Annotated in this window: 180 protein-coding genes, 2 pseudogenes and 2 riboswitches (1 of these 184 cut by a window edge); of the genes and pseudogenes, 77 read left to right on the top strand and 105 right to left on the bottom strand. The window is 71.5% G+C overall.

Annotated features, from left to right (window positions below):
- Nucleotides 1-73: 73 nt before the first annotated feature.
- Nucleotides 74-1210, bottom strand: coding sequence for an SGNH/GDSL hydrolase family protein (locus AB0K36_RS02030; protein WP_364586960.1), 1137 nt, complete (start codon nt 1208-1210; stop codon nt 74-76).
- A gap of 75 nt (nt 1211-1285) precedes the next feature.
- Between AB0K36_RS02030 and AB0K36_RS02025 the strand changes: the two genes are divergently transcribed.
- The 3 genes from AB0K36_RS02025 to AB0K36_RS02015 all read left to right on the top strand — a co-directional run bounded on the left by AB0K36_RS02025 (nt 1286) and on the right by AB0K36_RS02015 (nt 2778).
- Nucleotides 1286-1906, top strand: a complete 621-nt coding sequence (locus AB0K36_RS02025; RefSeq protein ID WP_435877749.1) for a TetR/AcrR family transcriptional regulator — start codon at nt 1286-1288, stop codon at nt 1904-1906.
- Nucleotides 1907-1954: 48 nt separating this feature from the next.
- Complete coding sequence (gene mmpB / locus AB0K36_RS02020) at nt 1955-2083, top strand: morphogenic membrane protein MmpB (RefSeq protein ID WP_259372230.1); 129 nt, start codon at nt 1955-1957, stop codon at nt 2081-2083.
- 77 nt (nt 2084-2160) lie between these two features.
- Entirely contained in the window at nt 2161-2778 is a 618-nt protein-coding gene (locus AB0K36_RS02015) for a Maf family protein (RefSeq protein WP_364586954.1), read from the top strand.
- Nucleotides 2779-2790: 12 nt separating this feature from the next.
- Here the strand turns inward: AB0K36_RS02015 and AB0K36_RS02010 are convergent, their stop codons facing one another.
- A complete protein-coding gene (locus AB0K36_RS02010; RefSeq protein WP_364586951.1) occupies nt 2791-3243 on the bottom strand; it encodes a hypothetical protein in 453 nt (150 codons plus the stop codon).
- A 380-nt stretch (nt 3244-3623) separates the two neighbouring features.
- Between AB0K36_RS02010 and AB0K36_RS02005 the strand changes: the two genes are divergently transcribed.
- From AB0K36_RS02005 to AB0K36_RS01995, 3 genes are read left to right on the top strand one after another with little or no spacing between them, the layout of a single operon-like run.
- Nucleotides 3624-5378, top strand: a complete 1755-nt coding sequence (locus tag AB0K36_RS02005) for an acetyl/propionyl/methylcrotonyl-CoA carboxylase subunit alpha (RefSeq protein WP_364586948.1) — start codon at nt 3624-3626, stop codon at nt 5376-5378.
- 52 nt (nt 5379-5430) lie between these two features.
- On the top strand, nt 5431-5706 hold the full coding sequence (locus tag AB0K36_RS02000; protein WP_364586945.1) for a hypothetical protein: 276 nt from the start codon (nt 5431-5433) through the stop codon (nt 5704-5706).
- A 19-nt stretch (nt 5707-5725) separates the two neighbouring features.
- Nucleotides 5726-6292 carry a TetR/AcrR family transcriptional regulator gene (locus AB0K36_RS01995; RefSeq protein ID WP_364586942.1) on the top strand — a complete coding sequence of 189 codons (567 nt, stop codon included), beginning with the start codon at nt 5726-5728 and terminating at the stop codon, nt 6290-6292.
- Between the two features lie 131 nt (nt 6293-6423).
- Here the strand turns inward: AB0K36_RS01995 and AB0K36_RS01990 are convergent.
- A pseudogene (locus AB0K36_RS01990) lies at nt 6424-6582 on the bottom strand (membrane-associated oxidoreductase); the annotation flags it as partial.
- 151 nt (nt 6583-6733) lie between these two features.
- Between AB0K36_RS01990 and AB0K36_RS01985 the strand changes: the two are divergent.
- On the top strand, nt 6734-7192 hold the full coding sequence (locus AB0K36_RS01985) for a TIGR03618 family F420-dependent PPOX class oxidoreductase (RefSeq protein WP_364586939.1): 459 nt from the start codon (nt 6734-6736) through the stop codon (nt 7190-7192).
- Here AB0K36_RS01985 and AB0K36_RS01980 read toward each other — a convergent pair.
- Nucleotides 7189-7800: a TetR/AcrR family transcriptional regulator gene (locus AB0K36_RS01980; RefSeq protein WP_364586936.1), complete on the bottom strand. Its 612-nt coding sequence runs from the start codon at nt 7798-7800 to the stop codon at nt 7189-7191. The genes AB0K36_RS01985 and AB0K36_RS01980 overlap by 4 nt on opposite strands.
- 96 nt (nt 7801-7896) lie before the next feature.
- On the opposite strand from AB0K36_RS01980, the gene AB0K36_RS01975 reads away from it, so the two are divergent.
- Genes AB0K36_RS01975 through AB0K36_RS01965 form a run of 3 tightly spaced genes read left to right on the top strand, consistent with a single transcriptional unit; the run spans nt 7897 to nt 9195 of the window.
- Nucleotides 7897-8310 (top strand): nuclear transport factor 2 family protein, encoded by a 414-nt coding sequence (locus AB0K36_RS01975; protein ID WP_364586933.1) that lies wholly within the window; start codon nt 7897-7899, stop codon nt 8308-8310.
- A 5-nt stretch (nt 8311-8315) separates the two neighbouring features.
- Nucleotides 8316-8831, top strand: coding sequence for an anthrone oxygenase family protein (locus tag AB0K36_RS01970; RefSeq protein WP_364586930.1), 516 nt, complete (start codon nt 8316-8318; stop codon nt 8829-8831).
- Nucleotides 8773-9195: a hypothetical protein gene (locus tag AB0K36_RS01965; protein ID WP_364586927.1), complete on the top strand. Its 423-nt coding sequence runs from the start codon at nt 8773-8775 to the stop codon at nt 9193-9195. Before AB0K36_RS01970 ends, AB0K36_RS01965 begins: the two co-directional genes overlap by 59 nt.
- A 251-nt stretch (nt 9196-9446) precedes the next feature.
- Here AB0K36_RS01965 and AB0K36_RS01960 read toward each other — a convergent pair whose 3' ends face one another.
- Both AB0K36_RS01960 and AB0K36_RS01955 read right to left on the bottom strand, forming a co-directional pair.
- Nucleotides 9447-10334, bottom strand: coding sequence for a DeoR/GlpR family DNA-binding transcription regulator (locus AB0K36_RS01960; RefSeq protein WP_435877754.1), 888 nt, complete (start codon nt 10332-10334; stop codon nt 9447-9449).
- Nucleotides 10335-10535: 201 nt separating this feature from the next.
- Nucleotides 10536-11975, bottom strand: a complete 1440-nt coding sequence (locus AB0K36_RS01955) for an NAD(P)H-quinone dehydrogenase (RefSeq protein ID WP_189466541.1) — start codon at nt 11973-11975, stop codon at nt 10536-10538.
- Between the two features lie 237 nt (nt 11976-12212).
- Here AB0K36_RS01955 and AB0K36_RS01950 point away from each other — a divergent pair, with 237 nt between their 5' ends.
- The 3 genes from AB0K36_RS01950 (at nt 12213) to AB0K36_RS01940 (ending at nt 16433) form a co-directional block, all read left to right on the top strand.
- Nucleotides 12213-12650 carry a gamma-glutamylcyclotransferase family protein gene (locus AB0K36_RS01950; protein ID WP_005312922.1) on the top strand — a complete coding sequence of 146 codons (438 nt, stop codon included), beginning with the start codon at nt 12213-12215 and terminating at the stop codon, nt 12648-12650.
- A 158-nt stretch (nt 12651-12808) separates the two neighbouring features.
- Nucleotides 12809-13639 carry a purine-nucleoside phosphorylase gene (locus AB0K36_RS01945; protein WP_189466543.1) on the top strand — a complete coding sequence of 277 codons (831 nt, stop codon included), beginning with the start codon at nt 12809-12811 and terminating at the stop codon, nt 13637-13639.
- A 1138-nt stretch (nt 13640-14777) separates the two neighbouring features.
- The gene (locus tag AB0K36_RS01940) at nt 14778-16433 is read left to right on the top strand and encodes a phospho-sugar mutase (protein ID WP_364586920.1); all 1656 of its coding nucleotides are present in this window, start codon (nt 14778-14780) and stop codon (nt 16431-16433) included.
- A 104-nt stretch (nt 16434-16537) separates the two neighbouring features.
- Here the strand turns inward: AB0K36_RS01940 and AB0K36_RS01935 are convergent, their stop codons facing one another.
- Complete coding sequence (locus tag AB0K36_RS01935) at nt 16538-17173, bottom strand: PH domain-containing protein (protein WP_364586917.1); 636 nt, start codon at nt 17171-17173, stop codon at nt 16538-16540.
- 139 nt (nt 17174-17312) lie between these two features.
- Between AB0K36_RS01935 and deoC the strand changes: the two genes are divergently transcribed.
- From deoC to AB0K36_RS01920, 3 genes are read left to right on the top strand one after another with little or no spacing between them, the layout of a single operon-like run.
- Nucleotides 17313-18266 (top strand): deoxyribose-phosphate aldolase, encoded by a 954-nt coding sequence (deoC, locus tag AB0K36_RS01930; RefSeq protein ID WP_364586914.1) that lies wholly within the window; start codon nt 17313-17315, stop codon nt 18264-18266.
- A gap of 5 nt (nt 18267-18271) precedes the next feature.
- Entirely contained in the window at nt 18272-19708 is a 1437-nt protein-coding gene (locus AB0K36_RS01925; RefSeq protein ID WP_364586912.1) for an aldehyde dehydrogenase family protein, read from the top strand.
- A complete protein-coding gene (locus AB0K36_RS01920) occupies nt 19701-20588 on the top strand; it encodes an aldehyde dehydrogenase family protein (protein ID WP_364586909.1) in 888 nt (295 codons plus the stop codon). The genes AB0K36_RS01925 and AB0K36_RS01920 overlap by 8 nt, the downstream gene beginning before the upstream one ends.
- An 89-nt stretch (nt 20589-20677) precedes the next feature.
- Here AB0K36_RS01920 and AB0K36_RS01915 read toward each other — a convergent pair whose 3' ends face one another.
- Entirely contained in the window at nt 20678-21034 is a 357-nt protein-coding gene (locus AB0K36_RS01915) for a hypothetical protein (RefSeq protein ID WP_364586906.1), read from the bottom strand.
- 117 nt (nt 21035-21151) lie between these two features.
- On the opposite strand from AB0K36_RS01915, the gene AB0K36_RS01910 reads away from it, so the two are divergent.
- Nucleotides 21152-21790, top strand: coding sequence for a uridine kinase family protein (locus AB0K36_RS01910; RefSeq protein ID WP_364586903.1), 639 nt, complete (start codon nt 21152-21154; stop codon nt 21788-21790).
- A 216-nt stretch (nt 21791-22006) separates the two neighbouring features.
- Here the strand turns inward: AB0K36_RS01910 and AB0K36_RS01905 are convergent, their stop codons facing one another.
- Complete coding sequence (locus AB0K36_RS01905; RefSeq protein WP_189466556.1) at nt 22007-22744, bottom strand: SigE family RNA polymerase sigma factor; 738 nt, start codon at nt 22742-22744, stop codon at nt 22007-22009.
- A gap of 181 nt (nt 22745-22925) precedes the next feature.
- Between AB0K36_RS01905 and afsQ1 the strand changes: the two genes are divergently transcribed.
- The 5 genes from afsQ1 (at nt 22926) to AB0K36_RS01880 (ending at nt 27002) form a co-directional block, all read left to right on the top strand.
- Complete coding sequence (gene afsQ1 / locus AB0K36_RS01900) at nt 22926-23603, top strand: two-component system response regulator AfsQ1 (protein ID WP_175257369.1); 678 nt, start codon at nt 22926-22928, stop codon at nt 23601-23603.
- An 88-nt stretch (nt 23604-23691) separates the two neighbouring features.
- The gene (locus AB0K36_RS01895; protein ID WP_364587000.1) at nt 23692-25257 is read left to right on the top strand and encodes an ATP-binding protein; all 1566 of its coding nucleotides are present in this window, start codon (nt 23692-23694) and stop codon (nt 25255-25257) included.
- Between the two features lie 107 nt (nt 25258-25364).
- Nucleotides 25365-26006, top strand: a complete 642-nt coding sequence (locus tag AB0K36_RS01890) for a hypothetical protein (RefSeq protein ID WP_364586898.1) — start codon at nt 25365-25367, stop codon at nt 26004-26006.
- A gap of 114 nt (nt 26007-26120) precedes the next feature.
- A complete protein-coding gene (locus tag AB0K36_RS01885; protein WP_364586895.1) occupies nt 26121-26708 on the top strand; it encodes a VanZ family protein in 588 nt (195 codons plus the stop codon).
- Between the two features lie 93 nt (nt 26709-26801).
- Entirely contained in the window at nt 26802-27002 is a 201-nt protein-coding gene (locus tag AB0K36_RS01880; RefSeq protein WP_005312962.1) for a PspC domain-containing protein, read from the top strand.
- A 16-nt stretch (nt 27003-27018) separates the two neighbouring features.
- On the opposite strand, the gene AB0K36_RS01875 is transcribed toward AB0K36_RS01880, so the two are convergent.
- From AB0K36_RS01875 to AB0K36_RS01865, 3 genes are all read right to left on the bottom strand, one after another.
- Nucleotides 27019-27795 carry a hypothetical protein gene (locus tag AB0K36_RS01875; RefSeq protein WP_364586892.1) on the bottom strand — a complete coding sequence of 259 codons (777 nt, stop codon included), beginning with the start codon at nt 27793-27795 and terminating at the stop codon, nt 27019-27021.
- Between the two features lie 93 nt (nt 27796-27888).
- Complete coding sequence (locus AB0K36_RS01870) at nt 27889-28239, bottom strand: ATP-binding protein (protein WP_364586889.1); 351 nt, start codon at nt 28237-28239, stop codon at nt 27889-27891.
- A 143-nt stretch (nt 28240-28382) separates the two neighbouring features.
- Nucleotides 28383-29519 carry an adenosine deaminase gene (locus AB0K36_RS01865; protein WP_307707940.1) on the bottom strand — a complete coding sequence of 379 codons (1137 nt, stop codon included), beginning with the start codon at nt 29517-29519 and terminating at the stop codon, nt 28383-28385.
- 115 nt (nt 29520-29634) lie between these two features.
- Here AB0K36_RS01865 and AB0K36_RS01860 point away from each other — a divergent pair, with 115 nt between their 5' ends.
- Together AB0K36_RS01860 and AB0K36_RS01855 are read left to right on the top strand one after the other, a co-directional pair.
- A complete protein-coding gene (locus tag AB0K36_RS01860; protein WP_435877746.1) occupies nt 29635-30501 on the top strand; it encodes an alpha/beta hydrolase in 867 nt (288 codons plus the stop codon).
- 80 nt (nt 30502-30581) lie between these two features.
- Complete coding sequence (locus AB0K36_RS01855; protein WP_364586886.1) at nt 30582-31568, top strand: aldo/keto reductase; 987 nt, start codon at nt 30582-30584, stop codon at nt 31566-31568.
- 189 nt (nt 31569-31757) lie between these two features.
- Here the strand turns inward: AB0K36_RS01855 and AB0K36_RS01850 are convergent, their stop codons facing one another.
- A complete protein-coding gene (locus AB0K36_RS01850) occupies nt 31758-32711 on the bottom strand; it encodes a LysR family transcriptional regulator (protein ID WP_364586883.1) in 954 nt (317 codons plus the stop codon).
- Between the two features lie 62 nt (nt 32712-32773).
- Here AB0K36_RS01850 and AB0K36_RS01845 point away from each other — a divergent pair, with 62 nt between their 5' ends.
- Complete coding sequence (locus tag AB0K36_RS01845; protein WP_364586880.1) at nt 32774-34045, top strand: MFS transporter; 1272 nt, start codon at nt 32774-32776, stop codon at nt 34043-34045.
- 104 nt (nt 34046-34149) lie between these two features.
- Nucleotides 34150-35169: a sigma-70 family RNA polymerase sigma factor gene (locus tag AB0K36_RS01840; RefSeq protein WP_364586877.1), complete on the top strand. Its 1020-nt coding sequence runs from the start codon at nt 34150-34152 to the stop codon at nt 35167-35169.
- Nucleotides 35170-35221: 52 nt separating this feature from the next.
- On the opposite strand, the gene AB0K36_RS01835 is transcribed toward AB0K36_RS01840, so the two are convergent.
- The 12 genes from AB0K36_RS01835 to AB0K36_RS01780 all read right to left on the bottom strand — a co-directional run bounded on the left by AB0K36_RS01835 (nt 35222) and on the right by AB0K36_RS01780 (nt 49936).
- Nucleotides 35222-35503, bottom strand: a complete 282-nt coding sequence (locus AB0K36_RS01835) for an STAS domain-containing protein (protein ID WP_364586874.1) — start codon at nt 35501-35503, stop codon at nt 35222-35224.
- Between the two features lie 113 nt (nt 35504-35616).
- Nucleotides 35617-36894, bottom strand: coding sequence for a thymidine phosphorylase (locus AB0K36_RS01830; RefSeq protein WP_364586871.1), 1278 nt, complete (start codon nt 36892-36894; stop codon nt 35617-35619).
- A 142-nt stretch (nt 36895-37036) separates the two neighbouring features.
- Nucleotides 37037-37435, bottom strand: coding sequence for a cytidine deaminase (locus AB0K36_RS01825; protein WP_364586868.1), 399 nt, complete (start codon nt 37433-37435; stop codon nt 37037-37039).
- Entirely contained in the window at nt 37432-38700 is a 1269-nt protein-coding gene (locus AB0K36_RS01820) for an ABC transporter permease (RefSeq protein ID WP_364586865.1), read from the bottom strand. The genes AB0K36_RS01825 and AB0K36_RS01820 overlap by 4 nt, the downstream gene beginning before the upstream one ends.
- Nucleotides 38697-39806, bottom strand: a complete 1110-nt coding sequence (locus AB0K36_RS01815) for an ABC transporter permease (protein ID WP_364586862.1) — start codon at nt 39804-39806, stop codon at nt 38697-38699. The genes AB0K36_RS01820 and AB0K36_RS01815 overlap by 4 nt, the downstream gene beginning before the upstream one ends.
- Complete coding sequence (locus tag AB0K36_RS01810) at nt 39803-41332, bottom strand: ABC transporter ATP-binding protein (RefSeq protein WP_364586994.1); 1530 nt, start codon at nt 41330-41332, stop codon at nt 39803-39805. Before AB0K36_RS01810 ends, AB0K36_RS01815 begins: the two co-directional genes overlap by 4 nt.
- Nucleotides 41333-41568: 236 nt before the next feature.
- Nucleotides 41569-42621: a BMP family lipoprotein gene (locus tag AB0K36_RS01805; RefSeq protein ID WP_364586859.1), complete on the bottom strand. Its 1053-nt coding sequence runs from the start codon at nt 42619-42621 to the stop codon at nt 41569-41571.
- A 736-nt stretch (nt 42622-43357) separates the two neighbouring features.
- Entirely contained in the window at nt 43358-44593 is a 1236-nt protein-coding gene (locus tag AB0K36_RS01800) for an amidohydrolase (protein WP_364586991.1), read from the bottom strand.
- Between the two features lie 206 nt (nt 44594-44799).
- Nucleotides 44800-45834: a hypothetical protein gene (locus tag AB0K36_RS01795; protein WP_364586856.1), complete on the bottom strand. Its 1035-nt coding sequence runs from the start codon at nt 45832-45834 to the stop codon at nt 44800-44802.
- 528 nt (nt 45835-46362) lie between these two features.
- Nucleotides 46363-47286 (bottom strand): N-acetylneuraminate synthase family protein, encoded by a 924-nt coding sequence (locus AB0K36_RS01790; protein WP_364586853.1) that lies wholly within the window; start codon nt 47284-47286, stop codon nt 46363-46365.
- A gap of 12 nt (nt 47287-47298) precedes the next feature.
- A complete protein-coding gene (locus AB0K36_RS01785; protein WP_364586850.1) occupies nt 47299-48573 on the bottom strand; it encodes a cytidylyltransferase domain-containing protein in 1275 nt (424 codons plus the stop codon).
- Nucleotides 48574-48619: 46 nt separating this feature from the next.
- On the bottom strand, nt 48620-49936 hold the full coding sequence (locus tag AB0K36_RS01780) for a DUF6716 putative glycosyltransferase (RefSeq protein WP_364586847.1): 1317 nt from the start codon (nt 49934-49936) through the stop codon (nt 48620-48622).
- Between the two features lie 187 nt (nt 49937-50123).
- Here AB0K36_RS01780 and AB0K36_RS01775 point away from each other — a divergent pair, with 187 nt between their 5' ends.
- Both AB0K36_RS01775 and AB0K36_RS01770 read left to right on the top strand, forming a co-directional pair.
- Nucleotides 50124-51107, top strand: a complete 984-nt coding sequence (locus tag AB0K36_RS01775; protein ID WP_364586844.1) for a glycosyltransferase family 2 protein — start codon at nt 50124-50126, stop codon at nt 51105-51107.
- Nucleotides 51107-52438 carry a polysialyltransferase family glycosyltransferase gene (locus tag AB0K36_RS01770; RefSeq protein ID WP_364586842.1) on the top strand — a complete coding sequence of 444 codons (1332 nt, stop codon included), beginning with the start codon at nt 51107-51109 and terminating at the stop codon, nt 52436-52438. Before AB0K36_RS01775 ends, AB0K36_RS01770 begins: the two co-directional genes overlap by 1 nt.
- A gap of 504 nt (nt 52439-52942) precedes the next feature.
- Here AB0K36_RS01770 and leuE read toward each other — a convergent pair.
- Nucleotides 52943-53608: a leucine efflux protein LeuE gene (gene leuE, locus AB0K36_RS01765; protein WP_189466602.1), complete on the bottom strand. Its 666-nt coding sequence runs from the start codon at nt 53606-53608 to the stop codon at nt 52943-52945.
- A gap of 51 nt (nt 53609-53659) precedes the next feature.
- A complete protein-coding gene (locus AB0K36_RS01760) occupies nt 53660-55240 on the bottom strand; it encodes an acyl-CoA mutase large subunit family protein (protein WP_364586839.1) in 1581 nt (526 codons plus the stop codon).
- Nucleotides 55241-55506: 266 nt separating this feature from the next.
- On the opposite strand from AB0K36_RS01760, the gene AB0K36_RS01755 reads away from it, so the two are divergent.
- Nucleotides 55507-56367: a L,D-transpeptidase family protein gene (locus tag AB0K36_RS01755; protein ID WP_364586836.1), complete on the top strand. Its 861-nt coding sequence runs from the start codon at nt 55507-55509 to the stop codon at nt 56365-56367.
- Nucleotides 56368-56568: 201 nt separating this feature from the next.
- Here AB0K36_RS01755 and AB0K36_RS01750 read toward each other — a convergent pair whose 3' ends face one another.
- The 4 genes from AB0K36_RS01750 to AB0K36_RS01735 all read right to left on the bottom strand — a co-directional run bounded on the left by AB0K36_RS01750 (nt 56569) and on the right by AB0K36_RS01735 (nt 59717).
- Nucleotides 56569-57624, bottom strand: a complete 1056-nt coding sequence (locus AB0K36_RS01750; RefSeq protein WP_364586833.1) for a hypothetical protein — start codon at nt 57622-57624, stop codon at nt 56569-56571.
- Complete coding sequence (locus AB0K36_RS01745; protein ID WP_364586830.1) at nt 57624-58352, bottom strand: RNA polymerase sigma factor; 729 nt, start codon at nt 58350-58352, stop codon at nt 57624-57626. Before AB0K36_RS01745 ends, AB0K36_RS01750 begins: the two co-directional genes overlap by 1 nt.
- A gap of 322 nt (nt 58353-58674) precedes the next feature.
- The gene (locus AB0K36_RS01740; RefSeq protein WP_364586827.1) at nt 58675-59103 is read right to left on the bottom strand and encodes a hypothetical protein; all 429 of its coding nucleotides are present in this window, start codon (nt 59101-59103) and stop codon (nt 58675-58677) included.
- 38 nt (nt 59104-59141) lie between these two features.
- On the bottom strand, nt 59142-59717 hold the full coding sequence (locus tag AB0K36_RS01735; RefSeq protein ID WP_364586824.1) for a L,D-transpeptidase family protein: 576 nt from the start codon (nt 59715-59717) through the stop codon (nt 59142-59144).
- Here AB0K36_RS01735 and AB0K36_RS01730 point away from each other — a divergent pair.
- The gene (locus tag AB0K36_RS01730; protein WP_364586821.1) at nt 59698-60093 is read left to right on the top strand and encodes a hypothetical protein; all 396 of its coding nucleotides are present in this window, start codon (nt 59698-59700) and stop codon (nt 60091-60093) included. The two genes, AB0K36_RS01735 and AB0K36_RS01730, sit on opposite strands and share 20 nt — an antisense overlap.
- A gap of 146 nt (nt 60094-60239) precedes the next feature.
- Here the strand turns inward: AB0K36_RS01730 and AB0K36_RS01725 are convergent, their stop codons facing one another.
- Together AB0K36_RS01725 and AB0K36_RS01720 are read right to left on the bottom strand one after the other, a co-directional pair.
- Nucleotides 60240-61124 carry a hypothetical protein gene (locus AB0K36_RS01725; protein ID WP_364586818.1) on the bottom strand — a complete coding sequence of 295 codons (885 nt, stop codon included), beginning with the start codon at nt 61122-61124 and terminating at the stop codon, nt 60240-60242.
- A gap of 222 nt (nt 61125-61346) precedes the next feature.
- On the bottom strand, nt 61347-62291 hold the full coding sequence (locus AB0K36_RS01720; RefSeq protein WP_364586815.1) for a hypothetical protein: 945 nt from the start codon (nt 62289-62291) through the stop codon (nt 61347-61349).
- A gap of 58 nt (nt 62292-62349) precedes the next feature.
- Here AB0K36_RS01720 and AB0K36_RS01715 point away from each other — a divergent pair, with 58 nt between their 5' ends.
- A complete protein-coding gene (locus AB0K36_RS01715; protein ID WP_364586988.1) occupies nt 62350-63075 on the top strand; it encodes a hypothetical protein in 726 nt (241 codons plus the stop codon).
- An 8-nt stretch (nt 63076-63083) separates the two neighbouring features.
- On the opposite strand, the pseudogene AB0K36_RS01710 reads toward AB0K36_RS01715, so the two are convergent.
- Nucleotides 63084-63441 (bottom strand): annotated as a pseudogene (locus AB0K36_RS01710) (ATP-binding protein); the annotation flags it as partial.
- Entirely contained in the window at nt 63441-63644 is a 204-nt protein-coding gene (locus AB0K36_RS01705; RefSeq protein ID WP_364586812.1) for a hypothetical protein, read from the bottom strand. The gene AB0K36_RS01705 and the pseudogene AB0K36_RS01710, both read right to left, overlap by 1 nt.
- 179 nt (nt 63645-63823) lie before the next feature.
- Between AB0K36_RS01705 and AB0K36_RS01700 the strand changes: the two genes are divergently transcribed.
- The 3 genes from AB0K36_RS01700 (at nt 63824) to lepB (ending at nt 65766) form a co-directional block, all read left to right on the top strand.
- Nucleotides 63824-64678, top strand: a complete 855-nt coding sequence (locus tag AB0K36_RS01700; protein WP_364586809.1) for a helix-turn-helix domain-containing protein — start codon at nt 63824-63826, stop codon at nt 64676-64678.
- Nucleotides 64659-64949 (top strand): DUF397 domain-containing protein, encoded by a 291-nt coding sequence (locus tag AB0K36_RS01695; protein ID WP_364586806.1) that lies wholly within the window; start codon nt 64659-64661, stop codon nt 64947-64949. Before AB0K36_RS01700 ends, AB0K36_RS01695 begins: the two co-directional genes overlap by 20 nt.
- Nucleotides 64950-65097: 148 nt before the next feature.
- Entirely contained in the window at nt 65098-65766 is a 669-nt protein-coding gene (gene lepB, locus AB0K36_RS01690; RefSeq protein ID WP_364586803.1) for a signal peptidase I, read from the top strand.
- A 106-nt stretch (nt 65767-65872) separates the two neighbouring features.
- On the opposite strand, the gene AB0K36_RS01685 is transcribed toward lepB, so the two are convergent.
- Nucleotides 65873-66724, bottom strand: a complete 852-nt coding sequence (locus AB0K36_RS01685) for a tetratricopeptide repeat protein (protein ID WP_364586800.1) — start codon at nt 66722-66724, stop codon at nt 65873-65875.
- A 113-nt stretch (nt 66725-66837) separates the two neighbouring features.
- A complete protein-coding gene (locus tag AB0K36_RS01680) occupies nt 66838-76113 on the bottom strand; it encodes a golvesin C-terminal-like domain-containing protein (RefSeq protein WP_435877743.1) in 9276 nt (3091 codons plus the stop codon).
- Nucleotides 76114-76521: 408 nt separating this feature from the next.
- Here AB0K36_RS01680 and AB0K36_RS01675 point away from each other — a divergent pair, with 408 nt between their 5' ends.
- A complete protein-coding gene (locus tag AB0K36_RS01675; protein WP_364586794.1) occupies nt 76522-76953 on the top strand; it encodes a hypothetical protein in 432 nt (143 codons plus the stop codon).
- A gap of 44 nt (nt 76954-76997) precedes the next feature.
- Nucleotides 76998-78602: a peptidoglycan recognition protein family protein gene (locus tag AB0K36_RS01670; protein WP_364586791.1), complete on the top strand. Its 1605-nt coding sequence runs from the start codon at nt 76998-77000 to the stop codon at nt 78600-78602.
- 85 nt (nt 78603-78687) lie between these two features.
- Here the strand turns inward: AB0K36_RS01670 and AB0K36_RS01665 are convergent, their stop codons facing one another.
- The 3 genes from AB0K36_RS01665 to AB0K36_RS01655 all read right to left on the bottom strand — a co-directional run bounded on the left by AB0K36_RS01665 (nt 78688) and on the right by AB0K36_RS01655 (nt 82218).
- Complete coding sequence (locus tag AB0K36_RS01665) at nt 78688-79254, bottom strand: hypothetical protein (RefSeq protein WP_364586788.1); 567 nt, start codon at nt 79252-79254, stop codon at nt 78688-78690.
- A 231-nt stretch (nt 79255-79485) separates the two neighbouring features.
- Nucleotides 79486-80469: a DUF4328 domain-containing protein gene (locus AB0K36_RS01660; RefSeq protein WP_364586785.1), complete on the bottom strand. Its 984-nt coding sequence runs from the start codon at nt 80467-80469 to the stop codon at nt 79486-79488.
- A 141-nt stretch (nt 80470-80610) separates the two neighbouring features.
- Nucleotides 80611-82218 (bottom strand): beta-N-acetylhexosaminidase, encoded by a 1608-nt coding sequence (locus tag AB0K36_RS01655; protein WP_364586782.1) that lies wholly within the window; start codon nt 82216-82218, stop codon nt 80611-80613.
- Nucleotides 82219-82412: 194 nt separating this feature from the next.
- Between AB0K36_RS01655 and AB0K36_RS01650 the strand changes: the two genes are divergently transcribed.
- The 6 genes from AB0K36_RS01650 to AB0K36_RS01625 all read left to right on the top strand — a co-directional run bounded on the left by AB0K36_RS01650 (nt 82413) and on the right by AB0K36_RS01625 (nt 87296).
- Entirely contained in the window at nt 82413-83018 is a 606-nt protein-coding gene (locus AB0K36_RS01650; protein ID WP_435877753.1) for a 2-oxo-4-hydroxy-4-carboxy-5-ureidoimidazoline decarboxylase, read from the top strand.
- A 169-nt stretch (nt 83019-83187) separates the two neighbouring features.
- Nucleotides 83188-83568, top strand: coding sequence for a succinate dehydrogenase, cytochrome b556 subunit (gene sdhC, locus AB0K36_RS01645; protein ID WP_005313117.1), 381 nt, complete (start codon nt 83188-83190; stop codon nt 83566-83568).
- Between the two features lie 8 nt (nt 83569-83576).
- Nucleotides 83577-84053, top strand: a complete 477-nt coding sequence (locus AB0K36_RS01640; RefSeq protein ID WP_005313119.1) for a succinate dehydrogenase hydrophobic membrane anchor subunit — start codon at nt 83577-83579, stop codon at nt 84051-84053.
- Nucleotides 84054-84077: 24 nt separating this feature from the next.
- A complete protein-coding gene (gene sdhA, locus AB0K36_RS01635) occupies nt 84078-85832 on the top strand; it encodes a succinate dehydrogenase flavoprotein subunit (protein WP_189466651.1) in 1755 nt (584 codons plus the stop codon).
- The gene (locus AB0K36_RS01630) at nt 85832-86590 is read left to right on the top strand and encodes a succinate dehydrogenase iron-sulfur subunit (RefSeq protein WP_189466653.1); all 759 of its coding nucleotides are present in this window, start codon (nt 85832-85834) and stop codon (nt 86588-86590) included. The genes sdhA and AB0K36_RS01630 overlap by 1 nt, the downstream gene beginning before the upstream one ends.
- 157 nt (nt 86591-86747) lie before the next feature.
- Complete coding sequence (locus tag AB0K36_RS01625; RefSeq protein ID WP_189466655.1) at nt 86748-87296, top strand: hypothetical protein; 549 nt, start codon at nt 86748-86750, stop codon at nt 87294-87296.
- Nucleotides 87297-87305: 9 nt separating this feature from the next.
- On the opposite strand, the gene AB0K36_RS01620 is transcribed toward AB0K36_RS01625, so the two are convergent.
- The 5 genes from AB0K36_RS01620 to AB0K36_RS01600 all read right to left on the bottom strand — a co-directional run bounded on the left by AB0K36_RS01620 (nt 87306) and on the right by AB0K36_RS01600 (nt 92578).
- The gene (locus AB0K36_RS01620; RefSeq protein WP_364586777.1) at nt 87306-88301 is read right to left on the bottom strand and encodes a hypothetical protein; all 996 of its coding nucleotides are present in this window, start codon (nt 88299-88301) and stop codon (nt 87306-87308) included.
- Entirely contained in the window at nt 88298-90790 is a 2493-nt protein-coding gene (locus AB0K36_RS01615; RefSeq protein WP_364586774.1) for a DUF4132 domain-containing protein, read from the bottom strand. Before AB0K36_RS01615 ends, AB0K36_RS01620 begins: the two co-directional genes overlap by 4 nt.
- Nucleotides 90790-91083: a hypothetical protein gene (locus tag AB0K36_RS01610; RefSeq protein WP_364586771.1), complete on the bottom strand. Its 294-nt coding sequence runs from the start codon at nt 91081-91083 to the stop codon at nt 90790-90792. Before AB0K36_RS01610 ends, AB0K36_RS01615 begins: the two co-directional genes overlap by 1 nt.
- Before the next feature lie 29 nt (nt 91084-91112).
- Nucleotides 91113-91568, bottom strand: a complete 456-nt coding sequence (locus AB0K36_RS01605; protein ID WP_364586768.1) for an Lrp/AsnC family transcriptional regulator — start codon at nt 91566-91568, stop codon at nt 91113-91115.
- Nucleotides 91569-91744: 176 nt separating this feature from the next.
- Complete coding sequence (locus tag AB0K36_RS01600; RefSeq protein WP_364586765.1) at nt 91745-92578, bottom strand: alpha/beta fold hydrolase; 834 nt, start codon at nt 92576-92578, stop codon at nt 91745-91747.
- 125 nt (nt 92579-92703) lie between these two features.
- Between AB0K36_RS01600 and AB0K36_RS01595 the strand changes: the two genes are divergently transcribed.
- Genes AB0K36_RS01595 through AB0K36_RS01585 form a run of 3 tightly spaced genes read left to right on the top strand, consistent with a single transcriptional unit; the run spans nt 92704 to nt 94291 of the window.
- On the top strand, nt 92704-93147 hold the full coding sequence (locus tag AB0K36_RS01595) for a hypothetical protein (RefSeq protein ID WP_189466667.1): 444 nt from the start codon (nt 92704-92706) through the stop codon (nt 93145-93147).
- Nucleotides 93144-93557, top strand: coding sequence for a thiol-disulfide oxidoreductase DCC family protein (locus AB0K36_RS01590; RefSeq protein ID WP_364586762.1), 414 nt, complete (start codon nt 93144-93146; stop codon nt 93555-93557). Before AB0K36_RS01595 ends, AB0K36_RS01590 begins: the two co-directional genes overlap by 4 nt.
- An 11-nt stretch (nt 93558-93568) precedes the next feature.
- Complete coding sequence (locus AB0K36_RS01585) at nt 93569-94291, top strand: TetR/AcrR family transcriptional regulator (protein WP_364586759.1); 723 nt, start codon at nt 93569-93571, stop codon at nt 94289-94291.
- A gap of 15 nt (nt 94292-94306) precedes the next feature.
- Here AB0K36_RS01585 and AB0K36_RS01580 read toward each other — a convergent pair whose 3' ends face one another.
- Both AB0K36_RS01580 and AB0K36_RS01575 read right to left on the bottom strand, forming a co-directional pair.
- Nucleotides 94307-95794, bottom strand: coding sequence for a metallophosphoesterase (locus tag AB0K36_RS01580; protein WP_364586756.1), 1488 nt, complete (start codon nt 95792-95794; stop codon nt 94307-94309).
- Nucleotides 95795-95796: 2 nt separating this feature from the next.
- Complete coding sequence (locus AB0K36_RS01575) at nt 95797-96057, bottom strand: SCO4848 family membrane protein (protein WP_189466675.1); 261 nt, start codon at nt 96055-96057, stop codon at nt 95797-95799.
- Between the two features lie 190 nt (nt 96058-96247).
- Here AB0K36_RS01575 and AB0K36_RS01570 point away from each other — a divergent pair, with 190 nt between their 5' ends.
- The gene (locus tag AB0K36_RS01570) at nt 96248-97435 is read left to right on the top strand and encodes a D-alanyl-D-alanine carboxypeptidase family protein (RefSeq protein ID WP_364586982.1); all 1188 of its coding nucleotides are present in this window, start codon (nt 96248-96250) and stop codon (nt 97433-97435) included.
- Here the strand turns inward: AB0K36_RS01570 and AB0K36_RS01565 are convergent.
- The 3 genes from AB0K36_RS01565 to trpS form a co-directional block, all read right to left on the bottom strand.
- A complete protein-coding gene (locus tag AB0K36_RS01565) occupies nt 97383-98303 on the bottom strand; it encodes a YihY/virulence factor BrkB family protein (RefSeq protein ID WP_364586753.1) in 921 nt (306 codons plus the stop codon). The two genes, AB0K36_RS01570 and AB0K36_RS01565, sit on opposite strands and share 53 nt — an antisense overlap.
- 97 nt (nt 98304-98400) lie before the next feature.
- A complete protein-coding gene (locus AB0K36_RS01560; RefSeq protein WP_364586750.1) occupies nt 98401-98982 on the bottom strand; it encodes a 2'-5' RNA ligase family protein in 582 nt (193 codons plus the stop codon).
- Nucleotides 98983-99099: 117 nt separating this feature from the next.
- The gene (gene trpS / locus AB0K36_RS01555; protein ID WP_364586747.1) at nt 99100-100113 is read right to left on the bottom strand and encodes a tryptophan--tRNA ligase; all 1014 of its coding nucleotides are present in this window, start codon (nt 100111-100113) and stop codon (nt 99100-99102) included.
- On the opposite strand from trpS, the gene AB0K36_RS01550 reads away from it, so the two are divergent.
- The 3 genes from AB0K36_RS01550 to AB0K36_RS01540 all read left to right on the top strand — a co-directional run bounded on the left by AB0K36_RS01550 (nt 100112) and on the right by AB0K36_RS01540 (nt 102727).
- Nucleotides 100112-100786: an RNA polymerase sigma factor gene (locus AB0K36_RS01550; RefSeq protein WP_364586745.1), complete on the top strand. Its 675-nt coding sequence runs from the start codon at nt 100112-100114 to the stop codon at nt 100784-100786. The two genes, trpS and AB0K36_RS01550, sit on opposite strands and share 2 nt — an antisense overlap.
- On the top strand, nt 100779-101762 hold the full coding sequence (locus AB0K36_RS01545; protein ID WP_364586742.1) for a hypothetical protein: 984 nt from the start codon (nt 100779-100781) through the stop codon (nt 101760-101762). Before AB0K36_RS01550 ends, AB0K36_RS01545 begins: the two co-directional genes overlap by 8 nt.
- 281 nt (nt 101763-102043) lie before the next feature.
- Complete coding sequence (locus tag AB0K36_RS01540; RefSeq protein ID WP_364586739.1) at nt 102044-102727, top strand: hypothetical protein; 684 nt, start codon at nt 102044-102046, stop codon at nt 102725-102727.
- A gap of 337 nt (nt 102728-103064) precedes the next feature.
- Here the strand turns inward: AB0K36_RS01540 and glyA are convergent, their stop codons facing one another.
- Complete coding sequence (gene glyA / locus AB0K36_RS01535; RefSeq protein WP_364586736.1) at nt 103065-104333, bottom strand: serine hydroxymethyltransferase; 1269 nt, start codon at nt 104331-104333, stop codon at nt 103065-103067.
- Nucleotides 104334-104376: 43 nt separating this feature from the next.
- Nucleotides 104377-104468: riboswitch (ZMP/ZTP riboswitch) on the bottom strand.
- 130 nt (nt 104469-104598) lie between these two features.
- Between glyA and rocD the strand changes: the two genes are divergently transcribed.
- On the top strand, nt 104599-105810 hold the full coding sequence (rocD, locus tag AB0K36_RS01530; RefSeq protein WP_364586733.1) for an ornithine--oxo-acid transaminase: 1212 nt from the start codon (nt 104599-104601) through the stop codon (nt 105808-105810).
- Nucleotides 105811-105831: 21 nt separating this feature from the next.
- Here rocD and pdxR read toward each other — a convergent pair whose 3' ends face one another.
- A complete protein-coding gene (pdxR, locus tag AB0K36_RS01525) occupies nt 105832-107238 on the bottom strand; it encodes a MocR-like pyridoxine biosynthesis transcription factor PdxR (RefSeq protein WP_364586730.1) in 1407 nt (468 codons plus the stop codon).
- A 47-nt stretch (nt 107239-107285) separates the two neighbouring features.
- On the opposite strand from pdxR, the gene AB0K36_RS01520 reads away from it, so the two are divergent.
- Together AB0K36_RS01520 and AB0K36_RS01515 are read left to right on the top strand one after the other, a co-directional pair.
- A complete protein-coding gene (locus AB0K36_RS01520) occupies nt 107286-107807 on the top strand; it encodes a carboxymuconolactone decarboxylase family protein (protein WP_364586727.1) in 522 nt (173 codons plus the stop codon).
- 83 nt (nt 107808-107890) lie between these two features.
- Entirely contained in the window at nt 107891-108223 is a 333-nt protein-coding gene (locus AB0K36_RS01515) for a hypothetical protein (protein WP_364586724.1), read from the top strand.
- A 78-nt stretch (nt 108224-108301) separates the two neighbouring features.
- Here the strand turns inward: AB0K36_RS01515 and AB0K36_RS01510 are convergent, their stop codons facing one another.
- The 5 genes from AB0K36_RS01510 to AB0K36_RS01490 all read right to left on the bottom strand — a co-directional run bounded on the left by AB0K36_RS01510 (nt 108302) and on the right by AB0K36_RS01490 (nt 115511).
- A complete protein-coding gene (locus AB0K36_RS01510; protein WP_364586722.1) occupies nt 108302-109264 on the bottom strand; it encodes an ABC transporter substrate-binding protein in 963 nt (320 codons plus the stop codon).
- A 78-nt stretch (nt 109265-109342) separates the two neighbouring features.
- On the bottom strand, nt 109343-111373 hold the full coding sequence (locus tag AB0K36_RS01505) for an ABC transporter permease (protein WP_364586979.1): 2031 nt from the start codon (nt 111371-111373) through the stop codon (nt 109343-109345).
- 52 nt (nt 111374-111425) lie between these two features.
- Nucleotides 111426-112481: a quaternary amine ABC transporter ATP-binding protein gene (locus tag AB0K36_RS01500; RefSeq protein WP_364586720.1), complete on the bottom strand. Its 1056-nt coding sequence runs from the start codon at nt 112479-112481 to the stop codon at nt 111426-111428.
- Nucleotides 112481-114007 carry a GMC family oxidoreductase gene (locus tag AB0K36_RS01495; protein ID WP_364586717.1) on the bottom strand — a complete coding sequence of 509 codons (1527 nt, stop codon included), beginning with the start codon at nt 114005-114007 and terminating at the stop codon, nt 112481-112483. The genes AB0K36_RS01500 and AB0K36_RS01495 overlap by 1 nt, the downstream gene beginning before the upstream one ends.
- Nucleotides 114008-114023: 16 nt before the next feature.
- Entirely contained in the window at nt 114024-115511 is a 1488-nt protein-coding gene (locus AB0K36_RS01490) for an aldehyde dehydrogenase family protein (RefSeq protein ID WP_364586714.1), read from the bottom strand.
- Nucleotides 115512-115764: 253 nt separating this feature from the next.
- On the opposite strand from AB0K36_RS01490, the gene AB0K36_RS01485 reads away from it, so the two are divergent.
- Complete coding sequence (locus AB0K36_RS01485; protein ID WP_364586711.1) at nt 115765-116478, top strand: DUF6882 domain-containing protein; 714 nt, start codon at nt 115765-115767, stop codon at nt 116476-116478.
- Nucleotides 116479-116480: 2 nt separating this feature from the next.
- Here the strand turns inward: AB0K36_RS01485 and AB0K36_RS01480 are convergent, their stop codons facing one another.
- Complete coding sequence (locus AB0K36_RS01480; protein WP_364586708.1) at nt 116481-116999, bottom strand: hypothetical protein; 519 nt, start codon at nt 116997-116999, stop codon at nt 116481-116483.
- 159 nt (nt 117000-117158) lie between these two features.
- Here AB0K36_RS01480 and AB0K36_RS01475 point away from each other — a divergent pair, with 159 nt between their 5' ends.
- Nucleotides 117159-117824, top strand: coding sequence for a GOLPH3/VPS74 family protein (locus tag AB0K36_RS01475; RefSeq protein WP_364586705.1), 666 nt, complete (start codon nt 117159-117161; stop codon nt 117822-117824).
- 455 nt (nt 117825-118279) lie between these two features.
- Here the strand turns inward: AB0K36_RS01475 and AB0K36_RS01470 are convergent, their stop codons facing one another.
- The 6 genes from AB0K36_RS01470 to AB0K36_RS01445 form a co-directional block, all read right to left on the bottom strand.
- Complete coding sequence (locus AB0K36_RS01470) at nt 118280-119662, bottom strand: B12-binding domain-containing radical SAM protein (protein ID WP_364586702.1); 1383 nt, start codon at nt 119660-119662, stop codon at nt 118280-118282.
- Nucleotides 119663-119781: 119 nt separating this feature from the next.
- The gene (locus AB0K36_RS01465; RefSeq protein WP_189466714.1) at nt 119782-120771 is read right to left on the bottom strand and encodes a malate dehydrogenase; all 990 of its coding nucleotides are present in this window, start codon (nt 120769-120771) and stop codon (nt 119782-119784) included.
- A gap of 182 nt (nt 120772-120953) precedes the next feature.
- Complete coding sequence (locus tag AB0K36_RS01460) at nt 120954-122087, bottom strand: helix-turn-helix domain-containing protein (RefSeq protein WP_364586699.1); 1134 nt, start codon at nt 122085-122087, stop codon at nt 120954-120956.
- A 276-nt stretch (nt 122088-122363) separates the two neighbouring features.
- A complete protein-coding gene (locus AB0K36_RS01455) occupies nt 122364-123593 on the bottom strand; it encodes an NADP-dependent isocitrate dehydrogenase (RefSeq protein WP_364586696.1) in 1230 nt (409 codons plus the stop codon).
- 111 nt (nt 123594-123704) lie between these two features.
- The gene (locus AB0K36_RS01450; RefSeq protein ID WP_364586693.1) at nt 123705-124421 is read right to left on the bottom strand and encodes a DUF3017 domain-containing protein; all 717 of its coding nucleotides are present in this window, start codon (nt 124419-124421) and stop codon (nt 123705-123707) included.
- Between the two features lie 17 nt (nt 124422-124438).
- Complete coding sequence (locus AB0K36_RS01445) at nt 124439-125308, bottom strand: bifunctional methylenetetrahydrofolate dehydrogenase/methenyltetrahydrofolate cyclohydrolase (RefSeq protein ID WP_189466720.1); 870 nt, start codon at nt 125306-125308, stop codon at nt 124439-124441.
- A 245-nt stretch (nt 125309-125553) separates the two neighbouring features.
- Between AB0K36_RS01445 and AB0K36_RS01440 the strand changes: the two genes are divergently transcribed.
- From AB0K36_RS01440 to AB0K36_RS01430, 3 genes are all read left to right on the top strand, one after another.
- Complete coding sequence (locus tag AB0K36_RS01440; RefSeq protein WP_364586690.1) at nt 125554-126093, top strand: hypothetical protein; 540 nt, start codon at nt 125554-125556, stop codon at nt 126091-126093.
- Nucleotides 126094-126253: 160 nt separating this feature from the next.
- A complete protein-coding gene (locus AB0K36_RS01435) occupies nt 126254-127009 on the top strand; it encodes an FHA domain-containing protein (protein ID WP_364586687.1) in 756 nt (251 codons plus the stop codon).
- The gene (locus tag AB0K36_RS01430) at nt 127006-128415 is read left to right on the top strand and encodes a protein kinase domain-containing protein (RefSeq protein ID WP_364586684.1); all 1410 of its coding nucleotides are present in this window, start codon (nt 127006-127008) and stop codon (nt 128413-128415) included. The genes AB0K36_RS01435 and AB0K36_RS01430 overlap by 4 nt, the downstream gene beginning before the upstream one ends.
- A 51-nt stretch (nt 128416-128466) precedes the next feature.
- Here the strand turns inward: AB0K36_RS01430 and AB0K36_RS01425 are convergent, their stop codons facing one another.
- The 3 genes from AB0K36_RS01425 to purN form a co-directional block, all read right to left on the bottom strand.
- Nucleotides 128467-128916: a hypothetical protein gene (locus AB0K36_RS01425; RefSeq protein ID WP_364586681.1), complete on the bottom strand. Its 450-nt coding sequence runs from the start codon at nt 128914-128916 to the stop codon at nt 128467-128469.
- 194 nt (nt 128917-129110) lie between these two features.
- Nucleotides 129111-130673 (bottom strand): bifunctional phosphoribosylaminoimidazolecarboxamide formyltransferase/IMP cyclohydrolase, encoded by a 1563-nt coding sequence (gene purH / locus AB0K36_RS01420; RefSeq protein ID WP_364586678.1) that lies wholly within the window; start codon nt 130671-130673, stop codon nt 129111-129113.
- Nucleotides 130670-131284 (bottom strand): phosphoribosylglycinamide formyltransferase, encoded by a 615-nt coding sequence (purN, locus tag AB0K36_RS01415; RefSeq protein WP_364586676.1) that lies wholly within the window; start codon nt 131282-131284, stop codon nt 130670-130672. The genes purH and purN overlap by 4 nt, the downstream gene beginning before the upstream one ends.
- Nucleotides 131285-131517: 233 nt before the next feature.
- Between purN and AB0K36_RS01410 the strand changes: the two genes are divergently transcribed.
- A complete protein-coding gene (locus AB0K36_RS01410; RefSeq protein WP_364586673.1) occupies nt 131518-132312 on the top strand; it encodes a hypothetical protein in 795 nt (264 codons plus the stop codon).
- Nucleotides 132313-132345: 33 nt separating this feature from the next.
- Here the strand turns inward: AB0K36_RS01410 and AB0K36_RS01405 are convergent, their stop codons facing one another.
- Complete coding sequence (locus tag AB0K36_RS01405) at nt 132346-134067, bottom strand: cell division protein PerM (protein ID WP_364586671.1); 1722 nt, start codon at nt 134065-134067, stop codon at nt 132346-132348.
- Nucleotides 134068-134183: 116 nt separating this feature from the next.
- Between AB0K36_RS01405 and AB0K36_RS01400 the strand changes: the two genes are divergently transcribed.
- Nucleotides 134184-135572, top strand: a complete 1389-nt coding sequence (locus tag AB0K36_RS01400) for a sigma factor-like helix-turn-helix DNA-binding protein (protein ID WP_364586668.1) — start codon at nt 134184-134186, stop codon at nt 135570-135572.
- 71 nt (nt 135573-135643) lie between these two features.
- On the opposite strand, the gene sucD is transcribed toward AB0K36_RS01400, so the two are convergent.
- The 8 genes from sucD to AB0K36_RS01360 all read right to left on the bottom strand — a co-directional run bounded on the left by sucD (nt 135644) and on the right by AB0K36_RS01360 (nt 145425).
- Nucleotides 135644-136528 carry a succinate--CoA ligase subunit alpha gene (sucD, locus tag AB0K36_RS01395; protein WP_053557004.1) on the bottom strand — a complete coding sequence of 295 codons (885 nt, stop codon included), beginning with the start codon at nt 136526-136528 and terminating at the stop codon, nt 135644-135646.
- 20 nt (nt 136529-136548) lie between these two features.
- Complete coding sequence (gene sucC, locus AB0K36_RS01390) at nt 136549-137730, bottom strand: ADP-forming succinate--CoA ligase subunit beta (protein WP_159688374.1); 1182 nt, start codon at nt 137728-137730, stop codon at nt 136549-136551.
- 341 nt (nt 137731-138071) lie between these two features.
- The gene (locus AB0K36_RS01385; protein WP_364586664.1) at nt 138072-139058 is read right to left on the bottom strand and encodes a hypothetical protein; all 987 of its coding nucleotides are present in this window, start codon (nt 139056-139058) and stop codon (nt 138072-138074) included.
- Nucleotides 139059-139169: 111 nt separating this feature from the next.
- Nucleotides 139170-140153: a hypothetical protein gene (locus AB0K36_RS01380; RefSeq protein ID WP_364586661.1), complete on the bottom strand. Its 984-nt coding sequence runs from the start codon at nt 140151-140153 to the stop codon at nt 139170-139172.
- Between the two features lie 113 nt (nt 140154-140266).
- A complete protein-coding gene (locus tag AB0K36_RS01375; RefSeq protein ID WP_364586658.1) occupies nt 140267-141442 on the bottom strand; it encodes a VWA domain-containing protein in 1176 nt (391 codons plus the stop codon).
- Nucleotides 141439-143772, bottom strand: a complete 2334-nt coding sequence (locus tag AB0K36_RS01370) for a DUF5682 family protein (RefSeq protein ID WP_364586655.1) — start codon at nt 143770-143772, stop codon at nt 141439-141441. The genes AB0K36_RS01375 and AB0K36_RS01370 overlap by 4 nt, the downstream gene beginning before the upstream one ends.
- Nucleotides 143769-144881: an ATP-binding protein gene (locus tag AB0K36_RS01365; protein WP_364586652.1), complete on the bottom strand. Its 1113-nt coding sequence runs from the start codon at nt 144879-144881 to the stop codon at nt 143769-143771. The genes AB0K36_RS01370 and AB0K36_RS01365 overlap by 4 nt, the downstream gene beginning before the upstream one ends.
- Nucleotides 144882-145002: 121 nt before the next feature.
- A complete protein-coding gene (locus tag AB0K36_RS01360; RefSeq protein ID WP_364586649.1) occupies nt 145003-145425 on the bottom strand; it encodes an MmpS family transport accessory protein in 423 nt (140 codons plus the stop codon).
- Between the two features lie 133 nt (nt 145426-145558).
- On the opposite strand from AB0K36_RS01360, the gene AB0K36_RS01355 reads away from it, so the two are divergent.
- Both AB0K36_RS01355 and AB0K36_RS01350 read left to right on the top strand, forming a co-directional pair.
- Nucleotides 145559-146938 (top strand): SWIM zinc finger family protein, encoded by a 1380-nt coding sequence (locus tag AB0K36_RS01355; RefSeq protein ID WP_364586646.1) that lies wholly within the window; start codon nt 145559-145561, stop codon nt 146936-146938.
- A 15-nt stretch (nt 146939-146953) separates the two neighbouring features.
- Entirely contained in the window at nt 146954-148576 is a 1623-nt protein-coding gene (locus AB0K36_RS01350; RefSeq protein WP_364586643.1) for a DUF5691 domain-containing protein, read from the top strand.
- Between the two features lie 662 nt (nt 148577-149238).
- Here AB0K36_RS01350 and icmB read toward each other — a convergent pair.
- Nucleotides 149239-149652, bottom strand: a complete 414-nt coding sequence (icmB, locus tag AB0K36_RS01345) for a coenzyme B12-dependent isobutyryl CoA mutase small subunit (protein ID WP_364586640.1) — start codon at nt 149650-149652, stop codon at nt 149239-149241.
- Between the two features lie 369 nt (nt 149653-150021).
- On the opposite strand from icmB, the gene AB0K36_RS01340 reads away from it, so the two are divergent.
- Nucleotides 150022-150879: an esterase/lipase family protein gene (locus tag AB0K36_RS01340; RefSeq protein WP_364586637.1), complete on the top strand. Its 858-nt coding sequence runs from the start codon at nt 150022-150024 to the stop codon at nt 150877-150879.
- 233 nt (nt 150880-151112) lie between these two features.
- Nucleotides 151113-152690 carry a M23 family metallopeptidase gene (locus AB0K36_RS01335; protein ID WP_364586634.1) on the top strand — a complete coding sequence of 526 codons (1578 nt, stop codon included), beginning with the start codon at nt 151113-151115 and terminating at the stop codon, nt 152688-152690.
- A 172-nt stretch (nt 152691-152862) separates the two neighbouring features.
- Here the strand turns inward: AB0K36_RS01335 and pcrA are convergent, their stop codons facing one another.
- Nucleotides 152863-155298, bottom strand: coding sequence for a DNA helicase PcrA (pcrA, locus tag AB0K36_RS01330; protein WP_364586631.1), 2436 nt, complete (start codon nt 155296-155298; stop codon nt 152863-152865).
- A gap of 241 nt (nt 155299-155539) precedes the next feature.
- A riboswitch (cyclic di-AMP (ydaO/yuaA leader) is annotated at nt 155540-155702 on the top strand.
- 2 nt (nt 155703-155704) lie between these two features.
- On the opposite strand from pcrA, the gene AB0K36_RS01325 reads away from it, so the two are divergent.
- Complete coding sequence (locus AB0K36_RS01325) at nt 155705-156871, top strand: C40 family peptidase (protein WP_364586628.1); 1167 nt, start codon at nt 155705-155707, stop codon at nt 156869-156871.
- An 86-nt stretch (nt 156872-156957) separates the two neighbouring features.
- Here the strand turns inward: AB0K36_RS01325 and AB0K36_RS01320 are convergent, their stop codons facing one another.
- Complete coding sequence (locus AB0K36_RS01320) at nt 156958-157311, bottom strand: hypothetical protein (RefSeq protein WP_364586625.1); 354 nt, start codon at nt 157309-157311, stop codon at nt 156958-156960.
- Between the two features lie 345 nt (nt 157312-157656).
- Here AB0K36_RS01320 and AB0K36_RS01315 point away from each other — a divergent pair, with 345 nt between their 5' ends.
- Nucleotides 157657-158715 (top strand): C40 family peptidase, encoded by a 1059-nt coding sequence (locus AB0K36_RS01315; protein ID WP_364586623.1) that lies wholly within the window; start codon nt 157657-157659, stop codon nt 158713-158715.
- Between the two features lie 98 nt (nt 158716-158813).
- Nucleotides 158814-158960 carry a hypothetical protein gene (locus AB0K36_RS01310; RefSeq protein ID WP_364586620.1) on the top strand — a complete coding sequence of 49 codons (147 nt, stop codon included), beginning with the start codon at nt 158814-158816 and terminating at the stop codon, nt 158958-158960.
- Nucleotides 158961-158976: 16 nt separating this feature from the next.
- Here the strand turns inward: AB0K36_RS01310 and AB0K36_RS01305 are convergent, their stop codons facing one another.
- Together AB0K36_RS01305 and AB0K36_RS01300 are read right to left on the bottom strand one after the other, a co-directional pair.
- Nucleotides 158977-159666, bottom strand: coding sequence for a LuxR C-terminal-related transcriptional regulator (locus tag AB0K36_RS01305; RefSeq protein ID WP_189466770.1), 690 nt, complete (start codon nt 159664-159666; stop codon nt 158977-158979).
- Nucleotides 159663-160952, bottom strand: coding sequence for a PspC domain-containing protein (locus tag AB0K36_RS01300; protein ID WP_364586616.1), 1290 nt, complete (start codon nt 160950-160952; stop codon nt 159663-159665). The genes AB0K36_RS01305 and AB0K36_RS01300 overlap by 4 nt, the downstream gene beginning before the upstream one ends.
- Before the next feature lie 244 nt (nt 160953-161196).
- On the opposite strand from AB0K36_RS01300, the gene AB0K36_RS01295 reads away from it, so the two are divergent.
- Nucleotides 161197-162474 (top strand): PspC domain-containing protein, encoded by a 1278-nt coding sequence (locus AB0K36_RS01295; protein WP_364586613.1) that lies wholly within the window; start codon nt 161197-161199, stop codon nt 162472-162474.
- Nucleotides 162461-162781: a hypothetical protein gene (locus tag AB0K36_RS01290; protein WP_364586610.1), complete on the top strand. Its 321-nt coding sequence runs from the start codon at nt 162461-162463 to the stop codon at nt 162779-162781. Before AB0K36_RS01295 ends, AB0K36_RS01290 begins: the two co-directional genes overlap by 14 nt.
- Here the strand turns inward: AB0K36_RS01290 and AB0K36_RS01285 are convergent.
- From AB0K36_RS01285 to guaA, 3 genes are all read right to left on the bottom strand, one after another.
- Nucleotides 162691-163209 (bottom strand): DoxX family protein, encoded by a 519-nt coding sequence (locus AB0K36_RS01285; protein ID WP_364586607.1) that lies wholly within the window; start codon nt 163207-163209, stop codon nt 162691-162693. The genes AB0K36_RS01290 and AB0K36_RS01285 overlap by 91 nt on opposite strands.
- A 126-nt stretch (nt 163210-163335) precedes the next feature.
- Nucleotides 163336-164601, bottom strand: a complete 1266-nt coding sequence (locus AB0K36_RS01280) for a hypothetical protein (RefSeq protein ID WP_435877742.1) — start codon at nt 164599-164601, stop codon at nt 163336-163338.
- 211 nt (nt 164602-164812) lie between these two features.
- On the bottom strand, nt 164813-166408 hold the full coding sequence (gene guaA, locus AB0K36_RS01275) for a glutamine-hydrolyzing GMP synthase (RefSeq protein ID WP_364586601.1): 1596 nt from the start codon (nt 166406-166408) through the stop codon (nt 164813-164815).
- Between the two features lie 311 nt (nt 166409-166719).
- Here guaA and AB0K36_RS01270 point away from each other — a divergent pair, with 311 nt between their 5' ends.
- Nucleotides 166720-167007 (top strand): chorismate mutase, encoded by a 288-nt coding sequence (locus tag AB0K36_RS01270; protein ID WP_364586598.1) that lies wholly within the window; start codon nt 166720-166722, stop codon nt 167005-167007.
- Between the two features lie 517 nt (nt 167008-167524).
- Here AB0K36_RS01270 and AB0K36_RS01265 read toward each other — a convergent pair.
- Nucleotides 167525-169210: a hypothetical protein gene (locus tag AB0K36_RS01265; RefSeq protein ID WP_364586595.1), complete on the bottom strand. Its 1686-nt coding sequence runs from the start codon at nt 169208-169210 to the stop codon at nt 167525-167527.
- A gap of 296 nt (nt 169211-169506) precedes the next feature.
- Between AB0K36_RS01265 and AB0K36_RS01260 the strand changes: the two genes are divergently transcribed.
- Nucleotides 169507-170550, top strand: a complete 1044-nt coding sequence (locus AB0K36_RS01260; protein ID WP_364586592.1) for an LAETG motif-containing sortase-dependent surface protein — start codon at nt 169507-169509, stop codon at nt 170548-170550.
- Nucleotides 170551-170642: 92 nt separating this feature from the next.
- On the opposite strand, the gene AB0K36_RS01255 is transcribed toward AB0K36_RS01260, so the two are convergent.
- The 6 genes from AB0K36_RS01255 to AB0K36_RS01230 form a co-directional block, all read right to left on the bottom strand.
- On the bottom strand, nt 170643-172577 hold the full coding sequence (locus tag AB0K36_RS01255) for a GMC oxidoreductase (RefSeq protein WP_364586589.1): 1935 nt from the start codon (nt 172575-172577) through the stop codon (nt 170643-170645).
- Between the two features lie 62 nt (nt 172578-172639).
- Complete coding sequence (locus AB0K36_RS01250; RefSeq protein WP_364586586.1) at nt 172640-174256, bottom strand: succinic semialdehyde dehydrogenase; 1617 nt, start codon at nt 174254-174256, stop codon at nt 172640-172642.
- Between the two features lie 178 nt (nt 174257-174434).
- Nucleotides 174435-176024 (bottom strand): serine/threonine-protein kinase, encoded by a 1590-nt coding sequence (locus AB0K36_RS01245; RefSeq protein ID WP_364586584.1) that lies wholly within the window; start codon nt 176022-176024, stop codon nt 174435-174437.
- 113 nt (nt 176025-176137) lie between these two features.
- Nucleotides 176138-179392 (bottom strand): serine/threonine kinase C-terminal domain-containing protein, encoded by a 3255-nt coding sequence (locus tag AB0K36_RS01240; RefSeq protein WP_364586582.1) that lies wholly within the window; start codon nt 179390-179392, stop codon nt 176138-176140.
- A 126-nt stretch (nt 179393-179518) separates the two neighbouring features.
- Entirely contained in the window at nt 179519-182062 is a 2544-nt protein-coding gene (locus AB0K36_RS01235; RefSeq protein WP_364586579.1) for a protein kinase domain-containing protein, read from the bottom strand.
- 305 nt (nt 182063-182367) lie between these two features.
- On the bottom strand, nt 182368-184074 hold the full coding sequence (locus tag AB0K36_RS01230) for a glycerol-3-phosphate dehydrogenase/oxidase (RefSeq protein ID WP_364586576.1): 1707 nt from the start codon (nt 184072-184074) through the stop codon (nt 182368-182370).
- Nucleotides 184075-184345: 271 nt separating this feature from the next.
- On the opposite strand from AB0K36_RS01230, the gene AB0K36_RS01225 reads away from it, so the two are divergent.
- Nucleotides 184346-185569, top strand: coding sequence for a nucleotide sugar dehydrogenase (locus AB0K36_RS01225; protein WP_364586573.1), 1224 nt, complete (start codon nt 184346-184348; stop codon nt 185567-185569).
- 134 nt (nt 185570-185703) lie between these two features.
- Nucleotides 185704-186222 (top strand): hypothetical protein, encoded by a 519-nt coding sequence (locus AB0K36_RS01220; RefSeq protein WP_364586570.1) that lies wholly within the window; start codon nt 185704-185706, stop codon nt 186220-186222.
- 149 nt (nt 186223-186371) lie between these two features.
- On the opposite strand, the gene AB0K36_RS01215 is transcribed toward AB0K36_RS01220, so the two are convergent.
- The 4 genes from AB0K36_RS01215 to AB0K36_RS01200 form a co-directional block, all read right to left on the bottom strand.
- The gene (locus AB0K36_RS01215) at nt 186372-187496 is read right to left on the bottom strand and encodes a GuaB3 family IMP dehydrogenase-related protein (RefSeq protein WP_364586567.1); all 1125 of its coding nucleotides are present in this window, start codon (nt 187494-187496) and stop codon (nt 186372-186374) included.
- A gap of 110 nt (nt 187497-187606) precedes the next feature.
- Entirely contained in the window at nt 187607-189106 is a 1500-nt protein-coding gene (gene guaB, locus AB0K36_RS01210; protein ID WP_364586564.1) for an IMP dehydrogenase, read from the bottom strand.
- Nucleotides 189107-189254: 148 nt separating this feature from the next.
- The gene (locus AB0K36_RS01205) at nt 189255-189842 is read right to left on the bottom strand and encodes a sigma-70 family RNA polymerase sigma factor (protein ID WP_189466811.1); all 588 of its coding nucleotides are present in this window, start codon (nt 189840-189842) and stop codon (nt 189255-189257) included.
- A gap of 221 nt (nt 189843-190063) precedes the next feature.
- Nucleotides 190064-190675 carry a response regulator transcription factor gene (locus AB0K36_RS01200; RefSeq protein ID WP_003948568.1) on the bottom strand — a complete coding sequence of 204 codons (612 nt, stop codon included), beginning with the start codon at nt 190673-190675 and terminating at the stop codon, nt 190064-190066.
- A gap of 514 nt (nt 190676-191189) precedes the next feature.
- Between AB0K36_RS01200 and AB0K36_RS01195 the strand changes: the two genes are divergently transcribed.
- Nucleotides 191190-191513 carry a WhiB family transcriptional regulator gene (locus tag AB0K36_RS01195; RefSeq protein WP_189466813.1) on the top strand — a complete coding sequence of 108 codons (324 nt, stop codon included), beginning with the start codon at nt 191190-191192 and terminating at the stop codon, nt 191511-191513.
- A gap of 204 nt (nt 191514-191717) precedes the next feature.
- On the opposite strand, the gene AB0K36_RS01190 is transcribed toward AB0K36_RS01195, so the two are convergent.
- Complete coding sequence (locus AB0K36_RS01190) at nt 191718-192614, bottom strand: LysR family transcriptional regulator (protein WP_364586559.1); 897 nt, start codon at nt 192612-192614, stop codon at nt 191718-191720.
- Nucleotides 192615-192695: 81 nt separating this feature from the next.
- Here AB0K36_RS01190 and AB0K36_RS01185 point away from each other — a divergent pair, with 81 nt between their 5' ends.
- The 3 genes from AB0K36_RS01185 to AB0K36_RS01175 all read left to right on the top strand — a co-directional run bounded on the left by AB0K36_RS01185 (nt 192696) and on the right by AB0K36_RS01175 (nt 195091).
- The gene (locus tag AB0K36_RS01185; protein ID WP_364586556.1) at nt 192696-193403 is read left to right on the top strand and encodes an MOSC domain-containing protein; all 708 of its coding nucleotides are present in this window, start codon (nt 192696-192698) and stop codon (nt 193401-193403) included.
- A 142-nt stretch (nt 193404-193545) separates the two neighbouring features.
- Nucleotides 193546-194319 carry an SDR family NAD(P)-dependent oxidoreductase gene (locus AB0K36_RS01180; protein WP_364586553.1) on the top strand — a complete coding sequence of 258 codons (774 nt, stop codon included), beginning with the start codon at nt 193546-193548 and terminating at the stop codon, nt 194317-194319.
- Nucleotides 194320-194398: 79 nt separating this feature from the next.
- Complete coding sequence (locus tag AB0K36_RS01175; protein ID WP_364586550.1) at nt 194399-195091, top strand: ester cyclase; 693 nt, start codon at nt 194399-194401, stop codon at nt 195089-195091.
- An 84-nt stretch (nt 195092-195175) separates the two neighbouring features.
- On the opposite strand, the gene groL is transcribed toward AB0K36_RS01175, so the two are convergent.
- From groL to AB0K36_RS01160, 3 genes are all read right to left on the bottom strand, one after another.
- Entirely contained in the window at nt 195176-196804 is a 1629-nt protein-coding gene (groL, locus tag AB0K36_RS01170; protein WP_005313388.1) for a chaperonin GroEL, read from the bottom strand.
- Nucleotides 196805-196952: 148 nt separating this feature from the next.
- Nucleotides 196953-197261 carry a co-chaperone GroES gene (groES, locus tag AB0K36_RS01165; RefSeq protein ID WP_005313390.1) on the bottom strand — a complete coding sequence of 103 codons (309 nt, stop codon included), beginning with the start codon at nt 197259-197261 and terminating at the stop codon, nt 196953-196955.
- Nucleotides 197262-197524: 263 nt separating this feature from the next.
- Nucleotides 197525-198487: a polysaccharide deacetylase family protein gene (locus tag AB0K36_RS01160; RefSeq protein ID WP_364586546.1), complete on the bottom strand. Its 963-nt coding sequence runs from the start codon at nt 198485-198487 to the stop codon at nt 197525-197527.
- Between the two features lie 90 nt (nt 198488-198577).
- Between AB0K36_RS01160 and AB0K36_RS01155 the strand changes: the two genes are divergently transcribed.
- Nucleotides 198578-199756, top strand: coding sequence for a THUMP-like domain-containing protein (locus AB0K36_RS01155; RefSeq protein WP_435877741.1), 1179 nt, complete (start codon nt 198578-198580; stop codon nt 199754-199756).
- A gap of 56 nt (nt 199757-199812) precedes the next feature.
- Here the strand turns inward: AB0K36_RS01155 and AB0K36_RS01150 are convergent, their stop codons facing one another.
- The 6 genes from AB0K36_RS01150 to rimI all read right to left on the bottom strand — a co-directional run.
- On the bottom strand, nt 199813-200466 hold the full coding sequence (locus tag AB0K36_RS01150; protein ID WP_364586543.1) for a hypothetical protein: 654 nt from the start codon (nt 200464-200466) through the stop codon (nt 199813-199815).
- A 9-nt stretch (nt 200467-200475) separates the two neighbouring features.
- Nucleotides 200476-201723 (bottom strand): RNA polymerase sigma factor, encoded by a 1248-nt coding sequence (locus AB0K36_RS01145; protein ID WP_364586540.1) that lies wholly within the window; start codon nt 201721-201723, stop codon nt 200476-200478.
- A gap of 50 nt (nt 201724-201773) precedes the next feature.
- Nucleotides 201774-202130, bottom strand: a complete 357-nt coding sequence (locus AB0K36_RS01140) for a YciI family protein (protein ID WP_364586537.1) — start codon at nt 202128-202130, stop codon at nt 201774-201776.
- Between the two features lie 107 nt (nt 202131-202237).
- Nucleotides 202238-202495, bottom strand: coding sequence for a hypothetical protein (locus tag AB0K36_RS01135; protein ID WP_364586535.1), 258 nt, complete (start codon nt 202493-202495; stop codon nt 202238-202240).
- Nucleotides 202492-203592, bottom strand: coding sequence for a tRNA (adenosine(37)-N6)-threonylcarbamoyltransferase complex transferase subunit TsaD (tsaD, locus tag AB0K36_RS01130; protein WP_364586533.1), 1101 nt, complete (start codon nt 203590-203592; stop codon nt 202492-202494). The genes AB0K36_RS01135 and tsaD overlap by 4 nt, the downstream gene beginning before the upstream one ends.
- On the bottom strand, nt 203585-203772 hold the final stretch of the coding sequence (gene rimI / locus AB0K36_RS01125) for a ribosomal protein S18-alanine N-acetyltransferase (protein WP_159695049.1). Its footprint extends 277 nt past the window's final position; the window shows 188 of its 465 coding nt (coding positions 278-465); its start codon lies off the right edge, out of view; the stop codon is at nt 203585-203587. Before rimI ends, tsaD begins: the two co-directional genes overlap by 8 nt.

The following is a 203772-nucleotide window of genomic DNA, read 5'->3' as shown; positions in this document are numbered from 1 at the left end:
CGTTCTTCCTTTGTGGGCTGCTCTGGGGGGGTTGGGGGGCCGGGCCCTTGTCGGGGCCCCGCCCTCCGCGCTGTCACAGCACGTCGGCCAGCAGCTCCGCCATGACCTGGTAGCCCTTGTCGCCGGGGTGGAGGCGGTCGCCGAAGTCGTAGGCGGGGTGCAGTCGCCCGGGGTCGGCCGGGTCGGCGAGGGCGCGGTCGAAGTCGACGACGGCGTCGTACTCGCCGCCCGTGCGGATCCACCGGTTGATCTCCGGGCCGACGCGCGCGGAGTGCGCGCCCCAGTGGTCGGACCCGGCGAGCGGCAGGAGCGTCGCGCCGACGATCCGCACGCCCGCGGCTCGGGCCTGCCGGATCAGCTCGCGATGGCCCGCCACGACTTCCGCAGAGCTGACGACGGGGGCGGGTTTGTAGGTCGGCTCTCCGGGAGCCTCGCTGAAACCGATGTCGTTGAGCCCTTCGAGGACGACGACGGTGGAGACGCCGGGCTGCGCGAGGGCGTCACGACGGAACCGCGCGGTCCCCCTCTCCCCGTACCAGGCCGAGTCGTTGAGCAGGAGATTGCCGCCGATGCCGGCGTTGAGGACGGGCCGGCCGGTGGGTTCGGCGAGCGCGTCGGACCAGCGGCGGTTCGCTCCGTGTGTCGAACCGAAGCCGTCCGTGACGGAGTCGCCGAACAGGACGATCCCGTCGGCGCGTCCGGCGGCGACCTCCACACCAGCGAGGTGGTACCACGACGCGGTGACGTCGGTGAACGCCGCTCCCGACACCTCGGCGCGACGGTCGCCGTCGGCGCGGTAGGAGTCCGCCCAGGCCTGGGAGTGGAACGTCACCGGGCCGGTGGTGCCGGCGAAGTACAGCGTGACCGTCACGGACCCGAGCCGCTCGACAGGCAGGCCGGCCGGATCGCTGCGCAGTTCGGCCCGCGCGGGGATCACGGCGGACCGCGCCCCGCCGAAGGTGAGCTCCCGTACGGACCCCTCCTCGATCGCGGCGCCGCCGGCGGAGCGGGCGACGGTGGCGCCGGTGAGGTGCAGCGGGGAGGTGCCGTAGGCGTTGGAGAGGCGGACGCGAAGGCACGCGCCGCCCGCGGTGACGCGCACGGCCTGGCGGACGGTCTGGCGCGAGAAGCCTTCCTGGGACCAGTTCGGGGTGAAGCCGGTGCTGGGCATCTGGGGGGAGGCGGCCCAGGCCGCGGTCCATGCGCTCATGACGTACCCCTTCCGCCACTAACGGGCGGTGAGTTCCATTAGGATGGTGGCACGCTAACAGAGTTCCGGTTACTAATGGAACGGGAGATCCGTTTGGAAGCCACCCCGGGTACGGTCCGCCCCGGCGGCCGCACCGCGAAAGTCCGCGCGGCCGTCCTCGCCGCCACCCAGGAAGCGCTGGTCGACGGCGGGTTCCACGCCCTGACGCCGGACCGGGTCGCGGCGGTCGCCGGCGTCGGCAAGACCACCGTTTACCGGCGCTGGCGGTCACCGGCCGGCCTGGTCGCGGACCTGCTGCGCGACATGGCCGAGCAGTCCCTGCCCGCGGCGGACACCGGATCGCTGGAAGGGGACCTGCGCGCCAACGCCGCGCTCGTACGCGACACCCTCACCGACCCGCGCATGGGCCCGGTCTTCGCCGCCGTCATCGCGGCCGCCGCGTGCGACCAGGAGTGCGCGGACGCCCTCCACGGCTTCTACGCGACCCGGCTCGCGGAATGGGCGCCGGCGGTCGAACGCGGCCTCGGCCGCGGCGAGATCCCGGCCGGCACCGACCCGCTGGAGGTCCTGCGGGCCGTTTCCGCGCCCCTGTACTACCGCTTCGCCGTCAGCCGCGAGCCCCTGACGGCCGACGTCGCCGAGCGAGCGGCGTCGGCGGCGCTGGCGGCCGCACGGGCGGGTGCCTTCGCGTTTTGAGTACGCGTACTCAGGCGCGAGACCGCCCGCACCAGCACCATCGAAGGCATGCTGTGGTCCGACCCGGAGAACGAACCGCCCAAGGAACTCCGCGACATGCAGACGATGCTGCGTCGCGCGGGGCTGGTGCTGGCGCTGGCGATGGTGGTGGCGATGTTCGCGGCGGGCCTGCGGTAAGCGGGGCGCGCGGGCGGCCACGCGCCCCCGCCCGACACCCCGCCGGCGGCCCCGCACCGCCGCCTACCATGTCCCCCATGGCCACCCCGTCACCCCACCGCCCCCGTCTCGTCCTCGCCTCCGCCTCCCCCGCGCGGCTGAATCTGCTGCGGCAGGCCGGTCTCGCGCCGGAGGTGATCGTCAGCGGTGTCGACGAGGACGCGCTCACCGCGCCGTCCCCCGCCGAGCTCGCGCTCGTGCTGGCGGAGGCGAAGGCCGCGGCGGTCGCCGCTCGGCCGGAGGCCGAAGGGGCGTTGCTGATCGGGTGCGATTCCGTCCTGGAGCTCGACGGCGAGGCGCTCGGCAAGCCCGCCGACGCCGAAGAGGCGACCGCCCGCTGGAAGGCGATGCGCGGCAGGTCGGGTGTCCTGCAGACGGGGCACTGCGTGATCGACACGGTGACCGGCCGCCGCGCTTCCGCGACCGCGTCGACGACGGTGCGGTTCGGCGAGCCGACGGACGCCGAGATCGCCGCGTACGTCGCGAGCGGCGAACCCCTGTACGTCGCGGGGGCGTTCACGCTGGACGGCCGCTCGGCCCCGTTCATCGACGGCATCGACGGCGACCCGGGCAATGTCATCGGACTGTCGCTGCCGTTGCTCCGCCGGCTCCTGGCGGAGCTGGGCGTCTCGATCACGGACCTCTGGGCCGCCTGAGCGGACGACGGGTCAGGCGGGCGCCGGACCGCTGACGGGCGCCACCGGATCGTCGCCGTCGGTGCTCCCCGCCGGCCCGGCCGACGCGGCCGGGGGCTGCTCCTTGCCGTACACGATCAGGGACGCGACCAGCAGGCCGAGCACCACCATCAGGAACGCGAAGGCGCTCCAGCCGACCAGGCCCACCGCCACCGCGCCGAGCACCCCGTGCACGACGGCAAGGGTGATGAGCGCGATGCGGGCGAAGCGGCCGGGCGCCCGGTCGCGTATGCCCGCCACGAGGAGCAGCACGCCGCACAGGGCGAGGAAGAGGCCGGAACCTATCCCCAGCCCCCACGTCGCGGTCACCATCACGTCCGGGTCCATGCCGTCCAGGGACATCTGCTGGGCCCCGACGAACGTGGCCATGACACCGTTGAGCACGACGATGCCGACGGCCTCGATCAGCAGGACAAGCGCAGCCACCACGGCCACCGGTCTGCGCACCACGGCGCCCCCAACCCTCTGTGTACCGGAAGTACGTACGACAGCCGCGAGGCTACTGACCGGTAAACGCGGGGACAAGGGTTCCGGCACGCTCGGTCCCGAGGCAAAGAATCGTTGGGCCATTCGTAGGGACTCGACAAAGAAACGTGTCGGGCCGCTGCGCCCGCAGACAGAGACCTTGACCACACCAGAGGGCTACTGTGCGAGAGGGGAACCCGTCGTACCGTGGTGCGACAAGGGATTTCGCGATCGAGCGAGCCTCGAATCACGCTCCGTGTGGGCAAGCTCACCATTGGGGACGGGTCGAAAGGCCGTGTCGGCAGTCCCTAAACTCAGCTTGTTTCAAGGAGGGAGCCATCGTGCGCAAGGTGCTCATCGCCAACCGTGGCGAAATCGCTGTCCGCGTTGCCCGTGCCTGCCGGGACGCCGGGATCGCAAGCGTAGCCGTCTACGCCGATCCGGACCGGGACGCATTGCATGTCCGCGCGGCCGACGAAGCGTTCGCCCTGGGCGGTGACACCCCGGCCGCCAGTTACCTGGACATGGCCAAGGTGCTTCAGGCCGCGGCCGATTCGGGGGCGGACGCCATCCACCCCGGATACGGCTTCCTGTCCGAGAACGCGGACTTCGCCCAAGCGGTCATCGACGCCGGTCTGACCTGGATCGGCCCGCCCCCGCAGGCCATCCGTGACCTCGGTGACAAGGTCGCCGCCCGTCACATCGCCCAGCGTGCCGGCGCCCCGCTGGTCGCCGGCACCCCCGACCCGGTGTCCGGCGCCGACGAGGTCGTCGACTTCGCCCGCGAGAACGGGCTGCCGATCGCCATCAAGGCCGCCTTCGGCGGCGGCGGCCGCGGCCTGAAGGTCGCCCGCACCCTCGAAGAGGTCCCGGAGCTCTACGACTCCGCCGTCCGCGAGGCGGTCGCCGCCTTCGGCCGGGGCGAGTGCTTCGTCGAGCGCTACCTCGACAAGCCCCGCCACGTGGAGACCCAGTGCCTCGCCGACTCCCACGGCAACGTGGTCGTCGTCTCCACCCGTGACTGCTCGCTCCAGCGCCGCCACCAGAAGCTGGTGGAGGAGGCCCCGGCGCCGTTCCTGTCACAGGCTCAGAACGCGGAGCTGTACCGCGCCTCGAAGGCCATCCTCAAGGAAGCCGGCTACGTCGGCGCCGGCACCGTCGAGTTCCTCGTCGGTGTCGACGGCACGATCTCCTTCCTCGAGGTCAACACCCGCCTCCAGGTCGAACACCCGGTCACCGAAGAGGTCACCGGCATCGACCTGGTCCGCGAGATGTTCCGCATCGCCGACGGCGAGGAACTCGGCTACGACGACCCGGCGGTGCGCGGTCACTCCTTCGAGTTCCGGATCAACGGTGAGGACCCCGGCCGGGGCTTCCTCCCCGCGCCCGGCACCGTCACCACGTTCAGCCCGCCCACCGGCCCCGGCGTCCGCCTCGACGCCGGTGTCGAGTCCGGCTCCGTCATCGGCCCGGCGTGGGACTCGCTCCTCGCCAAGCTGATCGTCACCGGCGCCACCCGCGAACAGGCCCTGCAGCGCGCCGCGCGTGCGCTGGCGGAGTTCGAGGTCGAGGGCATGGCCACCGCCATCCCCTTCCACCGTGCGGTCGTCGCCGACCCGGCGTTCACGGCGGACCCCTTCCGGGTCCACACGCGCTGGATCGAGACCGAGTTCGTCAACGACATCAAGCCGTTCGCGCCGGCCGGCGCCGACACGGACGAGGACGAGGCGGGCCGCGAGACCATCGTGGTCGAGGTCGGCGGCAAGCGCCTCGAGGTGTCGCTGCCGTCCTCGCTCGGCATGACCCTCGCGCGCACCGGCCTCGCCGCCGGCGCCAAGCCCAAGCGCCGGGCCGCGAAGAAGTCGTCCTCGGCCGCCTCCGGTGACACCCTCGCCTCCCCGATGCAGGGCACCATCGTCAAGGTCGCCGTCGAGGAGGGCCAGGAGGTCAAGGAGGGCGACCTCGTCGTCGTCCTGGAGGCCATGAAGATGGAGCAGCCGCTCAACGCGCACCGCTCTGGCACCATCAAGGGCCTCGCCGCCGAGGTGGGCGCCTCCCTCACCTCCGGCGCGACCATCTGCGAGATCAAGGACTGACCCGTCCGACCGTCCGCTGAAGGGCCCCCGGCATCCGTGCCGGGGGCCCTTCGTGCCGGGCGCAGCCTGGTACCGCGCGGCGGTGGCCGCCACGGACGAGTGGGCCGCCGCGGTACGCGCCCTCGTCAATGCGGGCCGCAAGCCACTGGCGGAGACGCTCGGCCTCGTCCTGCCGCAGGACCTGGGCAAGGAACGCGAGATGTGGCTGCTCGTGACGCGGATGTCCCGGCGGCCCTACCGTCCCGCCGCGGACGCCGCCCTCGCCCCCTACCGGGCCGCGCCCGCCCAGCCGGGCTGCTGCTGCACTCCGCCGCCGCCCGCACCCTGACGTCCGGCATCCTTGAGGTGTGACGGACACCAGGCCCAAGCGCGCCGACGCGCGCCGCAACTACGACCGGCTGCTGACCGAGGCGCGGGCCGCGTTCGCCGAGCGCGGCACCGACGCCTCGCTCGAGGAGATCGCCCGTAGCGCGGGTGTCGGCATCGGCACGCTGTACCGCCACTTCCCCAACCGTCACGCCATGATGAACGCGGTCTTCCAGGAGGCCGTCGCCGCCCTGCTGGAGCGCTCACGCGAACTGGCGGGCGCGGAGCAGCCGTGCACGGCGCTGGTGGAGTGGCTGCGCGCCCTCATCACCCACGCGGGTGAGTACCGCGGCCTCGCCCGCGCGCTTCTGTCGGCGTCCCACGACAGGAGCTCGGCCCTGTCGGCGTGCAGCGTCCCCCTGCGCGACGCGGGCGAACGCCTGCTGTCCCGGGCGCAGGAGGCGGGGTCGGTCCGTACGGACGTCTCGATCGGCGATCTGATGCAGTTGACGAACGCGATCGCGCTGGCGGCGGAACAGGACCCGGCGGACCCCGAGTTGGCGGACCGCCTCCTGAACCTGACCCTGCGGGGCCTGCGCCCGGACTAGTGCCGCATCAGGCAACGTTCGCCCTGTCGTGACGTGTCGCCCGGTTGCCGCGCCAGGCGGCAAAGCGTTGTGACCGGACTACCGGGACACGCCGAGCACCTCCTGACGGAGAGCATGAATGCAAGCGGGCGCTATTGACGGCTGAGGGTCCGTGTGAGCCCGGCGGCGACGGTCGTGGCGAGAACCCAACCGGCGGCGATCAGCAGGTAGGACAACCACTGGTAGACGCCGGTTGGTGTGAAGGCACTCTGCTGACCGAAGTCGATGATCGGCAACAGGAGGTCCAAGGTCTGTGATCTCCATCCGCAGGACCTTGTCCAGTGAGGCACTGCGATACGGGAGGAGATGGCTACCACGAGGTCGTGAACAGGGCGAACGTTGCCTGATGCGGTACTAGGACCTCCATGAAATTCCTTTGCGGTCACGGACGTTGATCACGTCATGACTCAAGGACCAGCACCTCGCCCACTGTCCGACGAAGCCCTCTCGACGCTGCTCGGCCGTCAGCAGTTCGGCACCCTCGCCACGGTGAAGCGCAGCGGCCACCCCCACCTGACCACCATGCTGTACAGCTGGGACCCCGAGGCCCGCGTCGTGCGGTTCTCCACGACGGCCGACCGGGTCAAGGTCGGGCACCTGCGGCGCGACCCGCGTGCCGCACTGCATGTGCAGGGTGGCGACGTCTGGTCGTTCGCCGTCGCCGAAGGCGAGGCCGAGGTCTCCGGGATCACGACGGTCGCCGGCGACGCGGTCGGACGGGAACTGCTCGGGATGATCCCGGAGGCCGCGCGGCCCGAGGACGCAGACGCGTTCCTGGAGCAGCAGGTCACGGAGAGGCGGGTGGTCGTCCGTCTGAAGGTCGATCGGCTCTACGGAACAGCACTCGACATCGAGGGCTAGGGGTTCCGGGGAGCGACGCCCAGGAGGGCGAGTGTGGTGGTACGCAGCCACGTTGCCGCCTCCTCCACCGACATGCGTCCCGCCCCGACCTCGTCGCCTGCCGCGTGGCCGAGAGCGGTCACCGCGGCCACCAGCCAGGTGGCCGGTGGCGCGGGGTCGAACTCGCCTGACGCCTGGCCTTTCTCGATCAGCCGGGTGAGGCGGGCCGCGACCGGCTCGTGCCGGGCCTGGTCGGCGGCGCCGCGGCTGCTTCCCAGCTGGAGCAGCACCGGATTGCGTTCGAACAACCGCCAGCCGATGTCCTGAAGCCGCAGCAGCGCGTCCAGGGCCGGACCGCCGCTCTCTTCCGCCTCGTCCATCGCGGCCATGGCCTGGTCGGTGATCCGGTCGGCGACGGCGTCCAGCAACGCGTCACGGGTGCCGAAGTGCGCGTACACGGTCTGGCGGGTCACGCCTGCCGCGGCGGCGATGGCGGCCATTCCGGCGTCGGGCCGCTCGGCCAGCAGTCGCACCGCGGCGTCCAGCACTGCGGTCCGACTGCGCTCGGCGTCGGCGCGACGGCCACGCGGAGCGCGGGACCTGTCGCCCGGGGACTCGAAAGCACTCAACTCTTACACCCTTGTCAGAATTAGCGTCTTCGATATATCTTACAAGCATGTAAGAGATCGCTGCGGCGTGCAGCCGAACCACGCCTGGCAGGAGCAATGATGAACCCTCTCCGCACGAAGCCTCCCGAGCAGTTCGTCGCCGACTTCTTCACGAGCTTCACCGACGCCGTGGTCCATGGCTCGGAAGATGCCGCCGACCTCATGGCCAGGTACTACACCCGTGACGTCGTTCAAGTCGCTGACGGCGTACCACTCGACTGGGACCGCCTCCTCGCTCACCTCCGCCCGGTGCGCAAGAACCTGCGGCAGTTCCGGTTCGAGGTCCACGAAGCGTTCCTGGACGGATACCGGATCGCGGCCCGCTTCACGATCCACGCCCGGATGCGCAAAGGCGGACCCGTTTCCACGCGGGTCCACATGTTCGCCGAGTTCACACCCGACGGGCGCCTACGACGAGCCGAGCAGTTGACGCGGCCCGTCACCACCGCCGAACAGCAGACGGAAGAGTGATCCGCATGCGCATTCGGCTCGTCCAGGGCCTGGCGCTGCTCTCCACCGGCGCTCTCGCCGGCGCCTTCGGCTACGGAGCGGCCAACCTGGTCCCCACGTTCAACGCCGTACCGCTCGACATGAGGCTGACCTTCCATGCCCAGTTGAGGCAGATGAACGGCATCACCATGCAAGGTGCCATGGGCATGTCGGCGCTCAGCGCGCTGACACTGGCCGCCATGACGCGCGGCACCTCACGGTGGCTCGCCGGCGGAGCCGGGCTCCTCGCCGTCGCGTCCTTCCTGATCACCCGGCTCGGGAACGTCCCCATCAACGGCCGGATCAAGCAGTGGGCGGCCACCTCGGCACCCGCCGATCACGCCGAGATACTGGCTCGCTGGGAGGCGTTCAACTACGCGCGCACTGCCGCGGCGTTCGCCGCTTTCGGGCTGCTGATCCTTCTCTCCGTGCGATTCTCCGCGTATGAACGACGAGCACTGGCGGACGTGGACACGTCTCCTGCTGTCCCTTCTCGCGGCTGACCGACGGGATCAGCTCACTTGGCTGGGCGAGCGCGAGCTGACGACGGACCTGGTCGTCGACGACGTCGAGTTCGCCTGCCTCATAGGGAAGGGACTCACTGACCGCGGAGCCTTCGGACCCGAGAACCTGCGCGACCTTCAGGCCGTCGGCCGCCGCGTCGCCGAGATCGACGCCGACGGTCGGACCGCCCAGTGGGCCGACGCCCTGGCGACGGATCCCGCCTGGGACTCGGTCCGGGATCTCGCCCGCCGCTTCCTCGTCACACTGCTGGGCGACTGGCGGCAGCCACTGCCCCGCCCGGTACGTCCGCACGCTGCGCCGCCCTGTGAGAGCACGGGCGCACCGGCCCGGCCACGGGCATAACACGCCACCGGACCGGTCGCACCCCAGGGCCCGGCAGGCCCGCCAGGGGCGCACCGCACCCGGACCGGACCGGGCGCACAGGAGTGCCACGCCCAGGATGGGTCCCCCCGAACCCCGCCCCGCAGGGGCGCAACGCACCGGAACCACGCCCGACAGGGCCCGCAACGCACCCGCACCGGCCGGGGACGCCCCACCCTCGATCCACCGCACCACGGCCCCCGGTGAGCCCAGGCTCACCCCAGGAGACCGCGTCAGCGACGGCGGAGGTCGGCCACGCGGGCCGACCGGTCCGGAAGGGCGTCCGTGCCCAGCGCGCCCGCCGCGCTGCGGAGTCCGGCCCGGGTGCGGCGCTGGCCGGGCAGCGGCACCTCAGGGCGCGGCGCGGGAGCCGCCCCCGCCCCGGCGACCGCGATCTGCACACCCTGGTCCGCGAGTGCCTGAAGCTCCGTCGCCGCCCGGTCGTCGTGCGCCGGCGGCTCGTCCGTCACCAGGCGGGTGATCACATCCGTCGGCACGGTCTGGAACATCGTGTCCGTACCGAGCTTGGTGTGGTCCGCCAGGACCACGACCTCCGCCGCGGCCTGGACGAGCGCCCGGTCGACGCTCGCGGAGAGCATGTTGGACGTGGACAGACCCCGCTCGGCCGTCAGTCCGCTCCCGGACAGGAACGCGCGGGAGACCCGCAGCCCTTGGAGGGACTGCTCCGCACCGCTTCCGACCAGCGCGTAGTTGGAGCCGCGCAACGTGCCGCCGGTCATGACGACTTCGACCCGGTTGGCGTGGGCGAGCGCCTGAGCGACCAGGAGCGAGTTGGTGACCACGGTCAGCCCGGGGACACGCGCGAGCCGGCGTGCCAGCTCCTGCGTCGTGGTACCGGCGCCGACGACGATGGCCTCGCCCTCTTCGACAAGGGCGGCCGCGAGGTCGGCGATGGCCGTCTTCTCCGCGGTGGCGGACAGGGATTTCTGCGGAAAGCCGGACTCGCGGGTGAATCCGCCCGGCAGTACCGCACCGCCGTGCCGGCGGTCGAGGAGTCCTTCTGCCTCCAGTGCCCGCACGTCACGCCGTACGGTCACTTCGGAGGTCTGGACGACGCGGGCGAGCTCACGGAGCGACACGGCACCGTTGGCACGCACCATTTCGAGGATCAACTGACGACGTTCTGCAGCGAACACGAAACTGACAGTAACCCCACCGCCCGTCAGTTTTCAGCTCTATGCGCCGGATACCGGAAATTGTGCACTTAAGAGGCCGCCAAGTGGTATAGACGGCCCCCAAGTTGATCGCGCGACGAGCGAAGTGCCCGGGGTTCGCCGGGTTTCTTCCGCGTGCGGTCGCGGTCAGCCCTCGCCCGACGTCTTCCGGGTGTGCAACTGGCGTGCCACCTCCGCGATCGACCCGGACAGAGACGGGTACACCGTGAAAGCGTTTGCGATCTGTTCGACCGTCAGGTTGTTGTCGACCGCGATCGAGATGGGGTGGATCAGTTCCGAGGCGCGCGGCGAGACGACCACGCCGCCGACCACGATCCCGGTCCCCGGACGGCAGAAGATCTTGACGAAGCCGTCCCTGATGCCCTGCATCTTGGCGCGGGGGTTGCGCAGCAGCGGCAGCTTGACCACGCGGGCGTCGATCTTGCCGCCGTCGACGTCGGCCTGGCTGTAGCCGACGGTCGCGATCTCCGGGTCGGTGAAGACGTTGGAGGAGACGGTCTTCAGGTTCAGCGGGGCGACCGCGTCGCCGAGGAAGTGGTACATCGCGATCCGGCCCTGCATGGCGGCGACGGACGCGAGGGCGAAGATGCCGGTGACGTCCCCGGCCGCGTACACGCCCGGCGCCGACGTACGGGACACCTTGTCGGTCCAGATGTGACCGGAGTCCTTGAGCCGGACACCGGCCTCCTCGAGGCCCATGCCCGCCGTGTTGGGGATCGCGCCGACGGCCATCAGGCAGTGCGAGCCGCTGATGACGCGGCCGTCGGAGAGCGTGACCTCGACGCGGTCGCCGACGCGCTTGGCGGACTCGGCGCGGGAGCGGGCCATGACGTTCATACCGCGGCGGCGGAAGACGTCCTCGAGCACCGCGGCGGCGTCCGGGTCCTCGCCGGGCAGCACGCGGTCACGGGAGGAGACGAGGGTGACGCGCGAGCCGAGTGCCTGGTACGCGCCGGCGAACTCGGCGCCGGTGACACCGGAACCGACGACGATGAGCTCCTCGGGCAGCTCGTCCAGGTCGTACACCTGCGTCCAGTTGAGGATGCGCTCGCCGTCGGGCTTGGCGTCGGGGATCTCGCGCGGGTGACCGCCGGTGGCGATCAGCACGGCGTCCGCGGTGAGCGTCTCCTCCGTGCCGTCCGCCGCGCGCACGACGACCTTGCGGGAGCCGTCCATCGCCTGCTGGCCGTCGAGCCGGCCACGGCCGCGCATGACGCGCGCGCCGGCCCGGGTGACGGAGGCCGTGATGTCGTGCGACTGGGCGAGCGCGAGGCGCTTGACACGCCGGTTGACCTTGCCGAGGTCCACACCGACGACGCGGGCGGCCTGCTCGATGTGCGGGGTGTCGTCGGCCACGATGATGCCGAGCTCCTCGTAGGAGGAGTCGAAGGTCGTCATGACTTCGGCGGTGGCGATCAGGGTCTTCGACGGTACGCAGTCGGTCAGCACCGACGCCCCGCCCAGACCGTCGCAGTCGACGACGGTCACCTCCGCGCCGAGCTGAGCGCCGACCAGGGCCGCCTCATATCCGCCGGGTCCGCCACCGATGATCACGATCCGGGTCACGAAAAAGTCCGCCTCGCATTGTCGTTCCCGGCCCGCCTGCCCGCTCTGCCGGGGTCCGGGGGTGCCCCCGGTGGAATGCAGTACGTACTTCATTGTCCCGCATCGTTCAGGCGTTCTCGCCCCGGGGCCTCCATACGGCCGCGACCACCGCGGCCCTCCTGCTCGACCGCCGACCGGGGCCCCGCCGTACCTCGCGGCGGGGGCGGCCGCTCGTTCGCCTCCCGTACCCTCGACCCCATGTCGCTCTACGCCGCGTACGCCGGCAACCTCGACGCGCGGCTGATGACCCGCCGCGCACCGCACTCACCGCTGCGCGGCACCGGCTGGCTCAACGGCTGGCGGCTGACCTTCGGCGGCGAGCAGATGGGCTGGGAAGGGGCGCTGGCCACGATCGTGGAGGCACCGCGCTCCCAGGTCTTCGTCGCGCTGTACGACATCGCGCCCATGGACGAGGACTCCATGGACCGCTGGGAGGGTGTCGGTCTCGACATATACCGGCGCATGCGGGTCCGTGTGGACACCCTGGACGGCGAGGAGCCGGCCTGGGTGTACGTCCTGAACGGCTACGAGGGCGGCCTGCCGTCGGCCCGCTACCTGGGCGAACTCGCGGACGCCGCGGAATCGGCGGGCGCGCCGCACGACTATGTGATGGAACTCCGCAAGCGCCCCTGCTGACGGCCGCCCGCCACGCCCGGCCGTCCGGGCACCGCCGCTCGGGGCCGGTCGCCGGCGTGCGCCCCCGCGTGGTTCGTCGGAAACGACAAGACAACGATCCGAAGACCGTCGGCTGCGTCATCTACGCGCGTAGGAATTCCCGGGTTACGCTCATCCGCGTGAACGCATCTGTGAATCCGGACCTCGTCGGCGCTCTCGCCGACCCCCATGCCGCGGCCGACGCCGCCGCCGCCCGCCTGCGCGAGCTGACGGGCACCGAGACCCACGACGTCGCACTGGTGATGGGTTCCGGCTGGGCTCCGGCCGTCGACGCGCTCGGCACCCCGGAGGCCGAGTTCCCCGTCACCGAACTGCCCGGCTTCCCGCCCCCGGCGGTCGAGGGCCACGGCGGCAAGATCCGCTCCTACCGCATCGGCCAGAAGCGCGCGCTGGTCTTCCTCGGCCGTACGCACTTCTACGAGGGCCGCGGCGTCTCCGCCGTCGCCCACGGCGTGCGCACCGCGGTCGCGGCCGGCTGCAAGACCGTGGTGCTGACCAACGGCTGCGGCGGCCTGCGCGACGGCATGCGTCCGGGGCAGCCGGTGCTGATCAGCGACCACATCAACCTGACGGCGGCGTCGCCGATCATCGGCGCGAACTTCGTCGACCTCACCGACCTCTACTCCCCGCGACTGCGGGCGCTGTGCAAGGAGGTGGACGCGACGCTCGAGGAGGGCGTGTACGTCCAGTTCCCCGGCCCCCACTACGAGACCCCGGCCGAGATCAACATGGTCCGCGTGCTCGGCGGCGACCTGGTGGGCATGTCCACCGTCCTCGAGGCCATCGCGGCCCGCGAGGCCGGCGCGGAGGTGCTGGGCATCTCGCTGGTCACGAACCTGGCGGCGGGGCTCTCTGGCGAGCCGCTGAACCACGAGGAAGTGCTGCAGGCGGGACGGGATTCCGCGGCGCGGATGGGTGAGCTGCTGACGCGGGTGCTGGAACGCATCTGAGGCGGCGGGGGCGGGGCGGAGCCGCTTGTTCCCCTCCCCGCCCCTTCCCGAAACCGGGGCACGCCCCGGACCCCGGGCGCACCTCGCACGCGCGCCCTCCCGGGAGTGCAACGCCGGCGGCGGTACCGGCTCCGACCGAAGCCCGGCCGGGGAAGCCGGGCCGCGGCGACGCCCGATTCCAGGAGTGCCAGGTCCGGGCGGAGCCCGGCTCCGGCAAGTCCGGGCCACAGCCGGGGCCCGGACAGAGCCCGCTACCGGGAAGCCAGATCCAGGCCAGGCCCGGTGCCGGGACACCGAACCTGGGCAGAGCCCGGTGCCGGGAGTGCCAGGTCCGGGCGGAGTCCGGCGCCGGCAAGGTTCGGTCCACAGCCGGGGTCTTGGCTCCGGAAACCGGGGCCCAGGCCGGGCCAGACCCAGGCAAGGCCCGGTGCCGGAACACCGAACCTGGACAGAGCCCGGTGCCGGGAGTGCCAGGTCCGGGCGGAGCCCGGCTCCGGCAAGCCCGGGCCACAGCCGGGGCCCGGGCAGAGCCCGGTACCGGGAAGCCAGGACCGGAGGAAGCCCGGCGCCGGAAGCCCAGTCCCGGCGGAGCCCGGCCCTGGAAACCGGGCCTCGGCAGGACCCGATGCCGGGAAACGGGACCGGACGGAGCCGCGGTACGGGCCCGGGATCCCGGCAGAGCCGGACATACCGGGAAGCCGGATCCCAGCACAGCCGGATCCCGGGAAGCCGGGCCCGGGAAGAGCCTCGTTCCGGGAGGCAAAACCGGGGCTGAGCCCAGCTCCGGGAAGCCAGGACCAGGCGGAGCCCGGCGCCGGCAAGTCCGGTCCCAGCCGGAGCCCGGCGAAACGGGACCCGGGGGCAGAATCCGGTAGACGGGGAAACCTCGTCCAGGCGGAGCCTCGGCTCCGGGAAGCCAGGACCGGGCGGAGCCCGGCGGAACGGGACCCCAGGGGCAGAACCCGGTGGACCCGGGAAACCCGGTCCGGGCGGAGTCTCGGCTCCGGGAGGTGGGTTTCCGCGGGCGCCGGGCCGTAGGGAGGGGCGGGGGAACGACGTCCGCCGTGGGCGTTGCGACTCGCGGGTCACGGCCCGCCCCGCGCAGACTCGACACAGCGAAGACGAGAGGCGGACAACCGTGCAGCAGGAGCAGGACCTGATCGCCCGGGCCGAGGCATGGCTCGCGGAGGACCCGGACACGGAGACGCGGGACGAGCTCGCGCGGCTCATCGAGGCGCGTGATCTCGGCGAGCTGGCCGACCGGTTCGGCGGGACGCTCCAGTTCGGCACCGCCGGGCTCCGTGGTGAGCTCGGGGCCGGGCCGATGCGGATGAACCGGGCCGTGGTGATCCGGGCGGCGGCCGGACTCGCGGCCTATCTGAAGGCCAAGGGGCAGACGGACGGCCCGGTCGTCGTCGGCTACGACGCCCGCTACAAGTCCGCCGACTTCGCGCGGGACACCGCCGCGGTGATGGTCGCCGCGGGTCTGCGCGCGGCGGTGCTGCCGCGCCCGCTTCCCACGCCCGTGCTGGCCTTCGCCATAAGGCATCTGGGCGCTGTCGCGGGCGTCGAGGTGACGGCGAGCCACAACCCTCCTCGGGACAACGGCTACAAGGTCTACCTGGGCGACGGTTCGCAGATCGTGCCGCCCGCCGACGCCGAGATCGCCGCCGAGATCGACGCGATCCGCGGCCTCGCCGACGTCCCGCGCGCGGACGAGGGTTGGGAGACGCTCGGTGACGAGGTGCTCGAGGCGTATCTGGCGCGTACGGACGCCGTGCTGACGGCCGGCTCCCCACGTACCGCCCGGGTCGTCTACACGGCCATGCACGGCGTCGGCAAGGACGTGGTGACGGCCGCCTTCGCGCGCGCCGGTTTCCCGGAGCCGGTCCTGGTGGCCGAGCAGGCGGAGCCGGATCCCGCTTTCCCGACGGTCGCGTTCCCGAACCCGGAGGAGCCGGGGGCGATGGATCTCGCCTTCGAGACCGCTCGCCGGACCGCCCCCGACGTGGTCATCGCCAACGATCCGGACGCCGACCGCTGTGCCGTCGCCGTCCCCGACGACGCGGCGGACGGCGGCTGGCGGATGCTGCGCGGCGACGAGGTCGGCGCCCTGCTCGCCGAGCACCTCGTCCACAAGGGCGCCACCGGCGTCTTCGCCGAGTCGATCGTGTCGTCGTCGCTGCTGGGCCGGATCGCGGCCGCCGCCGGGCTCGGGTACGAGGAGACGCTGACGGGGTTCAAGTGGATCGCCCGCGTCGAGGGCCTTCGGTACGGCTACGAGGAGGCGCTCGGCTACTGCGTCGACCCCGAGGGCGTACGTGACAAGGACGGCATCACGGCGGCGCTGCTGGTGGCCGAACTGGTCTCGGAGCTCAAGGAGCAGGGCCGTACGCTCGGCGACCTGCTGGACGACCTCGCCGTCGAGCACGGTCTGCACGCCACCGATCAGCTGTCGGTGCGGGTGAAGGACCTCGGCATCATCGCGAACGCCATGAGGGCGCTGCGCGAGCAGCCGCCGACCGCCCTGGCGGGCCTGCGGGTCACCACGGCGGAGGATCTGGCCGTCGGGACGGACAGGCTCCCGCCGACCGACGGTCTGCGCTATTACCTCGACGGCGAGTTCAAGGCCCGTGTCATCGTCCGCCCCAGCGGTACCGAGCCCAAGCTGAAGTGCTACCTGGAGGTGGTCGTCCCGGTCGCCGACGCGAGCGCGCTGGCCGGGGCCAGGGCGCGCGCCTCGCAGGTGCTCGACGCCGTCAAGCGGGACCTGTCCGCCGCCGCCGGTATCTGACCGCGAACGGTGCCCGGCGCTCGCCGCGGCCCGGTCGGGGCAGCGGCGGGCGCCGTTCCGCGCAGTCCGGGCGACCGCTCACGGCCCGCCCGGTGACCGGGGTGTCAGCCGGTCACGAGGAGAACCGCGAGGAGAACGGCGCCCGCGGCCGCCGGCGCCAGCAGTTCGTACGCCCAGCGGATCTGCGGCTCGCCCTGGGCCTCCGCCGCGGAGGCCCGCCGTTCCGCCAGTTCCCGCAGGTCGGCGATGGTCTGGTCGGCGGGGGCGACGCGGGACTTCGCGTCGCTCACGTCGGCGTGGACGGACGTCGTGCCGTGCGGGTCGTCGTAGGCGGCCTGGGCCTGCCGCCGGGCCGCGGCCTTGCGCTTGCGCAGCGAGACCGGAATGGCCCAGAGCTGGTACTTCGCGCCGCCCTGCGTGAAGATCTCGCTGGAGTAGGAGGCCCGTACGTCGGCCACGCTGCCCCACGGCAGGACGATGGTCCGGAACGGGTTCCTGATCCGGATGCGGTCCTCGCCGGCGAAGACGGCCGGGCGGAAGGTGAAGGCGACGACGGCCGGTACCGCGAGCAGCGCGCCGGCGAGGGCGAGCCACGGCGTGCGGCCCTCGCCCCGGACGACGGCGTCGACGACGATCCAGGCGATGAGCCCGAGCAGCACGGCACCACCCGCCATTCCGGCGGTCGAGCGGAAGATCCGGTCGCTGTCGGTGGAGGGCTCGGGCTGCTGGGGGCTCGTCATGGTTCCGATTCTGCCGCACGCGGGTTCCGGGTCCCCGGCACGGGGTGGCCGTGCGGGCGCCGCGGCTTCTGCCCTGTTTCGGGCAGAGTTTCCGCGCACCCCCTGTACAGGTCGCTACGCGCGTAGATATGCTCATCTGGTGACCATGCCCACCACCGCACCCGCATTCGCTGACGTGACCGCGTCCGACAGCACTCTGCGCCGCTTCCTGCACGGGCTGCCCGGCGTCGACGCCGTCGGCCTCGAAGGGCGCGCGGCGTCCCTCGGCACGCGTTCCATCAAGACCACGGCCAAGGCGTACGCCATCGATCTGGCCATCTCCATGATCGACCTGACGACGCTCGAAGGCGCGGACACCCCGGGCAAGGTCCGGGCGCTCGCCGCCAAGGCCGTCAACCCCGACCCGACCGACCGCACCACGCCGACGACCGCCGCGGTCTGCGTCTACCCCGACATGGTGGCGACCGCCAAGGAGGCCCTGAAGGGCTCCGAGGTCAAGGTCGCCTCCGTGGCGACCGCCTTCCCGGCCGGCCGCGCCGCCCTCCCCGTGAAGATCGCGGACGTCCGTGACGCGGTCGCCGCCGGGGCGGACGAGATCGACATGGTGATCGACCGCGGCGCCTTCCTGGCCGGCGATTACATGAAGGTGTACGAGGAGATCCGCGCCGTGAAGGAGGCCTCCGGCAGCGCCCGGCTCAAGGTCATCTTCGAGACCGGCGAGCTCTCCACGTACGACAACATCCGCCGCGCCTCCTGGCTCGGCATGATCGCCGGCGCGGACTTCATCAAGACGTCGACCGGCAAGGTCGCGGTGAACGCCACCCCGGCGAACACCCTGCTGATGCTTCAGGCCGTGCGCGACTTCAAGGAGCAGACTGGGGTACAGGTGGGCGTGAAGCCCGCCGGCGGTATCCGTACCAGCAAGGACGCGATCAAGTTCCTCGTCCTGGTCAACGAGACCGCGGGCGAGGACTGGCTGGACAGCCACTGGTTCCGCTTCGGCGCGTCGAGCCTGCTCAACGACCTGCTGATGCAGCGGCAGAAGCTGGCGACCGGCCGCTACTCCGGCCCTGACTACGTGACGGTGGACTGATCATCATGGCTTCCGTATTCGAATACGCACCCGCGCCGGAGTCGCGGTCGATCGTCGACATCGCCCCGTCCTACGGGCTCTTCATCGACGGCGAGTTCTCCGAGGCCGCGGACGGCAAGGTCTTCAAGACCGTCTCGCCGTCGAGCGAGGAAGTTCTGGCCGAGGTCGCCCGTGCGGGCGCCGAGGACGTGGACCGCGCGGTGAAGGCCGCCCGTAAGGCGTTCGGGAAGTGGTCGGCCCTGCCCGGCGCTGAGCGCGCCAAGTACCTCTTCCGTATCGCGCGGATCATCCAGGAGCGCAGCCGCGAGCTGGCCGTCCTGGAGACCCTGGACAACGGCAAGCCGATCAAGGAGACCCGCGACGCGGACCTCCCGCTGGTCGCCGCGCACTTCTTCTACTACGCGGGCTGGGCCGACAAGCTCGACCACGCCGGCTACGGCGCCGACCCGCGCCCGCTCGGCGTCGCCGGCCAGGTCATCCCCTGGAACTTCCCGCTCCTGATGCTCGCGTGGAAGATCGCCCCGGCGCTCGCCACCGGCAACACGGTGGTCCTGAAGCCGGCGGAGACGACGCCGCTGTCCGCCCTGTTCTTCGCGGACATCTGCCGCCAGGCCGGCCTGCCGAACGGCGTGGTCAACATCCTTCCCGGCTACGGGGACACCGGCGCGGCCCTGGTCGAGCACCCGGACGTGAACAAGGTCGCCTTCACCGGCTCCACCGCGGTCGGCAAGGCCATCGCCCGCCAGGTCGCCGGCACGAAGAAGAAGGTCACCCTCGAGCTCGGCGGCAAGGGCGCCAACATCGTCTTCGACGACGCCCCCATCGACCAGGCCGTCGAGGGCATCGTCAACGGCATCTTCTTCAACCAGGGGCAGGTCTGCTGCGCGGGCTCGCGCCTCCTGGTCCAGGAGTCGATCCAGGACGAGCTGCTGGACTCCCTCAAGCGCCGCCTGTCCACGCTGCGCCTCGGCGACCCGCTGGACAAGAACACCGACATCGGGGCGATCAACTCCGAGGAGCAGCTGTCCCGGATCACGACGTTGGTCGAGGCCGGCGAGGCGGAGGGCGCCGAGCGCTGGTCGCCCGCGTGCGAGCTGCCCGCCTCCGGCTACTGGTTCGCGCCGACGCTGTTCACCAACGTCACGCAGGCGCACACCATCGCCCGCGACGAGATCTTCGGCCCGGTGCTGTCCGTGCTGACGTTCCGCACGCCGGACGAGGCCGTCGCCAAGGCGAACAACAGCCAGTACGGCCTGTCCGCCGGCATCTGGACGGAGAAGGGCTCCCGCATCCTCGCGGTGGCCAACAAGCTCCGCGCGGGTGTGGTGTGGGCCAACACGTTCAACAAGTTCGACCCGACCTCGCCGTTCGGCGGCTACAAGGAGTCGGGCTTCGGCCGCGAGGGCGGCCGTCACGGTCTGGAGGCCTACCTCGATGTCTGACGGGCGACTCAGCGTCTTCAAGACCTACAAGCTGTACGTCGGGGGCAAGTTCCCCCGCTCCGAGAGCGGCCGGGTGTACGAGGTGACGGACCCTAAGGGCAAGTGGCTGGCCAACGTGCCGCTCTCCTCCCGCAAGGACGCGCGGGACGCGGTCGTCGCCGCGCGCAAGGCGTTCGGCGGCTGGTCGGGCGCGACCGCGTACAACCGCGGCCAGATCCTCTACCGCATCGCCGAGATGCTGGAGGGCCGCAAGGACCAGTTCGTCCGCGAGGTCGCGCAGTCCGAGGGCCTGTCCAAGTCGAAGGCGGCGGACGTCGTCGACGCGGCGATCGACCGCTGGGTCTGGTACGCGGGCTGGACGGACAAGATCGCCCAGATCGTGGGCGGGGCGAACCCGGTCGCGGGCCCGTTCTTCAACCTCTCCACCCCGGAGCCGACGGGTGTCGTGACGGTCGTCGCGCCGCAGGACTCGTCGTTCCTCGGCCTGGTGTCCGTGGTCGCCCCCGTGATCGCCGCCGGTAACACCGTCGTCGTCGTCGCCTCCGAGCGGGCCCCGCTCCCGGCGCTCTCCCTCGGCGAGGTGCTCGCCACCTCCGACCTGCCGGGCGGCGTGGTCAACGTGCTCTCCGGCCGTACGGGGGAGATCGCCGCCCCGCTCGCCGCGCACCAGGACGTCAACGGCATCGACCTCACCGGCGCGGACGAGGTCCTGGCCAAGGAGCTCGAGGTCGCGGCGGCGGACAACCTGAAGCGGGTCTTCCGTCCACAGGCTGTGGATTTCTCGGCGGACCCCGGCACGCACCGGCTGACGGCGTTCCTCGAGACGAAGACCGTCTGGCACCCGACCGGTTCACTGGGCGCCTCCGGCTCGGCGTACTGACGCCGCCGGCACCGGCCGAAGCCCCCGCCTCTCCGTCCGGAGGCGGGGGCTTCCCCGTCGTGTCCGGAACGATCCGGGGAGACAAGGCCCTACGGCAGCAGCGAGGCGGCGGCCGGCCCGGCCACCGGGAGGTCCTCGATCGCCTGACCCCTGGTGATGTTGTCCGTCGCCATCGCCGTGCTGACCGGCTGGAAGTCGGCGACCTGCGTGCCGACCGCGTTGTCGAGCGGGTCCACACCGGTGTTGGCCAGCGGGTGCAGCTGAAGGCTCTTGAGCTCGCTCACGCCGCTCACCGAGTTGGTGACGAGCCCGGTGACCGTCCCCACCGGCACGGCCGCGTTGGCCGCCGCCCCGCCCGCGCCGAGCGCGGCTCCCGCCGCCGCGACGGTGAGTCCGGCGCGCAGCACTGCGCGGCGCCTGTTCTTGGAAGCTGCGTGACGAGCCATGGATTCCATCCCATCAAGTGATCGTGCGCGTACGGAAAGTGGTCGGCGGTGTGATGCTCGTACCAACCGGACCTCCAGGGGTTCCGGGAGCCGCTGGATGCGTCACACTTGTCTCCCGTGAGTTCCCAACCCCTCCCGACCCGCGTCGTGCTGCTCGCGGGCCCCTCAGGCTCCGGAAAGTCCTCTCTCGCCGCCCGTACCGGCCTGCCGGTCCTGCGCCTGGACGACTTCTACAAAGAGGGCAACGACCCGACGCTTCCCCTGGTGACGGGCAGCACCGACATCGACTGGGACTCGCCCTCGTCCTGGGACGCGGACGCCGCGGTCGCGGCGATAGCGGAGCTGTGCCGCAGCGGCCGGACCGCCGTTCCGGTGTACGACATCGCCACCAGTTCCCGTACCGGCGCCGAGACGCTGGACATCGGCCGCACGCCGCTGTTCGTCGCCGAAGGCATCTTCGCGGCCGACATCGTGCGGCGCTGCGAGGAACTGGGCGTCCTCGCCGACGCGCTGTGCCTGCGCGGCCGGCCCTCCACGACGTTCCGCCGCCGCCTCGCGCGCGATCTGCGCGAGGGGCGCAAGTCTGTGCCGTTCCTGCTGCGGCGCGGGTGGCGTCTGATGCGCGCCGAGCGCGGCATCGTGGCGCGCCAGGCGGGCCTGGGCGCGCACCCCTGCGGCAAGGCCGAGGCCCTCGGCCGCCTCGCGGCCGCGGCGGCCGGCCACTGCCGGCTGCCCTCGGTGCGGCAGCCCGTGTAGCCGCCGGACATGGGAGTGGGGCCGGACAGAACCCCCCGGCCTGCCCGGCCCCACTCCGTTTTCCCCCGTGGATCCCCGTGTCCCCCGTGGATCCTTCCTTCCGTGGATCCCCGTGTCCCCCGTGGATCCTGCCGCTGTCTCCCCCGAAACAGCGGTCTCTGCCGTCTCCCCCGAAACGGCAGCCCCCGTACTTCCCCCGTGTTTCCCCCGTTGCCTTCAGGCCACCAGCTCGCCGAAGGACTCTTCCTCGTCACGGCCGAAGCTGAGGACCTCGTCCTCGCGCAGCCGGCGGAGCGACCGCCAGATGCTCGACTTCACCGTGCCGACGCTGATGTCCAGGATCTCCGCGATCTCCGGGTCGGTGCGGCCCTCGTAGTAGCGAAGGACCAGCATCGTCCGCTGGAGTTCGGGAAGCCTGGCGAGCGCCTGCCACAGGACGGCGCGCAGCTCGGTACCCCGCATCGCGTCGGTGTCGCCCGCCGTCTCCGGCAGCTCCTCCGTGGGGTACTCGTTGAGCTTGCGCCGGCGCCAGGCGCTGATGTGCAGGTTGGTCATCGTGCGGCGCAGATAGCCGCCGACCGCGGCCTTGTCGCTGATCCGCTCCCAGGCACGGTACGTCGAGAACAGCGCGCTCTGGAGCAGGTCCTCCGCCTCGTACCGGTCACCGGTCAGGTGGTAGGCGGTCGCGTACAGGGAGGCCCGGCGCTCCTGGACGTAGGCCGTGAACTCGGCCTCCGAGCAGGACGCCCGCTCCCCCGCCGGTTTCGGCTCCCCGTACGCGGCGCCGCTTCCCGTGGGTGCGTCAACCACCGCCATGTACGGCGGCTTGTGCTGACGCCCGGCGCCGCGAACGCACCCCCGCCCGTTCACGGCGCCGGACTTCTCGGTGCTCCGCGCGACGTCGTGGAGACGCGTCACAACTGCGCTTGAGGTGGTGCTGTGCAGTGCGTTCATCTCGCGCCCCCCGTCGAGTGGAGTCTGGTTTCGTTCGTGTGAGAAGAAGCTTGCCCGGGCTCTTTCATCGCGGTGTCCGCCGACTGTCACAGGCGCGTCACAAGGGAAGAAGTGGTGTGAGTACGGGCCTGGGGGGTACGGGGAGTCGAACTGGGGCTCCCCATGGGCCAGAATGACCCCCGTGCCTTTCCTGTTGCTGATCGAGGACGACGACGCCATCCGCACGGCCCTCGAACTCTCGCTGTCACGCCAGGGCCACCGAGTGGCCACCGCGGCGACGGGCGAGGACGGCCTGAAACTGCTGCGTGAGCAGCGGCCTGACCTGATCGTGCTGGATGTGATGCTGCCCGGGATCGACGGTTTCGAGGTCTGCCGCCGCATCCGGCGCACCGACCAGTTGCCGATCATCCTGCTGACCGCCCGCAGTGACGACATCGACGTCGTCGTCGGGCTCGAGTCCGGCGCCGACGACTACGTCGTCAAGCCGGTGCAGGGACGGGTCCTCGACGCCCGCATCCGCGCCGTACTGCGCCGTGGCGAGCGGGAGTCCACCGACTCGGCGACGTTCGGCTCGCTGGTGATCGACCGTTCCGCGATGACGGTCACCAAGAACGGGGAGGATCTGCAGCTCACGCCGACCGAGTTGCGTCTCCTGCTGGAGCTGAGCCGGCGCCCGGGGCAGGCCCTGTCCCGCCAGCAGCTGCTGCGGCTGGTGTGGGAGCACGACTACCTCGGCGACTCGCGCCTGGTGGACGCGTGTGTGCAGCGGCTGCGGGCCAAGGTGGAGGACGTACCGTCCTCACCGACCTTGATCCGTACGGTGCGTGGCGTCGGTTACCGGCTGGACGTCCCGCAGTGACCGGAACGCACATTGCGGGCGGGACCGTTCGGTGAGCGACGGCACGAACGACGACGGTACGAACGGCGACGGCGCTCCACGGCGCGGCATACTCACCGGAATCCGCCTGACGAGCCTGCGGCTGCGCCTGGTGGTGGTGTTCGCGCTCGTCGCGCTCACGGCCGCCGTGTCCGCGTCCGGCATCGCGTACTGGCTCAACCGCGAGGCGGTGCTGACACGTACGCAGGACGCGGCCCTGGACGACTTCCGGCAGGACATGCAGAACCGTGCCGCGGCGCTGCCGCTGCGGCCCACACAGGACGAGTTGCAGCGCGTCGCCGAGCAGATGGGCAACGGCGGCGACGGTTACAGCGTGCTCCTCATCGGTGAGCGGGCGGAGGGCAAGCCGATCGTCGGCGTGTCCGACCCCGACATGTTCACCAAGGAGGACGTCCCGCAGTCGCTCCAGGACGCGGTGAACGAACGGCAGGAGATCGGCGCCGGCAACACCGTGCCCTACCACCTCTACTGGCAGCGGACCGAGCGCGGCGGCAAGCCGTACCTGGTCGGTGGCACCCGCATCGTGGGCGGCGGGCCGACCGGTTACATGTTCAAGTCCCTCGACCAGGAGCGGCAGGACCTCAACTCGCTCGGCTGGTCGCTCGGCATCGCCACACTGCTCGCCCTGGTCGGCTCCGCACTGCTCGCGCAGGCGGCCGCGACGACCGTGCTGCGGCCCGTGCACCGGCTGGGCGAGGCGGCCAGGCAGCTCGGCGAGGGCAAACTCGACACCCGGCTGCGTGTCTCCGGCACGGACGAACTGGCCGAACTGGCACGGACGTTCAACAAGACCGCGGCGTCGCTGGAGAAGAAGGTCGCCGACATGAGCGCCCGCGACGAGTCGAGCCGCCGCTTCGTCGCCGACATGTCGCACGAACTGCGCACTCCGCTGACCGCGCTCACCGCGGTCACCGAGGTGCTCGAGGACGAGGCGGACAGCCTCGACCCGATGATCGCGCCCGCCGTGAACCTCGTGGTCAGCGAGACCCGGCGGCTGTACGACCTGGTGGAGAACCTGATGGAGGTCACCCGCTTCGACGCGGGCACCGCGAGACTCGTGCTGGACACGGTGGACGTCGCCGACCAGGTCACCGCCTGCATCGACGCCCGCGCCTGGCTGGACGCGGTGGAGCTGGACGCGGAGCGGGGCATCATGGCGCGCCTCGACCCGCGCCGGCTCGACGTGATCCTGGCCAACCTGATCGGCAACGCGCTCAAGCACGGCGGCTCGCCGGTACGGGTCTCCGTCCGGCCCCTCGACGGCGAGCTGGTCATCGAGGTGCGTGACCACGGACCAGGCATCCCCGAGGAGGTCCTGCCGCACGTGTTCGACCGTTTCTACAAGGCGAGCGCCTCCCGGCCGCGTTCCGAGGGCAGCGGACTCGGCCTGTCCATCGCCATGGAGAACGCCCATATCCACGGCGGTGACATCACCGCGTCAAACTCGCCCGAGGGCGGCGCGGTCTTCGTGCTGACGCTGCCGCGCGACGGGTCCTCGATCGAGGACTGCGAGGCGGTCGGGACGGGCGACGCGGACGCCTCCGGGGCAGCCGGCGCCGACGGCCGCGCGGTGGCGGACGACAGCCGCCCGCAGGGAGAGGAAGACACGCTGTGACAGCGGTCGGCGGTGAAGCGGTACGCGTCACGGCACGGACGGGAAGCCCGGAACGCCTCACGGCAGGGACACGAAGCCCGGAGCGCGGCGGGAGACGCGCGCGTCCGGTGAGCGGTACGGACGGCGGCGCCCGCAGGGCCCTCGCGGCGCTCGTCGTGCTCGCCGGCTCCCTGGCCCTCGCCGGCTGCGGCATCAGGACCACCCAGGTGCCCGTCGACGCCGGGGCCGCGCCCTCACGGGTGCCGTGCGAGGTGTCCGCCGGCAGCATCGCCCCGCAGGCGCAGGAGCAGGGCATACCCGTTCGCGTCTACATGGTGTGCGCCTCGCAGCTGGAGTCGGTGGACCGTACCGCGCGGATCTCCGAGAGCAAGGCGGCCGACAGCCCGCCCGAGTTCGCCCAGGCGCTCCTGGACGAGTTGCTGAGGGAGCCGTCCACGCCGGAGCGGGAAGCGGGCTTCACCACGTACGTGCGGGGGCCGCTGCTGGTGAACGGCGCCCGGGAGGGCGATCCCGAGGGCACCCTGCGGCTGAGCCGTCAGCCGGAGGACCTGCCGACACCGGCCCTCGCCCAGATCGTGTGCACCCTGGCGGAGAGCAGGGCCGCGGAGGCCGGCGGGGCCGTGGTGCTCGGCGGTCCCGGGGACTACGCGCCGCACGCCTATGTGTGCTCCTCGCGGACCAAGGAGCGGCCGGAGGGTGCGGTGCCGACGCTCGACGCGCTGCCCTCGCCGGGTCCGGGCGCCCGGTAGCAAGGCCGCCGCGGGAACCCCGCCGTCGGCACCGGCCGGCCCGGCAGGAGGGTCCCGCCACCCTCTCGGAACAACGGCGGAACCGATTCCCGCCGGGCGTGCGTCTTGGGGTGCGTGCAGCGTCAAGGTTCGGGCGGCAGTGCCGCCATTCGCTTCCGCGTGGCGGGCGTCGTCCTCGTCCTCGCCCATCTGCTGCTCGTCTCTTGGCTGACGCTGCGACCACTCGACGTGATGTGGGTGACGGCGGCGAACCTGGAACCCCTGGCCGGGATCAAGGCCGCGCTGGAGCTCGGACCCGTCGAAGCCGCACGGCACATCGGCGGCGGACTGCTCCTGCTGGCGCCGCTCGGGGTCCTGCTGCCGATGGCGAGCGGCCGTCTCGCCGTGTCCCCGTGGGCGTCCCTCGCCCGTACGGTCGCGGCCGGCGCCCTGCTGTCGCTCGGCATCGAGCTGCTGCAGACCGGGGTGCCCGGTCAGGTCGTCGACATCGACTCGCTCCTGCTGAACACCACCGGCGTGGCACTCGCCCACCTCGCGGTCGTGCCCGCGGGCCGTGCCCGGCTGCGCCGCAGGCTGCTGCGTACGCGCGGCGGGACCGCGCTGCGCGGCCAGGGACGCGAGGTACGACGCGGGGCCGTGCTCAGGGACGAGGGTTCTCAGGGGGCGACCCCGACGATTCCCAGGGTCGGGATCGCCCCGTAGAGCGACGCTTCGTCCCCCTTCGCGAAGCCACCATGGAGTCATCGGGAGCACACCGAGAGGCTCCCGGCGACAGCTCTCGTGAAGGAGCCCACCATGGCCGCAATTGCCCGCCCCCGGGACGGACGCATGATCGGCGGAGTGTGCGCAGCGCTGGCCCGGCGCTTCGGCACGTCCGCCACCACGATGCGCGTGATCTTCGTGGCCTCCTGCCTGCTGCCGGGCCCCCAGTTCCTGCTCTACCTGGCTCTGTGGATGCTGCTGCCTGCCGAGAAGCCGGCCGCCGGCGCCTGGTGACCCGTTCCTCGGCCCGTCAGCCTGCGAGCACCCGCGCGACCTTCGCCAGCTGCTTGTCCGCGACGGCCCCGGGAACCCGGGGCGGCTCGCGGCCCGCGAGGTCGAAAGCCATGAAGCGGGCCACCGTCGCGCCCTTGCGGACGACGACCAGGTGGACGGGCGACGCGCCGTGCTCGCCGGTGGCGACCGTGGTCCAGCCGACCGTCTCGTCGCCGCCCCGGACGGTGAGCGGCGCGGCCTTCACCTCGCGGTAGGAGGCGCCGCGGCCGTCGAGCGTCGCCTCGAAGCCGCCGCCGCAGGCGGCGAGCGCCGCTTCGAGGCCGTCCATCAGCTTCATCGCGTCGGTCTCGCTGTACGAACTGAGGGAGGCCGAGATCGCGAGGCCGAGGTCGTCGATCGACCCGAGGCCCCGGTTGACGGTGTGCCGGGCGCGCCCGTCCGGCTCGTCGCCCATGGCGTCGGCCAGCGGCTGGCACGGGGACCTGTCGGCCGTCGGCTGCCCCGAGGCGGCGAGCGCGCTCTTCCCTGTGGAGACCTGGAAACCGGTCAGGTCGTCGGTGGTGAGCGCCGCGCGCTCCAGCTCCGGCGCGGTCAGCGGTACGGAGGCGTCACCGCCGGGGCCGCCGCCCTTGCCGGTGTCGGTCGCGGCGCCGGGCGAGGTGCTCGTTCCCGAAGGCGGTCCGCCCGAGGAACCGCCGGGGCCTTCGTCGTCGCCGCCCGTGCAGGCGGCCGTGGTCAGGAGCAGCGCGCAGACGGCGCCGAGCACGGGGATCCGGCCGGTCTTGGCTCGCATGGCGGCGATCCTGGCACAGACACCGTGGGGCGCACACCCGGTTCGGGAGTGCGCCCCACGGGCGTGAGCCGGTCCGTGGGCCGGCTGTGTGCGTCAGCCGCCGATCGGCAGGCCACCGGTGGGCAGGCCACCGGTGAGGCCGCCGAGAGCGCCGAGGGGTCCGCCACCGGCCACCGGAAGGCCGCCGAGCAGGCCGCTGACCGGGTCGGTCGCGCCCGCGGGAACGGCCTCTCCGACAGCACCCTGTGTGGTGGCGGGCACCGCGGCCGCGCCCGCCGGCAGCTTTTCGGTGACCTCGTTGAGCGGCAGCGTCGTGGAGACGTTGCCGAGTGCACCCGTGGGGTCGGGTACGGCGGGGGCCGCGGAGGCGGTACCCGCGGCGGCGGCGGCGAAGGCGGCACCGAGAGCGGCGACACCGAGGGTCTTTGCAGCAGACTGCTTCATCAGGAACGAATCCTTGGGGACGGGAACATGAGCGGCTCTGCAAGCTAGTCAGGCTTGCACATGCCCCGCAAACACCGCGAAGCGGCCGGAAATTGACGCTCCGGCCGCTTCGGTGTAGGTGCCGTCCGGGTGACGGCGAGGGGTCAGTTCCCGCCTGTGGCGGTCTGCCGGAACAGCCATTCGGACTTGAGTTCGGCATAGCCCGGCTTGATGACATCGTTGATCATCGCCAGCCGTTCATCGAAAGGGATGAACGCGGACTTCATCGCGTTGACGGTGAACCACTGCATGTCGTCGAGCGTGTATCCGAACGCCTCGGTCAGCAGCTCGAACTCGCGGCTCATGCTGGTGCCGCTCATCAGCCGGTTGTCGGTGTTGACCGTGGTCCTGAAGTGCAGCTTCCGCAGCAGCCCGATGGGGTGGGCCGCGATGGAGTCGGCGGCGCCCGTCTGCAGGTTGGAGGTGGGGCACATCTCCAGCGGGATGCGCTTGTCCCGTACGTACGCGGCGAGCCTGCCCAGCTTCACCGAGCCGTCGTCCGCCACCTCGATGTCGTCGATGATCCGCACGCCGTGCCCGAGCCGGTCGGCGCCGCACCACTGGAGCGCCTGCCAGATCGACGGAAGCCCGAACGCCTCGCCGGCGTGGATGGTGAAGTGGTTGTTCTCGCGCTTCAGGTACTCGAAGGCGTCGAGGTGCCGGGTGGGCGGGAAACCCGCCTCCGCGCCGGCGATGTCGAACCCGACGACGCCGTTGTCGCGGTAGCGATTGGCGAGCTCGGCGATCTCCAGCGCGCGGGCGGCGTGACGCATCGCGGTGAGCAGCGCGCCGACCCGGATCCGGTGACCGCTCTCGCGGGCCAGCCGCTCCCCCTCGCGGAAGCCTTCGTTGACCGCCTCGACGACCTCCTCGAGGCTCAGGCCGCCTTCGAGGTGCTGCTCGGGGGCGTAGCGGACCTCGGCGTAGACGACCCCGTCCTCGGCCAGGTCCTGTGCGCACTCCGCGGCCACGCGGAACAGCGCGTCGCGGGACTGCATCACGGCACAGGTGTGCGCGAAGGTCTCCAGGTAGCGTTCCAGCGAGCCCGAGTCCGCGGCCTCCCGGAACCAGATGCCGAGCTTGTCGGGTTCGGTCTCCGGAAGGGCCTCGTACCCGGCGTCGCGGGCGAGTTCGATGATCGTGCCCGGCCGCAGACCGCCGTCCAGGTGGTCGTGGAGCAGCACCTTCGGGGCGCGGCGGATCTGGTCCGCGGTGGGCGAATTGAGGGTCTGGCTCGTCATCTGCGCACTCTAGCCCCTACGCGCGTAGAGCGCGCCCCCTCGGATCGCCTGTCGATACGTAACAGTGACCGTGCGTACGGGTGGAGTACACCTCGGCTTCTGAGACTGTTCTGCCATGGCACACCACGCACTGCCCCGGTGGTGGGGGCGTCCGGCCGCTGAGGCCGCAGCGGCGAACGCCCTCGGTGGAACGACCGTCGCACGGGCGGAACAAGGGGGGCGGAACCCGCGGGCGAGGCTCGGCAGCCTGCCGGGGCGTTCCGGCGTCAGGAACGACGGGAGGGACCCGGCGGTGGCGGGGGCGGTGCTGCTGCTGCCGGACGGCGAACCGGAGTCGGCACGCCGGGCCTCCGCGTGGTCGTACGCCGCCGTACTGCCGCTCGGCAGGACGCTCGCGAAGGCGGGGCGTGACGACGGGCTGGTCGTGCACAGCGTCCGCTACCGCGGCCGCGGCTGGAACGGGGCGGACGCCCGGCTCGCCGCGGACGCGACCTGGGCGGTGGAGGAGGTCGTACGCCGCTACGGGGACGTCCCCGTGTGCCTGGCCGGCCACGGCATGGGCGGTCGGGCGGCGCTGCACGCGGCCGGGCACCCCGCGGTCAACTCCGTTCTGGCGCTGGCCCCTTGGCTGCCTGACGACGACATGGCGGCGGATCCCGAGCCGGTGCGGCAGCTCGCCGGCCGCCAGGTACTGATCGTGCACGGCACCAATGACGCGCGCACGGACCCGGAGCTCTCCTACCGGCTCGCCGAGCGCGCCAAGAAGTCCCACCGCGACATCTGCCGCTTCGAGGTCCACTCCGACGGGCACGCGCTGCGCCAGTACCAGGCGGAAGTACAGGCGCTGGCCGTGGACTTCGTCCGCGGGTCCCTCTTCACCAGGTCGTACGCCCGCCCGGTCGCCGACGCCCTCGCGGCGCCGCCGCCGCTCGGGCTGCGGATGCCGCTGGCGGCGGGATTCGGGCGGTCGCTGCGAGCCTGACGGGGTTGACTTGAAGTGCGCTCCAAAATCCAGACTCCCTTGCGAGCCCGGGAACTTCGGGCCTGAAGGGGAGGCAACCCATGAAGTACCGCACCATCGGCACCGACCGGAGCACCGGGCGGAAGGTCAGCGTGCTGGCGCTGGGCGCAATGCTGTTCGGCACCCTGACCGACGAGAAGACGTCCTTCGCCGTCCTGGACCGCTACGTCGAGGCCGGTGGCAATTTCATCGACACCTCGGACAACTACGCGTTCTGGGTCGGCGGCGATGTCGGCGGGCAGAGCGAGGCGCTGCTCGGCCGCTGGCGCCGGAGCCGCGGCATCGGGGACGAGGTGGTCGTCGCCACCAAGCTGGGCGCCGCGCCGCTCGCCCCCGGCACCGGGTACGTGGACAACGCGGAGGGCCTGTCGGCCAAGGCGGTCCGCGAGGCCGCGGAGCGCAGCCGGGAGCGCCTCGGGGTCGACCGTCTCGACCTGCTCTACGCGCACATCGAGGACCGGACGGTCCCGCTCGCGGAGACCGTGGAGGCCTTCGGCGCGCTGGTGGCGGAGGGCACGGTCGGGCTGCTCGGGGCGAGCAACCACGCGATCTGGCGCGTCGAGCGGGCACGCGCGCTCGCCGCTGCCGCCGGTGTGCCCGGCTACGAGGTCCTCCAGTACCAGCACAGCCATCTGCGGCCGCGGCTCGACATGCCGTCCGACCTCTTCGAGGACGGCAGCCTCGGCCACGCCGGTGCGGAGTTGCTGAGCTATCTGCGGGCCGAGCCCGGTCTGACCCTGGTCGCGTACTCGCCGCTGCTCGGCGGGGCGTACTCCCGCGAGGACAAGCCGCTGCCGCCGGACTACGACCACCCGGGCACGCCCGCCCGGCTCGCGGTGCTGCGCGAGGTCGCGAAGGAGACCGGCGCGAGCGTGAACCAGGTGGTCCTCGCCTGGCAGATCGGCGGCCCGCTGCCGGTGATCCCGCTGGCGGGGGCGTCCTCGGTGGCACAACTGGAGGAGAATCTGGCGGCGGTGGACCTGGAGCTGACCGAGGACCAGCGCGCCAGGCTGGACGCGGCCCACTGACGCCCGGCGGGAGGTCCCGGCGCGGTCCTTCGTCTCACGGGGTCCCGGCGCGGCTCCGCACCTCACGGTCCCGGCGGGGTCCTTCGTCTCACGGTCCCGGCACGGCTCCGCGCCTCATGGTCCCGGCGGGGCCGGTCTGCCGGTCGGCGGCCGCTGCCGCGACGCGCTTCGGCGGCCACGGCCACCGGGCTACTGCGGCAGCAGCCGGCCGCGCCGGGACAGCAGGAATCGCTTGAACTCCGCCACCGGCGGTGTCTCCGGATGGCCGTCGAGCCAGGCGACACCGATCTCGCGGGCCGCCCTGGGCGCCGTCACCGTCAGCTCCACGACGCCCGGGCGGGCGACGGCCGGCGGCGGCAGGAGGGCCACGCCCAGGCCGGCCGCCACGAGCCCGCGCAGTGTCTCCGCCTCTTCGCCCTCGAAGGCGACGCGGGGCGTGAACCCGGCCTCGGCGCACAGGTCGTCGGTGATGCGCCGCAGGCCGTACCCGGGTTCGAGGGTCACGAAGCTCTCGTCGGCCGCCTCCGCGAGCCGGACCCGCTTGCGGCCGGCGAGCCGGTGGTCGTCGGGGACCACGAGACGCAGCCGCTGCTCGTCGAGGCGGCGGGCGACGAGGTCGGGAGCGTCGGGCACGGGCGAGGTGAGACACAGGTCCAGCTCGCCGGCCCGGAGCCGTTCGATCATCGCCTCGCCGTAGTTCTGGACGAGCGTGAAGCGGATGCGCGGGTGGTCGGCGCGGAAGGCCCGGATCAGACCGGGCACCGTCTCGGACCCCATGGTGTGCAGAAAGCCGAAGGCGATCTTTCCCGATCGCGGGTCGGTGTCGGCGCGCACGGACTCGGCGGCCCGTTCCACCTCGGCCAGCGCCCGCTCGACCGAGACGAGGAACGTGCGGCCGGCCGGGGTGAGCGAGACCGTGCGGCCTTTGCGGGCGAACAGGGTGACGCCCAGGTCCGCTTCGAGGCGGACCATCGCCCGCGACAGCGTCGACTGAGGGACGCCCATGTCCTGTGCGGCGCGCGTCACATGCTCGTGCCGGGCGACGCCCGCGAAGTACGCGAGGCGGGGAGCAAGCTCCAGCGTGATGTCTTCTTCGTAACTACCGGGTGACAGGCGGGGCCCTGAGCTGCGTTCATGCACCATGGGAACGATTATCGCCGTTTCATGCATTGGACGCATGAAAAACCGGAGCCTACCTTCGACGTATGCCTCCTGCCAGTACCAAGGCGTCCACCACCGTGGGCGCCGCCCCGTCGTCCCCCGACCTTCTCTCCCCCGGCGTGGCCGGCTACCGCCGCATGAGCTTCGCGCTCTTCGCCGCCGGGATGGCGGCCTTCGCCCTCCTCTACTCCACGCAGGCGCTGCTGCCCGCCGTCTCCGCCGACTTCGGCGTCACCGCGTCGGCCGCCAGCTGGACCGTGTCCGCCGCGACCGGCGCGCTCGCCCTGTGCGTCCTGCCGATGAGCGCGCTGTCGGAGCGCTACGGGCGGACCGCCGTGATGAACGCGTCCCTCGCGGTCGCGGTCGTGGTGGGCCTGCTGGTGCCGTTCGCGCCGAACGTCGAGTGGCTGGTGGTGCTGCGCGCGGTGCAGGGCGCGGCACTCGCCGGTCTTCCCGCGTCGGCGATGGCGTTCCTCGCCGAGGAGGTCAGGCCGAAGGCGCTGGTCGGCGCGATCGGACTGTTCGTGGCGGGAAACAGCATCGGCGGCATGAGCGGCCGGATCCTCACGGGCTGGGTGGCACAGGCCTTCGGCTGGCGCGTCGCGCTCGCCGCGGTCGGCGTGATGGCACTGGCCTGCGTGCTGGTCTTCCGCGCGCTGCTGCCGAAGGCGCGGCACTTCACGCCCGGAACGCTCGACCCCCGCACCCTCGCGAGGGCCGTTCGCGGTCACCTCGCCGATCCGCTGCTGCTGCGCCTCTACGCGATCGGCGCGCTGTTCATGACCGTCTTCGGCGCCGTCTACACGGTGATCGGCTACCGGCTGGTCGAGGAGCCCTTCGGCCTTCCGCAGGGCGTCATCGGCTCGATCTTCCTGGTCTACCTGGTGGGCACGGTCTCCTCGGCCGCGGCCGGACAGCTCGTCGCCCGGCTCGGGCGCCGGGGCGCGCTGTACCTCGCGGTCACCACGACCGCCGCGGGTCTGCTGCTGTCCCTCTCCGACGCGCTGGCGTCGGTGCTCCTCGGCCTCGTCCTGATCACCGCCGGATTCTTCGCCGGCCACGCGGTCGCCTCGTCCTCCGTGAGCCGTACGGCGAAGACGGGCCGCGCCCAGGCGTCCGCGCTCTACCAGTCGGCGTACTACCTGGGCAGCAGCGCGGGAGGCACGCTCGGCGCGGTCGCCTTCCACACCGGCGGCTGGGGCGGCACGGTGCTGCTCGGGCTGCTCGCGGTCCTCGGCGTCGTGTCGATCACCCTCTACGGGTCGCACGCGGCCCGGGCCCGGGCACGGCTCGTGCCGGCGGGCGCGCGCCACTGAAACACTCCTGGCTCCACCCCTGTTTTTCCCGTCCGGCGGTGAGTGTCGGTGGCCTGCGGTAGCTTTCGAAGCGGTGGTACCGATGGGTGACAGGGGTGGACCCGATGAGTGACCTGGCAGCGACGCAGGACCTGGATTCGCGGTTGGAGCAGCACCGCAGAGAGCTGACCGGCTATTGCTACCGGATGCTCGGCTCGTCCTTCGAGGCGGAGGACGCCGTCCAGGACACGATGGTCCGGGCGTGGCGCAGTTTCGAGAAGTTCGAGGGCCGGTCCTCCCTCCGCTCCTGGCTGTATCGCATCGCGACGAATGTGTGCCTTGACATGCTGAACGCCGGTAATCGCCGCGCCCGCCCGATGGACCTGTCCGGTCCCACACCGGTCGCGCAGGCCCAGCTCAACGCCCGCCCCGAGATCACCTGGCTCGAGCCGGTGCCCGACGGCCGGGTGCTGCCCTCGGTGGCGGACCCGGCGGAGACGGCCGTGGAGCGGGAGACGATCCGGCTGGCGTTCGTCGCGGCACTCCAGCATCTGCCGCCCAAGCAGCGGGCGGTACTGATCCTGCGGGAGGTGCTGGCCTGGAAGGCGAGCGAGGTCGCCGAGCTCCTGGGCACGACGGTCGCGTCGGTCAACAGCGCGCTCCAGCGGGCCCGCGCCACGCTCAACGAGCAGGGCCCGGCCACGTCGGACGCGGCGGACCCGCTCGACGAGGAGCAGCAGCAGCTGCTGGAGCGCTATGTCGCCGCCTTCGAGGGGTACGACATGAAGGCGCTGACGGCGCTGCTCCATGAGGACGCGACGATGTCCATGCCCCCTTACGACCTGTGGCTGCGCGGCCACGACGACATCGTGGGCTGGATGCTCGGCGTCGGCGACGTCTGCCGTGGCTCACGCCTGGTGCCGACGGTGGCCAACGGCGTCCCGGCGTTCGCCCACTACCACCCGTCGGCGGACGGCGAGGGGTACGAGCCGTGGGCGCTCATCGTCCTCGAGCTGTCGGACGGCAAGATCGGCGGGATGGACTTCTTCCTGGACACCAAGCGCTGGTTCCCGCTGTTCGACCTGCCGGCGCGGCTGGACAAGACGGGCGCGCCGGTGGCGGTCGAGGAGGCGGAACCGGCCTGAGGCCTCTCGTTCGGTTCAGGCCGGGCTCGCCGGCCTGAACCGAACGAAAGACCTAGGCGGCTTCGGCCAGTTCCGGCAGGCCCACCAGGTCCAGCAGGGCGAGCAGTTCGGGTCCGGCGTTCATGAGCCGGAGCCGGCTGCCGTGCCGGCGCGCCGTGAGGTGCAGTCGTGCGAGGGCGTCCACGGCGGCGAGGTTCACCTGCGCCAGCCCGCCGACGTCGCAGAACACCTCACGGGGAGGTCCGTCGCCCGGTCCGTCGTCACGGAGCAGGCGACGGAGTTCCTCACAGAGGCGCGGCACATCGGCCGGGACGATCCGACCGGTGATGCACATGACAGCAGGCTTCATGGGGTCCACACCGGAAGAGACCGGCGCCGCGACGGGAACTCATCGCAGCGCCTGCGCCGGGACCGGTGACGTCCACCGGCCCCGTCGACGCCGCCGAGTCAGGCGATGCGGTCCAGCACGATCGGGTTCGCCGTGAAGGCCGTGCCCGGCTCCGCGATGTCGTAGGCCGCGCCAAGGGACTCCAGGGCGTAGTCGAACTTCTCCGGCGTGTCCGTGTGGAGGGTCAGCAGCGGCTGGCCCGCCGTCACCGTGTCGCCCGGCTTGGCGTGGATCTCGACGCCCGCGCCGGCCTGCACCGGGTCCTCCTTGCGGGCGCGGCCGGCGCCGAGGCGCCACGCGGCGATGCCGATGTCGTAGGCGTCGAGGCGGGTCAGCACACCGGAGGCGGACGCGGTGACGACGTGCTGCTCGCGGGCCACGGGCAGCGCGGCGTCCGGGTCGCCGCCCTGGGCGGCGATCATCCGGCGCCAGACGTCCATCGCGGAGCCGTCGGCCAGGGCCTTCGCCGGGTCGGCGTCCTTGATCCCGGCGGCGTCGAGCATCTCGCGGGCGAGCGCGAGGGTCAGCTCGACGACATCGGCGGGACCGCCGCCCGCGAGGACCTCGACGGACTCGCGGACCTCGAGGGCGTTGCCGGCCGTCAGGCCGAGGGGGGTGGACATGTCGGTGAGCAGGGCGACGGTCTTCACGCCGCTGTCGGTGCCCAGTGCGACCATGGTGGAGGCCAGTTCGCGGGCGTCGTCGATGTTCTTCATGAACGCGCCGGTGCCGACCTTCACGTCGAGGACCAGCGAGCCGGTGCCCTCCGCGATCTTCTTCGACATGATCGAGGACGCGATCAGCGGGATCGCCTCGACGGTGCCGGTGACGTCGCGCAGCGCGTAGAGCTTCTTGTCGGCGGGGGCGAGGCCGTCGCCGGCAGCGCAGATGACCGCGCCGGTGGTGTCGAGGACGTTCAGCATCTCCTCGTTGGAGAGCAGCGCGCGCCAGCCGGGGATCGACTCCAGCTTGTCGAGCGTGCCACCGGTGTGACCGAGGCCGCGGCCGCTCAGCTGCGGGACGGCCGCGCCGCAGGCGGCGACCAGCGGGGCGAGCGGCAGCGTGATCTTGTCGCCGACGCCGCCGGTGGAGTGCTTGTCGGCGGTCGGGCGCGAAAGCGTGTCGAAGTTCATCCGCTCGCCGGATGCGATCATCGCGGCGGTCCAGCGGGCGATCTCGGTGCGGTTCATGCCGTTGAGGAAGATGGCCATGGCCAGGGCCGACATCTGCTCGTCCGCGACCTCGCCGCGGGTGTAGGCGTCGATGACCCAGTCGATCTGCTGGGGGCTCAGCTCGCCGCGGTCCCGCTTGGTGCGGATGACGGAGATGACGTCCATGGCATTCCTCCAGGTTGGTCTGCCGCGCTCTACGCGCATAGAGAGAGGGTAAGGGAGCGGCCCCTCCACCGAAGCGGAAGGGCCGCGGGGCGCCGGGCCGGGAGCCCGGCACACGCGCCAGGTCCGTCCGGGCGGACAGGGCCTAGTCGAGGTGACCGGGGCCGAAGGCCTGCGGGAGCATCTCGGCGAGCGGCAGGACCCCGCCCGGGGTGTCCAGCAGCAGCTCCGGGCCGCCGAACTCGTACAGCAGCTGACGGCAGCGGCCGCACGGCACCAGCAACTCGCCCCGGCCGTCCACACAGGTGAAGTGGGTCAGCCGGCCGCCGCCGGTCGCCTGGAGCTGGGAGACGAGGCCGCACTCGGCGCACAGCCCGAGCCCGTACGAGGCGTTCTCGACGTTGCAGCCGGTCACCGTGCGGCCGTCGTCGACGAGGGCGGCGACACCGACCGGGAAGCCCGAGTAGGGGGCGTACGCGTGCGACATCGCCTCACGCGCCCGTACCCGCAGGGCCTCCCAGTCGAAGCCGGCGTCCGTGCTCACTTGCCCTGGCCCCTGAAGTACGGCTGCCCGTTGGCCTTCGGCATGCGCAGCCGCTGTGCGGACACCGCGAGCACCAGCAGCGTGGCCACGTACGGTGCCGCGTCCACGAACTGGCTCGGGAGCTCGTCCGTGAGCGCGTACCAGGTGAACAGCAGCGCGGAGAAGGCGGCCGAGATCACGGCCCCGACGTACTTCTTCTTGTACAGCTGCCAGACCACCGCGATGAGCAGCAGGATGGCGAGCAGCAGCAGCATCGCGTGGACGTTCACGGCACCGCCGCGCAGCTTGAGGCTGTCGGTGAAGCCGAACAGGCCGGCTCCCAGCGCCATACCGCCGGGCATCCAGTTGCCGAAGATCATGGCGGCGAGACCGATGTAGCCGCGGCCGCCGGTCTGGCCCTCCTGGTAGATGCCGGTGATGATCGCGAGGAACGCGCCGCCGAGGCCGGCCAGTCCGCCGGAGACGATGACGGCGATGTACTTGTACTTGTAGACGTTGACACCGAGCGACTCGGCGGCGATCGGGTTCTCGCCGCAGGAGCGCAGGCGCAGACCGAACGACGTCCGCCACAGCACCCACCACGTGCCGGGCACCAGCAGCAGCGCGACGACGGTGAGCAGCGACAGGTTGGTGATCAGACCGCCCAGCACACCGGCCAGGTCGGAGACGAAGAACCAGTGCCTGGCCTGGAGGTCCCCCAGCCAGTCCGAGAGCCCGGGGACCGTGATCCGCTCGATGGCGTCGATACGCGGCGACTGCTTGGAGGAGCCGCCCTCGGTCTCGGCGAAGGTGAAGTTGGACATGTACCGGGTGAGGCCGGTGGCCAGGATGGTGATGGCCACACCGGAGACGATGTGGTTGACCTTGAACGTCACCGTCATCACCGCGTGCAGCAGACCGCCGAGCGCGCCGCCGGCGACACCGACCAGCACACCGGTCCACGGGCCCCATTGGTAGCCCGCCCAGGCGCCGAACCAGGTGCCGAGGATCATCATGCCCTCGAGGCCGATGTTGATCACACCGGCCCGCTCTGCCCACAGACCGCCGAGGCCGGCGAGGCCGATCGGCACGGCCAGCTGGAGCGCGCCGGAGACCTGGCCGACGGAGGTGAGGTCGTCGGCACCGCTGATCACGCGTACGAGGGAGAACAGCGCCAGGCCGCCCCCGACGATCAGGTAGATGACGGGCAGGGACAGCTTGCGGCGGCTGCCGCCCTTCTTGGGCGCGGTGCTCGCCAGGGAGACAGTGCTCGTGGACTCGCTCATGCCGCCGCCACCTCCTTGTTCTTGCGGGCCTGGGCGGCAAGCTCCTCGCCGACCTTCTGCTGCTGGCGGCGGAGCCCGTACTGACGGACCAGCTCGTAGGACACGACGACCGCGATCACGATCAGGCCCTGCATGATCAGCGCCAGTTCCTTCGGGTAACCCTCGAGCCCGATGCCCTCGGCCGTCTTGTCGAGGAAGGCGAAGAGCAGCGAGGCGAAGAGGATGCCGATCGGGTTGTTGCGGCCGAGCAGCGCGATGCCGATGGCCGTGAAGCCGACGCCGACCGGGAAGCTCAGGCTGTAGGTGTGCGTCTGGCCGAGCAGCATCGGCATACCGGCGAGACCGGCCATGGCACCGGAGATCAGCATGGCCGTGAGGACCATCTTCTTGGCGTCGACGCCGCTCGCCTGGGCGGCGGACTCGCTGGCGCCGGTGGCGCGCAGGTCGAAGCCGAAGCGGGTGCGTCCGAGCACGAACCAGTAGACGATGCCCAGCGCGAAGGCCACGAAGGTGAAGCCGTAGATGGTGCCGCCGTCCAGCGACAGACCCGGGAACCAGCCGGACTCGGCGATCTCACCGGTGGTCAGGTCGTTCGACCCCTCCGGCCGCACGCCGAGGTTCGCGGGCAGGATCATCCAGGCGATGAGGCTGGTCGCGATGGCGTTGAGCATGATCGTGGAGACGACCTCGCTGACACCGCGGGTGGTCTTGAGGACACCCGCGATACCGGCCCAGAAGGCTCCGACGGCCATGGCGACGAACACGATGAGCAGGATGTGCAGCGGGCCGGGCAGCTCCACCGCGGCACCGACGACGGCGGCGAGCATGACCGCGAGGCGGTACTGGCCGTCGACGCCGATGTTGAAAAGGTTCATCCGGAAGCCGATGGCGACGGCCAGGGCTGCCAGGTAGTAGATGCCGGTCTGGTTGATGACCAGCACCTGCACATCGGTGAACTCGATCTGCTCCACCATCAGCCGGTACGGCTCGACCGGGCTGAGGTCCGAGAGCAGCAGCACCACCGAGCTGAGCAGGAAGGCCACGACCAGGGCGAGCGCCGGGCCCGCCAGGCCGAGGATCAGCCGGTCCTTGTCGAACTTCTTCATCGGCTCTCACCGTTCTCGTCGTGCTCGAGGTGGCCGGATGCGGCACCGGTCATCGCCGAGCCCAACTCCTCCGGAGTGATCGTCGCGGGGTCGGCGTCCGCGACCAGACGGCCGCGGTACATGACCCGCAGGGTGTCGGAGAGCCCGATGAGCTCGTCCAGGTCGGCCGAGATCAGCAGGACCGCCAGACCCTCGCGGCGCGCCGCACGGATCTGGTCCCAGATCTGCGCCTGCGCGCCGACGTCCACACCACGGGTGGGGTGGGCGGCGATCAGCAGCTTGGGGGTGTGGCTCATCTCGCGGCCGACGATCAGCTTCTGCTGGTTGCCGCCGGAGAGGGAGGCCGCGGTGACCTCGATCCCGGGGGTGCGCACGTCGTACTCGCGGACGATCCGCTCGGTGTCCTGACGGGCGGCCTTGAGGTCGAGCAGGCCCTTCTTGCTGTTGGGCGACTCGGTGACATGGCCGAGGATGCGGTTCTCCCACAGCGTCGACTCGAGCAGCAGCCCGTGCCGGTGCCGGTCCTCGGGGATGTAGCCGATGCCGCCCTCGCGCCGCTTACGGGTGGGTGCGTGGGAGATGTCGGCGCCGTCCAGGGTGACGACACCCCCGTCGGGGTCGCGCAGGCCGATCAGGGCCTCGATGAGCTCGGTCTGGCCGTTGCCCTCGACGCCGGCGATGCCCATGACCTCGCCCTTGTGGATCGTGAAGCCGATCCCGGCGAGGACCTCGCGGACCACGCCGTCGGGGTCGGTCACCGTGAGCCTGAGGTCGTCGACCTTCAGCATGGGGACATCGGTCACCGTCGACTCACGGGTCTCGGGCGACGGCAGCTCGCTGCCGACCATCAGCTCGGCGAGCTGCTTGGTCGTCGTGTTCTGCGGGTCGGCCGTGCCGACCGTCGTACCGCGGCGGATGACGGTGATCTCGTCGGCGACCGACAGCACCTCCCCCAGCTTGTGGGAGATGAAGATGACGGTCAGTCCCTCGGCCTTGAGCTCGCGGAGGTTGGCGAAGAGAGCGTCGACCTCCTGCGGGACGAGGACGGCGGTCGGCTCGTCGAGGATCAGGGTGCGGGCGCCGCGGTAGAGGACCTTGAGGATCTCCACCCGCTGGCGGTCGGCGACGCCGAGCTGCTCGACGAGGACGTCCGGGCGGACCCCGAGGCCGTACGCGTCGGAGATCTCCTGGATCTTCTTCCGGGCCTTCGCGCCGATGCCGTACAGCTTCTCGCCGCCGAGAACGACGTTCTCCAGGACGGTGAGGTTGTCGGCCAGCATGAAGTGCTGGTGCACCATGCCGATGCCGCGTGCGATGGCGTCGGCGGGGCTCGAGAAGGTGACCTTTTCGCCGTCGACGGTGATGGTGCCCTCGTCCGGCTTCTGCATGCCGTAGAGGATCTTCATCAGGGTCGACTTACCGGCACCGTTCTCACCGACCAGGGCATGCACGGTGCCCTGACGGATCGTGATGTCGATGTCGTGGTTGGCGACGACGCCGGGGAAGCGCTTGGTGATGCCGCGCAGTTCTACGGCGGCAGGAGGGCTGGACGCGTTGATGACGCACTCTCCTTGGCGGGAGGAGCAGGGAGGGCAGGCGGAAGGGGCGGGCTGTGAGTGGCAGGGGGCGGGGCGAAGTTATCGCGCCTGGGCGTCTTCTACGCGCGTAGCGCTCCCGAATACCAAAAACCCGGGGCCGGAAACGGTCCGCGGGCCTTGGGGCTTGCGCCCCGGGCCCGCGGACTGCGGTTCCGGCCGCTCGGTTACGGAGCGGTCTTGACCTTGACCGTGCCGGCGATGATGTCGGCCTTGGCCTTGTCCACCGCGGCGATGACGTCCGTCATCTTGGTGAAGGCCGGGTTGGAGGTGGACAGGCCCACGCCGTTGTCCTCGAGGCCGTAGCGGACCTCACCGGTCTGCGGCTTGCCGTCCTGGACCGACTTGATCAGGTTGAACACGGCACCGGAGACGTTCTTGGTGACCGAGGTCAGGATCTGCTCCTTGTAGGCGGCCAGACCCTTCTGGTTGTACTGGTCGGAGTCGACGCCGATGGCCCACTTGCCGGCCTTGGCGGTCGCCTCGATCGAGCCGGAGCCCGCGAGACCGGCGGCCGCGTAGATCACGTCGGCGCCCGCGTCGAGCTGGCCCTGCGCGGCGGCCTTGCCGAGGTCCGGCTTCGAGAAGCCACCGAAGTCCGGCGGCTGCGTCAGGTACTGGACCTTGACGTTGACGCCCTGCTTGGTGTCCTTGACGCCCTGGACGAAGCCCGCCTCGAACTTCTTGATCAGCGGGGTCTCCACACCGCCGATGAAGCCGACGGTGTTGCTCTTCGTCACCTTGGCGGCGGCGACACCGGCGAGGTACGAGCCCTGCTCCTCGTTGAAGACCAGGTTGGCGATGTTCTTGCCGGTCTTGGAAGTGTCGTCGATGAGGCCGAAGGTGGTGTCCGGGAACTTCGGGGCGACCTCGGCGATGGCGGGCGCGTAGGCGAAGCCGACACCGATCACCGGGTTGTTGCCGGCGCGGGCCAGCGCGGTGAGGCGCTGGATCTTGTCCGGGTCACCCTCACCCTCGCTGGGCTCGGCCTCGCTGCCCTGGATGTCGAGTTCCTTCTCGGCCTTCTCCAGGCCCGCGAAGGCGGCGTCGTTGAACGACTGGTCGCCACGGCCACCGATGTCGTACGCGATGGCGGCCTTGCCGCCGTTGTCGTCCGAGCCGCCCGACTCGGAAGACTTGTTGCCGCCACACGCGGTGGCAGACAGTGCGAGAGCCGCGGACGCGATGCCCACGGTGGCGATCCTGGTGATCCGGCGCACTGGGGGGCTCCTTTAAACCTGACCGAAAGCGCCACTTCCGGCGCTGGGTTCGCGGCGATCGTAACGCGCGTAGATGTCAGTTAAAGACCCGTTCATCAGTCGTTATCGGATCGTCGCGAACAGGCCACGCACCACGGTAGGCCGGGACGGGTGACGCCGCTCGCCGTAGGGGCCCGGCGTGTCGCGCCATTTCCCCCACCGGGGCCGTTTCCCCCACCCCGCCCTTCCCCGAAACCGGGGGCTCCGCCCCCGGGCCCCATGGGGGCTGACGCCCCCCACACCCGAAGCGGCGGCTTCGCGCCGCGATGACCGGACCGGTTCGGGACCGGCGGGCGCACCTCCGGCACAGCCCGCACGCGGGCGCGGTCCTCACCCCGGCCTCATGCCGCTGCGCGGGCGTTCCCCCACCCCGCCCCTTCCCGAAACCGGGGCTCCGCCCCTGACCCCCATGGGGGCTGACGCCCCGCAGCCCCCACGTAGGGGAGGAAAGGGTTCTGTGGGGCTACCCCCCACACCCCGAAGCGGCACCACGCACCGCAGGGGGCCACCCACAACGAAACCGGGCCTGGCCCGGACCTCGGGGACCGTGCCGGACCCCACTCCCCAGCGACACGCCGCCGGGGCCCGGGCCGTGCCGGCCCGGTGACCGTCACGCCGCGCTCGCGCACCGGGTTCGGGTCGGGCGCACCCCGAGACCGCCGGGCCGGGGCCGGCCGGGGCCATCGCGGCCCCGACGTCAGAGCGCGATGCGCGCATCCAGCAGGGCCGCCGCCGTGAAGAGCTCCACGCCGACCGCGATCGCCGACTCGTCCACGTCGAAGTCGCCCCGGTGCAGGTCGCGCCTGACCGTGTCGCCAGGCACCCGCACGCCCAGGCGTGCCATCGCGCCCGGAACGTGCTCCAGGTACCAGGAGAAGTCCTCGCCGCCGAGACTCTGTTCGGTGTCCTCGATCGCATACGATCCGCGCCGCGCCGTCTGCGCGTCGCGCAGCAATTCGGTGACGACCGGGTCGTTGACGACGGGCGGCACACCGCGGACGTAGTCGATCTGGGACTTCGCCCGGTGCAGCGTCGCGATCTCGTCGATCGCCGCGTGCACCAGGTCGGGGGCCTCGCGCCAGCCTTCCAGGTCGAGGCAGCGCACGGTCCCGGAGAGTTCGGCGTGCTGCGGGATGACGTTGCAGGCGTGGCCGGACTCGATGCGCCCCCAGGTCACGGCGAGCCCGGACCGCGCGTCGACACGGCGGGCGAGCAGCGCGGGCACCTCGGTGACGATCTTCGCCGCCGCCGTGACCAGGTCGGTGGTCAGGTGCGGGCGGGCGGTGTGGCCGCCGGGACCGTCGAGGGTCACCTCGAGGCGGTCACAGGCGGAGGTGATGGGTCCGGGCCGGAGTCCGATGACGCCGGCGTCGACCTTGGGGTCGCAGTGAACCGCGATGATCTTGTTGACGCCCTCGAGCACGCCGGATTCGATCGCGTCGGCCGCTCCCCCGGGCAGCACTTCCTCCGCGGGCTGGAAGATCAGCCGGACGGGCTGCGGCAGCAGCCCCTGCCGGTCGAGCTCGGCGAGCACGAGCCCCGCTCCGAGCGCGACGGTGGTGTGCACGTCGTGGCCGCAGGCGTGGGCACGGTCGGGCACGGTGGAGCGGTAGGGGACGCCGGTCTTGGTGTCGGGGATGGGCAGTGCGTCGATGTCGGCGCGGATGGCGAAGAAGGGCCGTACGGTGCCCGGAGCCGGCGTACCGATGTCGCAGATCAGGCCGGTGCCGGCGGCGAGGACCCGGGGCTCGAGCCCGGCCTGCTCGAGGCGCGCCTTGATCATGGCGGTGGTACGGAACTCCTGGTTGCCGAGCTCCGGATGCATGTGCAAGTCGCGCCGGAACGCGATCAGTTCGGCGCGCAGCGATTCGGACAGCGTGCCGTGCAGTGCGACTGCGCCGGGCCGTTCGACTTCTTCGGACTCGCGGGACATCAACTGGTTCACCCAGTGAAGGGTATGCCCCTTCATGCCTCAACTGCCGTGCGATCAACAAAACATCAGCCACACAGGGGACAGAATTTCGGGCTCACGGCGGTTCGCTGCTCGTGGCAGTGGGTAAACTCACGCGGCTCGCTCTTGAGTCGATCTTTCCTTTCCGGACGGTGCTCGTCCGCTCACTGCCGCGGCTCCTCGGCTCTTCAAGCCGGCGCCGGCAGCCGCTGCACATCGCGGGCCGTGCCCGTGACGCCCGCCAGGAAGCCCTGTGCGCGCGGTGACGCGTTCTCCCTGAGCCATTCGGGTGCGATGTCGCAGACCGCCACCTTGATTCCCGTACCCGCCAGGGCCAGGGGCAGGGTGTGGACCACGGTGGAGGGAAAACTGAGGACGGTTGCTCCGATCGGGCCGCGCCGGGCGATCAGCTCCAAGGGGAGTTCCGGGCGGACCACCTCCAGGCCGGTCTCGACCGCGAGCCGGTGCAGCTTGTCCGCGCTCTCCCTGCGGTGCGCGAAGTAGCGGGTCGCGCCGTGTGTGCGGGCGAGGGCGGAGACCGCCTCCAGGTACTGCCCGAGGTCGATGACGCCGGTCTCCACCAGGGAGGTGCCGACCATGTCCGCGCCGCGGGTGATCGTCGGAGGGCCGAATCGCGCGCGGGTCCAGGCGAAGTCGTTGCGCGTGACCGTGATCCCCGGCGGCGGCTCCACGGGCATCGAGGTGAACACCTCGACCGACCGGCTCCTCGACGGGGCGAGCCTGCGACGGGCCAGAAAGGTGACCGGTGCGAGCACCAGCTCGCGCGGCCCGCGGCGGCTGCCGCGCCGGTGCCAGCGCACCAGCTGCTCCCCGCGGGAGACCTGGGCGACGAACTCCATGGTCGCCGTGCCGTCGTCCACGACGGTGACGTCCTTCCTGCCGACCAGGGTCAGCAGGAGCTGTACGTAGCGCGAGAACGGGTCGCCTATGACGATCCGCTCCGCGCGGCGCAGTATCGGGCCGAGCTCGCGCACGGTGCGCAGCGGGGCGCCGGGGCCTCCGCGCGCCTCCTGCCAGCGGACGGTGAAGCCCGCGTCACGGGCCAGTTCCGCCATCCGGCGGAGCTGGCCGCGCGACATGGGGTCCGTGGGCGAGAGCACGACCACGGTGAGATCGCCGGGACCGGGCACGGCCGGCGTGGCGTGGGCCCACTCCAGGACGTTCAGGAGCTGGACCGGACTCTCGACGAAGGCGAGATTCACTGGTTGTCACCTCGTGCTGCCGGGCCGGCCTTCAGCCGGGTCCGTGGCTGACCACCCCGCGGGGCGCTGGTGGATTGCCGCCCGCGGCCGATGGCCACGGCGCGGATGTCGACGGCCGGGACGGGCCCGTCGTGGCCTGGCGGGACGGGTCCGGCCGGAACGGGCCCTGCCGGGCCCCGTCCGCCAGGACCGTGTCCGACCGGCCCCGTCAGGACCTGTCCGCCGGGAAGGACACCGACCGGAAATACGGGAACCCGTCCGCCAGAACCGGACCTGCCAGGCAGCGGTCCGACCGGGCCCACCGGGACCCGTCGGTCGGCACGGGGTCGGTGAGGACCGAGGTGGCACGGGCCATGCACGGGTCCGTCCGAGCCCCCCGGGGTGCGGCCGGCCGGGGAATCCGGCCGGCGGGCCGTCGGGGTGGCCGTACGAGGGTGCATGTCACCGCCCCTGCCGGGTCCGGCGGCGGGCGGACGGGGCCCGCCCGCCGCGGGCGCGCGGGTGCTGCCGCGCGTCGCCACCCGGTCGTCAGACCGCGGCCGGCTCACGGTCGCCCGCCTCGGCGACGACACCGGTGACCCGGCGCAGCTTCTTCATGGGCGCGAGCTCGGAGTCGTAGACCTTCTTGACGCCGTCGCCGAGCGCGGTCTCGATGGTGCGGATGTCGCGGACCAGGCGGGTGAGGCCCTGCGGCTCGACGGAGGCGGCCTGGTCGGAGCCCCACATCGCGCGGTCGAGGGTGATGTGGCGCTCGACGAACGCGGCGCCGAGCGCGACGGCCGCGAGGGTGGTCTGCAGGCCGGTCTCGTGGCCGGAGTAGCCGATCGGCACGTTCGGGTACTCGTCCCTCAGCGTGTTGATGACCCGCAGGTTGAGCTCCTCCGCCTTGGCCGGGTAGGTGGAGGTGGCGTGGCAGAGCAGGATGTTGTCGCTGCCGAGGACCTCGACGGCGTGGCGGATCTGCTTCGGCGTCGACATGCCCGTGGAGAGGATGACGGTCTTGCCGGTGGCGCGCAGGGAGCGCAGCAGCTCGTCGTCGGTGAGCGACGCGGAGGCCACCTTGTGGGCGGGGACGTCGAACTTCTCGAGGAAGGCGACGGCCTCGGTGTCCCACGGGGAGGCGAACCAGTCGATGCCGCGCTCCTTGCAGTGCTCGTCGATCCGGCGGTACTCGTCCTCGCCGAACTCGACGCGGTGGCGGTAGTCGATGTACGTCATCCGGCCCCAGGGGGTGTCGCGCTCGATGTCCCACTGGTCGCGCGGGGTGCAGATCTCGGGGGTGCGCTTCTGGAACTTGACGGCGTCGCAGCCGGCTTCGGCGGCGGCGTCGATGAGGGCGAAGGCGTTGTCCAGGTCGCCGTTGTGGTTGATGCCGATCTCGCCGGTGACGTAGACGGGGTGGCCGGGGCCCGCGATCTTGTTGCCGAGGGCGCGCAGACGGGACGTGTTCATGGGGGTGGTTCCTTACTTCTTGGGGGACATGGGGGCGGGTTCAGGGGTGTTGAGCGTCGGGCCGAGCAGCCAGGCGGCGATCTCGCGGATCGCCCCTTCGCCGCCGGGTGTGGCAGTGACGGCACGGGCGGCGGCGCGTACGGAGTCGTGCGCACTCGCGACGGCCACGGGCCAGCCGACGAGGTGGAAGCACGGAAGGTCGTTGACGTCGTTGCCGACGTAGAGCACCCGCTCGGGCGCGAGGCCCCGCTCGTCGCACCACTGCTTGAGGGCGAGGTCCTTACGGTCGATGCCGTGCAGGACGGGAACCTTGAGCTTGCGGGCGCGGGCGGCGACGACCGGGTTCTGTTCGGTGGAGAGGATCAGCAGTTCCAGGCCGGCCTTGCGCAGATGGGCGACGCCGAGGCCGTCACCGCGGTGGACGGAGACGATCTCGCGGCCGTCCGCGTCGATGAGGACCCGGTCGTCGGTCTGGGTGCCGTCGAAGTCGAGGACGACGGCGTCGACGTCGTCGCGGCCGGGTACCGCGGCGGTGTCGAGCAGTGGCGCCAGCGCGCGGGCGCGGGCGAGGTCGTGCGGGTCGTCGACCTCGAGGACCCGCGCCGGATCGGTGTGCACCAGTGCGGTGCGGCCGAAGAACCGGTGGCCCGCCTCGCGGAAGCCGGCCGCCGACATGGCGTACGCGGCGCCGGTCTCCAGGAAGTCCTGGGGGCGGTCCTGGCGGCGCGGCCGGAACGAGGAGTCGTGGTTGACGCCGTATCCGGAGCCGGTGGCCGTGGCGGTGTCGACCAGGACGGCTGCCCCGCCCGCCTGTTCGGCGCTCTTACCGGACGGGCTCGCCGGTTCGTCGGCCTCGCGCCATACGAAGCCGTGGAAGGGCGCGACGGTCACCGCGCTGTCGGCGCCGTCGAGGGCGACGGCGCGGGCGACGCCCTCGATGTCCTCCCGGGCGATGAAGGGGCTGGTGCACTGCACGAGCAGCACCACGTCGACGGGTGCGCCGTGCACGGCCTCGTGCGCGTCCATGGCGTGCAGGACCGCCGACTCGCTGGTGGCGGTGTCCCCCGCGATGGCCGCGGGCCGCAGCACGACCTCCGCACCCGCGCCGCGGGCGACGGCCGCGATCTCGGGGTCGTCGGTGGAGACAGCGACGTGCGTGACCAGCGGGGCGTCTAGGCAGGCGCGGACGGCCCGCGCGACGAGCGGCACGCCGCCGACCGCGGCCAGGTTCTTGGCCGGGACGCCCTTCGATCCGCCACGGGCGGGGATCACGGCGAGAACGGTCATCGGTGGCTCCTGACGCATCGGGACTGGAAGCGGGAAAGGCCGGGGGTCACAGCTCGCCCATCCGGCGGATCACGGGCGCGACGCGCTGCACGCCGTGGCGGTACGCGCCGCGCGCCGCCCCGCGCACGGCGTCGCGCACCACCCGCCGTACGCCGGTGGCCTCCGCCTTGGGGGCTGCGCCGGCCAGCGGTGTGCCGTCCGGGGCGAGGTGGTGGCGGGCGAGCAGGCCGGGCAGGTATCCGGGCGCGGTGGCCGGCGTGTAGTACGGGGCGATGGCGGGGAGCCTCGGCACGAGGAGCAGTTCGGCGACCCGCTTGCGGGCCTCGTCGAAGGCGCTCTCGTACGAGCCGTCGGCCGCGACGCCCTGCCCTGCCAGCCAGTCGGCGTCGGGGGTGGGCCGGTGGCCGCCGTCGAGCCGGTCCCAGGAGGCGAGCAGCCCCGAACCGAGGAAGTGGTGGTTGCCGAGCGCCTCACGCACGCCGAGGTCGGTGAGCACAGCGGTGGGGATACGGCGGTGGAGCGCCTCGAGCGCGGCGGTGGACGACACGGTGACCAGCAGGTCGGTGCGGTCCAGCACCTCGCCCATGTTCCCGTACACGGGGCGGAAGTTGGGCGGAAGTCCGCCGGGCAGCTTCTCCGCGAGCTTCTGGTACGGGATCTCCTCGAGGTGCGTGGTGTGCTCGCCCGGTTTGGAGCGGAGCTTCAGCAGCACCTCGCGGTCGGGGTGCAGCCGGGCGTGCTCGACGAGCCTGCGCAGCAGGTACGCACGGTCCGCACGGGACTCGGGCACGGACGGCTGGACGGCGAAGACGACCGTGTCGCGCCCTTCCCGCGGCCGGTACGGCGCCCCGCCGAGGAAGGGCAGCGCGGCCTCGGTGACGGCGCCGGCGTCGGCGCCGACTCCCTCGTAGACGGCGCGGAAACGCGTCGCGTCGTGGCGGGAGTTGGCCAGCACGACGTCGGCGCCGTGGCGCAGCAGCAGTCCGTCGGACAGCTTCTCGTAGACGACACCGACGTAGCCGGTGACGACGACGGGCCGGCGGTCCTGGCCGAGTGCGGCAAGGCCATGCAGCATCGCCTGGACGCCTCCGCCGACGAGCGCGAGGACGACGATGTCGTAGGACCCGTCCCTCATCGCCCGCAGGAACTCGTTGCCCGTCACCTCGCGCAACTCGTCGGCGCTCACGCCCACTTCCGCGAGCTGGCGGGCGGTGGGTGTGGCCCGGCCGCGCAGCAGGAAGCCGCTCAGCTCGACGGAGGTGCTCGGCGCGATGCGGCGCGCGGTGAGCGCACCCCATTTCCACCGGGTGTCGGAGTCGGCGAGTACGGCGACCCGTACGGCCTCGCTGGTACTTGTTGGCACGTCGAGGACGTTAGAAAGGCATGTGGTTTCACGGCCCAACTCGGCAGCAACAAAGGGTTAACAGAGCGCCTACGGACGGCGAAGCAGGCCGGGGAACGGGTCGGTTAACAAGCTCGTCGCCCTACGTTCACCTGACATCCTTGTATGCGTCGATGCGAATGCCGAGCGCCCCCCTAGCGTCACGCGGGTGGTTAAGCTCTCCGTCATCGTGCCGTTCTACAACGTGCAGACATATGCCCCCGACACACTGCGAAGCCTTCGCGCGAACGCCCGCGCCGACTTCGAGTTCGTGCTCGTCGACGACTGTTCGACGGACGGGACTCCGGAGATCCTGCAGCGCGCGGAACGTGAACTTCCGGGCGCGGTTCTGATCAGACATGAACGGAACGGTGGGCTGGCCACCGCCCGCAACACCGGTCTGGACGCGGCCGGCGGCGAATACCTCACCTTCCTCGACGGCGACGACTGGCTGGCGCCCGGCCACTTCGAGCACCTGCTGGACGCCATGGAGGACCTGGGGTGCGACTTCGTCCGCACCGACCATGTGCAGTGCACGGGGCGGTCCCGCTCCATCCACCGGGTGCCCGTCGGACGGCGCGGCGAGGTGCTGCGCCCGCGGGACTCGATCCTGCCCTCCTCCCGCTCGACCGCCGTCGATTACCCGTACGCCTGGGCCGGGATGTACCACCGGCGGCTCGTGGACCGCGGACTGCTGCACTTCACGCACGGGCTGCGCACGGCGGAGGACCGGCCGTGGATATGGCGGCTGCACCGGGAGGCGGATTCGTTCGCCGTGATAAGCCACCTCGGCATTTTCTACCGGCGCGGGATCGCTTCCTCGCTCACCCAGATCGGCGACATCAGGCAGCTCGATTTCATCAAGGCATTCGACCAGGTGATCGAGGAAACCACGAAGGACGCCGACGCGGAAAAGCTGCTGCCCAAGGCGGTCCGCACCTATTGCGCGGTCATTTCCCATCACCTGGGATCCATCGAGAGGTACGAACCGGCCGTGGCACGGAAATTGCGCACGATGAGCGCGGCCGCGCTGAAACGCATGCCGCAGGACGTGCTGAACGAGGCTATCGACTCCATGGACGCCGACCGTGCCGCGCGACTGCGCAAGGTCCGCCGCCGGCCCGCTCCCCTCTCCGTGGAGGCGGCAGCCTGATGGCCACGACGCAGATCTTCTTCGCCTCCTCCCTCTACGGCGCGGCGACGCTCGCCGCCGCGATCGACAGCGGCGGTTTCACCACCGCCGACCGCCGGCTGCTGCTGGTCTCCAACAACGCGGCGACGCCGGAGACGACACCGGCCCTCGACGAGATGGCCGGCTTCGAGCGGCTGCGCGACCGCTTCGACGCCGTGCTCTCCTGGAACGGGACCATCTCGCCCTTCCACCCCGGCGGCTGGGCGCCCCGCGGCGACGACGTGCCCCTGTGGGAGCGGTACCTGAGGCAGCTGTGGGAACTGGGCGACGACCGGATCGAGCTCGCCGTCGAATCCATCCAGGTCAACCCGGCGCTGGCAGTCGCGCAGCTCTTCCCCGACGCCGCGCTGGACGTGTACGCGGACGGGCTGATGAGCTACGGCCCCACCCGCAACAAGATCGACCCGCTGGTCGGCGAACGGGTACGGCGGCTCCTGCACCTCGACCTGGTGCCCGGCCTGAAGCCGCTGCTGCTCGCGGAGTTCGGCGTGGAGCCGCAGCTCGTGCCGACCGAGGCCTTCGTCAAGGTCGTCGGCGAGCTCTCCGACGCCGTGCCGGACGCCTGCGCCGGTGTCCCGGACGGCGCGGCGCTGCTGCTGGGCCAGTACCTCGCGGCCCTGGGCATCCTCACACCGGTGGAGGAGGAGGGCCTCCACGTCCGGATGCTGGCGGGCGTGGCCGCGCTCGGTCACCGCCGGGTCGTCTTCAAGCCGCACCCGACGGCGCCGGCCGCGTGGACGCGGACGCTGGAGCGCCAGGCCGCGTCCCTCGGGGTCGAACTGACCGTGCTGGAGCGGCCGGTGCTCGCCGAGGTGCTGTTCAAGCAGATGCGCCCGGCGCTGGTGGCGGGATGCTTCTCCACCGCCCTGTTCACCGCGGGCACCTTCTATGGCGTCCCGGTCGCCCGGATCGGTACGGAGCCGCTCCTCGACCGGCTCAGCCCGTACCAGAACAGCAACCGGGTGCCGCTGACGATCGCCGACGCACTGCTGCCGGACCTGGCCGCGGGCGAGTCGGGCCCGCCCGCGGCGGCGGACGGCCAGGTCGCCGGGCTGCTCTCCGCGGTGGGCTTCGCGATGCAGCCGAAGCTACGGGCGGACCTGCGGCCGGCGGCCGAACGCTATCTCCGCACCGGCCTCGACGCGACCACGGCCCGCTACTTCAAGCGCCGCCGTCTGACGGTGCTCGGCCTGCCGGGGGGTGTACCGCTGCCCCGCAACAAGGCGGTGCGGAGGATGGTGAGGGGGCGGCGGATGCGGCGTGTTCTGAAGCGGGTGACGGCGCTGGGCTGACGCGGGGCCGCGGCGCGGGTGCGGGCCGCGGCACGGGGCCGTCACCGATCTAGGTGCGGGCCGCTCGGCACGGGGCCGTCACCGGTCTGCGCGCGGGCCGCGGCACGGGGCCGTCACCGATCTAGGTGCGGGCCGCTCGGCACGGGGCCGTCACCGGTCTGCGTGCGGGCCGCGGCACGGGGCCGTCACCGATCTAGGTGCGGGCCGCTCGGCACGGGGGCGTCACCGGTCTGCGCGCGGGCCGCGGCACGGGGGCGTCACCGCACCGTGCGTGCCTGGCTGCTGCGCGAGCTGTTCCCCTACCCGCCCCTTCCCGAAACCGGGCTCCGCCCGGACCCGTACCGCCCTGCGGGCGGCCTACCGCGCTCCGCGCGGTGCCCTCGAACGCCGGGCGGGCTGGATTTCGCTGCGCGAAATCAGCCCCGCCGACAGCGGAGGCCACTCCAGCCCCGCCGGCGATTGAGGCGCGGGGGTCCGGGGGCAGAGCCCCCGGTTCGGGAAGGGTCACGTGCCGCTCAGGGAGAGCTTGACCGCGAAGCCCAGGAACAGCGCGCCCGCCGCCGACGTCGCCCCCGCCGACAGCCGCCGCCTGCGGCGGAACGCGGCCGCGAGGTGGGTGCCGGTGAAGATCAGCACGCTCAGGTAGAGGACGCTCGCCAGCTGCGCCAGCGCGCCGAGCACCGTGAAGGAGAGCGCGGGGTACGCGTACGCCGGGTCGACGAACTGCACGAAGAAGGCGATGAAGAACAGGATCGCCTTCGGGTTGAGCAGACTGATCACGAATGCCTTGCGGAAGGGCCGCTCCGCGGCCGGACCTTCGGGGGACGCCTCCGCGGAAGAGGCCCCGTCGGCCGTCCGCTCGCCGCGCGTCCGCCACATCGACCAGGCCGCGCGGAGCATCCCGATGGCCAGCCAGGTCAGGTAGCCGGCGCCGGCGTACTTCACGATCCCGAACAGCACCGCGTTGGCCTGGAGCAGCGAGGCCACGCCCGCGGCCGACAGCACCATCAGGACGGTGTCGCCGCACCACACGCCGGCGGCGGCCTGGTAGCCGGTACGCACACCGCGGCGCGCCGCGACGGAGAGCACGTACAGCGAGTTCGGTCCTGGCAGCAGGACGATCAGGACAAGTCCTGCGAGATAGGTCGGAAGATCGGTGACACCCAGCATGGGGCGGAGTGTCGCACATCGGTACGACACTCCGCCTTTCTGTTCCGTATGTCAGAAAGCGTCGGTGGGGACGTACGTGCCCCACACCTCGCGCAGCGCGTTGCAGACCTCTCCGACGGTGGCGCGCGCCTTCAGCGCGTCCTTCATCGGGTAGAGGACGTTGTCCGTGCCTTCCGCGGCCTTCTTCAGCTCGGCGAGCGCCGCGTCGACCGCCGCCTGGTCCCGCTCCGCGCGCAGCTTCGCGAGCCGCTCGGCCTGCTGGGCCTCGATCGCCGGGTCGACCCGGAGCGGCTCGTACGGGTCCTCCGTGTCCAGCGTGTAGCGGTTGACGCCGACGACGACGCGCTCGCCGGAGTCGGTCTCCTGGGCGATGCGGTAGGCGCTGCGCTCGATCTCGTTCTTCTGGAAGCCCTGTTCGATGGCGTTGACCGCGCCGCCGAGGTCCTCGACGCGTTCCATGAGGGCGAGCGCCGCGGCTTCGACGTCGTCCGTCATCTTCTCCACGACGTACGAGCCGGCGAAGGGGTCGACGGTGGCGGTCACGTCGGTCTCGTACGCCAGGACCTGCTGGGTGCGCAGCGCGAGACGGGCGGACTTGTCCGTCGGCAGGGCGATGGCCTCGTCGAAGGAGTTGGTGTGCAGCGACTGGGTGCCGCCGAGGACCGCCGCGAGGCCCTGGACGGCGACGCGCACCAGGTTCACCTCGGGCTGCTGTGCGGTGAGCTGCACGCCCGCGGTCTGGGTGTGGAAGCGCAGCATCAGCGACTTGGGATTCCTGGCGCCGAACTCCTCCTTCATCACCCGGGCCCAGATGCGGCGGGCCGCACGGAACTTGGCGACCTCTTCGAGGATGGTCGTGCGGGCGACGAAGAAGAAGGACAGGCGGGGCGCGAAGTCGTCGACGTCCATCCCGGCGGCGACGGCGGTGCGGACGTACTCGATGCCGTCGGCGAGCGTGAACGCGATCTCCTGCGCGGGCGAGGCGCCGGCCTCCGCCATGTGGTAGCCGGAGATCGAGATGGTGTTCCACTTCGGGATCTCGGCCTTGCAGTACTTGAAGATGTCCGCGATGAGCCGCAGGGACGGCTTGGGCGGGAAGATGTACGTGCCGCGGGCGATGTACTCCTTGAGCACGTCGTTCTGGATCGTGCCGGTGAGCTTGTCCGCGGGGACGCCCTGCTCCTCGCCGACGAGTTGGTAGAGGAGGAGCAGCAGGGCGGCGGGCGCGTTGATCGTCATGGACGTGGAGACCTTGTCCAGCGGGATCCCGCCGAACAGCACCCGCATGTCGTCGATCGAGTCGACGGCGACGCCGACCTTGCCGACCTCGCCGTGCGCGATGGGCGCGTCGGAGTCGTGGCCCATCTGTGTCGGCAGGTCGAAGGCGACCGACAGGCCCATCGTGCCGTTGGCGATCAGCTGCTTGTAGCGGGCGTTGGACTCGACGGCCGTGCCGAATCCGGCGTACTGGCGCATCGTCCAGGGCCGGCCGGTGTACATCGACGGGTACACGCCGCGGGTGAAGGGGTACTCACCGGGCTCGCCCAGCTTCTCTGCCGGGTCCCAGCCCTCCAGGTCCGCCGGTCCGTACACCGGCTCGATGGGCAGTCCCGACTCGGACTCGCGCGCCATGTGACTGTGCCTCCCGCTGGGCCTACTGACAGGTAACAAACCTTTGCGACGGACTGTAGCGGCGGGCGTGCGAGGGATGGAGAGCCACGCCCTGGGACCTTGCTCACAGCTACCGGCGAAGCGCCCGTGGCCCGCCCGTCCCCGAACCGTTACCCCCATGATGCGCGGGATTACGCAACCGGGCAGGACGGGAATTTGTCTCATCAGGCAACAGACACATGTGGGGGACGAGACAAATGGGGGGCGACATGCTCAGGAACGCCGGGATGAGAACGCTGGCCGCGGCGGCCGCGATCGTCGTGGCCGCGGTGACGGCCGGCTGCAAGGCGGAGGCCGCGACCGACACACCGACCGGCGGCAGCACGCCGAGCGCGGCGGCGACACCGTCCGCCTCCACGCCGCCGGCTTCCCCGTCACCGTCGGCGTCGGCATCCGAGTCGGCCGAGCCGTCGAAGAAGCCGTCGCCGTCGCCCTCCACCGAGCAGCCGGCACCCAAGGTCATCATGGCGCCCGGCGCGAAGGGCGAGCAGGTGCGCGAGCTTCAGGCGCGGCTGGCGCAGATCGGCTGGTTCGACGACAAGCCGACGGGTACGTACGGGCCGGTCACCACCACGGCCGTGAAGGGCTTCCAGGGCAAGCGCGGCCTTCCCGCGACGGGCAGCACGGACACCGTGACCTGGCAGCGGCTGCTCGGCATGACGACGAAGCCGACGCGCGCCGAACTGGACGGCAAGGACGTCAAGAAGCCGCAGGCGAAGCTCGATCAGCGCTGCATGACGGGCCGGGTGATGTGCATCAGCAAGACCACCCGCACACTGTCGTGGATGATCGACGGCAAGGTGCTGTCCACCATGGACGTGCGCTTCGGGTCGCAGTACACGCCGACCCGCGAAGGCGTGTTCAACGTGGGCTGGAAGTCCCGTGACCACGTCTCGACCATCTACGACACGCCCATGCCGTACGCCATGTTCTTCAGCGGCGGCCAGGCGGTGCACTACTCCTCCGACTTCGCCGCCCGCGGCTACAACGGCGCGTCGCACGGCTGTGTCAACGTCAGGGACAAGGGTGCCATCGCGGCGCTGTTCGACCAGGTGCGGACCGGCGACAAGGTCGTCGTCTACTGGTGATGCGCGGGGCGCGGAAGCGGTGAAGGAAGAAGGGCGCGGGCGGGACCGGGGGAACGTGTCCCGCCCGCGCCATTGCGCTGAGCCGTAGGTACGGGGGGAACCCCGGCTCGTTGCGCCGCCGATGACCAGTCGGCTCACTATCTACTGCGCCGTAGCCCAGAAAAACGTCACACCCTGCGTCCCGCACCTCGAAAGCGCAGGTCAGAGAGCTCGAGTGGTGGCACCGGCAAGGGAGTCCGAGCCGGGCGACCACGGCGTCACGACCGGGTCGGGGACGAGCGAGTACGAGACCTGGGGGGTGTCGGGGACGAGTTGGGGGGCGTCCTCCGAGCTGCCCGAGTCGCGGTCGCCGCCGGAGCCGCCGGAGTTCTTCCCGCCGTCCTGGCCGTTCCCGTCGTCCTCTTCGCGGTCGTCGCCTTCGTTCCCGCCCTCGCCGCCCGGGCTGCCACCGTCGCCCGCGCCGCCGCCGAGCAGTTCGTCGCAGAACCGCTCCACGCGCTCGGCGCCTCTGGCGGCCGACTCCAGCCGGCGCTTACGGTCCGGATCGATCCGGCCGCTGCGCCAGTCACGGCATGCCTCGACGGACCTGCGGTACAGGTCGGTGTTCTTCGACGGGTCCTCGCCGCCCGGCGAGGCCGCGCCGTCCCCGGCCGGCAGGCCGGGCGTGCTCACGCCCGCGTCGCCGGGGGACGGCGTCGCGCTGCCCGTCACGGGCGGCAGGCCCGGCGGCGTGCCGGTGGCGCCCGGAGGAGGGGGTGCCGCGCCGGCGTCGCCGCCGCTCGGCGACGGCGACGTGAGCGGTCCCGGTGTCGCCGCGGCCGACACGGAGGACGCGGGCGTGGGCCGCTCGTCGCCGAAGGTGGGCAGCACACCGCTGCCGGCGGCGACGGCGACACCGCCGATGGCACAGCCCGCGAACGCCGCCGCGATCCCGAACCGGACGGGCCGGGCGAATCCCACGCCGCGGGCCGGCCTGGTGCCGCGGCCGGAACGGGTGACCCGGACGGTCCCGAGCGAAGTGCCCGCTGCTGCCGACGACTCGGCCCTGGCCTTGCGGTACGCGGCCATCGCCGCCGCCTCGCCGGGCAGTTCGCCGTCGTCGTAGCCGTAGCCGGGGTTCCGCGCCGCGCTGTCGAGGGTGGCGGCGAGACGTGCGGCCTCCGTACGAGCGCGTTCGTCCGCGACCTCGACAGGCTCGCCACGCAGCAGTCGCTCCGCCGCGTCCCTGTCAAGCCACTCGTACCGCTCGTCGGCCATCACATGTCCTTCTGCGTCCGCAGGCGTGAATGCGTCACACCGGCGGGTGCCGTCGCACCGGGGCGGGAGCCGCGCTGCGTGGGCAGCCCGCCCAGTTCCGAAGCGTTCTCCGCGGGGTCCTCCCCGCCCCGGCGAGTCACGTCGGAGGGGGGCCGGTCCTCGCCTTCGAAGGCGGCGCCGTCGGCTCCCAGCAGTTCCGCCAGCCGCTTCAGGCCGCGGTGCGCAGCCGTCCGGACGGCGCCCGGCCGCTTGCCGAGGGTCTTGGCCGCGCTCTTGGCGTCGAGGCCGACCACGACACGCAGCACGACCGCCTCGGCCTGATCCTGCGGCAGTTGGGCGATGAGCGCCATGGTGCTGCTGGTGGAGATGGACTCCAGCGCCTCGTCGACCGTGTCGGAGTCGGCGGCCCTGCCGGTCAGTTCGGTCTCGTCACCGCCGACGGCCGGCCGACGGCCGCGCATCCGGATGTGATCCAGAGCACGGTTGCGGGCGATCCGCGCGGCCCAGCCGCGGAACCGGTCGGCGTCCCCGCTGAACCTGTCGAGGTCCCTGGAGATCTGAAGCCACGCCTCGGAGGCGACGTCCTCCGCGTCGGCGTCGCCGACGAGCGTGCGTACATAGCCGATCAACCGCGGATGCACGGCGCGGTACACAGTCCGGAAGGCGTCCTCGTCCCCATCCTGAGCCGCGAGCACGGCGGCGGTCAGCTCCGCGTCGTCCCCCAGCACTACCTCAACCCGTCGTTCCGAACCGCAGCTGGTCACCACTGCCGCGCTGTCGTGCGCGAATCAGCACGCTACGTCCTTTTAAGTGCCCGCGTCCACGCCTCGTACAACTTGCAACAAGTTTGCCACTCAGCGGGGTGTGACAGAAACAGCACTCTCGGCGCTGAGGTTAGTACGAGGCGCCCTCGGGCCCTCGCCACGAACGACGACCGGGGCCTCTCCTGTGGGGGGTGGCGGCCCCGGTCGTCCTTTTCGTCCGCTGGACACGCCCCGTCGGACCGCCCCGCCTTCGCCGGAGCGACCGGACGACTCCCGGGCGGACACGTCACCGCAGAAGGCCCGTTCCCTCCGTGTGTTCTCCGGGCGCCGGGTCCCCGGCCCGCCGGCCGGCCGACAGCACCACGGCCGTGGTCGGCAGGTCCGGCGCGTCACGTGCGGTCAGCACACCGAACCCGGCATCGGGGAAGAACAGCTCCGCCTCCCGTTCGACGAAATCCAGGGTGACGGGTGCGGGTGACGCCACCTCCACGGCGTGGAGGACGCCGGCGTCGTCGTACTCGAGGAACTCGAAGAAGCCGTCACCGCGCTCTTCACCGTCCCCGTGTCCGCCCGCCGCCGTGACGTACATGTCCGTCAGGGTGGCGGCGGCGGCGCGCCGGAAGGCGGAGTCCGGCGCGCCTCGGGCCGCCCGTACGGTCGCCCGTGTCTGCCCGAAGCGGGCACCGGGTACGCCGACGCGCGGAAATATCTCCACGTACCGCCCGAATCTCCTCTGATGTCCGCTCTGTTCCGTCAGCCGATCGCGATGCGCGGGTTCGCGGACGGCTTGATCCAGCCCATGAACCGCTCCATCGTCGCGCGCGGCACCGACACACAGCCGGCGGTGGCGCCGCTGCCGTTGACGTGCAGGAAGATCCCGGCGCCCCGGCCGGGGGTGGCCGGCCAGCGGTTGAAGTTGATGACCAGGGCCTTGGCGTACTGCGTCGGGTAGTTGATCAGGTGCTCGCTGCCGCGGTCGCCGGACTCGGTCAGCGGGAAGTCCGCGCCCGCCTCGGTGTGCATCGAGTTGTAGAACTTCGACTCCGGGTCCTGGACCCACCAGTGGCTGTCGTTGACCTTCGTGTACGGCATGGCGGTGCCGCTCGACTCGACACCGAAGCCCTCGGTGATCGTGTAGGTGCCCGTGGGGGTGGTGTACGTGTTCTGCCGGCGGGTGGCGCCGTCGGTCACCCCGTTCGACCCGACACGTCCGGCGCTCGTCGAGAACTGCGCCTTCCAGCCGGCGGAGCCCTTCTGCCAGGCGGTGACCGTGGCGTACGAGCCGCCGGCCTTGACCGTGATGACCTGGGTGGCGTTGCCGACGTTCACGGGCACGGGGAAGTTCGGCGTGGAGGGCGCGGCGGGCTCGTCGCCGGAACCGCTGCCCGGGCCCGCGTTGCCGCCGCTCGTGGACGTGGCCTTCGGGGCCGTGCTGCCGGACGCCTTGGCCGAGGCGGAGGACGAGGCGGAGGCCGAGGGTGACGCGGAGGCGGACGGGGAGGCAGAGGCGGAGACGGAGGCGGACGCGCTGGGCGAGGCCGAACCGCCCGTCACCTCCTTGTCCCCCTGCGCCGCCGCACCGGTCGAGGCGGGGGCGGCGGAGCCGGCCGGCTCCTCTCCCCCACCACAGGCCGACACCAGCGACATCACGCCGACCAGGGCGAGCGCGGACGAGAACTTGAAGGAGGAGCGCAGCACGGGATGATCCTTGGCTCGTCGGAACGGCGCGGCAGCACGTCACCGCGCCTCAAGGCTGGCCGGTTATACATCGCCGCCCCGGCCGAAAACCAGGCGACAGACATTCCGGGCACACGTCGTTCGAGGGGCGCGGGCCCCCGCCGTCGGGACGGCTCAGCCGCGCAGGTCCGCGGGGAGCTCGATCCTGCCGTCGTACGCGCCCTGGTTCTCCGTGGTCACCTGCTGCTCGAAGGCCATGTCCTGCCCGTTGTACGGAATCAGGAAACCGAAGGCGAGGCGGTGACTCTTGATCCGGTACGTCTTCGCGTCCAGGACCAGCACCTCCTCCAGGCCGGAGAGGCTCAGCCGCGCGTCGTCCACCGGGATGCCGGCCTCGCGCAGCTGCTCGGCCGTGGGTTCGAACTCGCGCTTCGCCTTCTTGGCCCACGCTCGCTGCTGGACGGCGCTCAGCTTCTGCTTGCCGCTCGTGACCCGGAGTTCGACCGTGCCGCCGCCGTCCGCCTCGGTCACCTTCACGTCGCCGCCGGGGGCCTGCGCGTACATCCGGAACTCGTCGATGACCGCGATCGGGTCGTCGGCCTTGTTCCGCATCTCCGGATCGGCGGGTGACACGGCCTTCCACTCGGCCGAGTCCTCCTTGAGATGGCCCTCTTCGCCGACGACGTACAGCTCCTCGGTCTTCTTCTTGCCCTTGCTGCTGGTGCTGACGCCCTGCGAGTGCAGCGCCGCCCGTCCGACGGCCCGCTGGATCGTGCCCTCGTAGGTCGCGGCACTCTTCCGACCCTGGGACGTCAGCCCCTCTTCCCCTTTCACGGAGAAGGACCAGGCGGACTCCTCCGCCATCGCCTTCTCGGCGAGGTCGATGAAGTCCTCCGCCGTCTCGGGCGCCTTGGCCGGCGCGGGCGTCGCGGACGACTGCGCCGCCGCCTCGGGGCTCCCCGCCGCGGTCGGCTCGTCCGCCTCCGCGGCGCACGCGGCCAGGGCGAGCGAGAGCGGGAGCACGAGCAGGGCGGCACTCCGGATGGGGCGGGTTCGCATGGGCGGTTCCTTACGTCGCGACGGGGCGCGGACTGTACAACAGCTCCCGCCGCTTGATCATCCCGACGGACATTCCCTGTATCCCCCTTCGAGAGCGTCACACTTCGAGAGCGTCACGTCAGGTGGATCTTCAACTGCTCGTTGTGGGAGCGACCTTCCCGACGGTGCCCCGGATCTCGGCTCCGACCGGGAAATCCCGTCTCGTATCGGACCACACGGGTGTCACGACGGCGACTCGCTCTCGTAGCTCTCGAACCAGTGGGTGCCGAAGTACCGGGCCGTCGAGAAGGGATGCTCCCGTTCGGTGAGCATCCGGTGGACGAACTCGGCGGTCGTGCCGTCGAACCGGACCCACGAGTCGGGGACGTCCTCCGTCACGAGCACGGGCCACCGGTCGGGGTCGGGGTCCTCCGTGAGCCAGTAGAACCCGTGCGCCTGCTCCGTACTCCCCCACTGCAGCAGCCCGCCCGGCACCGGATACACCTCGTACGGCCTCCACAGCTCACTGCCGCGCGTCCTGGCCCACTCGCCCAGCCACTCGGTGTGCCGGACGATGTCCGCGCCCGCGGTGGAGGCATCAGGCGTCTGGAGTGCGAGGAAGCCGTCGAACGCGCCGGTGCCGAAGATCTCGGCCAGTTGCTTGTAGTCGCTCGGCAGCGCCGTCCCGAGCCGGTTCTCGACCGCCGCCCAGTCGAACGTCCGCGGCCGGCTCGTGTCCCACCCCGTGACGGCGACGACCCCGTCCACCCAGGACGTCAGCTCCGCCGTCCGCGCCGCAGGGTCCTCCCGTTCGGCCACGAGCGCCACGAGACGGACGTCGTCCCCCGCCCGCGCGCTGCCGCACCCGATCCACCGGTCCGCGAACGCCCATCCGCGCATCTCCACGATCCGCTCGCCGAACGGGGCCAGCAGCGGGAGCCCGGTCCGCGCGGTCACCGTCGGATCGGCGAACCCACCCATGGCGAGGTTCCGCGGCCGGCCGTACCGCCCGCCGAGCGCCTCTTGGAGAGCGGGAAGGCCGATCGCCTCCGAGGGCGCCAGGCATACGTGCCCAGCAGGGTGCCCCGGCGTAGCGCAGTCGAGGTCACCCGTCCCCGGGGCGGCCACCCGGTGCACCACTGACAGGAGTTCGTCCAGATCGTGCGCACGCTCTTCCCGCTCTTCCATGGCGGACATTGAAACGGATGCCGCCGACACCTGCCCCGGCCGCGCGATGATGTCGCCCGTGACGAACAGCGCGGACCTGACCCCCGCCCGGATACCGGGCTACGACGGCGGCCCTCTCACCCACCGCCCCGAACTCCTCGACGAGCGGCTGTTCTGGCTCGGGCACCTCTCCTCATGCGCACAGAGCAGCGAGGACGCCCAGGAGTTGCTGCTCGGCGCGGACTACGACGCCGCGGGCGAGTTCTACGCCGTGCTGCACAAGCGTGCCGACTGGCCGACGTTCACCGTCCCGCTGGCGGCGGGCCACCGCCTGCACGTCGTCATCCGCACCTTCGAGGACGACGCCGGTACCGACTACCTGCTGCACCACCCCGACTGGGAACGGGCCGAACTCCTCGCCGTGGACGACGGGCACTTCATGGGTCCCGCCCTGTCCTGGCCCGAGCTGACCGCCGCGGCGGACAACGGCCTGCCGGGCGGCTCCACCACCGATCCGGACGCCCGGCTGCTGCTCCTGCTGCCCGCACTGGGCGACGACGACCTGCCCGACGACGCGGTCGAGCGCCTGACGACCGCCCTACGAGCGCTGGTCGGCGTTGAGGACCCCGAGGCGGTCGCCGCCGCGCTCCTGGAGAGCCAGGGCCCGCCCGGCGACGCGACCTGGACCACGATCGGGGACGGGGTCCGGGTCAACCACGGCTCGTACTCCTACCGGAATCCCGCCAACGGCTTCGCCCTGCCGCCCGCCCGGCTGGCCCGGGTCTCCGCCGCGCTCGCCCCCTGACCGCCACGCCGCCAGCTCGCACCACACCGTCTTGCCACCGGGTCCCTGGCCCACGCCCCACCGCAGGGTCAGCGCGTCGAGCAGCACGAGACCCCGGCCCGACTCGTCGTCGGCTGAGGCTGTCCCGCACATGACGGGCAGCGCACGCGGGTCGGGATCGGTGACCTCCAGTCGCGTACGGCCGGTGTCGCACGACACCCGGACCGTCACCGGCGTGCCCTCACCGACGTGGCGGATCACGTTGGTGACGAGCTCGGTCGCGCAGAGCTGGAGGTCGGCGTCGCCGTAGTCGCGCAGGGCGCGGCGCACGCCCGACACGGCGGCCGGGGTCGCGAGCAGCTCCAGCGTCAGGGGTGGCCGGCTCATCACACGACTCCCTTGCGGAGGGCGGCGACCAGCGTCCGGGCGGTCAGCAGGTTGCAGTTGCCGAGGGCGATCAGCGGCCGTGCCGGGTAGCGGGCGGCGAAGGTCGGCAGGTCGACGCGGAGGGACGGGAGCGTGATGCCGTGCTCGGCGAGGACGGCGCGGAGCTCCTCGGCGCAGTCGTCGGCTTCGGAGTGGTCGTACATAGGTGGGTTCACACCTTCCAGTGCGCTGGGTGACGAACTGCTCACAGCGTGGTGCCGGGCCGCGTAGCGTGAAAGAGGTTCGGGATCCCGGCCCTGAACTGCACGTATGCGCGGTGCAGTTGGTACGGGCCGGGGAACCGCGGGAAACGTGCGGTACACGGCACCAGGGACGGTGGGCGATGGGGCAGCGTAAGGACATCGACGGCTCGGCGGGCGTCCCGACCTTCTACGGCAGCGAGTTGCGGTGGAAACGGGAGGAAGCGGGGCTGACCCTCCAGCAGTTGGTCGAGGGCAGCTTCTACGGCCCCAGCCACCTCAGCGAGATCGAACGCGGCACGCGCCGGATGCCGGCCGAACTGGCCGAGCACGTGGACCGGGTGCTCGGCACGGACGGCTTCTTCCGGCGGCGCTGCGAGGACGTGCGGCGGGCGAAACGGCGGGGCCACGCGAGCTACTTCGAGCGGGTGCTGGAGGCGGAGAAGCACGCGGAGACCATTGAGGAGTGGTGCCCGACGCTGATCCCGGGTCTGCTGCAGACGGACGCGTACGCGCGGGCGGTGGTGCGCGCGACACATCCTCTTGCCCCGGACGAGGAGGTGGAGGAGAAGGTCAGCGCCCGTCTGGCACGCGCCCGCCTCTTCGAGGACAACCACAAGACCCCGATGTACTGGGCGATCCTGTCCGAGTCGCTGCTGCGCCAGCCGATCCTTCCGCCGGACCAGACAGCCGAACAACTCGAGCACATCGCGGCGCTGGCACGCCGCCACCGGATCGTTCCCCAGATCCTTCCGTGGAACTGCGGGGCGCACCCTTTCATGCTCGGCACGGCCAAGGTCATGACCTTCCCTGACGCCCCTCCCCTCGTCTACACGGAGGCACTGCACAGCGGGGACACCATCGACGATCCGGCCCTCGTGAAGGAGTACCGCCGGTCGTACGATTGGCTCAGGGCCGCCGCACTGCCACCGGAGGCGTCCCTCGCCCTGATCGAGGAAGCGGCTGAGGATGACCGACATGGCAAGCAGCGGGATTGACTTGAGCACCGCCGTCTGGCGCAAGAGCAGCTACAGCAACGGCAGTGGCGGCGACTGCGTCGAGGTCGCGGAGGCGTTCCCCGGCGCGGCCGCCTGGCGCAAGAGCACGTACAGCAACGGCGACGGCGGGGACTGCGTCGAGGTGTGCGACGCCCACACCGGCGTCGTCCCCGTCCGCGACTCCAAGGTCCCGAGCGGCCCGGTCCTCACGGTCACGTCCCCGGCCTGGACCGCCTTCGTCATGTCCCTCAAGTCGCCCGCCACCGCGTGACGCAGCCGGTGGGCGTCGGCCTTTCGACGCCGACCGGCTCACCTCGCCTGCCCGAACCTTGCCGAGGGACCAGCACGAAACGTCCCGCACCAAGGCGGTTACCCTCTGCTGGCCCGCCCGGCCGTCGGGTGGCGAGGAAAGGGCGTTCATGCGGCAGCGGAGAGCGGGAAGCGGCCTGAGAGTCGCGGCCTGGGTGCTCGTACCACTCGGGCTGGGCCTGATGCTGGGTGGCATCGGGTACACCTGGACGAACTACGAAGGCGCCACCGTCATGAGCGAGGCGATGACGCCCACGTACCGTCCGGGCGAGCGGCTGCTCATCGAGCGCACGGAAGCGGGCGAGATACGCAGGGGCGACGTCGTACTCGTCGATGTGCCCGACCGGTATCAGGGCAGGCCGGTCCTCCAGCGGGTCATCGGCGTCGGCGGCGATCACGTGGTGTGCTGCGACGGGGGCCGGATCACGGTCAACGGGAAGCCGGTCGACGAACCGTATGTGATGCGCGGTGAGGTGAACGCCGGGGCCGCGGAATACGACGTGACAGTGCCGGACGGGCGGCTGTTCCTGCTGGGCGACCACCGCGGGAACTCCAACGACTCGCGTTTCTTCCTCGGCGAGCAGTCGGGCAGCGTCGCGGCATCCGGAGTGCACGGGCGCGTGCAGAACGATTCCACCGTGCCGGTGGTGACAGCGGCACTCGGCATTCTCGGGGTCGTGATGGCCCTGGTCGGGACGGGCCTGGGGATCGGGGCGTACGTGGCCGGGCGCCGTGCCCGGCCGCCGGTCGAGGCTGTGTCACCGTGGCCTGCGGCCTGAGCCCGGCCCCTTCGGCCCGTCCCGCGTGCCGCTGTTCACGGAACGTGCGGCGCGACGAACGGGCTCGGCACCTGCGTCCAGGCGACCCAAGGCCCCCCGACACGCACTATCGGTTCCCCACGACATGCAAAATCGCCTCGGCATCCGCCGTGCGGTCCGCCAATTCCCCGGCGGTCCTGACGTCCTCTGCCGGCATGCCGCGTGCGATCCGCAGCGCTTCGTGGAATCCGTCCCCGTTGCCCCGGTGCATCATCTGCAGAAGCCAACGCACGGCTTGGACCCTGTCCTCCGCCGTCCCCAGACCGGCCTCGTATCTGGCGGCGACCACCCACATCGCAGGAACGTGCCCCGCCTGCGCGGCAGTCAGGTACCACCGGAAGGCGTCTTCTTCCTCGTCCCGAGCGTTGTACTGGTCGGCGAGCAGCGCACACGCCTCCGGAACACCGGCATCAGCGGCCTGCCGAAGACGGGCCAGGAAATCCCTCGCATTCCGCCGCATCCCCAGACCGTCACGTGCCGCCAGTGCCATGTTGTAGGCGCAGTACCCGTCACCGAGTTCCGCACCTCGTCGGAACCATTCATTGGCTTCCGAGCGGTTCGCCGTCGTACCCATGCCCTCCGCGAGCATGAAGCCAAGACCACGCATACCTTGAGCATTTCCGGACAGTGCAGCACGACGGAACAAGGACAATGCACGCTCGTGCTGCGTACCGAATGCGAGGTGAATTCCACCCAGTAGCGCATTGGCTCCGGCACCCTCTGTCGGATCGTCGAGCAATCCTTCCAATGCGGGAGTGATCTGCTCCAACCGCACCCCCGCTTCCCTTGAACCCAGTCGGAAAGCGTGCACGAACCAGTTTCCCGCTGTCACCGGATCGGCACCCTCGAGTGCAGCCTCGCCGCGCGCAATCATCGACGAAACAGAATGACCGACGGGAAACCCGCGCCTCTCTTCCATGAGCCTGCCCACCCCATACTTTTAATTCAATAAATCTGGATCGACATAATACAGTACGACAAAAACGGGTGGTACGGCCTGATTTCAGACCGTACCACCCGGTGGATCAACCGCTACATCCAGGCAGGATAATTCATCGCATCCCACTGTCCGTTCGGACGGAAGATGTTGATGACATCCGGATCGGACACATAGAACGTCTTACCGAGGCTCTTGGCCTTCTGCTGGAACGCACTGATGCAGTCGTCACACATGGCGCGATTCACAGAGATCGCGTCGGCCCCCGGATTCAGGGCCGAGGCCTGCTTCTCCGCATGAGACAGGGCAGCCGCACCTTGACCCCCGGCGTTGTCCAGGAACCCGTTGGCCTTCTGCACGTAACCATGCGGAGACAGGTCGTTCAGGACCTGCTGGGGCATAGCCCGCTGGTATCCCTTGGGAATATCGGCCGAGAAGCCACTCGCCGCCTTCACGCCTCCCGCATCGGCCGCCGTCTTCTTGGGGTCGAGCTTGGGGAAGGTCACCTTGTTCGGATGCGGCGCGGCACGCAGCGCATCCGCAGTCGGGCAACCGGCGTTGTGGACGAGTACCGCTGCCGAGCCGGCCACCACGAAGTACGTGTGCTGACCGTCGACAGTGAGGTTGTGGACGCGCTGGCCCCGACGGGTCTCGTCGACAGCCGTGACCTGGACCCAGGTACCGGCCGAGGTCTGGAGCCACATTCCGGGCTCGAGTTCCTCGGCGTTGACCCACCTGCCGAAGTCCGGCACCCAGAACGGGTGCTCGTCCGTGGCGGTGATGGTCTCGGGCTGGGCGTCTCCATCCTTGCCGTCGGGGTCGACGGTGAGGGTGACCAGGTGCTTGACACCGCTGTGGCTGCGGGTGTCGGTGACCTCACGCGCTTGCAGATCGCCGGTCTCCGGGTCGGAGGCCAGGACGTACTCGCCCTCCTTCAGGTCCTCGATGTTCTTCGTGGACCCGTCGGCCATCAGCACCTTGGTGCCCGGCTCGAAGCTGTTCTTCTTCGACGGGACCGGGCAGCTGGCTCCTTGCTTCTGCGGGGCCTTGCCGTCGGCCTTGGCCTTGGGCTTGGGCTTCGACTTGGGCTTGGGCGCCGGCGCCTTGGCGGCGTTGCTCCCGCCCTTGACCGCGTCCGCGGCCTTCGCGCCCTTCTTGGCGTACTTGGCCGCCGTCGCCGCCGCGCCCACGCCGGGAATCGCCGCCGCCATCGACAGTGCCGCGTCCGCGTAGTTGCCCTCGGCTGCGTACCACACGCCGTTGGCCACATCCGCGACCTCGCCGATCACCGGCACCATGCCCGCCACGTCCAGGGCCGCGTGGCCCACGTCCGAGAGGGAGATGTCGATGCCGAAGAGGTGGCCGTCGAGCTCCACGAAGGAGATCGGGTTGCCGCCGGCGAACGCGTAGCGGTTACCCGTGTACGGGTCGGTCGCCAGGCCCATGTCGTCCAGCGCGCCGCCGTACATGTCACGCGTCAGGAACCGGTTCAGGCCCGGGTCGTAGTTCCGGAAGCCCATGTCGTACGTACCGGAGCCGTCGTCGTGACGTGCCGCGTTGTAGCGGTAGTCGTTGTACTGCTCCTTGTCCGGGTTCGCAGCGTCCGGCTTGTCCGCGCCGGTGAACTGCTTCTCGTCGTCGGAGCCGTACGCCGAGTACCCGTACGTCGCCCGGGTGTTGCCGTCGGCCTTGGTGATCGCCTCCACATCACCCTTGGGGTGGTAGAGGAACTGCGAGTACTCCTTCGTCGCATCGGTGTTGTGCTTGATCTGGGTCAGCTTCTGGCCCCACGGGCTGTACTGGTAGGACTTGGTCGCCTTGCCGGCAACCTCCTCCCGCAGCACCTTCGACTCCATGCCCAGGTACGTGAAGAGCGTCGTCTTCCCGCCCGTCCCGGACGTGGTCTCCTGCGCCGTGCGGTCGAACGCGTCGTACACGTACGACGTCGTCTTCGCCGACGCACCCGTACCCGCCGTGTGCTTGGCGATCCGGTCGAAGCCGTCGTAGGTGTACTTCTCCCGCACCGACCCGTTCGACGAGACCGTGTCCAGGCGGCCCAGCGGGTCGTAGTTGTACGTGGAGGCGACACCGGCCGCGGACGTCTTCAGCAGACGGTTGCGGTCGTACGTCGACGTGGAGGTGACCCCACCCACGGCCTGTTCGACGATGTTGGAATTGCCGTCGTACTTGTACGTCTCCGTACCCGCCGCGTCACCGGTCTTGGTGACCGTCTTGATGCGGTCCTGCGGGTCGTAGGCGAACGTCGACACGGTGTCCAGGTAGTCCGCCGCGTTGTCGGCGTTCATGACCTTGGACGTGTCCTTGGAGCGGTTCCCGTTCGGGTCGTACTCCAGGTCGTGCGAGGCGACGACGGTGCCGGTGCTCTTCTTTTCCACCTGCGACTTGACCGCGCCGTTGAGCCAGTAGGCGTAGTCGACGGTGTTGCCGTTCGGCTTCGTCTGCTTCAGCGGCTGACCGCGGTCGGTGTAGGTGAAGGTGCTGATCTGCTGGTTGCCCGCCGTCGGCGAGTCCGCGTTCGTGATCTTGTTGATCATGTCGCGGACGTCGTACTCGGCCTTCGTCCACGTCACGTCGTGCGTGGTCTCCACCGGGTTGCCGTTGACGTCGTAGGCCAGCGCGGTCGTGTTCTTGACCGTCGTGCCGAGCTTCTCCTCGACCTTCGCGAGCTGGTTGAGCTCGTCGTAGGTCATCGCGTAGGCGTCGGCCTTCGCGCCCGGCGAGAGGTCCTTGACCTCGGCGAGCAGACCGTTGACGTCGTACCGGTAGGTGAAGTCCTTCTTCTCGTTGTCGGTCTCGCCCGTGTTGGAGCGGACGAGCTTCAGACCGTCGGCGACGACCGTGCCGTCGGCCAGGTCGGACAGCGTGACCTTCTGGGTGCCGGACTCCGTGAAGGAGTACGAGCCCAGCGAGACCCACTCACCGGACCGTGTGGTCTGGTTGACGGGCTTGGTGACCTCACCCGACGCGTGGGTGATCTTGAACGGTGCGTTGGTCGCCGCTCCGGACACGTCACCGTGCCGGACGAAGACCTCGTACGTACCGTCCTGCGGGATGTTGAGCTGCCAGGTGAACGAGTCAGCGCCGGTGCCCTTGGGATGGGTGCGGACGTCGTAGCCCCACTGGCCCATGGCCTGGGAGGCGTTCCAGCTGCCCTGCGTCGCCGTGTTGTTGACGTCGGTGGAGTCGACGACCACGACGTGGTTGCCGACCGGGATGCCGTCGTCGGAGCGCGCCTTCTGGTTGCCCGAGGGGTAGAAGTCCCACGTCATCGTCCGCTGCGACGAGCCGCCGGCCGAGGTCAGCGTGTTCTTCGTCTGCTGGCCGAGCGCGTTGTAGTCGTACGACGTGGTGATTTCGAACGGGTCCTTCGCGGACTTCGTCCACCCGTTGTCGTAATAGGTGTACTGGGTGTCGTTGCGGACCGTCTGCCCCTGCGACGGCGGCGCCGAGACGCGCTCCAGCTGGCCCACCGAGTCGTAGAAGAAGAAGGTCTTGTCCGGGGTGCCGTAGTCGGCGTCACCGGAATCGAACGGGCGGAGCTGCTCCTTCACCCGGTTCAGCTCGTCGTACACCGTCTCCGACGTGAAGTCGGTCGCGTCGTCCGTGGTCGCGACGCCGCGCGGGCTGATCTCCTTCGTCCGGTTGCCGACCTCGTCGTACTCGAAGCGGGTCGTCCGGTAGGTGATGACACCGGAGCCGTCCTTCGAGTACGGGACCTTGATCTCCTTGACCAGGCCGCGCCGGTCGAAGAGCGTCTCGCTCGTGTTGCCCTCGGCGTCCGTCGCCTTCGGCGAGCGGCCGTCGAGGTCGTACTCGACCGTGGTGAACTTGCCGGCCGCGTCCGTCGTCCTCGTGACCCGGTGGTTCAGGTCATAGGCGTACTTCGTCGTGAAGTCGGCGGGGTCGGTGGTGGCGTTCTTCTTCGGGTCGACGACAGTGACGATGTTGCCGACGCTGTCGTACTCGCTGGAGACCTTGTCACCCTTGGCGTTGACCACCGAGACGGGCTGGTAGATCTCGTCGTAGGTGTAGGTCGTGGTGTAGTCGCCGACCGTGGCCGTCAGGTTGCCCTTGGGCTCGGTGACGGTCTTGACGTTGCCGACCTTGTCGTACGTCGTGGTCGTGCGCCGCTCGGGGTCCGTCGTGACGTCCTTGGGCGCGAGCGAGGCGGTGACCTGGTCGGCCGCGTCGTACACCGAGGAGGACTCGGCGCCGCTCGGCGTGAAGACCTTCAGCAGGTTGTTGTTGGCGTCGTACTCGGGCGCCGGGGTGGTGATGTAGACCCCTGCCGCCTGGTCCTTCGGCTGCTTCTGCTCCAGCGGACGGCCGAAGTAGTCGTAGGACTGGGTGACCTTGGCGCCCTTGGCGTTGACGACCTCCTTGGTGTTGCCGCGCTCGTCGTAGACGAAGTTCGTGGAGTTGTTCAGCGCGTCCGTGATCTTCGTCGGGTAGCCGTGCGGCCCGAAGCCGGAGTACGTGGTGGCGTGGCCGTTCGCGTCGGTCTGCTTGGCGGGCTGGCCGTACGCGTCGTACTCGGTGGTGGCGGTGTAGTCACCGGCCGTCGCGGACGCGACGCCCTCCGGGTCCGTCACCGACGTCTGGTTGCCGAACTGGTCGTAACCGAACTCCCAGACGTTGCCGAGCGGCGAGGTCTTGCGCCACAGGTCGGCGGAGTAGCCGTCGATCCGCGTCGTGTACTCGAACTTCGTCGCCTTGTCGGGGTACGTGGCCGGGTTGCAGTAGTCGGTCGGGTTGAACTGCGTCCAGGACTTGGTGACCTCCGCGTCCCACGTCCGCAGCGGGTAGCCCGTCTTCGGGTCGTAGCAGGACGCGGTCCTGGCGCCGTTGGCCTGCTCCGTGTAGACGACGTTGTTGTCCGCGTCCCAGCTCAGCTTGGTGGTCTGTGCCTTGGCGTTCGTCATCTGCACGGGACGGCCGAAGTCGTCCAGGACGTGATCGGTCGCGCGCAGTTCGGCATCGGTGACCTTGGTGGCGGTGAACTTCGGGTTCGCCGCGTCAGGCTTGTAGGCGAAGTTCGTGGTGAAGTTCCGACGATCGGTGATCGTCTGGGTCCACCAGTGGTACTTCGGGTCGTCGCCCTCCCTCGGGTAGTAGTACGCCAGGGAGGTGGCGTTGCCCCGCGGGTCGGTCGCCTTGACCAGCTTGACGTTCTTGTTTCCCTGTGTGGCGTCGTACGTCAGGCCGAAGACCTTCGGCTGCGAGGAGTTCTCGCCGTCGACGATCCGGCCGAGCAGACCCTTCTCCGTGTAGTAGAAGGTGATCTTGCGGCCGGAGATGTCCGTCATGGACTTCACGTGGTCGTAGATCTTCGAGTTGGTCAGATTGGTGCCGCTGACCTTCGCGCCCGTGGCGTCGATGTACTGGTAGGTCGCGTCACCCTTCTTGTAGTAGTCGAGGGTGAGCGACTGCCGGCCGGCCGGGTCCGTGATGTAGGTCAGGAACTTGGTCGGCTTGTTGTTGGACTTGCGCTCCTCGTACGTGAACGTCTGCGTGTTGCCGTCGTTGTCGACGGCCGACGTCATGTAGCCGTCGCAGCCGAACAGGAACCGCGTGCCGTCCGGGCGCGTGAGCGTCCAGGCGTCCGGGACCGGGTCCTTGGTCGGCCTGCAGTCCAGCCCCGCCTTGGCGGCCAGCTTGAAGTGGACGCCGGCCGGTGCCTTCCACACGCTGTTGGTGGCGTCCCAGCGGAAGACGTGCGTGGTGCCGTCGCCGTCCGGGAGCCGCACCTCGGTGGGGTTGGGGTTCGGGTGGAAGTCCAGCGGCGCGCCGAGGCGCGTCGGACCGGAGACCTGAGCCGACCAGCCGTGGCCGAGGACGGTGTCAGAGGTGTCCAGGGTGTTGTAGGCCAGGCGCGCGAAGGTGTTGAGGCCGCGGCCCGGATTGTTGATGGCGTTGTACTGCCACACGCCGTTTCCGGACGCCAGGTTGTTCATGAAGGACGACCCGGCGCCGGTGTTCTTACCGGTGTACGAGTAGAACTTCTCCAGGCCCAGCGTGTTGGACGTCGGGTCCTCCACCGCCACGTTCTGCTTCAGCGAGGGGATGCCGCCCGTGCCGGCGGAGAGCCAGGTGCCGTCGGCGATCTTGCGGACGTCCCAGCCGAGCACGTACTCGTTGCGCTTGTTGCCGGAGTCCGAGTTGATCGGGGTAGCGACCTGCGCCTGGATGGTGGCCGACTTGCCCGGCAGCAGGGCCGGGATCGGCGTCTCCAGCTGGTTGCCGCCGGTGGTCACGTCCGTGCCGTCGGGCAGCTTCCAGGTGTAGGACAGCTCACGCTCACCCGCGGCCCACGCCGAGGACGTGGTGTTGGTGACCGTGAACTCCACCGTGTAGGTGGTGTTCGGGGTCATCCGGGACGGGGTGGTCGGCGCGTAGTACGTGTCCTCCGTCGTGGAGTCGACGTAGATCACGCGCAGCAGCGGGCGCAGCTGCGGGTCGGGCGCGGCGGAGGACAGGAAGATGGAGCGTTCCTGCGGGCCCGCCGTCGTCTCGTCCTTCAGCTTGATCAGGGTGCCCTTGTTGCTGGTGGGCGTCTTGACCCAGCTCTGGGTGAGGGACGTGGCGTCCCACCAGTGGCGGCCGAGGTCGGTGTTGAAGGCCGGCACGTAGTCGGAGACGACCGAGGAGTGGTCACCGCCCGCCGTGGTCCACGCGGTGGTGGAGTTGGCGTTGTTCCAGGTGGCCTGGGTCTCGGTGAAGTCCCGGGTCAGGCCGTGGAGGTTGTACTGGGCCTTGGTCGTGCCGGTGCGCTCGGTGAGCGTGGACCACAGGAAGACCCGGCTCTCGAGCACCGTGGCGGTCGTCGGGATCGTGGTGGTGGGCCACTTGATCACCGAACGGGTCTTGCCGTACGTACCCGAGTTGTTGCCGACCGTCAGCCAGTCCTGGCCGAGGGTGCCCTGCTCGATGGTGTTCAGGTTGGTCGTCGGCTTCAGTGAGGACAGCGTGGTGTCGGTGACACCGGCGCCGGCCTGGATGAGCCGCATGGTGCGGCCGGCCTTGGGGACGCCCACGACGCGGGTCGGGGAGCCCAGCACCTGGCCGTCGGCCGTCTTGACCGCGATCTGGTAGTAGTACGACTTGCCGATCTCCGCGCTGCTGGAGTCCGGTGTCGGGACCGCGGTGGTGTCCGTGTAGGTGGTCGCCGCCTTGTCGATCGGCGCGATCAGCGTCGCGGCCGAGGGCGTGAACACCTGCTGCGTGGAGCGGTGCAGCTGGTACTCGGCGATGTCGAGGTCCGCGTCACCGGTGGTGTTCTTGTACGCCGCCCAGGACAGCTCCGGACCGGTGCCGTGCACGACGGTCGGCGAGTTCAGCGAGGTGCCGACCTTGCCGAAGGTGACCGTCAGGCGCGGGACGGTGGACGTCTCGCCGCCGTAGTCGTAGTCCCCGGCCTCGTACTGCGGACCGCCGAGCGGCGCGGTGGAGGTCTCGTTCACGGCCTTGATCACGAAGCCGTAGTTGGGCGAGGTGCCCGAGACCCACTTCTGGACGGTGTCGCCGACCCGGAAGTTGTGCCACTGGTTGTACTCGCCGATGTCCTTGCGGATCTGCGCCGGGTTGACCAGCCGGACGCCGTCGGCGATGGTCCGCTTCGTGGAGTCACCGGTGTCACCGAGGACGATCTTGCCGGCGTTGCCCTTGGCGAAGTCGATCTGCGTGGTGCCCAGCTGACGCCAGCCGGTCGTCCCCGTGGCCTGGTTGACCGTGAAGTTCGCGGCAGGCTCGGCCGACGTCACGGTGTACGGCGCGGCCGTCGCGCCGTCCGTCTGCACGGGGGTGTGGACCTCGACCTTGTAGTCGGCGGCCTCGGGTACCTGCGGCTGCCAGGTGTACGACTCACCGGTCGCGGTGTTCTTGTTGTACGCGTAGTCGCTCGCGTGGCCGGTGCCGGTGACCCGCGGCCACTCACCGACCGCGGCCGTGCCCGCGTCACCGTCGTCCATCAGGACCGTGGTCGCCGACTGCTCGCCCACGAACGTGCTGGTCTTGTCCCACGTCGCCGTGGTCTCGTCCCACGCACCGGTCGCCCGGCGGACCTCCACGTCGACGTTCGTCGAACCGGAGGTGTGGACCTGGTCGAAGTACATCGACAGCTGGGCGGTGTCGATCTTCGAGCCCGCCGGGATCTCGTCCAGCGGGAACTTGATCAGCGACCGGGCGATGCCCGTGCTGCTGGTCTTGCCCGCCGACATGTCCCACGTGCTGTTGAAGTTCGTCGTCGGCGCGTCCGAGCGGACCATGACGTCCTGCGACTGGGTCGGCGACGGCGCGATCGTGATCGTCGGGTCGATCACCACCGGGTACTGCCGCTCCGGCGCCGCCAGCCACTTGGCGTCAGGAGTGACGGTCAGCCGCCACTGCTTGCCGTGCCGGGACAGCTCCTGCGACACCTTCGCGCTGTAGGACGTGCCGTACGGGGACGCCTTGTCCTTCTTCGCGTCCGTCATGAACGCCGGCGGGATCACCAACACCGGGTTCGCCGGGTCCTCGCCGAACAGGGCGATCGAACCGTCGCCGCGTTCCCTCGGCTCCAGCCCGCCCGCGTCCAGCGTGAACACGAACTTCGCCGGCGTCTTGGGTGGTCCGGCCAGGGTGATGTTCTCCTTCACCCGGCCCGCACCCACCTGGTACGACACATCCGCACCGGACGCCAGGCCCTTGTAGGTGACCGTGTCGCCCTTCGCGGACGGCGCGACGCCCTTGGCCGCGCCTTCCAGACCGAGCACGACCGCCTGGCCGGAGGCCGTCTCGAATCGCACCAGCTTCGAGGCGTCCGAACCGAACCAGCTGCGGCCGGTGTTGGTCGTGTTCGCGAAGTCGAAGCCCTGCGCGTCCGACGCACGCACCGTCGTGTCGATCGGCTTCCACGACGAACCCGACCGGTACGACACGGGCTTCGCCGACAGCTCGGCCTCCACCCGCCCGTCCGACATCTGCCAGAACCGCGCCTGCGGTGTGCGTCGCTCCGCCAGCTCCTTGACCCGCTGGGCCGGCGGCAGCTTCTCGCCCTTCGGCAGCTTCTCCCGGCTCGGTATCTCGAGCTTTCCACCGACCGGAGGCTTCGCATCCTCCTTCTCGTCCTCGTCGGAGAACCAGCCCGCTATGGTGTCGACAACGCCCTTGCCGTCGTCCTTTTCGGGCCCTGATGACGGGGCCGCATAAGCGACCTGCGGCAGCAGCGTTCCCGCCACCGCCGACACCACCAAACAGGAGATATATCTCCTGTATGGAACTTTCACGTCATTACCTTTCCGCGCTGCGGGCCGAATCCCCGCACGCGGAAGAGGTCCCGCACACGGAAAAGCGGCACGCCGAGTAAGCCCCATCGGGGGTTTCCGATGCAGCCTGAATCCGTGCCGCTCTTCTGCACGCGAGCAGGCATCTGACCAGCTCACGAGCGCGGCAGGGGATTATTGATCAACGAAGTGACGCCACGTCAAGCCGACGGACATTCGGGGCAAGACACGAACCCCCGGCCGCTTCGCCCCTTTTGACCGGTCGCTCGCGCGGCGTACCGCGCGTGGTGTATAACCGCCCGGTTCGACGCCATCCGATTCAGCCGCCTATCCGAAAGCCGAGCCCCGCTCATGTCATCCAAGGAATCCACGGAAAGCGCAGAGCCGGAGGGAAAGTCCGACGAGACGCCGGATACGGAAACCGCGGAAGCGGAAACGGCCGGCGCGGAAAAGGCTCACGCGGAAGCAAATGCAGAGGGAACTCCCGACCCCGGGACGGTGAACGAGAGCCCGAGGACGGGCGCCGGCGGCGGCCGGGCGGGCGTGGCGATCGCCGCCGTCCTGCTGCTCGCCTGCGGCGGCCTCATCGGCTACGGCGTGCTCGACAGCGAGGAGAAGCCGAAGCCCCCGACCGTGCCGACCGCGGCGGTGACGTACGAGGTCACGGGCGAGGGACCGGTCGAGATCTCCTACCTCGCCCGCAGCGAGGACGGCACGGCGACCGTCGTCCGGGGTGCCGAGCTTCCGTGGAAGAAGACCGTCCAGGTGCCTCTGGGCAAGCCGCCGACCATCGCCATCGTCCTGGGCGAGAAGGGCGGCCAGGCGGCCTGCACGCTCGCGATCCGCGGCGAGCACGTCCAACGCGCCACGGCCATGGGCGAGTTCGGCCGTGCCACCTGCGCGGGCGAGCTGCCCGCCACCGACAACTGATCACCGCGCACGCAGTGCGCGTACGAGGTTTACGAGGGATGGGCATGAATCCGAGAGGGACTCGCGCGCGGCGGGCGGGAAGAGCACCGAAGACCGTCTGGCTGGCGGCGGGGGCAGTGGTCCTGGCGGGCACGGGGGTGACGGCCGTCGCCGTCACCGGCGGCTCCGGGAGCACCGGCGCCGACGACGACCCCCGGCCCGTGAAGGCCCACACGCTGGCACTGGACGGCAAGGACGCGAAGAAGCGCGAGCTGCCACGCACGGAGACGCAGTTGTTCTCGCTCGTGGGCGTCTCCTGGGAGGACAGCGCCGACGACTTCGAGGGCACCGCGCAGATACGCACCCGCAGCGCGGACGGCGGCGCCTGGACCGACTGGCGCGATCTCGACTTCGACATCCGGGCCCCGGAGTCGGAGGAGGGCGACGCGGCGGGCGTCCGCGGCGCCTCCGAGCCGCTGTGGGTGGGACCGTCGGACGCCGTCGAGGCCCGTGTGGTGGCCGGCGGCGAGGAGACCGCGGTGCCCGACGCACTGCGGCTCGACATGATCGACCCGGGCGCGGCGGGCGGGGACGCCACGCGCACCGTCAAGCCGGGGCGGGGCGTGGTGCAGCCGCAGCGGACCACCACCCGCAAGGCGACGCCGACGACGCAGCCGGCGCCCTCGACCACCCCCGCGACCACCGGGCCCGGCACACCGCCGGCGAGTCCGACCGGCGGCGCCGGCGACGGAAGCTCCCCGCCGCCCTCACCGAGCCTCGAGCCGACCCCGAGCTCACCGCCCCCGTCCGGCGACCCGACGCCGCCCGGGCCGAGCACGGAGCCGACCACGGCCGAGCCCGGCGACCCGTCGCCGCCGGCGTCGTCCCTCGAACCCTCGACACCCCCTCCGTCCCCCACCGAGGACCCCGCCGGGCCGACAGCGAGCACGGAACCGGCGCCCGCGCCGACCGTCTCTCCCGAACCGTCGCCCACGCAGACCTCCGCGGAGCCCAGCAGCGAGCCGGAGCCCGGCACAAGCCCGAGTGCCACCGACACGACGCCGTCCGTGCCACCGATCGTCAGCCGCGCCGGCTGGGGCGCCGACGAGTCGCTCGTCGCTGACCCGCCGTCCTACCTGGACGAGGTCGACGCGGTCTTCGTCCACCACACCGCCGGCACGAACAGCTACGACTGTGCCGAGTCACCGGCCATCATCCGGGCGATCCTCACGTACCACGTGAAGACCAACGGCTGGAACGACATCGGCTACAACTTCTTCGTCGACAAGTGCGGAACGGTCTTCGAGGGCCGTGCGGGTGGCGTGGACAAGCCGGTGCGCGGAGCCCACACGTACGGCTTCAACGGCTACTCGTCCGGCGTCTCGCTCCTCGGCGACTACGAGAACGGCGGTACGCCGACTCCCGCGGCCAAGCAGGCGATCGCCGACGTCACCGCGTGGAAGCTCGGCCTGCACGGCGTCGACCCCGAGGCGAAGGTGACACTCACGGCGGCCGGCGACACGGGCGTCTACAAGAACGGCGAGCAGGCCACGCTCGACACCGTCTCGGGCCACCGCGACGGCTTCGCCACGCTCTGCCCGGGCGCCACGCTGTACTCGGCGCTGCCGGAGATCCGCCGCACGGCGGGTGCGTCGGTGTACGCGCGCTGAACGACCGCCCATGCGGCCGCTTCCCGCCCTCGTGGCGGGAGCGGCCGTTCCGTGCGCCCGGCCCGGCCGGACGTGCCGCGCCGCCTCAGCCGGTGACGCGCGCCCGGCGCGAGACCGCCGCGCGGAGGACGCGGCGTCCTTCCGTCGACACTTCGAGCGCGTGGCGCAGGCCGTTGCCGCCGGGCGGCTCCGCGAGGATCTCCAGCACTTGGGCCTGGCGCCGCAACTCCCCCTCGACCAGGGGCCCGACACCGTCCGGCTCACCCTCGCCCTCGCGGCAGCGCTCGATGTTCTCGGCCGCGCAGTCGCCCATGTCGAAACGCCGGTGCACCTCGAGGGCGGTGACGGAGCAGCCGTCGGCCCACTCCCGCAGGGACCCCACGGCCCAGTCGGAGGGTGCCGCGCCGAGCATCGCCCGTACGAGAGCGGCGTCTTCGTCGCCCGGCGGCGTGGCCTCCATGGCCTGCCGCGCCGCCGCGAGCGCGCCGGCCCACTCCTCCTCGCCGCCGGCGAGCCCCGCCCAGAGCGGACGCAGCGTGTCGTCCTCCACCGCGAGCAGCGGCAGACAGCGGTCGAGGCACGCGAGCCCGCTCGCGGCCAGGCCACGCTCATCCGCCTGTGCGATGAGTGCCGTCAGGCTCTTGGAGGTCATGCGGGACGCCTTCCGTCGCGGACGAAGTACTAGCCCTTGTACTTGTCTCTACTGCGTCCGTTGGCGCGATTACGTCACTCCGTGGCCAGAACGTTACCGTCGACTCGATCCGTACGCACACATTTACGTCATGCCTCTGTTACTTTCCCTCCACAGGAACAGGGCCCGCCCGCACGGCTGTTGGCCCGGCCTCGCGGACCGCGGTGTGGGCCCGCACGCCCCCGGGCGGACTCACACCGCGACCGTCCGCCCCGTCCCGTTCAACGCCTTGGTGTGCTGCATGTGCGTCAGCCTGCGGACGAAGAGGACGGCGAGCACCGCGGCGACGATCTGCAGGGCGTTGCCGACGACGAGCTGATCAACGGCGTTGACGACCTGCTGGGCGGTCGTGGCGTTGTCGTAGACCCGGTCCGCGTAGCGCGTGAACACGGTGGCCACGACGAATCCGACCCACCAGATGTTCACCAGCGTGTGGGGCTCGTGCTTGTCCGGCGCGAGGGGGTCCGTGCGGCTCGCCCTCCACACCTCGACGGCGATCCCGCGCGGGATCCAGAGGCCCGCGACGGGAATGAACCAGCCGCCGACGGCCCAGCCCCGCCCGCGCTCGACCATGCCCGGCGCGAAGGCATCGGCATTGGACCGCACCCGGTGGAACCACACGATGAAGACCACGACCGTCGCCAGGTAGGCGGCGATCTGGAAGGCGGAGGTGGCCACCAGCAACCGGTCGGCGAGCTCCGCGTCCTCCTCGGAGTACCCGACGGTGACGAGACCCATCAGGCGCCGGAGATTGAGCGCGGCCACAGCGGCGGCGATCTCACCGAGGGCGACCAGCAGGAGCAGCACGGACACCGCGTGCCCCAGACCGACCGGCGACCGCAGTACCGACAGCGGCCCCGGCGCCTGCACCACCGGACGCAGTCCCGGTGCGGGCGGGGCCTTCGAGACCCCGGCCTGCGGGACCACGTCCGAAGTGGCCGGGCCCGAACCGGGCGCCGGTGACGGCGTGTCCACCGCGGCCGGGCCCGAGCCGGGCGCCGGTGACGGCGTGTCCACCGCCGCCGGGTGCGAGCCGGGCGGCTCGGCCGGCGGCGACGACACTGCCGCGGCCCGGTCCGACTCCGTCGGCGGCGACGTGTCCGCCGCCGCCAGGCAGCGCTCGCAGAGATCTTCGCCCGCAGTGACCGTGTTCTCACGGCATCCGGAACAGAGCATGACTGAGTGACCCCCCACAGAAACGATTGAGAGCGACGCCCCTCCCCAGGAGACCTCGCACAAGCGGGCGGCCGCCACGAACGGCGGCCGCCCGCGGAACATACGTCCGCGCGACGGCCGCCGTCCAGCAGTCCGCGCTGGTCAGCCCAGCTTCTGCGCCAGCGACTCGAAGGACTGCCAGCTCCGCGACGGCTGCCGCGGGTCCCACAGCTTCTGGGCCGTCGCCTGGAGCGGACGACGGATGCCGGCCGCGACCTGCGCCTGGGTCTGGGAGTTGGCCAGGTCGCACCAGACCGCGAAGCGGCCGCCCAGGATCTGGTCCGAGTACTTCTCCGGTACGGGCTCCGTGCCGCGCAGCACCAGCGGCGTCCACTGCTCGTAGATGCGGCGGCCCGTCGGGTAGGTGAACTGGTTGGGCTCGCCGAGCACGTAGTAGAGGAACTCGTCGTTGAGGTTCACCACACGGCGGCCCTCCGCCAGATACTCCTGCGGCGGGCGGGCCCCGATCTCCTTGCCCGTCCAGTACTCGACCTCGATGCCCTTGTCGGCGGTGACCACGCCGCCGCTGAAGAAGCCGTCGTTCCACGCCTTGGGGATCTTCTTCGCCTCGCGCACCACCGCGGCGCGGTCGTTCAGCCAGCCCTCCGCGAGGTCCTGGATCGTGGCCCCGTCGCCGTACTTCTGGCGGGCGGCCTGCGCGAGCTGCGGGTAGGAGGCCTGCGGGTTGCTCACCGTGAGGGCCTGGTACTCGTCGGCACCGACGTGGAACCACGCGCCGGGGAAGAGCGCCGTGTACTCACGCAGCAGGTCGTCGACGATGCGGGCCGATTCGGGCTTGGAGATGTCGATGGCGCCCTGCCGGGGCACACCCTGCGTGTTGCGCAGCTGGAGCTGGGGATGCGCCCGCATCACGGCGCCCAGGTGTCCCGGGGAGTCGATCTCGCCGACGACGGTGATGTGGAGGCGCTCGGCCAGCGTCACGATCCGGCGGACCTCGTCCTTGGTGAGGTGCTGCTCGGAGACCACCTCGGGGTGCGAGTCGGACTCGATACGGAAGGCCTGGTCGTCCGAGAAGTGCAACCCGAGCTGGTTGAGCTTGAGGTCGGCCATCTCACGCAGCCGGTCCTCGATCCACCCGGCGGTGAAGTGCTTGCGTGCGATGTCGAGATTCAGTCCGCGCTGGGGGCGGTCGGGCCGGTCACGTACGACACCCTCGGGCATGGAGCCGCCGGAGCGCACCGACTGCTTCAGGGTCCGGGTGCCGTAGAAGACCCCGGCCTCGTCCGGCCCGGTTATCCGGACCTTCCCGCCGCTGGTGGTCAGCGTGTACGACTCGGCGGCGCCGTTCCCGGCGAGCGCCAGTTCCACATCGCCCGGGCCGGCGGCGACGGTGCCGCGGTAGGCGAGCTTCAGCTCCTGGGCGAGCAGCCGGCCCTCGTCGGAGAGCTCCTCGCTGCCCTTCGCGACGACGACCCCGCTGTCGGCGGTCCTGCTCCAGCCGGGGCCGCGGGCGGCCTGGTGACTCCGTACCGAGGGGATCGTGGCCGGTGCTTCGGAGAGCGCGTAGCTGCGGGTGGGGCTGGGCGTCGGGCTGGGGGCGGCGGCCCCGGAGGTCGTTCCCGCCCGGACGGGCGGTGCGCTGCCGGATTCACCGGCACCGTCGTCGGAACAGCCGGCGAGCGTCATCGACAAGACGGCTGCCGAGGCTGCCGACACACCGGCGAACCGGGTCCTGCGAGAGAGCCACATCGTTCTGATACCTCCCATAAGTGGCGAAACCCCGTAGAAGCACCCCCTCCTGCGTCCATTACTTATGGCCAAACTCTCCCGTCCGGGTGAAATTCGCGCATTCGTCGGACGCCTTCGCGTCCACATCGATAGCGTTACGACACACCCTTCTCTCCCTTCCCTGCCGCCCCGCTGTCCCGTTCGAGGAGCCCCCGCTGTCCAGCGATTCTCACGCCGGCCTCCCGAAGCGACCGCCGACACTCCACCACACCCGGGGCGCGGGCGCCCCTTCTGCCATACCGTCCCAGCGTCGCGCGGAGCCGGGGCTCGAGCACTTCAACAGCGCCCCGGCCGACGAGGCGGAAGCGATCGTCCTCGCCTGCTGCGGCAGCCGCCGATGGGCCTGGCGCGTGGTCGCGCACCGCCCCTACCCCGACCTCGAGTCCCTCCTCGCCGCCTGCGACGAGGCCGGATACGACCTCACGCCCGCCGATGTGCACGAGGCCCTGGCCGGCGAGTCGTCCACCGGACTGCCGCCGAGCGCCCCGCAGGCCGCCCACACCGCGCTGGCCGCCGCGCACGCCGCCTACGAGAGCCGATTCGGACATGCGTTCGTCATCTGCCTCGACGGATACCGGACCGACGAGTACCTCGACCAGGTACTGGCCGGTATCCGGAGCAGACTGTCCCACGAACCGGACGAGGAGCGCGCCATCTCCGCGGAGGAACTGCGCGCGCTGGCCAGGTCCCGGCTGGCGCATGTAGTGGCCAACCATCCGGAAAGCGACGTAGCGGGAGCCTCCGAGGAGTCCGTGGCTTAGTCCGTACGAGGCTGATTGATTGCCTGTTTGATCACACCGGTGGCCCCCGGGCGAACGAACCGACAACACGTCGCTACGATGGCCGGGGCCGGTGGACCGTACCCGGCCGGGCCAGACCGACACCCACAAGCCGGCATGGCCCCAATCCCCGCTCCCGGAGGGTTCTTCCGTGCCGGCTGGAACGCTGTACCGCGGCCGGGAAGGAATGTGGTCCTGGGTGGCTCATCGAGTCACCGGCGTCCTCATCTTCTTCTTCCTGTTCGTACACGTGCTGGACACCGCTCTCGTCCGCGTCTCCCCCGAGGCGTACGACGAGGTCGTCGCCACCTACAAGACGCCGATCGTCGCGCTTCTCGAATACGGCCTGGTCGCCGCGATTCTCTTCCACGCGCTCAACGGCCTGCGTGTCATCGCCGTGGACTTCTGGTCCAAGGGCCCGCGCTACCAGAAGCAGATGCTCTGGTCCGTCATGGCCATCTGGTTCGTGCTGATGGTGGGCGCCCTTTACCCCGTGCTCGGCCACGCCGTCCGCGAAGTCTTCGGGAGCTGAGGCCAGAAATGTCCGCTGACACCACTTCCGCCGTCGGTCCCGTCGAGGGAGCGCACCTCTACGACGTGGACAACCCGGCCCCGCTCATCGAGGCCCCCCGCAAGCGCACCAAGAAGACCCCGCGCTCGACCCGCGGCAACTTCGAGATGGCCGCATGGCTGTTCATGCGCCTGTCCGGTGTGGTCCTCGTCGTCCTGGTCATCGGCCACCTGCTGATCCAGCTGGTGCTCGACGGCGGCGTCTCCAAGATCGGCTTCGCCTTCGTGGCCGGCCGCTGGGCGTCCCCGTTCTGGCAGACCTGGGACCTGCTGATGCTGTGGCTTGCCATGCTGCACGGCGCCAACGGCCTCCGCACCGTCATCAACGACTACGCGGAGCGTCCGAACACGCGCCTGTGGCTCAAGGGCCTGCTGTACACCGCCACGGTGTTCACCATCCTTCTGGGCACGCTGGTGATCTTCACCTTCGACCCGAACATCCGCTAGGCACGGGGCTGAGGTAATCCACCCATGAAGATCCACAAGTACGACACCGTCATCGTCGGAGCCGGCGGCGCCGGCATGCGCGCCGCCATCGAGTCGACGAAGCGCAGCCGCACCGCCGTGCTGACGAAGCTCTACCCCACCCGCTCCCACACGGGCGCCGCGCAGGGCGGCATGGCCGCCGCGCTGGCCAACGTGGAAGAGGACAACTGGGAGTGGCACACCTTCGACACGGTCAAGGGCGGTGACTACCTGGTCGACCAGGACGCCGCGGAGATCCTGGCGAAGGAGGCCATCGACGCCGTCCTCGACCTGGAGAAGATGGGCCTGCCGTTCAACCGGACCCCGGACGGCACCATCGACCAGCGCCGCTTCGGCGGCCACTCCCGCAACCACGGCGAGGCCCCGGTCCGCCGGTCCTGCTACGCCGCGGACCGCACCGGCCACATGATCCTCCAGACGCTGTACCAGAACTGCGTCAAGGAGGGCGTGGAGTTCTTCAACGAGTTCTACGTCCTGGACCAGCTGATCACCGAGGTCGACGGCGTCAAGACGTCCGCCGGTGTGGTCGCCTACGAGCTGGCCACCGGCGAGATCCACGTCTTCCAGGCGAAGGCCGTGATCTACGCGTCCGGCGGCACCGGCAAGTTCTTCAAGGTGACCTCCAACGCGCACACCCTGACCGGTGACGGCCAGGCCGCCTGCTACCGGCGCGGCCTGCCGCTGGAGGACATGGAGTTCTTCCAGTTCCACCCGACGGGCATCTGGCGCATGGGCATCCTGCTGACGGAGGGCGCCCGTGGTGAGGGCGGCATCCTCCGCAACAAGGACGGCGAGCGCTTCATGGAGAAGTACGCGCCGGTCATGAAGGACCTCGCCTCCCGTGACGTCGTCTCCCGCTCCATCTACACGGAGATCCGCGAGGGCCGCGGCTGCGGTCCCGAGGGCGACCACGTCTACCTGGACCTCACGCACCTGCCGCCGGAGCAGCTGGACGCCAAGCTCCCGGACATCACCGAGTTCGCGCGCACCTACCTCGGCATCGAGCCCTACACGGACCCGATCCCGATCCAGCCGACCGCGCACTACGCCATGGGCGGCATCCCGACCAACGTCGAGGGTGAGGTCCTGCGCGACAACACCACCGTCGTCCCCGGTCTGTACGCCGCCGGTGAGGTCGCCTGCGTGTCGGTGCACGGTGCCAACCGCCTGGGCACCAACTCGCTGCTGGACATCAACGTCTTCGGCAAGCGCGCCGGCATCGCCGCCGCCGAGTACTCCGCGAAGTCCGACTACGTCGACCTTCCGGAGAACCCCGCGTCGTTCGTCGCCGAGCAGGTCGAGCGGCTCCGCAACTCCACCGGCTCCGAGCGGGTCTCGGTGCTCCGCAAGGAGCTCCAGGAGACGATGGACGCCAACGTGATGGTGTTCCGCACCGAGCAGACGATCAAGACCGCGGTCGAGAAGATCGCCGAGCTGCGCGAGCGCTACCTCAACGTGTCCATCCAGGACAAGGGCAAGCGGTTCAACACGGACCTGCTGGAGGCCATCGAGCTGGGCAACCTGCTCGACCTGGCCGAGGTCATGGCCGTCTCCGCGCTGGCCCGCAAGGAGTCCCGCGGCGGTCACTACCGCGAGGACTTCCCGAACCGCGACGACGTCAACTTCATGCGCCACACCATGGCGTACCGCGAGGTGGGCGACGACGGCACCCAGTCGATCCGTCTCGACTACAAGCCGGTCGTCCAGACCCGCTACCAGCCGATGGAGCGTAAGTACTGATGACTGCCCCGACCCTGGAGAAGCGGGAAGCCGGCTTCGCCGACTCCCCGTACATCACCGCCACCTTCCGGATCCGCCGCTTCAACCCCGAGGTGTCGGAGCACGCGGTCTGGGAGGACTTCCAGATCGAGATCGACCCCAAGGAGCGCGTCCTCGACGCCCTCCACAAGATCAAGTGGGACGTCGACGGCTCGCTGACCTTCCGCCGCTCGTGCGCGCACGGCATCTGCGGCTCCGACGCGATGCGGATCAACGGCAAGAACAGGCTCGCCTGCAAGACGCTGATCAAGGACATCAACCCGGAGAAGCCCATCACGGTCGAGGCCATAAAGGGCCTGACGGTCCTCAAGGACCTGGTCGTGGACATGGAGCCGTTCTTCCAGGCGTACCGCGACGTGATGCCGTTCCTGATCACGAAGGGCAACGAGCCCACGCGTGAGCGTCTGCAGTCCGCGGAGGACCGCGAGCGTTTCGACGACACCACCAAGTGCATCCTGTGCGCCGCCTGCACGTCCTCGTGCCCGGTGTTCTGGAACGACGGCCAGTACTTCGGCCCGGCGGCGATCGTCAACGCCCACCGCTTCATCTTCGACTCGCGTGACGAGGCCGGCGAGCAGCGTCTGGAGATCCTCAACGACAAGGACGGCGTGTGGCGTTGCCGCACCACGTTCAACTGCACGGACGCCTGCCCGCGCGGTATCGAGGTCACCAAGGCGATCCAGGAAGTGAAGCGCGCCCTGATCACGCGCCGCTTCTGACACATCCTCAGCACGACCGGGCCCGCTTCCCTCGGGGGAGGCGGGCCCTGTTGTGTCCGTACGGGTACCGGCGCGGACTTCACCCCCGGGGTCCGCACCTGGCAGGATCAGGGGACGTCTGACCTGACGCAGTGGGACGGGAAGCGGGGACGAGAACATGAGCACGCCGAATCCGTACAGGGACGGGGAGCCCGAGTACCAGTGGGGGCCCAGCCAGCCGCCCGGCAGCACGCCGGCCTACGGCTACCCCAACGCCGCACCGGGGTACGGCTATCCGCAGGACCCGGCGCCGGGCTACTCGCAGACGCAGCCCGCGGGTGTCCCTGTGCCGTACACCGGCCCTCCCGCTCCGACGGGCGGCGCGCCGCTGGTGTCGATCGGGGACATCACGGTGATGGGTGACTCGATCGTCACCCCCGCCGGCACGATGCCGCTCAAGGGCTCGGTGTGGAACGCGACGGACATGTCGCGCACCGAGGAGAAGATCCCGACGCACGCCATCGTGCTCGCGATCGTCTTCTTCATCTTCTGTCTGCTGGGGCTGCTGTTCCTGCTGATGAAGGAGAAGACCACCACGGGCTTCATCCAGGTCACGGTGACCAGCGGCGGCAAGCACCACTCGACGATGATTCCGGCCCAGGGCCCGGAGACGTTCCAGATGGTGATGGGGCAGATCAACTACGCGCGCTCGCTGAGCACCATGTAGTCCCGGCCGTCACGACGCGAGGGCCCGCCGGATCTGACGCAGTGTCCCCCGGTGACCGACACGGTCCGCGAGCCGGGTCAGCTCCGCGCGCCCCGCGCCGCCCTCCAGGTGCGCGAGCGCCCGGACCGCGGCCCCCGCCACGACCGCCTTGACCGGTGGCCGTTCGACGAGGGCGGCGAGGGCGAGGACGGAGTCGGGGTGGGGCGGCAGCAGCGCCAGCAGCCTGGCGATGCCCCGTATCGCGGTCACGTCGCACGGGTCGTATCCGCCGTCCTCGGCTCCGCCGCCTTGGGCGGCCAGCTCCGCCCATGGGGTGACGGTGCGCCGGACGGTGTCGGGATCGATGCCGCGGAGGATGTCCGCCGCCTCCCGGTCCCAGCGTTTGGTGGGAGCGGCGGGCGCCGCAAGCAGATGGGCGACCAGAGCGGGCCAGGGGGCGCCGAGGGCGGGCAGTTCGGCACGGATACGGTCGGCCCACGGCTCACCCGGGTCGAGCAGCGGGAGGGGTGTCCGCTCGAGCAGCACGGCCGCCCACTCGTTGGCCATGTACGCGGATCGGCGCAGCAGCCCGACCACCTCGTCCGACAGCGGCCGCCCGGCATCCAGCACCGCTTCGGCCACGGCGGGGAGTTCGTCGCTGGTCCCGGCCCAGTACCACTCCTGTGCCCAGCCCTCCAGCAGGGCCGTCCATCGCTCGTACCACTCGTCGGGCGCGAATCCCCGCGAGACCACGGCCAGCAGCACCAGGGCTCGCCGACGCAGACCGGGCGGCGGGACAGGGGACTCGGCGCACTCCGTCAGGAGTGCGGCGACAGCGCGGCGGCGCTCCTCGGGCATGGCGCGCAGGCAGGCGGCCACGCCGTGACCCGCGTCCTGGGAGGCGAAGAGCAGATCCCGCGCGAGGGCGGCCGGTCCGGCCGAGGCGGCGAGGCGGGCGACGGCGGCGATCCGCTCGGGGGCCTCCCACGGCGACAGCGGGCAGACGGACGGGGCGGGCGTCGTCACAGCTGGCTCAGGATCGTGGGGTCGGTGATCTCCGTGTCCCGGGCCAGGAGCATCGCCTTGCTGAGGATCACGGAGATCATCCGGTCGCCCTCGAACGGCAGACACCCCGGCTCCGCCGTGGCGGCGCCCGCCTGGGGGACGATGCACAGATAGCGCTCGTGCGGGTCGATGAGGACGTTCCCGGAGCCGAGGTGGACGCGGTACTCGTGGCGGTCGCCCCGGACGCGGAGGAAGCGGCCGTCGACCGTGCAGCGGTCGGCGATCGCCAGCCGGGGCACGAGGCGGGCCAGCAGGTCCCTGCGTGTGGCGGCCGTCTCCGAGAGCTCCCCGAAGCCGTACGACGTCCAGTAGTCGCGGTGGCGGCCGCCCGGACCGCCGTCCTGCCAGGAGGGGTCGTTGCCGATGGACGCCACGCCCACGAACAGGTCGACGTCCCGCAGGACTTCGGAGAGGACGAGGTCCGGTATCTCCGTCAGCGGGACCGGTTCGTCCACCTCACCCCTGTGGGAGCCGCGGCGGTCGGAGCGGTATTCGCCGCCTCCGGCGTGCGCCCGGTTGACCGGGGCGCCGAGCCGGTGGAAGCGCACCTGGTCGGTGGAGATCCGGGTGTACGCGCCGGCGCCCGTGAGATCGCCGTCCTCCCGGCCGCCGATGCCTTCGACCCAGTACTCGGCGCGCAGGCCCCACTCGGGCAGCTCGCGACAGGCGGGCGGGTAACTGTCGTCGACGCACAGCCGGAGCCGGGCGGTCCATCCGCGCACCGCCGCCAGGGCGTTGAACTGGTGCTGGCGCAGCACATGGCCCGCGAAGCGGTTCGAGTACGTCCCGGTGGCCCGCTCGGCGTCGGTGAGCGGATAGACCTCGCGGTGGGCCTGCTTGAAAGGCTGCGTGACCTGCTTCGTCTCCAGCCACTCGCGCCAGGCGGCGACTTCCGCGGTGGGCCTGCCGACGGGGTGCCACAGCTCCACGGGCGCGGTGGACGCTGCACACACCGGATCGCCGTCGACGGTGCGCAGGTCCGTGCCGTCGAAGGCCGCCGGTGTGCCGCCGACCAGCCAGACGAGACGGCGGGCGACCGTGCCGGCGAGCGGATGGTCCAGCAGCCGCTCGCGCCACGCCTGGTACGTCCAGCTCCTGCGGGCCAGGAACTGCCGGTCCAGCCGCTCAGAGCAGGCCGTGAGCATCTTGTCGATGTCCTTGGCCGCGGCGCGCAACCGCTTCACCTCGCCGGGGAAGCCGCGCCGTACGGCGGCCGGTGGCGACTTGAGTTCCTTGCCCGCGGCCATGCGCCAGGTGAGCGCCGCCTTGCCGCCGTGGACGACGAGCACGGCCGTGGTGTCGCCGAGCGGCTGCTCACCGCGGCCGACGTCCGTCAGGCCGTAGGCGGGGACGGCCAGTTCCTCGATGTCCTCGCGCCGCAGGCCCATCGCCTCCGGCCGGGCGTCGAGCGCCGTGCCGAGCTGCTTGAGCGTGCCCTTGTAGGTGACCTTGACGGACAGCCTGGCGAGCTCCGCGAGTGCCGCCTCGCCCGTGGCCGCCGACAGGGCGGTGACGCCCGCGCCCGCGATCTTCGGGGCCCGCGGGCCGATGCCGGGAACCTTGCGCAGGGCCGTCTCCACCAGGGCGCCGAGTGCACGGGTGATGTCCGGCGAGGCCGGCAACTGCGCGGCGAGCCAGGCGGCGCCGCGCAGGGCGTCGGTGTTGCACGGGTCGAACAGGGCGTTGTGGTCGGGCCATCCGGGGCGCGTGTACAGCGTGAGTGTGCGGGGAGCCCCGGTCAGCTCGAGCCAGCCCAGCACCGCCCGCTGGAGCTCGCCGGGTCCGATCTCGTCGATCAGGGCGGCCGCGGCCTGCTGCCACTTCGCGGTGGGCCGGGCGGAGGTCGCGGTCCGCAGGTGCTTCAGCAGCCGTCTTCCGGCGTCCCCGAGACGCTCGGCGTCCGCGAGGGCCTTGTCCGCCCATGCCTCTCCTGGATTGAGCAGCGGGTCCTCGATGCCCTTGAGCAGCACGGCCAGTTCGGGCGAGTGGGCGTAGGTGTCCGTCATCGTGCGCCGTAGCAGGGCGATGAACGGGCCGGGCAGGCTGCGTCCGGCGTCGAGTTCGCCCCGGGCCAGGGAGACCAGCTCGGCGTAGGTGTGCAGGGAGTAGGCGGTGCGGAGTTCGTCGATGCGCCGGAGCCGTTCGACGCTGAGCTGTCCCTCCGGCAGGCCGCGGCCGGCGATGCCCGCGAGGGTCATCACCACGCCTCGCACGTCCTCGGTGTCCGTGCCGTCCTGGTAGCGGCGGACCAGTGCGTCGGCGAGACGCTTGCGCCGGTCGGTGGCCAGATCGCCAATCAGCTGCGGGATCCGTGCCCGCTCGCCGTCCCAGCGGTTGCCCGCGAGGGTGCCGATCCGCACCAGGTCACGGGCCAGTGCGGACATGTCGCCGTCCGCGATGCGGGTCTCGACGCGGCGTACCGCGTCATGCTCCTGCGTCGTCGTCGCCATCAGCCACCCACCAGCGGGACGAGCCGGAGGAAGGTGACCTCGGTGGATGCGGTGAGGTCCACGCGCTCGTCGAGGTCGGTGAGCTGACGGTCCCCCACGAGGACCAGGAAGCCGTTGCTCCCGAAGGCCGCGAGGGCGCGCTCGTACGCCTCCTGGGCGCCCTCGGCCGTCTCCTGGAGGACCCGGCGGCGGATCAACTCGCGCAGGGCCAGGCGCTCTTCCGCGACGGGCAGCCCCAGGGCGTCCCGCCGGTCACCCGATGTCGTCTCGTCGACGAAGGTCACCATTGCCATGATCGAACAGTAGGACGCCCCACTGACAGTCAGGTTCCGAGGGGCGTGTCCAGCGGGGAGACGGGACGTTCGAAGAACGTCTCCAGCGAGACCGTCGCCTGGGTGCCGCTGACGCCTTCGATCGCGTACAGCCGGCGCAGCACGTCCTGGAGTTGTTCGGTGGTGGTGGTGCGTACCTTCACCAGCACGGAGGCGCTGCCCGCGATGACATGGGCCTCCTGGATCTCGGGGATCGCGGCGAACGCCTCCGCGGACTCGCCCATCCAGGCCGAGGACTCGACCATCACGAACGCCAGCACTCCGCGTCCCAGAGCCGCGGGGTCCACCTCGACCGTGGTGCGGCGGATGACGCCGCGCTCCCGCAGTTTCCGTACGCGTTCGTGCGCGGCGCCGGCGGACAGGCCGACCGCCTTGCCGAGGGCCGCGTAGGCGGAGGTGGCGTCCTCCTGGAGGAGGGCGATGAGTTCACGGTCCACGGCGTCCATGGTTCGCGACCATAGCGCCTCCCGGCTCACCCGTGGCGGGCCGAAGCCTCTTCGAAGCCACCCTCGGACGGGCCGATGACCTGCCGGGTGAGCCGTCGGCGGATCGACGGGATCCTGGACGGACGCGGATCCGCCGCGGGCCCGATGTGGGCGCGGCGGGCCCGCGGGCCGCGGATCTACCGGGTGGCGTGTTCGGCGAGGAACCCGGTGATGAGGGGGGTGACCTCCGCAGGCCGTTCCAGGCTGGGCAGGTGCTGGGCCCAGGGCAGTTCGACGTGGCGGGCGCCGGGGATCAGTGCGGGCAGACCGGCCGCGATCTGGCGGAAGTCCTCCACGTCGCGCGCGCCGGAGACGGCGAGGCAGGGCGCGTCGATACGGGAGAGGTCGGGCTCGGGCGACTGGGCGGGGCCGTCCCCGGCCGCTCCGGCGTCGCCGGCCTCCTCGCCGTCGGCGCCGCCTTCTGCGGGCTCCGCGTCGGCAAACTCCTTCTCAGCGGCCAGTTGCACCTCGAACGCGTGCCGCTGCATCCGCCGCACGGCTTCGCGTGTCTCGTCGTCGGCCTCGGGCCCGAGCCAGGTGGAGACGTTCAGTTCGACGGCCCCCTCGAGGTCATCGGCCTCGATCAGGGCGTCCTCCTGCCGGCCGAATGCCCTGAGCCGCGGGCCCGGTGGCCGGCCCGGCTGCCCGGCGCAGAGCAGTACCAGTGCGGCGGCCAGCTCCGGCCTGCGAGCGGCCAGCTCCAGGGCGACCTTGCCGCCGTAGGACGACCCGATCAGGGCGGCCCGGCCTATGCCGAGGGTGTCGAGGAGTTCGAGTACGTCGTCGGCATCGCTGTAGGGGCCCGTTCCCGCGGGCGTTTCGCCGAAGCCCCGGAAGTCGCAGCGCACCACCTCGTATCCGGCGTCCGCGAGCGACTGCCACTGGAGGTCCCACATCCGCCGGTCGCACACGCCCGAGTGCAGGAGTACGACGGTGGGGCCTTGGCCGGTCCGGTCGAAAGAGATCGTCATGGTGCTGACCCTAAGGGAACCCCTGCCGCCGGCCGCCCACCTTTTCCCGAACGCTTGAACATGTTCAAAAGTAGGTCTACAGTCAGGACCGCCAGCTTTTGAACATGTTCAAGGGAGGGTGGGGCATGGACCTCACTGTTGTCACGTACGTCGCCTACCTGCTGATCAGCGTCGGGCTCACCGTCTGGGTCGCACGCACCCTCAGCAAGAACGGCCGGATATTCCTCGCCGACGTACTGAAGGGGAACGAGAAGCTGGCGGAGGCCGTCAACCACCTTCTGGTCGTCGGCTTCTACCTGGTGAACCTCGGCTTCGTCGCGCTCTACCTCAAGACGGCCGACGCGATCGAGGAGACCCGCGGCCTCCTGGAGGCCCTGTCGGTCAAGATCGGTGTCGTCCTGCTCGTCCTCGGCGTCATGCACCTCGGCAACGTCTACGTCCTCAACAAGATCCGCCGTCGCGGAGTGATGGAGGACCGGCAGACCCCGCCGGTCGGCCCCCAGGGGTGGACCCAGCAGGCGCCCGCGGGTCCGTGGACCCCGCCGGCCCCCGGCCGGGCCGGAGCGTGACACCCGTGAGCCTCGCGGTCCGGGCACTGACCGTCCTCTACGACGCCGACTGCTCCCTCTGCGTGCATCTGCGGAGCTGGCTGCTGCGGCAGCCCCAGCTCGTGCCGCTCCGGTTCGTGCCCGCCGGATCGGCCGCGGCGCACCGCGACTATCCCCAGCTCGACCACGCCCGCACGATGCGCGAGATCACCGTCATCGGCGACCGCGGCCAGGTCTACTCGGGCCAGGCGGCCTGGATCGTGTGCCTGTGGGCACTGGCCGAGCACCGGCCCAAGGCCCACTGGCTCGCCACCCCGGCCGGCGCCCCGTTCGTGCGCGTCACGATGCTCGCGGCGGCCAAGTACCGCGAGATGACCGGGGCGGGGACGGGCGCCGCTCCCTGCGACGACCGGTGCTCCGCACCCGACTAGGCTCGGACACCGTGACTGAAGCGAACGACCCGGCCGACACGAGGGCCCCCAAGAGCGAGCAGACCCGGACGCTCATCCTCGAGACCGCGCTCCGGCTCTTCCAGGAGCGCGGCTACGACAAGACGACGATGCGGGCCATCGCCAAGGAGGCCGGAGTCTCGGTAGGGAACGCGTACTACTACTTCGGCTCCAAGGAACACCTCGTCCAGGGCTTCTACGACCGGATCGCCGCGGAGCACCAGGCGGCGGTCCGGCCCGTGCTGGACAAGGAGACGGACCTCGAGTCGCGGATGGCGGGAGTGCTGACCGCGTGGCTGGACATCGCCGCGCCGTACCACGAGTTCGCGGCCCAGTTCTTCAAGAACGCGGCCGACCCGGAGAGCCCGCTCAGCCCCTTCTCCCCCGAGTCCGAGCACGCCCGCGAGGCCGCCATCGACGTCCACCGGGAGGTACTCGCCGGCTCGAAGTCGAAGGTGGCGGAGGAGCTGCGGGACATCCTCCCCGAGCTGATGTGGCTCTCCCAGATGGGGCTGGTCCTGTACTGGGTCTTCGACCGTTCGGAGGGAAGCGAGCGCAGCAGGCGGCTGGCCGAGCGTGGTGCCCGGCTGACCGCCCGTGGTGTGGCCCTGGCCCGTTTCCGGGTGCTTCGCCCGCTCGTCCGCGAAGTGCACGAGCTGTTCACGGACTTCCTCCCCGGCATGGCGGAGACCGTGGCGGCGCGCAAGAAGGACTGATCCCCGCGGAAGCGCCTATGCCTGACGCGACGCCAGCTCCACGACGGTGATGTCCGAGGACGCCCCCACCCGCACCGGCGGGCCCCAGGCGCCCGCGCCCCGGGTCACGTACAACTGGGTGTCGCCGTAGCGTTCCAGGCCGGCCACGGTGGGGTTGGCCAGTTCCGCAAGGTGGTTGCCGGGCCACAGCTGGCCGCCGTGCGTGTGCCCGGACAGCTGGAGGTCCACGCCCTGTTCGACGGCGTCGTGGATGACGACGGGCTGGTGGGCGAGGAGCACGGCGGCGCGGGCGCGGTCCCGGTCGCCGAGTGCCTTCGCGAAGTCGGGCCCCTGGCCCTCGTCCTCGCCGGCCACGTCGTCGACGCCGGCCAGGTCGAAGCCGCCGGCGATCTCGACACGTTCGTTGCGCAGGGGCCGCAGGCCGAGCTCCCGGACGTGGTCGACCCACTCGTCCGCGCCGGAGAAGTACTCGTGGTTGCCGGTCACGAAGAACGAGCCGTGGCGGGAGCGGAGCCGGGCGAGCGGCTCGGCCGCCGACCCGAGGTCGGCGACCGACCCGTCGACGAGATCGCCGACGACGGCGACGAGGTCGGGCTGGGTGGCGTTGATGGAGTCGACGATGCGCTGCGTGTGGGCCCGGCCCAGGATCGGCCCGAGGTGGATGTCGCTGACGACGGCGATACGGAAGCCGTGGGCGGCCCGGGGGAGCTTCGCCAGCGGAACGGTCACACGCTTGACGCGCGGGCCCCGGAGCACGCCGTACGTGCCGTACCCGACGGTGCCGAGCGCGGCGGTGGCGGCCGCGCCACCGACCACTCGGGACACGAACAGCCGCCGAGAGACGCCGCCGGCACCGGCGGTGGCTCCCGTGTCCCCGCCGGGGGCCGCAGGGCCGCCGGTGCCGGTGTCCGCCTCCGTGTCGGTGTCCGTGTCGGTGCCGGTGGTTGCGTCCGTGCCGGACGGCTGCGCCGCGGGGGCGCTGTCGACGGCGACCGCGGCAGCCCGGCCGTGATCGGCACCGGCGTCCTCCGCCGTCCCTCCCAGGGCGGCACCCGCACCGGCCGGACGCCGCCGGTCCCCCGCCGCCCCGGACGCCCGCGCCGCGGCTGTGCCTGTGGCCGAGGAACCGGAAGGCGTCGAGGGCTCGGCGTCCCTGTCCGGACCGCCCGCGGCGGCGCGGTCACGGCGGTCCAGCACCCTGCGCAGTACGGGGCGTACGGCCTCGCCGGCCAGCAGCGCCAGGACCAGGTAGAGCAGTACCGCCAGCCAGAGGTAGCCCGGCCAGGCCAGGACCCGCTCCAGCCAGAAGGGCGCACCGACGCGTCCCGAGGTGAGGGCGGCGAAGGACAGCACGGGCAGCACCCAGATCGCCGCCGTACCCAGCCGGCGGGCGAGTCCGCCCGGGGCGGTCGTGTCGCGGACCAGCCGCCGCCACACGTACCAGTGCACCCCGGCGAGCAGGGAGACGACCAGAATGATCACGAGCACGACGACGGCCGCCACAATCAGTTCCCCGTTCCCTGACCGCGCTCACGGCGCGAAGCGCGCACGCCGCGCAACCCGATGACCCCGATGACCGTCCCCAGAACAAAGGACGTAACGGCGAGCAGCAGATGGACCCAGAAGTAACCGGTGGGGTCGCCCGCGTCGTCGAAGGCGAGCCCGCTGCCGTCCTTCCACAGGTTTTTGACGAAAGTGACCCAGATGAACCAGCTCCACACCCCGAACGCGAGCAGGAACCAGGAGACGGAGCGGCTGAGCTTCATGAAGCAAGTATCGCGGCCGTCCGCCGACCGGGTTGTTCGGGGTGGGCTGTCCCGGGGTCCGTTCCGGACGAACAGCGGGCCGATCTCCATATTTTCAGATCGGCACTGTACGTTCTCGTCCGTGTCTGCTCTGAAAACCACCGCGCGAAGGACCGTGTTGACGGTCCTGGCCGCCGCGCTGCTGCCCGCGATGACCGCTGCTCCGGCCTTCGCGGCCACGCAGGACAACAACCCCGAGCGGAAGAAGCCGAAGCCGCCGGCGGTCATGTCCTCGGTCGGCGGGTCCCTGCTGGCGAAGCCGGGTACGCAGGTACGGCTCGGTCCCGGGGCGCCCGTCCTCCCCAAGGACGTCAGCGGCCGGTCGTGGATCGTCGCGGACGCCGAGAGCGGGGAGGTGCTCGCCTCGCACAACGCGCACTGGCGGCTGCCCCCGGCCTCGACCATGAAGATGCTCTTCGCGGACACGCTGCTGCCGAAGCTGCCGAAGACCACCGTCCACAAGGTCGCCCCCGAGGAACTCGCGGGCGTCGGCGCCGGCAGCAGCCTCGTCGGGATCAAGGAGAACCACACCTACTCGGTCCACGACATGTGGCTCGGCGTCTTCCTGCGTTCCGGCAACGACGCCGTCCATGTCCTGTCGGCCATGAACGGCGGCATCGACCGCACGGTCGCGGACATGCAGGCGCACGCGGAGGAGCTCCAGGCCCTCGACACCACGGTCGTCTCCCCCGACGGCTACGACGCCCCCGGCCAGGTCTCGTCCGCCTACGACCTCACGCTGATCGCCCGCAGCGGTATGCAGAAGAAGGACTTCCGCGAGTACTGCTCGACGGTGAGCGCCGACTTCCCCGGCGAGCAGAAGAAGGGCAAGAAGCGCGGCACCTTCAAGATCCAGAACACCAACCGGCTGCTCACCGGGGCGAGCGGCATCAGCCCGTACAAGGGCATCGCGGGCGTGAAGAACGGCAGCACCACACACGCCGGCTCGACCTTCACCGGTGTCGCGGAACGCAACGGCAAGGTGCTGCTCGTCACCGTCATGAACCCGGACTCGGGCGAGAGCCAGGCCGTCTACAAGGAGGCGGGCAGGCTCCTCGACTGGGGCTTCGCGGCGGCCGGCAAGGTGAAGCCGGTGGGCGACCTGGTCCCGCCGAAGTCCGCGGAGCCCGCGTCGTCCGCCGACCCGGAGCAGGTCAAGAACGACGGGGGCAAGGACGAGGCCGCCGACCCGGTCGCCGCCTCGCAGGCCGGCTCGAGCGGAATCGGCGTCGCGCTGAGCGTCGTCGGTGCCGTGCTGGCAGGTCTGGGGGCCGCGATGTTCCTGATCAAGCGCCGGTGGCCGCTGCCGGACCGGGTGCGTCGCGCGCCGCGTCCGTAGCGGACCGGGCGGGCTCCTCCTTGCTCTGCGTCGCCGTCCAGGCGGCGCAGAACAGCAGCAGCTTGGCGGTGAAGTTGATCCACAGCAGCAGGGCGATCGGCACGCCGAACGCGCCGTACATGCTCCTCGAGGCGACCCCGCTGATGTAGCCGCCGAGCAGCAGCTTGAGCAGTTCGAAGCCGACCGCGCCGATCAGCGCGGCCACGAGCAGACGGCGGCGCGGCGGCTGGACCCCGGGCAGCAGGGTCAGCACGTAGAGCAGGATCAGGAAGTTCGCGATCACACCGACCGCGACGGCGGCGATCTTCAGCAGTACCCCGCCGACGCCGCCCTCGTCGAGGCCGAGCAGTTCGGCGGTCCGGCCGACGGTCATGGAACCGAGCGCGGAGGCCGCGAACGAGGCGAGGCCGGTGCCGCCGAGACCGGCGAGCACCCCCACATCCTTGATCTTCCGGACCACCGGGTTGCCCTCGTCCTCGTCGTCGAGCTCCCACACGGCCCGCAGGCACTCCCGCATCGAGCCGACCCAGCCGACACCCATGAACAGCAGCAGCGCGCCGGCGACCACCCCGACGGTGCCCGCGTTGGCCACCAGGGCCTGGATGTCGAGCTGGTCGGAGATGCCGGGCACCTGTTCGGCGATCTTGTCGTCGAGCTTGTCCAGGGCCTGCTGGTCGAGCGCGGCGGCGACGATCGCCGCGGCGACGGTGATCAGCGGAAAGAGCGCCAGGAAACTGAGGAAGGTGATCGCGGCGGCCAGACGCGTCCAGTGGACCCGGTCGAGCGTCTCGTACGACCGCCAGGCATGGGTGCGCATCAGCCGCTGCACGATCGGGCCGACGACAGGGAGCTTGATCAGCCAGTCCATGGCCTACGCCTACCCGCCGTGACGCCTCGCAGGCACGCGGCACGCCGGTCCCGCGTCGAACGCTACGCGCGGTGACCGAGCCGCCCGGCGCGCCGGGTCAGAGGGTGGTGACGTGGTCGTCGACCGGTGCGCCCTGCGAGGGCACCCCGGAGATGCCGCCGCCGAAGGCGAAGGTGCTGAGCTTGCGCCACACGGCGTCGGCGCCCTGCTCGTAGAGCGCGAAGGAGGCGCAGGTCCACTCGGCGCCGTACTCGGACAGCTCCTCGTACGCCCGGTCCATCGCCTCCTCGGAGATGCCGTGCGCCACCGTGACGTGCGGGTGGTAGGGGAACTGCAGTTCGCGTACCAGCGGCCCGGACGCGTCCCGGATCCGCTTCTGCAGCCAGGTGCAGGCGGAGCCGCCCTCGACGACCTGGACGAAGACCACGGGCGACAGCGGACGGAACGTGCCGGTTCCGGACAGCCGCATCGTGAAGGGCCGGCAGCCCGCGGCGACGGAGGCGAGGTGCGCCTCCACCGCGGGAAGCAGCGACGAGTCGACCTCGGTGGGCGGCAGCAGGGTGACGTGAGTCGGAATGCCGTGCGCGGCGGGATCACCGAAGCCCGCGCGCCGCTCCTGGAGCAGGCTGCCGTAGGGCTCCGGGACCGCGATCGAAACGCCGAGCGTTACGGTCCCCACGTCGTTCTCCTCAGTCCTCGGTACGGATCGGTGAGTGGGTGTGCAGCCGCCAGTGTGGCGGCTGCACCCTCGCTGTGGCCAGAGTCCTTGGACACAGGTCCTCCGACTCTTTCCGGCTCAGTGCTTGGCGGGGACGAATCCCAACTTGTCGTACGTGTCGGCCAGCGTCTCCGCCGCGACCGCACGGGCCTTCTCCGCGCCCTTGGCCAGGATCGAGTCCAGCGTCTCCGTGTCGTCCAGGTATTCCTGCGTACGGGTCCGGAACGGTGTGACGAAGTCGACCATCACCTCGGCCAGGTCCGTCTTGAGCGCACCGTAGCCCTTGCCCTCGTACTTCTGCTCCAGATCGGCGATCGCCGTACCCGTGAGGGTGGAGTAGATGGTGAGCAGGTTGCTGACGCCCGGCTTCTCCTCGGTGTCGAAGCGGATCACCGTGTCGGTGTCGGTGACGGCGCTCTTGACCTTCTTCGCCGTCGTCTTCGGCTCGTCGAGGAGGTTGATCAGGCCCTTGGGCGTGGAGGCCGACTTGCTCATCTTGATCGTCGGGTCCTGGAGGTCGTAGATCTTGGCGACCTCCTTGACGATGTACGGCGCGGGCACGGTGAACGTCCGGCCGAAGCGGCCGTTGAAGCGCTCCGCGAGGTCGCGGGTGAGCTCGACGTGCTGGCGCTGGTCCTCGCCGACCGGCACCGCGTCCGCCTGGTACAGCAGGATGTCCGCGACCTGGAGGATCGGGTACGTGAAGAGACCGACCGTCGCACGGTCGGCGCCCTGCCGGGCCGACTTGTCCTTGAACTGCGTCATGCGCGAGGCCTCGCCGAAGCCCGTGAGGCAGTTCATGACCCACCCGAGCTGGGCGTGCTCAGGAACATGGCTCTGCACGAACAGGGTGCAGCGCTCGGGGTCGAGACCTGCCGCGAGCAGCTGGGCTGCGGCGAGCCGGGTGTTGGCACGCAGCTCTGCCGGGTCCTGCGGCACGGTGATCGCGTGCAGGTCCACGACCATGTAGAAGGCGTCGTGGGTCTCTTGCAGCGCGACGTACTGGCGGATGGCGCCGAGGTAGTTCCCGAGGTGGAACGAACCGGCGGTGGGCTGGATACCGGAGAGCGCGCGGGGTCGGGATGAGGCCATGCACACCATTCTCTCAGGTGCGGAACCGATCTCCGGCCGCCGGTGTATCAATGGTGTGAGGACGCGGGAGGGGACCCTCGAGCGGGGTCCGGAGGGGGGCCGCCTCGTCAATGCCGAGGGCGCGGTGATCGCCCGCGTGCGCGCCGGAGAGCCGGAGGCGTACGCGGAGCTGGTCCGCGCGCACACGGCGGTCGCGCTGCGGGCGGCGGTGGCCTTCGGAGCGGGCGCGGACGCGGAGGACGTGGTGCAGAGCGCGTTCCTCAAGGCGTATCAGGCGCTGGGGCGCTTCCGGGAAGGGGCGGCGTTCCGGCCGTGGCTGCTTCGGATCGTCGCCAATGAGACGAGGAACACAGTGCGTTCGGTGGTGCGGCTGCGTGCGGTCGCCGGCCGGGAGGCACTGCTGCTGGGACCCGAGCCGCTGATACCCGAGTCGGCCGATCCGGCGCTGGCCGCCGTCGCGCGGGAGCGGCGCGGGGCGCTGCTCGCGGCGCTGGCCGAGCTGACCGAGGAGCAACGACAGGTCGTCACCTACCGCTATCTGCTGGAGATGGACGAGGCGGAGACGGCGGAGGCGGTCGGCTGCCCACGGGGCACGGTCAAGTCCCGGCTGAACCGCGCGCTGGCCCGACTGGGGCAGCTGATGAGGGGTGAGGGAGGTGAGGGGCATGGCTGACGGGGCCGAAGAGCGCGAGGAGCGGGGCGCGGGCACCGGTGAGGACCGTGAGGACGCATCGCGGACGCCGGCGCACGACGGGCGGGAGCGGCACGAGGGAAGGCATGACGGGCGCGAGGGTCCTGGGTCGGGCGACGGCGGGCACGAGGAGTTGGTGGAGGAACTGCGCGGGCTGGGGCGCGGTATCCGCATCCCGGACGTGGACGGCGAGACCATGGCGGAACGGGTCCTGGCACAGCTCCTCGCCGGGTCGGCCGCGCCGCCGGTCACCCCGGAGGTGGTGGCGCTGAGCGGGCCCTGGGCCCCGGGCGTCACCCGAAGGCGGCGGGCGGTGCGGTGGCTGCGCCGGCGCCGGCGCGCACTGTCGGTGGGCCTGTCCGGGGTGCTCGTGGTCATGGTGCTGACCCCGCCCGTGCGGGCGGCCGTCGCCGACTGGTTCGGCTTCGGCGGGGTAGAGGTGCACCACGACCCCACCGCACGGCCGCCGAAGGCCGCGTCCGTGCCCTGGTGCCAGGACCCGGTCGGGCTCGCGGAGGCCGGCCGGCGCGCCGGGTTCACGCCCCTGGTGCCCGGCTCGCTGGGCGACCCGGAGGCGGTGTCGGTGGCCGTGGGGCCCGAGGGGCGCTCGGTGGTGAGCCTGTGCTGGCGCGAGGACGGCCGGACGGTCCGGCTGGACGAGTTCCCGGCGCGGCTGGACATCGGCTTCGCCAAGGAGGCCAGGCTGATGCCGCAGTGGCTGATGCTGGGCGACGACGGGACGGGGACGGGCACTCCGCAGTCGACCGGGCTGTGGTTCTCGGAACCGCACCGGCTGCGCTTCATGATGACCGACGTCCACGGCGACGAGTGGATCGAGGCCGAGCGGACGGCGGGCCCGACGCTGCTGTGGACGACGGCCGACGCCGTGACCACGCTGCGGCTGGAGGGCGTGGCGTCGGCGCGGCGGGCGGAGGAGATCGCCGAGTCGGCCCTGTGACGGCCCGCGGGCTCCGCGTGGTCGCTCGGTCCGCGTGGTCCGGTTGGTCCGCGAGCGCCGCGGAATCGGTGAACGGGTGCATGGGTGAAGCCCGGGCCCGTGGGCCCCGGCGAGATGCGCGAGATCGCGAGATCGCGAGATCCGTCAAGGATTTCCGCGGCCGGGGCGGAACCTGAGGCGCTCGGGCGGTGTACCAGAGGTGACGCGGGTGCGGACGGTCCGGGCCGTGCGTCGCTGGGGGAAGTATGCGACTGCTACGACGAGTTGCCGCACTGGCGGTCATGCTCGCCTTGACGTGGGTGCTCGCGCCCGTGGCGGCGGCCGGCGGGCCGACCAGCGTGTTCCTCACCTCTCCGGAGAGCGGCGAGACGGCCTCGCTGTACTACTCCGACAAGGAGTACGGGACGCTGACCGACTTGCTGGGGCCGACCGGTTCCGACGGCACGAAGGAGCGGCCGCCGTCCCTCGACATGGCGATGGGGACACGGCAGATCACGGTGACGTGGATGGTCCACGATGTGGATCCGTGGCGGGTCGACCGGGTGTATCCGGGCGAGGCGCGCGACACCGTGTGGATACACACCTCGACGGAGAGCGGCGGGGCGAATGGGACCTGGCACACGGCGCAGCGGCCCGGGGAGCTGGTCGAGCTGCTCGGCGAGCTGGGGCTGATGGGCGAGAAGTCGCCGTCCGGGGGTGGAGCCGAGGGATACCCGGCGCCTTGGGAGCAGGACGCCGGCGCGACGGAGGAGGCTTCGGCCGAGGCCCCCGCCGCGCCGCCGGCCGAGGACCGGAGCCGGCCGGTGGCGGCGTCGAGTGCCACGACCGGCTGGTGGTGGTCGATACCGGGCCTGGCGGCCGGCGCGGCCCTCGCTCTTCTCCTCGCTCGGCTGCTGCCGTCCTTCCCGCTCCGCCGTGACACCGGCGACCCGGGCCCGCGCCAAGAACTGCTGGACGCTTCCTAGAAACGAGGGCGGGGCGATCCGGCGCCGCGCGCCGGGGGCCCGTTCCGGCCAGGTCCGGCGCCGCGCGCCGGGGGCCAGTCCGGGGCGGTCCGGCGGGTCCGGCACGGGCAGACGCTGCGGCATGGCCCGGCCCCGCACGGTCCGGTCCGGCGCCCCGCGCCAGGGGCCCGGTCCGGCGCGGTCCGGCGCGGTCCGGCGCCCCGCGCCAGGGGCGGCCCGTTCCGGCGCGGCCAGGTGCGGGGCAGGCCAGGCGCGGCGCGGGGCGGCCCGTTCCGGACGGGTCCGGCCCGGCTCGGTCCGGCTCGGTCCGGCTCGGTCCGCCCCCGGTCGCGACGGCTCAGGCCGGGAGGCCCGGTGCCGGGTGCGCGGCCATCAGGTCGGCCACCTCGGCGCGGACTGCCGCGAGCTCGTCCTCGTCGCCCTTGCCGGCCGCGGTGACGCCCCGGTCGATCCACGCGGCGACGGCGGCCATGTGCTCCGTACCGAGGCCCCGGGAGGTCAGGGACGGCGTGCCGATGCGGATGCCGGACGGGTCGAACGGCTTCCTCGGGTCGTACGGGACGGTGTTGTAGTTGACGACGATCCCGGCCCGGTCGAGCGCCTTGGCCGCCACCTTGCCGGGGACGTCCTTGGAGGTGAGGTCCATCAGGATCAGGTGGTTGTCGGTCCCGCCGGACACCAGGTCGAAACCGCGCGCGAGCAGCGCCTCGGCGAGGGCCTTGGCGTTGGCGACGACCTGGGCGGCGTAATCACGGAAGGAGGGCTGCGCGGCCTCGTGGAGGGCGACGGCGATGGCGGCGGTGGTCTGGTTGTGCGGACCGCCCTGGAGCCCGGGGAACACCGCCTTGTCGATGGCCTTGGCGTGTTCCTCACGGGACATCAGCATCGCGCCGCGCGGCCCGCGGAGCGTCTTGTGGGTGGTGGTGGACACGACGTCGACATGCGGCACGGGCGAGGGGTGGGCGCCGCCCGCGATCAGGCCCGCGATGTGCGCGACGTCGGCGACGAGTACGGCGCCGGCCTCCCGGGCGATCTCCGCGAAGGCGGCGAAGTCGATGGTGCGCGGCAGCGCCGTGCCGCCGCAGAAGATGACCTTGGGCCGTTCCTTGAGCGCGAGCTCGCGCACCTCGTCGAAGTCGATGAGGCCGGTGTCCTGGCGCACGCCGTACTGAACGCCCCGGAACCACTTTCCGGTGGCGGAGACGCCCCAGCCGTGGGTGAGGTGGCCGCCCATGGGCAGGGCCATGCCCATCATGGTGTCACCGGGCTCGGCGAAGGCGAGATACACGGCGAGGTTGGCGGGGGAGCCGGAGTACGGCTGGACGTTGGCGTGGTCGACGCCGAAGAGCGACTTGGCGCGGGCGACGGCGAGCCGCTCGACCTGGTCGATGTTCTGCTGGCCCTCGTAGTACCGGCGGCCGGCGTAGCCCTCGCTGTACTTGTTCTGGAGCACCGTGCCGGATGCCTCGAGCACGGCCTGGGAGACGTAGTTCTCGCTGGGGATGAGCCGCAGCGTCTCGGACTGGAGCTGCTCCTCCGCGCCCACGAGAGCGGCGAGCTCCGGGTCGGTCGTGGAGAGGGCGGGGTGGGAAAGGGGAAGGGTCATGGGAATGGTCCTCCGGGGCGATCCGTGGTCGTCGGTCGTGTTCCCGGGGTGCCCAGGCGGGGCGACACCTCGTGCGAAAGCCCGCGCACGGCTTCCTCGGGGTCGTTTCCCCGTACGCCAGTCACCGCGCGTGCCGCCCACAGTAGCGGCCCGGCGGGCCGCCGCGCGGTGTCGTCCACACTGCGAGCCGCGGCCGGAGAGCGACGATGGAGGGGAGCGCCGGCCGCGCCGGCGCCGGAGGTCCGTCCCGACGATCGGAGGCCCCGTGCCGAGCTCGACTTCCGCCTTCGCCGCCGCGGAGGCGCACAGCGCGCACAACTACCACCCGTTGCCGGTCGTCGTCGCCTCGGCGGACGGCGCCTGGATGACGGACGTCGAGGGACGCCGCTTCCTGGATCTGCTCGCCGGATACTCGGCGCTCAACTTCGGGCACTCCAACCGCAGGCTCGTCGAGGCGGCGAAGGCGCAGCTGGAACGGGTCACGCTGACCTCGCGGGCCTTCCATCACGACCGGTTCGGGGAGTTCTGCGCGCAGCTCGCGGAGCTGTGCGGGATGGAGACGGTCCTGCCGATGAACACCGGTGCGGAGGCGGTGGAGACGGCCGTCAAGACCGCCCGCAAGTGGGGGTACCGGGTGAAGCGCGTGCCGGACAACATGGCCAAGATCGTCGTGGCGGCGAACAACTTCCACGGCCGGACGACCACGCTGATCAGTTTCTCGACCGATCCGGTGGCGCGGGCCGACCACGGGCCCTACACGCCCGGGTTCGAGATCGTCCCGTACGGGGACCTGACCGCGATGGAGGCGGCGGTCACGGAGAACACGGTGGCCGTGCTGCTGGAGCCGATCCAGGGCGAGGCCGGGGTGCTGGTGCCTCCGGCCGGGTACCTCCCAGGTGTCCGCGCGCTCACCCGCGAGCGGAACGTGCTGTTCGTCGCGGACGAGATCCAGTCCGGCCTGGGCCGCACGGGCAGGACGTTCGCGTGCGAGCACGAGGGCGTGGTGCCGGACATGTACGTGCTCGGCAAGGCGCTGGGCGGTGGTGTGGTCCCGGTGTCCGCGGTGGTGTCCTCGGCGGAGGTGCTCGGCGTCCACCGGCCGGGTGAGCACGGCTCGACGTTCGGCGGAAACCCGCTGGCGTGCGCCGTCGCGCTGGAGGTGATGGCGATGCTGCGCACCGGCGAGTTCCAGCGGCGGGCCACCGAGCTGGGTGAGCGGCTCCACCGGGAGCTGGGGCTGCTGGCCGCCGGCGGCGCGGTGACGGCCGTGCGGGGACGCGGGCTGTGGGCCGGTGTGGACATCGCGCCGGACCGCGGCACCGGCCGGGAGGTCTCCGAGAAGCTGATGGACCGCGGTGTGCTGGTGAAGGAGACCCAGGGCGCCACGATCCGGATCGCTCCGCCGCTGGTGATCAGCGAGGAGGACCTGGACTGGGGCCTTTCCCAGCTCCGAGCGGTCCTGACGGAACGCCCGTAGCGCGGCCGGTGGCGCGGTGGCCTACGCCAGCGAACGGCACAGCGCGTCCAGCGCGCCCGACCACGCGCTGTCCGGCGGGGTCGCGTAGCCGACGACGAGCGCGTCGCCGCGGGGCGGGGCGTCCGTGTGCCGGAAGCGGCCCATCGGCTCGACGGCCAGGCCGTGCCAGGCTGCGGCCCGCACGGCGGACTGCTCGGTGCCGGGCGGCAGTTCGAGGACCGCGTGCAGCCCGGCGGCGATCCCGCTCACCCGGATTTTGGGGGCGTGCTCCGCCAGCTGACGCACCAGGTGGTCGCGGCGGCGCCGGTAACGCAGCCGCATGCCCCGTACATGCCGGTCGTAGGCGCCGGACGCGATGAACTCGGCCAGGGTGAGTTGGTCGAGCGAGCTCGACGCCCACTCCACGCCGCCCTTGGCCGCGAGCACCTCCCCGACGAGGCCCTGGGGCAGCACCATCCACGCCAGCCGTAGTCCGGGGGCCAGGGACTTGCTCGCCGTGCCCATGTGGACGACGCGCTCCGGGTCGAGGCCCTGGAGCGCGCCGACGGGCCGGCGGTCGTAGCGGAACTCCCCGTCGTAGTCGTCCTCGAGGATCAGACCGCCCGTCCTGCGGGCCCAGTCGACGACCGCGGTCCGCCGGTCCGGGTGCAGCGGCATCCCGACGGGGAACTGATGGGCGGGCGTCATCAGCACCGCTCCGACGCCCCGCAGCCCGCCCTCCCCCAACGCGGCCGGTTCGGTGCCCAGTTCGTCGAACGGGAGGGCCGGGATGCGCAGTCCCGCCTCGGTCAGCACGTTGCGGTGTTCGTCGAGGCCGTACGACTCGACCGCCACCTCCCTGACCCGGCGCTGCCGCAGCACCTTGCCCATCAGCATGAGCCCGTGTACGAAGCCGGAGCAGATCACGATGCGTTCGGGGTCGGCGTGCACGCCACGGGCGCGGGCCAGGTAGTCGGCCAGCACCGTCCTCAACTCGACGCGTCCGCGCGGATCTCCGTAACCGAAGGCCTCGTGGGGAGCAGCGTCCAGCGCCCGGCGGGCCGCCTTGAGCCACTCGGCGCGAGGGAAGGAGGCCAGGTCGGGGCTGCCGGGCAGCAGGTTGTAGGCGGGCCGGCCGCGGGCCGGGCGGGTCCTCGCCGTGCCGGGTGCGGTCCTGCGGGGCACGGAGCGGCGGGCGACCCTGGTGCCGGATCCCTGCCGTGCGGTGAGCCAGCCTTCCGCGACCAGTTCGGCGTAGGCGTCGGCGACCGTGTTGCGGGCGATCCCCAGGTCGGCGGCGAGCGAGCGGGACGACGGCAGCCGGGTCCCCGGTGCGAGCCTCCCCGTGCGGGCGGCCTCCCGCAGCGCGTCCGTCAGTCCCTGCCGCAGCCTCGGCCCGCGTACCTCGAGGTGGAGGTCCGTACCGAAAGTGGACCAGGAATCCGTCATGGAAATGGACCATACCGCTGCGCCACCGGACCTCTACGGTCGAACCCATGACGACCACGAACGCGACCACGGCCGCGACCACGAACGAGATCAATGCCCCCGAGCACACTCCCCGCCTGGCCATGATGGAGCTGGCTCCCGAGGTCTACAAGGCCATGGTCAAACTGGACCAGGCGGCCCGCCGGCACCTCGACCCGGTGCTGCTGGAGCTGGTGAAGATCCGCGCCTCGCAGATCAACCACTGCGCGTTCTGCCTCGACATGCACAGCAAGGACGCGCTCGCGGCCGGCGAGTCGGTGGAGCGGATCGTGCAGCTCAGCGCCTGGGAGGAGTCGCGGCACTTCTACACGGAGAAGGAGATCGCGGCGATCGAGCTGACCGAGGCGGTCACCGTGCTCACCGACGGTTTCGTGCCCGACGAGGTCTTCGAGAAGGCGGCCAAGCACTTCGAGGAGACCGAACTGGCGCATCTCGTCGCGGCCATCACGGTCATCAACGCCTGGAACCGCTTCGGCGTGACAGCCCGCCTTGTTCCCGGCCACTACACGCCCGGTTCGCTGAAGCACTGACGAGTTCCGGACGAAGGTCGGGACAAGCTCTGAAGACGCTCAACTCCGGTTCCCCGTCGCCGATCACGGGAGACGATCACGTCATGATCGGACTCACGAAGAAGGAACTGTCGGTGGTGGTGCTGCGCGACGCGGACCGCATCGAGGCCGCCGTCCACGCCGCGCTGGAGCACGCCGCACCGGAGGAACGGCCGGGGCTGGAGCGCGCCCTCGCCGTCGTCGCGGAGGCGTCCGCGGCGACGGACGAGGAGCTGCGGGCCCGCTGGGTCAGGCAGCGTATGGACGCGGCGGGGGTACGCGGCCCTGCGGACTCGGTCGAGGCGATCAAGGCCCTGCGCGAGGCGGCTCCGGGCCTCAGCCTCCTGTCGGCGGTGCAGCTCGCGAAGTCCGCGGAGTCCGTGCAACGCGGCGCGTGAGGACCCGCCGTGCCCCGCCGGCCGCAGGACGGGCGGGGCACCGGACGCGCCCCGCCCGTGCGGGCGGGGCCGCGGGTGTCACTTCTTGGGCAGCCACTGCTTCCAGGTCGCCTCATTGGCCTTGACCCACTTCTCCGCGGCCGCCTCGGGGCTCATCTTCTCCCCGGCGATCATCTGCGCGACCTCGTTCTGCTGCTCGGTCGTCCACTTGAAGTTCTTCAGGAACTCGGCCGCCTCGCCGCCGTTCTTGGCGAAGTCGGCGTTGAGGAACTTCTGCAGCGGTGTGTTCGGGTAGGCGCACGCGATCTTCTTCGGGTCGGCGTCGCAGCCCTCCTTGTACTCGGGCAGCTTCACCTCGACGAGATCGACCTGCGCGTTCAGCCACTGCGGGGTCCACCAGTAGGTCAGGAAGGGCTTCTTCGCCTTCACGTACTTCTGGATGGCGGTGATCTGGGCGGCCTCGGAACCCGCGTAGTTGGTCTTCAGGTTCAGCCCGAGGTTCTTGATGATCGCGTCGTCGTTGGTGACGTAGTCGGGCGAACCCTCGAGGAGTTCACCCTTGCCGCCGCTCTCCGCGGTGGCGAACTCCTTGGCGTACTTGTCGAGGTTCTTCCAGTCCGTCACGTCGGGGTGCTTGTCGGCGAAGTACTTCGGCACGAACCAGCCGATGTGGCCCTCGACACCGAGGTCACCGCCCTTCACGACGGTCTTACGGTCCTCGACGTACTGCTTCTCCTCCTTGGGGTGGCCCCAGTCCTCCATGATCGCGTCGATGTCGCCCTTGGAGAGGGCGTCCCAGGCGAGCACTTCACCCATCTGCTGGGTCTTGACCTTGTAGCCGAGCTCCTCCTCCAGGATGTAGGACGCGACGGCCGTGTTGGCCTGCGCGCCGACCCAGGACGGGACGGTCAGCTTCACGGTCTTCTCGCCGCCGGCCGCGTCCTGGCTCTTGCCCGTCTCCGCGGCGCTGCACGCGCTCAGGGAGAGGACGCCGAGGGCGGCGGCGACGGCGGCGGTGCGGAGGGTTCTGGTGCGCTTCATGGTGGTGCTCCTGCTGTGAGTGAGGGACGTGAGTGGTACGGGGGCGGGGGCGGGGCGCCCGGGTCGGCGCCCCGCCGTTCAGCCGCGTTTGCGGGCCGGCTGGGTGATCCGGTCGAGTACGAGACCGAGGCAGACGATCGCCACTCCGGCCGTCATTCCGAGACCCATCTCGCCGCGTGACAGGCCCTTGACGACGTCGTAGCCGAGGGCACCGCCGCCGACGAGCGCGCCGACGACGACCACGGCCAGGACCAGCACGACCCCCTGGTTGACGGCGAGCTGGAGCGCGGGGCGGGCGAGCGGCAGCTGGACCCGGAGGAGTTGCTGCCGGGTGGACGCGCCGAGCGACCGGGACGCCTCCAGCGCCGCGGGGTCGACCTCGCGCAGGCCCTGGGCGGTGATGCGGACCACCGCGGGCAGCGCGTACACGACGGCCGCGACGATCGCGGAGACGCGGGCGACTCCGAACAGGGCGACCACGGGAATGAGGTAGACGAACTGCGGCATCGTCTGCATGGCGTCGAGCACCGGCCGCAGCCAGCGCTCCAGTCGTCCCGCACGGGCGCAGACGATGCCCGCGAGGACGCCGAGGACCAGGGTGACGACGAGTGCGGCGAGCACCTGGGAGAGCGTGTCGAGGGATTTCGTCCACACGCCGAGCACGCCGATCGCGGCCATGGCGAGCGTGGCGGTCAGTGCCGTCATCCAGGTGCCGACGAGCCAGGCCAGACCGGCGACCAGCAGCAGCACCGCCCACCACGGCAGCGCGGTCAGACCGTCCCTCATGGGGTTGAGGACCCACAGCGTGAAATGCTCCGACCAGGTCTCCGTGCCGCCGAGCACCGGGATGCCGGACGACAGGTTCTCGGTGATCCAGACCTGGGCCTTGTTGACGGGCGTGGAGATGGCGAACGTCCAGCCCTCCGGCCACGCCGTGCCGGCCACGAAGCGCAGCAGCACGGCCGCGGCGACGCCGCCGCCTGCCAGCGCCCAGGCGGAGCGGCCGTGCAGCAGGCCGCCACCGGGTGCGCTCCGGCCGATCCGGTCGCCGGCGGCCGCGGTCGTACGGTCGAGCCAGACGGCGATCAGCACGATGGGGATGCCGGCGGCGAGCGCCTTGCCCACGTCCACGGTGGACAGGGCGGAGTAGACCTCCTCGCCGAGGCCGCCCGCGCCGACGAGCGCGGCGATGACGACCATCGAGAGCGCCATCATGATCGTCTGGTTGAGGCCGAGGAGCATCTGCTTGCGGGCCAGTGGCAGCCGTGCCGTGCGCAGCCGCTGCCACGGGCTCGCCCCGAGTGACGTGGCCGCCTCGAGCACCGCGGGGTCGGCGCCGCGCAGACCGAGCGTGGTCAGGCGTGCCATCGGCGGCGCCGCGTAGATGACGGTGCAGAACAGCGCGGCGGGCGTGCCGGTGCCGAAGACCAGCACGAACGGCAGCAGGTAGGCGAAGGCCGGCAGCACCTGCATGGTGTCGAGCACCGGCCGCAGCAGGCGGTCGACCCGGTCGGAGAGCCCCGCGGCCAGTCCGATGAGTACGCCCAGCAGCGCGGCGCAGGTCACCGCCACCACCATCAGGGCGATGGTGAGCAGGGTGGCGTCCCACATGCCGAGCAGCCCGCACACGGCGAACGCGCCGAAGGCCGTCGCCGCGACCTTGACGCCGCCGCGTCCGAGCCCGGCCGCGCGCCAGGCGAACAGCACGCCGGCGGCGAACACACCGGTCCAGCCCATCGTGTCGAGCACGGTGTAGACGCCGCTGACGGCATCGGTGGCGGTGTTGGACAGGTGCAGCAGGAAGTACAGGAAGAGGGGGTGGCTGTCCCGGTTGTCGATGACCCACTTGTTGGCGTCGTCGAGCGGACCGGAGATGTCGACGCTCAGCGCGCCGGGCCACGGGCCGCTGCCCCACACGACCGCCGAGAGCGGTACGAGGACGGCCGCCAGCGCGGCGAGCACCAAGAGCTTGCCCTTGACGGGATGACGCATCAGGTCCTGGAAGGACCGCCCGGTGGCGGGACGGCCGGACTTGTCCTGTGCCTTCTCGGTGCCGGGAACCTTGTCGGGAGTCTTGTCGGAAGCGGGAGTGGTGACGGCGGCGGTCATCGCGGCCACCGCCCCTCCGCCGCCCGGGGGTGGCGCGTACGCGCTGTGCGGGTCACGCGGCCACCGCCTTGCCGCCGGGGACACCGGCGACCACGCCGAGCAGCGCCGCGTGGTCCACCACCCCCAGGCACCTGCCGTCCTCGACGACGCGGGCGGTCTCGCCGGTGCGGGCGACGGCCTCGATGGCCTCGAAGACCGTCGCCCCGGGGGCGAGCGCCGGGCCGGACTCCCCCTCCGAGGCCCGGGCGGGGCGCATGGCCGTGCGTACGGTCATGACCTGCTCGCGCGGGACATCGCGGACGAAGTCGCGCACGTACTCGTCGGCCGGCTCGCCGACGATCTCCTCGGGGGTGCCGAGCTGCACGATCCGGCCGTCGCGCATCAGCGCGATCCGGTCGCCGATCTTGAGCGCCTCGCTCAGGTCGTGCGTGATGAAGACCATGGTGCGGCCCTCCTCGCGGTGCAGCCGCACGACCTCCTCCTGCATGTCGCGGCGGATCAGCGGGTCCAGTGCGCTGAACGGCTCGTCGAACAGCAGGACCTCGGGGTCGACCGCCAGTGCCCGCGCCAGGCCGACGCGCTGCTGCTGGCCGCCGGACAGCTGGCCGGGACGGCGGGACTCCATGCCCTCGAGGCCCACCTTGGTGACGAACTCCGCCGCCCTTTGCCGGCGTTCCGCGCGGCCGACGCCCTGGATCTCGAGTCCGTAGGCGACGTTGTCGAGCACCGAGCGGTGCGGCAGCAGCCCGAAGTGCTGGAACACCATGGACGCGCGGTGGCGGCGCAGTTCGCGCAGCCGTCCGGCGTCCATCGACATGACGTCCTCGCCGTCGATGGAGATGGCGCCGGATGTCGGCTCGATCAGCCGGGTGAGGCAGCGGACCAGCGTCGACTTGCCCGAGCCGGACAGGCCCATGACGACGAAGACCTCGCCCTTGCGGACGTCGAAGGAGACGTCACGCACGGCGGCGGTGCAGCCGGTGCGCTCCCGCAGGCCGGCGGCGTCGAGGGCGCCCAGCTCGGGGTCGGCGGGCACCCGGCCCGCCTTCGGACCGAAGACCTTCCACAGGTCGCGTACGGAGAACACAGGTGTCGGCGGCGTACTCATCAGGCATTACCTCCCAGCAGGTCCGCGCATTTCTCCCCGACCATCAAGACGGTGATCATCGGGTTGACGGCCGTCATCGTCGGGAAGACGGACGCGTCGGCGATCCGGACGCCGGTGAGGCCGCGGATCTTCAGATCGGGGTCGACGACGGCGAGTTCGTCGTCGGCCGCACCCATCCGGCAGGTGCCGGCGGGGTGGTAGACGGTGTGCGCGACCTTGCGCGCGTACTCGCTGATCTCCTCGTCGGAGGTGACCTCGGGGCCCGGGCAGACCTCCCGCTTCAGCCAGCCGGCCAGCGGCTCCTGCTTCGCGATCTCACGCGCGATCCGGATGCCGTCGACCAGCGTGCGGCCGTCGTAGTCGTCCTCGTCGGTGAAGTACCGGAAATCGAGGGCGGGTTTGACGTCGGGGTCGGCGCTGGTCAGGTACAGGCGGCCGCGGCTGCGGGGCTTGGGGATGTTGGGCGTCATCGACACGCCGTGCGCGGGGCGTTCGTAGCCGAGGCGCTCCGGGTTGTCGGTGAAGGGGATCTGGTAGAAGTGGAACATCAGGTCGGGCCCCGCGGACGCGGGGTCCCGCCGTACGAACAGCCCGGCGTCGCTGTCCATCGCGGAGTTCTCCGGGATGGGCCCGTGGGTCTCCCAGACGATGACCGACTCGGGGTGGTCGAGCAGGTTCTCGCCGACGCCCGGCAGGTCGTGGACCACGGGTATGCCGAGCCTCTCCAGGTCGGCGCGCGGCCCGATGCCGGAGTGCATCAGCAGCCGGGGCGTGTCGACGGCTCCCGCGCAGACGAGCACTTCGCGGCGGGCCCGTACGGTCCGCTCCTCGCCGTCCTTGGCGCGCACGTGCACCCCGGTGGCACGTGTGCCGTCCAGCTCCAGCCGGTACGCCCAGGTCTCCAGGGCGATGTGCAGGTTCGGCCGGTCGAGGAAGGGGTGCAGGTAGGCGACGGACGCCGACGAGCGCTTGTTGTTCTCGGGGTGGTAGGCGAGGTCGAAGAAGCCGACACCCTCGTGGAAGGGCTTCTCGTTGAAGCTCTCGATCCGCGGCACGTCGAGGGCGGTCCGCGCGGCGTCGACGAAGTCGCGGGCGATGGCGTTCCGGTCCGCCTCGTCGACGGGGACGATGTTGTTGCGCAGCTTGTGGAAGTACGGGTCCATGGCCGCGGCGTCCCAGCCCTCCGCACCGGCCCCTGCCCACTCGTCCCAGTCGGACGGCAGCGGCTTGAAGGCGATGAGGGTGTTGTGGGACGAGCAGCCGCCGAGCACGCGGGCGCGGCTGTGGCGGATGTGGGAGTTGCCGCGCGGCTGTTCGGTGGTCGGGTAGTCGTAGTCGAGCTCACCGCCGAGCAGGCCCATCCAGCGCCGCAGGGTCAGCACGTCGTCGCGGCCGACGTCGCTCGGGCCGCCCTCGATGACGGCGACGGTCACGCCGGGGTCCTCGGTGAGCCGGGAGGCGATCACCGAACCTGCGGTGCCGCCGCCGACGACGACATAGTCGTACTCGTGGATGTGGTCGGTCATGGTGTGTTTCCCTGCCTCAGCCCGCGAACCAGCGCACGGGGCGCGGGGCGAGGTTCTGGTAGATGTGCTTCGCCTCGCGGTACTCGGCGAGGCCCGCGGGTCCCAGCTCACGGCCGGTGCCCGACTTGCCGAAGCCGCCCCACTCCGCCTGCGGCAGGTAGGGGTGGAAGTCGTTGATCCAGACGGTGCCGTGCCGCATGAGCCGCGCCATCCGGCGTGCGCGTCCGGCGTCGGACGTCCAGACGGCTCCGGCGAGGCCGTACTCGGTGTCGTTGGCGAGGGCGAGGGCCTCTTCCTCGGTGCGGAAGGTCTCGACGGTCAGGACGGGGCCGAAGATCTCCTCGCGGACGACGCGCATGGTGCGGTGGCAGTGGTCGAGGACGGTGGGCCGGTAGAAGAAGCCGGGTCCCTCCGGCCGCTCGCCGCCCGCCCTCAGCACCGCGCCCTCGGCCAGCGCGGAGGCGACGAACTCCTCGGTCCTCGCGAGCTGCTGGGCGGAGACGAGGGGGCCGCACTCGACGCCTTCGTCGGTGCCGCGCCCGAGGCGGATCTTCTCGGCCCTGCGCGCGAGTTCGGTGACGAACCGCTCGCGCAGCGACTCCTCGACGATGAGCCGCGAGCCCGCGGAGCAGACCTGCCCGCTGTGGATGAACGCGGCGTTGAGTGCCTGGTCGACGGCCGTGTCGAACCCGTCGGGGGTGGCGCAGGCGTCGGCGAAGACCACGTTCGGGTTCTTGCCGCCGAGTTCGAGGGCGACCTTCTTGACGGTGTCGGCCGCGGCGCGGGCGACCTTCGTACCGCTGACGAGCCCGCCGGTGAAGGACACGAGGTCCACATCCGGGTGCTCCGCCAGCCGGGCGCCGACGGGGTCGCCGGCGCCGGTGACGATGTTCGCGGCGCCGGGCGGCAGTCCCGCCTCGATCAGCAGCTCGATCAGGGCGACGGTGGTCAGCGGCGTGATCTCGCTGGGCTTGATCACCAGGGTGTTGCCCGCCGCGAGCGCGGGGGCGATCTTCCAGCTGGCCTGGAGCAGCGGATAGTTCCAGGGGGTGATCAGCGCGCAGACGCCGACGGGCTCGTGCACGACGACGCTGTGGATGTCGTCCGACCCGGCGTCGACGACACGGCCGCCGCTCTCGTTCATGACGAGGTCGGCGAAGTAGACGAAGGCATCGCGTACGCAGTCGACGTCGACGCGTCCCTCTTCGAGGGTCTTCCCCGCGTCCTGGCTCTCCAGCGCGCCGATCTTCTCCCGGTCCCGCTCGAGCAGGGCCGCGACGCGTCGGAGCAGCGCGGCGCGCTCCGCGACAGGGGTGCGCGGCCAGGTGCCGTCGTCGAATGCGGCACGTGCGCAGGCGACAGCGTCATCGGTGTCGGCGACACCGCCCTCCGCCACGACGGCGAAAACGCTCCCGTCGACGGGGTCGATGATGTCGCGGGTGGCACCGGAGAGGGCGAAACGCCACTCCCCGCCCACATGGATGGTCTGATGTACTGCCGACACGTCGCGTTTTGGCCTTTCGTTCCCGTTTTGTCCGACGCCGGTCACACCCCGGCGATCTGGCCGCCTGCCCCCGGAACCAAGAACCATGCGGAACGGTTCACGGAACGTGACCTGACTCACGGAACGGCCGGAGCGCGCGGGCCACCCAGGCCCCGGGACCACGGCGGGGTCAACACGGGCATCACGGGGCGAATGTGAGCGGGGTCACCGCCCGCCCGAAGCCGTCACCACCCGGCCTCATAGGGTCAGGTACATGACCGCGAAGTTCAGTGATCCGTTCCTCAGCCTCACCGAGCAGCACGCCGCCTGGGGCGCGGAACAACTCGAGACGTTCAACGAGTTCATGCCGATCGGCGAGTGGAGTGCCGACCTCGGGCAGTGCCTGTACCGGCAGTCCGGACGAGAGCTGAGGATCTCGCTCCTCGGGACGTTCGACGTCAACGAGCACTCATGGCTGTGGGCCTGGGCCAACCCCGGCTTCGCCGGCTCACCGGTGGTCACGGCGGCGGAACGGCTCCGCGCGTACGGCCAGGCGCACGGCCTGAGCGAGTTCACCGAGGAGCTCGTCCCCCTCGCCGCTCACGACGACCCCCGCCGCGCCGTGGAGACCCTGGCGTTCACGGCGATGGGCGTGCTCGGCGCCGCCGGGTACATCGGCGTACAGGCGAGCGCCGACGGCCGCGCCTACATGGTTCCGGACGATCCTCAGGTCCCCCGCGCCGAACCGGACGCCATCACCCTGCCGCGCGTCCTGCTCACCGGCGCCGGCCTCGTCGGCGGATCCGCCCGCCGGGTCGTCTCCGGGTACTTCGGCCACCACGACCTTCCGCAACGCCGCACCGAGGACCGGACGAGCGCGGGACTCCCCGACGGCGGCACGATCGACGTCCTCTTCGACGATCTCGACCGGATAGCGTCCGTCCACGTCAACACGGGTGCCCCCGCGGTGGAACAGCCGGCCGGCTGAGCTCAGCGCCTCCCGACCCCGAGGTCCCGCCGGGCGCCCGCACGCACGACGGCGGCGCCCGCCCCGGTCAACGCGGCGAGGACCAGCAGCACCGCGATCGACGGATTCACGAAGGCCGGCACGAAGTCGTACGTGTAGCCGTCCGACCAGCGGCAGACCGAACTCACCGGGAACAGGCTGTCCCGCATGTTCTCGAGGTTCGGTCCGTCCGCCGGCGAGGAGTACCCGTAGCGCTGCTGCGCGCAGGTGTACCACTCGTTCTCCAGGCGGACGGAGCACAGAAGACCGAACAGCTGGATCGCCAGCGCGACCGCCACGCACACCAGCGCCACGTCCCGGAGCCTCCCCGCGGGGGTCGACGCGCTCAAGCGGCCGCGCGCGACGAACGCCGGGAAGAGATACCCGCACAGCGTGATCAGCACCAGCAGGCCCAGGATCAGGATCCCGAAGACGGCCAGGGGGTTCTGGCCGGTGTCCGTGGCCAGTTGGACGGTGCCGGGTATCGCGGTGATCGAGGACATGAGCCTCATCCTGCGTCATCCTCGCCCGGCGCGCCGCGCGTTCTTCCTGATGGAGCGTCGCGCGGAGGAGCCGAGGTCCCGGACGCCGGCGCTCACGGAACCACGCGGCAGTCCCGGCCGTCCCAATGATCAAGAGACCAACGGACGAAGGGGGCCCGCATGGCGGTCACGCTGGGCGAGGAGATCATGCTGCTGTCGCTGGACGACGGGTCCGGCGCGGCGAAGGACCGGCAGTCCGCGGGGTGGGCCGTGGCGGGCGGCATCCTGCTCGACCTGGTCATGGCCGGACGGGTCTCGGTCGACGACGGCCGGATCCGCGTCACGGACCAGGCGCCCACCGGTGTCGCCCTCCTCGACGGCCGCCTGGAGCAGCTCGCGGCCTGGGCGGGCCGCAGGCGCAGGTCCCCGAAGGTCACGGAATGGCTGACGAAGGACCACTCCAAGGCCGTGACCGCCACGATCGAGAGCCTGCGTGAGCGCGGTCTCGTGGCGGAGGAGCAGCACAAGGTGCTCGGCCTCTTCCCGGTCAAGCGCTATCCGGAGGCGGACGGGGCGGCCGAGCGCGAGCTGCGCGAACGCCTCACCGCCGTCGTCCTCGAGGGAAGCGAGCCCGACGACCGGACGGCGGGTCTGGTCGCGCTGATCCATTCGGCGAAGCTGCACCGCATCGCCTTCCCCGACGTGCCGCGCAAGGAGCTCACCGGGCGGATGTCCGAGATCTCCGAGGGCCAGTGGGCGGGCGACAGCCTCCGTAAAGCCATCCGCGACATGCAGGCGGCGATGGTCGCGGTCACCGTGATGACGGCGGCCGCGGCGGCGGGCTGACGCCCCGTCTCTCACCCCTGCAGCGGCTGCTCGGTCAGCCGGACGACGAAGCGGCACGTCGCCGCCCGCCGCGCCAGGCGCTCACGGGAGTGCGCCTGGCCGTCGCCGACGCGAGCTCCGACCCGGACGCCCCAACGGACGGCGGCCGGACCCGCCACCTCCTCGGCCGCAGCCCGGCATCGCCGGGCGCGGCACGCACGAGGCCGGACCGCCACTGAACCACCGGGCGGCCTCGTCCGCCGGGTGCGGCGCCTCCTCGGCCGGGGCACGGAGGGCCATCATCTGCTGACCGGACTGTCGCCGCGCGCCGGACCGCCACCGAACCACCGGGCGGCCTCGTCCGCCGCCCAGCGCCCCGGGGCGGACGGCCACCGACGGCGACCGGCCCCGTCGCCGGATGCGCGCCACGGGCCGGGCGGCCGTCACAGGCGCCCGGCCCGGCCGCGTGGCGCGGCTCACGCCGCCTTGCGGCCGCCGAACGCGGCGAGGGTGCGCTCCAGCGCGGGCATCGCGCGGACCGTCCGCCGGGAGCGGATCAGCATGTCCCACGCGGGCTCGAACTTCTTCCAGCCGCCCGCGTACGCGAGGTGCCGCATCCGTTCGTGCCGGCCGGGCTGCGCGGAGGCGCCGCGCCAGATGTTGGACCAGCGGTAGAAGTCGCGATAGGCGCGCCAGTAGCCGTCCTCCAGCTGCCGGGGGGTCATGCCCTTGGGCCGGTAGACCACATGACGGGTGTCGTACAGGTCCCAGTCGCGGTGCACGATGTGGTCCTCCGCCTCCATCTGCTTCCACAGTCCCGTGGAGGGATACGGCGTCATGATGTGGAACGTCGCCGTCTCGATGCCCTGCTCGACGGCCCACTCCACCGTGCGGTCGAAGACGTCGGGCCCGTCCTGGTCGAGGCCGAAGACGAAGCTGGCGTTGACCATGACTCCCGCGTCATGGAGGCGGCGGACCGCCGCGCCGTAGTCCTTGCCGATGTTCTGGTTCTTGCGGCGCTCCGCCAGGTTCGCGTCGTTGACGGTCTCGAAGCCGACGAACAGGCTGCGCAGCCCCGCGTCGACCGCGCGCTCCAGCAGACCCGGCTGAAGAACGGAGTTGACCGTGCCGGCCGCCTGCCACAGGCGGCCCATGCCGGCCATGCCGTCGAACAGGGCTTCCGCGAAGCGCCTGTTGCCCAGCAGATGGTCGTCAAGGAAGTAGAGGTGGCGGCCCGGCAGCCGCTCGATCTCCGACAGGGCGTCGTCGACGGTCTGCGTGTAGAAGGACTTGCCGCCCTCGAAGAACGCGTCCTTGTAGCAGAAGTCGCAGTGGTGCGGGCAACCGCGCGAGACCACGATCGAGTTGGGCACGAGGTACAGGTGACGCTTGATCAGGTCGCGGCGCACCGGCGGGAGACCGGCCAGGGTGCGCTGTGCCGTGGAGTCGTAGCGCCGGGCCGCAGCGCCGTCGCGGAAGTCCTTCAGGAACAGCGGCCACTGCTCCTCCCCCGGCCCGGTGAAGACGGTGTCGGCGTGCTGCGCGGCCTCCTCCGGCAGCGAGGTGACGTGCAGCCCGCCCATCGCCACATGCACGCCCCGCGCCCGGAAGTGATCGGCTATCTCGTAACTGCGGCGCGCCGAGGTGATGTACGGCTGGAGCACCAGCAGGTCGGGGCTGGGCAGGGCCTCGATGTCGATGCGCTCGACGTGCTCGTCGTACAGCGTCACCTCGTCCGACTCGTCGAGGTATCCCGCGAGGGTCGCCAGGCCGAGCGGCGGGAACAGCGAGTACTTGATGGGACGGAAGAGCGGACTGGTCGCTTCGGTCAGGGCCGGGAGGATCATCATCACGCGCATGACAGCCGAGACTGCGTAAACCGGTCCCTCAGTTCCCGTACACACGTGCGCCCCGGCAGCACGGGGCCGCCGGGGCGTGGTGTGAGCGCCGGACGCCGCGGACGTCCGCGGCGCCGGGGTCAGATGAGGCCGAGCTCGCGGACCGCGTCGCGCTCCTCCTCGAGCTCCCGCACGGACGCGTCGATGCGCGTACGCGAGAACTCGTTGATGTCCAGGCCCTGGACGATCTCGTACTTGCCGTCCTTGCAGACGACCGGGAACGAGGAGATCAGGCCCTCCGGGACGCCGTAGGAGCCGTCCGACGGGATGCCCATGGAGGTCCAGTCACCCTCGGCGGTGCCGTTGACCCAGGTGTGGACGTGGTCGATGGCGGCGTTCGCGGCCGAGGCGGCGGACGACGCGCCACGGGCCTCGATGATCGCGGCGCCGCGCTTGGCGACGGTCGGGATGAAGGTGTCGGCCAGCCACTGCTCGTCGTTGACGATCTCCGCGGCGCTCTTGCCGGCGATCTCCGCGTGGAAGATGTCCGGGTACTGCGTGGCGGAGTGGTTGCCCCAGATGGTGAGGCGCTTGATGTCGGAGACGGCGGCGCCGGTCTTGGCGGCCAGCTGCGAGATCGCGCGGTTGTGGTCCAGGCGGGTCATCGCGGTGAAGCGCTCGGCCGGTACGTCCGGGGCCGCGGCCTGGGCGATGAGGGCGTTGGTGTTGGCCGGGTTGCCGACGACGAGGACGCGGACGTCGTCCGCGGCGTTGTCGTTGATGGCCTTGCCCTGGGGCTTGAAGATGCCGCCGTTGGCGGAGAGCAGGTCGCCGCGCTCCATGCCCTTGGTGCGGGGACGCGCGCCGACGAGGAGGGCGACGTTGGCGCCGTCGAAGCCGACGTTCGGGTCGTCGGTGATCTCGATGCCCTTGAGCAGCGGGAAGGCGCAGTCGTCGAGCTCCATGGCGGTGCCCTCTGCGGCCTTGAGGCCCTGCGGGATCTCGAGCAGGCGCAGCTTGACCGGCACATCCGCGCCGAGCAGGTGGCCGGAGGCGATGCGGAAGAGCAGCGCGTAGCCGATCTGGCCGGCCGCGCCGGTCACGGTGACGTTGACGGGAGTGCGGGTCATGGCGATCTCCGTAAGACAGCTGGCGGTGGGCAACACTGCCCCTCGTACGGGACCTCTCGTCCACGCCCGAGGTGAATCTTGACGTGAAGAGATTTCCAGCGGTCAGGCTATCCGACCCGGGCACGGACCGATCCACGCCCCCTTGTGGCGCGTCTCACCCCGCCCGCGCCACAAGGCGGGTGTCACGGCGCGGTGGTGCACCCCTCCGTGCCGGTCGTGAGCGTGGCGCACGCCTTGGCGTCGGCCGGGTCGGGCGCGGCCGCCATCGGGGTGTACGCGTCCTTGTCCGCGTTGACCAGGGCGCTCTCCTCGGCCTTGCCGCCGACGGCTATCCGCACCGAGTCCCCGACCGCCGCCTTGGTGATACGGGCCCATGCCGCGCCGCACACCTGGCTGTGCCGGACCTCTATCACCGCCGTGCCGACGGTGGCCGTCGAGACGGTCTTGGCGTACTCACCGCCGCAGCCCATGATTTCGGGGTCCTGGCCCGCGCAGTCGGCGCCGTTGCACTTCACCCCGGCCGGCAGCTCCGGGGCGGTGGTGGGCGCGGCGGACGGGCTTCGCGTCGCCCGGTCCTCGCGTCCGTCACCGCCGTCGCCGTTGACGAGGAACCAGCCGCCCGCGCCCACGATGAGCACGCTCACCACGGCGGCCACGACGAACGGGCCTTTACGGTGCCGCCTGGCCGGACGCCCGTCCGCGCCCCCGGGCGCGGCGGGGCTGCCGTAGGCGTCGGGGCGGGCCGGGCTGCCGTACGCACCGGGTGCGCCGGTCCGTTCCTGCCCCGGCCGGCCCTGGGGCCGTGAGCCCGCGCCCGGGCCGCCGTACGGCTCGGCACCGACGGGGCCGCCGTACGGGTCGGCGGCGGGTCCTCCCCGGCCGTGCGGTCCGGAGCCGTACCCGCCCGCGGGCGGGCGTGCGGCATGTCCCGCGCCGCCGCGCGGACCGGCCGACGGCGTGGTCGGGCCCCGGCCGCCGGCGCCGCCGAGCGCCTCACGCGCCTGCGAGATCCGTATCGCTTCCATCGTCATGTCGTGGCGCGCCTCGGCACGGCTCCAGGCGCGTTCCGCCAGCTCCCACATGGTGGTCACATGGCCGGTGTCGGTGCCGGTCACCTCGGCGAGCGCGACGGCCGCGCCCCTCGGCGCGAGCAGCCGTCCGTTGAGATACCGCTCCCAGGACGTCTTGCTGTACCCGGTGCGGTCGGAGACCGCCGCGATGCTCAGGCCGCTGCGGTCCACGAGCCCGCGCAGCTGGCCGGTGAACTCGCGTACCTCCGGGTCCAGCCCCTCGGGCAATTCCTTCCAACGAGGCATTGGTACTTCCCCCTTGTCCCCCGAATGTGCTTTGTATACCCCCCGTGCAGCCGACGGTCCTCGGGTGCGGCCCCAGTGTCGCATCCGTAGCACGACGATCACACCGTGGCGGAATGGTCACTTCCGTGCCACAGGCCACAGTCGTCCCTTGAACGGATTTGGCGCGTCCATGACTCTTGAAACACGACGGCGCCCGTCCTCCCTCGGGGGAGAGGACGGGCGCCGTCGCCCGTTCGGCCCTGCCGCGACTCCACGTCCCGGCACGGCGCGGCGCGGTCACGGCGCCAGGCGGTCGGCCATCTTCTTCTGCAGGCCGGCGTCCAGCGTGTCCAGGAACTGTTCCGTGGTCTGCCACGGCTGGTTGGGCGAGATCAGCAGGGCGAGGTCCCGGGTCATCTGGCCGCCCTCGACGGTCTCCGCGCACACCTGCTCCAGCGCCCGGGCGAACCAGGTCACCTCCGGCGTGCCGTCCAGCCTTCCCCGGTGGACGAGTGCGCGCGTCCAGGCGTGGACGGAGGCGATGGGGTTGGTCGACGTCTCCCGGCCCTGCTGGTGCCGGCGGTAGTGGCGGGTGACCGTGCCGTGCGCGGCCTCGGCCAGGACGGTCCTGCCGTCGGCCGACATCAGGACCGAGGTCATCAGCCCCGGCGAGCCGAACCCCTGCGAGACGAGCGCCGACAAGACCTCGCCGTCGTAGTTCTTGCACGCCCAGAGGTAGCCGCCCTTCCCGCGGAGCGCGGCGGCCACCATGTCGTCGGTCAGCCGGTGCTCGTACGTCAGACCCTCCCGCGCGAACTCCGCCTTGAACTCGGCGTCGAAGACCTCCTGGAAGATGTCCTTGAACCGGCCGTCGTACCGCTTGAGCACAGCGTTCTTCGTGGACAGCAGGACCGGGTAGCCGCGGGCCAGGCCGTAGCGGAACGAGGCGCGCGCGAAGTCGCGGATCGAGTCGTCGTGGTTGTACATGCCGAGCGCCACGCCCGGCCCGGGGAAGTCGTGGACCTCCAGCTCGACCGGGTCGGAGCCGTCCCTGGGGGTGTACGTCATCGTCAGCGTGCCGGGGCCGGGCACCTTGAGATCGGTGGCGCGGTACTGGTCGCCGAAGGCGTGCCGGCCGATGACGATCGGTTTCCTCCAGCCGGCGACGGGACCGGGGACGTTCCCCATGATCACCGGCTCACGGAAGACGACGCCGCCGAGGAGGTCGCGCACGGTCCTGTTCGGCGAGCGGTACATCGCCTTGAGGTTGAACTCCTCGACCCTCGCCTCGTCGGGCGTGATCGTGGCGCACTTGATGCCGACGCCGTACTTCCTGACGGCGTCGGCGGCGTCGAGTGTCACCTGGTCACCGGTGGCATCGCGTTGCTGGATGCCCAGGTCGAAGTGGATCAGCTCGACATCGAGATACGGCAGGATCAGCTTGTTCCTGATGAACTGCCAGATGATGCGGGTCATCTCGTCGCCGTCGAGCTCGACGACGGGACCGGCTACCTTGATCTTGGCCATCGGGTGAACGTCCCTCTCGCGCGTCGACCGGCCCGATGTCACGGTGAGTGACACCGGGCCATCTCGACTTCAAGCTACTCGCGTGAGAGGCCGACCCCTTGGACCCGGGCGCTAACGCACCGTGAAATGAACCGCGTCCTCGAGGAACGGCACGTCCAGCCACGGTTTCGGCTGCGCGACCAGGGCGAGCAGCACGATCAGCGTTCCGAGCAGCCCGTACGTGATCATGTCCGTGAAGCGGGAGCGGACGGCGAGCATGCCGACGGACCGCGTGACGCGGCGCAGCACGGCACCGAGGACGAGAGCGGCGCCGATCAGCATCGTGCCCACGCGGAAGGCGTCGGCGAAGGCGTTGGTGCCGACGATCAGCAGGCCGGCTCCCGTCAGGGAGAGCACCGTGAGCAGCGGCCACTGCCGTGCCGGGGCGGGCGCGTCCCCCGGCGCGGCCCGCCCGCCGCCCTCGGGACGGGCGGTGTCCAGCGTGACGGCGGGCGGCCTGCGCGAACCGGCCTTGCGGTCGGGGTCGGCGTCGTCGGCACCGTGCCTGTCGGCCGCTGCCGCGTCGCCCGGACCCGCACCCGCACCCGCGTGGTCCTCGGGGGCGTCGGGGGCGGCGTCCACGGAGGCCCCGCCGGGGCCCGACGTCGTACCGGCCGCCTCCACGGACGTACCGGGCGCCGCTTCCGCGGACGCGCCGGGCGCCGCCTCAGCAGCGGCGCCCGGCCCGGAAGCGGTGCGGTCCGGGACGGCCTCGTCCGGACCCGGCGCGTCGGCGCCGTCGCCGTCGCCCGGCCCTCGGGTGCCGCTGCTGTCCGCGCGTACCACCATGGGTCAGCCTCTTCCCGTCAGGCCGCGGACTCGGCCGACGCCGCGCGCTCAGCCGCCTCGACCACGTTCACCAGCAGCTGCGCGCGTGTCATCGGGCCCACGCCGCCGGGGTTCGGGGCGACCCAGCCGGCCACCTCCGCGACACCGGGGTGGACGTCACCGACGATCTTGCCGTTCTCGTCACGGCTGACGCCGACGTCGAGCACGGCGGCGCCGGGCTTGACGTCCTCGGGCAGGATCAGGTGCGGCACACCGGCCGCGGCGACGATGATGTCCGCCTGGCGCAGATGGGCCGAGAGGTCACGCGTACCGGTGTGGCACTGCGTGACGGTCGCGTTCTCCGACTTACGGGTCAGCACCAGCGGCATCGGCCGCCCGATGGTGATGCCGCGCCCGACGACCACGACGTTCGCGCCCTTGATCTCCACGCCGTGGTGGCGCAGCAGCTGGACGATGCCGTACGGCGTGCAGGGCAGCGGCCCTTCGATGCCCAGCACCAGCCGGCCGAGGCTCACCGGGTGCAGCCCGTCCGCGTCCTTGGCCGGATCCATCAGCTCCAGGACGCGGTTCGCGTCGATGCCTTTGGGAAGCGGGAGTTGGACGATGTAACCGGTGCACTCAGGATTCTCGTTGAGCTCCCGTACGACCGCCTCGATCTCCTCCTGCGTTGCGGTCCCGGGCAGTTCGCGCTGGATCGACGCGATGCCGACCTGCGCGCAGTCGCGGTGCTTGCCGTTGACGTACCAGCGGCTGCCCGGGTCGTCCCCGACGAGCAGGGTCCCGAGACCGGGCGTGATCCCCCGCTCCTTGAGGGCCGCCACCCGGGCGGTCAGGTCGGACTTGATCGCGGCTGCGGTGGCCTTGCCATCGAGAATCTGGGCAGTCATACCCCCATCCTCCCGGATGGACCCGCCCCGGTTCCAATCCGCCCGGTCTCCGTCTCGACGGGCGGATGGCCGAGAGGTTGCACTTGCACAACACCTGTGGATACCGGCTGGACAAAAAGTCCACTCTCAGACGACGATGAGCCGCGCAGTGCCGCGGGCAGTGCCGGGGGGCAAAACAGTAAAAACAGCACAGTTCCTCCGCTCGGGCCGCGTCGTCCCCGCATTTCCATACGGAGGAACCCGCCATGAGCTTCGGCGACCCGAACAACCCCTACAGCCAGCAGCAGGGCCAGCAGCCCGGCTACGGCTACCCGCAGGCCCCGCCGGTCCAGCCCTACGGCGGCGGCTTCCCGACCGGCCCGCAGGAGATGCCGGGCGGCGTCAAGGCGGCCCGCGTGATGCTCTACATCATCGCCGGCTTCCAGCTGATCGGCACGATCCTGTTCGCGCTCAGCGCGGTGGCCATCGGCAAGGCGAAGGAGGACCCGGCGCTCAGGGACGACGTCCAGTTCCAGGACCTCGCCGACTACTCGTCGGGCGTCCTGTGGCTGCTCACGCTGCTGGTGCTGGCCTGGGGCGTCTTCGCCATAGTCCTCGCCGTCAAGTTCGGCAGCGGCGGCAACGGCATCCGCATCGCGGCGATGGTGTTCGGCATCATCACCGCCATCCTGGGCATCTACCCGTTCATCCTGGTGGGCCTCGTGCACACCGTCCTGGCGATCCTCGTGGCCGTCTTCGTCGGCAAGTCCGACGGTGGCGCCTGGTTCAACCGCCAGCGGGTGTGAGTTCCGCACTCCGCACAGGCCGAAGGCCGTGAAACCCCCGGGTTTCACGGCCTTCGGCCTTTCCCGGCCGGTCCGCCTTCGCCACACCGGGCGAACGCCGTGCCCTTGCCCGCACCTGTCCCTACTCTGGCGCTGATTCCGTCGGGGGAAAGGGATTGGGATGTACAGCATCGTCGTCGTACCGGCATCCTGCGTCACCGCACAGGGACAGATCAGGCTCGCGCCGGGGGACACGCTCCGCTTCGGCCGCACACCCACGCCGGGCGGCGGTGACCGGCAACTGACCATCCCGCACCCGTGTGTCTCGCGCACCGCGGGCGAGATCACCGCCGCGGGCACCTACTGGTCACTCAGCAACCTCAGCGGCACGTCCACCTACGTCGTGGAGAACCCGGAAGGCGCCGGGGAGCACATCAAGGTCGCTCCCGGACGCATCGGAGCACCCGTACCGTTCGAGTTCTCCCGTGTGGTGCTGCCCGCCGCGGACGAACCGGTCAGCTTCGACGTCTGGGCACCGCGCCACGACTACGCCGAGACCGAAGGGCCCGACCCGGACGGCGAACCGACCGCGCTGGCCTTCGCGCTGGACCGCACGAAGCGGTACTTCCTGGTGCTCGCGGCCCTCTGTGAGCCCCGTCTGCGCGGCATGCCACACGCGCCGCTGCCCACCGTCGAGCAGGTCGTCGAGCGGCTGCGGCCGGCGTGGCCCGGCGCCAACCGCGCGGCCGTGCAGTGGAACATCGACTATCTCGCGGTGAAGCTACGCCTCAAACCCGGTCCTGGCACCGTCGACCAGGGGCCGCGACTGAACGGCAAGAAGGAGTCCCTCGTCTCGCTGGCGCTCCGCTTCGACCTGGTACGCGAGGACGACCTGCCGGCGCTCGCGGCCGTGGCGACGGGCGGGTGCGGACAATGACCGCACCGGGGCCGTACGGCATCGCCGCCGTGCCCGCGGGCTACCGCGTCGGGGCGTGGATCGTCGACGAACCGCTGGGCGCCGGGGCGTTCGGCAACGTGTACGCGGCCCATCACACCGCTCCGGAGCCCGGCGGCCCCGCCCGCGCCGCCCTGAAGTTCCTCCCGACCGGCACGCACACCCCCCGCCAGCTGCGGCATCTGCGGGAGCTCGCCGAGCGCGAGGTGGCGCTCCTGCGGAGGCTGCGCTCGCCACGGCTGATCCGGATGTACGAGGCGCTGACGGTCGACGACGCCGCGCACCCCGAGCTGGACGGGGCCACCGTCCTCGTGCTGGAGGCCGCACAGGGCTCACTGGAGACACTGCTCGCCGGGGAGAACCGGCCACAGGCGGGGCCCACGCTGCTGACGCAGATCTGCGAGGGGCTGCACCAACTGCACGCGGCGGGCTGGGTGCACGGCGACCTCAAACCCGGGAACGTGCTGCTGATGCCCGACGGCACCGCACGCCTCGGCGACTTCAACATGGCGGCGGAACTCGAGGGCACCCATGCCTACGCACCGGCCTTCGCGACCGCCGACTACACGCCGCCCGAGCTGCTGTGGTCGGAGATCGGCGAACGCGGCCGAAAGGTACGGCAGACCGCGGACATCTGGGCCTTCGGCGTCCTCGCGCACCTGGTCCTCACCGGGTCGTTCCCCATGCCGGGGGGCTCCCCCGCGGCCCGCCGCGACGCGGCGGTGCGCTACGCCCGCGGGGAGGAGGAACTGCGGCTCTCCCCGGAACTGCCCGCGCTCTGGCGGGAGATCGTCGAGGACTGCCTGGCTCGTACGCACGAGGAACGGGCCAGGCACGACGCGACGTCCCTGCTGAGGCGCACGGCGGACGCGGCGGCCGAACTCGTCCCGCGCCGAAGACGCGCACGGCGTCCCCTGCTCGCGGTGACCGCCGGCGTACTCGCCCTGGCGGCGGCGGGCTTCGGGGTGCGGATGCTCGTGGCCGACGACCCGGCCACGAAGCCGCGCGCCGACGCGGCCGCCGGCACCACCGCCGGCCCGAGCACGGGCAGCGGCACCGGGACGGCGCAGACGGCCACGGGCTACGACCGCTGCGAGCCGGGCTCCGTCTGCTTCTTCTCCGAGACCGGGGGCGAAGGCAGGATGTGTGCCTGGGAGGGCGACGACCCTGACTGGTTCGACGGCGAGAACGACTGCTCCTGGGCGACCGCCGAACGCCCCCGCTCCCTGTTCAACAACGGTATGCCCGATCCCAAGGGCTTCGTCCACGTCACCTATTTCGCGAAGCCGGGACTGGAACAGCGCCTCGGCTGCGCCGAGAAGGGCCGGCGGCAGGATCTGGCCCTCGACGCGAACGTGCTGTCGCACACGTGGGCCAAGAAATGCTGACGCGGGACGGCTCCGGGACGCCGGTCGCGTCCCGGAGCCGTCCCTCGGGCATCAGGGCAGGTAGACAGGGCGGCCGAGGGTCATCGTCGGCTCTCCCGCCCCGCACTCCCCGCCCCACGCCGCCGAGCTGATCCGGGTGGTCGCCGGGAAGTTCAGCCAGGAACCCGCGGTGAGCCCGGCCGCGTTCTCGTCGAAGTGGAGGCAGCCCTTCACCGAGCGGTAGGTGCCGTTCCCGTAGTTGACCCAGCCCGAGTAGCGGATGTGGTCCGCCCCGGGATCCGACATCCCGTTGTTCAGCAGCGACCGGACGTTGCCGGAGCTGCCCGACCACGTACCGTCAGCCTTCTTGTCGATGCCGTCGGACAGGTTCGTCCCGTTGAAGGCGCAGACGTAACCGGGAGCGCATCCGTTGTGCGAGTCGTCGCCGGCGTGAGCGTTTCCGGCGACCGCGAGAACGGCGCCCAGGGCTGCGGTGGTGGCGACGGCACCGATTCGGCGCATTCGTGACCTCATGTTTCCCCCATCAGGTGGTTTCGGCTGTCTGCCTGCCGAAGACGCTAGGGAAGGTGCCGGCCGAAGGGCACCTGGGAACAACGAGGTTGACGCCGGGAAAGCGGCCGTCCGGGACGGGCGCGGGCCCGCCGCGGCAGTGCGCGCGGCGGGCCCGTCCGGATGGTGCCTCCCGGAGGCGACGGTCAGTGGAAGAAGTGCCGCGTCCCCGTGAAGTACATCGTCACGCCGGCCTTCTTCGCCGCCTCGACCACCAGCTCGTCGCGGACCGAACCGCCCGGCTGGACCACGGCCTTGACGCCCGCCGCGGTGAGGATCTCCAGGCCGTCCGGGAACGGGAAGAACGCGTCGGAGGCGGCGTACGCGCCCCGTGCCCGGTCCTCGCCCGCCCGCTCGACCGCGAGCTTCGCGGAGTCGACGCGGTTGACCTGGCCCATGCCGACGCCCACAGAGGCGCCGTCCTTGGCGAGCAGGATCGCGTTGGACTTGACCGCGCGGCACGCCTTCCAGGCGAAGGCCAGCTCGGCCAGTTCCTCGGCGGACAGGGCCTCGCCCGTCGCCAGGGTCCAGTTCTCCGGCTTGTCGCCGTCCGCCTGGAGGCGGTCGGTGACCTGGAGGAGCGCGCCGCCGTCGATGGGCTTGAGCTCGACCGGGTTCGCCGGGGCGCCCTCGGCGCGCAGGACGCGGATGTTCTTCTTGCGGGCCAGGACCTCGACCGCGCCGTCCTCGTACGCCGGGGCCACGATGACCTCGGTGAAGATCTCGGCCACCTGCTCGGCCATCGCCACGGAGACCGGGCGGTTGACGGCGATCACGCCGCCGAACGCGGAGAGCGGGTCACAGGCGTGCGCCTTGCGGTGCGCCTCGGCGACGTCCGCGCCGATCGCGATGCCGCACGGGTTGGCGTGCTTGATGATCGCGACGCAGGGCTCGGAGTGGTCGTACGCGGCCCGGCGCGCGGCGTCGGTGTCCGTGTAGTTGTTGTACGACATCTCCTTGCCGTGCAGCTGCTCCGCCTGTGCGAGGCCGCCGCTGCCGGAGGTGTAGAGCGCGGCGGGCTGGTGCGGGTTCTCGCCGTAGCGCAGGACGTTCTCGCGCTCCCAGGTGGCGCCGAGGAAGTCGGGGAAGTCGCTCTCATCGGCGGGCGCGTAGGAGGAGGCGAACCAGGACGCGACGGCCACGTCGTACGCGGCGGTGTGCTGGAAGGCCTCGGCGGCCAGGCGCTTGCGGGCGGCCAGCTCGAAGCCGCCGTCACGGGCCGCGGTCAGCACGTCCGCGTATCGCGCCGGGCTGGTGACGACCGCGACCGAGGGGTGGTTCTTGGCGGCGGCGCGGACCATCGACGGGCCGCCGATGTCGATCTGCTCGACGCACTCGTCGGGGGTGGCGCCGGAGGCGACGGTCTCCTTGAACGGGTACAGGTTCACGATCACCAGGTCGAAGGGCTCGACGCCCAGCTCGGCGAGCTGCCGCTGGTGGTCCTCCAGGCGCAGGTCGGCGAGGATGCCGGCGTGCACGCGCGGGTGCAGGGTCTTGACGCGGCCGTCCAGGCACTCGGGGAAACCGGTGAGCTCCTCGACCTTGGTGACCGGGACGCCCGCCCCGGCGATCTTCGAGGCGGTGGAGCCGGTGGAGACGAGGGAGACACCCGCCTCGTGCAGGCCGCGGGCCAGCTCCTCAAGGCCGGTCTTGTCGTAGACGCTGACGAGTGCGCGGCGGATGGGGCGCTTCGTACCTTCGGCGGTCACGGGATCATTACCTTTCGTCCCTCAATGCGGTAGCCGTGCCGGGCCAGACGCCCCACGACCTCGACGAGCAGGGAGCGCTCGACTTCCTTGATGCGCTCATGGAGAGCGGCTTCATCGTCCTCGTCCCGGACCTCGACCACGCCCTGGGCGATGATCGGGCCGGTGTCGACGCCGTCGTCGACGAAGTGGACGGTGCATCCGGTGACCTTCACGCCGTACGCGAGTGCGTCCCGCACTCCGTGGGCACCGGGAAAACTGGGCAGCAGCGCCGGGTGGGTGTTGACGATCCGGCCGCCGAAGCGGGCGAGGAAATCCTTGCCGACGATCTTCATGAAGCCGGCGGAGACCACGAGGTCGGGCTCGTACACGGCGGTGGCGTCGGCCAGGGCGCGGTCCCACTCGTCGCGGGTGGCGTGGTCCTTCACCCGGCAGACGAAGGTGGGCAGTCCGGCGCGCTCGGCCCGGTCGAGACCCGCGATGCCGTCGCGGTCGGCGCCGACTGCGACGATCCGGGCGCCGTAACCCTCGGGGTCGGCGGCGATGGCGTCGAGCAGGGCCTGGAGGTTGGTACCGGACCCGGAGACCAGGACGACGATGCGGGCGGCGGCCACGGGGACTCTTTTCGCGTTACGGTGCGGCTTACGGTGCTGCTTTGTGCGGTCGTACAAATGGAGCGCACCCCCGGATACGGGGAACTCTACGAAGCGCTCGACCGTCAGCAACGATACCGGCACACAGCACGGCCCCCACGGGACGGGGGCGTGGCCGGCAGGTAGCGTCTGGGGGCAGGGCCCGCGCCCAGGCGGTCCCGATCAGGGCATGACGAGGGGAAGACGTTCACCAGATGCCGGACCGACGCCGTCGTACGGACCTCCTGTTGCCGCGGGAGCGCCAGTCCACGGACGACAACAACCCCTTCGCGCCGCCGCCGGAGGGCAGGCCGGACCAGCCGTGGCAGCCGCGCCACCCGTCGTCCGACGACGACTCCTCCTCGTCCTCCGGCCGCTCCGGCGGTGACGACAGCGGCTCGGGCTCAGGGTCGGGCTCCGGCTCGAACCGGGGCAGCCAGTGGAGCAGCCGCCAGCCCGGCCGTTCTTCGGGCGGCGGCTTCGGCGGCCGTCCGCGCCCCGACGGCAACGGCGGCCAGGGCGGACCCGGCACTCCCGGCGGCCTGCGCTGGGACCCGACGGATCCCGCGCAGCGGCGGGCACGGTACGCGCTGCTGTCGGGCATGTGGGCGTTCTTCTTCGCCCTGTTCGACTTCCCCGAGATCGCCCTGCTGCTCGGCGCGCTGGCGCTGTACTGGAGCATCAGCTCCCTGCGCGCCAAACCGCAGCGCCGGGTCGACGCCGACTCCCTGACCACGGGCGGAACGCCTGCGAACGCCCCGGCCCCGCCGCAGCACGCCCCCGCGTCGGCGCCGCCCGCCACCCCCGGCAGGCCGCAGATCACGGCGGCGGTGAGCGGCCTGGTGATGGCGAGCATCGCGCTGGTGATCGTGGCGGCGTCCTTCACGGCGCAGCTGGTCTACCGCGACTACTACACCTGCGTGAACGACGCACTGACCAAGTCGGGGCAGCTGGCCTGCAACGAGAAGCTCCCGGAGCCCCTGCGGGGCGTGCTGGGCGTCAAGGAGTAACGCGCGCAAGCGCACGGGAGCCGTGCCCGCGGGTCAGCGGGCGGCTTCCTCGGAGGGCTCGGGCGGTTCACCGCTCGGGCCCTCCGCCGTCTGCGACGCGGGCGGGGGTGCGAGGGCGGTGGCCGGCTCGGGCGCGGTGGCCGGCTCGGGCGCCGTGGCAGGCTCGGGCCCGGTCGGCGGTGCCGGTACCGGAAGTGGGAGGAAGTCGGGCATCAGGCCGCCGGAGGACTCCTTCAGCGCGGCCCAGCGGTCCTCACGGGGCCCGCGGACGGTCCTGGTGTCCGCCGGGAGGAAGTCGTACAGCTCGGAATCGTCGTCGAGCGGGCCGGACCCGCCGTCGAGGTCCGTGTCCGACGGCCCGGGCCCCGCGGGCGGAGCCGAGGGCGCCGGCGGCATCGCCAGGTCCTCCGCGAACGGCACCGCGTCCCTTTGCCCCTCGGCCTCCTCTCCGCGACCGCGCAGCAGCCCACGCCATCCCCGGCCTGGCGTTCTCAGCCGCCACGCCCGCACCGCCAGCGCCAGCGGGACCCCCGGGGCGGCCGTCCAGAGCAGGGCCGCGCCGCCGGTGAGCCACCACACGGGGCCGAACTCCGAGAGGCGGCCGGTGCCGAGCGGGCCCCCGGACGCCGCGGCGAGCAGGCACATGAGCCCGGCGCAGCCGACCGCGCCGAGCAGCACCGCGAGCGCGGTCCCGCCGGAGCTCCAGGCGCTCTCACGCTCCCCGTGCCGCGGGGCCGCCGCTCCCACCGTGAACCAGGCGACCACCACTCCCGCGACGAGAGGCACCGCGACCGCCGCCCAGTGCAGCGGCGTGCCCGGCCCTTCGCCCGGCACCGCCGCGAGGAGCGGGAAGTCGGGCAGCGCGGGCGTGCCGGTCGCCGCGAGCGGCGCCGCCGTCGCACCGGTACCGAGGGCGAAGCCCGGCCCGAGCCCGTAAGCCGCGCCCCACACCGCCGCGTTGGGCAGCAGCGCCAGGGTCAGCAGCGCGAGGGCCGCACGTCCCGACCACTCGCCCGACAGGCCCAGGAACGACTCCTGCGCGGCCCGTCCGTGCCAGACCGTGGAGGTCACGGCCAGCACCGCACCGCCGACGAACAGCGTGAACGTGCCCGCGCCGGCGGATCGCAGCGCGGCGGACACCCTGGCGTGGGCGACCGCCGCCCGCAGCCGCTGCGGCACCCAGGACGGCAACGGTCCCAGCGGCCGGCCGCTCGCGGTCCACGCCCCGGTGGCCGCGGCCAGGAAGGTCACGAGCGGCAGATGGACCAGGGCGCTCAGCGGGTCGGCGGCGAAGGAACCACCGGCGACGTAGAGCACGACCGGCGCACCCACCATCACGTAACCGCTGGCCACCATCGTCGGCGTGCTCCAGGCGGACGGTCTCGGCCTGCCCTCCGCCGGTTCCAAGGCGTCGCGTGCCGCCCGGTGGGCCAGCCAGACGGGCACGGCGACGAGCAGCAGCGGCACGATCCCCATCGGCGCGGGCGCCCCGGAGAGCGTGTCCGTGCGGACGAGCTCCGTGCCGTGCGCGAGCAGCCACAGCGCCGCCGCCACGTGCAACGCGTCGGTCGGGTCGCTGTCGGGGAAGGGCGAGCTGATCCACATCACCATCACGAGCACGGTGATCACGCCGAGCCCGAGTCCGGCCGCCGTCGCGCCGCGTACGAACGACGCGACCAGCGCGACCGACGCGCCGCCCTGCACGGCGACCGGGGCTTGCGGCACTGAGTGGCTCTGTTCGGTCACTTGGGTCACGCGGCCATGCTGCCAACGACACGCGCTTTATCCATGTAACGGGCGAATGACCGAAGTGTCGCCCAAGATACGTTTATGTGCTTTTTTGTCGAGTGCAGTGCCGTGAGGGGCCCTTCATGACCGAGAGCATCACCCGCTCCGCGTCCGGCACCCCCCTGCCGCCCCCGAAGGAACGGCGCAGGCTTCGAGAGGCGAACTCCCTCTCCGAGGACGAGGTCGCGACGACGATCGGAGTCACCCGGGCGACGATCCGCTCCTGGGAGACCGGACGCACCCACCCCCGGGGACGCAAACGCGAGGCGTACGCCGCGCTGCTCGCCGCCCTCGCCACGCGGACCGGGGAGTGCGCCCCCGGCGGCACACCCCTGAAGGACGACCGGGACGGAGACGACCGGGACGGAGCGGACGGGAGTCAGGACGGCCGGTACGAAGAGAACCGGAACGGAGACGACCGGGAGCGGAACGGCCGAGACGAAAAGGACCGGCACGGAGACGACCGGGTCCGCGCCGCGCCGCCGACCCGCACGGCGCAGCCCGCGGCGAACACCCGTCCCCGCCCTGCCGCGAAGCGCGCGGCGAAGCCGCCCGCGGCCCCGCATCCGAGGCCCGTCGACAGGCCCGGACCACCGTCCGCGACGGCGCCCTCCGCAGACGGCCCACGGGGCGTCAGCTCCCTCGGCCCGGCTGCCCTGACCGTGCCGGCGCCCAGCCCGGAGGAGGCGTTCGACGTGCTGTACGCGGGCGCCGCCCCGGACCTGGTGCGCCAGACGTATCTGCTCACCGGACGCCGGCGGCTCTCCCAGGAGTCGGTCGAGCGTGCCTTCCACCACGCCTGGCAGCGCTGGCCGGAGGTCGCCGTGGACCGGGACCCGGCCGGCTGGGTGCGGGCGGTCGCGTACGAGTACGCCATGTCCCCGTGGAACCGGCTGCGGCCCGCGCACCGTCATCCCGACGAAGTGCCCGGCGAGGAGCCCCGGCGGGAGCTGCTCGAGGCGCTGCAGGAGCTCCCCACCGCCTACCGCCGCACGCTGCTGCTCCACGACGGCCTGGGGCTCGGGCTGCCGGAGACCGCCGCGGAGACGGAGGCCAGCACCCCGGCCACCGCGAACCGTCTTGTGCACGCCCGTGAGGCCATCGCCGAGCGGCTCCCCGAGCTGGCGGACACGAGCCTGCTGCGGGACCGGCTGCGCGCACTGGCCTGCGCCGGCCCCGCATCCCTGATGACACCGGCGTGCGACGTGCGCAGCGGGTGCGAACGCCGGGCGCGGATGTGGACACGGGCGGTCGTCGCAGCGACCGCCCTGATCGTCGCGGCGACCGCCTTCACGCTGGTCACGGCGCCACGGCAGTACGATCCGCCGATCTCGCCGGCCCAGCAGATCGAAGGCGTTCCGGCGCCTCAGTACGGGCCGCACCGGCTGACGGAAGAGGGCAAGAAGCTCCGCGACAAGCTCCGTTCGGAACCGGCGAACGGCCCTGGGCGCCTCGTCCCGCTGCACGGCTGACAGGCTCCTTCCGATACGCGTGTGGGCCCGCCCCGGTGACCGGGGCGGGCCCACACATGTACTGCGGAAGGTCAGCCGGCGAGGATCGCGCGCGCCAGCTTGGCCGTCTCGGTCGGCGTCTTGCCGACCTTGACGCCCGCGGCCTCGAGGGCCTCCTTCTTCGCCGCGGCGGTGCCGGAGGAGCCGGAGACGATGGCGCCGGCGTGGCCCATGGTCTTGCCCTCGGGGGCGGTGAAGCCCGCGACGTAGCCGACGACCGGCTTGGTGACGTTGGCCTTGATGAAGTCGGCCGCACGCTCCTCGGCGTCGCCGCCGATCTCACCGATCATCACGATCAGGTCGGTGTCGGGGTCCGCCTCGAACGCCGCGAGGGCGTCGATGTGCGTCGTACCGATGACCGGGTCGCCACCGATGCCGACGGCGGAGGAGAAGCCGATGTCACGGAGCTCGTACATCATCTGGTAGGTCAGCGTGCCGGACTTGGACACGAGACCGATGCGGCCGGGCTTGGTGATGTCGCCCGGGATGATGCCGGCGTTGGACTGACCCGGCGTGATGAGGCCGGGGCAGTTCGGGCCGATGATGCGGGTCTTGTTGCCCTTGGACTTCGCGTAGGCCCAGAAGGCGGCGGAGTCGTGGACGGCGATGCCCTCGGTGATGACGACCGCGAGGGGGATCTCGGCGTCGATCGCCTCGACGACGGCGGCCTTCGCGAAGGCCGGCGGCACGAAGAGGACGGAGACGTCGGCGCCCGTCTTCTCCATGGCCTCGGCGACGGAGCCGAAGACCGGTACCTCGGTGCCGTCGAAGTCGACGGACGTGCCGGCCTTGCGCGGGTTCACACCGCCGACGATGTTGGTGCCGTCACCCAGCATGAGCTTGGTGTGCTTCATGCCCGTGGCACCGGTCATGCCCTGGACGATGACCTTGCTGTCCTTGTTCAGGAAGATAGCCATGGTTCTAGATCCCTCTTCCCTTACTTCGCAGCAGCGGCGAGCTCGGCGGCCTTGTCGGCCGCGCCGTCCATGGTGTCCACGCGCTGCACCAGCGGGTGGTTGGCGTCGGAGAGGATCTTGCGACCCAGCTCCGCGTTGTTGCCGTCGAGGCGCACGACCAGCGGCTTGGTGACTTCCTCGCCCTTGGACTTGAGCAGCTCCAGGGCCTGGACGATGCCGTTGGCGACCTCGTCACAGGCGGTGATGCCACCGAAGACGTTGACGAAGACGGACTTGACGTCCGGGTCGCCGAGGATGATCTCGAGGCCGTTCGCCATGACCTCGGCGGAGGCGCCGCCACCGATGTCGAGGAAGTTGGCGGGCTTCACGTTGTCGTGGGCCTCGCCGGCGTAGGCGACGACGTCGAGGGTCGACATGACCAGACCCGCGCCGTTGCCGATGATGCCGACCTCGCCGTCGAGCTTGACGTAGTTGAGGTTCTTGGCCTTGGCGGCAGCCTCGAGCGGGTTGGCTGCGGCCTTGTCCTCGAGGGCCTCGTGCTCCGGCTGGCGGAAGTCGGCGTTCTCGTCGAGCGACACCTTGCCGTCGAGCGCGATGACACGGCCGTCGGCGACCTTGGCCAGCGGGTTGACCTCGACGAGGAGCGCGTCCTCGGCGATGAAGGTCTTCCACAGGGTCACCAGGATGTCGGCGACCTGGTCGGCGACCTCGGCCGGGAACTTCGCCTGGGCGACGATCTCGGCGGCCTTCTCCTTGGTGACACCCTCGTTGGCGTCGACAGGGACCTTCGCGAGGGCCTCGGGCTTGGTGGCCGCGACCTCCTCGATGTCCATGCCGCCCTCGACCGAGGCCATGGCCAGGAAGGTGCGGTTGGTGCGGTCGAGGAGGTACGAGACGTAGTACTCCTCGGCGATCTCCGGAGCGGTCTCCGCGATCATCACCTTGTTGACCGTGTGGCCCTTGATGTCCATCCCGAGGATGTCCGTCGCACGGGCGACGGCCTCGTCCGGAGTGGCGGCCAGCTTGACGCCGCCGGCCTTGCCGCGGCCGCCGACCTTCACCTGCGCCTTGACGACCGACTTGCCGCCCAGTCGCTCGGTGGCCTCGCGCGCCGCCTCAGGCGTGTCGATGACTTCACCGGCCAGCACCGGTACACCGTGCTTGGCGAAGAGGTCCCTCGCCTGGTACTCGAACAGGTCCACGCGCGTCCGTCCCTTTTCTGATGATCGCGGTTCGTTGTCTGCGTGGGCGTGCCGCGAAGGGCAACGTGACTGCTCTTGTCACAAGGGAGGCACACACGGTGTCCGTGGGCGCGGCATGTCCGCCTGGCAGGTTATCCCCGCCGGAGGTGCGCCCCTAAATCGCAGATCACACCTGAGCGGTGATTACGGTCACAGAGCGCACCCCGATCATACGGCCGGACCGCGGCCGGAGGCCTCCCCGCACGGCAGGGGGCGGGACGCCGCCCGGATCCCGGTGACGTCCCGCCCCTGCTGCTGGTTGCCTGGTCAGGCACCTGACGGGTGCCCTGGCGACCGGCTGCTCAGATGCCGTACGGGAGGTAGCTCGGGGTCACGTCGGAGACGACGTCCTGCACCCCGACGACCGCGTTGCCGGCGAGCGGCGCCGCGTCACCCGTGACGTTCGTCGCAATACCCTGCGCGAACGGCTGGACCTGCGACACCACGCCCGCCGCGAACGGGTCCACCTGGCCGGTCAGGCCGTGGGCCAGGTCGCCCGCGCTGTGGCCGACGCCCTGCGCGAGCGGCTGGACGTGGCCTGCCACGGTGTCGACCAGCGGCTGGACCTCCGCGACCACACCGGCCGCGAAGGGCTGCACCTCCCCCGCGACGCCCCCGGCGAACGGCTGCACCTCGCCCACGACGCCCGTCGCGAAGGGCTGCACCTGGCCGGCGACGCCCCCGGCGAACGGCTGCACGTCGGAGACGACGCCCTGAGCGAGGACGCCCGCGTCACCGGCGGCCTGAGTGGCGACCGGCTGGGCACCGGCCACGGCGGTCGCGACGACGGGCGGCAGTACCGCCGCGGACGTCTCGTCGACGATGGGGCCGGACGCGTCGACCGCGCCCTGCGCGCGGGCCTCGGCAGCGGCCGGGGCCTGCTCCAGCTCGTGCGCGAACGCGGAAAGGGGACCGAAGAGGTAGTCGATGTCGGCGTCGACGGCCGGGGCGGCGGGGACGTCCACCGACGGGGTCCCGGGGGACGGCAGGCGCACGTCGGGAACGGACGGCGCCTCGTACGAGGGGAGCTCGCCCTCGACGTACTCACGGGCCTGGCCGGCGGCGCCGGTCGCCACGTCCTGGACGTCGGCCTCGGGCAGCCGCTCCTCCAGGCCGGCGACGGGGTCCACGTCGGTCACCACGTCGGCCGTGGCGTCGACGGCCTGGTCCGGGGTGGACAGCGGCACGGAGACGGGCGCCTCGTCGGCGCTGGCCACGGCGGTCCCGATGGCCCACATACCGGTGGCGGTGGCCGCGACCGCGATGGAGCGGCGGATGTTCTTGTGCATGCTCGGTGGTTCCTTCGAATTCGTTCGGCGGTCCGGAGAACAGGGCTCCGGAGTGGCGGGCAGACCTGCCCACCCCCGCGTGGCAGGTCAGGAGGCGGGGGAAGGCCTGCCCTAGCCGGGGAATTCGAGAATGTCGCGCGGCCTGTCGCGGGTCGGCGGCTCGGCCGCCGGGCAGCCGGGACCGCAGGCGAACGCGTCCGGTGAGCCGCCGGCCGACGTGGCCGCCGGCTGGTCGCCCGCACGGGGCGTGTGCGTCTCACCGGAGTGGTGCACGGCGCCCGGCCGGTCCCCGCACGGGTCCACGGGAGCCGGTACGGGCGCGGGCGACTGCGCGGACGCGGTCCGCGCCGCGCCGGAGGGAACGCCGTGCGCGTCGCCGCAGTCAGGGCCCTGTGTGCCGACGGGCCCGGTGGGACCTGCGGCGGAAGGGCTCGCGTCAGCGGCTGCCGGGTCCGTACCGGCGGGCGCGACGGTGAACGCCCCGCCCGGCGCGTACTGCCGTGACGGAAGGTCGTCGGGTGCCGCGACGCCGTCGCCGCCCGGCAGCGCGCCGCCGGGTCCCGGCAACCGGCCGTCGGGCAGCGGGCCGGTGACGAGACCGAGCAGCGGACCGGCGAGCCGGCGCACGCCGTCGGTGACCGGACGGGCCGCCTCGCGGACCGTTTCCACGGCATGCCCGGCGCCGGTGGCCCCGACGGCGCTCAGGGATCCGGCGGCCACGCGCCGCAGTTCCTGTGACGCCCGCTGCTCGGCACGCTCCACCGCAGACGGAGTCCCGGCGGAGGTGGACGGTCCGGCGGCCCCAGCCGTTACCGCCGACGGCCCCGAAGGGACCGGCGCGGTGACGGTGTCTCCCGCGCGGGCCGGCCGGGACACGGCGGCGGTGTCGGCGCCGTTCCCGGTCCGGGCGCCGGCCTGGACCTCGGCGGTGACGTCACCGGCCGGGGGCTCGGCCGCCTCGGCCGGGCCGCAGAAGAGCAGGCCCAGCGTCAGAACTCCTCCGAGGAGCAGCAGAAGGCGCAGCATCCGCGAACCGGCCACCGTCCGGCGCAGCGCGCGCGGGACGGCAGCGGTGCTGAGCGCTGCGGCAGTCACGGTGGAGGGGCTCTCTCTCGGTCGGCGTCAGCCGGGATCGCGACGATGCTCGCACGAAGCTCCCCGGGCGACGCAAGTCCCCTGTTACCGATGGGTCACCATGTCATGTCCTGTTACTGATGGGCAGCCATGTCCGGTATGGGCAGGGGGCGTTTCTCGATGGCCGCCGCCATGACGTCCGGGAAAAGGTCCGGCGTACAGGCGAACGCCGGTGCCCCGAGGGCCGCGAGGGCCGCCGCGTGCTCACGGTCGTAGGCCGGGGCGCCCTCGTCGGAGAGCGCCAGCAGAGTGACGAACTGCACTCCGGACGCCTTCATCGCCGCGACCCGCTTGAGCATCTCGTCGCGGATGCCGCCCTCGTAGAGGTCGCTGATCAGGACGACGACGGTGTCGGCGGGGCGGGTGATCTGCGTCTGGCAGTACGCCAGCGCCCTGTTGATGTCCGTGCCGCCGCCGAGCTGGGTGCCGAACAGGACGTCCACGGGGTCGTCGAGCTGGTCGGTCAGATCGACGACGGCGGTGTCGAAGACGACGAGCCGGGTGGCGATGGAGCGCATCGAGGCCAGCACCGCGCCGAAGACCGACGCGTAGACCACGGACGCGGCCATCGAGCCGGACTGGTCGATGCAGAGCACGACCTCCTTCTTCACCGCCTGGGACGCCCGGCCGTAGCCGATGAGCCGCTCGGGGACCACCGTGTTGAACTCCGGCAGGTAGTTCTTGAGGTTCGCCCGGATGGTGCGGTCCCAGTCGATGTCCCGGTGGCGCGGCCGGTTGATCCGCGCCGAGCGGTCGAGCGCGCCGGTCAGGGTGGACCTGGTGCGGGTGGCGAGCTTCTTCTCCAGTTCCTCGACGACCTTGCGCACGACCGCCCTGGCCGTCTCCTTCGTCGTCTCCGGCATCGCCTTGTTGAGCGAGAGCAGGGTGCCGACGAGATGCACGTCGGCCTCGACCGCCTCCAGCATCTCCGGCTCGAGCAGCAGCGCCGAGAGTCCGAGCCGGTCTATCGCGTCACGCTGCATGACCTGGACGACGGAACTCGGGAAGTACGTACGGATGTCACCCAGCCAGCGGGCGACGGACGGCGCGGACGCCCCCAGACCGGCCGAACGGCCGCTGCCGCGGCTCCCGTTCGCACCGCCGGCGGATCTGCCGTAGAGAGAGGTGAGCGCGCCGTCCATCGCCGCGTCGGTACCGGTGAGGGTGCGGCCCGTGCCGTCGGCACCCGACTCTCCGCCGAGCACCAGCCGCCAGCGCCGCAGCCGCTCGTCGTTCACGCTCGCAGTCATCCGGCCACTCCCGCCAGGTCGTTCAGCTCGTTGTCGTCGATGCCGAGGAGGAGCCCCAGCACGGGAAGCACCGCGTCCGCGCGGGCGGTGTCGAGGCCGGACCCGAAGCCGGGGATCCCCGCGTCCGTCCGCGTCTGCGCGGCCGCCGTCCCCCCGCCGCGCCGGACGAGCTCGCCCAGCGTGCGGCGGACGCCCGGTTCGTAGGCCGAGAAGGTGCGGCGCAGCAGCGGCAGCACGTCGGTGAACGCTTCCGCGGACACTCCGGTCAGCCACGAGTCGACCAGCCCCAGCAGGCGTTCGTCGTGGACGAGCAGCAGCCCTCCCCCGGACGCGCCTCCGACGAAGCCCTCGATCCAGGCGGCCGCCGCGGCCGGCTCGGTGCCCGGGGAGAGCGCGAGTGCCATCAGGCGTGCGGCCTCGTCCTCTTCGAGGTGCCCCTCGTCCAGCAGCAGGCGGGCCGCCCGGCCGCGTATCACCCCGGGGACGGAGTCACGCCCGGACAGCTTGCGCAGCACGGACCGCCAGCGCTCCCCGATGCCTTCGGCGTCCGGCAGCAGGCCGACAGCCGCGTGCACACCGTCGAGGTGGCCGCGCATCTCGTCCGCACCGTCCGCGTCGAGCCCGGCGCACGCGGGCGGCAGGCCGACGCAGATCCGCTCGGCGAGCCCGGCGGCGACTTCGCCGAGGGCCGCCGTGTCCGTGGCACGCACATCGCCGTACCGCAGGGAACGGGCCAGCGCGGGCAGCGCCTGCGCGAGATGGCTGACGTCGGCGTCGAGGGCGGCCCGGTCGGCCAGTGCCTTCATCACCACGGGCAGCGCGTCGGGCAGTTCGGCCAAGAGGCACTGCTCCGCGAGGGCGGTCACCTCGGCGAGCGCCGTCGCGGAGCCTGCCTGCGCCTCGGCCTTCGCCGTGGCGGCGGAGAGCACCGTGGTGCCCCAGACCCCGGCCTCCGCGATCTTCACGGACAGCTCGGGCTCCCAGCGCAGCCGCCAGCTCTCCCGGAACGTGCCGGTGCTTCCCCGTCCCGTGGCCGGCTCGCCCCAGCCGACCGCGAGCAGCCGCAGCCGGTGAAGCAGCCGGCTCTTGGCGGCATCGGTGTCCTTGCGCAGATCCAGGTCCAGTTCGCGCTCGAGGGCCTCCGGCTTGAGCCGCAGACTGCGCTGCTGCCGGGCCAGATCGCGCTGGAGCGGTACGGCGGGCGCCGTGTCGGGCACCTCACCGAGGACGTCCCCCACGATGAGCCGGTCCCTGACGAGATCGAGCGGTACGTCCGACCCGTCGCACATCACGGCCCGGACGGCGTCGACGGTCTCGGTCAACCCGGCGAGCGGCCTGCCCCGCATCACGGCCAGGGTCTCGGCGAGCCGGACGGCCTCGATGACATGGGCGGACGAGACCATCCGGTCCTCGTCCCGGAACAGCCGGGCCACCTTCGTCATCCACCGCTCCACGGGCCGGTCCGGAGCGCCGAAGAGGTGGCCGTACCAGCCGGGCGAGTCGATGCCCGCCCCGTAGCCGGAGCGGCGCGCCAGCCTGCGGTGGGTCCAGGGCACCCACGTCATGTCCGTCCTGACCTTGGGCAGCCCCTTGAGGACGGCCTTGTCAGCGGCGACCGTCGTCGCGGTCATGAGCGCCGGCACGTGCCAGGCGCCGCAGACGACGGCGACGCCCTCGTCCCCGAACTCCTTCTTCGCGGCGCGGAGCTGGAGCCTCATGAAGGCCTCACGCACGAGGTCGCGGTCGTGACCGCCGTGGCCGTACGTCTCCCGCAGGGCCGTCATCGCCTCCGCCAGGGCGGCGAACGGCGCGAACGGGTCGGGCTCGCCGGCGGCGCCGTCCGCCGACGCGCTGCCCGGCGCCGGGCGGGCGCCCCTGAGCTCGACGACGTCCTCCCACCAGCGCTCCGGGTCGTCGTACCCGGCGGCTCCGGCGAGGACCGCGATCGGGTCGACCCGCACGTCCGGCGTCTCCGCCGAGGCGTCCTCCGGTCCTGGCCCGGCCTCTCCTGCCAGCGCGAGCGAATGCGCCGCGGGCAGGTCGATGAAGCGCACCGCCGCGCCGTTGGCCAGCGCCCACCGGATCGCCACCCACTCGGGGGAGAACTCGGCCAGCGGCCAGAACGCGGCCCTGCCCGGATCGTCCGCGGCGTGCGCGAGCAGGGCGACGGGCGGACGCATCTGCTCGTCGGCTGCCAGCGGGAGCAGCGCGTCGCCCTCCGGCGGGCCTTCGATCAGTACGGCCGCGGGGGCGGCCGCCTCCAGCGCGGCCCGCACCGCCCGGGCAGAGCCGGGCCCGTGGTGGCGGACCCCGAGCAGGAGCGGGGTCATGCGCTCACCTCGCGGCAGGCGCGGTAGAAGTCCTTCCAGCCGTCCCGCTCGCGCACCACCGTCTCCAGATACTCCTGCCAGACGACCCGGTCGGCCGCCGGGTCCCGCACGACCGCGCCGAGGATGCCCGCCGCCACGTCCGCCGGCCGCAGCACGCCGTCACCGAAGTGCGCCGCCAGGGCGAGGCCGCCGGTGACGACGGAGATCGCCTCGGCCGTCGACAGCGTCCCGGACGGGGACTTGATCTTCGTGCGGCCGTCGGTGGACACCCCGTCACGCAGCTCGCGGAAGACCGTGACCACCCGCCGGATCTCCTCCAGCCCCTCGGGCGCGGCCGGCAGGTCGAGCGAACGCCCGATCTGATCGACGCGCCGCGACACGATGTCGACCTCCGCCTCCGGCGTCAGGGGCAGTGGCAGCACGACGGTGTTGAAACGCCGGCGCAAGGCGCTGGACAGGTCGTTGACCCCGCGGTCACGGTCGTTGGCGGTGGCGATGAGGTTGAAGCCGCGGACGGCCTGCACCTCCTGACCCAGCTCCGGGACGGGCAGCGTCTTCTCGGAAAGGATGGTGATCAGCGTGTCCTGCACATCGGCCGGGATGCGGGTGAGTTCCTCGACGCGGGCGGTCATGCCCTCGGACATGGCGCGCATGACGGGGCTGGGCACCAGCGCGTCCCGGCTGGGGCCGTGCGCCAGTAGCTGGGCGTAGTTCCAGCCGTAGCGGATCGCTTCCTCCGGCGTGCCCGCGGTGCCCTGTACAAGGAGGGTGGAGTCGCCGCTGACGGCGGCGGCCAGATGCTCCGACACCCAGGTCTTCGCGGTGCCCGGCACGCCGAGGAGCAGCAGAGCACGGTCGGTGGCGAGCGTGGTGACGGCCACCTCGACGATCCGGCGGGGCCCCACGTACTTCGGCGTGATCACCGTGCCGTCGGGGAGCGTGCCGCCGAGCAGATAGGTGGCGACGGCCCAGGGCGACAGCCGCCAGTTCACCGGCCGCGGCCGGTCGTCGGCTGCGGCCAGCGCCTTCAGCTCGTCGGCGAAAGCGTCCTCCGCGTGCGGCCGCAGGGCTTCGTTCCCCGCCTTGGCAACGGTTTCTGACACGGTCATGGATCCCCCTCCAGATCGTTCGACCCGATGTGGGATCCACCGTGCACCATGCCACTGACAATCGAGCCGGCCTCGGCATGACCGCAGGTCAGAGGCCGAAGACCGGTGTGGGGAAAGGGAGTCAGCCGCCGACCGGGGACTCCGCGATGCAGCCTCCCGCGGTGGCGAGACCCTCGCCCGTCTCCTCCTTCAGCACCTTGCCCTTGTGCGTGATCCTGCACGTGACCTCGGTGCCGGTGAGGTCGGCCGCGACCGGCATCACCGCGGCGGGCATGATGCCGCGCAGCGTGACCGTCTTCGTCCACGGCAGGGTGGGCCTGTCCACTGTCTCGATCTTCGGGTTCATCGCCTCGCCGCCACCGCCGTGGTACTGGATCGAGTCGACGTTCTTGCCCGTGACCTCGTACGTCACCTCGTACTTCTCGTCGACCACCTTGTCGACCTGGTCGACCGCCTCGGAACAGGCGGTGAGACCGAAGGCCAGACCGGCCACGACACCGGCGGCTGTGACGGCGCGTACCGCCGTACGGATGGAGCGCTTCATGCTGGATCCCCCCGGATCATCCGATTCGACACTGTGTCAAAAGTATCAAGGCAACGGCGCGTCAACACCCTGTCGGCATGGGCGGATTCGCAGGTCGGGGCGATTGTCAGTGGTCCCCCTTAGCGTCGTTCCCATGCTGCTTTCAAACGGGGGAACGGCCCCTGCCTCCATGGATCAAGAGGTGGCGCGCTGGGCCGCGGAGCAGGTGCTGTCGCTGGCTCCTGACAACGCATCACGTAAGGCGGGAAGCAAGCTCGGCGCGGCCGGCCCCTGGTCGGGGGCGGGCTGCGACTCGTCCGGGGCCGTGTGGGGCCTGTGCAAGGGCAGCGGCAGCAAGCCGTACCAGACGGTCGTGGACACCACGGGACCGGCGTACAAGTGCAGTTGCCCGAGCCGGAAGTTCCCGTGCAAGCACGCCCTGGGCCTGCTGCTGCTCTGGGCGTGCGACGAGCAGACCGTGCCGCACTCCCAGGTGCCGGAGTGGGCGGAGGAATGGCTGTCGGGTCGCCGGAGCCGCGCGGCTGCCGAGGAACAGCCGGGCGCCGGCTCCGGCGCCGCGAAGAGCGCCGACCCGGAAGCGGCCAGGCGGCGCGCGGAACGAAGGGCGGAGCGGATCACCGCGGGCGCCACGGAACTGGAACAGCGGCTCGCCGACCTGCTGCGCGGCGGCCTCGCGGCCACCGAACGGTCCGGATACGGGCTGTGGGAGGAGACCGCCGCACGCATGGTCGACGCCCAGGCCCCGGGGCTCGCCGCGCGCGTCAGGGAGCTCGGCGCGATCCCGGGCTCCGGGCCCGGCTGGCCGGTGCGGCTGCTGGAGGAGTGCTCCCTCATCCATCTGCTGGACTCCGCCTGGCTGGGGCGCGAGCGGCTTCCGGAGCCGCTGGCCGCCACCGTCCGGGGCAGGGTCGGCCTGTCGTCGGCCGCGGAAGGCCCCGCGGTCCGGGACCGGTGGCTGGTCCTCGCCCAGTACGACTCGGCCGACGGCAAGCTCACCACTCGCCGCGTCTGGCTGCACGGGCGTGCGTCGGGGCGGACAGCGCTGCTGCTCTCCTTCGGCGCGGCCGGCCGGGCTCCGCAACTCGCCCTGCCGGTAGGGCTGATGATCGACGCCGAGGTCACCCCGTACGGCGCGGGCCGGCCGAGGGCGGAGCTCGGCACGCAGTTCGGCCCGCCCGTCGCCATCGAGGCACCGCCTCCCGGCGGGCCGTGCGCCTCGGCGGCCGACGCGTACGGTCAGGCCCTGCGCGACGACCCGTGGCTGGATTCCTGGCCGGTCACGCTCACCGGCGTCATACCCGTGCCGGACGGGACGGGATGGCAGCTCGTCGACGCCGACGGCGGCGCGGCGCTGCCGGTCGCGGCCGCGGCGGTCACCCGCCCGGGCCTGTGGAAGCTCGTGGCCCTCGCCGGCGGCCGGCCGGTCACCGTGTTCGGCGAGTCCGGCCACCGGGGCTTCGTGCCGCTGACGGCCTGGCCGGAGGACATGTCCGAGACGGTCCCGCTGATCTGAACGTAGGGAGACCTCATGACCACCACCGCCAACGCGTCACCGTGGGAAGAGCTCGTCACCTCGGCCCTGCTCGGCACCGACCGCCGGACACCGCCGGCCGGTACGACACCCGCCGGGAAGGACGCGCCCGTCGCCCTGCTCGACGCGGCCGCCCTGCACACCCTGCGGCGCCGGGCCGGGCTGCGTCCCGCCCCTCCCGCGGCGGGCGGCACGCTGCCGGAGCCGGCCCCGCACGACGGGCGCCGTGCCCTGCCGCCGCCCGCGCGGCGACGGCTCGTCCAGCTGCTGGCCGACCGTTCCGGACCCTCGGGCTCCGGGGGCAGGCGCGGCACCGCCCCGGACCTCACCGAACTGCTCCCCCAATGGCTCGCCGCCGCCAACGAACACGGCTACCGGGCACCGGCGTCCGTGCTGCCCGCGCTGCTCGACGCCGCCCGTGCCCGGACCGACCTGCGCCCGCAAGCGCTGACCTTCGCCGGACCGCGCGGGCTGTGGCTCGCCCGGCTCAACCCCGAGTGGAAGTTCGCACTGCGCGGCGGGTCCGCCGGCTCCACGCTGCCGGACATGGAGGACACGGATGCCGTGCGGAAGCTGTGGGAGGAAGGGCTGTTCGCCGAACGCGTCGCGCTGCTCGCAGGTCTGCGCGCCCACGACGCCGGCGCCGCGCTGGAGCTGCTCGCCTCGACATGGGCCACCGAGCGGGCGGAGGACCGGCTGATGTTCCTCGACTCCCTGCGGGCGGGACTGTCCGACGCGGACGAGCCTTTCCTGGAGCAGGCGTTGTCCGACCGTAGCCGCAACGTCCGCTCCACGGCCGCGGAACTCCTCTCCGCCCTGCCGCAATCCGCGCTCGCCGGCCGCATGGCCGCACGCGCCGCGTCCTGCGTCGCCATGGACCGCAGCGGCGCCGCCGAAGCGATGATCGTCGTGGAGGCGCCGCACGAATGCGACGCGGACATGCAGCGTGACGGCATCGTCCCGGCGCCGCCGTCGGGCCGCGGCGAACGGTCCTGGTGGCTCGGTCAGCTGGTGGAGGCCGCCCCGCTGTCGGTCTGGCCGGAACGGCTGGGCGGGCGCTCGGTGCGCGAGATCGTCGCGCTGCCGGTGTCCGACGGCTGGGCGGACGAACTGCACGCGGCATGGTGCCGGGCAGCGGTACGGCAGCACGACGCCGACTGGTCGCGCGCCCTGCTCGGCACACCCGCCGCGCCGCCGTCGACCGGTCCGGGGACGACGTCGCCGGCCGAGCGGTCGAAGCTCCTCGCGGCCCTCCCCGACGACGAACGGGCCGCGTGGGTGGCCGAGTTCATCGCGGCGCACGGTCTGTCGGAGGCGTTCCAGCTGCTCGGTGTGTGCACGGTTCCGTGGGCGGCGCCGCTGGGCCGGGCGGTCGTCGACGCGCTCGACATCGCGCGGGAGGCGGGCAGTTACCCGTGGAGCTTCAGCGGCGTGATGGGCCTCGCGGAACGCTGCCTGTCGCCGGAAGAGGCGGACCGTCTTGAGGTCCTCACGGCCACACCGGACGAACAGGAGGACGCGTCACCGGGCGCGGGCGGCTACTGGTCCGAGGCGTTCCAGCGCCTGGTCTCGACGCTGCGCCTGCGGGCGGCGATGCACGAGGAACTCACCGCCGCCTGACCCGCCCCCGCCGCCTGACCCGCCGGGCGGCCCGCCAGGGACCGGCCCGCCCCGCAGGCGTCCGGGCCGGCCTTCGGCCCGAGGGCGGTGCGACGCTCGGGCCGCTGCCGGAGCGCCGACCTGCCGGACCGACGGTCGCCCGAGAGCGGTGCGAGGAGCGGGCAGCTGCCGGAACGCCGGAACCGCCCCAAAGCGATGTGATGCCTGGGCGCTGCTGGAGGGGAGGCGAATACCCCACCATGTCCGCGCGACCCAAGGACGAACCGCAGCCGCGGCGCCCGGCCCAGGTGCCGCCCGCCCGCCAGGCACCGCGCCCGCCAGGCACCCGATCCCGCCGGCCAGGCGCTGCGGGTGCGTGACGCGGGGCGTGCGGGGGCGCGGTGCCGGCGGTGCCCACGCGGGCGTGGCGCGAGGGCGGGAAGCGGTGCACAGTGCGGTCGTGCGCGCGGTGCCACTGGCGGGCCCGGTGCGGGTGCGGGGCGGTCGCGGTGCGGGGCCCGGTCGCGGTCACGGTCACGGTCACGGTTCGGGCGTACCGGCGCGCCCCGAGAGATGAACACCCCCGAGGTCCGCGCCGCGCCGGCAACGTCACGGCGCGACCCCGCCACGCAGCGGTGCGGCCCGGGCGCGTTGAAACAACGGACCGAGGCCGCGCACGCGGCCTACGCCTCCGCGGTCGCCCGGACGTTCGCGTTGACCCACTCCACGATCGACGCCGTCGTCGCGCCGGGCGTGAAGATCTCCGCGACGCCCTGCTCCTTCAGCGGCGCGATGTCCGCCTCCGGGATGATCCCGCCGCCGAACACCTTGATGTCTTCCGCCTCGCGCTCCTTGAGGAGCGCGATGACCTTCGCGAAGAGCGTGTTGTGCGCTCCGGAGAGGATCGACAGGCCGATCGCGTCGGCGTCCTCCTGGATAGCCGTGTCGACGATCTGCTCCGGTGTCTGGTGGAGCCCGGTGTAGATGACCTCCATACCGGCGTCGCGCAGCGCCCGCGCGATCACTTTGGCCCCGCGGTCGTGGCCGTCGAGACCCGGCTTGGCCACCACCACGCGGATCGGACCAGTCACACCCATCACTGCCTCCTGGGTCCCCGCCGCCCATGAGGGCGCGCGAAGAGTGAACGAACGTTATCTCCAGCATCCCGCAAGCGGCCGTTTCGCGGTGCGCCGGGAGGGGGAAATCACACGTAGGACATTTTTCGCCGAGCGTCGTACCGGCTTCAGGCTTCGCGCGCCACCCACGCGCGGCCCCTGCGGGCACGGTCGCACGGGGAGCCGCCGCAGGTCCACAACGGGTCGTCGCATCACCGTGCCGACAGCCGCACGGCACGGTGGTGCGACACCGACGGCGCGGGCAGTCGACCGCGCCGGTCCCGAGCGCGCTTCCCATGAGGGCACGCGGGGCAGAGCCGCCCCCGCCGTGCCGTACGGGAGGAGGCCGTCATGAGGATCCTGCCTCCCTTTCCCATGACCATGCCGGTGAAGTGGCCCGCCGCGCTGCTGCGCGCCACCGTTCTGGAGCTGGCGATCCTGGCCGGGCATCTGATCCTCTATCCGACCGGTCTCACTCCGGAGCGCCGTCCCCGCCCGCGCCCCCGCGCGGGATTCGATGACGGCGCCCCGGCAGCCGCCGGGGCCACCCACCGCCTGCCGGGTGCGCCGGACGCCGTCCCCACCGTCCTGCTCCACGGCTTCGTCGACAACCGTTCGGTGTTCGTACTGCTCCGCCGCGCCCTCGCCCGGCAGGGCTCGCACCATGTCGAGTGCCTCAACTACTCGCCGCTCACCTGCGACGTCCGCGCCGCGGCCGATCTGCTCGGCCGCCATGTCGAGGAGATCTGCGCCCGCACCGGCCACCCCGAGATCGACATCGTCGGGCACAGCCTCGGCGGCCTGATCGCCCGCTACTACGTCCAGCGTCTGGGCGGCGACCGCCGCGTCCGTACCCTCGTCACGCTCGGCACACCGCACTCGGGCACGACCGTCGCCCCGCTCGCGAGCGCCCACCCGATCGTGCGGCAGATGCGGCCGGGTTCGCCGGTGATCGAGGAGCTGCGCATGCCCGCACCCGGCTGCCGCACCCGGTTCGTCAGCTTCTGGAGCGATCTGGACCGGATCATGTCGCCGGTCGAGACGGCCCGCATCGACCATCCGGACCTTCTCGTACAGAACGTGCAGGTGAGCGGAATCGGCCATCTCGCACTGCCTGTTCACCCCGCCGTCGCCGAGGGCATCCGCGAGGCTCTCGAGTCGGGCGTGTCGGAAGCGGGCTCTTCTTCGGGGACCGCGTCCGTCGCTTGAGGTGACCCTTCGAGACCGATTCATCGAACACTTCTCGAACGTAGGGCCAAAGCTCTGCCCTCGGGCCGCCGAAACGCGACTGAATGCCCGTTTCCTGATTGCGTAGATGCCGCCGAAGATTGTCGCCGTCGCGTACCGCCGGGTACAGTCGCGCCACTGCTTCCCCCTGGGACCCCCCGTGCAAACAGGTGGCCCCGGAAACAGGTCCTGCTGTCGAGGCGAGAGAGAAGTTGGTGAACGACCAGCACACCAACGCCGGGTACGGCGGGTACGCCACCGGCAGCTTCGACTCCGACCCGCTCTTCGGCGCCCTGCCGGGCAGTTACGAAGCGGGCCACAGCGGCCAGTACGACTCGTCCCAGTGGAACGCCGGCGGCGACGGAAGCACCGGGCACGACGCCTATGCGACGGCCCAGCAGACCCAACAGCCCCAGTACGACGCGCAGTACGAGCAGCAGCAGTACGCGCAGTACGACACCACCGGCCAGTGGGACGCGAGCGCCTGGAACGAGGCGGGCGGCACCGGCCAGTACGAGACGGCCGCCGCGGCCTTCGCCTACGACGCGACCGGCCAGTGGGCGCCCGGCACCTTCGACAGCGGTACCTACGACGCCACGGCCTGGAACTCCGCGACGGCGACGCCCGAAGGGCTCGTCCCGCAACAGTTCGTGCCGGAGCAGGAGTTCACCCCGCAGGCCGAGTACGAGACGTACGAGAACTACGGCGCGTACGGGACGGGCGACGCATACGACCCGGTCCCGGCGTACGAGACCGGCGAAGCGCACGAGACGGGCGAAGCGTACGAGACCGGCCCGGGGTACGAAGCAGGCGATGCTTACGGCTACACCTTCGAGGCCCAGCAGGACGCCGAGCCCGAGGCCGCCCAGACGGACGCTGCAAACGGCTACGAGTCGGAGTACGGCGCTGAAACCGACGCCGAGCCGGACGACGCACCGCAGAGCGACGACGTTCCGGACCACGACGCGCTGACCCGAACCATGACCGCCGTGCCGGCCGTGACCGCCGCACCCGTCTCCTCCCGCCCGGTCCGCCGCTCCGGCGGCAGCCGCGGCCGCCGTCGCACCCCCGCCAAGCGATCGGCGCTCCTCACCGTCGCCGTTCCCTCCGCCTGTGTCATGGGCGTCGCCGGTATCGCCGCCGCGTCCGTCAGCGGCCTCGGCAGCGAGAGCGGGACGAAGGACGACAAGAGCAACGTGGCCGCCACCGACCCCGCCTCGGTGCAGCCGGTCGCCGCCAACAACGCCATGGACACGCAGCTCGCCGCGCTCAGCGCCGACGCCCGTGACTTCGGCGACCGGGCCTCCCGCACCCAGGAACGCATCGACCTCAAGGCGCGCCAGGCGGCGGAGAAGAAGAAGCGCGAGGAAGAGGCGGCCCGCCGCGAGGCGCTCCGCCCCAAGTTCGTACTGCCGGTGAAGCAGGACGGACTCAGCGCGTACTACGGCCAGTCCGGCGTCAACTGGATGTCCCTGCACAGCGGCATCGACTTCCCCGTCCAGTACGGCACCGAGGTCATGGCCGCGACGGACGGCACCGTCCGTACCCAGTGGAACAGCGCCTACGGCAACATGGCCATCGTGACCGCGGCCGACGGCACGGAGACCTGGTACTGCCACCTGAGCAGCACCAAGATCCGCAGCGGCTACGTCAAGGCCGGTGACGTCATCGCCTACTCGGGCAACTCGGGCAACTCCACCGGACCGCACCTCCACTTCGAGGTCCGTCCCGGCGGCGGCGCGGCCATAGACCCGCTGCCGTGGCTGCGCAGCCACGGCCTCGATCCCGCGTAGACCCGTCCGGCCCGGCGAAAGCCGCGTCAATCCTGCCGGCAGCGGCGGCTGTCGGCGTGCGCACACGCGCACGGTCGTCGGGACAGCCTTCCGCGTACGCCTGACGTACGTGTCCTGGCATCTCCGGCATACGCGCCCGCCCCCGCAGGGGACGGGCACCGTCGTCAGAGCGTCAGAGCTTCTCGACCGGGGCGTACCTGAGCAGCAGCCGCTTCGGCTTCTCGTCCCCGAAGTCGATCGTCGCCTGTGCCTCGGACCCCGACCCCTTGACCTCGACCACGGTCCCCAGGCCGAACTGGTCGTGCGTGACCCGGTCGCCCACCACCAGCGAGATCACCGGCTTGTCGCTCGTACGCCGCGTGGCGAAGCCGGACGCGCCGCCGCGTGAACGTGAGGAGGACAGCGAGGACGCGATGCCGGACGTCGGTCCGGCGGGGGCCGCCATCGGCCCCGTCCGCTTCCAGGTCAGATGCTGGCCGGGGATCTCCTCGAGGAACCGCGACGGCGGGTTGTACGACGGCTGTCCCCAGGCGCTGCGCATCGAGGACCGCGTCAGATAGAGCCGCTCACGGGCGCGGGTGATGCCCACGTAGGCCAGGCGCCGCTCCTCCTCCAGCTCCTTCGTCTGCCCGAGGGCCCGCATGTGCGGGAAGACGCCGTCCTCCATGCCGGTGAGGAACACGACCGGGAATTCGAGGCCCTTCGCGGTGTGCAGGGTCATCAGCGTGATGACGCCGGTGCCCTCTTCGTCCTCGTCGGGGATCTGGTCGGAGTCGGCGACGAGCGCCACCTGCTCGAGGAATTCGGCGAGTGTGCCGGTGCCCTCCTCCTCACCGCGGGCCTGCTCGAACTCGAGCGCCACGGCGGCCAGTTCCTGGAGGTTCTCGATGCGCGTCTCGTCCTGGGGGTCCGTGGACGCCTGGAGTTCGGCCAGGTAGCCGGTCCGCTCCAGCACGGCCTCGAGCACGACGGCCGGACCCGCGCCCGAGTCGACGATCGTGCGCAGCTCCTCCATCAGCACGTTGAACCGCTTGACCGCGTTGGCCGAGCGGGCCGCCATGCCGTACGCCTCGTCGACGCGGCGCAGCGCCTGCGGGAAGGTGATCTTCTCGCGCAGCGCGAGGGCGTCGATCATCGCCTCCGCGCGGTCGCCGATGCCGCGCTTGGGCACGTTCAGGATGCGGCGCAGCGGGACGTTGTCCTCGGGGTTGGCGAGTACCCGCAGGTAGGCCAGCACATCGCGGACCTCCTTGCGCTCGTAGAAGCGCACACCGCCGACGACCTTGTAGGGCAGGCCGACGCGGATGAAGATCTCCTCGAAGACACGCGACTGGGCGTTCGTGCGGTAGAAGACGGCGACGTCACCGGCCTTCGCCTCGCCCGCGTCCGTGAGCCGGTCGATCTCGTCGGCGACGAACTGGGCCTCGTCGTGCTCGGTGTCCGCGACATAGCCGGTGATCTGGGCGCCGGCGCCGGCGTTCGTCCACAGGTTCTTGGGGCGGCGGGACTCGTTGCGCTCGATGACGGCGTTGGCGGCGGAGAGGATCGTCTGGGTGGAGCGGTAGTTCTGCTCCAGCAGGATCGTCGTCGCGTCCGGGTAGTCCTCCTCGAACTGGAGGATGTTGCGGATGGTCGCACCGCGGAAGGCGTAGATCGACTGGTCGGCGTCACCGACGACGCACAGCTCCGCCGGCTCCAGGTCCTCGTACCCCTTGCCCACCAGCTCGCGCACGAGTGTGTACTGAGCGTGGTTGGTGTCCTGGTACTCGTCGACGAGGACGTGCCGGAAGCGGCGGCGGTAGTGCTCGGCGACGTCCGGGAAGGCCTGGAGCAGATGGACCGTCGTCATGATGATGTCGTCGAAGTCCAGGGCGTTGGCCTCGCGCAGCCGCGCCTGGTACATCCGGTACGCCTCGGCGAGCGTCTTCTCGAAACCGTCCTGAGCCTGGTCGGCGAAGGTCTCCTCGTCGATCAGCTCGTTCTTCAGGTTCGAGATCTTGGCGCTGAAGGACTTCGGCGGGAACTTCTTCGGGTCGAGGTCCAGATCGCGGCAGACGAGCGACATCAGGCGCTTCGAGTCCGCAGCGTCGTAGATCGAGAACGACGAGGTGAAGCCCAGCTTCTTGGACTCGCGGCGCAGGATGCGCACGCACGCGCTGTGGAAGGTCATGACCCACATCGCGTTGGCGCGTGGCCCCACCAGCTGCTCGACGCGTTCCTTCATCTCGCCGGCGGCCTTGTTGGTGAAGGTGATCGCCAGTATCTGGCCGGGGTGGACCCGGCGCGTGCCCAGCAGGTGGGCGATCCGGTGGGTGAGCACCCGGGTCTTGCCGGAGCCGGCGCCGGCCACGATGAGCAGCGGTGACCCTGTGTGCACGACGGCGGCGCGCTGCTGCTCGTTCAGCCCGTCGAGCAGGGCGGCGGGGTCCACGACGGGGCGCGGGGCGCCGTCGCGGTAGTACCCGTCGCGGGCCGGAGGCACGTCGAAGGCGCCCTGGAAGAGGTCGTCCGGAAGCTGCTCCGGAGCCGGGTCCTCGGGCGGCGGCGGGGGCCCGTCCGCGTCGGGCCGGAGGTCCGCCAGGAAGCTGTCGTCAAAGAGGCTGCTCATCGCTTAACGAGTCTAGGCGGCCGGACCGACAACCGTGGCCGCACCGGGACACCGGCGCACGCAACGGTATGTGACAGGGCGGATCCGCCGGGCGACCGACGGCCGGACCGGCGGCCCGCCGCCGAAAAAGGTCACGAAAATGTATCGGACATATCGAACATCAACCTTCACAGCAGACGCACGAGTTGGCTAGCGTGCTCGACCAGGCGGCCCGCACCCCTCCCGGCGAACCACGCCGAACGGGCGGCCTGCGCCGAATCCGGGCTTCTCCCGAGGGAGTTCGGAACCGGGGACCCACCAAGCACCACCGGGGTGAATCGGACCGTGCCCCCGCTCGGTCCGTAGGGCGTCTTCCGTTCGCCCGAACCCGACAGCTAACCCGGTAGGCGGTCCACGGAAGAAGGAGATGCCGGCCTTGGCGTCGCATCGCAAGCCCCGCAGCCGTACCGCAAAACCGTCCACCGCCGTCGGATTCACCACGGCCGCCCTCGCCGGTGTGACGCTGCTCTCCACACAGAGCGCCACCGCCGCGCCGTCCGACCCGAAGCCCAGCATCGAAGAGGTGCAGAAGAAGGTCGACGACCTCTACCGGCAGGCGGGCAGCGCGACGCAGGAGTTCAACAAGGCCAAGGAAGCCACGGCGGAGAAGCGCCAGGAGGTCGACCAGCTGCTCGACGAGGCCGCCAAGCGCACCGAGAAGCTGAACGAGTCCCGCCGCGCCCTCGGCAACTACGCGGCCGCGCAGTACCGCACCGGTTCCGTCACCCCCACCGCCGCGCTGATGTTCGCGGACAGCCCCCAGGCGTACTTCGACCAGACCCAGTTGATGGACCGGATGACGGACCAGCAGCGCAGGGCCGTCAGCGAGTACGAGACCGAGCGGGCCGCGGCCGCGAAGCAGCGCGCGGAGGCCACCAAGCGCCTCGAGTCCCTCACGGACTCCCAGGAGGCCCTGCGCACCAGCAAGCAGACGGTGCAGACCAAGCTCGCGGAGGCACGCGCCCTGCTCTCGGAGCTGACGGCCGAGGAGAAGGCGCGCCTCGCCGCGATCGAGCGGGAGAAGGAAGAGGAGGCGCGCCGCAAGGCCGAGGCCAAGGCGAAGGCGGAGGCAGCGGCCCGGGCGGAGGCCGAGCGGCAGCAGCAGGAGCGCGAGACCGCCCCCGACACGGGCACCACCGACCCGGGCACCGACACCGGCACCGGCACGGACGACGGCACCTACGCGGCCAAGGCGGACAAGGTCCTCGCGTTCGCCCGTGCCCAGATCGGCAAGCCGTACGTCTGGGGCGCGACGGGCCCGAGCTCGTACGACTGCTCCGGCCTCACCGCGGCCGCGTGGAAGGCGGCGGGGGTGGACCTGCCGCGCACCACCTGGGACCAGGTGAAGGTCGGCACCCGTGTCGAGACGGCCGACCTGCTCCCCGGTGACCTGGTCTTCTTCTACGACGACATCAGCCACGTCGGCATCTACATCGGCGACGGCAAGATGATCCACGCGCCCAAGCCGGGCACGAACGTCCGCGAGGAGTCCATCTACTACATGCCGATCTACGGCAGCGTCCGCCCCGCCTGAAGCCCCGCGGGAGCGACGCGAGGTGCCCCGGTGCACCGGTGCCCGGGCGGCCGAGCCGCCCGGGCACCGTCATGTCCGCGCGCGGGTCAGGTCCAGAGCGTGGCGATGAAGATGTTGGCCACGGTCAGGCCGCCCACCGCGCCGAAGAGCGCCTTGTCGACCTTCTCCTCGTCCCGCTTGACGTACACGAGGCCGAGGATCACGACCAGGACCGCCAGCTTGACGCCGATCTTGAGGTTGTCGACGGTCTGGTCGTCCGCCTGATTCAGACCCACCAGGGCCACACCCGTGACCAGCATGGTCAGCGCGCCGTGCAGCATCGCGGGGTTGAAGCGGGCGGTGCCCTCGCCCATCGCCTTCATCTGGGTCAGGAACCCGCCCAGCAACGAGGCGATACCGATGATGTGCAGTGCGACGAAGACATTGATGAGTACGTCCATGGCCCGGAGCCTAGCCCGGCCCATACCACCGTCCGCCGGGCAGGTGGCCCTGTCCGCCGCATCGGTCGGGGGACCGACGCGATGCGCGTCCGCGACGACGGCCGGCCGTTCATCAACGGTTGCCGGACGCCCATTTTCGGAGATTTACGGTCGTTGTGTCCCGCCCACCCCGGCGCGGTCCTAGCGTCCTGCCCCAGGTGGCCGACTCCCCGCGAGCCGTCGTACAGCCGGACGGCACTCGGCCGCCACCGCCGGAAGGTCCTGCGGCGGACCGCTTCCCCCCTGTGCGGCCCGCCGCCGGACGCGGTGCGGCGGCAGGGACGACGGAAGGACGTGGAAGCCCTCGTGGCAGCACACCGGGAACACCGAAAGCCCCGTGAGCGCCGGCTCGACGGACCGGCCGCCCGTACCGCGCTCTCCCTCGCCCTGGCAGGCGCGGCGGCCACGACCGCGTTCGACGGCACGGGACACGCGGAACCGGGCCTCACCCCGGCGCAGATCCAGGCCAGGGTCGACAGGCTGTACCAGGAGGCTGAGGTCGCCACCGAGAAGCACAACGGCGCCAGGGAACGGGCGGAGAGCGCCCGCAGATCACTGGACTCGCTGCGCGACGAGGCGGCGCGCCGGACCGAACGCCTCAACACGTCCCGCAACGCCCTCGGTTCCCTCGCCACCGCCCAGTACCGTGACGGCGGCATGGACCCCGGTCTGCGCCTCGCCCTGACCTCCGACCCGGAGGAGTACCTCCGGCGCGCCGCCCTCGCGGAACGGGCCGGGGCGCTGCAGGCCGCCGCGGTCTCCGACGTGCGGCGTCAGTTGAGGGATCTCGCACAGCTCAAGGCCCAGGCCGGTGACCGTGTCGCCGAACTCGAGGCGCGCCGCGAGGAACTGGCCGGCCACAAGGCCGCCGTGCGGAGCAAACTCGCCGCCGCGGAACGCCTGCTGGCCCGGCTGACCGCCGAGCAGCGGGCCCGGTACAACGGCGGCACGGCATCGGACGGACCGGCGCGGGCGGACCGCGCCGGCACCCCGCGCGGCACCCTGAAGGCCCCGAACAGCCGCGCGGCGCAGGCCGTCGCCTACGCGTACGGAGCGATCGGCAAGCCCTACGTGTGGGGCGCGACGGGCCCCGGGTCCTACGACTGCTCCGGGCTGACGCAGGCCGCCTGGCGTTCCGCCGGGGTCTCGCTGCCGCGCACCACATACACCCAGATCAACGCCGGCGCGCGGGTGCCCCGTTCCCAACTCGCGCCGGGTGACCTGGTCTTCTTCTACTCCGGCGTCTCGCACGTCGGCCTCTACATCGGCGGCGGGCAGATGATCCACGCCCCGCGTCCCGGTGCCCCGGTGCGGGTCGCGCCGATCGACCAGATGCCGTTCGCCGGAGCGACCCGACCCGCGTGACCCGGCCGGGCACGGCCCGGCATCGGTCCGCTTGCCCGTTCCCGGGCCGGTGCGACGACCCCGGGGCCCGTTCCAGCCCTGACCAGCAGCAGCCGTCGGTGTTCTCCGCGTTGCTGACCGCGAAGGCCTTCGACGCAGGCTGCCGGACCGTGTGGCTGGAGCCCGGCGCCCCGGACGTCGAACGGGTCTGCGCCGCCGTCGGCCACGTCCGGGCCGGCGACAAGACCGACATGTCCCTGACCTGACGCAGCGACCGGCGCGTCACACCAGGCGGCGTGCCGTCGCCCATCGGGTGAGCTCGTGCCGGTTGGACAGCTGAAGCTTGCGCAGCACCGCGGACACGTGCGACTCGACCGTCTTCACCGAGATGAAGAGCTGCTTGGCGATCTCCTTGTACGCGTATCCGCGCGCGATGAGCCGCAGCACCTCCCGCTCCCGCTGCGTCAGCCGGTCCAGGTCCTCGTCGACCGGCGGCGCGTCGGTCGAGGCGAAGGCGTCCAGCACGAAACCGGCCAGCCGCGGCGAGAACACCGCGTCGCCGTCCTGCACCCGGAAGATGGAGTCGACCAGGTCGGTGCCGGTGATCGTCTTGGTGACGTAGCCACGGGCGCCGCCGCGGATGACGCCGATCACGTCCTCCGCCGCGTCGGACACCGACAGCGCCAGGAACCGCACCGGGTTCTCCGCCGCCGCCATCAGCGAGGCGCAGCGGCGCAGCACCTCGACCCCGCCGCCGCCGGGCAGGTGCACGTCGAGGAGGACGACCTCGGGGCGGGTCGCCGTGATCACGGTGACCGCCTGGTCGACGTCGGCGGCCTCCCCGACGACCTCGACGCCCGTGCTCTCGGTCTGTCCGATCTCGGCCTGCACCCCCGTGCGGAACATCCGGTGGTCGTCGACGAGTACGACCCGCACCCGACGCTCTGTGGTCTCTCCGGCCGCCTCGGTCATCCGTCCGCCCTCTCCATCTCGAGCTCCACTTCCGTGCCCCCTCCGGGCACGGAGCGCAGTCGTGCCGTCCCGCCGTTGCGCTGCATACGCCCGATGATCGACTCCCTGACGCCCATCCGGTCCTCCGGTACGGCGTCCAGGTCGAATCCCGGCCCCCGGTCCCGTACGGACACGAAGACCGTACGGCCCTCGACCTCCGCGTACACCTGCACCGCCCCTCCCGCGCCACCGTACTTGGCGGCGTTGACCATCGCTTCGCGGGCGGCCTGCATCTGTGCGCCCAGTTTGTCGTCGAGCGGGCAGTCGCCGACGACGACGACCTCGAGCGGGACCCCGTGCTTGTCCTCGACCTCGGCGGCCGCCCTCTTGACCGCCTCCGCGAGGGTGTCGGGCTCCTCGTCCTCGTCCTTGCCGGTGCCCTCCGGCTTGTAGAGCCAGTTTCGCAGTTCGCGCTCCTGGGCGCGGGCGAGCCGGCGCACCTCACCGGCGTCGTCGGCGTTCCGCTGGATCAGGGTCAGGGTGTGCAGGACGGAGTCGTGGACGTGGGCGGCCACCTCCGCCCGCTCCTGGGCCCGGATACGCATGGTCCGCTCCTCGGACAGGTCCTGCGTCATCCGCACCAGCCACGGTCCCGCGAGCAGGGCGACACCGGCGATGACGGCGACCGCGGCGGTCAGCACATTGCCCAGCTGGGCGGCCGAGCCGCGGACGACCATGAACACGGTCAGGCCCATGCCGACGAGGGCGACGCCGGCCAGCGCCCTGGCAAGCTGGAGCAGCCGCCGCCGGCGGCCCACGTCGGTCCAGCGGGCGCGGCGGGCGTTGTCCGCCTGTCGCCAGACCAGGACCACACCCGCGCCGATGAGCAGCGTCGGCCAGACGTAGCGGTTGCTGCCGCGCATGTCGACGTTGCCGACGAAGACCGCGGCCCCGAAAAGCAGGGCGACCATCGCGAACAACTGGCCCTTGTCCGGCTTGCGCAGCCGGCGGCGCCCGTCAGGCGTCGTCTCGAACACCGAGCGCGGTTCCGCCGCCCTGCCGCCGACCCCGAGGGGGACGACGATCCAGAACACCGCGTAGAGCACCGCGCCCAGGCCGTCGGCGAGGAACAGCCCGAGGAAGACCAGGCGCACCCAGACGACCGGCAGCCCCAGATGCCCGGCCAGTCCGCGGGCCACACCGCCGAGCATCCGCCCGTCGGCGCTGCGGTACAGCTTGCGCAGAGCCGGTTCCTCCGGCAGCGGGATGCGCGAGGGGCCGGTGGTTCCGGGCGTGGCGACTGGCATGCACCGATCGTCACACGGCGGAACGGGACGCGGTATCAGGGTCGTCCCCCAACCGTCCCTGATCCCCCGGGATCCCGGGGGCCTCCTTCGGTCCGGAGGACGGGCCGGGGACGCCGAGGACGCCGAGAGGGATCGTCCCGAGGAGGCTCGGACGCCGTCCCGAGGGGGCTCGGGGACGGAAATCAGGGAACGGCCAGGGTCGCCGCGGCTCCCGCCCGACCCCCCGGCCCGTCACCATGGACCCATGACAGAGCAGCCGACCGTCCCGCCCCCCGAGGCACCCCAGCTGCGCCGCTCCCCGCGCCACAAGGTGGTGGCCGGTGTCTGCGGCGGACTGGGCCGCTACTGCGACGTGGACCCGGTGATCTTCCGGATCGCGGTCGGCGTGCTCTCGGTGACCGGTGGAATCGGGCTGATCTTCTACGGCTTCGCCTGGCTGCTGGTCCCCTCGGAGGACGACGAGGAGAACGAGTTCCGCCGGCTGCTGTCGGGCCGGGTCGACGGCGCGTCGTTGACCGCCGTGCTCCTCGCGCTGATCGGCTGCGGGATCTTCCTCTCCATGCTGGGCAACGACAGCGCCCTCTCCTTCGCCGCGCTGCTGTCGCTGGCGGTCACCGGAGCGGCCGTGTGGTCCCAGCGCCGCCGGCTCGCCACGACCGAAGGCGCACCGATGGACACCGCGACGGCGCACACGGTCGCGGAGGCCCCGCCGGAGACCAAGGCCCCGCCTGCGCCGGAGAGCCCTTCCTGGTGGCGCGACCCGATCGTCAAGGACGGCACGACCGGCCCGGTGCCGACCGGCTATCTGTGGGGCCCCGACTCGGCCGTGGAGGAGGTCTCGGCGCCGCACGGCCGGGGCGGACGGGGCGAGGTGCCGCCGCACAGCCGCGGTCCGCGGGGCATCGGCGGCGCGGTCTTCCTCCTGGCGCTCGTCGCGGGCGGTCTGGGGACGGGACTGAGCTGGGAAGGGCAGCCCCTGGGCACCGCCCTGCAGATCGGGCTGGTGGCCGCGCTGTCGGTGTTCGGGCTCGGCCTGCTGGTCAGCGCCCTTCTGGGCCGCACGGGCTTCGGCACGATCCTGTTGACCCTCGTCACGGCCGGACTGCTCGCCGGCGCCTCGGCGCTGCCGAAGGACATCAGTACGAGCTGGGGCGAGCAGCACTGGCGGCCGGCGTCGGTCACCGCCGTCGAGCCGCTCTACGAGCTGGGCACCGGGGTCGGCACCCTCGACCTGTCCACGCTCTCCGTCCCCGCGGGCGAGGTGGTGTCGACACGGGCCGAGATCGGGGCGGGGCAGCTCAAGGTCGTGCTGCCGAAGGACGCGACGGTGAAGCTGGACGCCGAGGTGGGCGTCGGCGACGTCCGGCTCCCCGGGGACACCCCCAACGACATCGACGTCGGCCCGAGCCAGGACCGTCGGCGCACGCTGCCGCCGCCCGCCGGGGCGGAGCCGGCGGGCACGCTGGAACTCACGCTGGAAGTGGGCATCGGACAGGTGGAGGTGACCCGTGCAGCGTCATGAGTCCGGTCATGGGGCCGTGCGCCACGGGGCGGGCGGGCCCCGCCGCGAGTTCCGGCACGGCTTCCGCCCCGCGAGGTTCGTCGCGGGGCTGTGCGTACTGACAGCGGCGCTGCTCTACGGCGGCGACGCGGGCGGCGCCTGGCACACGCCCTGGTGGGTGGCGTTCCCCGTGGTCGTCGGCGGCTTCTTCGTGGCGGGCCTGGTGGCCGCCGTCCACTACGGGGTGCGGCGCCGGGCCGCGATCAGCGCGTCGAGGGAGAACAGGGAGGCGCCCGCGAGCACCAGCGGCAGCCAGGCCATCAGGTAGGCGAGGTCGTTGCCGTAGTAGTACGGGTCCGTCTGCCAGCTCACCGTCAGCCACAGGCTCAGGGAGATCAGCGCCCCGCCGAGGGCGGCGAGCCGGGCCAGCAGTCCGATCAGGGTGCCGATACCGACGGCCACTTCACCGAGGGCGATGGCGTAGCCGAAGCCCTCCGGGTTCTTCAGCGCCAGATCGACGAGCGCCGGCACGGCGGACGAGTCGCGCACGGCGTTCATCATCTCGCCGATGGAGCCGGAGCCGGTCGCCGACATGAACGCGCTGTCGGTGAGTTTGTCGATGCCCGCGTAGATGAACGTCACGCCGAGGAAGACCCGCAGCGGCAGCAGGGCGTACCGGCCGGCCCGCTCCCTGAATCCGCGCGGTCCGTCGTCGAGCGCACCATGGTCCGCCGTCGCCCGATGAGTGTGTGTCATCGCTGGTCCCCGCCTTCAGTCGACCCGTCGCCCGACCATACGTACGGCGCGGCCGCGCCGCTCACCAGATTAGTCACAGACCTTGTGACACACGGGTCCCGCGACACACGGGTGAACAGCGAGGAGTCAGTAGGTCACTTCGATCAGGCAGCGGTTGCTCTCCACGCCGGCGGCCGTCACCACCTGCACGTCGACCTGCCCCGGTTCGACCTCCGCCGGCACCGGCACGGTGAGCACCGTGTCCGTCGGGTTGGCGAACCCGCCGGGCACGGGGATCAGGGGGACGTGCACATGCACGGCCCCGATACGGACGACCATGCGGGCCAGCCGGTCGGGCGCGCCCGCGCCCGGCGGGACGAAGCCGGAGCCGCGGAGCTCGATGTCGTCGCCGGTACGGATGGGTCCGTCCAGGTCACCGGCCTCCCGGGCCCGCACCACCGACATCACCACGGGCCGGCCGCCCTCCGCGTACTTGGCCGCCAGGTACGTCGCCGCGGAGACGGCCATCAGCAGGACGGCTCCCCACGGCAGCTCCGGCAGCTGTCCCGGGCCGCGCCCGAGCCGCACCAGCGTGTACGTCATGGCGGCGGCGCTCACCAGCACGTACTGCACATCGGCGAAGGAAGCGCGGCCGTCGTCGTCGCAGACGAGGTCGCGGAGGTGGGGCCGGTCGGCCGGCACCTTCTGCAGCCGCTGGCCCTGGACGCGCACGGCGACGACCCGGCGCACCAGCACGGCGACCGCGCAGACCAGGGCGAGGACGGCCAGCAGGCCGGCGCCCCGGCCGAGGGCGAGGCCGCCGGCGAGGCGGTCGTGGTCGGCGGGCGCGGAGGACCATGCCTGCTGCAGCGCGAGGACGAGCACCGCGTAGCAGACGACCAGCACCCAGGCGGTGGCGACGGAGCGTGAGGTGGAGAGCCGGTTGTCCTCCCCGGCCAGCGGCGCGAGGATCCCGCCGCGCGCCCGGTGGGCGTGGGCCCCGGCGGTGAGAGCACCGGCGACGGCCAGCGCGGCGAGCAGCCCCGCCGTACGGGCGCCGGTCCAGCCCGCGCCCATGGCGGTCACCAGCTGGACGGTGGCAAGGACACCGAAGCAGGCCCACACGGCGACCAGCGAGCGCAGCCTGAGCCGCCGCAGCCGGGAGCCGTCCGCCTCCCGGCCGCGGTCGGAGACCGTACGGGCGGCCTGCGTCAGCTCGTCCGACACCCACTGGCGCGAGGCGCCGGGCGAGTGGGCCACGCCCGCCGGCAGTCCCTGGCCGGCTGCGAACTCCTCGCGCAGGCCGACGAATTCGGCCACCGCACGCCGGTGGCTCTCGCGCGCGCCGTGCACGCACTCGTCGCACCGTCCCGCTTCCTGCACCGCCACGACCGAACGCCACCTCTCACGCATCAGGAAGAACAACCGCCCTGTGATGCATGGGAATTGTGCCGCACGCAAGCCGCCGCCACCCCGATGGCCGAGGCCAGGCCGGGTGAATCACGACCTCACCGTGTTGACGCCACCTCGCCGGTCGGCGCCACGTCTTCGGCCCGCGGCCGGAACGACGACGCCGCCGCTCGGACGAACGAGCGACGGCGTCGGCATTGAAGTCGGGGAGAGGTCACTCCCACTCGATGGTGCCCGGCGGCTTGCTCGTCACGTCGAGGACCACGCGGTTCACGTCCGCGACCTCGTTGGTGATCCGCGTCGAGATCTTCGCCAGCACCTCGTACGGCATCCGCGTCCAGTCCGCCGTCATCGCGTCCTCGGACGAGACCGGGCGCAGCACGATCGGGTGGCCGTAGGTGCGGCCGTCGCCCTGGACGCCGACGCTGCGGACGTCGGCGAGCAGCACCACGGGGCACTGCCAGATGTCGCGGTCGAGACCGGCCGCCGTGAGCTCCTCGCGGGCGATCGCGTCGGCCTCGCGGAGCAGGTCGAGCCGCTCACGCGTGACCTCGCCGACGATGCGGATGCCCAGACCCGGTCCCGGGAACGGCTGGCGCTGGACGATCTCGTCCGGCAGGCCGAGCTCCTGGCCGACCATGCGGACCTCGTCCTTGAACAGCTTGCGCAGCGGCTCGACGAGCTCGAACTCGAGGTCCTCCGGCAGACCGCCCACATTGTGGTGCGACTTGATGTTGGCGGTGCCGGTGCCGCCGCCGGACTCGACGACGTCCGGGTAGAGCGTGCCCTGGACGAGGAACGCGACGTCCTCGCCGCCCGCGGCCTCGGCCACGATCTCGGCCTGCGCCTGCTCGAAGACCCGGATGAACTCGCGCCCGATGATCTTGCGCTTCTCCTCGGGGTCGGAGACCCCGGCCAGCGCCTCGAGGAAACGGTCCGCCGCGTCGACGACCTTCAGCTGGACGCCGGTGGCGGCGACGAAGTCCTTCTCGACCTGCTCCGTCTCGCCCTTGCGCATCAGACCGTGGTCGACGTACACGCAGGTGAGCTGGGAGCCGATGGCCTTCTGCACGAGTGCCGCGGCGACCGCGGAGTCCACACCGCCGGACAGACCGCAGATCGCGCGCTTGGTGCCGACCTGCGCGCGGATGGCCTCGACCTGCTCGTCGATGACGTTGCCCGTGGTCCAGTTCGGCTCGATGCCGGCGCCGCGGTAGAGGAAGTGCTCGAGAACCTGCTGGCCGTAGGTGGAGTGCATCACCTCGGGGTGGTGCTGCACGCCGTACAGCTTCTTCTCGTCGTTCTCGAAGGCGGCGACCGGCACCACGTCGGTGGACGCGGTGACCGTGAAGCCCTCGGGAGCGGCGGAGCAGGCGTCACCGTGCGACATCCACACCGACTGCTCGTCCGGGGTGCCCTCGAAGAGCGTCGAGCCGCTCTTGGAGACATGGAGGTCCGTGCGGCCGTACTCACGCGCGCCGGTGTTGTCGACGGTGCCGCCGAGCGTCGTCGCCATCAGCTGGAAGCCGTAGCACATGCCGAAGACGGGGACCCCGGCCTCGAAGATCGCGCGGTCGAGGCGCGGGGCGCCCTCCGCGTAGACCGAGGAGGGACCACCGGAGAGGATGATCGCGCGCGGCTTCTTGGCCAGCATCTCCGCCACCGGCATGGTGGACGGGACGATCTCGCTGTAGACCCGGGCCTCACGGACGCGGCGGGCGATGAGCTGGGCGTACTGGGCACCGAAGTCGACAACGAGGACTACGTCCGGGTTGGAGTGGTCGGCTGCGGCGGAGGGTGCTGCTGGCACTGGTGGCGGCCTTCCGGCGGGGAGAGAGGGTCTGCTTTGTCGATTCTACCGGCGTGCCGGAGATCCCCTTTCGTCTCACCATCCGAACCCGGTTTGCCCGGCGCCGCCGGGCCGGGTCCATACTGGCCGCATGCAGAAGCAGCTGACCTCCGTCTTTACCTATGGCACCGGCCCGTCCGGCTGCCATGGTCGTGCTGCCTAGCTTCAGACAGCGACTTACCAGGCGCCCCGGGCCGACAAGGCCCGGGGCGCCTGTGCGTTTCCGGACCGTGCCGATCCGGGGCCCCACCGATACCCGAGGAGCCCATGAGATGTCCGTCACCGAGACCGAGAAGACCGGCGCCCGCACCGAGACGGCCGCCACGGTGATCACCGGAGCGCGTGAGCGCATCGACGCGCTCGACGACCGGATCATCGGCCTGATCCAGGAACGGATGGCCGTCTCCGCCGTCATCCAGGACGCCCGGATCGCCTCCGGCGGCCGCCGGGTGAACCTGGCGCGCGAGATGGAGGTGCTGGGGCACTACAGGAACGCGCTGGGCAAGCCGGGCACGTCGATCGCGATGACGATGCTGGAGCTGTGCCGGGGCCGGATCTGACCGGCCCGGGTACTCCTGCGTATCTGCGTTCGGGCGCATCCTCACCCGTACGGCGCGTGACGCGCCCTGCCGGTCCTCGTTGGTCCCGTTGTCCGTGCCAGCCAGGGGCGGCCTCGAAAAAACCACGCGTGGCTCCGCTGGTGCGTGTGACGTACTGCAGGTACGTCGTGGGACCTCGCACCAGCGCGCGTGACCGGTCGGCAGGGGACAGCAGCCCGGTCACCCCAAGCGGTCGGCTCCGGGGACGCCCGGCGCCGGCCGCATCCGGTCCCGACGGTCGCACAGGCCCGTCACCCCGTCCCGCACGACGCGACACGAGCACGTCCCCTCTCCGCGCGACCACATGACCGAAGGCCGGGACCCACCCGGCGCGTCCCCTCGCGCCTCTCTCCCCCTCGACGCGGTGCGACCCCCGGCCCCGCGGCCCGGCACCGGTGCTTCCCTGTCGCCGGTGCCGACCGGAAGGGCCCCGCGGACATGACGTCCACGGGGCCCTTTCGCAGTGTGTCGCGTGCGCCTACGCGGAGCGGCGGCGACGGGCCGCCACGAAGAGCACGCCGCCCGCGGCGAGTGCGACGGCGGCTCCGCCCGCGGCCGGCAGGGCGGTGCTGCCGGTGGACGCCAGCCCGCCCTGGGCGGAGTCACCGCCGGTGGTGTCGGCCGAGGACCCGCCGGCCGAGCCGGGGCCCTTGTCGTCGTCATCGTCGCCGGAACCACCGGTCGAACCGGAACCACCGGTCGAGCCGCCGGTCGAGTCGCCCGTGTCGCCCGGGGTCTCCTCGTCGCCGGTGCCGTTCAGCACGATCCAGCCGTCGTCGTTGGAGGCGTCGCCCTCCCAGGGGTTGTCCCACTTGGGCAGAGAGATCTTGCCCTTGGCGCCCTCGACGACCTTGTCGATACGCAACTCGAACGGGAAGTCGCGCTTCTCGTCCTCCAGGAACGGGGTGCCCGCCCAGCACAGGTACTGCGACTCGTCCTTGCCGTTCCCCGTCTGCGTCGGGCCACAGGCCGCGGGGCTCCTGGTGACGCTCGCGCCCTCCGGCACGTCGACCGTGAAGGTGATCGGCTCCCCGCCCGCGCGCAGCGAACCGAGCCATCCCGGGCCGTGGTTGCTCAGGGCGACGCCGACCTTGACGACATCCCCCGCGCCGCCGTCGGCACGGCCGCCGGTCAGGTCGAGGTCGAAGGTGTTCTTCGTGGGGAGGTCGATCTCCGCGTACTGCACGTACTCGTCGCCCTCCGCGGCCCGCCGCACCGGCTTCAGTCCGAGCTCCGGACCGTTTCCGGCACGGAAGTCGTGGCCCGCCCGCAGCTTCTCCGCCTGCTTCGGGGAGACTGCGGTGAAGTGGTAGCCGAAGATGTCACGGAGCGCGAAGGGAGCGCTCTTCACGTTCACCGGCTCGCTGAGCTCCCACGCCTCGCCCGGCCCGAAGGTCCCCTCGAACGAGCAGAGAACGACCTTGCGGTAGCGGATCAGGTCCTCCTTGTCCTCCTCGGCGTACTGGCAGTTCTCGTACTCGTCGGGGAACGACAGTCCACGGCTCGCCGAGAACCGGAGCACCACACCGTCGGCGGCCATGCTTCCGATGTTCTTGAAGCCGAGCGGCGCCGTGTACGTGTCGCCCGCGACGAAGTCCTCCGGCTCCGCCGGGAGCTTCTTCATGCGCAGTTCGGGGCCACCGACGAGGACGTCGACGGTGTGCTCGGTGAACGCGAGGCCCTTGCCCTCACCGGTCACCTTGATCCGGCCGAAGTCACCCGCCTTGCTCCCGTCCGTGATCTCGACACGGATGTCGTGGGCGGGGTTGAGCACATCCCCCGGGTACAGGCTGTCGGACGTGCAGACCGCGACGAGCCCTTCCGCCTCGCACGGCAGGTCGACGTCGGCGAAGCCCTCGAGCTCGGTGGCGTCGATGGTGATCGAGTAGCCGTCCGTCTGCACCGGAGCCGGGTTCGGCTCGACGTCAGGGTCGTACGCGCCCGGGCCCTGGACCCGGATCTCGACGTTGGTCTCCGTCGGGTCGACGTTGCCGCCGCTCAGCGAGAGGTCGAGCTTGTCCGTTCCGGTGATGGTGACCGGCAACGGCGCTTCCTCCGCGTGCGCGGTCCCCGTGACGCCCACGGCTGCGAGCGCCACGGCGGCCAGGCCGGCCAGTGCCGTCCGGCGCCGTGCAGAACGGGCGGGGACGCGTCTGATGTCCACTCAATTCCTCCGGTGCACGGGGCGTCACTCGAGGGGTGACACCTCGCACATGTGACCTACCGGTCCCGCGGAACGTTGCGCGGTCGGGCATCACGGATCCGTCTCGTTCCGGCCATGGTCACACCTGTGGCGCAGGTCACATAAAGATCCTGTGAGTCGGCGTGCAACCAATCACCCTGGTCACAGGTCATGCATGCGTAACAAGGACCTCAGTTGTTCGCACCCACCGTGGTGCCGGGGGTCACAACCAGCCTTCGTACCGCGTCCGGCGGTACCCGGACTTCACTGAGGACTCAATGAAGCTTCGCCGTGCCATGGCCGTCGCCGCCGCGACCGCTGTCATCGCCCCTGCCACGTTCCTGGCGGCGCCGGCCGCGTTCGCGACGGACGCGAGCCCTTCGGCCACGGAGTCCACGTCCCCGGCTCCCACCGGGTCCGAGACCACGTCTCCGTCCCCGACCGGGTCCGAGAGCACCTCCCCCGCGCCGACCGGGTCGGAAACCACCTCCCCCGCGCCGACCGGGTCCGAGACCACGTCTCCGTCCCCGACCGGGTCCGAGAGCACCTCCCCCGCACCGTCGCCCTCCACCACCGCTCCCACCGAGGACCCTGAGGACCCCGAGGAGCCGCCTTACTGCGAGGAGCTGGACGAGAACTGGGAGGAGAAGGCGCTCGACCTCAAGATCAGCGGCCTGCCCGGCCAGATCGTGGCCGGCAGCGGCTGGGAGGAGTTCAACCTCACGGTCACCAACAACTCCAAGGCCGACCTCAAGGAGGTCGCCTTCTACGCCGAGGTCGAGAACGACCAGCTCGACGAGGACAAGTGGCTCAGCAAGCACGTCGAGCTGCAGTTCCGTCTCCCGGGCACCGACCAGTGGGAGCGGATCGGCAATTCGGAGTGGGCCGGTGACTACTTCTGGGGCGTCGAGACCATGAAGTCCAAGGACTTCGTGAAGATCGACCTCCGCATCAACGTGGCCAGCACCGCTCCGGCCGCCGAAAGCTACTCCTTCGGCTCCGGCGGCTACCTGGGCGACGTCGACGGCCAGGAGTGCATCGCGGAGAACGCCGGCGTGTACGCCGACTTCACCGTCCTGAAGCCGGGCTCGCCGAACCCGAACCCGGGCGAGGCCGAGCCGGGTGACGGCGAGGGCAAGGACAAGGGCCCCGACACGAAGCCCCAGGGTGACGTGAAGGAGCTCCCGGTCACCGGCAACCTCGCCGAGACCGGCTCCGACTCGGTGCTGCCGGTCATCGGCGCGGTCGGCGGTGTCGCGATCCTCGCCGGCGCCGGTGTCGTCTTCGCGATGAAGCGCCGCCGTGGTGACGCCACCGCGTAACGCCTGAAGTTCAGGCGCACAGAGCCACCAAGGCCGCTGCACTCGGAGGGGGGTGCAGCGGCCTTCGTGCGTGCGGAGCGCCCGACGGGCGGTCAGGCCTCCTGGGGCTTGGGCAGAGCCGCCTTCTCGGTGCCGGGCGTCTTCTCGGCCACCGCCTCGGCCGTCTTCTTCGGCCGGGCCGTCTTCTCCTGCCCGGCCGTCTTCTCCTGCCCGGCCGGCTTCTTCGGCGGGAGTGCCGGCATGCCGAGGAACGGCAGCTTCAGCGCGCCGAACGCGTCCGCCGGGACGGCCGGCGCCTTGGGCGCGACCGGGGTCAGGCGCTCGTACGCGCGGCCCTGGGCCGGGCGCGGGTCCTCCTCGCCCTTGTTCGGCCAGAACGACATCGCCCGCTCCGCCTGGGCCGTGATGGTCAGCGACGGGTTGACGCCGAGGTTCGCCGACACCGCGGAGCCGTCCACGACCGAGATGCCCGGGTGGCCGTACAGCCGGTGGTACGGGTCGATGACGCCGTCCGCCGCCGTGGCGCCGATCGGGCAGCCGCCGAGGAAGTGCGCGGTGAGCGGGGTGCCCATCACTTCACCGATGTTGGAGCCGGCGAAGCCGTTGATCTCCTCCGCGAGCAGGGACGCCGCCAGGGTCGCCTCGGGGATCTGGTTCGGGTTCGGTGCGCCGTGGCCCTGGCGGGCGGTGAGCAGTCCCTTGCCGATGCCCTTCGGCTTGCGGTACGTCGTCAGCGAGTTGTCGAGCGACTGCATGACCAGACCGATGATGGTCCGTTCCGACCAGCGCCGGTTGGACAGGGCGCGGACCGCGAGCCACGGGTGCCTGGCCATGTTGCCGAGCCAGCCGACGACGCGGCCCTTCACCCGGTAGGGCACCTGGAGGACCGTCATGCCGCCCATCGCGTTCGATCCCCTGCCGTAGCGCACGGGCTCGATGTGGGTGTTCTCGTCCGGGTGGATCGAGGACGTGATGGCGACGCCACGGGTGAAGTCGACCCGCTCCGCGCCGTGCCGCTTGCGGTAGCGCCGGTTGTCGGTCTGGGCGCCGACGAGCGCCTCCGAGTTGGTGCGGGTCAGCTCGCCGAGCCGTGCGGACAGACGCGGCAGCAGTCCGCCGTCCTTCATCCGGTGCAGCAGGGTCTGTGTGCCGTACGTCCCGGCGGCGATGACGACGCGGCGGGCCGTGAACGTACGGCCCTTCCCCTTGCGCCTGTTGTCGCTGGGCAGGGTCTTGATCGCGAAACCGCCCCGCGAGTCCTCCGTGACGGCGACCACGGACGTCATCGGGTGCACGGTGGCGCCCGCCTTCTCCGCGAGGTACAGGTAGTTCTCGTTGAGCGTGTTCTTCGCGCCGTGCCGGCAGCCCGTCATGCACTCGCCGCACTCGCTGCACGCCCTGCGGGAGGGACCCGCGCCCCCGAAGTAGGGGTCGGCGACCTCCTGGCCCGGCCTGGCCCGCACGGTCCCGTCGGCGTCGTCGCCGTCCCCGAAGAACACGCCGACGGGCGCCATGTGGAAGCTGTCGCCGACGCCCATCGCCTCCGCGGTCGCCTTCAGATGGACGTCGGAGGGGGTCATCGTCGGGTTGAGCCGCACGCCGAGCATGCGCCGGGCCTGGTCGTAGTAGGGCTTCAGCTCCTCCTGCCAGTCCGTGATGTCCTTCCACTGCGGGTCGTTGAAGAACGGCGCGGGCGGCACGTAGAGCGTGTTCGCGTAGTTGAGGGAGCCGCCGCCCACGCCCGCTCCCGCCAGCACCATCACGTTGCCGAGCAGGTGGATGCGCTGGATGCCGAAGAGGCCGAGGGCCGGTGCCCAGAGATAGTTGCGCAGGTCCCAGGAGTTCTTGGGCAGGGACTCGCGCGTGAAGCGGCGGCCCGCCTCCAGGACGCCGACCCGGTAGCCCTTCTCGGTCAGTCGGAGGGCGGACACGGAGCCGCCGAAGCCGGAGCCGACGACGATCACGTCGTAGTCGTACTGCGTGTCGTCGTCCGCGGCCCGGTTTCGGGCAGGGGATACCTCGGACATGGCTCTCCTCGTGAAGGTACGGGCGTGCGGGTGCGGGTCGCGGGTCCGCCGGACCGGGCGGGTCAGCGCAGTCGGAGGGCCTTCATCGCCTTGAGGCTGACGCTCATGAAAGCCGCGTACTTCTCGTCGTCCATGCCGAACGACGGTGCGAGCGGCAGCAGACGCTGCTGGGACACGGTCTGCGCCTCCGTGTACTTGAGGATGCCCTCGGAGCCGTGGCGGCGGCTGAGCCCGGAGTCCTTCATGCCGCCCATCGGGGACTGGACGCTGCCGTACGCCGGCGCGTAGCCCTCGTTGATGTTGACGGTGCCGGTGCGCAGCTTGGCGGCAACGGCGTGTCCTCGACGGGCGTCCTTGGTCCAGACGCTCGAGTTGAGGCCGTACGGCGTGGCGTTGGCCTGGGCGATGACGGCGTCCTCGTCGGTGAAGCGGTACACGGAGACCACCGGGCCGAAGGTCTCCTCCGTGCACACGGCCATCGGGGCCTCGACGCCGTCGAGGATGGTGGGCTCGTAGAAGAGCGGGCCGATGTCGGGGCGGGCGACACCGCCGGCGAGGAGCCTGGCGCCCTTGGCGACGGCCTCCTCGACATGGCGGGTGACGGTCTCGAGCTGGCGCTCGCCGACGAGGGAGCCCATGTCGGCGCCGTAGGCGAGGGAGTTGCCGAGCCGCATGGCCTTGGTACGGGCGGCGAACCGCTCGAGGAAGTCGTCGGCGACGGACTCGTGCACGTACAGCCGCTCGATGGATATGCACAGCTGGCCGGCGGAGGAGAAGCAGGCGCGCACCGCTCCGGCCGCGGCCTTCTCCACGTCGGCGTCGTGCAGGACCAGCATGGCGTTCTTGCCGCCGAGTTCGAGCGAGACGCCGATGAGGCGGGCCGCGGCGCCCTGTGCCACCTCGCGGCCGGTGCGGGTGGAGCCGGTGAACGACACGTAGTCGGCGTGCTTGACGACCTCGGGGCCGACGACGGGGCCGTCGCCGATGACGACCTGGAAGACCTCGGCCGGCAGTCCCGCCTCGACGAGCAGGTCGCGTGCCCACAGGGCGGTCAGCGCCGTCTCGGTGTCGGGCTTCATCACGACCGCGTTGCCGGTGACGAACGCGGGCAGCGCGTCACCGACGGACAGCTCCAGCGGGTAGTTCCAGGGCGCGATCTGCCCCACGACACCGCGCGGATGGCGCAGTTCGGTGGTCTTCGTAAGGACGGGGACGACACCGGTGTGCCGCTTCGCCTTCAGGTAGGAGGGCGCCTTGCGTCCGTAGTGGCGGGCGGCGACGGCGACGGCCTGCACCTCCTCGTGGGCGTGCAGGCGGGCCTTGCCGGTCTCCAGCTGGATCAGGTCCAGGACCTCCGCCTGGCGCTGGAGGACCAGGTCGTGGAAGCGCAGCAGGACGGCCGCGCGGGCACGGACCGGGGTGGCGGCCCATGCCGGCTGGGCGGCGCGTGCCCGCTCGAAGGCCGCGGCCACGTCCTCGGGGGTGGACTCGGGCAGTTCGGCCAGCTGCTCGCCCGTGAACGGGGCGTGGTTGGCCGTGCGGCCGGAGCCGGCCACCGACTTGGTCAGCCGGGCGACCAGTTCGGGGGTCACCACGTCGGCGGCGGTGCGCGCGCCGGCCGGAGCGGCGGCTGTCGGGTTGGTGCCGAGGGCGGCCGCGGTGGCCTGCGAGTCCGTCATGGGGGCGAGAGTAGGCGCAGAGCAGCGCTTTGGGTACCCGTCGGTAACACCTTTTCACCATGCACACACGACCGCGCCAGCGATCACTGGCACATAACCCCTGATCAGGCCCTATGCATCGGCCCGCAGCCACGTCCGGCAATTTTCCCGGCCGCCACGGGGAGTCCCGCGGCCCGGCTCACGGCGCCGGGGGCCGCCATCCCCGCAGCATGGTGTCGAACTGCTCGCGGGTCGTCACCCAGTCGTGCGCGGGGCCGGACATGTAGAGGGCGTATTCCGTGCCGTCGTCCTCGTAGTACATCTGGTCGATCGCCCGCCGGGGACCGGGATGTTCCTTGCTCTCCGTCCAGGTGAACTCCCAGATCGCGGACTGCGTCCGGTCCCGGAAGGTGTTCGGGTGGAGCTGCACCCGGCGGTACTCGGGCAGGCGCTTCTTGAGGTTCTTCTGCATGTCGAGCATGTGCATGTACGGGTTCTCGTGTTGGGGCGCCGGGTCGATGCTGATGCGGATGCGGTGGCGCCCGTTGTCCGGGGTGTAGTCGATCTGGTTGCCGTCCACCTGACGCCGCCAGCCGTCGGGCACCCAGAGGCTGAAGCCCGCCACGTCCTTGACGCGTCGCCAGCCCTCGGGAAGCCCGGAGGCGTCTCCGGGTGCGGCGCTCTCGGCACCGCCCGTCCCGGCGCCTCCGGCCGCCGCGGCCTCTCCCGTACGGCCGCCCCCACCGTCGTTCGCGTACTGCATCGCGAGGCCCGCGGCGCCGCCCAGCACGGCCGCCAGTACGACGGCGATCACCGCCCTGCGTACGCGCCCGCCGCGACGGGCGGGGGCCTGCGAGGGCCCGGGCGCAGGGACGGTGCGGGACGGGTCCACCGCGGCGCCGGGCTGCGGCAGCCGCTGCGTCGGCACCCGCGTACGCCCCGCCCGCACCGGTCCACGGCCCTCCATGGCGTCCGTCAGCATCCGCTCCGCCTCGGCCGCGGAGGGCCGGTGCGACGGCTCCTTGCGCAGCAGCGCCAGGATCACCGGCGTGAGCCTTCCCGCCCGCACCGGGGCAGGCGGTTCCTCGTCGACCACGGCCTGCATGGTCGACAGCGGCGAGGACCGGCGGAACGGCGACCGTCCCTCCACCGCCGTGTACAGCGTCGCGCCCAGGGACCACAGGTCGGAGGCGGGCCCGGGGTCGTGGCCGCGGACCCGTTCCGGCGCGAGGTAGTCGATCGAACCGACGATCTCGCCCGTCCTGGTGATCGTCGAATCGCCCTCGATGGCCGCGATCCCGAAGTCGGTTATCAGCGCCCGGCCGTCCTTGGCCAGCAGGACGTTGGCCGGCTTGATGTCCCGGTGGAGCACCCCTGCGGCATGCGCGGCGCCCAGCGCCCGCAGGATGTGCAGCCCGATCCGGGCCGCCTCCGTCTCGTCGATCCGCCCCGGCTCCTTGACCGCGTCGGCGAGGGAGGGGCCGTCGACGTACTGCATGACGATCCAGGGCCGTGCGTCGTGCTCGAGCACGTCGTGCACGGTGACGACGCCGGGATGGCTGATGCGCGCGGCCGCGCGGGCCTCCTTCTGGGTGCGGGCGTGCAGGACGGCCCGGTCGGCCTCCGACACGTAGAGCCCCGCGGTCAACTCCTTGACCGCCACCACCCGGTGGAGCACCTCGTCATGGGCGCGCCATACCTTGCCCATACCGCCACGGCCGATGGTCTCGCCCAGCCGGTAACGCCCGGCGAGCAGCAGACCGGTGCCTGTGCTGTGAGTGTGTTCCACGTACCCCGCCCCGTTCCTTGGAATGACAGGTTACGGAGGGGATGTACGACCACGGAACATCGGACGCCTCAAGTGACCGCACTGTGATGCGCGTTCCGTGCGCGCACGCGCACTCAGCGGGCGGATCGGTAACTCGCCGTGGCCTGCTCGAAGATCTCGGTCACTTTGTCACGCTGTGCTTCCGGTCCGATCACCTGGACGACGTGGTACGTGCCGTCGACGGCCAGGGCGAGGTTACGCACGTACACCTCACGGCCGTTGCTGTCCTGCCAGGTGAACTGGCCCTCGGCCATGGCCTGTCGGCCGACGTCTATGCGGCGCAGCCCGGTGGCGCTCGCCCATGAGGAATCGCGGAAGGGCTGGAGCTCCGGCTCCTTGTCCCGCTGATAGACCAGCGGATCGTCGCCGTTGGCCTGGACGGTGTCCCGGCCGGGCACGACGATGAGGGTGAAATCACCGCCCGTGTAGCGGACTTGTCCGGCATCGTTGATCGGCCGACGCTGCCACGTACGGTCGACGGCGATCCTGAAGCCCTCCGGGTCGTCCCGGAGCACATAGCCCTCCGGAAGTTCGCCGGCCGGGGCGGAGGTCTGCGGCTGCTGGGACCCGGGCGTGCCGGTGGGTGCCGGCTCCGGGTCGGTGCCCGCGCCCGTACGGCCGGGGCCCGGGCTCTGCTGCGAGGGCTGTGCGCCCGTCTCCCTGCCCTGCGTCGACCGCTGCCCGTCGTCCGCCTTCGGCATGAACAGCACCGCGTAGGTGATCGCGGCCACCAGTAGGAGCAGGATCAGCAGCAGGAGCGTGCGGCCGAGCGCGCGCGGCTTACGGCCCGGGGCCTCGTAGGACCGGCGGTACGACGTGTCGTAGGAGCTCTCGTACGGCTCCTCGTAGGCGCGCCTGGGCGGCGGGACCTGGGCGACGGGCCGCTCTCTGCGCCCCTCCCTGTCCCTGCCTCCCGCTCCGCCCCGGCTCCTGGTCTTCTTGTGGCGATGGCGGCCGTGCGCGTCCGGGCCGCCACCGCGGCGCCTGCGGACGAGCTCGCCCCGGCGCCGGACGATGGGCAGCCGCGATCCGTCGACCGCGCCGGCCGGCAGCGGAACGACGTCCGTCCCGGCCTCGGGCTCCGGCGCCGAACGGACGAGCGAACGCAGCCAGCCACGCAGCTCCTCGAAGTCGGGCCGCTCCGTGGGGTCCTGACGGAGCAGCGACTCGACGACCGGCCGCAGGGCGCCGCACTCCTCCGCGAAGGCGGGCGGCTCCGCGCACACGAGCTGCACAAGCTCGGCGGCGCTCTCCTCCGGGTAGGGGGCATGCCCCTGGACGGCCCGGTAGAGCAGCGCGCCCAGCGCCCACAGATCGGTCGCCGGGCCCACGGGCGCGGCCAGCTGCCAGTTCTCGTGGACCGGACCCGCCTGCTCGGGCGCCCACCGCTCCGTCACGGCACCGACCACGGTGATCCGTGCCTGCCGTGCCCGCTCCGCGGCCAGCGGTGTCGCGGGACCTCGGTACGGGGCGGAGCCGCCACCGGCGACGACCTCGTCCCAGCGGCCGGGGGCCGTCGTGGCGTCCGTGGCCGCGGGGTGGCGCTGCGCGTCGGCGCGCAGCGCGTCGGCGCGCAGCGCGTCACCGCCGCGGTGCCAACTGCCTCCGGCCGTGCTGTCCGTCCGCGCCGCGGGGAGGGCGGGGCGCTGTCCGCCGGCCGGCCGGCCGCCACCGCCCGGTCCGCTGTCCGCCCGCGCGACGGGCAGCGCGGGACGGGCGGGCTGAACGCCACGGCCGGGTTCGGCGCCCGCCCTGCGTACGCCGTAGGGGTCGTCGCGGTACGGGTCGTGCGGGCGCACGCCCGGCAGCGCGGGGCGCCCGGCGATGCCCCGGGGGCGGCCGCCTCCGGCGGGCAGCGAACCGGTGCCCTCACGGCCGGCGAACGGCGCGTCGTGCCAGGTTCCCGTCAGCCGGACCCGGCCGGGGCCGCCCTGCGACGGCCCCTCGTCGTCCCGGTCCCGGCCGTACGGGCCTTCGCCGTGACGCTCCTCGTGGCGGCCACCGCCGAACCGGTCCCGTTCCCCGCCGTCCCGGTACCGGCCCTCGTCACCTTCCGCGCCGTACGGGCCTTCGTACCGGCCTTCGTCGTAGTGGTCCTCATGACGGTCCGCGCCGTAGCGGTTCTCGTCCCGGCCTTCGTCGTACGGGCCTTCGTACCGGCCGGCGCCGTAGCGGTCCTCCCGACGGTCCGCGCCGTAGCGGTCCCCCTGAGGGCCCTCGTCGTACGGGCCTTCGTACCGGCCTTCGTCGTAGTGGTCTTCCTGACGGTCCTCACGGCCGTGGGTCTCCGCGTCGCGCGGCGCCACGCCGAGCAGGCCGAGCCCCAGGTCCTCGAAGTCCGCGTCGTCGTCCTCGTCCCGGACGGCGCCGAGCCCGAGCAGACCGCGGCGACCCTCGTCGGGGCGGTGGGCCCACCAGTCGGGGTCGAGGCCGTCCTGCTCCGGGCGGTCACGGGCGCCGGTGTCCTCGTCCTGGCGCCGGCTCTCGCCCGACCGCGCCCCGGCGCGGGCACCGGCGCGATAGGCCGCGATCGCCCCGGCGCGGGCGGCGCGCACGTCCGGCACACCGGTGGACGGGCCGCTCTGCTGCGGCAGGACGGGACGGCCGGGCGCGGCCTCGACCTCGTGTCCCCGTGCCGGCGCGTCACCGGCGCCGAATCCCGGCGCGGGCCCCGGCCCGTCCGGCTCTGCCCCGTCGTCGGTGTCCGGGTCCGGATCCGGCTCCGGTACCGGCGCGTACCCGCACAGTGCCTCCTCCGCGGCGCCGGACGCCAGTCCGGTGAGGACCACACGTCCGTCCTCGCAGACGAGCACCGTGCGCACCGTGATGTTCCGGTGCGTCCAGCCGTGGGCGTGCAGGACGCGCAGGGCGGTCAGTACGTCGGAGGCGATCTCCGCGGCCCGGTACGGCGTGAGCGGCTTCTCCGCGAGCAGCGCCGCCAGCGGCCGGGCCGCGACCCGCTCGCTCACTATCCACAGCGAGCCGTCCTCGGCGAAGACGTCGAAGACCTGGTCCAGCCGCGGATGGTCGGGGATCTGCGCGGCCGCCTGTGCCGCCTCGACCGCCCGCCGGACCGCCGGGTCCGTGGGGCGGCGTGTCGTGCCGCCGCTCCTGCCTCCGTGGTTCCGCCGCGGCACCGCCGCGCCGGCGAGGCCGTCCGCGTCGAGCATCTCGGCGTCGACGATCTCCGGCAACGGCACCTGCCGCACCAGGACTTCATGGCCGCTGTAGGTGTCGAACGCGCGGATCTCCGCGAATTCGTACTCGTCGGACGGCGGCAACGGCAGGCGGTAGCGGTCGGCGAGCACCCTTCCCGCATAGTCGTCCACGACGCCTCCCCGAGCGCGCTGTCCCCGGCCGGTACAGAAACAACGCAAGAAGCCGTCAAATCCGGTCGCTCACCGGCCTCTTGTCGCTGCGTACCGTCCGCGGGTTCTCACGATACGTGTCCTGGGTCAGTCCTTGGGGCTGAACGTCGCGAACGCCGTCTTGCGCAGCGTCTCGCACTCCTTGCTGCGCCACTCGCTCGCCTTGCACGTGATCATGATCGAGTAGCCGCGCCTGGCGTCGACCTTGAAGCCCCTGTTCAGGATACGTACCCGCTGGCCGTTCTCGTTGCGCTCGAACTGCCAGTCCGCGACGGTCGGATAGCCGTTGTACTCGACCGTCCCTATCCCGAGGTGCTTGTAGCCGTTGCTCGTCGCGCTCACACCGGCGACCGCGGCGGCCCATGCGGCGGCCGCGTCGTCCTTGGGGCTGTCGTTGAAGTCGACCTGGACACGCGGAACTCCGCCGTCGACGCTGAACTTGCCGCCCGAGTTCTGGCCGGCCACACCGGTGAGCTTGAAGTTCGCGGGCATGGCCATGGTGAAGTGCCAGCGGTCGTTGGAGACCATCACGTACCCGGCCGGCAGCGTGTCGCCGCCCGCGGAGTCGTCGTCCTTGGGGTCGCCCGACGGCGGGCCGTCCGGGCTGCCGGTGCTGCCGCCCTGACCCCCGTCCTCTTCCTTGCCGTCGTCCTTGCCGGGGTCGTCACCGCTGTCGGGACTCGGGTCGGCGCCCGCGCCACCGCTCGCCTTGTCCTCTCCGCCACCGGCGGTGGAGCCGGCCGACGCGGCGGTCTCGTCCTTGCCCTTGGTCCGGTTGCCCGGGTCGTCGTCACTGAAGGCGAAGACCAGCACGGTGGAGAGCACGGCGATCAGCGCCACGGCCGCGATGATCACCAGGGTGCGGCGGGGCACCACGTCGGTGAGCGGTGCGCGCACCGCTGCGGCCCGCCGGGCTGGTCCGCCCGGCGCGGGCTGCTGCTTCGGCTCCGCCTTCACGGCGGCGGCCGCGTTGCGCACGGAACGCAGCGCGCCACGGACCCGGTCGGCGGCAGGGTCCTTCGGCCGGGCCGGGGGGACGGGAGGCACGGACGGCAGCCGGATGGCGCGGGTCGCCTCGGGCGACGGCTCGGGCTCCGGGGGGAGTACCGGCGCCTCCGGTGCGTTCACCACCTGGGTGAGCAGGGCGCGGGCGCCCGCGTCGTCCAGCCGCTGGGCGGGGTCCTTGGCGAGCAGGCCGTAGATGACCTCCTCGAGCGGGCCCGCGTTCTTCGGCGGGTCGAGCGGTTCGGTCATCACGGCCGTCAGCGTCGCGATCGCCGAGCCCTTGTCGTACGGCGGGCAGCCCTCGACACTCGCGTAGAGCAGGCCGCCGAGCGACCAGAGGTCGGCCGCCGGACCGGGCTTGTGGCCGCGGGCGCGCTCGGGCGAGATGTACGACGGGGCGCCGACGAGCATGCCGGTCGAGGTGATCGACGGGTCGCCCTCGACCTGCGCGATACCGAAGTCGGTGAGCACGACACGGCCGTCACGGCCGATGAGCACGTTGGACGGCTTCACGTCACGGTGCAGGATGCCCTCGCGGTGCGCGGAGCGCAGCACGTCGAGGATCGCCAGGCCGACCTCGGCCGCCCGGCGGGGCGTGAGGACGCCGTCCTCCCGTACGACCTCGGCCAGGGACTTGCCCTCGACGAGCTCCATGACGATCCACGGGCGGTCGTCCTCGTCGACGACGTCGTAGACGGTCACGGCGCTGTTGTTGCGGATGCGGGCGATCGCCTTGGCCTCGCGCAGGGTGCGCGTGATGAGCCGGCGCTTCTCGTCGTCGTCGACGCTGCCCGGGAAGCGCAGTTCCTTGACGGCGACGGTACGGCCGAGGGTCTCGTCGACCGCGCGCCAGACCGTGCCCATGCCGCCGCGCCCGAGGACGCCGCCGAGACGGTAACGACCGGCGAGCAGGCGGCCCTCGGAACCGGTGGCGCCGCGTCCCTTGGAAACCGCCGCACCCGCGTCCCCGGCACGGCCGGTCCGGTCCGCCGGGGCGGACGTCGCCGCAGCGGCCTGCGAGCCGGCGCTCCTGTCGCCGTCGGCGGGTGACCCTGCGGACCGGCCGGCGTTCACACCGCCGGCCGGCGCCTTCACGGCCGGGGCGTCCGCCGGCTCCGCGGGCCGCGTTCCGGCCTTCGTGGTTCCGGCCTTCGTGACGGACAGCGGCTTCGCGTCCTCGACGGAGGCAGGCTTCGTGTCCGCGGAGGCGTCCTCCCGGGCATCGCCCTGCGCATCCTTCCGCGCGTCCTCCTGAGCAGCCGTCACGGCCGTGCTCCCGGTGCCGTGACCGGGCTTCCGGGCGTCCGCCACCTCGGCAGAGGCACCGCCCGCTGCGGCGTCGTCCTCATCGGCCTGGACCGCGCCGGAGACACCGGGGTCCGCTGCGACCGGTGTGACGTCGCCGTCCTGGCTCTTGTCCTGAGGGACCGCGTCCTTGACCTCCGGGACCGCGTCGTCGACCTCCGGGGCGGCGTCCGCTTCGGACGTCTTCGGGTCCACCGCGCCGGCGGCGGAGTCCTCGCCCCCGTCGGCGGAACCGGCCCCCGCGCCCACGGCAGAGTCCGCATCCTCGCCGGCGAAGCCGGCCCCCCGCTGGGGCTTCCGCGACTGCTCAGCCTCCGACATGCGTCCCCTCTGCGATCCCTGATCTTCGCCCGCGCCTGCCGCATTCCGCGCGATGCGGTAACCCGCCCTGGCAGAGCGCCCATTGTCCCTCACCCTGGGACCGGTACGTCGTCCGGGTCCACCCAGTGGCGTACCCGGCCCACCCGAATACGCCACCCACCATGCCATCACATGCGGTGAAGCCCACCCCCGCACTGGTCGTGGGCGTGCGGGGATTCGCCAACCGCCCCCGCAGCGGGCCGGTTTCCCCGGACGACGGGCAATCAGGGACGGGCCTCGACGGGCCCTACGGGACCAGGACCGGATCAGAGCGGCACGATCTCCGGCGCGCCCAGCCGCGCCGCGTCCGCCGTCTGGTCGTCGGGCTGCCGCTGCGACTCCCGTTCCGCCTCCACCCTCTTCTCGTAGTGCTCGATCTCCTTCTCGATCTGTGCCGTCTCCCAGCCCAGCACCGGGGCCATCAACTCGGCGCACTCGCGCGCGCTGCGGGTCCCCCGGTCGAAGGTCTCGATCGAGATACGGGTGCGTCGGGTCAGCACGTCGTCGAGATGGCGGGCGCCCTCGTGCGACGCGGCATAGACGATCTCGGCCCGCAGGTAGTCTTCCGCGCCGCCCAGGGGATCGCCGAGCGTCGGGTCCTCCGCGACGAGGGCGAGCAGCTCCTCCGCCAAGGCGCCGTAGCGGTTCAACAGGTGCTCGATGCGCACCACATGAAGACCCGTCCGCTCGGCGATCCTCGCCCGGGCGTTCCACAGGGCGCGGTACCCCTCGGCTCCGAGCAGCGGCGTGTCCTCCGTGACACAGGCTGCCACCCGTTGGGTGAGGCCGTGCACCGCCGCGTCCACGGCGTCCTTGGCCATCACCCGGTACGTCGTGTACTTGCCGCCGGCCACGACCACGAGCCCCGGCACGGGGTGCGCCACCGTGTGCTCGCGCGACAGCTTGCTGGTGGCGTCCGACTCGCCGGCGAGCAGAGGCCGCAGTCCGGCGTAGACCCCCTCCACGTCGTCCCGGGTGAGCGGCACGGCGAGGACCGAATTGACGTGCTCCAGCAGGTAGTCGATGTCGGCGCTGGAGGCGGCGGGGTGCGCCTTGTCGAGGTCCCAGCCGGTGTCCGTGGTGCCGACGATCCAATGCCGTCCCCAGGGGATGACGAACAGCACGGACTTCTCCGTGCGCAGGATCAGCCCGGTCGTGGAGTGGATGCGGTCCTTCGGCACCACGAGGTGGATGCCCTTGGAGGCCCGCACATGGAACTGCCCTCGCTCCCCGATCAGCGCCTGCGTGTCGTCCGTCCACACCCCGGTGGCATTGACGACCTGGCGGGCCCGGATCTCGTACTCACCGCCCCCCTCGACGTCGAGCACCCGGGCTCCGACGACCCGCTCGCCCTCCCGCAGGAAACCGACCACCCGCGCCCGGCTGGCGACTTGGGCGCCGTAGCTCGCGGCGGTGCGCACCAGAGTCGTCACGAAGCGGGCGTCGTCCATCTGGGCGTCGTAGTACTGCAGGGCGCCGACGAGGGCGTCCTTCTTCAGCGCGGGCGCGACCCGCAGGGCGCGCCGACGGGAGAGGTGCCGGTGGACGGGCAGCCCCCGCCCGTGCCCCGAGGACACCGACATCGCGTCGTACAGCGCGACACCGGAGCCCGCGTACAGCCGCTCCCAGCCCTTGTGCTGGAGCGGATAGAGGAACGGCACCGGCTTGACCAGGTGCGGGGCGAGCCGCTCGAGCAGCAGCCCGCGCTCCTTGAGCGCCTCCCTCACCAGGGCGAAGTCGAGCATCTCCAGATAGCGCAGTCCGCCGTGGATCAGCTTGCTCGACCTGCTCGAGGTGCCGGACGCCCAGTCCCGCGCCTCCACCAGCCCGGTCGACAGTCCTCGTGTCGCGGCGTCGAGCGCGGTGCCCGCGCCGACCACGCCGGCGCCCACCACCAGTACGTCCAGTTCACGCTCGGCCATCCCGGCGAGCGCTTCGGCGCGCTCCGCGGGTCCCAGTGTCGCTGTCCTCACTGTTGCCTCCCGTCGCCCCCGTGTATTTCCTGCGGTCGGTCTCACAACGTCGAACCCGCAATGCCGGACTCACAAAGTCGGACTCACACCGTCGATTCTGTCCGTACTCGACGACTTCAGCCACCGCCTGTGGATAACACTCGCTCGACCAGGAGCCGACAATCCGGCAGAACGGTCATATTTACGCCTAGTCTGACATTGCGCCTGCCCGTTCCGCCCACAGGGCTTGCGCTCACTGTCCCCTTCGGCTACGGGAAGGACGGCCACAGCCATGCCCGCAGATCTCGCCGTCATCGGACTCGGACACCTCGGTCTGCCGCTCGCCCAGGCCGCCGTGGCGTCAGGCATCGAAACCATCGGCTACGACCCCGACCCCCTCCAGCTCGCGGAGCCCGCCGCCGGAGTGACGCCCGCCGACATCCGGCGCATGCTCTCCGGCGGCTTCCGCACCGTCACCGACGCGGCCGAACTCGGCCGCGTACGCACCGCCGTCATCTGTGCGCCCACGCCCATGGGCGCGGACGGCACGCTGGACCTGACCACGCTCACCGACGCCGCCAGGGCGCTCGCGTCCCGGCTGCGGCCGCACACCACCGTCCTGCTGGAATCGGCGGTCGAGCCCGGCACCACGGAGGGCTTCCTCCGTCCGCTCCTCGAAGAGGGCTCCGGCCTGCGGGCCGGCCGGGACTTCCACCTGGCCTACTCCCCCAGCCGCACCGACCCCGGCCGCCGCACGCACGGCTACGCCAACACACCGAAGGTGATCGGCGGCCTCACCCCCGCCTGCACGGAGTCCGCGGCCGCCTTCTACGCACGTCTCACCGACAAGGTGGTCCGCGCCCGCGGTCTGCGCGAGGCCGAGACGGTCAAGGTCCTCGAGACGAACTTCCGGCACGTCAACATCGCCCTGGTCAACGAGATGGCCGTGCTCTGCCACGACCTCGGCATCGACCTCTGGGACGTCATCCGCTGCGCGGAGACCAAGCCCTTCGGCTTCCAGGCCTTCCGCCCGGGCCCCGGCGTCGGCGGCCACGGCGTGCCGCTCGACCCCGGCCCCACCCCCTGCCGCCCGCTGCGCATGGTGGGCCTCGCGCAGGAGATCAACTCACGGATGCCGCAGTACGTGGTCCGCCGCTGCGCCACCCTCCTCAACGAACACGGCAAGTCCGCCCGTGGCGCCCGCGTCCTGCTCCTCGGCGTCACCTACAAGCCGGACCTCGCCGACCTGCAGGGATCGCCGGCCACCGAGATCGCCCGCCGCCTGACGGACCTGGGCGCGTCCGTGAGCTACCACGACCCCTACGTCCCCGACTGGCGCATGGACCAGGTCCCCGTCCCCCGCGCCGACTCCCTCTACGAGGCGGCCGCCGCGGCGGACCTGACGGTCCTGGTCCAGCACCACCGCACGTACGACCTCCAGGGGTTGGCGGTCAAGGCCCAACTCCTGCTCGACACAAGGGGGGCGACTCCGGCCGGGGCGGCACACCGGCTCTGACGCCTGTTCAGGCTCCGGTACGGCCGTGCAACGGTCCCATAACCGAGTGCCGTTCCGTCGTACCGGACTGCTAGTCTCCGGGACCGCCGCTCGCACGCTCGTGCGACGCCGTTGATCCCAGGGGGAATCCCACCATGAGCCAGCCCGTCCCGCCGCCGTCCGGCAACCCGTTCGCCGGTGGCGACCAGTTCGCACCCGCGCCGCCGTCGGCCCCGGTCCGCAACAACTTCGGCCTCGGCCTCGTCGCCGGCCTCGTGGCCGCCGTCGTCGGCGCCCTCGCCTACGGCGGCGTGATGCGCGCCCTGGCGAGCGAGGACGGCAGCTACACCGAGATCGGCTACGCGGCCCTCGCCGTCGGCGCGCTCGTCGGCTTCGCGCTCGGCAAGGCCGGCGGCCGGAATCCGATCCTGCCGCTCATCGGGGTCCCGCTGGCGCTGGTCGCCGTCTTCTGCGGCCAGCTCTTCGGCTTCGCCCTGATGATCAGCTGGTGGTCGGAGGCGGCCCCCGACCCGATGACCGTCACCGAGATCCTGACGTCGAACCTCGGCGACCTGATCGAAGGCTGGAAGGAAGAGGCGGAGGCCATGACCTACGTCTTCCTCGGCATCTCGGGTGTGGCGGGCTACGCCGTCACCAAGAAGGTCGCGGCCTGACGCTGCGAGTGGAGCAGGGCCCGGCATCGGACGATGCCGGGCCCTCCTCATGCGCGCGGAAAGCGGGATGCGGTCCACGGACGTGCGGTCCACGGACAAAGGGCCCGACGCACCCGGCGGTGCGTCAGGCCCTTCAGAATGGAGCGGAGTCAGCGGCGGTGCTGCGAGTCCGCCACTGTCACCTCGACACGCTGGAACTCCTTGAGCTCGCTGTAGCCCGTCGTGGCCATCGCCCTGCGCAGCGCACCGAAGAAGTTCATCGAACCGTCCGGGCTGTGCGAGGGACCGGTGAGGACCTCCTCGGTGGTGCCCACGATGCCCAGGTCCACCAGCTTGCCGCGCGGCACGTCCTCGTGGACGGCCTCCATGCCCCAGTGGCGGCCCTTGCCCGGCGCGTCGGTCGCACGGGCCAGCGGGGAGCCGATCATCACGGCGTCGGCACCGCAGGCGATCGCCTTCGGCAGGTCGCCGGACCAGCCGACGCCGCCGTCCGCGATGACGTGGACGTACCGGCCGCCGGACTCGTCCATGTAGTCCCGGCGGGCAGCCGCGACGTCCGCGACGGCGGTCGCCATCGGCACCTGGATGCCCAGCACGTTACGAGTGGTGTGCGCGGCTCCGCCGCCGAAGCCGACGAGGACACCCGCCGCGCCGGTACGCATGAGGTGCAGCGCCGCCGTGTACGTGGCGCAGCCGCCGACGATGACCGGCACGTCGAGCTCGTAGATGAACTGCTTCAGGTTCAGCGGCTCGGCGGCGCCGGAGACGTGCTCGGCGGAGACCGTCGTACCGCGGATGACGAAGATGTCGACGCCCGCGTCCACCACCGCCTTGGAGAACTGCGCGGTGCGCTGCGGGGAGAGCGCGGCGGCGGTCACGACTCCGGCGTCGCGCACCTCCTTGATGCGCTGGCCGATCAGCTCCTCCCTGATGGGGGCGGAGTAGATCTCCTGGAGCCGGCGGGTGGCGTTGGCCTCGTCCATCTCGGCGATCTCGTCGAGCAGCGGCTGCGGGTCGTCGTAGCGGGTCCACAGGCCCTCGAGGTTCAGAACGCCCAGGCCGCCCATCTCGCCGATGCGGATGGCGGTCTGCGGGGAGACCACGGAGTCCATCGGAGCGGCCAGGAAAGGCAGCTCGAAGCGGTAGGCGTCGATCTGCCAGGCGATCGAGACCTCCTTCGGGTCCCGCGTGCGCCGGCTCGGTACGACGGCGATGTCATCGAACGCGTACGCCCGGCGGCCGCGCTTGCCGCGCCCGATCTCGATCTCAGTCACGTGTGTGGCCTTTCCTTCTGCATCTGCGCCTGGGCCCTACCAGTATCCCCGACGCACACATGAAGGGCGGCCCCGGCAACCCCCGGGACCGCCCTCTGTCATGTGCGGGACTACTTCCTGCTGTAGTTCGGCGCCTCGACCGTCATCTGGATGTCGTGCGGGTGGCTCTCCTTGAGTCCCGCCGAGGTGATCCGCACGAACCGGCCCTTGCTCTCCATCTCGTCGACGGAGGCCGCTCCGACGTAGCCCATGGTCTGGCGCAGGCCGCCGACCAGCTGGTGCAGCACGGCCGCGAGCGGACCGCGGTAGGGCACCTGGCCCTCGATGCCCTCGGGGACGAGCTTGTCGTCCGAGGCCACCTCCGCCTGGAAGTAGCGGTCCTTGGAGTACGAACGGCCCTGGCCGCGAGACTGCATCGCGCCGAGCGAGCCCATGCCGCGGTAGGACTTGAACTGCTTGCCGTTGATGAAGAGCAGCTCGCCGGGGGACTCCTCGCAGCCCGCGAGGAGGCTGCCCAGCATCACCGTGTCGGCACCGGCGGCGAGCGCCTTGCCGATGTCTCCGGAGTACTGCAGGCCGCCGTCGCCGATCACCGGGACGCCCGCGGCGCGGCAGGCCAGCGCCGCCTCGTAGATCGCGGTGACCTGCGGGACACCGATGCCGGCGACCACACGGGTGGTGCAGATGGAACCGGGTCCGACGCCGACCTTGACGCCGTCCACACCCGCGTCGATCAGGGCCTGGGCGCCGTCGCGCGTCGCCACGTTGCCGCCGATGACGTCGACACCGACGCTCGACTTGATCTTCGCCATCCAGTTGAGGGCGTTGCTGTTGTGGCCGTGCGAGGTGTCGACGATCAGGAAGTCGACGCCCGCGCCGGCCAGCGCCTGGGCCCGCTCCAGCGCCTCGGGGCTCGCACCGACGGCCGCGCCGACGAGCAGACGGCCCTCGGCGTCCTTCGCCGCGTTCGGGTACTGCTCGGCCTTGACGAAGTCCTTGACCGTGATGAGGCCCTTGAGGATGCCGGAGTCGTCGACCAGCGGCAGCTTCTCGATCTTGTGGCGGCGCAGGAGCTCCATGGCGTCGACGCCCGAGATGCCGACCTTGCCCGTGACCAGCGGCATCGGGGTCATGACCTCGCGCACCTGGCGCGTGCGGACCGTCTCGAAGGCCATGTCACGGTTGGTGACGATGCCGAGCAGCTTGCCCGCGGCGTCGGTCACCGGCACACCGCTGATGCGGAACTTGGCGCACAGGGCGTCGGCCTCGGCGAGCGTGGCGTCCGGGTGCACCGTGATCGGGTCGGTCACCATGCCGGACTCGGAACGCTTGACCAGGTCGACCTGGTTCACCTGGTCCTCGATGGACAGGTTGCGGTGCAGCACGCCCACGCCGCCCTGGCGCGCCATCGCGATCGCCATGCGGGACTCGGTGACCTTGTCCATCGCCGCCGAGAGCAGCGGGATGTTCACCCGGACGTTCCTGGAGACACGGGACGAGGTGTCGACTGCGTTAGGAAGCACTTCCGACGCACCAGGCAGCAGAAGCACATCGTCGTAGGTCAGCCCGAGTGTCGCGAATTTCTCGGGCACTCCGTCGACGTTGGTCATGACACCTTCCCCAAATGGCCTTGATCGGTGCGGATGTCCATGCTAACGGCCCGAGCACCCGTCTCATTCCACGATCAAGATCGACGAGCAGCTTTGTACGTTCACACCACAGTCATACACACACATACGCAGACGACCGACGGACGGTTCACTGCTCCGCCAGCGCGCGCAGTCTGCTGAGCGCACGGTGCTGGGCGACCCGGACCGCGCCCGGGGACATCCCGAGCATCTGCCCGGTCTCCTCCGCGGTCAGCCCCACGGCGACCCGCAGCACCAGCAGCTCCCGCTGGTTCTCCGGAAGATTGGCGAGCAGCCTCTTGGCCCACTCGGCGTCGTCGCTGAGCAGCGCCCGCTCCTCGGGGCCGAGCGAGTCGTCGGGCCGCTCCGGCATCTCGTCGGACGGCACGGCCGTCGAACCCGGGTGGCGCATCGCGGCCCGCTGCAGGTCGGCGACCTTGTGGGAGGCGATGGCGAAGACGAAGGCCTCGAAGGGCCGCCCGGTGTCCTTGTAGCGCGGCAGCGCCATCAGCACCGCGACGCACACTTCCTGCGCCAGGTCCTCCACGAAGTGACGAGCGTCACCGGGCAGCCGGCTGAGGCGCGAGCGGCAGAAACGCAGAGCGAGGGGGTGGACGTGCGCCAGCAGGTCGTGCGTCGCCTGCTCGTCGCCGTCGACGGCACGGTGCACGAGCGCACCGATGGCTCCTCGGCCGGTCGCCGCCTCGTCGTCACGCATCGGTCCATGGTGCCCTGGCCCGCGGCCGTCCGCGGCACTGCGTCCTGTGTTGTGCACCGAAGCGTTATGAGCAGGTGCGCCGGAACTCATCTCCTGCGCCCTCCCCTCCCGCTCGACCGACTCGTCCCCGAGGAACTCCACACCTCAAGGATGCGGCATCGCGCGGGAAACGGATGCCCTCGGGCATCCGTAACCCCCGCACCGTCCCGTTCGTACGGTCCTCAGCGGACCAGGCCCCAGCGGAATCCGAGGGCCACCGCATGCGCCCGGTCGGAGGCGCCGAGCTTCTTGAACAGCCGCCTGGCGTGCGTCTTCACCGTGTCCTCCGAGAGGAAGAGCTCACGCCCGATCTCCGCGTTGGACCGGCCGTGGCTCATGCCCTCGAGGACCTGGATCTCACGCGCGGTGAGCGTGGGAGCGGCCCCCATCTCGGCCGAACGGAGCCGGCGCGGGGCGAGCCGCCACGTGGGGTCGGCGAGCGCCTGGGTGACGGTCGCGCGCAGTTCGGCACGCGAGGCGTCCTTGTGGAGATAGCCGCGGGCGCCGGCGGCGACCGCGAGCGCGACGCCGTCGAGGTCCTCTGCCACGGTCAGCATGATGATCCGGGCGCCGGGGTCCGCGGAGAGCAGCCGGCGCACGGTCTCCACGCCGCCCAGACCGGGCATGCGTACGTCCATCAGAATCAGGTCCGAACGATCGGCACCCCAGCGGCGGAGGACTTCCTCGCCGTTGGCCGCGGTCGTCACGCGCTCGACGCCGGGCACGGTCGCGACCGCGCGGCGAAGCGCCTCTCGGGCAAGCGGGGAGTCGTCGCAGACGAGGACGGATGTCATGGCCGCCCTCCGCAGCTGATGCGCGTCACCTTGAGCCTCCAGGCTGGATACGTTTCTTCACCTGTGCGGTTGAACGCACTCGGACATGTGCCCGAGAGCTTCTTCTTTCAACCGCCTCCGCCCTCTCAACGACGGTCACTCGAAAGAGTTACGGGTCGTACGCAGCACTTCGGCACGCTCTGTGAGCGGGCCGCCCCGCACGCGTGAGCACCGGTTCCGCAGGCCGCGACGGGGTCGGCGGTGCAGCACGGGGAAAGGCGGAGGTTTCACGGGTCGCCGGCGGAGCACTCGTGCTCATCGGATGAGGGCCCTGCCCCATTCAGCGGCTTTTCTTCCCTTTTTCCGGTGTCTATGGCTAGATTCGCAATGAGTCATATTTACATCTACTTACACAGCAGATGTACGGTCGTTGGCACGGTGCTGGTGCCGGATCCGGCGCACGTCCGGTCGGCGTCCCGCCCGTTTCCGACCTGGTCCTGTATCCACCCAGCACGGTTTCAAGGGGACATGCGCCATGGCAGATTTCTCTCGCCTTCCCGGACCCAACGCCGATCTGTGGGACTGGCAGCTCCTCGCGGCATGCCGTGGGGTCGACAGCTCGCTCTTCTTCCATCCGGAAGGTGAGCGCGGCGCGGCGCGAAGCGCGCGCGAGAACTCGGCGAAGGAGGTCTGCATGCGGTGCCCCGTACGGGCCGAGTGCGCGGCGCACGCACTGGCCGTGCGCGAGCCCTACGGCGTCTGGGGCGGACTGACCGAGGACGAGCGCGAGGAGCTCATGGGACGGGCACGCCACCGGCTGATCCCCGCCACGAGCGCCGGGGGTGCGGTGCACGGCTGACGACAGCGCCGCGCACACGAATCGAAGAAACGTTCCTGCAATGCGCCTGCTCCCCTACCGGCAACCCGGCCCCGTGCACAGGCAGTTGTTCCGGCGTCCCGGCCCCCGATCTTCCGACGGGGGCCGACGGCCGTCCCGCAGGACGCATACCGAAAAAGGCAGCGATCGCCGCCGACGCCGTGGAGCCGCGAACGCCGCCGACCGTCAGCGGGACGCCGCGAGGGTGAGCTGGGACAACGTCGCCGAGACGGCCGGAACATGGGCCAGGTCGGGCAGCGTCAGGGCGACGATCTCGCGGTGGACGGACGGCTCCACCGTCACCAGTCTGGCCCCCTTGGGCCGTACCGACTCCAGCGCCAGTTCGGGCAGTACGGCCACGCCGAGTCCCGCGCCCACCAGCCCGATCACCGCCGGGTAGTCGTCCGTGGCGAAGTCGATGCGCGGGGTGAAGCCCGCGCTCTCGCACACCTCCACCAGTTGCCGCCGGCAGCGCGGGCAGCCGGCGATCCACGACTCCTCCGCGAGGTCGGCGATGGCCACCTTGCCCGCTTCGGCGAGGTGGTGGCCTTCGGGCACCAGCCCCACGAGCCGGTCGACGAGCAGCGGCCGGACGACGAGGTCGTCCCACTCCGACTCGGCCCCGGCCGTGCCGTAGCGGAAGGCGAGCGCCACGTCGCAGTCGCCGTCGCGGAGCATCTCCACCGAGCGCGGCGGCTCGGCGTCCACGAGCGAGACCCGGGTGCCGGGGTGGGCCGCGCGCAGGGCGGCGAGGGCCGTGGGCACGAGCGTGGAGCTACCGCTGGGGAACGAGACGAGACGGACCCGGCCGGCCCGGAGCCCGGCGATCGCCGCCACTTCCTCCTCCGCCGCGGTGAGCCCGGCGAGGATGCCGGCGGCGTGGCGCACGAGCGCCTCGCCGGCCTGGGTCAGGCGCATCTCGCGGCCGGTACGGATCAGCAGCGGGGTCCCGGCGGAGCTTTCGAGCGCCTTCATCTGCTGGCTGACCGCGGGCTGGGTGCACCCCAGCTCACGGGCGGCCGCGGAGAACGAGCCGGTGGTGGCGACGGCACGCAGGACGCGGAGGTGGCGGGCTTCGATCACACACCAAGCATAAGGGATGCTTGGGGGAAGCGGTGATTAACCGCTGGTTGCTTTGAGTCGGTGTCGGTTAGCGTGCGAGGCATGAAGCTTCTGACCGTGAACGTGGGCCGCCCCAAGGCGGCCGATTACACCGATGCGCCCGGCGGCATGACCGGAATCGACAAGCGCCCGGCGGAGGGGCCCGTCCGGGTGACGGACCCGGGCCCCAAGGGCCAGGGCGGCAGCGGCTTGTCGGGGGACGCGGTCTGCGATCTGCGCCACCACGGCGGGAGCGACCAGGCCGTGTACGCCTTCGCCCGCGAGGATCTCGACGCGTGGGAACGCGAGTTGGGGCGCCCGCTTCCCAACGGCACGTTCGGCGAGAACCTCACCACCATCGGCGTCGATGTCACCGGGGCCAAGATCGGCGAACGGTGGCGCATCGGTGATTCGGTGGTGCTCGAGGTCACCTCCGGCCGCGTCCCGTGCCGCACCTTCGCGGGCCGGCTCGGCGAGAAGGGCTGGGTCAGGCGTTTCACGCAGAGCGGCGTCTCCGGCGCGTATCTGCGGGTCCTCGAGCCGGGCGAGGTCCGCGCCGGCGACCCGGTGGAGGTGGTGCACCGGCCGGAGCACGAGGTGACCGTGGAGATGGCGTTCCGGGCGGAGACGACCGAGCGCGCGCTGCTGCCCCTGGTCCTCGAGGCAGGTGACGCCCTGCACGGTGAACTGCTCAGGAACGCCCGCGCGTACGTCGCGAAATACGGTACGCCGGCCGGCCCCGGCCTCGTCTCCGACACCGGCCCCGCATAGCCGAGGGGCATGACGGGCCGCGCGGGACGGCGCAGGGCGGCGGAACGGGCCGGGACGTCGGGGCAGTTCGCGGCCGGGGACGGGCGGTGGCCGGGGAAGGCGCCCGCGCCGCACCCGCATGCGGGGCGTTAACGTGCCGCCTATGACGACTGCACTGATCACGGGAGCGACCGCGGGCATCGGCGCCGCCTTCGCCCGGCGGCTCGCGGCCGATGGCCACAACCTGGTGCTCGTGGCCCGGGACACCGAACGGCTGCAGGAACAGGCCACCGAACTGCACGACCGGCACGGCATCGAGGCGGAGGTACTGACCGCCGACCTGTCGCGGGAGGACGGGATCGGCGCGGTCGAGAAGCGCCTGGCGGACCGCAAGCACCCCGTCGATCTGCTGGTCAACAACGCGGGCTTCGGGAACAAGGGCCGGTTCCTCGAGGTCTCCATGGCCGACGAGCTGACCATGCTCAAGGTGCACTGCGAGGCGGTGCTGCGGCTGACCGCGGCCGCGGCGGGGCCGATGCGGGAACGAGGCCGGGGCGGCGTGGTGAACGTGGCGTCGGTCGCCGCCTTCGTGCCGCGTGGCACCTACGGCGCGTCCAAGGCGTGGGTCGTGCAGTTCACGCAGGGCGCCGCCAGGGACCTGGCCGGATCCGGGGTGCGGCTGATGGCGCTGTGCCCCGGATTCGTACGGACCGAGTTCCACCAGCGGGCCGGCATGGGCACGGACAACATCCCCGGCTGGATGTGGCTGGACGCCGACAAGCTGGTGGCGTCGGCGCTCTCGGACCTGGCCAAGGGGAAGTCACTCTCCATCCCCGACCCCCGCTACAAGGCGCTGATGGGCGTGGTGAAGCTGGCGCCGCGCGGGCTGCTGGGCGGGCTCACGTCGAAGACGGGCCGGAAGTACGGGCCGCAGTAGCCGCCCATCGCACGGCATGTGATCTGCGTCACTAAAATGGACGTGTCCCATCGGGGGCCTCAGCGGCTCGGGAGACGCCATGAAGTTCGTGCAGATCATCGACTACAAGACCGCCAGGTTCGACGACGTGAACGCGGTCATGGACAAGTGGGTCGAGCAGACCCAGGGCAAGCGGACCACCGGCCACGCCGTCACGGGGAAGGACCGCAGCGACAGCAACCACTACGTCGACATCGTCGAGTTCCCCTCGTACGAGGAGGCGATGAAGAACTCGCACCTCCCGGAGACGGACAAGATGTTCCAGGAGATGGTGGCACTCTGCGACGGCATGCCCTCGTTCACCGACCTCGACGTGGTCCGGGAGGAACAGCTCAACGCGGCAACGGCCCGCCGCTTCTTCCACGAGATCGCGGCCGGCGGCAATCTGGACGCCATCGGCGAGGTCTTCGCCGACGACTACATCGACCACGACATCGCCAGCGAGGAGGACACCGAGGTCGGCCTGGAGGTCATACGCCGGGACCTCACCATGTGGCGCGGCGCCTTCGACGTCACCTTCGAGCTCGACCGGCAGATCACCCAAGGGGACGACGTCGTGACGCTGTGGACCTTCAGCGGCAGGCACAAGGCGGAGTTCCAGGGCATCCCGGCGACCGGAGAACAGTGCACCATCACCGGCACGACGATCTTCCGGTTCGAGGACGGGAAGATCAAGGAAGGCTGGTGGCACATGGACCTGATGCGGCTGATGCGCCAGCTCGGCGCCCTGTAGGCGGCTGCGACGTGGCAGCGGCAGACGGGGAAGGCCCCCGCCCCGCGCGCTGCGGGGACGGGGGCCTTCTCGGCGCTTGTCGCGTCAGTGGCTGTGGCCGTGACCGTGGCCGTGACCCGCGTCGCCCTCGTCCTCGGCCGGCTTCTCGACGACCAGGGTCTCGGTCGTGAGCAGCAGGGAGGCGATGGACGCCGCGTTCTCCAGAGCGGAGCGCGTGACCTTGACCGGGTCGATGACGCCGGCCTTGACCAGGTCGCCGTACTCGCCGGTGGCGGCGTTGAAGCCCTGACCCGCCTCGAGCTCGGCCACCTTGGCGGTGATGACGTAGCCCTCGAGGCCGGCGTTCTCGGCGATCCAGCGCAGCGGCTCGACGGCGGCGCGGCGGACGACGGCGACACCGGTGGCCTCGTCGCCCTCCTTGCCCAGGTTGCCCTCGAGCACCTTCACGGCGTGGACGAGCGCGGAGCCACCACCGGAGACGATGCCCTCCTCGACCGCGGCGCGGGTCGCGGAGATGGCGTCCTCGAGACGGTGCTTCTTCTCCTTCAGCTCCACCTCGGTGGCGGCGCCGACCTTGATCACGCACACGCCGCCGGCCAGCTTCGCGAGGCGCTCCTGGAGCTTCTCGCGGTCCCAGTCGGAGTCGGTGGACTCGATCTCGGCCTTGATCTGGTTGACGCGGCCCGCGACGTCCTCGGACTTGCCGCCACCGTCGACGATGGTGGTGTCGTCCTTGGTGATGGTCACGCGGCGGGCGGTGCCCAGCACGTCCAGACCGGCCTGGTCGAGCTTGAGGCCGACCTCTTCGGCGATGACGGTGGCACCGGTGAGGGTGGCCATGTCGCCGAGCATCGCCTTGCGGCGGTCGCCGAAGCCGGGGGCCTTGACGGCCACCGCGTTGAAGGTGCCGCGGATCTTGTTCACGACGAGGGTGGAGAGCGCCTCGCCCTCGACATCCTCGGCGATGATCAGCAGCGGCTTGGAGCCACCGGCCTGGATGACCTTCTCCAGCAGCGGCAGCATGTCCTGGATGGAGGTGATCTTGCCCTGGTGGATCAGGATGTACGGGTCGTCGAGGACGGCCTCCATACGCTCCTGGTCGGTCACCATGTACGGGGACAGGTAGCCCTTGTCGAAGGCCATGCCCTCGGTGAAGTCGAGCTCCAGACCGAAGGTGTTGGACTCCTCGACGGTGATGACACCGTCCTTGCCGACCTTGTCCATCGCCTCGGCGATGAGCTCGCCGACCTGCTGGTCCTGCGCGGAGAGCGCGGCCACGGCGGCGATGTCGGCCTTGTCCTCGATCGGGCGGGCGGTCGCGAGGAGCTCCTCGGACACGGCCTTGACCGCGGCGTCGATGCCCTTCTTCAGGGCGGCCGGGGAGGCACCGGCGGCGACGTTGCGCAGACCCTCGCGGACCAGCGCCTGGGCCAGCACGGTGGCGGTGGTCGTACCGTCACCCGCGATGTCGTTGGTCTTGGTCGCCACCTCCTTCACCAGCTGGGCGCCCAGGTTCTCGTACGGGTCCTCGATCTCGACCTCGCGGGCGATGGTGACGCCGTCGTTGGTGATGGTGGGAGCGCCGAACTTCTTGTCGATGACGACGTTGCGGCCGCGGGGGCCGATCGTCACCTTGACCGTGTCGGCAAGCTTGTTGACGCCGCGCTCGAGGGCGCGACGGGCGTCCTCGTCGAACTTCAGGATCTTCGCCATGGGAGCGGTTCAGCCCTCTCGGATTTCGTGTTCAAAGAACTGCGCCCCTCGCCGCCCGGCATCAGCGGGGTGGCCAGGGGCGCAGCTCAGAGGCAGAACTGGCGCGGAATCCCAGGGGTCGATGACCCCTGAGCGCGCCCCTGCTTTTCTACTTCTCGACGATCGCGAGCACGTCGCGGGCCGAGAGGACGAGGTACTCCTCGCCGCTGTACTTCACTTCGGTGCCGCCGTACTTGCTGTACAGCACGATGTCGCCGGTCTTCACGTCGAGCGGCAGGCGCTCGCCGTTCTCGAAGCGGCCCGGGCCCACGGCCAGGACGACGCCCTCCTGGGGCTTCTCCTTGGCGGTGTCCGGAATAACCAGGCCAGAGGCCGTGGTCTGCTCGGCGTCGAGCGGCTGGACCACAATGCGGTCCTCGAGCGGCTTGATGGCAACCTTGGAGCTGGCGGTCGTCACGATCCGACCTCCCCCTTCGGAGATCACGGGGTTAACTGATCTGAGGTGGCGACCAGGTCGATCCGTCGTCGCGGGTGCCGGACCTGCCCGTCGCTGTGTTGGCACTCTCACTTGGTGAGTGCCAGGGCCGAGACTATGACTGCGATTAGCACTCGGTCAAGCGGAGTGCCAATGCGAGACCGCGTGGCGTTCCGATTCGGACTCCGGGCCGGCCGCTGCCCCGCGTCCCGGCCACGGCCCCCGGCCGCTCGACGGCCTCGGGCTCAGACGTAGTCCTCGAGCCTGGCCACGGCGTAGCCCTTCTCCGTGATCGTCCGCATCACCCGCCGGATCATGTCCGGCATGCTGCCCGCCCAGTCCTCCTCGCCACGGAAGTGCGTGAGGATGATGTCGCCCGGGTGCAGGTCCCGGTCCCACTCGCGCCACTCCATGTGGTCGGGGAACGCTTCCGAGGCCCACAGCGGCACGGCCTCGATCCCGCACTTCTTGGCGACGCGCAGGGTGTCCTTGTTGTAGTTCCCGTACGGCGGGCGCATCAGCCGCGGCCGGCTCCCGTACCGCTTCTCCAGCTTGTCCTGCTGGCCGCAGATCTCACGCTTCTGCTCGGCGTACGAAAGCCCGGGCAGATAAGGGTGGTTGAGCGTGTGGTTGTGCAGGGCCACTCCGCCGTCCCGCATCTTCTCGAAGTAGCCGTAGTCGTCGTTGATGACGTAGTCGCTCAGGAACGCGCTGTACGGGATCCGCAGGTCGGACATCATCCGCAGCAGTTCGGGGTCCTTCTCCGCGCCGTCGTCGATCGTCAGGAAGACGATCTTCTCCTTCGTCGGGACGGTGGTGAACACGGGCGGCAGCCCCTCCCCGCCCTTCACCTCGAACCCCTTGCGGGTGGTGATCCGCGGCTTGACGGCGGGCGGCGGCGGCGCCGCCAGCGGCGTCCGCTCGAGCCCCCACTTCTTCGCGGCGGCGGCGCGGGCCTTCTGGCTGATCGCGGCCTTCTCCCGGTGCGCCGACCCGCCACCGGCGGCCTCGCGGGCCTTCCGGGCGTCCGGCTTCTGCGCCTGCGGGCCCCGTCGCGCTTCCTTCTCGGCGGCGGGCCGGGCCGAGCGGGGGGCCTCGGGCGGCCCCTCGGCCGCACAGCCGGAGCCGAGCGCGGCGACGACGAGCGAGACAAGGGCCGCACGGACCCGATACGCTCTCAGTTTTCCCTTTTGTCGTACTAGCTGCATGGCGACGCATCCTGTCAGCGCGCCACCCGCTCACCCGTCCGACACCGCCGTCATGAGCGCACCATCCCCCACCTGGCCCACAATGGCCCGGTGAACGACCTCGATCCGCTCGCCGCCTTCACCGCACTGCGCACCGAGGAGGGCGAAGCGCTGCTGGCCTCGCTGGCCTCCTACGACCCCGCCCGTGAACTGGCCGTCGCGACCCGCCTGCGACGCGAGCACCCGGCAGCCCTGGTCTCGGCTGCGCTGGGGCAGGCCCGGCTGCGGCAGCGGGCGGCGGCGAAGTTCGGCGAGGAGGACGCCCGCCGGATGTTCTTCACCCCGAACGGCGTCGAGCAGTCCACCCGCCGCTCCGTCGCGGACCACCGGGCCGCGCGGTTCGCCGCGCTCGGGGTGCGCAGCGTCGCGGACCTGTGCAGCGGCATCGGCGGCGACGCGATCGCCCTGGCCCGGGCGGGCATCTCGGTCCTGGCCGTCGACCGCGACCCGCTCACGGCGGAAGTCGCACGTGCGAACGCCGAAGCGCTGGGCCTGTCCGCCCTGGTCGAGGTCCGCCGCGCGGACGTCACGGACATCGACACCACTCCGTACGACGCGGTCTTCGCCGACCCGGCCCGCCGCGGCGGACGTGGCCGCATCTTCGATCCGGAGGCGTACTCCCCGCCCCTGTCCTGGGCGATCGGCGCGGCCCGCGGCCGCCCCCACGCAGCCCTGAAGGTCGCCCCGGGCATCCCCCACGAGGCGGTGCCCGAGGACGCGGAGGCCGAGTGGATCTCGGACGGCGGTGACGTCAAGGAAGCGGTGCTCTGGTTCGGCACGGCACCGTCCACGGTCCGCGCCACCCTCCTCCCGGGCCCGCACACCCTGACCGGCCGCGGACTGCCGAACCCGCCGGTGCGCCCGGTCGGCCGCTACCTCTACGAACCCGACGGGGCCGCGATCCGCGCCCACCTGGTCGCGGAGGTCGCTCAGGACGTGTCGGGCGGCCTTCTCGACGAGACGATCGCGTACATCACCTCGGACGAACTGCGCCCGACCCCGTATGCGACGGCTTACGAGATCACCGACGAACTCCCCTTCAACCTCAAGAAGTTGAAGGCGCTGCTCCGGGAGCGCGGGGTCGGCAACCTCACCGTGAAGAAGCGCGGCTCAGCGGTCGAACCGGAAGAGATCCGCCGCAAGGTGAAGCCGCAGGGGCCGAACGCGGCAACGGTCTTCCTGACCCGGGTGGCGGGAGCGCCGACGATGCTGATCGGCCGGCCGGTGTAGCGGACATCGCATTCCCTCTGCCTTTGCAAAGGAGAGGGCAAACCGACATCGTCGGGTCAGCGGTGCGCGCCGCCCCGCTCCGTGGTGGGACGTGCCGGGCGTGACAGCAGCCGGAGCGCCCAGCGGTAGTGGCTCACCGCCTTCACGATGCCGATCAGGCCGGTGATCCACAGGATCAGGCCCAGGCCCATCAACAGGACGACACCGGCCAGGGCGTCCTCGCCCGGGCGGGCGCCGGCCGGGACCGTGAAGGAGAGCCACAGGCCGTACGCGCACAGCAGGAACGAGGGCAGGAACCAGAGGAGGCTCAGGCCCGGTGCGCCGTGGCGGGCGTCGCCCGCGGGGTCGCGGGCCAGCGCGCTCCAGCGGCGCAGCCGCCCGCGTACCTCGGCGTCGTGGGCGATGCCGAAGCCGATGACCAGCCCGGTCGGGATCATGAATCCGAGACCGATGGCACCGGCGACCACGCCGAAGAGGGGGCTGAAGACGTCCACCGCTTCGGAGAACATCTGGAGCGCCGCTCCGAACATCGCCCACCCGATGGCGAATCCGGCCGCCGTCAGCCACAGCAACAGCAGCCGCACCGGACCGATGCTCAGGCGCAGAAGCTCACCCATCGCCCTGGTCCGGTCCGCCAACAGGGCCTCCCGGTCGGGCCATGCCTGTATTTCGGCAGGCGGCGGCGGAGGCGGGAGGGCACGTGGGGACATGCGACGAGGTTACCGGCCGGTCTCCGGCGCGGTGCGTGCCGCCCGTTCCAGCAGCAGGACCCGTTCACGGGCGTTGCGGGCCAGTGAGGCCGCCCGTTCGAACTCCGTCCTTGCCTCTTCCGCGCGCCCGAGCCTGGCCAGCAGGTCCCCTCGGACGCTCGGCAGCAAGTGGTAGTCCTTCAGGGCCGGTTCGTCGGCGAGTGCGTCGACCAGCTCGAGTCCGGCGGCCGGCCCTTCCGCCATCGAGACGGCGACGGCGCGGTTCAGTTCCACGACCGGGGACGGGGCCACGGCCGCCAACTGCCCGTAGAGCGTGGCGATCATCGCCCAGTCCGTGTCCTCGTAGCGCACGGCCTGCGCGTGGCAGGCGGCGATCGCGGCCTGCAGGGTGTACGGGCCGTACGGGCCGCCGCCCGCCCGGTGGAGCGCCTCGACGCCCCGGCGGATGAGCAGCCGGTTCCACTTGGTGCGGGTCTGGTCGGCGAGCAGTACGGGTTCCCCGCCCGGGCCGGTGCGCGCCGGGATCCGGGAGGCCTGGATCTCCAGCAGGGCGTTCAGGCCGTGCACCTCCGGTTCGCCGGGCATCAGCCCGGCCAGCACCCGGGACAGCCGCAGCGCGTCCTCGCACAGCGCCGGACGGACCAGGTCGTCGCCCGCGGTCGCGGAGTAACCCTCGTTGAAAATCAGGTAGATGACGTCGAGCACCGATCCGAGCCGGGCGGCGCGGTCCGCGCCGTACGGAACCTCGAAGGGGACGCCCGCCTTGGCCAGCGACCTCTTCGCGCGGACGATGCGCTGGGCGACGGTCGGCTCGGCGGTCAGGAAGGCGCGGGCGATCTCCTCCGTCGTCAGGCCGCCCAGGAGCTTGAGCGTGAGCGCGATGCGGGCCTGGGTGGACAGCACCGGATGGCAGGCGGTGAAGATGAGCCGCAGCAGGTCGTCGTCGATGTCGTCGGGATCCGCCGGCTCGGCCGGCGGCGCGACGTCCTCGACGGCCCGCCCCACCTCGGCCAGCTTGCGGGCGTACGTCTCCTTGCGGCGTACGAGATCGATCGCGCGATGCTTGGCGGTGGCCATGAGCCAGGCTCCCGGTCTGTCCGGGACGCCCGACTCCGGCCACTGCTCCAGCGCGGCGACCAGAGCGTCCTGCGCGAGCTCCTCCGCGATGCCCACGTCCCGCACGATGCGGGCGACACCGGCGATGATCCGCGCCGACTCGATCCTGTAGACCGCTTCCACTGCACTTGCTGCCGTCACGGCCACCCATCAGAGCAGCGCGGGGAACGGCGGGCAAGCAGGGCCCGCGGTCAGCCTTCCTGGATCTCGCGGACCTCGCAGGTGATGTTCCACTCCGCGGGGTGGATCTCCAGGAAACGCTTCGCCCACTCGACGGCCTCCGCCTTGTCCTTGCACTGGACGATCGCGTAGCCGCCGACGACCTCCTTGGTCTCGGTGAAGGGCCCGTCGGTGTAGGAGATCCTTCCGCCGGACCAGTTCACGCGGGTGCCGTCGGAGGTGGGCATGAGCCCGGCGGTGTCGAGCATGACGCCCGCCTTGGTCATCTCCTCCAGCAGGGCGCCCATCTGCTTGTCGAAGCCCTCGGGGAACTCGCCCTCGGGGATCTGGTTCTCCTCGATGCGGATCATCGACAGAAAGCGCGGCATGGTGAACTCCTCGGTTCGTGAGTACGGGGCCGTTCCCCGCCTCTCACCCATGCGTCGAACGGGCAGGACGCCGATCGACACACTCGCCGAAGTTTTTCCGAGAAATCTCAGCCGAGCGATTCGAAACGCCAGCGGTGCACCGGGCGGGTGATCAGGTCGGCGGCCGGCTCGGGGAGTTCCGGCAGGTCGGCGTCCGTCCCGGGCGCCTCCCACCAGGTGATGACCAGCACCCGGTCCCCGCTCGCCCGCAGCGTCTCCCGGCGGAGCGGTTCGCGCCCGAGCTGCTGAGCGCGGGCCCACTCCAGCAGCTCCGCGCCCCGGCCCTCGACGGCGCGGGCCTCCCACATCGTCGCCACGACGGTCATGAGTACAGGTTGTCCTTGCTGACCTCGTGCACGTGGTCGTGGTCGTGCCGGTGCCTGCCCGGCACATGCGTCTCCGTCACGGGCAGTGACGAGTCGGCGGACAGGTCCAGGTCGGAGGCGGGCCGGTTGCGGGCCACCATCTCCGCGCCCAGGGCGGCGACCATCGCGCCGTTGTCCGTGCACAGCTTCGGCCGCGGGACCCGCAACCGGATGCCGGCCCGCTCGCAGCGCTCCTCCGCGAGGGCCCGCAGCCGCGAGTTGGCGGCGACGCCACCGCCGATCATCAGGTGGTCCACGCCCTGGTCCTTGCAGGCGCGCACGGCCTTCCGTGTCAGCACGTCGACGACCGCCTCCTGGAAGGAGGCCGCCACGTCCCGCACCGGCACCTCCTCGCCGGAGGCTCGCTTCGCCTCGATCCAGCGGGCCACGGCCGTCTTCAGGCCGGAGAAGGAGAAGTCGTACGCCGGGTCCTTGGCGCCGCTCAGGCCGCGCGGGAAGGCGATCGCCGTCGGGTCGCCCTCCTTGGCCAGCCGGTCGATCACCGGACCGCCGGGGAAGCCGAGGTCCAGCACGCGTGCGATCTTGTCGAAGGCCTCGCCGGCGGCGTCGTCGATCGTCGCGCCCATGGGCCGTACGTCGGCGGTGATGTCGGGCGCGAGGAGCAGTGAGGAGTGGCCGCCGGAGACCAGCAGCGCCATCGTCGGCTCGGGCAGCGGACCGTGTTCGAGCTGGTCGACGCAGATGTGGGAAGCGAGGTGGTTCACCCCGTACAGCGGCTTGCCGAGAGCGTAGGCGTACGACTTCGCCGCGGAGACGCCGACGAGCAGCGCGCCGGCGAGGCCGGGCCCCGCCGTCACCGCGATGCCGTCGAGGTCGCGAGCGCTGACGCCCGCCTCCTTCAGCGCGCGTTCGATGGTGGGGACCATCGCCTCCAGGTGGGCGCGCGAGGCGATCTCGGGCACGACGCCGCCGAACCGGGCGTGCTCGTCGACGCTGGAGGCGACCGCGTCGGCGAGCAGGGTCGTGCCGCGGACGATGCCGACGCCGGTCTCGTCGCAGGAGGTCTCGATACCGAGTACGAGCGGTTCGTCAGCCATCAGAGGTCTCTGTTCCTTGTACGGTCAGTCGCATGACGAGGGCGTCGATGTTGCCGGGCTGGTAGTAGCCGCGGCGGAATCCGATGGGCTCGAAGCCGAATCGCTCGTACAGCTTCTGGGCCCTGGTGTTGTCCACCCGCACTTCGAGGAGCACCTCGTCGCACTCGAAGGCGGTGGCGT

The organism is Streptomyces kurssanovii, from assembly GCF_040677245.1.
Classification (GTDB): domain Bacteria; phylum Actinomycetota; class Actinomycetes; order Streptomycetales; family Streptomycetaceae; genus Streptomyces; species Streptomyces kurssanovii.
The sequence above is the reverse complement of the archived record's forward strand: the minus strand, read 5'-3'. Positions and strand labels throughout refer to the sequence as shown.

Excerpts from the sequence above, each read along its gene's own strand:
- AB0K36_RS02030 (WP_364586960.1), bottom strand. The coding sequence starts at position 1,210 with ATGAGCGCATGGACCGCGGCCTGGGCCGCCTCCCCCCAGATGCCCAGC.
- AB0K36_RS02025 (WP_435877749.1), top strand. The coding sequence starts at position 1,286 with ATGGAACGGGAGATCCGTTTGGAAGCCACCCCGGGTACGGTCCGCCCC.
- mmpB (WP_259372230.1), top strand. The coding sequence starts at position 1,955 with ATGCTGTGGTCCGACCCGGAGAACGAACCGCCCAAGGAACTCCGCGAC.
- AB0K36_RS02015 (WP_364586954.1), top strand. The coding sequence starts at position 2,161 with ATGGCCACCCCGTCACCCCACCGCCCCCGTCTCGTCCTCGCCTCCGCC.
- AB0K36_RS01985 (WP_364586939.1), top strand. The coding sequence starts at position 6,734 with ATGACTCAAGGACCAGCACCTCGCCCACTGTCCGACGAAGCCCTCTCG.
- AB0K36_RS01975 (WP_364586933.1), top strand. The coding sequence starts at position 7,897 with ATGATGAACCCTCTCCGCACGAAGCCTCCCGAGCAGTTCGTCGCCGAC.
- AB0K36_RS01970 (WP_364586930.1), top strand. The coding sequence starts at position 8,316 with ATGCGCATTCGGCTCGTCCAGGGCCTGGCGCTGCTCTCCACCGGCGCT.
- AB0K36_RS01965 (WP_364586927.1), top strand. The coding sequence starts at position 8,773 with ATGAACGACGAGCACTGGCGGACGTGGACACGTCTCCTGCTGTCCCTT.
- AB0K36_RS01960 (WP_435877754.1), bottom strand. The coding sequence starts at position 10,334 with ATGGTGCGTGCCAACGGTGCCGTGTCGCTCCGTGAGCTCGCCCGCGTC.
- AB0K36_RS01950 (WP_005312922.1), top strand. The coding sequence starts at position 12,213 with ATGTCGCTCTACGCCGCGTACGCCGGCAACCTCGACGCGCGGCTGATG.
- AB0K36_RS01935 (WP_364586917.1), bottom strand. The coding sequence starts at position 17,173 with ATGACGAGCCCCCAGCAGCCCGAGCCCTCCACCGACAGCGACCGGATC.
- AB0K36_RS01925 (WP_364586912.1), top strand. The coding sequence starts at position 18,272 with ATGGCTTCCGTATTCGAATACGCACCCGCGCCGGAGTCGCGGTCGATC.
- AB0K36_RS01920 (WP_364586909.1), top strand. The coding sequence starts at position 19,701 with ATGTCTGACGGGCGACTCAGCGTCTTCAAGACCTACAAGCTGTACGTC.
- AB0K36_RS01915 (WP_364586906.1), bottom strand. The coding sequence starts at position 21,034 with ATGGCTCGTCACGCAGCTTCCAAGAACAGGCGCCGCGCAGTGCTGCGC.
- AB0K36_RS01905 (WP_189466556.1), bottom strand. The coding sequence starts at position 22,744 with ATGAACGCACTGCACAGCACCACCTCAAGCGCAGTTGTGACGCGTCTC.
- AB0K36_RS01880 (WP_005312962.1), top strand. The coding sequence starts at position 26,802 with ATGGCCGCAATTGCCCGCCCCCGGGACGGACGCATGATCGGCGGAGTG.
- AB0K36_RS01875 (WP_364586892.1), bottom strand. The coding sequence starts at position 27,795 with ATGCGAGCCAAGACCGGCCGGATCCCCGTGCTCGGCGCCGTCTGCGCG.
- AB0K36_RS01870 (WP_364586889.1), bottom strand. The coding sequence starts at position 28,239 with ATGAAGCAGTCTGCTGCAAAGACCCTCGGTGTCGCCGCTCTCGGTGCC.
- AB0K36_RS01865 (WP_307707940.1), bottom strand. The coding sequence starts at position 29,519 with ATGACGAGCCAGACCCTCAATTCGCCCACCGCGGACCAGATCCGCCGC.
- AB0K36_RS01860 (WP_435877746.1), top strand. The coding sequence starts at position 29,635 with ATGGCACACCACGCACTGCCCCGGTGGTGGGGGCGTCCGGCCGCTGAG.
- AB0K36_RS01855 (WP_364586886.1), top strand. The coding sequence starts at position 30,582 with ATGAAGTACCGCACCATCGGCACCGACCGGAGCACCGGGCGGAAGGTC.
- AB0K36_RS01850 (WP_364586883.1), bottom strand. The coding sequence starts at position 32,711 with ATGGTGCATGAACGCAGCTCAGGGCCCCGCCTGTCACCCGGTAGTTAC.
- AB0K36_RS01845 (WP_364586880.1), top strand. The coding sequence starts at position 32,774 with ATGCCTCCTGCCAGTACCAAGGCGTCCACCACCGTGGGCGCCGCCCCG.
- AB0K36_RS01840 (WP_364586877.1), top strand. The coding sequence starts at position 34,150 with ATGAGTGACCTGGCAGCGACGCAGGACCTGGATTCGCGGTTGGAGCAG.
- AB0K36_RS01835 (WP_364586874.1), bottom strand. The coding sequence starts at position 35,503 with ATGTGCATCACCGGTCGGATCGTCCCGGCCGATGTGCCGCGCCTCTGT.
- AB0K36_RS01830 (WP_364586871.1), bottom strand. The coding sequence starts at position 36,894 with ATGGACGTCATCTCCGTCATCCGCACCAAGCGGGACCGCGGCGAGCTG.
- AB0K36_RS01820 (WP_364586865.1), bottom strand. The coding sequence starts at position 38,700 with ATGAGCGAGTCCACGAGCACTGTCTCCCTGGCGAGCACCGCGCCCAAG.
- AB0K36_RS01815 (WP_364586862.1), bottom strand. The coding sequence starts at position 39,806 with ATGAAGAAGTTCGACAAGGACCGGCTGATCCTCGGCCTGGCGGGCCCG.
- AB0K36_RS01800 (WP_364586991.1), bottom strand. The coding sequence starts at position 44,593 with ATGTCCCGCGAGTCCGAAGAAGTCGAACGGCCCGGCGCAGTCGCACTG.
- AB0K36_RS01790 (WP_364586853.1), bottom strand. The coding sequence starts at position 47,286 with ATGAACACGTCCCGTCTGCGCGCCCTCGGCAACAAGATCGCGGGCCCC.
- AB0K36_RS01785 (WP_364586850.1), bottom strand. The coding sequence starts at position 48,573 with ATGACCGTTCTCGCCGTGATCCCCGCCCGTGGCGGATCGAAGGGCGTC.
- AB0K36_RS01770 (WP_364586842.1), top strand. The coding sequence starts at position 51,107 with ATGGCCACGACGCAGATCTTCTTCGCCTCCTCCCTCTACGGCGCGGCG.
- leuE (WP_189466602.1), bottom strand. The coding sequence starts at position 53,608 with ATGCTGGGTGTCACCGATCTTCCGACCTATCTCGCAGGACTTGTCCTG.
- AB0K36_RS01760 (WP_364586839.1), bottom strand. The coding sequence starts at position 55,240 with ATGGCGCGCGAGTCCGAGTCGGGACTGCCCATCGAGCCGGTGTACGGA.
- AB0K36_RS01755 (WP_364586836.1), top strand. The coding sequence starts at position 55,507 with ATGAGAACGCTGGCCGCGGCGGCCGCGATCGTCGTGGCCGCGGTGACG.
- AB0K36_RS01750 (WP_364586833.1), bottom strand. The coding sequence starts at position 57,624 with ATGGCCGACGAGCGGTACGAGTGGCTTGACAGGGACGCGGCGGAGCGA.
- AB0K36_RS01725 (WP_364586818.1), bottom strand. The coding sequence starts at position 61,124 with ATGCGAACCCGCCCCATCCGGAGTGCCGCCCTGCTCGTGCTCCCGCTC.
- AB0K36_RS01720 (WP_364586815.1), bottom strand. The coding sequence starts at position 62,291 with ATGGAAGAGCGGGAAGAGCGTGCGCACGATCTGGACGAACTCCTGTCA.
- AB0K36_RS01705 (WP_364586812.1), bottom strand. The coding sequence starts at position 63,644 with ATGTACGACCACTCCGAAGCCGACGACTGCGCCGAGGAGCTCCGCGCC.
- AB0K36_RS01700 (WP_364586809.1), top strand. The coding sequence starts at position 63,824 with ATGGGGCAGCGTAAGGACATCGACGGCTCGGCGGGCGTCCCGACCTTC.
- AB0K36_RS01695 (WP_364586806.1), top strand. The coding sequence starts at position 64,659 with ATGGCAAGCAGCGGGATTGACTTGAGCACCGCCGTCTGGCGCAAGAGC.
- lepB (WP_364586803.1), top strand. The coding sequence starts at position 65,098 with ATGCGGCAGCGGAGAGCGGGAAGCGGCCTGAGAGTCGCGGCCTGGGTG.
- AB0K36_RS01685 (WP_364586800.1), bottom strand. The coding sequence starts at position 66,724 with ATGGAAGAGAGGCGCGGGTTTCCCGTCGGTCATTCTGTTTCGTCGATG.
- AB0K36_RS01680 (WP_435877743.1), bottom strand. The coding sequence starts at position 76,113 with ATGGGGCTTACTCGGCGTGCCGCTTTTCCGTGTGCGGGACCTCTTCCG.
- AB0K36_RS01670 (WP_364586791.1), top strand. The coding sequence starts at position 76,998 with ATGAATCCGAGAGGGACTCGCGCGCGGCGGGCGGGAAGAGCACCGAAG.
- AB0K36_RS01665 (WP_364586788.1), bottom strand. The coding sequence starts at position 79,254 with ATGACCTCCAAGAGCCTGACGGCACTCATCGCACAGGCGGATGAGCGT.
- AB0K36_RS01660 (WP_364586785.1), bottom strand. The coding sequence starts at position 80,469 with ATGCTCTGTTCCGGATGCCGTGAGAACACGGTCACTGCGGGCGAAGAT.
- AB0K36_RS01655 (WP_364586782.1), bottom strand. The coding sequence starts at position 82,218 with ATGTGGCTCTCTCGCAGGACCCGGTTCGCCGGTGTGTCGGCAGCCTCG.
- AB0K36_RS01640 (WP_005313119.1), top strand. The coding sequence starts at position 83,577 with ATGTCCGCTGACACCACTTCCGCCGTCGGTCCCGTCGAGGGAGCGCAC.
- sdhA (WP_189466651.1), top strand. The coding sequence starts at position 84,078 with ATGAAGATCCACAAGTACGACACCGTCATCGTCGGAGCCGGCGGCGCC.
- AB0K36_RS01630 (WP_189466653.1), top strand. The coding sequence starts at position 85,832 with ATGACTGCCCCGACCCTGGAGAAGCGGGAAGCCGGCTTCGCCGACTCC.
- AB0K36_RS01625 (WP_189466655.1), top strand. The coding sequence starts at position 86,748 with ATGAGCACGCCGAATCCGTACAGGGACGGGGAGCCCGAGTACCAGTGG.
- AB0K36_RS01615 (WP_364586774.1), bottom strand. The coding sequence starts at position 90,790 with ATGGCGACGACGACGCAGGAGCATGACGCGGTACGCCGCGTCGAGACC.
- AB0K36_RS01610 (WP_364586771.1), bottom strand. The coding sequence starts at position 91,083 with ATGGCAATGGTGACCTTCGTCGACGAGACGACATCGGGTGACCGGCGG.
- AB0K36_RS01605 (WP_364586768.1), bottom strand. The coding sequence starts at position 91,568 with ATGGACGCCGTGGACCGTGAACTCATCGCCCTCCTCCAGGAGGACGCC.
- AB0K36_RS01600 (WP_364586765.1), bottom strand. The coding sequence starts at position 92,578 with ATGACGATCTCTTTCGACCGGACCGGCCAAGGCCCCACCGTCGTACTC.
- AB0K36_RS01595 (WP_189466667.1), top strand. The coding sequence starts at position 92,704 with ATGGACCTCACTGTTGTCACGTACGTCGCCTACCTGCTGATCAGCGTC.
- AB0K36_RS01575 (WP_189466675.1), bottom strand. The coding sequence starts at position 96,057 with ATGAAGCTCAGCCGCTCCGTCTCCTGGTTCCTGCTCGCGTTCGGGGTG.
- AB0K36_RS01570 (WP_364586982.1), top strand. The coding sequence starts at position 96,248 with ATGACCGCTGCTCCGGCCTTCGCGGCCACGCAGGACAACAACCCCGAG.
- AB0K36_RS01565 (WP_364586753.1), bottom strand. The coding sequence starts at position 98,303 with ATGGACTGGCTGATCAAGCTCCCTGTCGTCGGCCCGATCGTGCAGCGG.
- AB0K36_RS01550 (WP_364586745.1), top strand. The coding sequence starts at position 100,112 with ATGCACACCATTCTCTCAGGTGCGGAACCGATCTCCGGCCGCCGGTGT.
- trpS (WP_364586747.1), bottom strand. The coding sequence starts at position 100,113 with ATGGCCTCATCCCGACCCCGCGCGCTCTCCGGTATCCAGCCCACCGCC.
- AB0K36_RS01545 (WP_364586742.1), top strand. The coding sequence starts at position 100,779 with ATGGCTGACGGGGCCGAAGAGCGCGAGGAGCGGGGCGCGGGCACCGGT.
- AB0K36_RS01540 (WP_364586739.1), top strand. The coding sequence starts at position 102,044 with ATGCTCGCCTTGACGTGGGTGCTCGCGCCCGTGGCGGCGGCCGGCGGG.
- glyA (WP_364586736.1), bottom strand. The coding sequence starts at position 104,333 with ATGACCCTTCCCCTTTCCCACCCCGCCCTCTCCACGACCGACCCGGAG.
- pdxR (WP_364586730.1), bottom strand. The coding sequence starts at position 107,238 with ATGACGGATTCCTGGTCCACTTTCGGTACGGACCTCCACCTCGAGGTA.
- AB0K36_RS01520 (WP_364586727.1), top strand. The coding sequence starts at position 107,286 with ATGACGACCACGAACGCGACCACGGCCGCGACCACGAACGAGATCAAT.
- AB0K36_RS01515 (WP_364586724.1), top strand. The coding sequence starts at position 107,891 with ATGATCGGACTCACGAAGAAGGAACTGTCGGTGGTGGTGCTGCGCGAC.
- AB0K36_RS01510 (WP_364586722.1), bottom strand. The coding sequence starts at position 109,264 with ATGAAGCGCACCAGAACCCTCCGCACCGCCGCCGTCGCCGCCGCCCTC.
- AB0K36_RS01505 (WP_364586979.1), bottom strand. The coding sequence starts at position 111,373 with ATGACCGCCGCCGTCACCACTCCCGCTTCCGACAAGACTCCCGACAAG.
- AB0K36_RS01500 (WP_364586720.1), bottom strand. The coding sequence starts at position 112,481 with ATGAGTACGCCGCCGACACCTGTGTTCTCCGTACGCGACCTGTGGAAG.
- AB0K36_RS01495 (WP_364586717.1), bottom strand. The coding sequence starts at position 114,007 with ATGACCGACCACATCCACGAGTACGACTATGTCGTCGTCGGCGGCGGC.
- AB0K36_RS01485 (WP_364586711.1), top strand. The coding sequence starts at position 115,765 with ATGACCGCGAAGTTCAGTGATCCGTTCCTCAGCCTCACCGAGCAGCAC.
- AB0K36_RS01480 (WP_364586708.1), bottom strand. The coding sequence starts at position 116,999 with ATGTCCTCGATCACCGCGATACCCGGCACCGTCCAACTGGCCACGGAC.
- AB0K36_RS01475 (WP_364586705.1), top strand. The coding sequence starts at position 117,159 with ATGGCGGTCACGCTGGGCGAGGAGATCATGCTGCTGTCGCTGGACGAC.
- AB0K36_RS01470 (WP_364586702.1), bottom strand. The coding sequence starts at position 119,662 with ATGCGCGTGATGATGATCCTCCCGGCCCTGACCGAAGCGACCAGTCCG.
- AB0K36_RS01465 (WP_189466714.1), bottom strand. The coding sequence starts at position 120,771 with ATGACCCGCACTCCCGTCAACGTCACCGTGACCGGCGCGGCCGGCCAG.
- AB0K36_RS01460 (WP_364586699.1), bottom strand. The coding sequence starts at position 122,087 with ATGCCTCGTTGGAAGGAATTGCCCGAGGGGCTGGACCCGGAGGTACGC.
- AB0K36_RS01455 (WP_364586696.1), bottom strand. The coding sequence starts at position 123,593 with ATGGCCAAGATCAAGGTAGCCGGTCCCGTCGTCGAGCTCGACGGCGAC.
- AB0K36_RS01450 (WP_364586693.1), bottom strand. The coding sequence starts at position 124,421 with ATGGTGGTACGCGCGGACAGCAGCGGCACCCGAGGGCCGGGCGACGGC.
- AB0K36_RS01445 (WP_189466720.1), bottom strand. The coding sequence starts at position 125,308 with ATGACTGCCCAGATTCTCGATGGCAAGGCCACCGCAGCCGCGATCAAG.
- AB0K36_RS01440 (WP_364586690.1), top strand. The coding sequence starts at position 125,554 with ATGAGCTTCGGCGACCCGAACAACCCCTACAGCCAGCAGCAGGGCCAG.
- AB0K36_RS01435 (WP_364586687.1), top strand. The coding sequence starts at position 126,254 with ATGTACAGCATCGTCGTCGTACCGGCATCCTGCGTCACCGCACAGGGA.
- AB0K36_RS01430 (WP_364586684.1), top strand. The coding sequence starts at position 127,006 with ATGACCGCACCGGGGCCGTACGGCATCGCCGCCGTGCCCGCGGGCTAC.
- AB0K36_RS01425 (WP_364586681.1), bottom strand. The coding sequence starts at position 128,916 with ATGCGCCGAATCGGTGCCGTCGCCACCACCGCAGCCCTGGGCGCCGTT.
- AB0K36_RS01410 (WP_364586673.1), top strand. The coding sequence starts at position 131,518 with ATGCCGGACCGACGCCGTCGTACGGACCTCCTGTTGCCGCGGGAGCGC.
- AB0K36_RS01400 (WP_364586668.1), top strand. The coding sequence starts at position 134,184 with ATGACCGAGAGCATCACCCGCTCCGCGTCCGGCACCCCCCTGCCGCCC.
- sucD (WP_053557004.1), bottom strand. The coding sequence starts at position 136,528 with ATGGCTATCTTCCTGAACAAGGACAGCAAGGTCATCGTCCAGGGCATG.
- AB0K36_RS01385 (WP_364586664.1), bottom strand. The coding sequence starts at position 139,058 with ATGCACAAGAACATCCGCCGCTCCATCGCGGTCGCGGCCACCGCCACC.
- AB0K36_RS01375 (WP_364586658.1), bottom strand. The coding sequence starts at position 141,442 with ATGACTGCGAGCGTGAACGACGAGCGGCTGCGGCGCTGGCGGCTGGTG.
- AB0K36_RS01370 (WP_364586655.1), bottom strand. The coding sequence starts at position 143,772 with ATGACCCCGCTCCTGCTCGGGGTCCGCCACCACGGGCCCGGCTCTGCC.
- AB0K36_RS01365 (WP_364586652.1), bottom strand. The coding sequence starts at position 144,881 with ATGACCGTGTCAGAAACCGTTGCCAAGGCGGGGAACGAAGCCCTGCGG.
- AB0K36_RS01360 (WP_364586649.1), bottom strand. The coding sequence starts at position 145,425 with ATGAAGCGCTCCATCCGTACGGCGGTACGCGCCGTCACAGCCGCCGGT.
- AB0K36_RS01355 (WP_364586646.1), top strand. The coding sequence starts at position 145,559 with ATGCTGCTTTCAAACGGGGGAACGGCCCCTGCCTCCATGGATCAAGAG.
- AB0K36_RS01350 (WP_364586643.1), top strand. The coding sequence starts at position 146,954 with ATGACCACCACCGCCAACGCGTCACCGTGGGAAGAGCTCGTCACCTCG.
- icmB (WP_364586640.1), bottom strand. The coding sequence starts at position 149,652 with ATGGGTGTGACTGGTCCGATCCGCGTGGTGGTGGCCAAGCCGGGTCTC.
- AB0K36_RS01340 (WP_364586637.1), top strand. The coding sequence starts at position 150,022 with ATGAGGATCCTGCCTCCCTTTCCCATGACCATGCCGGTGAAGTGGCCC.
- pcrA (WP_364586631.1), bottom strand. The coding sequence starts at position 155,298 with ATGAGCAGCCTCTTTGACGACAGCTTCCTGGCGGACCTCCGGCCCGAC.
- AB0K36_RS01325 (WP_364586628.1), top strand. The coding sequence starts at position 155,705 with ATGCCGGCCTTGGCGTCGCATCGCAAGCCCCGCAGCCGTACCGCAAAA.
- AB0K36_RS01320 (WP_364586625.1), bottom strand. The coding sequence starts at position 157,311 with ATGGACGTACTCATCAATGTCTTCGTCGCACTGCACATCATCGGTATC.
- AB0K36_RS01305 (WP_189466770.1), bottom strand. The coding sequence starts at position 159,666 with ATGACCGAGGCGGCCGGAGAGACCACAGAGCGTCGGGTGCGGGTCGTA.
- AB0K36_RS01300 (WP_364586616.1), bottom strand. The coding sequence starts at position 160,952 with ATGCCAGTCGCCACGCCCGGAACCACCGGCCCCTCGCGCATCCCGCTG.
- AB0K36_RS01295 (WP_364586613.1), top strand. The coding sequence starts at position 161,197 with ATGACAGAGCAGCCGACCGTCCCGCCCCCCGAGGCACCCCAGCTGCGC.
- AB0K36_RS01285 (WP_364586607.1), bottom strand. The coding sequence starts at position 163,209 with ATGACACACACTCATCGGGCGACGGCGGACCATGGTGCGCTCGACGAC.
- AB0K36_RS01280 (WP_435877742.1), bottom strand. The coding sequence starts at position 164,601 with ATGCGTGAGAGGTGGCGTTCGGTCGTGGCGGTGCAGGAAGCGGGACGG.
- AB0K36_RS01270 (WP_364586598.1), top strand. The coding sequence starts at position 166,720 with ATGTCCGTCACCGAGACCGAGAAGACCGGCGCCCGCACCGAGACGGCC.
- AB0K36_RS01260 (WP_364586592.1), top strand. The coding sequence starts at position 169,507 with ATGAAGCTTCGCCGTGCCATGGCCGTCGCCGCCGCGACCGCTGTCATC.
- AB0K36_RS01255 (WP_364586589.1), bottom strand. The coding sequence starts at position 172,577 with ATGTCCGAGGTATCCCCTGCCCGAAACCGGGCCGCGGACGACGACACG.
- AB0K36_RS01250 (WP_364586586.1), bottom strand. The coding sequence starts at position 174,256 with ATGACGGACTCGCAGGCCACCGCGGCCGCCCTCGGCACCAACCCGACA.
- AB0K36_RS01235 (WP_364586579.1), bottom strand. The coding sequence starts at position 182,062 with ATGTCGGAGGCTGAGCAGTCGCGGAAGCCCCAGCGGGGGGCCGGCTTC.
- AB0K36_RS01225 (WP_364586573.1), top strand. The coding sequence starts at position 184,346 with ATGCCCGCAGATCTCGCCGTCATCGGACTCGGACACCTCGGTCTGCCG.
- AB0K36_RS01220 (WP_364586570.1), top strand. The coding sequence starts at position 185,704 with ATGAGCCAGCCCGTCCCGCCGCCGTCCGGCAACCCGTTCGCCGGTGGC.
- guaB (WP_364586564.1), bottom strand. The coding sequence starts at position 189,106 with ATGACCAACGTCGACGGAGTGCCCGAGAAATTCGCGACACTCGGGCTG.
- AB0K36_RS01205 (WP_189466811.1), bottom strand. The coding sequence starts at position 189,842 with ATGCGTGACGACGAGGCGGCGACCGGCCGAGGAGCCATCGGTGCGCTC.
- AB0K36_RS01200 (WP_003948568.1), bottom strand. The coding sequence starts at position 190,675 with ATGACATCCGTCCTCGTCTGCGACGACTCCCCGCTTGCCCGAGAGGCG.
- AB0K36_RS01195 (WP_189466813.1), top strand. The coding sequence starts at position 191,190 with ATGGCAGATTTCTCTCGCCTTCCCGGACCCAACGCCGATCTGTGGGAC.
- AB0K36_RS01185 (WP_364586556.1), top strand. The coding sequence starts at position 192,696 with ATGAAGCTTCTGACCGTGAACGTGGGCCGCCCCAAGGCGGCCGATTAC.
- AB0K36_RS01180 (WP_364586553.1), top strand. The coding sequence starts at position 193,546 with ATGACGACTGCACTGATCACGGGAGCGACCGCGGGCATCGGCGCCGCC.
- AB0K36_RS01175 (WP_364586550.1), top strand. The coding sequence starts at position 194,399 with ATGAAGTTCGTGCAGATCATCGACTACAAGACCGCCAGGTTCGACGAC.
- groL (WP_005313388.1), bottom strand. The coding sequence starts at position 196,804 with ATGGCGAAGATCCTGAAGTTCGACGAGGACGCCCGTCGCGCCCTCGAG.
- AB0K36_RS01160 (WP_364586546.1), bottom strand. The coding sequence starts at position 198,487 with ATGCAGCTAGTACGACAAAAGGGAAAACTGAGAGCGTATCGGGTCCGT.
- AB0K36_RS01150 (WP_364586543.1), bottom strand. The coding sequence starts at position 200,466 with ATGTCCCCACGTGCCCTCCCGCCTCCGCCGCCGCCTGCCGAAATACAG.
- AB0K36_RS01140 (WP_364586537.1), bottom strand. The coding sequence starts at position 202,130 with ATGCCGCGCTTTCTGTCGATGATCCGCATCGAGGAGAACCAGATCCCC.
- AB0K36_RS01135 (WP_364586535.1), bottom strand. The coding sequence starts at position 202,495 with ATGACCGTCGTGGCGACGATGTGGGAGGCCCGCGCCGTCGAGGGCCGG.
- tsaD (WP_364586533.1), bottom strand. The coding sequence starts at position 203,592 with ATGGCTGACGAACCGCTCGTACTCGGTATCGAGACCTCCTGCGACGAG.